We start from the raw sequence: 228,099 nt of genomic DNA, 5'->3' as shown, positions 1-228,099 counted from the left end.
AGTGCCTGGAGTGAGTCTTCCCAGTCGGCGCGTTCAAAAATACCTTGTTGCAGAAACGCCTCCAGCTGCGGCCACAGGCTAATCGCTTTGTCGAGCATCGGGTCGCTGCCTTTGGCATACGCCCCCACGCTCACCAGATCGCGGTTGCGCTGGAAGCTGGAGAGGAGTTGTTTGAAGTTACGCACGCGGGCGTAGTGCTTCTCTGTGATCAATGCCGTCATTGCACGGCTGATTGATGCTTCGATATCAATTGCCGGGTAGTGACCGGCTTCGGCCAGACGGCGCGATAACACAATATGACCGTCGAGGATCGCACGCGCGGAGTCGGCAATCGGGTCCTGCTGGTCATCGCCTTCGGTCAGAACCGTATAAAAAGCGGTGATTGAGCCGCCGCCGCTGATGCCGTTTCCTGCACGTTCGACCAGCGCCGGGAGCTTGGCAAAGACCGAAGGCGGATAACCTTTGGTCGCCGGAGGTTCTCCGATGGCGAGAGCGATTTCACGCTGCGCCATCGCATAGCGGGTCAGGGAGTCCATAATCAGCAGCACGTGCTGGCCGCGGTCACGGAAATCTTCCGCGATACGGGTGGCATACGCAGCACCCTGCATACGCAGTAACGGTGAGACATCCGCCGGTGCGGCGATGACCACCGAGCGGGCACGGCCTTCTGCACCGAGAATATTTTCAATAAAGTCTTTTACTTCGCGACCACGTTCACCGATCAGACCCACGACGATGACATCGGCCTGGGTGTAGCGTGCCATCATGCCAAGCAGGACGGATTTGCCCACTCCTGAGCCGGCAAACAGGCCCATACGCTGCCCGCGGCCTACGGTCAGCAGGGCGTTAATCGGGCGTACGCCGGTGTCGAGGACATGTTCGATGGCGGTACGCTGAAGGGGGTTAAACGGCTGGGTGATCAGCGCGCCGGTTTCGGTGGTATCCGGCGAGGGCAGGCCGTCCAGCGGTTTACCGCTTCCGTCCAGAACGCGGCCAAGCAGGGCAGGGCCAAGCGGGAGCTGTTTCCCGCTTTGCAGTCCATCGCCGCTGATGTTTTTCGCATACACGCGCGCACCGGGCAGAATACCTTCAACTTCTTCAAGGGGCATCAGGAACAGGCGTTGGCCGTTAAAACCGACGACTTCGCTCTCAACTTCACGCGTCTCTTGTCCATCCTGACGCTCAATCACGCAGGTGGCTCCCAGCGGAAGCTGCAGGCCAGTGGCTTCCAGCACCAGGCCGGTGGCCCGCGTGAGTCGTCCGTAACGGCGAACGGACGGCAGCTGCGTCATCTTCGCTTCAAAATTATCGAGCGTGTTGAGCCAGCGGGTGAGGCGTGCAGTCATCAGACGACTCCCGGTGCTGCCAGGCGGCACAGTTCCTGCCAGCGGGTCGCAACGCTGGCATCCAGGTCACCTTCATCGGCAGAGACCTTGCAGCCTCCGTGATGCAGCGACGGGTCGCCGCGCAGACGCCAGCCGTGCAGGCTCAGCGTGGCGCCCAGACTCTCTTCCACGCGCTGGAGGTCGTCCGGATGAACGCGCAGCTGCGGTTTCCCACTGAACAGCGGCTCCTGCTGAAGCAGACCCTGAATTTGTTTAATCAGCGCGGTGTTGTCCACCGCCGGCGCGTGGCCGATCACCTGACGGGCGGCTTCCAGCGCCATCTGCATCAGCCTTGAGGCAATGACGCTGTCCAGCGCATCCAGCGTGTGCTGAAACTCGCTGACCAGCTGCTGCATACGGGCGTGAAGCGGAGCCTGTTGCTGGCGCGCCTGTTCAATGCCGTGTTCTAACCCTTTGGCCAGACCTTCCTGATACCCCTGATCGTGGCCTTTCTGGCGTCCTTCGTTCAGGCCAGCCGTGTAGCCCTGCTCATGGGCCTGCATCTGCAGCTGGGCCAGCATCTGCGCGCGCTGCTCTTCTTCGCTCAGCTCAGGCTGCTCGACATCCGGGTCGCCCTCTTCGGGCGACAGCACGGCGGGTGTGAACTCTGACAGGGGAGGCGCCAGATCGTCGGGCGTCCAGCGCTTCCACGGCAGTTCATTAGACATAGGTGTCGTCTCCGCTGCCAATCACCATCTCGCCGGTTTCCGCCAGACGACGAACGATAAGCAGGATGGCTTTCTGTTCGTTTTCCACCTGAGACAGACGGACCGGGCCACGGTTGGCAAGGTCGTCGCGCAGGATATCTGCCGCACGCTGAGACATGTTGCGCAGGAACTTCTCGCGCAGCGGCTGCTCGGCACCTTTGAGGGCGATAAGCAGCGACTCGGAGTCCACTTCCTGGAGCAGGCGCTGGATGCTGCGATCGTCCACTTCGACCAGGTTTTCGAACAGGAACATCTCGTCGATAATTTTCTGTGCCAGCTCGCCGTCGAATTCGCGAACGGCGGTAATGACCGCTTCTTCCTGCTGCGTTTTCATCAGGTTGATGATCTCTGCCGCCGTTCTCACGCCGCCCATTTTGCTGCGCTTGAGGTTCTGGCCATCGAGCAGGTTGTTCAGCACTTCGGTCAGCTCCGCCAGCGCGGCTGGCTGGACACCACCGAAGGTCGCGATACGCAGCATCACATCGTGACGCAGGCGCTCTTCGAACAACGCCAGAATATCGGCCGCCTGGCCACGTTTCAGGTGGACAAGAATGGTGGCGATAATCTGCGGGTGCTCGTCGCGGATAAGGTCGGCGGCACTCTGCGGCTCCATAAAGTTGAGCGTCTCGATACCGCTGGCGGTATCGCGCGTTTCCAGAATGTCTTCCAGCAGGCTGGCAGCACGCTCTTCGCCCAGCGCCTTGACCAGCACGGAGCGCAGATAGTCGTTGGCGTTGACGTTGAGCGCGGCAAACTGTTCGGCTTCCTGCTCAAATTCAGACAGCACTTCCGTCAGCTGTTTGTTAGAGATCTGGCGTACGTTTGCCATTGCCGCACTGAGAATCTGTACTTCGCGCTGGGAGAGGTGTTTGAACACCTCGGCCGCACGGTCTTCGCCAATGGTCATCAGCAGGATGACGCTTTTATCGGTGCCTGAAAGCGTGTTACTCATGTTCGTTACCCATCCACTGGCGGATGACCAGCGCCACGACGCGCGGATCGTTATCTGACATTTCGCGAATGCGCTGGCTCATGACCTCGGCGCCCATACGCTGGTTAGCACGGCGTTGCTGCATCTGTTCGTCTTTGCTGAGACGAACTTCAACCGCATCTTCCACTTCCTGACGGGTACTGACCTGTTCGCGCGCCGCTTTTTCAGCTTCAGCACGACGCTGGAGCTGAGGACGAATGCCCTTACGCCACAGCAGCCACGCGACAATCAGAACCAGCAGCCAGCGACCTGCGGACAGCAGCTGATCGATAAACGCCTGCTGTTGCCAGAACGGCAGTTCGCCACCTGACTCTTCAACCGAGTTGAACGGTGAGTTCACCACGTTGAGCGTGTCGCCGCGCTTCTCGGAGTAACCCATCGCTTCACGGGTCAGGTCTTCAATCTGTTTCATCTGCTCGGCGGTCAACGGCAACGGCTTGCCATCCGCCAGCGTTTTGTAGTTCACCACCACCGCAACCGACAGACGCTGTACATCGCCCACGTTCAGTTTGGTGTGGCGGATGGTACGGTCCACTTCGTAGTTGGTGGTTTCGTTACGACTGCTGGTACGCGGACCGGCGGTGCTGGCTGTTGATGTGGTCTGCTGATTCGTTTGCTGACCGTTCTGCTGATTAGCCGGTGGCGTTGAGATTGGTGCCGCGTTAGCCGGTGCTGGCTGGTTAGACAGTGCACCCGGCACACCGCCTGGGTAAGCGCCGCCAACCTGTTCGTTTTCATTGACCTGACGAGAGCGCATTACCGCCTGAGCCGGGTTGCCATTCGGGCTGTATTGCTCTTCGGTCTGTTCTTTATTAGAGAAGTCAATCTGCGCGGTAACCTGCGCATGCACGTTGCTGTTACCGACGACCGGGCCAAGGATGGCTTCGATGCGACGCTGCACGCGACCTTCCACATCCGCGGCATATTTCAGCTGCGCGTCATTCAGATCGCGGCCTGCGGTATTGGACTGGGTCAGCAGATGACCACTTTGATCAACCAGCGTCACGTTACCCGGCGGGAGACCGGCAACGGCGCTGGAGACCAGATGGGTCACCGCGCTGATTTGTCCTTCATCCATTGCACGGCCAGGCTGGAGGTTAACGGTGACGGAGGCCGACGGGGATTTCTGCTCGCGGACAAACAGGGAGGGTTTAGGCATGGCCAGGTGCACACGGGCACTCTTCACCGGACCCAATGTTTCAATCGTACGGGCCAGCTCACCTTCCAGCGCACGCTGGTAGTTCACCTGCTCGCTGAACTGACTGATACCGAATTTTTCCTGATCCAGCAGTTCAAAACCTACCGCACCGCCCTTTGGCAGTCCCTGTTGCGCCAGGCGCAGACGAAGTTCGTGCACCTTATCAGCCGGTACCTCCAGCGCACCGCCGTTATCCGCAAAGCGATAAGGGATGTTCATCTGGGTAAGCTGGGTGACGATGGCACCGCCATCCTGATCGGAAAGGTTACTGTAAAGCGTGCGGTAATCAGGGCTTTTCGCCCACAAGACCATCGCTACAAGGATCGCAATTGCGGCAGCGCCTGCCACGATCAACGGGATTTTAGGATTCGCGCGAAGGCGGTTCATCCACTCGAGTGATTTATTTTGTGGCGCTGTCGATGCTGTTGCACTCATTGCGCACCTCTTAAATCCTGGTGGTTTACGTTATTCGTGTAGAGAAACAAAACTGACTCCCGGGTCGGCAAACACGACAAAAGTTCCATATTGATGGCCCTGCCATTATTTGATGATTCAGGATTTTCTATGCGTCAAATAACCTGGTTTTTTCACGCTATTTACCGCCATTATCTTATTGACAAGCTGTTAGTCTTGACCCCGTAAAAAACCATTCAGGGGAGAGTCATGGCTATACAGGGTATTGAAGGGGTGATCAGTCAGTTGCAGGCAACGGCGATGACGGCCCGTAATCAGAATGTGGCAGAACAACCGAGCATCAGTTTTGCAGGACAACTGCACGCCGCGCTTGACCGTATCAGCGATACCCAGACCGCCGCACGTACACAGGCGGAGAAGTTCACCCTCGGCGAGCCGGGCGTGGCACTGAATGATGTGATGACCGATTTGCAAAAAGCCTCGGTTTCCCTGCAGATGGGGATTCAGGTGCGTAATAAGCTTGTGTCTGCTTATCAGGAAGTGATGGGGATGCAAGTTTAAGCCCCGTCGATCTTCGCTGGCAGCCCAAGCGCTTTAATGCCACAATATTTTTTTCTTCGAATGCAGGAAAGATGATGAAAAAAATAGCAATTGCTGGCGCGCTGCTGGCACTGACCGGGTGCGTTCAGGTGGATAACTATCAGGAAGTGATCAAACACCCCGTCCCGGCGCATCTGGCAGGGTACTGGCAGTCAAAAGGGCCGCAGAGCAAAATGGTGAGCCCAGAGGCGATTGCCACGCTGGTGGTGACGGAGGAGGGCGATACGCTGGACTGCCGTCAGTGGCAGCGCGTGATCGCTGTACCGGGTAAAATCATGCTGCGTTCAGACAGTTATTATAACGTCACCCGCAAGCTGGATATTTATCCGCTGGAGCGCGATGGTTCTGTTCTTGAGTATGATGGTATGGAGCTACAGAAGGTCGATCGCCCGACGGTAGAGTGCGCAGATTATCTGAGCAAAAATCCGCTTGAGAGTAAACTTCCGTAGTGCATGTTGCCGGGTGGCAGCTTCGCCTGACCCGGCATTCAATTCACGTCAGATGCTTTTACAACTACAACGCATCCTCAATCACCCACACACTGACGCTTCCACCTTTGCAGGTAAAGGTACCTTCGCCATCCGCTGCGGTAATGACCGTTTCTTCGCGATTGCCGAGAAAATCACGCCACGTTTTGTTGCCGTAGTTTTCACCCAGACAAATCACTTTCTCGCCGTCATCGCCATTCGACATCACCACCACACAGCCAGGATCGTCTTCGGTGCCGCTGCGGCTGAAGGCGATACAGTTTGGGTGATCGAAGAACAGCGTCTGCACGCCGTGGGCAAAACGCTGGCGGGCGAGGATCAGCTCGTGAAGCTGCTCGATGACCGGCATATCAATATGGTAGGTTTCGCCGTCACCGCCCGTATCGTCATAGCTGGCACCGAATAAATCCGGATAAAAGACGCTGGGCACTCCGTTTTCACGCAGCAGGATCAGGGCATAGGCCAGCGGTTTAAACCACGCTTCAACCGGCGCTTCCAGCGCCTGCAAAGGCTGAGTATCATGGTTGGCAACCAGAGTTACCGCATGGAACGGATCGGCTTCGACCAGGGTGCCGGTAAAGATTTGGCTCATGTCGTATTCCCGACCCTTGCGCGATGCTTCGTGGAATTTCATCTGCAGGGGGGCATCGAACAGCATCGTCTTTCCATCGACCTGGTCAATATAGGCCTGCAGTTTATCCACTTCGTGGGACCAGTATTCCGCCACGATAAACAACGGTTGCGTTGCAACTTCCTGAACGTGCTCAATCCACTCCTTATAAAACCAGGCGGGAATGTGTTTGACGGCGTCCAGACGAAAACCGTCACAGCCAGTTTGTTCCATGACCCAGCGGGCCCAGTATTTGATCTCCTCAGTGACAGCATGGTTGCGAAAATCAATGTTTTCGCCCATCAGATAATCAAAATTACCCATCTCATCATCAACCTGGTCGTTCCAGCCTTCACCGGTGTAGTCGTTGACGATTTTAAAAATGCCGTCTTCATCGGGGTTTTCAATATGGTCGACGCCGCTGAAGCATTTGTAATCCCAGATAAACTGCGAATATTGCCCGGCACGGGCAGGGAAGGTGTAGCGTGTCCAGGCTTCACACTCAATGATCTCATCGTCGATCTGCGTGCGATCCTGTTCGTTGACGCGCTGAACGCGGACGGGTTCTTTCTCGTCTGCGCCCATTTTGTGGTTAACCACCACGTCAAGAAGGACGGCGATCTCATTACTTTTGAGTGCGTCGATAGCCTCCAGCAGCTGAGCTTTGTCACCGTACTTGGTGGCGACGCTGCCTTTCTGGTCAAACTCACCGAGGTCGAAGAGATCGTAAGTGTCGTATCCGACCGAGTACCCGCCGGATGCGCCTTTACAGGCTGGCGGCAACCAGATCATATTGATGCCGATTTCGTTAAGATTGGGGGCTAACGCCGTGACCTCTCGCCACAATTCACCGCCCGCAGGGTAATACCAGTGAAAACATTGTAACAGGGTGGGGTTTTTCATCGTCCGTGCTCCAGAAGCCGTTTGGCAGACTTCTGGAGTATGGATCAAGAATCGCTAATGTGAATTAATGATTCATCTCTCCGGGAAATAATATGTTGCCTGACAACTTCCCGTAGGTAACGTTAACGTTTTTTTGCTTGTTGGTTTGGGCAATAAGACCGCTCAACTCACTCATTCTTTCCTGCAACAAATCCTTGAGGAGGAGTTCATTCTGCAGCACCTGATTCAGTATCACCATCGCCTGATCCTGGATGTGTTTGCTGTCGGGTGGAAAAGGAGTCGTGCTGATCTCTTCAACCAGCGAAACGTATGCAACCTCCTGTTCGATGAGCTCATCCCATTTCCCGGATTGAGCAAGGCTCAGCATTGTATTGCTAAGCGCATAAAGAGCATGCCACTTTTTAAGGGATAAGCTGGAGTCGTTCATTAAAGTTAATCCTGCTTGGGAGTATAACCCGGGCCGATTTGCTTCCAGGCGTCGGAAATATTGAGCAGCAGAGCCTCGACTTCGGTAATAGCTTCGATGTCATTGCGCAGATTGGCATGTAACAAACGGCGTACCATATAGTCGTAAAGCGCAGAAAGGTTGCGGGGGAGTTCTCCTCCCACATCCATATTTAACCCAGCCTTAAGGCCATTTTCGATAATATTAATGGCCTTAGACAGGGCCTCTCCTTTTGCCGGGATGTCCCCCTGCTCGAGGAAAAGGCGCGCCCGGATAAGCGCGCTATGGATACCGTCGAACAACATGACAACCAACTGGTGCGGGCTGGCACTCAAGACAGCAGATTCAAGACCTACCTGCTGATAGGCTTGTACACCAGATTTGCTATACATATCGTTTCCTTTCTTACTTACTGCTGAACTGTTGGGTCAAATAAGTGGCCGTACCATTGAATTTAGTGACCAGCTTATCTAAATCGTTAAATTGCTTTTTATAGCGCGCCATCGTGGCTTCAATCGTCAACTCCATCGCGTCATAACGTTTACCGATGGATTTGAGCGTGGCGTTAATACCGTCCTTCGCATTCTGAATGACGCCTTCTTTACCTACAGAGGTGCTCAGCATGTCAGTCAGCGTATTGTTCATCTGGGTGGCGAAACCGGTGGTTTTACCATCCCCGACAAAATAGGCCTGAGCGCCAGCCGGGTCATCCGTGAGGATCTTGGTTAATTTCTTATCATCAATTTTCAGGTTGCCAACCGCGCCGTCCGCGCCTTTGACCGGGTCCTGTGTGATGCCAAGTTGGGCCATAATGGCATAGGAACCGCTCTGCACATTGGTCAATAAAGCACGCAGATCGGATTGTACTCCGCGGATAGTACTGTCACCCATCAGTACGCCGTTATTCGAAGACTGGGCGGTTGCACCCACCGCAGGTGGCTCATATTTCGTCAATGAGGCAATGGTGGACTGCAGAGAGTTATAGGCAGTTACCCATTCTGTAATGGCTTTTTTGTTATCGTCTGTAGAGCGGGTTACGGTCAGGGTTTCATCGGCCGTGCTCTGCGCTTTCAGGGTTAATGTTACCCCTGGAATGGCGTCAGTGATGGTGTTGGTCTGGCGGACAATCTGGATACCGTTGACGTTAACGACGGCATTTTGTGATTTTACCTGTTCGGTAAGTGCGCCACTGCCAATGATGCCTTTCAGCGTATCGTCGCCGGTCACTGTTACCGTCATATCAGAATCGGTACCGGTGGTTTTGGAGGTCAGCATCAGACGATAGTCGCCATCATCCGCTTTCACCACACTTGCCGAGACACCGCCGTTGGCAGCATTAATGGCTTTAGCGATCCCGTTCAGGGAGGTATCGCCATCGGCCAGGGTTACCGTCAGTGGTTTACTGTCAGCGCCTGCCTGGGTAATGGTAATGGTTCGGCTGTTGGTGCCCGTGGTGCCACCTAACTGCTTAGTATTGCTGTCGATAGTGCCTGGCGTGGTCGTCAGCACCTGGCCTTTAGCAATCTTGCTGACGTTGACTGTCACATCACCAACGTTAGCGCCGGAGGTACTGATAGCCGAAAATGCAGTATTGGTGCTGCTAATGGAGGTTGAGTTCCACGTATCTGTTTTTGCGAGCTTAGCAGCTGCGGTTTGCAGATTCGTCAGGGCGCTTTGTAATTTGCCGTAACCGGTAATCTGCGCGTCGTAGGTGGTTTTTTGCTTGGCAATAGCCGTCAATTTTGTTTCTTCTGCTGCCTGCAGCTTATCGTACAGATCTGACAGGCCGGGCATGCCCACCCCGAGATTACTGATAGTCGCCATGTAGTGTTCCTTCTTAATGGATGTTTCAGTCGTTTATCGGCCCGTTCGACGAAAAGTTTACGGCAAGCTTAAAAAATATATCGCTGAATAAGCGACCTAAATGACGCGTTTTAAATCAACAGGGTGCATGACGAAGAAATATACCGAAGAGAATAAGACGGTGATTTTTTGCGTTAATCTTTTATTCATCATGCACTCTGTAGCCGCTTTGGTGTAAAATAAATCTTTATAAAACAAATAATTAAATATTTTCTTCGATATTTTCTAAAGTCTGCTGTTCGAGCGTCGATAACCTTGTTGACGGTGAGAGACGCCGTGAGTGTTAGGCACCGACCCTAGAAACCATTTTTGAAGGAATTAAAATTATGTCAGTTATCAATACTAACCTGTTGTCCCTGACCACTCAGAACAACCTGAACAAATCTCAGTCTTCTCTGGGCACCGCTATTGAGCGTCTGTCTTCTGGTCTGCGTATCAACAGCTCTAAAGATGATGCTGCGGGTCAGGCGATTGCAAACCGTATGAACTCTCAGATTAAAGGGATGACTCAGGCTGCTCGTAACGCCAACGACGGTATCTCTCTGGTTCAGACCGCTGAAGGTAACCTGAACGAGATCAACTCCAACTTACAGCGTATCCGTGAGCTGGCTGTTCAGGCTGCGAACGATACTAACGGTACCACTGACTACACCTCAATCAGCACTGAAATTACTCAGCGTCTGGGTGAAATCGACCGTATCGCTGGCGCTGCTAACTTCAACGGCAAAAAACTGCTGGACGGTAGCCAGACTGCTTCTCTGAACATCCAGGTTGGCGCAGGTACTGGTGCAACTGATAGCATCGCTATCACCACTGGCGCACTGATTGATGCTAAAGCTACCAGCCTCGACACTGGCCTGACCGGTACTATCACCGATAACAGCACTGCTAAAGCTTTCATCACTGCAGCTGACAACGCTATCTCTAAAATTGATACCGCTCGTTCTAACATGGGTGCGATTCAGAACCGTTTCGAATCTACCATTAACAACCTGAACAACTCTATCACTAACCTGTCTGCTGCTCAGTCTCGTATCCAGGATGCTGACTACGCAACTGAAGTATCTAACATGTCCCGCGCGCAGATCCTGCAGCAGGCTGGTACTTCCGTGCTGTCTCAGGCAAACCAGGTTCCACAGGCGATGCTGTCCCTGCTGCGTTAATAGACGCACTATCTTTAAAAAAGGTTGCTGGAAACAGCAGCCTTTTTTTTCACTATTTTTCCGTAAAATCACCGGATCGTAATCTGTAAAATAAGGCTGCATTTAGCAGCGTTTTCCCGCCATCACCCCCCGAAACACAGTGTTACTCTGCCTAAAATCTCCTTTTCCGGTCGTCTGACGACAGTTTACCGAAGAGTTATAAGATGAGTGAATTCGCACGTAGCCGGGCTATGCGTCAGTTTTATCGGAATGTGTTTACCCGATTCATTGATCTGCCAGAAGCAGATGTTATGCCCGCCAACATCACGGCCGAAATTTTCAGTTTTAAAAGCACTAATTTCACTGCGCTCGAACCCATGATTCGTGTGGCCGAAACGGGACTGGATGCTGAAAAGGATACGGCTTTAAAAGACATGCTATGTGCCATCGTGCTGGCAAACACCGCACTGGATGAGTCCGTCATTGGCGAAAAACAGACTCTTTCTGCCGAGATGAGTACCCAACTGACAGAATATATTGTGTCGGCGTTAAAAGCCGATGACAACATTCACTATCTTGTCGCCGCCATTCAGCTTCTGTTCCGCGTCAATGAAATCAGCTCAGCGTTATTTTTAATTAACAACAACCTTTCGCTGGTCAGCAATTCGGCACCTGTGCTGAAAATCCTGCTGTTGATCTGTTTAATGGAAAATGATTTCAACCAGGCGATGGTTGTTATCCAGGCTCTGACGGCAGACGCTGCATTAATCGGCGAAGATCCTATGGCCCTGTTGATGATTACCTGCGGCATCTACAGGCTGGGGGGCATACCCGATTCGTACATCGATTTTCGATCGCTTCATGTGAGCGAGCATGCGGTGGAAAATCAATCCTACGATTACTGGATCGCAAAAAGCACAGCTGCCAAAACAACGGTGCTAGTCACGTGCGACAGCGAGGATTATTTCGAGCACGCTGTGCCGATGCTCTATTCACTCTATGAGACCAATCGCGACGTCCTTGATGTGCACGTGCATCTAATTAACGGCAATGATGATGTTAAACATAGCCTGATGACCCTTCGCGAACAGCTACCTGAGCTCAACCTCTCTGCAAGCCATGAGCAAATAACCCGTAATGAGGACATGTCGGTAGTCCGTGCTGCACGTCGCATCGTTTTCCTGCACCACGCACTGCAGGCGTTTAACACTCCCATTATTGCCATTAACCCTAATGTGCTGGTGCGTAAGCCGTGGTGTGAGCCAGAAACGGCGCTGTTGCTCCTGCAAACCGAATCCTCACCTTTCTGGGAAGAGGTTTTTGCCGGTTTTATTTACGCAAAACCCGGCGGCGTAGCGCAACGATATTTCGACCGCGTTGTGCCGTTCATCCATACCAACCTCGCCAGCGGCAATCATGCGCCTGGTCTGGAGCAAGTCGCACTCTTTTCCTGTCTGGACACGCTCTCGCCAGAAGACCGTCTGGCGATCGCGCGTGCCGAGCGTAGCGGAATACTCGATAGCCAGTCGGGTGAGGAGGCGTTCTGTTGGGTTGCAAGGAACACAGCAGGCCCATACCAGGAATATAAATCGTCGCTTATTCGCACGTATCAACGCTGAAGCATTTGCCCTGTGACCGTAAGAACAGAATCTGGAAAAAACGTGACGACACAGTACCCCTATTATCGGGTCAGCCCCGAGACCATTCATGCCACTGCGGTGCTTAATCATCTGACCACGCCACTGCCAGCGTTTGCCCGTGTCATGGAGATTGGCTGTGGTTCAGCAACGCGTCTGATTATGCACGCCTGGGCGCATCCTGAGAGTATCGCTCTGGGTATCGATATTGACGAAGAGGCGATCGTGAAGGGGCAGAAGTTTGCTGCCGAACTGGGATGTCATAACGTTGAACTGTTTGCTGCAGGATTAGGGGATTTGCTCGCCGCGGATCCGGGTGAGTTAGATTACATCATTATTCATCAGACCTTTGCTTTTCTTGGAAAAAGCGAACGGGAAGCGTTGCTGACATGGTGCCAGGCGCATTTATCTGCCAACGGCGTTATCGCCATTAAGTGGTCAGTACTGCCTGGCAGCATAGCGCGCATAACGTTGGGTGAAGCGTTACGGTTCCATCTTGATCGCGCAGAAGAGGGCAGCGACCTGCTGGCATCAGCCCGCGCCATGCTGAGCTTTATGTTGCTCACGCTGGAAGAGGGTTCGCTGAAAAATGAAGTCCTTCTCGCTGAAGAAATGGATGATAACGCGCTAATTCTGGCCTATTTAAGCCCGAGTGACGGGGCATGCACCCTCGGGGATTTTAACGCGCAGGCTGAACTCGCCGGTCTGCAGTTCCTGGGCGATTTGCTGCCACAGTCGGAACTGGGAAGCTTCTATAGTCCGAGAATCGAACAGTTACTGGGTGCCGTCAGCGACGGGGCAAGCAGAACCTTGTCGCAGCAATATCTTGATTACGCCGTTCAACGCGAAGAACGCTTTTCCTTGCTGTGCCACCTAAATCGCCTCTCGCCGCCGGTTCACCCGGATCTGAACCTCCTGAGAAACCTGCACTGGGCCGGAAGCTTTATGCCGATCGAACTGGATTCTGCAAAAGCGCCCCGCGTGTTCAGAAATAATAATGGACGGATCATGCGTACCGACAATGCCATTATTATCAGGATCATGGAGTTGTTGGGCAATGCCTGGCCTATGTCCTTAAGTTTCGAACAGCTTGTGCTCAATTGCCGGGCTCCTGAAACGCATGAGGATTATCAGGAGACGGTGTGGGAAGCATTAAAAACGCTGTTTATGACCTGTGCTGACGGATTTTTCTGGAGTGCCACCCCCGGGGCATACAACGCTGCGCAAAATGATGAACTGGCACCGGTAGGGTTGCTACCACCAGCGTGTCCTGCGAACGATGTAAGCATCATGAACCTGTGGGGAGAGTGGGTTTCATTGACACCTGCTGAGTGGAATTATTTGCGCTTCGAAATGGGGCATGCCGGGCAGACGAACTGGGAACTCTACTCTTCATTGAAAATTAAAGGGTTGCTAACCGGCTCGCCTGAGGCCTGGAAAAAGCAACTGCAGTGTTTTCTGCGTGCAGGCATGCTCGACGTACTGAAATCGCAACTTTCTCTGTTGTTGTTGCTTAGTGTCGATCAACAGCAGGGCGGAATGCTTATCAAGAGCAATGCCGAACCCGTATTAGCCGACCCGGACGTGGACGCTATCTACGAGCGCGCAAACAGCCTTATCCAAAAAGGCCGTTCTAAAGAAGCCCGCGAGTATGCTCGTGATTTAATGGAAAAAAATCCAGACAATATTCACGTCCTTCGCTGCTATTCAAAAACATGCGTGCTGACTTCCGCCTGGGATGACGCGCTGGCGTCGCTTTGTAAACTGATGGGCTATTATTTCTCGAGCCTTGATATCTATTATGATCTTGCCACGGTGTTGCAGCGCAAGCGTGAATTCTACGGTTCACGGCAAATTGTCCGCACCTTGCTTCGTCTGAATAATAAAAATATTGATTACTGGCTAAGTCTGGCATCGCTGCATCATGCCTATGGCGATATGGCACTAGCGGAAAAATGCTGCAGGGAGATTATGCGCTTCCAGCACCCGGGGCCCAGTTCACTTGGGCTCACTGGGATTGTATTGAGTGACAACCATAAAATGGCAGAAGCGCGCTATTTTATGGAAAAGGCCGTAGAGCTTAGCAATTATAATTTCGGCTACTTCAGTAACTTACTGTTTGTAATGAGCCACGACGCTAGCGTAACGGCCGAGACGTTGCTGGAAAAGCACCTTGAATACGGCCGCCGCGCAGCAACCTGGGCAACAGAGAGCGGGGTAAAACTGGTTCTCAATAATTCCAGAGAACCTCAGCGTAAGCTTCGACTTGGCTTTGTTTCAGGCGATTTGCGTAAGCATCCGGTGGCGAATTTTCTTCTGCCTTATTGGGATGCCATCAATCGTGAACAGTATGATTTGGTGGCCTATAGCACCCTGTTCCTTGAAGAAGATGACACGTATTGTCACCTTCGCCAGAGCGCAACGCTATGGCGTCAGGTTGATGCTATCAGCGATATTGAACTGGCGAAACTGATAGCTGAAGACGGGATTGATATTCTGTTCGATTTATCGGGTCATACAGCCTACAACCGATTGCCTGTTTTCGCGTTGCGTCCGGCTCCGATTCAGATCACATGGATAGGTTATCCGGGCACGACGGGTCTGAAAGAGATGGACTATATACTTCTTTCGGCGAGCCTGGCGCAGTCTCAGGAGCTTGAAAAACAGCTGGTGGAAAACGCGATGTTCGTTGCGACACGCAAGAGTTTCGAACCTCATCCTCTCAGTCCGGACATCAATCCATTACCTGCGCTGCGTAACGGTTATATTACCTTTGCCAGTTTTAACCGCTCTAAAAAAATTAACGATCAGGTGCTGAATGCATGGGCATCTATTTTGACGGGTTACCCTGAAGCCAGGCTGTTAATCGGTAACATGACTGATGCCGAAATGATTTCGGCCATGACAAAACGCCTGCAACAGCGCGGAATTTCTCGCGACAGATTGCTCTTCCGGGGACTCGTGGAAATGGATGAGTACCTCACGATGCACCATGAGATTGATATTTTACTTGATGCATTCCCTTATAGCGGTGGAACGACGACGCATCATGGCGCCTGGATGGGCGTCCCGACAATCACCATGAATGGCCCGACCATACCATGTCAGCAGGGCGTCGATATTATGCGTTCTTATAGACTGGAGCAGTTTATTGCGATTGATGAGGAAGATTATATTTCCAGAGCAATCGCCTGGGGGCAACGTATTCCAGAACTTGCTGAAATCCGACTGGGGATGCGAGACAGGATCCCCGTAGACCACGTGCCAGATTTTAATATTGCAGAAAACTTTGAACGGGCGCTGCGTGAAGCGTGGGGAATTTATTGTCGGGGAGAAGAGCCGCATGCGTTTCTCATCACTGAACAGCATTCCTGACTCGCAAGGGTTAACTAAGCCGGCCATGTGGGCAAAATTTAACGGTATCATTACCGAGGTAGGATATGAGTAAAATTTACGTAACCAGTCCATTCTTGCCCCCTCTGGAAGAGTTTATCCCTTATCTGGAGCAAATCTGGCAAAATAAAACTCTGACAAACGGCGGACCATTTCATCAGCAGCTGGAACAGGCTCTGGCGGAATATCTGGGTGTAAAGCACCTTTCGCTTTTTGCAAACGGAACGCTGGCGCTGCTGACGGCATTTCAGGCGTTGCGCCTGACTGGCGAGGTGATCACCACGCCGTATTCCTTTGTTGCGACCTCGCATAGCTTATTGTGGAACGGATTAACGCCGGTCTTCGCTGATATCGATCCCCAAACCTATAATATTAATCCGGATCGCATTGAAGAATTAATTACGCCTAACACCACCGCAATTTTGCCTGTTCATTGTTATGGGATTCCCTGTGACATCGATAAAATTCAGAAAATTGCAGATGTGTACGGTTTGCGGGTTATTTATGACGCAGCACATGCATTTAATGTCCGCAAAAACGATATAAGCATTTTAAATCACGGTGATTTATCCGTACTCAGCTTCCATGCCACCAAAGTCTTTAACACCTTTGAGGGCGGGGCCATTATAAGTCACGATCTCAAAACCAAACAGCGCATCGATTACCTTAAGAATTTTGGCTTTGCTGGTGAAACCCGCATCGTGGCTCCTGGCATTAACGCCAAAATGAATGAGGTGGAAGCTGCATTCGGTCTTCTGCAGCTTAAACATATTGATAAAGCACTGGACGAAAGAAAGGCGATTTATCAACGCTACTGTGAAATGTTAGACGGGCTGGAAGGATTAACGTTTGTCGACGTACCCGACGATGTGAGCTGGAACCACGCCTATTTCCCGGTGCTCATCGAACCGCATTTCGGGATGAGTCGTGATGGGGTATATGAGTTATTTAAAGCGGATGCCATTCTGACGCGTCGCTATTTCTACCCGCTCATTAGTTCATTTGCCATGTACAGAGGTTTCCCTACTTCGGCGGAAGAACATCTGCCCGTTGCGAATGATATCGCCGGAAAGGTGCTGTGCTTGCCGATTTATCCAGGAATGACGCTGGAAGAACAGGATCGGGTCGTGAATGCTCTGAAGCGTGCTTCCCTGGTAGGACAGGCGCAGGGTAACGAACCGACGCCAGTCACGGAGATTGCGGTATGAGCATGATGCCTACAGCGATGATCCTTGATGCAGGGTTTGCCTCGTTGCCATTACAGCAGGCCATAAAAGCCGCAGGGTTTCGAACGCTTGCCTGTAGCGGTAAAGCCCAGGATGCAGGGATGAAATATGCCGATGCGACCTGGGCGCAAAATTACGCTGACAGCGAGGCGGTACTGGCCATTGCCCGCCAGGAAAAAATCACGGCGCTGTCGCCTGGTGTGACGGATGTTTCTTATCTTTCTGGCTGCCGCGTGGCGCAGGCGCTGGGCCTTCCCGGCTATGACTCTCCCGAGGTAAGCGATCTCCTTTTCCTCAAGGACCGCTTCAGGAAATGGGCCAGCGAGAAGGGATATCCTATTCCAAAAGCTGCCAGTAACGTGCAGGAGGCGCGTACGATGCCTTTCCCGCTACTGGTAAAACCTGTCGACGCATACAGTGGAAAAGGGATCTCATTGATTCATCAGCCAGATGAGCTTGATGAGGCGGTCAACGTCGCGCGTGCTGCGTCAGCGGGCGGACATTGTGTCATTGAAACGTTCTGCCAGGGGGCGCTGTATAGTCACTCGGCGTTTATTCGTGGGGGGGAAATCACTTGCGAATTTTTTGTCGATGAATATTGCACAGTCTATCCGTGGCAAGTGAACAGCAGCTGTCTGAGTGTCAATCTGACCGAGTCGATGCGTGATCAAATCAGTGAATGTATGCAGGCCATTGTCAGCGACTTAGGCCTTGTCGATGGACTCTTACATACTCAACTTATTGCTGACGAACGGCAATTTTGGCTGATTGAAGTGACACGCCGCTGTCCGGGCGATCTCTATTCGAAATTGATTGAGCTTTCCACGGGCGTCGATTATTGCCGTGAATTTGTTGCGCCTTTCATCGGACAGACAAGTCACCTGGCGCACCGGCGTCCCGCACGTCGGCGCAATATTGCCCGTCATACGGTCTCTTCAACTCATCGAAGCCTTTTCTTCGGGTTTAACTGTGCGCCTCTGCCAGCCAACATCCTTCAGGCGATACCGCTTAAACAACCCGGCGATGAAATCGGCCCTGCGCCAGGGGATCGGGCAGGGTTAATTTTTGCTGAGTTTACCGATCTTGACGCCATGGCAAGCCACACGCCTCAGCTTAAAAACTATTTTTCTTTTTCTTCTTTGTAAGGACCGGACTATGAACAGGCCTCTATCTCTTGGGTTTATTGGCGGAGGGATCAATTCAGCAATTGGTCTGACGCACAAAATTGCCAGTCAAATGGACGGCCATTTCGAGTTGGTGACGGGATGTTTTAGCCGCGATAAAACGCTTAGCAAACAGACGGGGCTGGCATGGGGACTAAAGGATGAAGCCATTTATACGAATGCGGCGACCCTGCTGGAAGAGCAGCACGCACAAATGGATGCCGTTGTCATCCTGACGCCGACCCCGGCCCATCGTGAAATTATTCTGGCCTGTCTTGAATACGGTCTTCCGGTTATCAGTGAAAAAGCCATGGTCGCCAGTGTGACGGATGCGCGCGATATCGCCCAGCGCGTGGCAGACATCAATGGACAACTCTACGTCACCTATAACTATACCGGCTATCCGATGGTACGCGAATTGCGTGAACGGTTACGTCGCGGTGAACTGGGGAGCATTCAGCATGTCATGGTGGAAATGCCTCAGGAAGGATTTATTCGCAGCCGGGAAGATGGCAGTGTGGCTCAGCCTCAGGAATGGCGTCGCGTTGATGGTGACATCCCGACCGTTTCCCTCGACCTTGGGGTCCATGTGCATCAACTGGTGGAGTTTCTGACGGATAAACGTGCCGAGGATGTCTATGCGATTAACAGCACGTTTGCGCGCGTCCCGAATGTTGTCGATACGGTGAATCTGGTTTCCCGTTACGACGACGATATGGTGTGTAATTACTGGTACGGCAAAGCGGCGCTGGGTTACCGAAATGGTTTGCGGATACGAATTTATGGTTCTGAAGGCAGCGCAGAATGGTTGCAAATGGAGCCTGAGTATCTCCATCTTGCTGATGTACATGGGAATATTCGCTTGATCGACCGAACAGCCGGAGACAATACGGTGGCCAACCAGCCCCGCTATTGCCGCTTCAAAGCAGGGCACCCTGCCGGATTCATTGAGGCATTTGCAAACTATTACGCCGATATTGCCGCCAGTTTACGTGGTGAACCTACGGGATACAGCCTCAGTTGCGATACGGCCGTCCGTGGGCTGGAATTTCTCGAAAAAGCGCAGCAGAGCGCACTGACGTCTGCCAAAGTCGAATTATTACGTTAATAACGGTTGTGCTGAGGACTATATGACATTACTGGAACAGTTACAGGGTTACGATAACGCCTTTTTTGAGAGCATCAACTCAATGCAAGCCAATGGGCTCCCGATTGTGCTTTATGGGGCAGGCTGTCTGGGGCAGATGACGGCAGAATTTATGTTCCGGGAAAACATGCCGCTCCATAAAGTCGCACTTAACAGAAAATATATTACAGAAGGGATGAGCTTCCACGGTCTCCCGGTTGTGGCAATCGAAGATCTCCTTGAACAACCCGGTGAATCCAACTGTATCGTGGCGTTGCAGTATGTTAGTGACGCGATGCAGGCAGAACTTCGGCAGGGGGGCGCCAATGTGCTTGTATTTGATCCTGCTTTTATCGGCGTCAGCACAACTCTCTGGTATACCCCGTCATTTTGTGATGAACATAAGGACCTTCTTGAACATCTGTACGCGAGCCTGGAAGACGATCGTTCGCGGGAAACGCTGGTCGCATTTCTTAAACAGCGTTTAACTGCTACCCGTGGCTATTACCAGGCGGTATACGAACCGGTACATTATTTCCCGTCAGATATTGTCCGCCTGCAGGATAACGAAGTGTTTATTGATTGCGGGGCCTACAATGGCGATAGCATTGGGGCGTTTATGCAAGAAGTGGCCCGTCAGCAGGTCGCGCAGCCAGAAAGCGTTATCGGCTTTGAGCCTGATGCCAGTAATTATGCTCAACTTTGTGAAAATACGCGCCAGTGGCCATTTTGTCAGCCAGTGCAAAAGGGCGTATGGGATGAAAACACCGTTCTCTCTTTTCAGTCGGGAAATGCACTCTCTTCACGCCTGATGGAACAAAGCACGAACACGGTGACCATTGAACTGGATAGCATTGATAATATCCTGCAGGGGCGCAAAGCCACCTTTATAAAAATGGATGTCGAAGGCGCTGAACTAAAAGCCTTGCAGGGCGCTGCAAGCACGATTCAGGACTGGAAACCTTTACTGGCAATAAGTCTTTACCATAAGCCGGAAGATCTCCTGACAATTCCTCAATATATTGCCTCTCTCAGTGCTGATTATGTGTTTTATCTGCGCGGACATCACCCTGAACTGGCCTTCGAACTGGTTTTATATGCTGTGCCTAAGTCACGGTATATAAAGAAATAGGCAAATAACCCCCCATTTTACCCACTATTCATCCAATTGAACGCCCTGCAGAATCGGATAATCATGCCGATAACTCAACTAACGCAGGGCTGTTTATCGTGAATTCACTCTATACCGCTGAAGGTGTAATGGATAAACACTCGCTGTGGCAGCGTTATGTCCCACTGGTGCGTCACGAAGCATTGCGCCTCCAGGTGCGTTTGCCGGCGAGCGTGGAACTTGACGATCTGCTACAGGCGGGCGGTATCGGGTTATTGAATGCAGTTGACCGATACGACGCTCTGCAAGGAACGGCATTTACGACTTACGCAGTTCAGCGTATTCGTGGTGCGATGCTGGATGAGCTGCGCAGCCGCGACTGGGTGCCGCGCAGTGTTCGCCGCAACGCGCGCGAAGTGGCGCATGCGATGGGGCAGCTGGAACAGGAACTGGGACGTAACGCTACGGAAACAGAAGTGGCGGAACGTCTTGGCATTGCTGTTGAAGAGTATCGTCAGATGTTGCTCGATACCAATAATAGCCAACTCTTCTCTTATGACGAGTGGCGAGAAGAGCATGGCGATAGCATCGAGCTGGTGACGGATGAGCATCAGCAAGAAAACCCGTTACACCATTTAATGGAAGGTAATTTACGCCAGCGCGTAATGGAAGCGATTGAGGCTTTACCTGAGCGCGAACAGCTGGTGTTGACCCTCTATTATCAGGAAGAGCTTAATCTCAAAGAGATTGGCGCTGTTCTGGAAGTGGGGGAGTCTCGGGTGAGCCAGTTGCACAGCCAGGCCATTAAACGTTTACGCACAAAGCTGGGTAAGTTATAGGTGATTGATTCACCTGAAAAATGCCGCACAACGTATTGACAACCAGGAGTTATCATGACGGTGCAGCAATCTAAAAGACGGCCTTTAAGCCGCTACCTGAAAGACTTTAAACACAGCCAGACGCATTGCGCCCACTGTAACAAGTTACTCGATCGTATCACGCTGGTTCGTCGAGGCGAAATCGTTAATAAGATCGCGATTTCACGCCTCGACACGTTGATGGATGAAGCAGCATGGCTCGAAGAACAAAAAGAGTGGGTGGCGCTTTGCCGTTTCTGCGGTGATCTCCACTGCAAAGAGCAAAGCGACTTCTTCGACATTATCGGCTTCAAACAATTCCTGTTTGAACAAACGGAGATGAGCCACGGAACCGTACGCGAATATGTCGTCCGCCTGCGCCGTCTCGGACAACATCTCACCGTGAACAACATCTCCCGCGATCTGTTGAAGACCGGCTATCTGGATGAGAATCTTGAGCCGTGGCTGCCTGCGACCAGCACCAACAACTACCGCATTGCGCTGCGCAAGTATGCACAATATAAGGTACAAATGCCGGGTGTCATAAAGCAGAAAGCCCACGCTGGAACAACTTCTGATATATATTAAAAAAGAATAAGATGTAGCGCAGTCGCCTTTGACCTTGCAGGTGATTTCTCTACACTACTCAAAAATTCCACTATATCGGGGTATTTATGAAATTAGCACTTCTGGGTCGTCAGGCGCTGATGGGTGTAATGGCAGTCGCGCTGGTCGCGGGTATGAGCGTGAAAACGTTCGCCGCAGAAAATCTGCTGAATAAAGTGAAAGAGCGCGGTACGCTGCTGGTCGGGCTGGAAGGAACCTATCCTCCATTCAGCTTCCAGGGCGATGACGGTAAACTCACCGGTTTTGAAGTGGAATTTGCACAGGAACTGGCGAAACACCTTGGCGTGAAAGCCTCCATCAAACCGACCAAATGGGACGGTATGCTGGCATCGCTGGATTCCAAACGTATTGATGTGGTGATTAACCAGGTGACCATTTCTGACGAGCGTAAGAAGAAGTATGACTTCTCCACGCCGTACACCGTGTCCGGTATCCAGGCGCTGGTGAAGAAAGGTAACGAAGGCACCATCAAAACGGCCGCTGACCTGAAAGGCAAAAAAGTCGGTGTCGGTCTGGGGACCAACTATGAAGAGTGGCTGCGCCAGAACGTTCAGGGTGTGGATATCCGCACTTACGATGATGACCCGACAAAATACCAGGATCTCCGCGTAGGTCGTATTGATGCGATTCTGGTTGACCGTCTGGCCGCGCTGGATCTGGTGAAGAAAACCAACAATACCCTGGCGGTAGCCGGTGATGCGTTCTCTCGTCAGGAATCCGGTGTAGCCGTTCGTAAAGGCAACGACGACCTGGTTAAAGCGATTGACTCCGCGATTGCTGACATGCAAAAAGACGGCAGCCTGAAAGCCCTTTCAGAGAAGTGGTTCGGGGCAGACGTCACGAAATAAGTCTTTGACGTTAAAAAAAGGCGCTTTTAAAAGCGCCTTTTTTATTTCTTACGCGTCTGCGTGCATAATGAAAAATATCACATTGAGTCAGTGTTACCGGAGAACCCATGTCACTACAGAATTTAACGCGCTTTCCCCGCCTGGAGTTTATCGGCGCGCCGACTCCGCTGGAGTATCTGCCGCGATTTTCTGACTATTTAGGACGCGATATTTTTATTAAGCGCGATGACGTTACGCCGATGGCGATGGGGGGCAATAAGCTGCGTAAGCTGGAGTTTCTGGCCGCTGACGCCCTGCGTGAAGGCGCGGATACGCTCATTACCGCAGGTGCCATTCAGTCTAACCATGTCCGCCAGACCGCCGCGGTGGCCGCAAAGCTGGGTCTCCACTGTGTGGCATTGCTGGAAAACCCAATTGGAACGCACGCAGAAAACTATCTGACTAACGGCAACCGTCTGCTGCTGGATCTGTTTAACGTACAAGTCGAAATGGTCGAGGCATTAACCGACCCGACCGCACAACTTGATGAACTGGCGACGCGTCTGGAAGCGCAGGGTTTTCGTCCCTACGTTATTCCTGTCGGCGGCTCGAATGCGCTGGGCGCGCTGGGGTATGTGGAAAGTGCGCTGGAGATTGCCCAGCAATGCGAGGGAGCGGTCAGCCTCTCTTCTGTCGTTGTTGCTTCCGGCAGTGCAGGTACCCACGCAGGGCTGGCGGTAGGTCTGGAGCAATTATTACCCGATGTCGAGCTTATTGGCGTGACGGTATCGCGTAGCGTCGCGGACCAGAAGCCGAAAGTGGTCACCTTACAGCAGGCGGTGGCAGAGCAACTGGCGTTGAAGGCAACGGCTGATATCCAGCTCTGGGACGACTATTTTGCACCAGGCTACGGCACGCCTAATGAAGAGGGGATGGACGCGGTGAAATTGCTGGCGCGCCTCGAGGGTATACTGCTTGATCCCGTGTATACGGGCAAAGCGATGGCCGGTCTTATCGATGGCATTGAACAGAAGCGCTTTAAGGATGAAGGGCCGATTTTGTTTGTTCACACCGGCGGGGCACCTGCGCTGTTTGCCTACCATCCTCATGTCTAAAATCAGGTCGAAAAATAATAATGCAAGAAAGTATTCAACTGGTTATTGATTCCCTGCCGTACCTGCTTAAAGGTGCGGTATTTACGTTACAGCTCAGTATTGGCGGGATGTTCTTCGGTCTGGTACTCGGGTTTGTGCTGGCCTTAATGCGTATGTCACCCGTCTTACCAGTACGCTGGGTGGCGCGTTTTTATATCTCTGTGTTTCGCGGCACGCCGCTTATCGCGCAGCTCTTTATGATCTACTACGGTTTACCGCAGTTTGGTATTGAGCTGGATCCGATCCCCGCGGCGATGATTGGTTTGTCGCTCAATACGGCGGCATACACCTCTGAAACGCTGCGTGCGGCAATCTCGTCCATTGATAAAGGGCAGTGGGAAGCGGCGGCCAGTATCGGTATGACGCCCTGGCAAACGCTGCGCAGAGCCATTCTGCCTCAGGCGGCGCGTGTGGCGCTTCCGCCGCTCAGCAACAGCTTTATCAGCCTGGTGAAAGACACGTCGCTGGCGGCCACCATTCAGGTACCGGAACTGTTCCGTCAGGCGCAGCTTATTACCTCGCGCACCCTGGAAGTGTTCACCATGTATCTGGCGGCCTCGCTGATTTACTGGGTAATGGCGACGGTGTTATCCGCCTTGCAAAACTATTTCGAAAACCAGCTTAACCGCCAGGAGCGTGATCCAAAATGAGTGCTATCGACCTTAAAAACCTGGTGAAAAAATTCCACGGTCAAACGGTGCTCCACGGGATTGATCTGGAGGTTGAGCAGGGCGAAGTGGTCGCTATTATCGGCCCGAGTGGTTCCGGGAAAACAACGCTGCTGCGCAGCATCAACCTGCTTGAACAGCCTGAAGAAGGCACGATTCGGGTGGGGAATATTACGATTGATACCGGCAAATCCATCAGCCAGCAAAAAGGTCTGATTCGCCAGTTGCGCCAGCATGTGGGCTTTGTTTTCCAGAACTTCAATCTCTTCCCACACCGGACGGTGCTGGAGAACATCATTGAAGGCCCGGTCATTGTAAAAGGGGAAGCCAAAGAGGACGCGACGGTTCGCGCGCGCGAGTTGCTCGCAAAAGTCGGGCTGGCCGGTAAAGAAACCAGCTACCCGCGCCGCCTGTCAGGTGGTCAGCAGCAGCGTGTGGCGATTGCCCGCGCGCTGGCGATGCGCCCGGATGTGATCCTCTTTGATGAACCGACCTCTGCGCTCGACCCTGAGCTGGTGGGCGAGGTGCTGAACACCATACGCCAGCTGGCACAGGAGAAACGCACAATGGTTATCGTTACCCACGAGATGAGCTTCGCTCGTGACGTGGCGGACCGCGCCATTTTCATGGATCAGGGAAGGATCGTGGAGCAGGGGCCGGCAAAACACTTATTTGCCAACCCACAGCAGCCGCGAACCCGTCAGTTCCTTGAAAAATTCCTTATGCAGTAGAATTTTTGCACTAATTTGCTCCAGAAAATTCATCTGGGGCAAATTATTCTCCCCCTGCGCACGACACCGTGTTTTTTTATTCCGCTCAGGCCCAATAAACCTTATCAAACGTAAAGTTAATTGTGCTGTTGCCGATATTTTGTAGTTAGAAATAAGTTTTATGTGTTAGGTTATATTCACCATAATAATGAATATCATTTCAGAGGCTTCATTTAGTAAGTATGAAGGATTCAGACTTTTTCACCTGGCGACGGGAATGCTCCCTCCGGTTTCAGAAATTGACCTGTGCCGACGAGGTATATCAGGAACTTCAGCGACAAACTCAGGCGCTAGAATTCGATTATTACGCACTCTGCGTACGCCATCCCGTGCCTTTTACGCGGCCTAAGATTTCTGTGCATACCACTTATCCGCCACAGTGGCAGGCGCAATATCAGTCGAAGAATTATTTCGCCATTGACCCGGTGTTAAAACCGGAGAATTTCATCCAGGGGCATTTGCCCTGGACTGACGAATTATTCGCGGATGCTGAGGAATTATGGCATAGCGCACGGGAGCACGGCTTACGTACAGGAATAACGCAGTGTCTGATGCTGCCGAATCATGCTCTCGGTTTTCTGTCGGTTTCTCGTACTAGCATGCTGGAGAGCCCGTTAGACCACGAGGAAATAGAGCTGCGGTTACAACTGCTGGTGCAAGTGGCCTTAACATCGTTGATTCGATTTGAAGATGAGATGGTGATGCCGCCTGAGATGAAATTCAGCAAACGTGAACGGGAAATTCTTAAATGGACCGCGGAAGGGAAGACCTCGGCGGAAATTGCGATCATTCTCTCCATCTCAGAGAATACGGTTAACTTTCATCAGAAGAATATGCAGAAGAAATTCAATGCGCCTAACAAGACGCAGATCGCGTGTTACGCGGCGGCGACCGGGCTTATTTGAGTAGAGAGTACGTTCTGCGTGTCAGACGAGGCAACGGCTGAATGCACCGCATCCAGCCGTTTTTTATTACTGGCGGTAGGCTTGTTTAATTTGCTTAACGGTGTTGGCAAATACCGCGGATTCAGCCTGGTCTTCCATCTGCGCGATTTGTTTTTCCATTTTAATGATCACACGACCGGCGTCAGCCTGGCCCATCGCCTGTAGCATCAGCGTTAGCAGCGATTTCAGGCAGTTTACTTCCTGTGCCAGTTCCTGGTTATTCTCCGCAGTGGCAAATTCAGGTGTGCTCATTTATTTTCCTCATTATAAAACGGCGCTCGTGCGCGACGATGAAAGTCAAGGCGGCGGAGTATACCACAAGGCGCAGCAAAAAATGCAGCGGTTGTTTTTCGTACTTTTACACTGGATGTTTATTTGCGTAAACAACGCGTGCCGCTAAACTGTGCGGCGTTAATAGCGACGAATTGTTTATACCCGGTTCGCTTGCCGTTAATTATTGTTACAAAAATTTAAGAACTGTTTTTTTACGGACTCAGGCGACAGGTTTTTTGTAACTTTTTGAATACAGATGCTTAAAAAAAGCTGCACAAGCCCTGGTGGCGCGGGCTCTCTTTCCACGTTCTGTACAGCCTAATTTCCAAAAACGAGAGCGAAATCGAATAGCCGATTTTTTAACGTTTTAATCTTGTGAGGAAAACCGTTAATATAAACCAAATTATCACTCAGTAGCGTTATCCCTATTCTGGAGACATTTCCTTTGATCAACGTCCTTCTTGTTGATGACCACGAACTGGTGCGCGCAGGGATACGACGCATTCTTGAAGATATAAAAGGTATTAAAGTTGCTGGTGAGGCTTGTTGCGGCGAAGATGCCGTAAAATGGTGCCGCACTAATTCGGCCGATGTGGTGTTGATGGATATGAACATGCCCGGTATCGGTGGTCTTGAAGCAACCCGCAAAATCGCGCGTACCTTTGTTGATACAAAAGTCATCATGCTGACCGTGCATACTGAAAACCCGCTGCCCGCGAAAGTGATGCAGGCGGGCGCTGCCGGTTACCTGAGTAAAGGTGCCGCGCCCCAGGAAGTTGTCAATGCTATCCGTTCCGTGTTTGCCGGACAGCGTTACATTGCTTCCGACATTGCTCAGCAGATGGCCCTGAGTCAGATCGAACCCGAGAAAACGGAATCGCCGTTTGCCAGTTTGTCCGAGCGTGAATTGCAGATTATGCTGATGATCACCAAAGGTCAGAAGGTAAATGAGATCTCGGAACAGCTGAATCTTAGCCCGAAAACGGTGAACAGCTATCGTTATCGCATGTTCAGCAAACTGAACATTCATGGTGATGTTGAACTGACTCATCTGGCCATCCGGCATGGTTTATGTAATGCGGAGACGTTGTTAAGTCAGTGAGTGATGTGTTCGATTCAAAAGCATTTCTGAAAACCGTAACCAGCCAGCCTGGCGTTTATCGTATGTATGACGCTGGCGGTACGGTTATCTACGTGGGGAAAGCGAAAGATCTCAAAAAGCGCCTCTCCAGCTATTTTCGCAGTAACCTTGCCTCCCGCAAGACCGAAGCACTGGTCGCACTCATACAGAATATTGATGTTACCGTCACGCATACCGAGACGGAGGCGCTGCTGCTTGAGCATAACTATATTAAGCTCTATCAGCCGCGCTACAACGTGCTGTTACGCGATGATAAATCCTATCCGTTCATCTTCCTGAGTGGCGATACGCACCCCCGGCTTGCTATGCACCGCGGTGCAAAACATGCCAAGGGTGAATATTTCGGCCCGTTTCCCAACGGCTATGCCGTACGTGAGACGCTGGCGCTGCTGCAAAAAATCTTCCCTGTTCGCCAGTGTGAAAACAGTGTCTATCGCAATCGCTCGCGCCCGTGTCTGCAGTACCAGATTGGCCGCTGTCTGGGGCCATGCGTTGCCGGGCTGGTGAGTGAAGACGAGTATGCGCAGCAGGTCGAGTATGTGCGCCTGTTTTTAGCCGGGAAAGACGATCAGGTATTAACGCAGCTGATCGCCCGGATGGAGAAAGCCAGTGCAGCGCTGGAGTTCGAAGAGGCCGCGCGGATCCGCGACCAAATCCAGGCGGTGCGCAGAGTCACTGAGAAACAGTTTGTCTCGAACACCGGTGACGATCTCGACGTGATCGGCGTTGCCTTTGACGCCGGCATGGCCTGCGTGCATGTGCTGTTTATTCGTCAGGGTAAAGTGCTCGGGAGCCGCAGCTATTTCCCGAAAGTGCCGGGGGGGACGGAGCTGGGTGAGGTGGTTGAAACCTTCGTCGGCCAGTTCTATCTGCAGGGGAGTCAGATGCGCACGCTGCCATCGGAGATCCTGCTTGATTTCAATCTCGACGATAAAACGCTTTTGGCGGATTCGCTGTCAGAACTGGCTGGTCGTCGGGTTAACGTGCAGACCAAACCGCGCGGTGACCGCGCGCGTTACCTGAAGCTTGCCCGGACCAATGCGGCGACGGCGCTTACTACAAAACTGTCCCAGCAATCGACGGTCCACCAGCGTTTAACGGCACTGGCTACGCTCCTGAAGCTGCCGGAGGTTAAACGGATGGAGTGTTTCGACATCAGCCACACGATGGGCGAGCAGACCGTGGCCTCCTGCGTGGTGTTTGATGCTAACGGCCCGCTGCGCGCGGAATATCGTCGCTATAACATCACCGGGATCACGCCGGGCGATGACTATGCCGCCATGAACCAGGTGCTGCGCCGTCGCTACGGTAAAGCCATCGAAGAGAGCAAAATCCCGGATGTGATACTGATTGACGGCGGGAAAGGGCAGCTCGGGCAGGCGAAAGCGGTCTTTGACTCACTTGATGTGAGCTGGGATAAAAACCATCCGTTGCTGCTGGGTGTGGCAAAAGGGGCCGATCGTAAAGCCGGTCTGGAGACGCTCTTCTTTGAGCCGGAAGGGGAGGGCTTCAGCCTGCCGCCGGATTCTCCGGCACTGCATGTTATCCAGCATATCCGCGATGAGTCACACGATCACGCCATCAGCGGGCACCGGAAAAAACGGGCGAAGGTAAAAAACACCAGTACGCTTGAGACCATCGAAGGCGTCGGGCCAAAACGCAGACAGATGTTGCTTAAATATATGGGCGGATTGCAAGGATTACTCAATGCCAGCATGGAGGAAATTGCAAAAGTGCCGGGTATTTCGCAAGCGCTGGCAGAAAAGATCTACTACTCGTTGAAACATTGAGGGCTCTGTAGCAACATAGAGCTAAATTTTACTGACAACAAACAGTTACCGTCATTATGCAATTTAATATCCCTACGTTGCTCACTCTTTTTCGCGTTGTGCTTATCCCGTTCTTTGTACTGGCGTTTTACCTGCCAGTCGTCTGGGCCCCTTTTGCCTGTGCACTGATTTTCCTGGTGGCTGCGGTTACGGACTGGTTTGACGGTTATCTGGCACGCCGCTGGAACCAAAGCACCCGCTTCGGTGCCTTCCTCGACCCGGTCGCCGATAAGGTCATGGTCGCTATCGCGATGGTGCTGGTGGCTGAGCACTACCACACGTGGTGGGTAACGCTGCCTGCAGCAACCATGATTGGTCGTGAGATCATCATCTCTGCGCTGCGTGAGTGGATGGCGGAGCTGGGTAAGCGCAGCAGCGTCGCGGTGTCGTGGATTGGTAAAGTGAAAACCACCGCGCAGATGGCCTCGCTGGTCTGGATGCTCTGGCGTCCAAACGCCTGGGTTGAGTGGGCTGGGATTGGGCTGCTGTGGGTTGCTGCGGTACTGACGCTGTGGTCTATGCTGCAATATTTAAACGCTGCCCGCGGCGATTTGCTTGATCAGTGATCGTTTCGACGTAATTTTCAGCAAACGATCCGGGGATGCAAAAAATAACGTTGACTCATACCGTCATATCAGTAGAATGCAACGCATCGAACGGCGGCACAGCTAGCCGGACGATAATGAAATCAAGTGGTTAGAAGTTAACTTGATGACATGCGGGAATAGCTCAGTTGGTAGAGCACGACCTTGCCAAGGTCGGGGTCGCGAGTTCGAGTCTCGTTTCCCGCTCCAGATTAAAGACATGCGCAATAGCGGGTGTCGCGTAAAAAAGTTTTACGGCGCGTTAGCAAAGCGGTTATGTAGCGGATTGCAAATCCGTCTAGTCCGGTTCGACTCCGGAACGCGCCTCCACTTTATTCCCTGGCCGGATGGTGGAATCGGTAGACACAAGGGATTTAAAATCCCTCGGCGTTCGCGCTGTGTGGGTTCAAGTCCCACTCCGGCTACCATGGGAAAAAGCAGAATAATCAAAGCAATAAGCAGTGTCGTGAAACCACCGAAAGGTGGTTTTTTTGTGCCTGTTTTTCGCCGTATACCCTAGTTTCGCCTTTCAACTTCGCCACAATAAGAGGGCAATCATGCCCAACAATGGCCATTACCGATAGGGTCTGTCGGCGTCGGCCGTCAGCTGCGAAATCACGGTCTTAAATACTGATGGCACTGTCTCTCTGCGTCACCCGGCCCAGAAGGGTCCTCTAAACCGGGTAACGCAGTCGCACTACCAGGCGGTATGGTACAGCTCGCTAATATCTGCCAGGCTCGCTTCCCGTGGGTTGCCGGCAGTACAGACATCATCATATGCCGCCTGGGCCAGCATCGGGATATCTTCTGTTTGTACTCCAGCCTCACGCAGATGGAGCGGGATGCCCACATCGTGATTAAGCCTGAAGACGGCATCCACGGCAGCATTGCGCGCGTCCACAAGGCTCAGCCCTTCAACCTTCACGCCCATCGCCCGTGCAATGTCGCGGAATTTATCGCCGGTAAAGTCAGCGTTGTAACGCATGATATGAGGCAGCAAAATGGCATTCGCCACGCCGTGCGGTGTATCATAAAAAGCACCCAGCGGGTGCGCCATACCGTGAACCAGCCCCAGGCCAACGTTGGAAAAGCCCATGCCGGCAACATACTGGCCCAGCGCCATCGCCTCGACGGCATCTCGATCGCCCTTGACTGAATCGCGCAGCGCGCCGGCAATAATCTCTATTGCCTTGATGTGTAGCGCATCGGTCAAGGCCCATGCGCCCCGGGTAATATACCCTTCAATCGCATGGGTCAGCGCATCAACGCCGGTTGCTGCTTTCAGCACTGGTGGCATACCGTCCATCATATCTGCATCGATAAAAGCGACCTGCGGAATGTCATGCGGATCGACGCAAACAAATTTACGCCGCTTCTCTTCATCAGTGATCACGTAGTTAATGGTCACTTCAGCCGCTGTTCCGGCTGTAGTGGGAATGGCCAGAACGGGTACGCTGGGGTTACGGGTTGGGGACAGGCCTTCAAGGCTACGAACATCCTTAAACGCCGGGTTATTGCTGATAATACCGATTGCCTTACAGGTATCCTGAGGCGAGCCGCCCCCGATAGCGATAAGGTAATCTGCGCCGCTGTTCTGAAAAACACCCAGCCCTTCCTGTACTATTCCGATTGTCGGGTTAGGAAGCACGCCGAAGTATATTTCCCAGGCCAACCCCGCTTCGTCCAGCTTATCGGTGACCTTCGCCACCACGCCACACTGTATCAGCGTCCTGTCGGTGACAATCAGCGCTTTTTGATAGCCGCGACGCTTTACCTCATCGCAAAGCATCCCTGTCGCGCCCCGGCCAAACCAGGCCGTTTCGTTCAAAATCATTCTTTTCGCCATGGCATTTCTCCTGTTTGCTATGCGATGTCATTCTTCAATGCGCAGTCCGTAGGTTTTGAATTTTTCCAGCACAATGGCGATAGCATCGTCATCCAGTACCGGGACCGGATCCGTTATTGCCAGCGTGCAAAGGTACAGTTGTGCCAGTACTTCAACTTCATGCGCCAGCCACAGGGCTTTTTCCAGATTTGCTTCACAGGCAATTAAGCCGTGGTGCTGTAACAGGGTTGCTTTGCGGTTCCTGAGGGCAAAGGCGACATAGTCGGACAGTTCGCGTGTCCCAAATGTGGCATATGGCGCGCAGGGTATGGAATTACCGCCTGCGGCGGCAATCATGTAATGAATGGCCGGGATAGGGCGGTTAAGAATAGACACGGCGGTACAGTGCACCGCATGGTTATGCACCACCGCCTGCGCATCCGGACGCGTCTGGTAGGCGGCCATATGGAAACGCCACTCGCTCGAAGGCAGTTTGCCCTGTTCATGCTGACCGTCGGCATCAATATAAACGATGTGTGACTCCGTCAGTTTTTCATAGGAGATACCCGTTGGCGTTATCAATATCCCGTCCTGATAGCGCACGCTGACGTTGCCAGCCGTGCCCTGATTTAGCCCCAGGCGGGTCATTTCCAGGCAGGTATCAATAATCTGCCGCGCCAGTCTATTTCGTTCCATTTGTTACCTCTCTTGATGATCTAAAGCACCAGCAGAACAAGCCTGTTGTCCTGATGAATTAACCGTATATTTGCGCACCATCTTTATAGGGAATAACGCTAAAAGAATTACGGTGGTTTCACTTTGTGATCGCCGTCAATTAATAGTCGGGAATTGATCCTTATTCGATTAATTCATTTCGGTAAAAGTGACCGATTCAGAAGATTTTTATTCAAACAGTCGTTTTGATGATTTTTACCGTGAAAATGCCCGTTTCCGGAGTAATGCATTAAATCGGTCACTGGGGTTGTGGTTTTTCATGTTTATTTTCCCCGGCGAGGGGTGTTTTTATTAAATTTAAAGTGATAACGGTCACATAAAGATATCGCGTTGCCGTTAAATGTGATTGTCATCATATTCGCCCCCCTTTTTTACATGAAAATGCATTCACGAGATCATTCCGATCGCCAGATTCGCGCCAGTAAGAGTAAAGCACCTTTTTATTTTTACCGTCTGGCAAGAAAGGAAAGTCACATTCTGACGCTTCTGACTAATGAGGGTGTTATGGGAAATACAACAATACCAACGCAGAGTTTTCGTGCGGTCAATGCCGGGCAAGCCCAGCGTTACATTATTCCTTTCGCGTTACTCTGTTCACTGTTTTTTCTTTGGGCAGTCGCTAATAACCTGAATGACATTTTACTCCCCCAGTTTCAGCAAGCCTTTACCCTGACAAACTTCCAGGCTGGCCTGATACAATCTGCGTTCTATTTCGGCTACTTTGTCATTCCAGTTCCTGCCGGAATACTGATGAAAAAACTCAGCTATAAGGCAGGTATTATTACCGGGTTGTTTTTATATGCCATTGGTGCTGCATTATTCTGGCCTGCGGCTGAGTTAATGAATTATACATTGTTTCTTGTCGGTCTTTTTATTATAGCGGCGGGGTTAGGTTGCCTTGAAACTGCTGCTAACCCCTTTGTGACAGTGCTGGGGCCAGAGAGTGGTGGTCATTTCCGTCTTAATCTGGCGCAAACTTTTAATTCTTTTGGCGCTATTATTGCCGTTGTGTTTGGACAAAGCCTAATTTTGTCTAACGTGCCGCATCACTCTCAGTCGGTACTCGATAAAATGACGCCAGAACAGCTAAGCATTTATAAGCATAGCCTGGTGTTATCCGTACAAACGCCTTATATGATTATCGTGGCAATTGTATTGTTGGTCGCCCTGCTGATTATGTTGACCAAATTTCCGGTCCTTCAGAGCGATAATCACGGCGACGGCACACAAAGCACATTTTCTGCCTCTCTTTCCCGTCTGGTCCGGATTCGCCACTGGCGCTGGGCGGTGCTGGCGCAATTCTGCTATGTCGGCGCGCAAACTGCCTGCTGGAGTTATCTGATCCGGTACGCTATTGAAGAGATCCCCGGTATGACGCCAGGTTTCGCCGCCAACTACCTGACCGGCACCATGGTGTGCTTCTTCATCGGTCGTTTTACCGGTACATGGCTAATCAGCCGCTTCGCACCGCATAAAGTACTGGCCGCTTATGCCCTGCTTGCCATGGTGCTATGCCTGGTCTCCGCCGTATTCGGCGGCCATTTCGGTCTACTGGCGCTAACGCTGTGCAGTGCATTTATGTCTATTCAGTACCCAACCATTTTCTCCCTCGGGATTAAGAACCTGGGTCAGGACACCAAATACGGCTCGTCATTCATCGTCATGACCATTATCGGCGGCGGGATTGTGACGCCGGTCATGGGCTTTGTCAGCGATGCTGCAGGCAATATCCCAACAGCAGAACTGGTTCCGGCAGTGTGTTTTGCCGTCATCTTCATCTTTGCCCGTTTCCGTTCGCAAGCGGCAACGAATTAAACCTGTATCCGAAAACGTGAGGGATCTGTCATGAAAAAAATCAGCTTACCGAAAATAGGTATCCGTCCGGTGATTGATGGTCGTCGTATGGGGGTTCGTGAGTCTCTGGAGGAGCAAACCCTGAATATGGCCAACGCCACCGCCGCGCTGCTCACTGAAAAGCTTCGTCACCCCAACGGCGAGCAAATTGAATGCGTCATTGCTGACGGTTGCATTGCGGGGATGGCCGAATCTGCCGCCTGTGAAGAAAAATTCAGCAGCCAGAACGTCGGCGTGACCATCACCGTGACGCCGTGCTGGTGCTACGGGAGCGAAACGATCGATATGGACCCCATGCGTCCGAAAGCCATCTGGGGTTTTAACGGGACTGAACGTCCGGGTGCCGTTTATCTGGCCGCCGCGCTGGCTGCACACAGCCAGAAAGGGATTCCGGCATTCTCTATTTATGGTCATGATGTCCAGGACGCCGACGACACCTCGATTCCCGAAGATGTTGAGGAAAAACTGCTGCGCTTTGCGCGTGCCGGTTTAGCCGTCGCCAGTATGAAAGGGAAAAGCTATCTCTCCATTGGGGGTGTGTCGATGGGGATTGCCGGTTCCATCGTCGACCCTAACTTCTTCGAATCCTGGCTGGGGATGAAGGTACAGGCAGTTGATATGACTGAACTGCGCCGCCGCATTGATCAGAAAATCTTCGATGAAACCGAACTGGAAATGGCGCTGGCCTGGGCGGACAAAAACTTCCGCTACGGCGAAGACCAGAACGCGCAGCAGTATAAGCGTAACGAAGCGCAGAACCGCGAGGTGCTGAAAGAGAGCCTGCTGATGGCGATGTGTATCCGCGACATGATGCAGGGCAACCCAGCACTGGCGGAAAAAGGGCGGGTGGAAGAATCGCTGGGCTACAACGCCATTGCGGCAGGCTTCCAGGGCCAGCGTCACTGGACCGATCAATACCCGAACGGCGATACCGCCGAAGCGTTGCTTAACAGTTCCTTTGACTGGAATGGCGTGCGTGAACCCTTTGTCGTCGCGACCGAAAATGACAGCCTCAACGGCGTGGCGATGCTAATGGGCCATCAGTTGACCGGCACAGCACAGGTGTTCGCCGACGTGCGCACCTACTGGTCTCCAGAAGCGGTAGCGCGCGTGACCGGTCAACCGCTCAGCGGTCTGGCTGAGAAGGGTATTATCCACCTGATCAACTCCGGCTCTGCGGCTCTCGATGGCTCATGCAAACAGCGCGGCAGCGATGGCAATCCAACGATGAAGCCATTCTGGGACATTAGCCAGCAGGAGGTTGATGCCTGCCTGGCGGCCACCGAATGGTGTCCGGCGATACATGAATATTTCCGCGGCGGCGGTTTCTCTTCTCGCTTCCTGACCGAAGGTGGCGTGCCGTTCACCATGACCCGCGTGAATATCATCAAAGGTCTTGGCCCGGTTCTGCAGATTGCAGAAGGCTGGAGCGTGGAACTGCCGAAAGAGATGCACGATCAGCTTGACGCCCGTACCAACTCAACCTGGCCGACCACCTGGTTTGCACCACGTCTGACGGGTAAAGGTCCCTTTACCGACGTTTATTCCGTGATGGCGAACTGGGGGGCAAACCATGGCGTGCTGACCATCGGCCACGTCGGCGCTGATTTCATCACCCTGGCATCAATGCTGCGAATTCCGGTCTGCATGCATAACGTGGAAGAGTCGAAGGTCTATCGTCCTTCCGCCTGGGCTGCGCACGGCATGGATAGCGAAGGCCAGGATTACCGCGCCTGTCAAAACTATGGCCCGCTGTACAAACGTTGAGTAAACGTCTTTGCCCGGTAGCGTATGTTTACCGGGCCTGTAAAACACCGAATTACAGGCCGGATAAGCGACACGTTAGCCGCCGACGTTTCAGGAGTTGCTATGAAACAAGAGGTTATTCTGGTTCTCGACTGCGGAGCGACCAATATCCGGGCCATTGCCGTTGACCGGCAGGGCAAAATTATCGCCCGTGCCGCTACGGCAAATGCCAGCGACATCGCCATAGAAAATAGCGCCTGGCACCAGTGGTCTCTCGAGGCCATTATGCAACGCTTCGCGGACTGTTGCCGCTCGCTGAAGACGAGTCTGGCAAACTGTCGCGTTCGCGGCGTCACGGTGACCACCTTCGGCGTTGATGGCGCGCTGGTCGATGAGCACGGCAGGCTGCTCTACCCAATCATCAGCTGGAAATGCCCACGCACCACCGAAGTGATGAAAAATATTGACCGCTTGCTGTCACCTCAGCGGCTTCAGGACATTTCCGGCGTGGGGGCATTTGGCTTCAATACGCTGTATAAGCTGGTGTGGCTAAAAGAAAATCACCCGCAGCTGTTGGAACAGGCACACGCCTGGCTGTTTATCTCGTCGCTGATTAACCACCGTCTGACCGGCGAATTCACCACCGACGTTACTATGGCAGGGACCAGCCAGATGCTGGATATTCAACAGCGCGATTTCAGCCATGAAATTTTGCAGGCGGCGGGTTTGCCGCGTCGGCTCTTCCCACGTCTGGTGGAAGCCGGTGAGCTCGTCGGTAATTTACAGTCTGATGCTGCCCAATGGCTTGACCTACCCGCCGGTATCCCGGTGATTTCCGCCGGACACGATACCCAATTTGCGCTGTTTGGTGCAGGTGCCGCGCCGGATGAACCCGTCCTTTCCTCGGGAACATGGGAGATCCTGATGGTGCGCAGTGCACAGGTCAACACGCCGCTGCTCAGTCGCTACGTCGGCTCTACCTGCGAACTGGACAGCCAGCCAGGGCTGTATAACCCTGGCATGCAGTGGCTGGCATCGGGCGTACTTGAATGGGTACGTAAACTGCTTTGGACCGAAGAGACGCCCTGGCAAACGCTGATTGAGACAGCCCGCCGCATACCCATGGGGTCCGAAGGGGTGAAAATGCACTGTGATCTCCTCGGCTGTCAGCATGCAGGCTGGGAGGGCGTCACACTCAACACCACACGCGGTCATTTTTATCGCGCTGCGCTGGAGGGCCTAACCGGGCAGCTGGCGCAGAATCTGCGCACGCTGGAAAAGATTGGTCACTTCAACGCGACTGAACTGCTGCTGGTCGGCGGTGGCAGCCGTAACATGCTGTGGAACCAGATCAAAGCCAATATGCTCGGCATCCCCATCAAGGTACTTGATGATGCAGAAACCACTGTCGCGGGGGCAGCCCTGTTTGGCTGGTACGGGGTCGGAGAATTTACGAGCCCGGAACACGCCAGAGCGCAGATGCATTATCAGTACCGCTACTTCTTTCCGGAAACCGAATCTGCACCGATCGAGGGAGTTTGAGATGTTAAAAACGATTTCACCGTTAATATCACCTGAACTACTGAAAGTCCTGGCCGAAATGGGCCACGGCGATGAGATTATTTTTTCTGATGCCCATTTCCCCGCCCACAGTATGGGACCGCAGGTTATACGCGCCGATGGGCTAAAGGTCAGCGAATTGCTGCATGCGATTATCCCGCTGTTTGAGCTCGACAGCTACGCGCCGCCACTGGTGATGATGGCTGCAGTTGAGGGTGACTCCCTCGATCCCCGTGTTGAGGCTCTCTATCGCGATGCGCTTTCACGTCAGGCACCCTGTCCGGCAATTACCCGCATTGACCGCTATGCGTTTTATGCACGTGCCAAAAAATCCTTTGCGATCGTTGTCACAGGGGAGTGTGCTAAATACGGGAATATTCTTTTAAAAAAGGGGGTAACGCCGTAATCTCATGCCGGTGCGCCCGCCAGCGCGGGCGTGTATCGAATGATGGGTGAGAAAAAATGAAAGAGGCACGTCAGCAAACGATAATCGACCTGTTGATTCAGCATCATAGTCTGACGACGGACGTTTTATCCACCCAGCTTAACGTCAGTAAAGAAACCATTCGCCGCGATCTCAGCGAACTGCAGGCGCAGGGAAAAGTGCTGCGCAACCACGGTCGGGCAAAATATATTCACCGGGAAAACCAGGACAGCGGTGATCCTTTTCATATTCGCCTTAAGAGCCACTTCACGCATAAAGCGGATATCGCCAGAGAAGCGCTGGAGTGGATTGAAGCCGGGATGGTCATTGCCCTGGATGCCAGCTCAACCTGCTGGTACCTTGCGCGTCAACTGCCTGACATCGATATTCAGGTCTTTACTAACAGTCACCCCATCTGCCTGGAACTGGGCAAACGTGAACAGATTCAACTTATTAGCTCCGGCGGTAAACTCGAGCGTAAGTATGGCTGCTACGTTAACCCCTCGTTGATTTCACAACTCAAACTGCTGGACATCGACCTGTTTATCTTCTCCTGCGAAGGGATAGACAGTCATGGAGGGTTGTGGGATTCCAACAGGGTCAACGCTGGCTTCAAATCGCTGCTACTCAAGCGCGCTTCTCAGTCTTTATTGTTGATAGATAAGAGTAAGTTTAATCGTTCAGGGGAGGCCCGAATTGGGCATCTGGATGAGGTAACACATATTGTGTCTGACACACAACTGAATGAGTCAGGGCTGAGACAATAAGCCATCTGACACATTATGACGCAATTAAGTCTATTAGGGATGTGTTTGTTCGCGATAGCGTTAACGTATTATTCATTCCGTATAAGGTTTTTAACGCGGGGGAGGGTAAACAAAAGATGTTAGCAGCACAAATAAGAAAGGGATTACCCTTAAACAAGGGCATCTACAAGAACAGCCATACATTCAGAATAATTATAAATATTTCTTAGCCGCATCCAGAATTTCCTGAGAAGTCAGCTCCCTGTCCGACGCCACATAAACCACTTCATGATCGCCGGTCAGAGAAGGAAAACCTGCGGACATTATCTGCAGGTTTATCGCTTCACCATTCGGATATTCCTGCCGTATGGATGTAATACCCTTAAGCACGGTGACAACATTGCTCGGTTTACCATTGAAAAAGACGATGACTTTCTTCATATCTCACCTTGTTGGTCGTTATCTGCTTAAGCACCTTCTCTATGAAGGCGAGGGGAATCAGGACGGCGCGAAAATTTTTGTCTGGCTGTCAGGTCTGTCTGCGAATGTCATCGTCGATTTGCAGAAAATGCATTTAGCGCCATACGGATTTTTTTCAGACACATCAAAAATCGACGTTCTGTATTGGGAGCCATGACAACATGGGCATCTGAAGTGAATATTTAAGTTGATATCATTTACCTTTTTTAACATTAGCGGTATTTAATTTTCGAAAAAACGTTGCATTTGTACTTTCTTTGGTTTTTGCAATCATTCGGAAATAAAAGCAAGCAATCATCTTCGTGAACGTGTATGGTGACAGTCGTTTAAATCAGGAGATGCCTATGTCAGGACGTAAAAATACACAATTCCGTCGCAATTACTTAGTAAAATGTCCATGTCCAAACTGTTCAAAAGACTCTGAGCATAGTTTCAGCCGTGTACAAAAAGGGGCTCAACTTGTCTGCCCACACTGCAGCACTCTTTTCAAAACCGCTCAAAAATTCTAAAAATGCATTTGCCAGATGATGAATTTGCGTCTTTACAGACGATCTCATTTGGCAAAGCAACATTGAAGAAGTGATGCTTTTGGAGGTTGCCTGACCTCTTACGCACTTTGATATTTTACAAGCAGCTCGCTTCTGCTTTAAGACTCTTCGTGCAGCAGACCTGCACTTCATCACATCGGTCAGCACACTCTTTCTACGAGAAAAATATGCTGACCTGTTGCTCAGAAAAAGCCTTCTAATCCAGGACCCGTCTACTCAGGAAAAATCCATCATCGTGATCGCGGGTCCGTGATAACTTTATCTATCGCAAAGTATTACGCTTGCAGCAGCAGGGCCTTTTTCGCCACTCTGGATAGCAAATTCGACTTTCTGGCCTTCAAAGAGAGTTTTAAAATCATCACCCTGCAGAGCAGAAAAGTGCACAAACACATCTTTGCTACCATCGACAGGAGAGATAAAACCGAAACCTTTATCTTCGTTAAACCACTTAACCAAACCTATAATTCTTGAAGACATGCAGACTCCTTGTGAGTATTTGAAATGCTAAGAAACGTATAATATTAAACGTATGGACTCAAAAGGAGGGGATATCAGCGATAGCGCCTGGTTATGAGGACTGCCGGGTAAAATTTTTTACGCTCGTGTGTGGATTAAACCAACGACTTCATTAATGCATGAGGAGGGAGAATTAGCAATTTTTATTTTAGCCTTCCGGAAGGCTCATATAAAAAGTGTCACGCTGCATTAGCTTAAAATTAATTTGTGTGTATAGTTAATGCATGTTTTCTAAGAGGATCTTATTTGTCTCGTAAAATGACAGGAATTGTCAAAAGTTTTGATATGCACAGTGGCAAAGGCCTAATCATCCCTTCAGATGGTCGAAAGGACGTTTTTCTCCACATTTCAGCCTTTAATAACAACGAAAAAGAAACGCTCCTTCCCGGGATTCGCGTTGAGTTCTGTCGTATCAACGGACTCAGCGGACCGATGGCCGCAAATGTCTATCTTTCATAAATAATCAGCGAAGATGTTAATAGCGGTAACTTGAATCACCCGCGTCGTATCGCCTGACATATATTTACATTTATGCGCGACACGCGTATGAATTACACTCCGCCTAAATAGGCTTTTCTTACCTCCTGGTTTCCCAGCAACTCCTCGCCGCTGCCGCTGAGGCGAATTTGCCCGTTGACCATGACGTAGCCACGGTCAGAAAGCTTCAGAGCATGATGCGCATTTTGCTCTACCAGAAAAATGGTCATGCCGTTGCGAGCCAGCTCGCGCAGCGTCTGGAAGATCTGCTTAACCACTATGGGCGCCAGACCCAGGCTGGGTTCATCCAGCAGTAGCAGTTTAGGGCGGCTCATTAGCGCGCGGGCGATGGCAAGCATTTGCTGTTCTCCGCCGGACATGGTCATGGCTCGCTGTTTACGGCGTTCTTTGAGGCGCGGGAACAGCTCAAACATGCTCTGCATATCGTCGGCGGCAAATTGATTGCCGACAGGAATGGTCCCCATCAGCAGGTTCTCTTCAACCGTCATATCCGGAAAAATACGCCGCCCCTCGGGTGCCTGCGCTATGCCGCCGGAGGCCACATAGTGGGTAGATTTATGGCTGATGTCTTCGCCGCAAAACAGGATCTGCCCGTTACGAATACGCGGTTGGCCAAAAATAGACATCAGCAATGTCGATTTACCCGCGCCATTCGCGCCGATAAGCGCCACCGTTTCCCCTTTATGCACTTCGAGGGATACCTGCTTCAGCGCCTGAATCACGCCATAGAACACATCCACCTCGCGAAATGCCAGCAGCGGCTCATTCATAGGGTGACCTCGCTTTCATCGGTGCCCAGATAGGCGGCAATCACCTTTTCGTCATGCTGGATCTGCTCAGGTTTCCCCCGGGCAATCACATCGCCATGGTCGAGCACAATAATGTCGTCCGATATTTCCATCACCATCCCCATGTCGTGCTCAATCAGTAATACCGTTATGCCGTGGTTGTCGCGCAGAAAACGAATAATGTTACTCAGCTTATGTGTCTCTACCGGGTTCAGCCCGGCGGCGGGTTCATCCAGACAGATCATTTCCGGGCCGGTGCACATGGCCCGCGCGATCTCCAGGCGCCGCTGTTGACCGTACGACATCTCGCCCGCCAGGCGGTTGGCGCACTCCACAAGATCGACCACCTCCAGCCAGTAAAAGGCCCTGTCCAGCGCGTCGTTTTCCGCCCGTCGGTACGCTGGCGTATTGAATACGCCAGCCAGCAGGTTGCGATTGACGCGCATGTGCTGGGCCACGAGCAGGTTTTCCACGACCGACATCTCGCGAAAAAGACGAATATTTTGAAAGGTGCGCGCAAGTCCGGCGCGGTTCACCAGGTGAGTGCCGCCGAACATTTTGTAGAACAGGCGTTGCCCAAACTGCGCAGGGTGGATCCAGTCTCCTGGCTGGAATTTTTGCCCGAGGATCTGAATGACGTTGGTCGTCTTATTGCGCGTATTGAAGAAAATATTGCCGCCGGAAGCCTTATAGAAACCGGTCAGGCAGTTGAAGACGGTGGTTTTTCCCGCGCCGTTTGGGCCAATAAGCGCAGTAATTGAACCGCGCTGCACGTCCAGGTTGACGTCGTTTAACGCCTTGATCCCGCCGAAATGCATCATCAGATGTTCAACGCTTAATATCGTTCCGTTCATGGCGCTACGCCCTTACGCACGGCAAACCCGCTGCGGTTAATGCGGATCAACCCGCGTGGACGCCAGATCATCATCACCACCATCAGCATGCCAAACAGTAAAACCCGGTACTCGGCAAAACTGCGCAGCAGCTCCGGCGTCACCGTGAGCACAAACGCCGCCAGCACCACGCCAAGCGTTGAGCCCATACCGCCGAGCACCACAATTGCCAGGATCAGCGCCGATTCAAAAAAGGTAAACGATGTCGGGTTGACAAAGCCCTGATAAGTGGCAAAAAACACCCCGGCGATGCCGGCAGTCGACGCACCCAGCGTAAAGGCCGAGAGCTTGACCAGCACATGATTTAATCCCATTGAGCGACAGGCGATTTCATCTTCCCGCAGGGCTTCCCATGCCCGACCAATCGGCATCCGCGTCAGACGATGCTTGATATACAGCACCAGCATCACCACCAGGAACAGCACCGTGTAGATAAAGATAAACTTCATGTTCGGGTTGTAGGTCAGATGGAAAAATTCGTGAAAGGGCACGCCTCCTTCTTTGGCACGGCGGCCAAACTCCAGTCCGAAAAAGGTGGGAGGTGGGGCAGAAACGCCGTTCGGGCCACCGGTGAAGGTTAGCCAGTTGTTGAGGATCAGGCGAATAATCTCCCCAAAGCCAAGCGTGACGATCGCCAGGTAATCACCGTGCATGCGCAGCACCGGAAAGCCGAGCAGGGCGCCGGCCGCGGCAGCCATAATCGCCGCCAGCGGCAGCATGCTCCAGAATCCTAATCCCAGATACTGATACCCCAGCGCCAGCCCGTAAGCGCCGATGGCATAAAAAGCGACATAACCGAGATCCAGAAGCCCGGCCAGCCCGACCACAATATTTAGCCCGAGACCGAGAAGCACGTAGATAAGACCAAGAATGGCGACGGTGAGAACGTACTTGGTGGCAACAAAGGGAAAGCAGATCGCAAGGGCGATAATCAGCGGGATTATCCAGCGCATGCGGCTTTTGTATTCCGGCGGTCGGACATAAACCCCCGCGCTGTCGGCTTCAAAACGTGCCTGGAAACGTGCACCCGGAGCGGTACCTAAAAAAGCGCTCAGCAGAAAACGGCCCAGCATCACGATGCCGACTATCCATGCGAGCCGCTGTCCGGCGAAATTAAAGCTGTATCCGTCCAACACCACGCCGGCAATCGGGCCAAAAATTATTAACGCAATCAGCCCGGAAAAAATGGCGTCCAGAATGCAGCGCTTAAGCGAAAAGCCGTGAGAGGTCATCGTATTCTCCTTCACACTTTGGCGACAATCGGGCGGCCAAGCAGACCCTGAGGACGAAAAATCAGGATCAAGACCAGCAAGCCAAACGAGAACACATCTTTATAATCTGAGTTCACCATGCCGGAAAATTGCGCCTCGGCGACGCCCAGAATCAACCCGCCGAGCATCGCACCGGGCAGGGAGCCAATCCCGCCGAGCACCGCTGCGGTAAACGCCTTGATGCCAATGACAAATCCGACGTAGAAATCGAAGGTGCCGTAATTCATGGTGATGAGCACACCCGCCAGGCCGGCCATCGCCGCGCCAATCACAAAGACCAGCGAAATGATTCTGTCGGTGTTAATGCCCAGAATGGAGGCCATTTTGCGGTCCTGCTGCACCGCACGGCACATCCGTCCAAGCCGGGTATTGTTGATTATCCATGTCAGCAACAGCATGCCGGCGAACGAGGCAACCAGAATAAACACTTTGGTGTAGGTTATCTGAACGAACCCCTCACCGATATGCAGGCGAAGTACGCCATCCAGCATCGTGGGCACCCCTTGCTGACGCGGCCCCTGGCTCAGCTGCGCGTAGTTTTGCAAAATCAGTGACATCCCGATGGCGGAGATAAGCGGTGCCAGACGGGTAGAGTTGCGTAGCGGCTTATAGGCAATGCGCTCGATAGTCCAGCCGTAAACACCGGTCACCACAATCGTGAAGATCAGCGTACCGAGGATAAGCAACGGGAACGACTGCAGGCCGAAGAAGGAGAGCAGCGCCAGGCCAATGGCGCAGAGGTAGGCGGAGATCATATACACTTCGCCGTGGGCGAAATTAATCATACCAATGATGCCATACACCATGGTGTAGCCGATGGCGATTAATCCATAGACGGAGCCCAGCGTTAAGCCATTTATTAACTGTTGCAGGAAGAATGTACTCATCATAGCGCGCTCGTTATTTTAAGCTGCGCGGCACGCGCAGCCTGATGTTTATTACGCGCCGACAGGCGAACCTGCCGGCGTTGAGCGTGACTCCGTCCCGTTACTGAACTTCCTTATATTTTCCGTTATCGTCCCACTGATACACCACGTAGTCAGACACTTTCAGATCGCCTTTGCTGTCCCAGGCTTTTTTGCCCATAACCGTGTCGACGGCATTGGCTTTCAGCCATTCGCTGGCTTTGGCCGAGTCTTTACCGCCCGTGGCCTTGAAGGCCGCGGCAATGGCCTGAACGGAGGCATAAGAGTAGAGGGTGTAACCTTCAGGCTCGAATTTACCGGCGCGGAATTTCTCAATGACCGCTTTCCCATCCGGGATCAGACGCGGGTCTTTACCGAAGGTCATATAAATACCCCTGGTATATTGTGGTCCACCCGCCGCGGTCACCATCTCTTCGTTGACGATACAGTCGCCGGAGAAGAATTTCGCCTGCACACCCTGTTCACGCATCTGGCGAACCAGCGGGCCGGCTTCAGGGTGACAACCGCCGAAGAACACCACATCCGGCTTTTGCGCGCCGATTTTTGTCACCAGCGCGTTAAAGTCTTTCTCACCACGGGATAAGCCCTCATACATCACATCCTGAACCCCGCGCTTCGCCAGCGCAGCTTTGGTGGCGTCTGCCAGCCCCTGACCGTAGGTGTCTTTGTCATGGATGATGACCACACGTTTGGCTTTCAGCTTATCGATAATGAAATCGCTGGCGACCTGGCCCTGCTGGTCATCGCGACCACACATGCGGAACATATCGGTCATGCCTCGTTCGGTAATGAGCGGGTTGGTCGAGCCCGGGGTAATGGCAAGGATCCCCGCGTCGCTGTACACCTCGGAGGCGGGCATTGTGGAAGAGGAGCAGAAATGGCCGACCACCGCGTTGACTTTATCCTGGTCGACCAGGCGGTTGGCGACGGCCACGGCTTGTTTCGGCTCACAGGCATCATCCCCCTGAACCAGCTTAATCTTCTCGCCGTTAATGCCGCCTGCGGCGTTAATGTCTTCAGCGGCCTGTGTTGCACCGTGCCAGTACTGATCGCCATAGGTGGCGTTTGGGCCGGTAAACGGCCCGGCCACACCAATGACAATATCTGCATGCGCAGAAAATGCCGTCACCAGACAACCGGCCAGCACGAGAGAAAGGGGAGTTCTGATAAATTTCAGCGACATTATTATGTTCCTTAGCAAAGAGGTTTTTGCACCACGGCGTAAACCCGGACGCCGACGGCGCAGCCAATCCAAAAACACGAGCAAGAACAAAATGCACTAAACGAACAAGATCCAGACAACGCCTGCGTAATACGGCGAGGTTTCCCTGCGCAGGTTCGCGCGAAGAACATTAAGCAAAATCGTTGCCAGAATGGTTAACCCATTGAGCGGGTTGTGACATGTTTGAGTATAGAGTGCGGTGATATGGCACCTTGTGGGACGCGATGAAATTACAGCGGAGATCACATATCGTTAACAACAAAGCCCATAAGTTGTGCAATGGTCACGATTTGCACGTTTTTGCAGCAATAAAGACCTAAACTTCAGATAGGAAAGCCGTGAGATATGTGTCAGGATCTTTTCCTTTTTTATCAGGAGTGTCAGCGATGACTGAAGGCCCATTGAATGAAAGCGAAATGGCGTGGCTGGAAGAGACATTAATGTCTTACGGTCATGACGATGCGTCCGTGATTGACGTGTCCGAACTGGACGGCATGCTTACCGCAGTCCTTTCCGGCCCTGTTGTCGTTGAGCCAGATACCTGGCTGGTGGCGGTGTGGGGTGGCGAGAAATACATTCCGCGCTGGAAAAACGATCGTGAAATGCACCGTTTTATCGATCTCTGCTTTAAGCATATGAACGACATTGCTGAGCGCCTGAGCGAATACCCGGATCAGTTTGAGCCGATGTTTGGTTACAACGATGTCGACGGCGAGAGCTATACCGTTGTTGAAGAGTGGTGTTATGGCTATATGCGCGGTGTGGCGCTGACGGACTGGTCAGCCTTACCGGAAGCACTGAAGGCCGATCTTGATGCGATTGCGCTGCACGGTACAGACGAGAACAGCGAGAAGCTGGATGAGCTGAGCGAAGACGAATATAAAGCCAGTATTGAGAGCATTCAGCCTGCGGCTCTGCGTTTGTACAATTACTGGGTGGACAACCCACAGCAGCCGGAAGCAAAAAAACCGATTGTTAACGGCACAAAGGTCGGGCGTAACGATCCGTGTCCGTGCGGCAGCGGGAAGAAGTTTAAGAGCTGCTGTTTGCACTAATAAAAAGGGGCTGATTTCAGCCCCTTTTTTGTTAACCCACTTCCGGTAGCATTCCTGCGGCTATCAAGCACTGCACCAGAATAATCATCACTCCGCAGGCAAACACCATGCACAGCAGCGGTTTGCCGCCCATGACGCGGTACCCTTGCTGAGGATGCTGCTGGCGGCTCTTCCAGGCCAGCAGGGAAGGGAGCAGCAGGGCCAGCACGGATAACGCCACACCTGCATACCCCAGCGCCATCACGAACCCACGCGGGTAAAACAGCGCGAACGCGAGAGGAGGCAGGAAGGTGACTGCCCCCGTCTGTAAGCGTCCTGCGGCAGTATTACGACGCTGGAACAGATCGGCCAGGTAATCAAACAGGCCGAGCGCCACGCCCAGGAATGAGGTGGCCAGCGCCAGGTCGGCAAACAGATGGACCGCCAGCTCAACGTGCGGGGAGGTGACAACCTCACGCAGTGCCAGCAGAAAGCCGTTCAGGCCAGCGTGTTCCGCCATCAGCCCGGTAAAGGTCGACGCGTCAATGCTCCCCAGCGTCACCAGTTGCCAGAAAATATAGGCAATCAGCGGGATGGCGCTCCCCACCATAAAGACGCGGCGTAGCTTACGGATATCGCCGTTCATATAGCTCACGATGCTGGGTACGCTGCCGTGGAAGCCAAACGAGGTGAAAATAACCGGGATCGCGGACAGCGCCAGCCCTTTTTCCAGCGGCAGCGTCAGGAGATTGACCTTGTGAACATGCGGTACCAGCAAAACCAGCATCACAATCAGGAACAGTATTTTGGCGCTGAACAGAAAACGGTTAAACAGATCGACCAGCGAAGTCCCCACACAGACCACCCCCCCGCCAATAAGCGCAAAGAAGATAACGCCCGTTGAAGGCGTGATGTCAGCGTCGAACCAGTCATTAACGCTGGAGGCGATTAACTCGCCGGCGCCGCTGATATAGGCCGCGGTCAGGGCGTACATCAGGAACATCATGCTAAAGCCGGTTATCCACTGGCCATAGCGTCCCAGGTAGCGTGCCGCAAGAGAACCCAGGCCGGTATCCGCGGGCACATGCTGATAAACCTCAAGCAACAGCAGGGCGGTGTAGCACATCAACGCCCAGAGTGTGCCAAGGAGCAGCAGTGTCATTCCAAATCCAACGCCTGCGGCAGCCAGAGGCATCGCCAGCATTCCTGCGCCAATCGTCGTTCCGGCGACGATAAAAATACTTCCCAGGGTTCTGTTTTTCACGCATTCCTCTACAACGATTCGTAATCGCGACAAATTCTGCGGCGCAGAGTAAGGGAAAAGCCCCGCTTCGTCAAATGACCGTTACAGCAGGTGTAATGAATTATTTACGATATTTTTCGACTTTAAGTAATTTACCCGAACCTGCCCCTTTGGGAGGGGATATCTACTTCGTAAGGGCACTATTTTTGCCGAAAAATCAGGCGTAATTTAAACAATAACTATAAGTTTTCAAATAAAGTGAGGGCAGATGGCGGGAAATAATCCCTTTACCGCGGCGTGGAGCCGGGGCGGTAATTTACTGTGCCATGGTCACTGGATAATCAGCTGGCAGAACCAGGCCCTGCAGCTTCCTGAATCGCGTCGTGAAAAGGATATGGGCACCTGGGCCATTTATTCGATCATCGATCCTGAGGACGACACCTTTGCGCAGGGGCTAAAAGAAGATGAGTGGATCATCGAAAACGTAGACTGGCTGACAGATGTTTTTTTTGACGCCGGTATTCCGCTGGAGACGGCTAACTATCGGTATTTTTACCTGGCGGTCAATACGCAAGACTGGCGGTGTACAAGCTGTGCGGGGTGTATGTAAATCTGTGCGCGGAGAATAAAAAGTGCGGCGCTGAAAACAGCACCGCAGCAATATTATTTCTGTGTATCGAGGGTAGAAAGTTCTTTATCGATAAAGTAAAGACCTTCGCCTGTTTTCCCCACCAGAGACAATTTATCCAGCACGGATTTAAACAGTTTCTCTTCTTCGTGTTGCTCTGCCACGTACCACTGCAGGAAATTAAAGGTCGGATAATCCTGGCCAATCATAGCCGCATGAACCAGTTCGTTAATTTTTTGCGTAATCAGCTGCTCGTGCTCATAGGTCGCACGGAACAGCTCATCAAGCGAATTATACTCGGCAAACGGGGACGCAACGTTATCGATGCGCGGCAGGCTGCCCGTGTCAGTCAGATAATCAAACAGACGCTGCATGTGGGTCATCTCTTCCTGCGCGTGGCGGCGCAGGAAGGCGGCAGCGCCTTCAAAACTGTGGTAGCTGCACCAGGCGCTCATCTGCTGGTAGAGAAGGGATGAAAAAAGCTCAAGGTTCATTTGCGCATTGAGCTTGTCGATCATTTCAGTTTTCAGCATGGTGACGCTCCGGGTTATTAATTCTGGTTCACAATGAGCGACACTATAATTTGTTATTTAATTATTTGCAAAACGTAAAATAATTATTTCTTTATTTAAAATACGAATGGGAATAAAACGCATTGCCGATTTATATTTTATTAATGAGAATTGTTTTTGTTCGTAATGAAATACACTGCCAGTCAATACTGGCAGCACAGATTAATACCACGGGTTATTTGCCTTAGGGTTTACGGCAAAGCCCATGCATTTATACTGGATCGTCACGCTCTCATTGAGACACAGAGAGCCGCTGGTCAGGGTGCAGGTTTTAATGGGCTGGCCATAGGCAGAGGCGGTGGCATACCCCATGCTCTGACACGCTTTAGCTGCGGTGCCGTTATTAACATACTCATCGGAATAGGCGTTTTGCAGCATTGCTTGCCCGTAGTCGAGGCGGACGATGCCGTTTGGCGCGTCCAGGGTGCTGACCTCAGCCTGGCGATTAATGTTACAGCCCGCCAGCAGCAGGATCGTACCGGCGACGAAGACTCTTTTCATGGTTCGCTCTGAGTGAGTGGAAATACGTTATCGTACCTGCAGATGTGAGTCGCAATGCGAGGAATAGCCGGGCAATCTGCGCTTTCTCTTTGCGACGGGCCGTTTAGTCGGCCAGGCTGTCAAAAATGGTTTTAAACTTAAGATGATGCAGGCGAAACAGCGCAATAAGCTGCGGGTCAAAATGGCGGCCGTCACCCTCCAGAATGATTTTGCAGGCTTGCTCGTGTGTGAATCCCGGCTTATAGACCCGCTTTTGCCTCAGGGCATCATACACATCGGCCAGCGCCAGAATGCGGGCTTCCAGCGGGATCTGTTCTCCCCGTAGCCCCTGCGGATATCCGCTGCCATCCCATTTTTCATGATGGAAATGGATAATATTCTCCGCAACTGCGCCCAGCTCTAAGCCCTGAATAATCCGCCACCCTTTCACGGTATGAAGTTTCATCTCGGCAAACTCGTCCTGGGTCAGTGGGCCTTGCTTACGCAGAATACGCTCCGGCACGGCAATTTTTCCGACATCGTGAAGAGAGGCAAAATGTTCTATCTCACGGGTCATTTTGCGCGAAAGCCCAAGCTCACGCGCCATCAAGCCGCAATATCGGGCGACGCGCTGAATATGGCTGCCGGTCTCGTCATCGTGCGCGCGGTTTACCTTCTCCAGCGCCTGCACCATATTGCGGTTAACCATCCGGTTCTGGCGTAAATGGCGACGCATCATGATCAGCATACCGATGCTAAACAGGGCCACGATCAGCAAAATCACGCTGATAATCTTCAGCGTGTTTTTAGAAAAATCGGGTAAGTAACTCTGCTCATCCTGACGTTCTATTTGCGTGCGGTATTCTGACAGGCGATGAACCTGAGTCAGCAGATGAAAGAGCGGATGCTGCGGATCCACCCAGGGGCCAATAATAAATTCAGAGCGGGTGACCCCCGCGACTTTCAGCACCCCGCGAAACAGTTCGTTGCCGCGAAGCGTGGACTCCAGCGAACTGAGGTCGCCCAGAATATAGTCAATCTCATCGTTCTCAATCGCGTCGATAAGACCGTCAATGGTTGGCCGGGTCACGATGATCACATCGCTGCCAAAACGCTGGCGTAAATAGGCTGCGGCAAAAGAACCGTCGAGTACGCCGACGCGCTGGCTGCGAATACTCTCTTCGTTCCACAAGAAGGGCTGACTGCTGCGATTGTAATAGGCGTTGTGCCAGGCGATGTCGGGGCCGATACGACCCAGTGCATGCGCACTGTCGCTTCGATCAACGATATCAATCAATCGAACCGCCCACTGCTGTCGCGGAAGACTCGAATAGTGATCGATAAAATTGACATCAACCTTCATGCCCAGTAAATCGCGCATATCGTTAATCATATCAATGGCTGTGCCGTGGTAGCCCTTGCTGTCCCGCCAGATAAGCGGGGCAAAATTCTCGTTTTTGGGCAGGTTGATCTGCAGGCGGTTATGCGCGATCCAGGTTCGCTCCTCCTCTGACAGGGTGATACGGCTTAGCAGGTAATTGCGCTTGCTCTCCTCCAGCATCGTGTTGATTTCGCCGTTGCGATACCAGGTGCCAATCAGCGCATTGATTTTATCCCGCAGGGGAAGCAGGTCAGTGCTGAAGGCGAGGACGACAGGAATGCGTAGCTCAGGAAAGGGCCGGGAGACCAGATAATAGCGCTGGGTATTCTCCATCTCCGGAGCGTCATTAATATAGAAATCAGCCTGGTTGTCGCTCAGCAAGCGAAAAGCTTCATCGCTGGTGGCGACGAGGCGCAGAGAACGAAATTTAAGGTCGGGATAACGTTGTTGCACGCTGTCGAGCGTCGCGTCGTCTTTACGGAACAGCACCCGGGCATGACTGAGCTGTTCGGCAGTTGTCACCGTCATCGTTGGGCTGGCGGCCACCACGTCGTTATCAAACAAACGTGCTGAGAGAATTTTGGTTCTGGCTCGCTTCTCCGTGCGCAATACCCCGGCATACACGCCATACTCATTTTGTGCAAAACGCTGGCTAATATCGGCACCGGAGAGCGGCCGCAGCTGCAGCTGCGTACCCGCCTGTTTATTGATGGCCTTAATCAGTTCAGGATAAAAACCCTGCCACTCTCCTTGCGGTGTGCGCCAGGATTCGAAGTTGTTAGCATCAAAGATCCAGACCGGTACAGGCTCTTCTGCCCGGGCAGGGGGGCAAGCAAGCAACAGACCCGTCAACGCGAGTAGAAAGAGGGAGCGAAGCATCCGGCAGCGCTGATTCACAGGTCAACCCCATACGATTTTAGCGTGTACTTTTGCAGTCTAGCTAACGGGCTGAAGCGGCAACAGGTTTGCTTTAACTTTTTAATGCACGTTTGGCGTACGGTCTCATTCTCGCTAAATTGTGAACCCGTCTTTGTTTTTTAAAACAACCTTTCATTTAATTTGAAAGGTTGTTTGTTTGATAGTAGGGTGAACAGGTAAAGGTATCCATAGCGGGATCTCCCGCCACGCATTCAGGAGAGATGAAATGAAAATTGCACTGATGATGGAAAACAGCCAGGCCGCGAAAAACCCGGTGATACTGAAAGAGTTGAAAACGGTAGCCGATGAAAAAGGGTTCCCGGTTTATAACGTGGGCATGAGCGACGAGAATGACCATCACCTGACCTATATCCATCTGGGGATTATGGCGAGCATTTTACTGAATGCGAAAGCCGTTGATTTTGTTGTGACCGGCTGCGGTACGGGGCAGGGAGCATTGATGTCGCTGAACATCCACCCGGGCGTCATCTGCGGCTATTGCATTGATCCTGCGGATGCGTTCCTGTTTGCTCAGATCAACAACGGTAACGCGCTCTCCCTGCCGTTTGCCAAAGGCTTCGGTTGGGGGGCTGAACTGAACGTTCGGTTTATCTTTGAAAAAGCGTTCACTGGTCGAAACGGTGAAGGTTATCCGCCCGAGCGCAAGGAGCCGCAGGTGCGTAATGCCGGTATTCTGAACCAGGTTAAAGCGGCGGTCGTGAAAGAAAACTATCTGGATACGCTGCGCGCAATCGATCCCGAGCTGGTGAAGACGGCCGTTTCGGGTCAGCGTTTCCAGCAGTGCTTCTTTGAGAATTGCCAGGACAAAGAGATCGAAGCTTTTGTTCGCGGGATCGTAGGCTGACGCTTTAAGGTGCCGTGAGCCCCACTTTTCAGGTTTGGCAGGAAGAATAAAATTGTGATGTACGTCACAAAAATATTGATTTTTGTGACGATGGTCATATTATAAGCACATTGACGATAAAGTTGTATAACAAGTTAATGGAGCTACCTGATGAAACTTCGCAAAATCCTGAAAAGTATGTGGGCTAAATACTGCAACACTTTCAAAGACGTGCCACCGGGCGCAATGTTCTGATGAAAAAAACCTGCTTCGGCGGGTTTTTTTGTGCCCGTAAGCGACGAGAGGGAGATGAATGGGCCTGCGTTTTGTTACTATGGCGGCCTTTAAATAAGGAGAAAGCCCCATGTCACAAAACCTGAGCGCCGATCAGGAGCTGGTGTCTGACGTTGTCGCCTGTCAGTTAGTTATCAAACAAATCCTTGATGTCCTGGACGTTATTGCGCCGGTTGAAGTGCGCGAGAAGATGTCCACGCAGCTGAAAAATATCGATTTCAACAGCCATCCAGCAGCGGCTGACCCGGTCACGCTTCGCGCTATTCAGAAAGCCATCGCGCTGATTGAACTGCGATTCACGCCGCAGGGCGAGTCTCACTAAAGCCCGCCTGACGCTAAAAAGGGCGACCGTTTGTCGCCCTTCGCTCACCTTAAAAGAACGTCTGTACCAGCAGATAGCTCGCCGCACACGCGCAGCTAACGCCAATTAATCCCGGCAGAATAAAGCTGTGGTTAATGATAAATTTGCCGATGCGGGTTGTGCCCGAACGGTCAAAGCCGATGCAGGCTAAATCGCTTGGGTAGGTCGGCAGGACAAAATAGCCGTAAGAGGCCGGGAAAAAGGCGATCAGCATTTTCGGGTCGATTCCCAGCATCAGCCCCATAGGCGCAACGGCCGTCAGGGCTGCCGCCTGGCTGTTCACCAGCTTTGATACCAGGAACAGCACAATCGCGTAGGTCCACGGATGGCTTTTCACCACGCCTTCCAGCGCCAGCTTTAACTCATCAAGATGCGCCTGGAAAAAGGTATCGCTCATCCACGCCACCCCGAACACCGAGAAGATCGCGACCATACCCGCCTTAAACACCGCGCCGTTAGAAATGGCAGACGCATTGACCTTGCAGGCCATCAGCATTACGGCACCGGCAATTAACATCATCATCTGGATGACAAGGTTCATCGACAACGCCGTCATTTTTCCTTTTATCTCAAATGCAGGGCGCAGGTCAGGGAATGCCCCCAGCAGGACAACCACGGCAATGCCGGCGAAGAAAATCCACGTGGACCAGTAGGCCTGTTTTGGAAAACGTTGATTCATTAACGTTTCCGTCCCGCCGTAGATGAATTCACGCTGCTTCGGATCTTTGAGCTTTTCCTGAAACTCCTTATCGTCCGCTAGCGCTTTCCCGCGACGCAAACTCCACAGCGCAGCAATCGCCACACCGAACAGTGAGGCAGGAACCGAGACGGCGAGAATTTCCAGTATTCCCCACGCGTGGCCGAGCCCATGCTGCGCGCCCAGAATGGAGACCAGTGACACAACGGCCACGGAGACCGGCGAGGCCGTAATTGCCATCTGCGATGCCACTGATGCCACGGCCATTGGGCGTTCCGGGCGGATCCCTTTTTTCAGGGCGATATCCGCAATGATGGGAAACATGGTGTACACCACGTGTCCGGTCCCGCAGAGAAAGGTCAGCATCCAGGTGGTAAAAGGGGCGAGAAGCGTGATGTGTTGAGGATGTTTGCGCAGCAGGCGCTCAGCAAATTGCATCATGACGTTCAGGCCGCCTGCGGTCTGAAGCGTTGCGGCACACCCAATGACGGCGAGAATGGTCAGCATCACGTCAACCGGCGGTTTGCCGGGTTGCAGACCAAAGACAAAACATAAAATAAAAAGGCCAATACCGCTTATCAACCCAAGCCCCATGCCGCCGAAACGCGTACCTGTCAGCAGGCAGAGGAGGATGACAATAAACTCAATGGTGATCATGATGCTCCCTCGTCAATGATAATGTAATTAAATAAATCATTACATGTTGTGTGGTTAATCATTGAGAGCGAGATCTGATTTGTTAAATCTTAGCAAAAGCAGAAGGTTGGCGACGAGAGGGGGAACCTGCTCCCGGTAGGCCGAAAAGCGCGCCTGTCAGGGAGCAGGAAAATGATCAGTGGTGCTGTACCGTCACAAGGTCAAGCAGATGACGGTCGGTTTGTTCCGGACATAAACCCGCCTGCTGCGCGTTATGGATTTCGTCCGCCAGCGTTTTAAGCAGCATGCCGTCCTGCTGTTGCGCTTTATCCATATCGCGTAAGAATTTAAGGGTTTTGGTGTCGTGTTGTGCTCTGGCTTCATCGGCCAGCTTGTTAAGCGTGCTGCAACGCTGTTCGTACTGTTCCAGTGTTTTCTCAAACAATTCTTCCAGAGAAGAGTAGTTATCGTCGATCGTATCAAGTGCTTTTACGGTTGGGTTTGCCCCTGCGGCTTTCATGAAATTAAAAACACGCATCATATGGGTGACGTTGCTTTGCGCCTGGCTGCGAAAAAAAGTGGCAGAGCCATTGAGACTGTTTTCGGAACACCACGAGCTGATATGCAGGTGCAGATTCGAGGCATAGAACTCGAGGTTCAACTGGGCATTGAGTTTTTGCATCATCGTTTGGGTAGTCATACTCATATCCTTATTGACTGTGGGACGTGATGTCCGCGGCTAACCTGACCCGGCAGGCACATCTAATGGAATGCAGAAATGGCATTTCTGCGGCGACAAAAGTCGATCGAATATTCACTTCCTGTGTTCGATATAAATAAGCATACCCTTGTATTCTGTCTAAGAAAACTCTTAATTAGGCTGTGTTTACCATACATTACAAAATTTAATATAGTACAGAAATGAAAACAGGTGGATATAAATTAACACATTAATAACTAATTGATTTTTATGTGTTTGTGTATTGTTTGTCTCGTTTTTTCAAGAGTGAAAATATTAAGGCAACAGAATCTTCTGTGACGATGTGAAAAACAGATCAATCAATCAGGATATATTTTGAGGAATAAAATTGCGCTAAATCAATTTATCGCTAAAAGATGAGTGTGTGATCGCCGTGCAAGATTGTTCTTAATGATTATGTAAAAATGAAACACTGTTTTATCTTGTTTCAATCATTGAGGTTTATGATGGCAAAGGTTGCGGTGCTGTTGGCACCCGGTTTTGAGGAAGCAGAGGCGATTATCACCATTGATATTTTGCGCCGGCTGAACATCGACGTGGAAACTCTGGCCTGCGCGCAGTCGCGTGCAGTGGTCAGTTACCATAACATTCCCATGGTGGCAGACAGCACCTTAGCAGAACGCCGTGATTCGCTTTACGATGCGATTGTTCTACCCGGGGGACCCCAGGGCAGCGCAAATCTGGCCGCGGATCCGCAGGTTATCCGTTTTATTTCTGCACATGACGCGCGCGGAAAGCTGATTTGCCCTATTTGTTCAGCAGCGGCGCGCGTGCTGGGGGGAAATGGGCTGCTTCGGGGGCGTCGCTACGTCTGCTCCGGGGATTTATGGGAGACGGTAAAAGACGGTGAATATGTGGATGCACCGGTCGTCCAGGATAAAAACCTGCTCAGTGGCAAAGGTCTTGGTCATGCTTTTGACTTTGCGCTGGCCCTTGCTGCTCGACTGTTGGGTGACGAAACGCCCGTTCGCGATCACGCTGACCACATCTATTACGCCTGGTAAATTTACCGCCGGATGCTAGAGCGTCCGGCGCTCAGGGACTTCTTAGCTGATCTTATGGATAATTCTGCTTAACCCCGTTTCATTTGTCCGACAATTCCTGCCATTTTTATGTCATTTTCCGCTGAATTTATGTACGCAATTACTGTAATTCTGCGGTGTGATGGCGCTCTCTTATGGATGATTAATTTCCCGCTAAAACTATCACCAGCAATAACGCTTATGACGAGGTAAGCGCTAATGCCTTGTTTTAAGTCCGATTAAATAAGAAGCACGCAAATATTCCCTACAGAAAAGAATGCTAAAGCTGGAGTTTACCATGCACAAATTTACTAAAGCGCTGGCGGCCGTTGGTCTGGCTGCTGTTATGTCACAATCCGCTATCGCAGAGAATTTAAAACTCGGTTTTTTGGTAAAACAGCCAGAAGAGCCGTGGTTCCAGACTGAGTGGAAATTCGCCGATAAAGCCGGAAAAGATTTAGGTTTTGACGTCATTAAAATCGCCGTGCCTGACGGTGAAAAAACCCTGAACGCCATCGACAGCCTGGCGGCCAGCGGTGCGAAAGGTTTCGTTATCTGTACACCCGATCCAAAACTGGGGTCGGCAATTGCGGCTAAAGCGCGCGGTTACGACATGAAGGTTATTGCCGTTGACGATCAGTTCGTCAATGCCAAAGGCAAGCCAATGGACACCGTGCCGCTGGTAATGATGGCCGCGACCAAAATTGGTGAGCGCCAGGGTCAGGAACTCTATAAAGAGATGCAAAAGCGCGGCTGGGATGTAAAAGAGACGGGCGTCATGGCCATCACGGCTGATGAGCTGGATACTGCACGTCGTCGTACTACCGGTTCCATGGACGCTCTGAAAGCCGCCGGCTTCCCGGAAAAACAGATCTATAAAGTTCCTACCAAATCCAACGATATCCCCGGCGCGTTCGACGCCGCGAACTCAATGCTGGTTCAACACCCGGAAGTTAAACACTGGCTGGTGGTCGGTATGAACGACAACACCGTGCTGGGTGGCGTGCGTGCGACAGAAGGTCAGGGCTTCAAAGCTCCGGATGTTATCGGTATCGGCATCAACGGCGTTGACGCCGTCAGCGAACTGTCCAAAGCGCAGGCGACCGGCTTCTACGGCTCTCTGCTGCCAAGCCCGGACGTACACGGATACAAATCCAGTGAAATGCTCTACAACTGGGTGACCAAAGGGGCTGAACCGCCGAAATTTACTGAAGTGACCGACGTGGTGCTGATTACCCGCGACAACTTCAAAGAGGAACTGGCGAAAAAAGGACTGGGCGGTAAGTAATACGCTGTGATTGCGCCCCTCATTCACCATGAGGGGCCAGACGTACACACTACAGGAATCACGGAGACGTTATGCGACAGTCTGATCCGTATCTCTCATTTCGCGGCATCGGGAAAACGTTCCCCGGTGTTAACGCGCTGACCGATATCAGTTTCGACTGCTATGCCGGCCAGGTTCATGCCCTGATGGGTGAAAACGGCGCGGGAAAATCCACGCTGTTGAAAATCCTCAGCGGCAACTATTCCCCTACGACCGGCACACTGGCCATTCGTGGCGAAGAGGTGGCTTTCGCTGATACCACGGCGGCGCTTAATGCCGGGGTGGCCATTATCTATCAGGAACTGCACCTGATCCCAGAGATGACCGTGGCCGAGAATATCTATTTAGGACAGCTCCCGCACAAAAGCGGCGTGGTTAATCGTTCGCTACTTAATTATGAAGCAGGGCTGCAGCTTAAACATCTTGGGCTGGATGTCGATCCTCAGACACCGCTGAAATACCTCTCCATCGGCCAGTGGCAGATGGTTGAAATTGCCAAGGCTCTGGCGCGTAACGCCAGAATTATTGCCTTTGACGAACCCACCAGTTCGCTATCCGCACGTGAAATCGAAAACCTGTTCCGCGTGATCCGGGAGTTACGCCAGGAAGGCCGCACGATTTTGTATGTTTCGCACCGTATGGAAGAGATATTTGCCCTGAGCGACGCCATCACCGTGTTTAAAGATGGCCGCTATGTGCGCACCTTTAGCGATATGGCGCAGGTGAACCATGACCAGCTTGTACAGGCGATGGTCGGACGCGATCTGGGGGACATTTACCACTGGAAACCGCGTGAGTACGGCCCTGAACGCCTGCGACTGGATAATGTAAAAGCGCCGGGAGTACGCATGCCTGTTTCGTTATCGGTACGCAGCGGTGAAATCGTCGGACTGTTCGGCCTGGTGGGCGCAGGGCGTAGCGAGTTAATGAAAGGGTTGTTCGGCGGCACGCGCATTACCGAAGGCGTGGTGTCTATTGACGGCGCAGCGGTGGATATTCAGAAGCCCGCCCACGCGATTAAGGCAGGCATGATGCTCTGCCCGGAAGATCGCAAAGCGGAGGGGATTATTCCGGTGCATTCGGTGCGTGACAACATCAATATCTCCGCCCGTCGCAAATTTATCCGCGCAGGATGCCTGATCAACGATAGCTGGGAATCGAGCAATGCCGATCACCACATTCGTTCACTCAATATCAAAACGCCGGGACCGGAACAGCTGATCATGAATCTTTCCGGGGGCAACCAGCAGAAGGCCATTCTGGGCCGCTGGCTATCGGAGGATATGAAGGTCATTTTACTGGACGAGCCAACGCGCGGTATCGATGTGGGGGCAAAACACGAGATTTATAACGTGATCTATGAACTGGCAAAACGCGGCGTGGCGGTGCTCTTCGCCTCCAGCGATCTGCCTGAAGTGCTTGGCGTCGCCGATCGCATTGTCGTCATGCGTGAAGGTGAAATTGCCGGTGAATTGCTTCATGAACAGGCGAATGAACAACAGGCGTTGAATCTCGCCATGCCTAAAGTCAGCCAGGCTGTCGCCTGAGTAAGGAGTTAATGATGTCCTCTGTTACTACATCCGGAGCGCCAAAGTCGGCGTTCAGTTTTGGCCGAATCTGGGATCAGTACGGCATGCTGGTGGTCTTTGCCGCCCTGTTTGTCGCCTGTGCGATCTTCGTTCCTAATTTTGCCACCTTTATTAATATGAAAGGGCTGGGGCTGGCCATTTCCATGTCCGGCATGGTGGCCTGCGGTATGCTGTTCTGTCTGGCCTCGGGCGATTTTGACCTGTCGGTGGCCTCGGTTATTGCCTGTGCCGGTGTCACCACGGCTGTGGTAATCAACATGACGGAGAGCCTGTGGATTGGCGTGCTGGCGGGTCTGTTACTGGGCGTGCTCAGCGGTCTGGTAAACGGCTTTGTCATTGCTCGCCTGAAGATTAACGCCCTGATCACAACGCTTGCGACCATGCAAATTGTGCGAGGTCTTGCCTATATCATCTCTGACGGTAAAGCGGTGGGGATTGAAGACGAGCGCTTCTTTACCCTCGGTTACGCTAACTGGCTGGGGCTGCCAGCGCCAATCTGGCTGACCGTGGCCTGTCTTATCCTGTTCGGGTTCCTGCTCAACCGGACCACGTTTGGCCGTAATACCCTGGCTATCGGGGGCAATGAAGAAGCCGCACGTCTGGCCGGTGTGCCGGTGGTGCGTACCAAGATTATTATCTTTGTTCTCTCCGGGCTGGTCTCTGCAGCCGCAGGGATTATTCTGGCGTCGCGAATGACCAGTGGCCAGCCAATGACCTCTATCGGTTATGAGCTGATCGTCATTTCAGCCTGTGTTTTGGGGGGCGTTTCCCTGAAAGGCGGCATCGGAAAAATCTCATATGTGGTGGCCGGTATCCTGATCCTGGGGACGGTAGAGAACGCCATGAACCTGCTCAATATTTCGCCGTTCTCTCAGTACGTCGTTCGTGGCCTGATCCTGCTGGCAGCGGTGATATTCGACCGTTACAAGCAAAAAGCGAAGCGTACCGTCTGAGGTTTTTCCTATCTTTATATTGCTCAACTAATAACCTTAGCTGACCCCCGAACCGCCTCGCCAGTTTTGCTGGTGGGGCGGTTGTCAAATGGCGAGCGACGTCACACTGTCTATACTTACATGGCTATGAAAGAGGTAAAGGCGTTTACCTCTCGTAAACCGTAAGGAGGAATAGGGTGGCTGACTTGTTAACTGCACCGCCTGTACTGCCCGGACACTATGCTTTCTTTTTTGATCTCGACGGTACGCTCGCCGAGATAAAGCCGCATCCTGACCTGGTGGCGATCCCCGCCACGGTTCTTCAGAAGTTGCATCAGCTCTCGCAGATGACTGAGGGAGCAGTGGCATTGATATCAGGGCGCTCGATGGCCGAACTGGACCAGCTTGCCAGGCCTTATCGCTTTCCGCTGGCCGGTGTACACGGAGCGGAGCGCCGCGACATCCATGATCAAACGCATATCGTTTCACTCCCCGACGCATTAATCCAGGCGCTACAGGTACAACTCTCGTCTGCGCTGGCAGAACTGCCCGGTACGGAGCTTGAAGCCAAAGGGATGGCCTTTGCCCTGCATTATCGCCAGGCGCCGCAGCACGAAGCGGCTGTGCTTGCGCTTGCGACCGTTATAGCAAATGCACATCCGGAGCTGGCGCTGCAGCCGGGTAAATGCGTGGTGGAGCTTAAACCTAAAGGGATCAATAAAGGCGCGGCGATTGCGGCGTTTATGGCGACACCGCCTTTTAACGGCAGGACGCCCGTTTTTATTGGGGATGACCTGACCGATGAGGCAGGGTTTCGTGTGGTGAATCAGGCCGGAGGGATCGCCATCAAGGTCGGGCCTGGTGAGACTGTCGCCGAATGGCGTCTGGCGGATGTCGCCAGCGTCTGGCAGTGGATATCTGACATCGCTAACCAGCAACAACAACAAATAGCGCAAAACAAAGGGGGAAACCATTATGGGTCGCTTAGTCGTCGTCTCTAACCGAATTGCACCGCCTGATGATAAAAAATCCAGTGCAGGTGGCCTGGCGGTTGGGGTATTAGGTGCCTTAAAAGCCGCCGGTGGGCTGTGGTTTGGCTGGAATGGTGAAATCAGTGAAGAACAGAAACCGCTCAAGAAAGTGACGCGCGGAAATATTACATGGGCGTCGTTTGCGTTAAACGAAAAAGATTATGACGAGTATTATTCGCAGTTCTCCAATGCTGTGCTGTGGCCAGCGTTTCACTATCGTCTGGATCTGGTCAAATTCCAGCGCGAGTCCTTTGAAGGCTACACGCGGGTGAATTCGCTGCTGGCGGATAAACTGCTGCCTTTAATCGAGGATGACGATATTTTATGGATCCACGATTATCACCTGCTGCCCTTCGCCAGAGAGTTGCGTAAAAGGGGAGTGAATAACCGGATTGGTTTTTTCTTGCATATTCCGTTCCCGACGCCGGAAATCTTTACCGCGCTGCCGCCGCATGAAGAGTTGCTGGATGCGCTGTGTGACTACGATCTGCTGGGCTTCCAGACCGAGAATGACCGACTTGCGTTCCTTGATTCTGTGTCCGGCAAAACGCGAGTGGTGACCAAAGGGGGGAAAACCCATACGGCCTGGGGCAAGACATTCCACACTGAAGTGTATCCCATCGGTATTGAACCTGAAGAGATTGCCGAGCAGGCTTCCGGTCCGCTGCCGCCCAAACTGGCGCAGCTTAAGAATGAACTCAAGCACGTGAAGAATATTTTCTCGGTGGAGCGTCTTGATTATTCCAAAGGGCTGCCGGAACGTTTCCTGGCGTATGAAACGCTGCTGGAGAAGTACCCGCAGCATCACGGTAAAATCCGCTATACGCAGATAGCGCCCACCTCGCGCGGTGAAGTGCAGGCTTATCAGGATATTCGTCACCAGTTGGAGACGGAAGCAGGGCGCATTAATGGCCGCTACGGTCAGTTGGGCTGGACGCCACTGTTTTATCTCAATCAACACTTTGACCGTAAGATCCTGATGAAAGTGTTCCGCTATGCGGATGTCGGGCTGGTTACGCCATTGCGGGACGGGATGAACCTGGTCGCGAAAGAGTACGTCGCCGCCCAGGACCCCGCCGATCCGGGTGTGCTGGTGCTTTCCCAGTTTGCCGGGGCCGCCAATGAATTGACGTCTGCGCTTATCGTTAACCCTTACGATCGTGACGACGTGGCGAATGCCCTCAACCGTGCGCTGACGATGCCGCTCACGGAGCGTATTTCCCGCCATGCCGAGATGATGGAAACGATCCGTAAGGACGATATTAACCACTGGCAGGCGCGTTTTATTCGCGATCTTCGTGATATTGCGCCGCAGAGTAATGAAGGCCACCTGCAAAAAAAGATCGCGACATTCCCTAAACTCGCCTGATTTTCCTCTGGGGGTTTAACGACCCCCAAGAGGCACTAACAACACATCCACCTGGCTTGACGCCACAATCGATTTCGCCGCACAGGCTGCGCGAGAAAAAAAGCTGTGGTTATGATTCCCGCATATTACTAAATCAATATTCTGCTTACTGCATATGCTGAGAATATGCGCATTAAGCTCCCCCGTCGCAATAATGGTGTCATATATGGGATATTGCGCCTTTTCTACCAGCTCTCGCATAAATTGCTGCGTTTCTTCCTGTAATACCTCACGAATATCTTCCAGCATGGGGGCAGCCAGTTGATTATACATCTCAGGCTCGGCCGCGAGGGTGATCAGGCTGATACGGGCATTGTGCGGTCTGGCAATGGAAACCGCCCGGGCGATGAGTTCATGGCTTTCGGGCGAAACCGCAACAGAAACAAGAAGATGGGAGTAACTCATAACGCACTCCTTAGGTGTCTGAAAGACAGCGTCTTAGTCACCATTACCGCGATTTCACCGGATCTGCAAGAGGTGTATACGACATAAGTGTGAAGCTAATCATAATTATTCATTAATTATTCTTATAAGAAGAATAACGGGAAAACGTGCCTAAATGAAAAAAATTAACAACTTAACCTGAATCACACTTTTTTACGTTTCCGGTGTTAAATCGTTTTAACGCGTTATAAACACATTTCTAATGATTACCATGTGAAACAATTGTTATGGGCGTTTTGCATAACTACATGTTTTTTATAGGTAATGAAAATGTGACCTTAAGATGGATTCGCTGTGACGCGCATCCGGTCGCTGACACGTTTCGAACCGCACATGTCATGCCACTTCTGCTCATGCTCCTGCATGAGTATTCGCCCATAAAGAATAGAAAACAGTGTTGATCGTTCAAAAAACAACCAATTTACAAGTCATACTGATGGATTTATGGGAGATATTCACTTAAATTGTGTGACGTAGATCACATTTTTTTTAAATTTGGGGGTAGCTGCATTGTATGTGTCAAAACTGACGAGTAGAGTTTGCGTCGAATTAGGAAAAATCTTAGTTATTTGTAAGAAATGATAAAACGTGTAAGAGACGTAACCGCGTTTCAGCTGTTGCGCGTTTCAATGAATACAAACCTAAATTCGACTATGCATTTAGCCTTTTCTTTTTTATACCGGGTGATTTCCCGGCGACATCACGGGGTGCGGTCTTTCCGCATAAAAATAATAGTTGGTTATTCGGGATGGGAACAATGCATACATCCGAGTTGCTAAAACATATCTATGACATCAATTTGTCGTATTTACTGCTCGCGCAGCGTTTGATTAGTCAGGACAAGGCGTCCGCGATGTTTCGTCTGGGTATTAATGAAGAAATGGCAACCATGCTGGGTGGGTTAACCCTTCCTCAAATGGTTAAACTGGCGGAAACAAACCAACTGGTTTGCCAGTTCCGTTTTGACAATCCTCAGACTATCACGCGTCTGACGCAGGATTCCCGTGTTGACGATCTTCAACAGATCCATACCGGTATTCTTCTTTCCACTCGCTTGCTTACCGAAATCAGCCAGCCTGATGACGCAGCCCGTAAGAAAAGGGCCTAGCAATGAGCGAGAAAAGCATTGTTCAGGAAGCGCGTGACATACAGTTAGCAATGGAGCTGATTACGCTCGGTGCTCGTTTACAAATGCTGGAAAGCGAGACTCAGCTGAGTCGTGGTCGCCTCATCAAATTGTATAAAGAGTTACGTGGTAGTCCCCCGCCGAAAGGAATGCTGCCGTTTTCAACGGACTGGTTTATGACCTGGGAACAGAACATTCATGCCTCTATGTTCTGTAATGCCTGGCAGTATCTTCTCAAAACCGGTTTGTGTAGCGGCGTTGATGCCGTGATCAAAGCGTATAAACTTTACCTTGAACAATGCCCGCAGCAGGACGAGGGTCCTTTGCTGGCGCTCACCCGCGCATGGACGCTGGTGCGTTTTGTTGAAAGCGGAATGCTTGAGCTGTCGCGCTGTAACTGCTGCGATGGCAATTTTATTACCCATGCGCATCAGCCTGCAGGCAGCTTCGCCTGTAGTTTATGCCAGCCTCCATCCCGAGCAGTAAAAAGACGTAAACTTTCCCGGGAAGCTGCCGATATTATTCCACAACTGCTGGATGAACAGATCGAACAAGCTGTTTAACCCGAACGTGTGGGCAAGATTCCAGCAGCGGTAAGCAATTACCGCTGCTTTTTTTTACCCCGCAAACGGTAAACGCTGCGAGCTGAACATCCTTGCCATAGTCACTAGCGGAAGGATGATGTCGTGCTTATCTTATTAGGTTACCTGGTAGTTCTCGGTACAGTTTTCGGCGGTTACATGATGACCGGCGGGCACCTTGGAGCACTCTATCAACCGGCTGAACTTATTATCATCGGCGGCGCAGGGGTAGGGGCTTTTATCGTTGGTAATAACGGTAAATCGATCAAGGGCACGCTGAAAGCTATTCCACTGCTGTTTCGTCGCTCTAAATACACCAAAAGCATGTACATGGATCTGCTTGCGCTGCTTTATCGTCTGATGGCGAAGTCGCGTCAGCAGGGCATGTTCTCGCTTGAGCGGGATATTGAAAACCCGAAAGAGAGCGAAATTTTTGCCAGCTACCCGCGCATTCTCGCTGACGCAATGATGCTGGATTTCATCGTCGATTACCTGCGACTGATCATCAGCGGCAACATGAACACCTTCGAAATCGAAGCGCTGATGGACGAAGAGATTGAAACGCACGAAAGCGAATCCGAAGTGCCGGCAAACAGCCTGGCGCTGGTGGGCGATTCCCTCCCTGCGTTCGGTATCGTCGCGGCGGTGATGGGCGTGGTACACGCGCTGGCCTCGGCGGATCGTCCTGCGGCAGAGTTGGGTGCGCTGATTGCGCATGCGATGGTGGGCACCTTCCTCGGTATTTTGCTGGCGTATGGTTTTATCTCTCCGCTGGCCAGCGTTCTGCGTCAGAAAAGCGCGGAAACGACCAAAATGATGCAGTGCGTGAAGATCACGCTGCTCTCTAACCTTAACGGTTATGCGCCACCTATTGCAGTTGAATTCGGCCGTAAAACGCTTTATTCCAGCGAGCGCCCGTCGTTTATCGAGCTTGAAGAACACGTGCGTGCGGTGAAAAACCCAAACCAACAGACGACAACTGAGGACGCATGAAAAATCAGTCCCATCCGATCGTCATCGTAAAAAAACGCAAGCACAAGGGGCATGGGCACGGCGCGCATGGCTCCTGGAAAATCGCGTACGCCGATTTTATGACCGCAATGATGGCATTCTTTCTGGTGATGTGGCTCATCTCCATCTCCAGCCCGAAAGAGTTGATCCAGATTGCCGAATATTTCCGAACGCCGCTGGCGACCGCCGTGACCGGTGGGCAGCGAATCTCTAACAGCGACAGCCCGATCCCTGGCGGCGGCGATGATTACACCCAGCAGAAGGGTGAGGTGAAGAAAGAGCCGAACATCGACGAGCTGAAAAAACGTATGGAGCAAGCACGCCTGAAGAAACTGCGCGGCGATCTCGATCAGCTGATTGAGGCGGATCCTAAACTGCGTGCCCTGCGACCACACCTGAAGATCGATCTGGTGCAGGAAGGTTTACGTATACAGATTATTGATAGCCAGAACCGCCCGATGTTCAAAACGGGCAGCGCGGAAGTTGAGCCATACATGCGCGACATTTTGCGCGGCATTGCGCCAGTGCTGAACGGTATTCCTAACCGTATCAGCCTGTCTGGACACACGGATGACTTCCCGTACGCCACGGGTGAGAAGGGATACAGCAACTGGGAGCTTTCTGCCGATCGTGCCAACGCCTCGCGTCGCGAGCTGGTGGCAGGTGGGCTTGATGATGGCAAGGTACTGCGCGTGGTCGGCATGGCATCAACCATGCGTGTCACTGACCGCGGGCCGGATGACGCCATCAACCGTCGTATCAGTCTTTTAGTGCTGAACCAGCAGGCGGAGCAGGCCATCCTGCACGAAAACGCCGAAAGTCAGAATGAGTCACTGGACGATTTAAAACAGCCTGGGGCCGTTCCTTCGGCTGCCGTTCCAACATCGCCACCAGCCAATCCGAGGTGATAGCGTGAGCATGGATATTAGCGATTTTTACCAGACATTCTTTGATGAAGCCGACGAATTGTTGGCCGATATGGAGCAACACTTGCTGGATTTGGTGCCTGAAGCACCGGACTCCGAGCAGCTCAATGCCATCTTCCGTGCGGCGCACTCGATTAAAGGCGGAGCCGGAACGTTTGGATTTACCATCCTGCAGGAAACGACCCATTTAATGGAAAACCTGCTGGATGAAGCACGACGCGGTGAGATGCAGCTCAATACCGACATTATCAACCTGTTTTTGGAAACCAAAGATATTATGCAGGAACAGCTCGACGCCTATAAAAGCTCGGCAGAGCCTGATGCCGCCAGCTTTGAATACATCTGCAATGCGCTGCGCCAGCTCGCGCTGGAAGCCAAAGGTGACGCAGCCGCAGCCGTTGTTCCGGCAGCCAAACTGAGCGTTGTCGATGCCGTTACCGCACAAGAGGCGGCCCCGGCCGCCGCTGCGAGTAAAGTGCGCGTGGTGCTGTCACGCCTCAAAGAGAACGAAGTTGACCTGCTTGAAGAAGAGCTGAGTAACCTGGCGAAATTAAGCAACGTGGTGAAAGGCAAAGACAGCCTGAGTGCGACGCTGGAAGAGGGGATCAGCCAGGACGATATCGTGGCGGTCCTGTGCTTTGTTATCGAAGCCGACCAGATCGCGTTTGAAACTGAAACGGCGGCGGTTGACGTGCCAGCGGCAGTGGAAGAGGTGGCGGTTGTTCCTCAGGCGGCCGCGCCTGCCGTTGCGCCTGCGGCGCCGGTATTGAAAGCGGTGCCAAAAGATGCCGCCGCGCCAGGCCGTGGTGAAAAACCGGCCGCGCGCTCCAGTGAATCCACCAGCATCCGCGTCGCCGTCGAGAAAGTTGACCAGCTGATTAACTTGGTGGGTGAACTGGTGATTACCCAGTCGATGCTGGCACAGCGGTCTAACGAACTGGACCCGGTGACCCACGGCGATCTGATTACCAGCATGGGGCAGTTACAACGTAATGCCCGCGACCTGCAGGAATCGGTGATGTCCATCCGTATGATGCCGATGGAATATGTCTTCAGCCGCTTCCCGCGTCTGGTGCGTGACCTGGCCAGTAAACTGAATAAACAGATTGAACTGACGCTGATGGGCAGCTCCACTGAGCTGGATAAAAGCCTGATCGAACGCATTATCGACCCGTTAACGCACCTGGTGCGTAACAGCCTCGACCACGGTATCGAACTGCCGGAAAACCGCATTGCCGCCGGAAAATCCCCGGTCGGGAATCTGATCCTCTCCGCCGAACACCAGGGCGGGAACATCTGCATCGAAGTGACCGATGACGGTGCGGGCCTGAACCGTGAGCGCATTCTGGCGAAAGCCATTTCGCAGGGAATGGCGGTCAACGAAAACATGACTGACGAAGAAGTGGGCATGCTGATCTTCGCGCCAGGCTTCTCGACCGCAGAGCAGGTGACGGACGTTTCCGGCCGCGGCGTGGGAATGGACGTGGTGAAGCGTAACATTCAGGAGATGGGCGGCCACGTTGAGATCAAGTCTAAGCAAGGTTCCGGCACCACCATTCGTATCCTGCTGCCGCTGACGCTGGCAATCCTCGACGGCATGTCGGTGAAAGTGGCGGACGAAGTCTTTATTCTGCCGCTGAACGCGGTGATGGAATCGCTGCAGCCGCGTGAAGAAGATCTGCATCCGCTGGCGGGTGGCGAGCGCGTTCTTGAAGTGCGCGGTGAGTACCTGCCGCTGGTCGAATTGTGGAAAGTGTTCGAAGTGGATGGCGCGAAAACCGAGGCCACGCAGGGGATCGTGGTGATCCTGCAAAGTGCGGGTCGCCGCTACGCGCTGCTGGTTGATCAGCTGATTGGCCAGCACCAGGTGGTCGTGAAGAACCTCGAAAGCAACTACCGCAAAGTGCCAGGTATTTCTGCCGCCACTATTCTGGGTGACGGTAGCGTGGCGCTGATCGTTGATGTGTCGGCGCTTCAGGGATTAAATCGTGAACAACGTGTGGCGTACACAGCCGCCTGATTAAGTAGAAGGTAATAACATGACCGGTATGAGTAATGTAACGAAACTGGCGGGCGAGCCATCAGGGCAGGAATTCCTGGTATTCACTTTAGGCGATGAGGAGTACGGCATCGATATCCTGAAAGTGCAGGAAATTCGTGGTTACGACCAGGTTACCCGAATCGCGAACACGCCTGCCTTTATTAAAGGTGTCACCAACCTGCGCGGCGTGATTGTGCCTATCGTTGACCTGCGCGTGAAGTTCAGCCAGGGCGACGTGGATTATAACGAAAACACCGTGGTGATTGTCCTGAATCTGGGGCAGCGCGTGGTTGGGATCGTGGTGGATGGCGTATCTGATGTGCTGTCCCTGACGTCCGATCAAATCCGTCCGGCGCCGGAGTTTGCGGTCACGCTGTCTACCGAGTATCTGACGGGGCTGGGAGCGCTGGGTGAGCGTATGCTGATTCTGGTGAATATTGAGAAGCTGCTGAACAGTGATGAGATGGCGCTGCTGGATATCGCGGCGAATCACGTGGCGTAATGTTTCTCTAAACGGTTCTGTGAGGCTTTCGTGGAACCGTTTCGTTCAGTCGGGCATTTCGGTTATCTGATTCGCCCGCTGCGGTGAACATATTAAGGGGGCTATTGCAGCCCCCTTATCTTATTCACTTACTGCAGACGTAGTATTTTCTGCTGGTCTTAAGGTGAACGAAACCATTCCGCCAACCCGTTACGCTTCCTGCTCTACCAGCTCAGTCTCCGCTTCGCGCGCCCCTTCATTTTGCGACAGCATCGCAGTCGCAATACCGTTACCCAGCACGTTAATCGCTGAACGTCCCATATCCAGGAAATGATCGATCCCCATCAGCAGCAAAATACCCGCTACCGGAATATTGAAACTCGGGATGGTTGCCGCCAGGACCACCAGCGACGAACGAGGCACCCCCGCAATCCCTTTTGAAGCCAGCATCAGCGTCAGCATCAGCACGGTCACTTCGGTGAAGCTCAGGTGAATATTGTACGCCTGGGCGATAAACATCGAGGCGAAAGAGCAATACACCATAGAGCCCACCAGGTTAAAGGAGTAACCGATCGGCAGAACGAAAGAGGCGATATTGCGCGAGCAACCAAAACGCTCAAGCTGCTCCAGCGTTTTTGGATACGCCGCTTCTGAGCTGCTGGTGGTAAACGCCACCAGCACCGGGTCCTTCAGCATGCTGACCAGGCGGAACACCTCTTTCTTCAGCACCATATAACCGACGGCCAGCAGCACCATGCAGGTGAGAAGGATTGCCACGTAGTAGCCGCCAATAAAGGAGGCGTAGTTCAGCAGAATGCCCAGACCCTGAGTGGCAATCACAGATGAGATAGCAGCGAAAATGGCCAGCGGGGCGACGTACATCACGTAACCCGTCACCTTCAGCATGATATGGGAGACCACATCCAGCGCGGCCACCAGCGGGGCATTGAATTTTTGCCCCAGCGACGCGCCGGCAATGCCGAAGAACATAGAGAAGACCACAATCTGCAGGATTTCATTGTTCGCCATCGCACCGGCGATACTGGTCGGAATGGTATGGGACAAGAACGCTTTCAGCGTCATCCCCCCCACCGCAAGGCCGGTGTCTACCGCCTCTTTCGGGATAGCCAGGTTCAGGCCGCTGCCCGGACGTTCCAGCGTGACGATAAACAGTCCCACCAGAATGGAAAGCACGGATGAGCTAATAAACCACACCATCGCTTTGCCGCCCACGCGACCAATGGTGGAGGTTTCACCCAGTTTCATAATGCCCACGGTCAGCGTGCTGAAGACCAGTGGCGCAATAACCATTTTAATCAGACGCAGGAAAATATCGGTCAGCAGCGTGATGTTATCCGACCATGCTTTGATGGCATCCGCAGAGGCATACTCATGAATCGCCGCCCCTGAAAGAATACCCGCCAGCATGAATATCACGATGAAGAGTGTGAGTTTGTTTGCACTTGCCACGAAAAAAGACCCTCTATGCGCTTTGGTTGCCGTCTGCGCCGATGTATATAGATTTTTTATTACGACGCAGGAAATTATTCGGCACATAAATTGAAGTAAAGCGGAGGGAGATACAACTAGTTTTTAATTTTTATTAATTTTGTTGTTAACGCCTCGACGATATATTGTGATGCAGATCACATTTCGATGGATATATCCTCTGCGTATACGAGAAATAAGGCATTCACAAAGTATTAACATCCTGTTTTATAAATAAATATTCAGTCAATAAGCCATCAGTCTTGCCCTCCGCGGCGCGGGTGGTCGAAGCGGTATCCATAAACTAAATTCTCAATAACCCCCGGAAGAGGAACGTTAAGTGGGGCTAACATCTTGAACAGCAAAAATAAAATGTGGCAAGCGAACGGAAATGTCTTCTGGAGGGTGGTAAATGAAAAGAAAACTCCTTTTGATCTGTGCAGGCACGTTGCTGACGGCGACAACAGCCCAACAGGCGCTGGCGGTGACCAGCAGCGGTACTATTGGCGCGACGTTAACCCTGACGAACGGTTGTCTGATAAACGGCTCGCCCACGCAAAATGGCATTAACTTCGGGACCCTGGATTTCGGCACCCATCCCGCAACGTTTTCCACCCTGACGACGCAGTTGACCGGTGCCAGCGGCGGTAACACGTTCACCATTCAATGTACGACCGCCAGCTATACGGTGGCGATCACCGGGAATACCAACTCCACCGCGCCGGGTACCGTCGTGGGGACGCCAGGCACGCCTGCGCGCTATCTGGTCAACACCACCAATGCTGCACAGGGTGTGGCTTACAGCCTGTATAGCGACAGCGGATTTAACAACGTCGTTGCCAACAACGCGGCACTACCAATAGCGTCAACCGCCGGGGGCATCGACAGTTACACACTTTTCGGGCGCATTACCGGGGGCGGTAACAGCGTTACGGTCGTTCCGGGTACCTACACCGACACGATTAACGTCAGCGTCACCTACTAGTTTCACGCAGCCATGAAGGCATCCATTTTGCGTCTGCGCAACAGCGCGGAGGGGATCGTGCACCCTTTGTACGCGCTGATCGTCTGCCTGATGCTGGTGCCTGCGGCGGGTGCTGTGACGTCACAGTCATTTAAGGTCAGCGCGACCATTGTGCCCGGGTGCGCGGTATCCACGGGCAGCGGAGGACTTTTCGGTACGCTCGATTTCGGTACCCACAACGGGGTGGAGAGTGCCCCGGTGAGCACCAGTTTTGTGCCTAACGGGGCCTTGTCCATCGCCTGCACGCCCGGCGTGGCGCTGAGTATGAGCATTAACGGCGGACAGAATTACTCCTCCGTTCGGCGTATGAAGCGCTCAGGGGGAACGGAAGTGGTGGGATATCGCCTTTACAGCAGCAGTTCGCTGGCGGCGAACAGCGAAATTGGCGTCAATCAGGCAATACCGGTGACCTATACCAACAGTAATAACATTGCGCTGCCGCTTTTTGGCGTGGCGCTGCTGACCGGGTTTAGCCCGGCAGGAACGTATTCTGATCAGCTCACCGTGACCTTGTCATGGTGATAAAGGGAGACAGTCGATGAAGCCATTTTTCAGACACCTTTGTCTGGTGAGTTTGTTGGGGGGAATGGCTGCGGCGACAGGCCAGGCGCAGGCGGCGGCAACCATTCTGTTGTGGCCCATCGATCCGTGGTTGTCAGCGGATGCCAAAGCCACTGAATTATGGATCCAGAATCAGGGGAACAGCGCAACGACAATGCAGGTCCGCATTGTGCGCTGGAAGCAGGAGGGCGGTTATGAACGCTACTCCGCACAGCAGGACGTGGTGGCCAGCCCGCCCATCGTCACCATTGGCAAAGGCAGTAAGCAGCTTATTCGTTTGATTAAGCAGGGTACGGTGCCGCTCGGCGTCGAACAGGCCTACCGCATTATTGTGGATGAAATCCCCCAGCCGGATGCCAAAGCCGAGCCGGCCATTGGCCTGAAATTGCAAATGCGCTACTCCATTCCTTTGTTCGTTTATGGACAGGGGATCCCGACCCTAAAAGAGGGGGCGCATCATGCGCTGGTGGAGACCAAAAATCTGAGCTGGCGGGTGACGCAGGAGAAGGGACATCCTGCCCTGGAGGTCCGTAATCAGGGGGATGTGCACGTCAAACTCAGCCAGGTGGCGCTGGAGCAGGGCGGGCAGAAGCGGACGGTTGCAGACGGATTACTCGGGTATGTGCTTGCGGGCAGCACCCGCACCTGGTCAATCCCGGCCGGAATAGGTCAGCCAGACCGGCTGAGCGCGCAGATTAATGCCAGGGATACGCAATGGCAGTCGACGCCCGTCAACTGAAACCGGCGATGATGATCCTGCTCTGCGTCAGTACCAGCACCTGGGCTGAGCCCGGCGATGACAGTTTACCGCCGCCGCCGCAGGCTCAGGCGTTGAACGGCGAAGCGGTCTTTCAGCTCTCGATTGTGTTGAATCACTACGACACCGGTATGGTGGTGCCCGTGACGCAGCGCGAGGGGGCATTCTTTATTTCCAGCGCCGACCTGCTGCGGGCAGGGCTTCCGCCGGAGCATGTGCCTGCCGGAGACGTGAACCTTTCTACCCTGCCGCAGGTGCGCGTAGAGTACGACAGCGCGGCGCAGCGTCTGCTGCTGGGCGTTCCGGCCGACTGGGTCGCCTCACGCGTGACCCCTTTCAGCGGACAAATGTCACAAAGCAAACCACACTTCGGGCGTGGAGCACTGCTCAATTACGATCTCTACACCAACCATACGGAACATGTCGGCGGACAGGCCTCGCTCTGGCATGAATTCCGCTACTTCAATGAGAACGGCTCCTTTTCTTCAACCGGCTATGCCCGGGAAAATTTCACCGGAAACGACGGTCAGCAGGAAGGGTATGTGCGCTATGACACGACGCTTCTGATGACGAACGAGGACGAGGCAACGACCTGGACCGCCGGGGATGTGATCAGCGATGCCCTGAGCTGGAGCACCAGCGTGCGCATGGGCGGGATCAGCTACGGGCGGGATTTCTCCCTGCGTCCTGACCTCGTGACCTGGCCACTGCCAGAGTTCTCGGGCGAAGCGGCGGTTCCCACCTCGGTGGATCTCTTTATCAATGGCTATCGTTCCGGCTCGACCCAGCTTCAGCCGGGACCGTTCACCCTGACCAATCTGCCCTATATCAACGGAGCAGGGGACGCGGTACTGGTCACCACCGATGCGCTGGGGCGCCAGGTGAGTACCACGCTGCCGTTTTACGTCACCAGCGAATTGCTGAAACAGGGCCTGAGCGACGGGGCGGTGACGCTCGGCAGCCTGCGGCGTAATTACGGCATCAAGAATTTTGACTACGGCCCGGCGGCGGGTAGTGGGTCGTATCGCTATGGCGTTACGGACTGGTTGACGCTGGAGGGCCATGCCGAAGGGGCAGAAGCACTGGCGCTGGGCGGGATGGGGACGGTGGTTAAATTGGGTCGGTTTGGCGTCGTGAATACCGCGTATTCTCAAAGCCGTATGCGCGGAGATAATGGCGGGCAAATCAACTGGGGCTATCAGTACAGTACCAGTGAATTTAGTGTAGCGACACAGCATACGCGGCGCGATCGCGACTTTGGCAACCTCGCCCTCTATGACCAACCTACGGTCTATGACGAAAATGACCGGCCCATCGCCAGTTTTAGTCGCAACACCGACCAGTACTCTCTCACCTTTAACCTGGGCGAGTATGGCAGTCTCGGTGCTGCGTGGATCGGCGTGGAGAGCTTTGACAACCAAAAAACCGAACTGCTGAATCTCTCCTGGAGCCGCAATCTGTGGGGGGCGAGCAGTATTTATCTGGCCGCAAGCCGCGATCAGCAGCGGGGAGACTGGACGGTGGCCATGTCGCTTCAGGTGCCGCTGGGAGAGCGTGACAGTGCCGCCGTAACCTATGAAAACACGCCAGATGCCGGCAGCACGCAGCGTATCAACTACAACCACTCCATGCCTTCCGACGGTGGCTTTAGCTGGAACATGGCATGGGCCAACCAGTCGAAAGCCAATGATTATCAGCAGGGAACGCTGGGCTGGCGCAATAACAACATCGAACTTCAGGGCGGTGGTTATGGCGAAAGGGACATGATGACCTGGTGGGGAGAGGCGATGGGCGCGATTGTGCTGATGGACGGCGAGCTATTTGCGGCAAACAAAATCAACGATGCGTTTGTGGTGATCAGCACCGACGGTCACCCGGACGTTCCCGTCAGTTATGAAAACCAGCCGGTCGGCAAAACGAACAATAACGGCTACCTGCTGGTCAGCGGTGTATCGGCTTATTACCCGGCCAGTTATCGCATTGATACCCTTAATCTGCCCGCGGATACCCGGCTGAAAGAGACAGAGCGGCGGATCGCTATTCGCCGCCACAGCGGTTATCTGGTCGATTTCCCGATGGAGCAGGAGCGGGTGGCAAGCGTCATTCTGCATGACAAGCAGGGGCAGGCTATTCCGGTGGGAAGCCAGGTTCGACGTGCCTCGCGCAACAATGCGGTGGTGGGGTATGACGGCATCGCCTGGCTGGAAAATCTCAGCGATGTGAACCCGCTTGAGGTGATTACGCCAGACGGAAAACACTGCTCGGCCACGCTGACCGTGGGGGCCAACCCGGAACATAAGCTGCAGACATACGGACCGCTGATTTGCCGGGAGGAACGGTGAAGCGCTTACTGCTATTGATGCTGCTGCTGTTTTCTGGCGGCGGCTGGGCGGCGTGTACCGTCAGTACGGTAAATGCGTCATTTGGTAGCGTCACCTCGTTCGCGCTCAGCGGAACCGGGGAGGTCGAAACCACCGGCAGGCTGATCGTGGCATGCGACGCTGTGCTCAATCTTCTGACCAACGACTCGGTGACGCTGAACTACACCGCCGCGTCGGTTTCAGGCAACAGCCGTGCCACCATGAAACGCACCGATAATGCGGCCATCACGGATGTGATCCCCACCCGGTTGTGCGGGTTAACGGGGTGTTCGAGCAACAGCGAAGTGCAAATCAGCAAAGCTTATACCTGGAGCGGCAACACCCTGCTGGGATTACTGGGGTCAAAACAGTACAGCATTCCGCTTTATTTCCGCACCGTTGCCGGACAAAACGTCACAGCCGGGCCCTATCAGGTGCTGCTCACCTTCAGCATCAACTACAGCGTCTGTTCCGTGGGCGTGCTGGGCCTTTGCACCGTTCCCCAGACAGGCACGGCGACCACCAGTATTCTTCTCAACATGACCGTTACCAACGACTGCAGCGCCATGACCACGCCTGACGTCAACTTCAACAGTGCGCCGCTGGTGCAAAGTTTCCCCACTGTCTCGCAGGCGATTGCCGTCACCTGTACCAAAGGAAGCACTTACACTATCGGAATTAATAATGGTGCCAACGCGCTGAATAATGTTCGCCGCATGGTGAGCGGCAGTAACTACATGAGTTACGACATTTATAAAGAAGCCACGACCAACCGCTGGGGTGGCAGCGGTACCGAGCGCTGGACCAGCGCAACCTCATCGCAGGTCAGTACCGACGGTTTATTGCGAACCTACAACTACACTGCCAAAGTCCTTACCAGCCAGTCTACGCCGCCTGCCGGCACCTACACCGACACGCTGATCGTTGACGTTGCGTTTTAACCCCGCGCTTTTCCCTTTCTCAAATGTAAAGTTCCTGTAGTCAGTGCCGATAACACCGTTAATAAATCTATGAGAAGGTGTTGTATGTTGAACCGTATCCGCGTTGTCACAATGCTTATGATGGTGCTGGTCATTTTCGCACTTCTTCAGCTTACCTCCGGCGGGCTTTTTTTCTCGTCACTTAAACAAAACCAGGACAGTTTCGCCGCCTCGAACGATCTCCGCGTACAGCAGAGTGAACTGACGTCGACGTGGGATCTGATGCTGCAAACGCGTATCAACCTGAGCCGCTCTTCCGCCCGCATGATGATGGATCCAAATAATCAGCAGAGCAGTGCGAAAACGGAACTGCTGAAAAATGCGCGGGCGACCCTTGCTGACGCAGCGAAACACTACGACGCCTTTAAGAAAATCACGCCACAGCCTGCCATGGCGCAGGTGAGCCAGAATATCGATGAAAAGTACAACGCCTACTATGCCGGTCTGACGGAGCTTATTCAGTTCCTGGAAAGCGGCAACATGGACGCGTATTTCGCGCAACCTACCCAGGGGATGCAAAACGCCCTTGGTGCGGCACTCGGGGAATACGCCAAAGCCAGTGGCGACCTGTATCACTCGGCCTTTACGCAAAGCCAGAATGATTACCGCTTTGCCAAATGGCAGATGGCCGTCATGGCGCTGGCGCTGGTCATCGTGCTGGTGGGCGTGTGGTACGGCATTCGCCACATCCTGCTTAATCCTCTCGGTCGCGTCATTGCCCACATTCGCGAGATTGCCGGTGGTGACCTGACCAAAACGCTGACCGTCTCCGGGCGCAATGAAATTACCGAGCTGGCAAACAGCGTTGATCATATGCAGCGCTCGCTAATTGAGACCGTCGCCAACGTGCGTAACGGATCGGAAGCCATTTATACCGGTACCAGCGAAATTGCGATGGGCAACAACGATCTGTCGTCGCGCACCGAACAGCAGGCGTCGGCGCTCGAAGAGACCGCCGCCAGCATGGAGCAGCTTACCGCGACCGTGAAGCAGAACGCGGACAACGCCCGTCAGGCCTCACAGCTGGCGGAAAGCGCGTCCGAAACGGCGCAGCGAGGCGGTCGCGTGGTGGACGGCGTGGTGAAAACCATGCACGAAATCGCCGACAGTTCGAAGAAAATCGCCGACATCATTAGCGTTATCGACGGCATCGCTTTCCAGACCAATATCCTCGCCCTCAACGCCGCCGTTGAAGCCGCACGTGCGGGCGAGCAGGGGCGCGGGTTTGCCGTGGTGGCCGGGGAAGTGCGCAACCTTGCCAGCCGCAGTGCCAACGCGGCGAAAGAGATCAAGGCCCTGATTGAAGACTCCGTTTCCCGCGTCGATACCGGCTCCGTGCTGGTAGAAAGCGCAGGGGAAACCATGAATGACATCGTGAATGCCGTTACCCGCGTAACGGACATCATGGGTGAAATCGCCTCTGCGTCGGATGAGCAGAGTCGTGGTATCGACCAGGTTGCTCTGGCGGTATCGGAAATGGATCGCGTGACACAACAAAACGCCGCGCTGGTGCAGGAGTCCGCTGCGGCGGCCGCTGCGCTGGAAGACCAGGCAAGCCGTCTGAAGATGGCCGTCTCGGCGTTTCGTCTCGCTTCACTCGCTGGAAACACGGTCACCCCGCAAGCAACGTATCTCGCGCCTGCCGCAGCAGCGGCAGCGACCCGTAAACCTGCAGCGACGACCGGACATGAAAACTGGGAAACATTTTGACTGACATTTAAACCGCGGCTGCTTGCCGCATGATGGGAGCGTGGATGTTAAATCGTATTCGTATCTCGACCACACTGTTTTTGATTCTGATCCTTTGCGGTGTGTTGCAGGTTGGCAGTAACGGGTTGTCTTTTTGGGCGTTTCGCGATGGCTATCAGAATTTGCAGGAAGTTGAGGCGAGTAACCAGCAGCGCGCCGCCGTGGCACAGACGCGCGCCGTACTGTTGCAGGCAAGCACGGCGCTGAACAAAGCGGGAACCTTAACCGCCCTGAGTTATCCGCCGGATGACATCAAGGCATTGATGGTGACCGCGCGCGTCAGCCTGAAGCAGGCTGACGCGCAGTTTAACGCCTTCGCGGCACAGGACGCCGGCAGCGCGGAAGTGAAGGCGCTGAAAGTCGCGATGAAGAAGCGTTTTGATCAGTGGCACAGCGACCTGGATCACCAGGCGACCTGGCTTGAGAACAACCAGCTCTCGGACTTTATGACCGCGCCAGTCCAGGTGTCCCAGGTGGCGTTTGACGCGAGCTTTAATGCCTGGCAGCAGAACATTAACCAGTTTGTCCAACGCGCCGGGAATGACAGCCGTAAAAACTACCATATGTCAGGCGTGATTTTTGCCGTGGTGGTGATTCTGGCGGTGCTGCTGACCGGCGGTGCCCTGTACTGGTCGCGCAGAATGATTGTGCAACCGCTGGCGATCGTCAGCAGCCACTTCGACAGTATTGCGAAGGGTAACCTGGCGCGTCCGGTGGCGGTGTACGGCAAGAACGAAATTTCGGCGATTTTTGCCAGCCTGAAGGCGATGCAGGGCGCCCTGCGGGAAACGGTCTCCGATGTGCGACAGGGCAGTTATGCCATGCACACCGGGATCTCGGAGATTGCGGCAGGCAATAACGATCTCTCATCGCGCACCGAGCAGCAGGCAGCTTCGCTGGCGCAAACGGCTGCCAGCATGGAGCAGCTCACCGCGACGGTAAGCCAGAACGCGGATAACGCGCGTCAGGCGTCTGACCTGTCCAGACAGGCGGCGATGACGGCGAAGAAGGGGGGCGATCAGGCCTCTCACGTGGCCAGTACCATGCAGGACATTGCCGCCAGTTCACAGAAAATTGGCGACATCATCAGCGTGATTGACGGTATTGCGTTCCAGACCAACATTCTGGCGCTGAACGCGGCCGTTGAAGCGGCACGAGCCGGTGAACAGGGGCGTGGTTTTGCGGTTGTGGCCGGTGAAGTCCGTAATCTGGCGAGCCGCAGCGCCAACGCCGCGAAAGAAATTAAAGGGCTGATTGAAGAGTCCGTCTCGCGCGTCCAGCAAGGTTCTGCCCTGGTGGACACGGCGGCGAAAACCATGCACGAAATCGTCACCTCCGTTACGCGGGTTAACGACATCATGGGCGAGATTGCTTCTGCGTCCGATGAACAGCGTCGCGGAATTGAGCAGGTGGCCCAGGCGGTAAGCCAGATGGATCAGGTCACGCAACAAAACGCCTCGTTAGTGGAGGAAGCGGCAGCGGCAACCGATCAACTGGCCAGCCAGGCGGATCATCTGACCGGGCTGGTCGCGGTATTTAATGTGAAAGAGCACGTTGAAGCAGTAACAGAAGTCGGGCGGTCGCAGGCCGTGCCAGTTGTATCCTGAATGTAATTAAGAAGGCGCTATGACATCACCAATGCCCCCAGGGCAAACGTCATTACTGTTGCAGATGACACAGCGCCTCGCGCTGTCCGACGCGCATTTTCGTCGGATATGTCAGTTAATCTACCAGCGTGCGGGGATTGTGCTTGCCGATCATAAGCGAGACATGGTCTACAACCGTCTGGTGCGGCGCTTGCGTACGCTGGGGCTGGACGATTTTGGTCGCTATCTGAGCATGCTCGAAGCGAACCAGAACAGCGCAGAGTGGCAGGCTTTTATTAACTCGTTAACCACCAACCTGACCGCATTTTTCCGTGAAGCTCACCACTTCCCGGTCCTGGCGGAGCACGCGCGTCGCCGCAGCGGGGAGTATCGCGTCTGGAGTGCGGCCGCCTCAACCGGGGAAGAGCCGTACTCGCTGGCGATCACCCTTGCCGACACGCTGGGCATGGCGCCTGGACGCTGGAAAGTCTACGCCAGTGATATTGATACCGAAGTGCTGGAGAAGGCACGCAACGGCGTGTATCGCCAGGATGAGCTGAAAACGCTGTCACCTCAGCAGTTGCAGCGTTACTTCATGCGCGGAACCGGCCCGCATGAAGGCCTGGTGCGCGTGCGCCAGGAGCTGGCGAACTGTGTCGAATTCGCGCCCGTTAACCTGCTGGATAAGCAGTACAACGTGCCGGGGCCGTTCGACGCTATTTTTTGCCGTAACGTCATGATCTATTTTGATAAAACGACGCAACAGGACATTCTGCGTCGGTTTGTTCCGTTGCTCAAGCCTGACGGTTTACTGTTTGCCGGGCACTCGGAAAACTTCAGCAACCTCGTGCGTGAGTTTAGCCTGCGTGGGCAAACGGTATATGCGCTGAGTAAGGAAAAAGCATGAGTAAAATCAGGGTGTTGTCTGTCGACGATTCTGCGCTGATGCGCCAGATCATGACTGAAATTATCAATAGCCACAGCGACATGGAGATGGTGGCGACAGCGCCTGATCCGCTGGTAGCGCGGGATTTAATTAAAAAATATAACCCCGACGTGTTAACGCTGGATGTCGAAATGCCACGCATGGATGGCATTGATTTCCTGGAAAAATTGATGCGCCTGCGGCCCATGCCGGTGGTGATGGTCTCATCCCTGACCGGAAAAGGATCTGAAATTACCCTGCGTGCGCTGGAGTTAGGGGCGGTGGATTTTGTCACCAAACCTCAGCTTGGCATTCGTGAAGGGATGCTGGCGTACAGCGAAATGATCGCCGAGAAGATCCGCACCGCGTCACGTGCGAAGCTTGCCGCGCACAAACCGATGGATGCACCGGTAACGCTGAAGGCCGGTCCTTTACTCAGTTCGGAAAAACTGCTGGTGATTGGGGCGTCAACCGGGGGAACAGAGGCAATTCGTCATGTACTCCAGCCATTGCCGCTTTCAAGTCCGGGTATTCTGATCACGCAGCATATGCCGCCAGGCTTTACCCGCTCGTTCGCCGAGCGTCTGAACAAGCTGTGTCAGATCAGCGTGAAAGAGGCGGAAGACGGTGAGCGCGTACTCCCCGGCCATGCGTATATCGCACCGGGTGACAAGCATATGGAGCTGGCGCGCAGTGGCGCTAACTATCAAATCAAAATTCATGACGGGCCGCCGGTAAACCGGCACCGTCCGTCGGTGGATGTGCTGTTTCATTCGGTGGCGAAACATGCGGGGCGCAACGCCGTTGGGGTGATCCTGACGGGGATGGGTAACGACGGTGCCGCCGGAATGCTTGCAATGCACCAGGCTGGCGCCTGGACGATTGCGCAGAATGAAGCAAGTTGTGTGGTGTTCGGCATGCCGCGCGAGGCCATCAATATGGGTGGCGTGAGCGAAGTGGTCGATCTTAGCCAGGTAAGCCAGCAGATGCTGGCGAAAATCAGTGCCGGACAGGCAATACGTATTTGACTCAGGAGTATTATTTTATGGCGGATAAAGAGCTTAAGTTTTTGGTTGTGGATGACTTTTCCACCATGCGTCGTATCGTACGCAACCTGCTGAAAGAGCTGGGCTTCAACAACGTTGAAGAAGCAGAAGACGGCGTTGATGCGCTGAACAAACTGCAGGCGGGCGGGTTTGGTTTTGTTATCTCCGACTGGAACATGCCAAACATGGACGGTCTGGAACTGCTGAAAACCATCCGTGCGGACGCGGGAATGGCGTCATTGCCGGTTCTGATGGTGACCGCAGAAGCGAAAAAAGAGAACATTATTGCCGCAGCACAGGCGGGCGCTAGTGGCTATGTTGTGAAGCCGTTCACTGCGGCCACCCTGGAAGAGAAGCTCGGTAAGATCTTCGAGAAACTCGGCATGTGAGGTGTTGGTTATGATGATGCAACCTGCTATGAAACCCGTTGAAGAACACTCGCCCAGCGATATCATTGCCCGCATCGGCAGCCTGACACGCATGCTGCGTGACAGCCTGCGTGAACTGGGGCTGGACCAGGCAATTGCTGAAGCGGCGGAAGCCATTCCGGATGCCCGCGATCGTCTGGACTACGTTGTGCAGATGACCGCTCAGGCGGCTGAACGTGCGCTGAACAGCGTTGAAGCGTCACAACCGCATCAGGATGCGATGGAGAAAGGCGCGAAAGCGCTGACCAAACGCTGGGATGAGTGGTTTGAGAATCCAATCGAGCTGGCGGATGCCCGCGAGCTGGTCACGGATACCCGTCAGTTCCTGGGCGATGTGCCGGGCCACACCAGCTTTACCAACGCGCAGCTGCTGGACATCATGATGGCGCAGGATTTCCAGGACCTCACGGGCCAGGTTATCAAGCGCATGATGGATGTGATTCAGGAAATTGAACGTCAGCTGCTGATGGTGCTGCTGGAGAACATTCCGGAACCGGCCGCTCGTCCAAAACGCGAGAACGAAAGCCTGCTCAACGGTCCACAGCTCGACGCCACCAAAGCGGGCGTTGTGGCAAGCCAGGATCAGGTAGACGATCTGCTGGACAGCCTTGGTTTCTGATTGAGGTGATGACCCTCAGGTTGCGTGCGCAACCTGAGGGTATGCCGCTTAATTTTGAGTGCATAACGCTGGGGTGGCTGGCCCTTGCTCACGCCCTGCTTGCTGACAGTGTTGCCAAACGCTATCTCAAATTTTTTTTTGCCGTTTTTTACTCATCACCCGATTGCTCCGACGCTGAACTGGCTAAAAGAACCCGGTTATTGGGTTTTTTCAACCCATTGATGAAAGGTCAGGCTGGCATGATACCCGTGACTAAATGGGCTGCGAGCAGGCACTGTGGCAGAAGAGAACGACGACAAAACGGAAGCCCCCACACCCCACCGACTAGAAAAAGCGCGTGAGGAAGGGCAGGTCCCCCGATCCCGAGAATTGACATCCCTGCTGATCCTCATCGTAGGCGTGTGCATTATCTGGTGGGGTGGGGAGGCGCTCGCCCGCAAACTGGCGGGAATGCTCTCGGCTGGCCTACGTTTTGACCACAGTATGGTCAACGACCCTAACCTGATCCTCAGCCAGATAATCCTGCTCGTTAAAGATGCCATGCTTGCGCTGTTGCCCCTGATTACCGGCGTCGTGCTGGTGGCGCTGGTCTCGCCCGTAATGCTGGGCGGTCTGGTGTTTAGCGGGAAATCGCTGCAACCCAAGTTTTCGAAACTGAACCCGCTGCCGGGGATTGCGAAAATGTTCTCGGCGCAAACCGGTGCGGAGTTGCTTAAAGCGATTCTGAAATCGGTCCTGATGGGCAGTACCGGCGGTTTTTTTCTGTGGCACCACTGGCCGGAAATGATGCGCCTTATCAGCGAATCGCCGTTAACCGCGATGAGCAATGCGCTGAACCTGGCCGGGCTCTGTGCCCTGCTGGTGGTGCTCAGCATTATTCCCATGGTGGGTTTTGACGTTATCTTCCAGCTTTACAGCCACTTCAAGAAACTGCGCATGTCTCGTCAGGATATTCGTGATGAATATAAGCAGATGGAAGGTGACCCGCACGTGAAAGGGCGTATCCGCCAGATGCAGCGTGCTGCCGCCCGTCGGCGGATGATGGAAGATGTGCCAAAAGCCGACGTCATTGTGACTAACCCGACACACTATTCCGTTGCGCTGCAGTACGACGAAAACAAAATGAGCGCGCCGAAAGTGGTGGCGAAAGGGGCGGGGCTCATCGCTCTGCGTATTCGTGAAATTGGTACCGAAAACCGGGTGCCCATACTCGAAGCGCCTCCGCTGGCGCGAGCGCTGTATCGCCATGCGGAAATTGGACAACAGATCCCAGGACAACTCTACGCCGCGGTGGCGGAAGTGCTGGCCTGGGTATGGCAGTTGAAACGCTGGCGTCTGGCTGGCGGTCAACGGCCTGTGAAACCTGAGAACCTTCCGGTGCCTGACGCGCTGGATTTTATGAACGAGAAGGACACTGATGGCTAATCTGGTGGCAATGTTGCGCCTGCCCGGCAACCTGAAATCGACGCAATGGCAGATCCTTGCCGGACCGATTCTCATCCTGCTAATTCTGTCGATGATGGTCTTGCCGCTTCCGGCGTTCATCCTCGACCTGCTTTTCACATTCAACATTGCGTTGTCCATTATGGTTTTGCTGGTGGCGATGTTCACCCAGCGCACCCTTGAGTTCGCCGCATTCCCGACCATTCTGCTGTTTACCACCTTGTTAAGGCTGGCGCTGAACGTGGCGTCAACCCGTATCATTCTGATGGAAGGCCACACCGGTGCTGCCGCGGCGGGTAAAGTGGTTGAGGCATTCGGCCACTTCCTGGTCGGCGGTAACTTTGCCATCGGTATCGTGGTGTTCGTCATTCTCGTCATCATTAACTTTATGGTTATCACCAAAGGTGCCGGACGTATCGCGGAAGTGGGCGCGCGTTTTGTGCTTGACGGGATGCCGGGCAAGCAGATGGCCATCGACGCGGATCTGAACGCCGGGCTTATTGCCGAAGATGAAGCCAAAAAGCGCCGCTCGGAAGTGACGCAGGAAGCTGACTTCTACGGCTCAATGGACGGTGCGAGTAAGTTTGTTCGCGGTGATGCCATTGCGGGCATCCTGATCATGGTGATTAACGTGGTCGGCGGCCTGCTGGTGGGCGTGCTGCAGCACGGTATGGACATGGGCCACGCGGCGGAAAGCTATACGCTGCTGACCATTGGTGACGGTCTGGTGGCGCAGATCCCGGCGCTGGTCATCTCAACGGCGGCGGGGGTTATCGTGACCCGCGTCAGTACCGATCAGGATGTTGGCGAGCAGATGGTCGGGCAGCTCTTCAGCAACCCGCGCGTGATGCTGCTGGCCGCCGCGGTGCTGGGCCTGCTCGGGCTGGTGCCGGGAATGCCAAACCTGGTGTTCCTGCTGTTCACTGCGGCATTGCTGGGCCTTGCCTGGTGGATGCGTGGCCGTGAGATGACCCCGGCAGCGGAACCTGCCCCGGTAAAAATGCCGGAGAACACGCAGGCCGTGGAAGCGACCTGGAACGACGTTCAACTGGAAGACTCGCTGGGAATGGAAGTAGGGTATCGCCTCATCCCGATGGTCGATTTCCAGCAGGATGGCGAACTGTTGGGCCGAATCCGCAGCATCCGTAAAAAATTCGCCCAGGACATGGGCTTCCTGCCGCCGGTGGTTCACATCCGCGACAATATGGATCTGCCGCCTGCGCGCTATCGTATTCTGATGAAAGGTGTAGAGATTGGCAGCGGTGATGCTTATCCTGGCCGCTGGCTGGCTATTAACCCGGGCACCGCGGCGGGTACGCTGCCGGGCGAGCAAACCATCGACCCGGCCTTTGGCCTGGCTGCTATCTGGATTGAAAGCGCGCTGAAAGAGCAGGCGCAAATTCAGGGCTACACCGTGGTGGAGGCGAGTACCGTGGTGGCGACCCACCTGAACCATCTGATTGGACAATTCTCGGCAGAGCTGTTTGGTCGTCAGGAAGCCCAGCAACTGCTCGATCGCGTCACGCAGGAGATGCCGAAGCTGACGGAAGATCTCGTGCCAGGCGTTGTGACGCTGACCACGCTGCACAAGGTGCTGCAAAACCTGCTCGAGGAAAAAGTGCCGATCCGCGATATGCGTACCATTCTGGAAACCCTCGCCGAGCATGCACCGTTGCAAAGCGATCCGCACGAACTGACGGCGGTGGTGCGCGTGGCACTGGGGCGGGCGATCACGCAGCAGTGGTTCCCGGGCACCGGGGAAGTGCAGGTTATCGGCCTCGATACGCCGCTTGAACGTCTGCTGCTGCAGGCTCTGCAGGGCGGTGGAGGGCTGGAACCTGGCCTGGCCGACCGTCTGCTGGAGCAAACACAAGAGGCGCTGGCGCGTCAGGAGATGCTGGGTGCGCCACCGGTTCTGCTGGTGAACCATGCGCTGCGTCCGCTGCTGTCGCGCTTCCTGCGCCGTAGCCTGAACCAGCTGGTCGTGCTGTCGAATATGGAGTTGTCGGATAACCGTCATATCCGTATGACGGCGACGATCGGAGGAAAATAATGCGTAAGTGGTTATGGATCTTACTTTTTCCGCTGGTGGCCCAGGCCGCCGGGGAAGGGACCTGGCAGGCCAGCAGCATTGGCGTGACCCTCAGCAACCGCGGTGTCGCCATGTCTTCGCGACCGCTATCACCGACTGAGCCGGTGTCCGGTCTGATGACCCTGGTGGTCTGGAACTACACGCTTATTGGCCCAACGCCAGCCGGGCTTCGGGTACGACTGTGCTCCCAGACACGCTGTACGGAAATTGACGGAGAGAATGGCACCACTCAGGCCTTCAACGGCGTGCCTGCTGTCGAACCTTTGCGCTTTATCTGGGAAGTGCCAGGCGGCGGACGCCTGATCCCTGCGCTGAAAGTTCAGCGTAATTCCGTCATCGTCAACTACCGCTAATACCCCGCTTTCTACGCCAGCCATCAGCCATTTCTGATGGCTGGCTCGCAAAAAATGACCTCCTCTTTTGATGTAAAAGAAACGCTGTTTTATAAATCAGTGACACGCGTAACGACACTCTTTGCATTTTTGCCAGCCGCTTGCCGGTGATGGCAAAAACAGAAAGGTATCACCAGGTCGATACTCTTACTGTAGCCGTGTAATAACTCCCGGATCAGATTTTGCTTACAGGGAGTCTCCCAAAACTGAGTAGGGTTGACGGCAATGAAAACACGAAAAATTGGACTCGCAAATTATCTTGCTTACGGGTCAGGCGATTTCCTCGGGGCGGGAACCACCGCCCTGACGGCGGCCTGGCTTTTGTATTTTTATACAACGTTCTGTGGACTCTCCCCGATTGAAGCAACCTTCATCTTTGCTGCCGCAAGGGTACTGGATGCCGTCGTCAGCCCTTTGATGGGCTTTTTGACCGATAACTTTGGCACGACCTGGCTCGGCAAGCGCTTCGGTCGGCGTAAGTTCTTTATTCTGCTGGGGATCCCGTGCGTATTCAGCTACTCCCTGATGTGGGTGGGGGAGATGAGTTTCTGGTATTACCTGCTGACCTATCTGGTGTTCGATATCGTCTACACCATGATTCTGGTGCCGTACGAAACGCTGGTGCCGGAAATGACCGATGACTTCAAACAGAAAACCCGCTTCTCAGGTGCCCGTATCTCGATGGCGCAAATGTCTGCCATCCTGGCCTCATTCCTGCCGGGGATCCTGCTCACGCATTTCGGCAAAGACAATGCGGTCTCCTTTTTCTATGCAAGCCTGGTCTTCTCCGTGCTGTGCGCGCTGATGCTGATGCTCGTCTGGTTCTTCACCTGGGAGCGACCGCGGGAAGAGTGGAGCGAAGCCGCCCTGCGTGCCGAAGAAGAGAAGAAAAAACTGTCGCTCGGGCAGAGCCTCAACCGCCTGTTTGTGGAGTTGAGCTCAACGCTGCGCGTGAGAATTTTCCGTCAGCATCTGGGGATGTACCTTGGCGGGTATATCGCCCAGGACGTCTTTAATGCCGTGTTTACCTACTACGTAGTTTTCGTGCTGATGCAGGAAGCCTCCATGGCCTCCAGCCTGCTGGGCACGATGGCCATCTTCCAGTTTATTGCGGTCATCGCCATGATCCCGCTGTGCATTCGCTTCGGACCCGCGCCGTCCTATCGGATGGTCGTGGTGCTGTTTGGCCTGGCATCGCTTTCCTACGCCGTGCTGTATTACGCGGGCCTGAGTGATATCTACTCTCTGCTATTGCTGGTCTCTGCAGTTGCCGGTCTAGGACGCGGTGGGATCAACTATGTGCCGTGGAATACCTACACCTACATTGCTGATGTCGATGAAGTGATCACCGGCCAGCGCCGCGAAGGGATTTTCGCCGGCATCATGACGCTGACCCGTAAAGCCTCGCAGGCGGGGGCGGTAATGCTGGTGGGCATTGTGATGCAGATGTCCGGCTTTGTCAGCGGACAAAAGACCCAGCCCGCGGAAGTGAGCCACACCATTCTGCTGATCCTGAGTGTGGGAACGCTTCTGGTTCTGTTCTGCGGCTTCCTGGTCTCGCTGCGTTTCAAACTCAATTTGCACACCCACACCACGTTGCGTGAAGAGACCGCCAAAATGCGCGCGTCTGGCCGCGCCATTCCTGAGAGTGCGACATCAGAAGCCCGCGCCACCGTGGAGATGCTGGCCGGTCTGCCTTATGCGTCGCTGTGGGGCAATAACAACATCGGTTATCTGAATCGTAATAAGCCTGCGGCACCTTCGCTGAAGGGGCGTGCGGTACTGAATTCGACATACAACAGAGGTTAAGATAATGAAAGTTTGGCCGGTCAAACACAGTCCACTCCTGCGTCAGCCTGCGCATTTCATCGCCCGGGACGAGCTGAAATCGCTGATTGAAAAGGTGACGCATAACCTCGTTAATATCCACGATACAACAGGTGAGTTTTTACTGCGCCTGGACGACGGGCGGGTCATTGACACCAAAGGATGGGCAGGCTGGGAGTGGACCCACGGCGTGGGGTTATACGGTATCTGGCAGTATTACTGCCAGACGGGCGACGAAGCGATGCGTGACATCATTGACCGCTGGTTTGCCGATCGTTTCAGGGAAGGGGCGACCACCAAAAACGTGAATACCATGTCACCGTTCCTGACGCTGGCTTATCGTTACGAAGAGACCAGAAACCCGGCCTGGCTGCCGTGGCTGGAAAGTTGGGCGGAGTGGGCCATGAATGAGATGCCGCGCACCGACCATGGCGGCATGCAGCACATCACCCTGGCGGAAGAGAATTCTCAGCAGATGTGGGATGACACGCTGATGATGACGGTTCTGCCGCTGGCGAAAATCGGCAAGCTCCTTAATAAACCGGAGTACGTTGAAGAGGCGGTGTATCAGTTTCTGCTGCACGTGCAAAACCTGATGGATCGCGAAACCGGCCTGTGGTTCCACGGCTGGAATTACGAAGGCCACCATAACTTTGCGAAGGCACGCTGGGCACGAGGCAACAGCTGGCTGACCATCGTGATCCCGGATTTCCTTGAGCTGGTGGATTTGCCTGAACATAACGCCGTTCGTCGCTACCTTGTGCAGGTGCTGAACGCGCAGATTGCGGCCCTCGCCAAATGTCAGGACGATAGCGGCCTGTGGCATACGCTGCTCGACGATCCGCACGCCTACCTTGAGGCGTCAGCTACGGCAGGCTTTGCCTACGGTATTCTGAAAGCGGTGCGTAAACGCTATGTCGGCGCGGAATATGCTGAGGTGGCGGAGAAAGCGATTCGCGGCATTGTGGGAAAAATCTCGCCGGAAGGGGAGTTACTGCAGACGTCGTTCGGTACGGGGATGGGCCGCGATCTGGCGTTCTATCGCCAGATCCCACTCACGTCGATGCCCTATGGACAGGCCATGGCAATCCTGTGTTTAACGGAATACCTGCGCAAATATTTTTGAACATAAAAAACCCGGCGATGGCCGGGTTTGTTTATTACATGCGCTCTACGGTTTCGATACCCAGGGTATCCAGACCCAGCTTCAGGGTCTTCGCCGTCAGCTGAGCCAGCTTCAGGCGGCTGTTGCGGACCGCTTCGCTTTCCGCAGACAGGATAGGGCAGTGTTCGTAGAAACCGGAGAACAGACCCGCCAGATCGTACAGGTAAGAGCACATCACGTGCGGGGTACCGTCACGTGCGACAACGGCCAGCGTCTCTTCAAACTGCAGCAGACGTGCCGCCAGCTGGGCTTCGCGATCTTCGGAAATGATCACCTCAGCATTGGCCAGCGCGCTTTCATCGATACTGGCTTTACGGAACACGGAGAGCACGCGGGTGTAGGCGTACTGCATATACGGCGCAGTATTACCTTCAAAGGCCAGCATGTTATCCCAGTCGAAGATATAGTCGGTGGTACGGTTCTTGGAGAGATCCGCGTACTTCACTGCACCGATACCCACGGCGTTGGCGAGTTTTTCCAGCTCATCGGCAGGCATATCCGGATTCTTCTCGGCCACCAGACGGCGGGCGCGTTCCAGCGCTTCGTCCAGCAGGTCGGACAGCTTCACGGTACCGCCCGCACGGGTTTTGAACGGCTTACCGTCTTTACCCAGCATCATGCCGAACATATGGTGTTCAAGCGGCACGGAATCCGGCACGTAGCCTGCTTTGCGCACGATAGTCCACGCCTGCATCAGGTGCTGGTGCTGACGGGAGTCGATGTAGTACAGCACGCGGTCCGCATGCAGCGTTTCGTAACGGTATTTTGCACAGGCGATATCGGTGGTGGTGTAGAGATAGCCGCCATCCTTTTTCTGGATGATCACGCCCATCGGTTCACCTTCCTTGTTTTTATACTCATCAAGGAACACGACCGTAGCGCCTTCGCTCTCAACCGCCAGGTTTTTGGCCTTCAGGTCAGCCACAATGCCAGGCAGCATCGGGTTATAGAGGCTTTCACCCATCACATCGTCACGGGTCAGGGTAACGTTCAGACGGTTATAGGTGAGCTGGTTCTGGGACATGGTGATGTCAACCAGTTTACGCCACATCTCGAGGAAGTACGGGTCGCCGCCCTGCAGTTTTACCACGTAACTGCGCGCGCGCTCGGCAAAAGCATCGTCTTCGTCGTAGTGTTTTTTAGCTTCGCGGTAGAACCCTTCCAGGTCTGCCAGGGCCATCTCACCCGCGTTTTCCTGCTGCTGTTTTTCCAGGTAAGCAATCAGCATCCCGAACTGGGTACCCCAGTCGCCCACGTGGTTCGCGCGGATCACTTTGTGACCGAGGAATTCCAGGGTACGCACGGCCGCGTCACCGATAATAGTGGAACGCAGGTGCCCGACGTGCATCTCTTTCGCCACGTTTGGCGCTGAGTAGTCAATCACCACGGTCTGCGCTTCTGGCTGGGAAACACCCAGACGGTCAGATTTCAGCGCCGCGTCAACGTGGCGTGCCAGGAAAGCAGGCTCAAGGAAGATGTTGATAAATCCAGGGCCGGCGATTTCAGTTTTGCTGGCAATACCGGTGAGATCCAGATGAGTCAGCACCTGCTCAGCGAGTTGTCGCGGCGGCATACCCAGTTTTTTAGCCACTGCCATCACGCCATTAGCCTGATAGTCGCCAAACTGTACTTTTGCTGACTGACGAACCTGCGGTTCGCAATCCGCAGGCGCACCTGCGGCAATCAGTGCCTGACTGACTTTTTCGGAGAGAAGAGCCTGAATATTCACCTGGATACCTTACATTTTTGAAGCGGGCAAATAACCGCCCGCGCCAGTTAAAGAATTTAGGGCGGGAGTATACTGCAAATGCCTTCTGGCGTCAGCATTGCGGGGGCCGAAGATTGCTCAGAATCCAGGCTAAGAAAGCATGCATAAACATGCAGTCGTAAAAACCGCTATTCAGAGGTTGGTCGAAAGAGGGCAACAGAGTAAATTAGCGGCTTTGCGACACGATAAGAGACTGACGTATGGCGAACTGGCACTCCATTGACGAACTGCATGATATTTCCGCAGATTTACCGCGCTTCACCCAGGCGTTCACAGAACTTGCCACCCGCCTTGGTCTGGATATTGCGCCGCTTGAGGCCGATCACATCTCCTTGCGCTGCCATCAGAACGCAACCGCCGAGCGCTGGCGTCGCGGATTTGAACAGTGTGGCGAGTTGCTCTCAGAGAACGTCATTAACGGTCGCCCCATCTGCCTGTTCAAACTGCATGAACCGGTGTGCGTGGCTCACTGGCAGTTCAGTGTGGTCGAATTGCCCTGGCCGGGCGAGAAACGCTATCCGCATGAAGGCTGGGAGCATATCGAAATTGTCCTGCCGGGTGAGCCCGAAACGCTGAATGCTCGTGCACTGGCGCTGTTGTCTGATGAGGGTCTGAGCAAGCCTGGCATTTTTGTGAAAACAAGTTCCCCGAAAGGCGAACGTGAGCGTCTGCCAAATCCTACTCTGGCCGTCACTGACGGACAGGTTACCGTGAAGTTCCATCCCTGGACGATTGAACAGATTGTTGCCAGCGAAGCATAAGATGTGACCGTACGCTGAGACCGGGCGTAGCCTGCGTGTCATGATGGTGCGTTAAGTGGATATTAAGGAGGATGTAATGGCGCTGCTGGAGATTTGTTGTTACAGCGTGGAGTGTGCCGTCACCGCGCAACAGCACGGGGCAGACCGCATTGAACTGTGCGCCGCACCCAAAGAGGGTGGGTTAACGCCTTCATACGGGATGCTGAAGTCTGCCCGTCAGGCTGTCACCGTTCCGGTACACCCGATTATTCGTCCTCGCGGCGGCGATTTCTGTTACACGCCGGGCGAGTTCAGTGCCATGCTTGAAGATATCACTCTCGTTGGCGATCTGGGATTCCCCGGCCTGGTTATTGGGTTGCTTGATGAAGACGGCAATGTCGATCTGCCGCGCATGCGTCAGGTCATGAACGCGGCAAAAGGGATGGCGGTCACTTTTCATCGCGCGTTTGATATGTGTAAAAATCCCCTGCAATCCTTTGATATTCTTGCTGAACTTGGCGTGGCGCGGGTTCTGACATCGGGTCAGCAGTCCTCTGCTGAAAAAGGACTGCAATTAATTACGGAACTAAAAGCACATTCCGGTGTTCCAATAATAATGGCGGGTGCGGGAGTGCGTGCCAGCAATATGGAACTGTTTTTAAACGCCGGGGTAGAGGAGCTTCACAGCTCTGCGGGCAAATGGATGCCATCGCCCATGCGTTATCGCAACACAGGGTTGTCAATGTCGACGGATGCTGAAGCGGATGAGTACTCACGCTACGGTGTAGAGGGAGAGTCGGTTGCGGTAATGAAATCGATGATTGAACGTCATCACGTGTAGCAACGTACCGATTTTTACCGCGCATCATGTCGCCCAATATGATGCTTGCTTGTACCAGGCCCCTGCAATTTCAACAGGGGCCTTTTTTTATGCCCCTTACCCTAACCCTCTCCCCAAAGAGGAGAGGGACTGTACAGTGCGGTCTTTTCTCCCGCGCCCCTTTGGGAAGAGGACCGGGGGAATCTACGGTTTCGTCGCGATCAACACCGCGCGCATTGGCGCAGGATACCCTTCGACAGTCTTGCTGTGGTCTGCCGGGTCGAGGAATTCCGCCAGCGATTCGGTGATCATCCAGTCGGTGCGACGCTGTTCTTCAGTTGACGTTACGCAAACATCGGCAATACGGACATCCACAAAACCGCACTTCTCCAGCCAGTTTTTCAGCGCCGGCGCGGAAGGGATAAAGTAAACGTTCCGCATCTGCGCATAGCGATCGCCCGGCACCAGAACGGTATTTTCATCACCCTCTACCACCAGCGTTTCCAGCACCAGTTCGCCGCCGCTGACCAGCTGATCTTTCAGCTGCCACAGATGTTCGAGTGGGGAGCGGCGGTGGTACAGGACACCCATCGAAAACACGGTGTCAAACGCCTTCAGGGCAGGGAGCTGCTCAATACCCAACGGCAGCAAGTGCGCGCGCTGGTCGTTACCCAGCAATTTACGCACCGCTTCAAACTGGCACAGGAATAGCTGCATAGGGTCAATCCCCACCGCCAGATGTGCCCCTGCGCCAATCATGCGCCACATGTGGTAACCGCTGCCGCAGCCAACATCCAGAATGGTTCGCCCGGTCAGGTCGGAAAGGTGAGGCAGCACGCGATCCCATTTCCAGTCAGAACGCCATTCAGTATTAATGTTAACGCCGTAGAGTGAGAACGGACCTTTGCGCCACGGCATCAGGTTACGCATCAGCGTTTCAATGCGGTTTATCTGCCCGGGCGGAAGCGGCGTTTCGCTTTGCGCGGTAACACTGTGGAGCAGATCCAGACGGTGTGGGGTCAGTTCCGGCAGAAACTCCACCGCGTTGGACCACTGCTTTAACAGACCATGCTGCTGATCCCGCTGCCAGGCAGCAATTTGTGCAGGCAGCGTCTCCAGCCAGTGGGAGAGGTGGTTTTTGGCAATCAGCTGATAGAAATTACTGAACTCGATCATGCGATGTCCCCACCTTTCAGCGCCACCAGCGAGCCGAAGTTGAAGCACTGGAACCACAGTTCGCTGTGCTCGAAGCCTGCCTGACGCAGGCGTGCTTTATGGGTTTCGACGGAGTCCGTCAGCATCACGTTTTCGAGCATGCTACGTTTCTGGCTAATTTCCAGTTCGCTATAGCCGTTGGCCCGTTTGAAGTCGTGGTGCATATTGAACAGCAGCTCACCCACTTCGGCATCTTCAAAGCTGAATTTCTCGGACAGCACCAGCGCGCCACCGGGTTTCAGGCCTTTATAAATTTTGTCCAGCAACAGCTGACGGTCTTCAGGCACCAGGAACTGCAGAGTAAAATTCAGAACCACCAGCGACGCGTTATTGATGTCGATATCACGGATATCACCTTCCACAACCTCGACTGGCGTCGGGGCTTTATACGCGTCGATGTGGCGACGGCAGCGTTCCACCATGGCCGGGGAGTTATCGACGGCAATGATTTTGCAGCCTTCATGGTGAACGTTACGACGAACAGACAGCGTTGCCGCGCCGAGCGAGCAGCCCAGATCATACACCTGCGTGCCGGGTTGAACGAAGCGCTCAGCCAGCATGCCGATCATAGAGATGATATTGGAATAACCGGGAACAGAGCGCTGGATCATATCCGGGAAGACTTCGGCTACCCGTTCATCAAAGGTCCAGTCGCCCAGGCTGGCGATAGGCGCGGAAAAAAGCGTGTCGCGATCTGACATAACGTAAAAATCCGGGAAAAATAAAGTGGCGTATTGTGCGCTAATGGAAGGAGAAAACCAACTCCCACGGCATATACCAAAGGTTAGCCAGCACCATCAGCAAAAGCGAACACCAGGTCGCGCTCATGCCGGAACGACGCCAGCGAAATAAGCGGTGGTGAAAGCCGTAATAATGCATTAACCGGCCGGCAATCAGAAGCAGGCCGCAGACGTGCACCATCCAGGTTTCCGCGCCGTTCATTTCCATAAACAGCAGCAAAATTAACGCAACGGGGATGTACTCAACCGCGTTACCGTGAATGCGGATAGCGCTCTGTAACTCCGAAAAACCGCCGTCACCGTAAGAAACACGATACTGCATTCGCAGGCGCACAACATCAAATGAAAACTTAATCAGCAGTAATGCACCTAACACCGCATACAGCGCGCTGACCATACTAACTCCCTGTTTTTGGCAGATGGCACCTTCCTATGATAGGGGCTGATATCAGAAAAGAGAAGATTGTTGTGGGATAGAAGGGGCGTTGCCAACGGACGGAACCGCAGCCTGCAAGGCCTGCCAGAGAACATCGACCAGTTCGGGGGCGTGAGCGATATCCGGCGTATGGAGAAAGAGATACGGCGTGGTGGTTTGCTCCCATTTCGCTAATTTTTGCAGCCAGACGGCGAACATCTCCTGGTTTTGCTGCATGTTATCGCTGCCGATAAACCTGACCATCGGGTTTTGCGCGGTGACCACGGCGTGAACAGGCACTCTGGGCTTTTTACGCTGGGCATCAATGATGGCCTCGTTATGCGGAATGGCGCTGTGCACGGGACGGCTGTCGAGGATTACACCTTTCTTATGATACACTTCTTCAATCCTTCATAACTCATCATAAACCCCATGCCAAAAGCAATCTCATACATACGATTTTCTACAAAAATTCAATCAGTTGGTGATTCTACTAAGCGTCAAAGCAAGTACATTAACGATTGGTTAAAACGAAATCCCGATTACTATTTAGACGAATCATTACGTTTTCAGGATTTGGGTATAAGCGGCTTCTCTGGTGCTAATGCTAAGTCAGGTGCATTTGGTGAATTTCTAGCCGCTGTTGAATCTGGCTACATTGAAGCGGGTTCAGTCTTACTTGTTGAATCTCTGGACAGGGTAAGCCGTCAGGACATTGATACAGCAGGGGAGCAGCTTAGAAAGATTCTCAGGTCTGGCGTTGAAGTGGTGACACTTGTCGATAACGAGTGGTACACGAAAGAAAGCCTGAAAGATTCACTGTCCATGATTAAAGCGATGCTGGTGATGGAACGAGCACATGAAGAATCAGCGATGAAATCTACCCGCTTAAGGTCTGTATGGGCTGCTAAAAGAGAACGGGCTGCTAAAGGTGAAATCATGTCTAAGCGTTGTGCAGCATGGTTAAAGGTCTCTGAAGACCGTTCACGATTTGAGTTCATCCCTGAGAATGTGAAAGCTGTTCAGCGTGTCTTTCAGCTACGGTTAGAGGGATTATCTCACGTCAAGATAGCCAAACAAATGAATGATGAAGGGTTTTCCACTCTGAACCAGTTCAAATCCGTTACAGGTGGCTGGTCTCAATCATCGGTCACAGAGTTGCTTTCAAACCGTTCAGTGATTGGCTTCAAGGTTCCGTCTAAATCGATGGCTGTAAAGGGTGTATCTGAGATTCCTAACTATTACCCCTCAATAATCACCGATGAGCAATTCTACGCTGTACAGCAGCTTAAACAGGGTTCAGGGCGTAAACCCTCATCTGACCTACCTTTGCTAACGAATCTCTTCAAAGGCGTTCTCAGGTGCTCTGAATGTGGCTTTATTGTCGTTGTTGCGGGTGTCTCTGCTAAGAGGTCTGGTATATACAAATGCTCGATGAAGAGTGAAGGGCGTTGTAATAGTGTTGGGTTCAGCAGATTGCAGACTGACCGCGCATTGGTTCAGGGGCTTCTGTATAACGCTAACCGTCTTTTCCTAAATCGTGATAACGGCTCTGCTATTGGTGCTCTTCAAGGTGAGTTAGAACAGCTTCAGAAACAGCGTGAGAGGCTCATTAAACTGGCTATGTTGGCAGATGATACAGAATCAATGGCTAAGGATTTGAAAGCCCTGAATAGTCAAATTAAAGACGCTGAGAAGGCTGTCTCAGAGGTTCACCAGCGAGAGCAATCAAGCCAGCTTGAGACAATAAGCCATCTTGATTTAACCGTGAAGAAAGACCGGATAGAAGCACAAATAATCATTAAACGGATAGTGAAAGAGATTCGACTTAACACGGCTGAAAAGAAATGTGATGTCTTACTACACAACGGGTTAAGGCTACTTAACTTCCCACTTGATATGGTGGTTGACGGCGCTCAATGGCTGGAGATTTTACCGCTGATTGATGGTGATGAATTCGACTTTGAAGGGTTCTCTACCAAGCCGCGACACTTAGCGTTCGAAGAGGCTCCAGAGTGGGTGAAAGAATTAGAATTCAATAGTAAGATACAATGATTATATTTATAGGATATTTAGAAGGATATTATGAACGAAATTGTTAAAGAGCCAGTAAGTCAGATAGCTCAGTCATTTAGAGACAGAATTTCAAGTCCATTATGGGGGTATGTTTTTTTCTCTTGGGTATCCTGTAACTGGACTAATATCTTATTTGTCTTTATGAGTAAGGAAGATATCGAGACTAGAATACATACAGTACTAATTCAGCCTAATTTATGGGTGAATTACTTTTGGACTCCTATTTTAATAGGGGTGATGCTTTTCGTTCTTATGCCATTTGCGCAATGGGGTTTATCTCTATGCCATAACTGGATTTCTAAAAAGAAAAAAGAAAGTGATAAACTAAGTGCGCTGGAAAAGTACCAGGATGATATTGACCTTGCCGATAAAAAAATCGAGGCTGAAAATGCTGAAAGCCTGTCAAGACAGAAAGAAAATGCGAAAAAGGATTTGGTTGAAGCAAGAGGTCAGACCCGCTTGTCTATTTTAAATGCTAGAAAAGCTAAGATTGATAATTCGATAGAGGGACTAAAAAACGCATTCGCTGAATCGCAAAAGAAGCTAGATGAAATTAATTATGAGCTAAAAACAATTGAAGATAAGGTTAATTCAAAACTGGAGCAATATCAATCCGCGAGTGAAAGAGTGAATGCAATAGCTGAATTGTATTTTACTTATGAAAACATTGAATCAAGAGAGGGGTTTGTTTCATTCTTAAATGATATAAAAGAAAAGAAACTTATCGCGCATTCTTTTCTTAGTCGGAGGTATGATTTGATGTTAGACAAGGAACTGAAGTATTTAGATGGAAGTAAAGATAATGAATAACGTTTGTTTAATAAATTGATTGGGAAAATAAATGGCCACATAAATCAATAAATACTTTGAAAGTAGTGAGCCAGTTTTACTTTAGGGTGATGTATATCCCTACCTGATAGTTCTATCCGTGTGTAAAGAGTCCGCTGATTAATAATACTCTACAGGTTTTATTGAAATAATAGGGGCTGCGCGCCCCTTCTTTTCACTGTTTAAAAGTTATCTCTCAATACTTCATCATATCTTTCAATTAGAGTTAATTGCTTTTTACTATCTTTGTAGCTATCAACCCATCTATCAACAGCTTCATCAAAGATGAATAAAAAGTCTGTAAAGTTGAAATATACAATTTCATCATGATACTGAGTCGGATGACCTTTTTTGCAAATGGCAATACTCAGGCGTCGATGCTTTTTCTTCAGAACATCTCTGGAGTTGAGGTTGGTCATGTGTAATAGAGAGTTTCTCAACTGATAGACTTCGTCAGATGTAATGTCTAACTTGCTGATTTCTGAATAGGTATCGAGCCATTGTTGGAAATTCCTTTTCACGTCACCATATTCAAGGTAAGCAATGGTATCAATTAATGAAACAAGTAGCTTAAAGCTCGATATATAGTGTTTTTGATTAAAGAGCAGCTTCACAGGCTCCATGTGGTCATCATTAATCAGCTTTTTGAGATGGAATTTACTCCCTGTTAAATACTTATTAAGGTAGTCTGGAATATCAAGAACCCCCTCAATATGATAGTTAGGGGTGTGTTCATTCCGTAATTGTTCATCTACCGGATGCTTAATATGATATTGTAACTTACCCTGAACAACTGGTGTGACAATCAGCAAGGGGTTAGCAGGGGCTTTAACAGCCTCAAGAGCCAACTCAAAGGGCATGTAACTATTACCCACTCGCAAGTTGGTGTTGTACCTTGTAAGTGTCAGTTTTTTGTCATCATCGAGTACAGAAGGGTGAATGTCATGGAATGACCTACAAGAAGCTAAATCAGTGTCTAACTGCTTGCTTAAAAATTCCAGCTTTTGATTATCGTCACCATCTCGTTCATGAGCAACGATTCCGCAATGTGTGATGTGAACTCCATCAGGACAAAAGCAGAACAGGTTATAAATGGTTTCTTTCATTTCCTCTGAAGCTCCTTTGCTGCATAGTCCTTATTATCATACTGAAAAGGTCGTCATTGAGACAATTAATAAGGCGCTATGGTTAGACGGGATTCCTTTTTGATTTCTGAAATTTCCATAGTGACCCCTTCAATGACTTGTTAATCCTGAAAGGTAGCCGTTTAGATGGCTAAATTAACAGTGAAAAACAGTATTCCCAGATGAGGTGAAAAAATCTATCAATGCCAGTAATTTAAATAGTTGTAGCCTATTAACTGTTCTTTATTCAGAACAGGCGTTATTCAATGAATTTAATCCTGTTTAAATTTCTTCTTTGCTCCAAAGTAACCACCAGCAGTTGAGGCTGCTATATAGGTAATCATAATCTGAATGGTGTTGCGGGAAACATCCGACACAAAGTAATCATCAAAGATGCTTATATAGCCATCAGACGTATCAGCCACACGTTGAATCAGGTCAATAAGCAATATGTGATTCAGGTATAAAAAGGCTGCAACGTTAAAGATGGCTAGTACCCACCCCAACTTGCTCAACTCTTTACCTTTACACCATAAGTATGAGGTCATCCCGCAACTGAACGAACAATAACCGATGATTGGGGCAATCAATGCCGCTGTATGTAACATGCTCTTACCGTCTATGTTAGGGGCTATCAAGTGGCTTTTAAGATAATTGATTGGTCATTTGGTTACAATCAGCCCTCAGTCGATGCAGTCTCAAAAGGAAGTGGTTTTGATACTGCTGAAAAGTGTCTCTGACGGTGTGATTAGGTTGTCTCAAAAGCTTGATTTTGAATTTTGATACATGTATTATTTTGAGACTAGGTTTTGAGACAACTTTCAGGGAATCACCATATGTCATCTGTAATCGCTTACGTCCGTGTATCAACTTCTGACCAGACTATTGAGAATCAGAAGCAGCAGATTAAAGAAGCTGGCTATCAGGTAGGCAAGTGGTTCTCTGATGAGGCTGTATCAGGTGGCATTAAGGCTACAGAGCGTAAAGGGTTCGGTGACCTGCTGAACTATGTCCGTGAAGGTGACACGATGATTGTTATCGCTATTGACCGCTTAGGCCGTAACACTATTGATGTTCTCTCAACGGTTGAGACTTTACAGGCCAAAGGAGTAAAGGTTATCAGTCTCCGTGAAGGATTCGACCTGTCTACACCAGTGGGTAAGGCTATGGTCACTATGATGGCTGGACTGGCTTCTTTAGAGAAAGACTTGATAGCAGAGCGCAGAACAGCAGGGATTAAACGTGCGCAGTCTGAAGGGGTTCACTGTGGCAGACCGATTAAAGCAACCGCTGAACAGGTTCAGGAACTAATTGGACAGGGGATGTCGCCAAAGCAGGTACAGGATGAGTTACAGATTAGTAAGGCAACTTTCTATCGACTGAACAAGTAACAATTAGATAGTGATTCACAATGCCCCTTTATTGGGGCTTTTTTTATGTCTGGCGTTTATCAGGATCCCTGTAACGCATTCTAAGCAGTCTTTGTTATTAACCTATGGGTTAGGGTTACTATCATTAAATAATCGCTTAGAACGCTGTACAGGCTCAGATATGTTCATTTTTTGCCATTGGTATGGAATCTTTGAAAAGGGCGCTACTAAGCAGACAGATTCAGACTATCCAAAATCTTCAAAGGTGCTCTAGATATGCTGAAAGTTTCCGGTAAAGCTGAAATAAAAATAGGTCTGGAAATTTTTAAGAAAAATAATATTTGTGAAAATTCATCCACCAGCTTCAAAGACGCTTTCACGGATCCCGATATGGTTTACTGTAAGGCTACAAGGTGGAAACCAGAATCACCGATGAGCGAAGCAAGGTGAGGTTAGAAGGGCTTCTTTAAAGAACTCTTAAAAGATACTCAGAGACAAGAAGATGAAAAACAAAGAACAAAAAGAATCTGTTAAGAGGTTTTAGGGTAGCATAAAAAACAATCAATTACAATCGGTTGATGTAAATAAATCATGGTGATTCAGGGCGTTAGCCCTCTTTACAGTACTCTATTTAGTTATTCTGTTCTCTATTCTTATCTTTATTCTAATAGCGTTTCCTTTTGGCATACCCCCTATGCCGTTTTGGTACACCCCCCACTCCCTTTTGGTACACCCCCCATACCGTTTTGGTATACCCACCCTTCAACTAATCATACAAAAAAGAATCCCTTATACTATTTGAGATTAAAAATCAAACAAATATGTTGACAGATTGTTAATGTATTGTTACAGTAATTATATAGCTTATTGAATTGCATGAAGGAAAGCCCAATGAGAAAAGACATCCCACAGCAAGTAACAATCCGCGTTGAAGTATCACACGCCATTCACCGTAAAATTGTTGAAATGGCAGCGAAACAGGGTGTTAGCTATTCAGCCCTGATTAAAAACATGATTCGTGAAAATGTAATCACAGCTTAAACCGAACAATATACGGCCTTGTCAAAAGGCATTTCTGATATTAGGAAAATCCCATGAATGAAACTCTATGAAATCCCGTTTACCCCCGCTTATAGTGATGTAACCCGAATCACTTCTTTCAACGGTGTTAAGTTATCTCTTTCAGCTAAAATGATTTACCTGTTTATGGTAGGTCTTCAAAGAAACGGTCAAGAAGTCTTCCCCTCAATCAATTACCTGTGTGAATTGTTCGGTATTGGACGAAAGGTTGCTTTAGGGGCTTTAACCCAATTACATGAATCAGGTCTTATTAGTTCTATTCAGCGTTATGATAGTTCTAAGGTGTACACAGTTGAAATCATGCCACCTGAATTAATTAAACGCCACCAGCAAGATAATAAACCTGAATCAGTATCTGAACCAGAGACCATAATTACCAGTGATTCTAATAATGTCCTTCCCTTTCCAGTGATTGAAGGAGATGAGAATCCAGTTATTGACGTTGTAGAAGAGATTGAACCAGTTATTATCCGTCTTTCTAAACCAAAGCCTAAATCAGAAAGTAAACTGAATTATCTTTTTGTCAGTGATTCAGAGGAAGACGACGAACCAATTAAAATGCCAGTTTATGAGGAATTGTAAAATGAAATACGTAGTGGTGCATATTGCGCCAGCACTAATAAAAAAGCTAGAAGCGCTATCTAAGCTGTACGGCCTGAGCCGTCAGAAGACCTTAGAAATTATCGTGAAAGAGGAGTTAAACAATGCCGGATAAGAAACAGGCTTCAGTAGTCAATATGCCAGTCAAGACGCTTGAACTATTGAGTCAATTAGGTGAAAAATATGATTTAACACGACAGCAGACCTTAGCGGTGTTGCTCAATAAGAAAATGAATGAGATTAGTGGTTGTGATAAAATAATAGTTGTGTGACTTTAACAATGCAAAGGTATCACTACTGTGAGTGGAAGCAGACAATATGAACCTTTCAGTTGATAAAATTGGAAGTTATTGCTTTTCGCTATAGCACTCAATTCTATTGCAGTATATAATATAGCCGTCACTAAGTATTCATTATTGGTAATGAGGCAACAGATGAAAGCTGTGGATTTAATAAAGAAAATGGAATTGTATGTTCATTCCGCACTTTACGCTTGTGAGTTGGCCGTCGCTGCTAATTCGGCAATGTCATTTTCGGAGGAGAAATGGTCTACTGCCCCAAGTTTACATAGTGCAGCAAACCGTCCAAGATTGGATAAAACAATCCTCCCATTAGCTCTGAAGACATCCGAACTATTCCAGCTTGCAATACATGTTATTAATGACTTTAAAACTCCAGAAAAAGGAAAAGGTGGGGGGCGAAAGTTCATTAATATTCATGAAATGACTAAGCCTGAAGAAATTATGTCGGCGCAAACAATTCTTTACTTGTTTTGCCTGCTGGAAGAATATGAATTCTATGTCTACGAAAAGGAATTGTCCTCAAATTTACAGAGGGTTTGTAATGATGATAAATACACCTTGAAAGATGTAGAAGAGTATGGCATAGAAGGCATTAGAAGAAAAAGCATTGACAGGCATATGGCAGAGTATCAATTCTCCTCATGTCGTAAAAGAATTAAACGGTGGGGGAGGTTGGGTGTAAAAGAGTTATCTGAAAATCAGATTTCTCTTTATGAAGTCATCTCAAAAAGACGAAATGAACTTACCCATTTATCATCACCTGAACCAGCTTCAAGACTTGAGGCATTGAACTACTATTTAGTTTGCCGAAATATTGTCCGGTATATATCGATATGCTTCGGTGATAAAAGTATCGATGAAGTTGATGTTGACTGGGAAGTTTGGTCTGAGCTAGAGCATAGCATTCAAAATGATAGTTCAGTTAATGATTTGGCAAAAATGGTTCGAGATGGTGGCGCCAGAGAGTAAAGCTTGAAATTATATAATTGTGGCTTTATAAGGTTTTTATCTAAAGCTTTATAGTGAGGCAATCAAAAGATTTTAGGATGTCAGCCATGTAAAAGGTTGTTGCTCGTCAGGTTTATCCGAGAAATAATCACTTAGAAACTGTTGACAATTTGTTAATGTATGAAAGAATGGTTATATGAGTTAGGGGGTATTTCACCATCCATCAATCCCCGATTTATTATCTGACTCCTCAGTTTCCTTCTGTTTATCTTCTTAGGCATCCATCCCGAACGAGTGACGGGAATTCCTCTTGAGAAGATGAACAGCCCTAATTTGAAAACATTGAACCGTGTCCCGTAACATTAAGTTGGCTGGATGCGGTTTTGTGCTTTCTGAAATCTAAGCAAACCAGACTAAGAGTAATTACTAATGACTAATTTAAATCAAGCTGTAAGAATTGAATCGCCAGTTGCAAGCATTTCCCACTTATTACCGTTCGAACAGAAACAGCATATTGAAAAGTTGTACTTCCCACGGATTCAACAGGCCACTGACCGAATGAGTAAAGCTGAATTTGAATATCAAAACGCTCTAGAATCCCGCTCAGTGCTTATTCAACAGAAGACGGCTGAGTATTTGGCTAACCCGTCTGAAAGACACGGTTTTAAAGTTGTTCAGGTTTACCCAACAAACCAGCAATCTGTGATTCAAAGCATGGCTGAACAAGGTTATATCGTTCATCGTGTAGGAATGGGCTTAATCTATTTCATCTCATCTAAAAAGAATGCTCTGAAAGACGCAACTGATAAAGCTGAAGCTGAAGCTGAATTAGCCATTGAAAAGATGATTGAACGTCTGAAGGTAAAAACCTCTGAAGCTGTACACCAGCAAAACAAGATTGTGATTGAAGCCCGTAAAGCTCTGGATGCTGTAAAAGACTTTACAGATTACCTGAACGTGATTGTCACCGATTCTGAAGAGGTGACCGAATAATGAGTATTCCAATGAAAGGGCTGTCCAAACGTGGCAGCTATAATCATCTTACTGACTCAATGGAATTCAAATATTTCAACGGTCAAAATGAAATCAGTGAATCAACCTTTAAAGCACTCTCTTCAGGTAATAAGCCAAAGCCCTCAGTGAAGCCAGCTAAAGCGGTGACCACGTATAAGGTGAAGCCTAAGCCAACAATTGAACAGCAAAGAGATGCAGCCTTGAAAGAGGCTATTAAACAGATGGTAAGCGGGGGCTGATATGGAAGATACAATTAACGCCCCTATTAACTATTACGATTCTGAAAAGCGTCTAATTGTTGGTCACAATCTGGTTGGGAAAATCCACCCTCAATTATTTGATAAGCTGGTTCGCCGTTCAAACGATGGTTCAACCCGTTGCCAGCAAGCCCGAATCACCAGCTACTTAGAAGGACTCTTAAATGGCTAATACTTTCACTAACCCTGATAAGCCTTGCATTCATTGCGGCTCACTTATCCGTTATGTCTCATCGGGTAGATGTGTGGACTGTTCAAAGACACGTAGACAGCCGCCTAAACCAAAGCCACAGATTGTACGGGTAACCGCTTCAGCAGCAAGAGCACCGTTTCACTCTGAAGGTGGGGATAACCGAAATAACATCATTGTGAAGCTGTCTGATAAGGCTCTTAACCGTCTGGATGAGATTGGTTACTCGTTGGTTAAGAAGTACCGTTTAGCAGGTTACACGCAAGAACGAATCCGAGTGGTTGCTCTCTCTCATTTGCTTGAAGCTGTTTAACCCCTCTCATTAATCCCGCCGTATTCATGTTTATCAATCGATTAGCCATCTTCTAATTGTAAGGGTTGCCGAGGGTGGCCATTCATGTTGCCAGTATTGTTTCGAAAAATATTTTGAACGATTATGATAAGAAAAAGCTGAGAGTTAGAGGTTCAATAATGGATGGAGGTCTCACTGATTCAGTGAAACATGCTTTAGAACAGAGGATTAAGAGTCCCTTGTGGGGGTTCATTATTCTGGCGTGGACATGGTTTAATTGGCCTAACCTAGCAATGTTGTTCATGAGTGATGCGCCTGTAAAGTTCCGAATCGATTACATCCTTTCACAGGATTATTTCTATCTGTATTACGTGTTTGCCCCCATCCTTTCTGGCAGCATTTTGGCTGTTGTCTCACCCTATGCTCAGTGGCTCCTGTCTCAGGCACATAGGTGGGCTGATGACAGATACAAGGATAATGTTTTTCAGTCCAAGGAGAGAGTGTTTCAAGATAACATCAAGCTATCAAAGCTTAAGGTTCAATCAGATATGGCAGTGGATGTTGAAATTGCCAAAATCAACGCTGATATACAGACTGAAGTCGAAAGAGGCAAGCGCGAGCAGATACTAACTGAAGAGCTTGAAACCCAAAAGAAAATCCTTGATGAAAAAATTGAACTTCTTACCAAAAAACTTGAGGATGAGAAAGCCGATTTTGAAGAGTTGTTAAAGGAAAAGCAAAAGATTCAAGATATTGCGATAAACGTTACGACACTGTTAGAAAAAGCCCTAAGACTTGATGACAGAAGGTCAGTTAAGCAATTGGTGGATGAAATTTCTGATTTGTTCAGCGTGGAAGACTTCGAGCTTTCAGAACAAAGGAATGCTCTGAAGAATGGTATAAGGAAAAAACGGAGCGTAGCTGAATTTATTGAAGAGGTTAAACTCAACCAAAGCGAAACATCAGAGATTAATCTTCAAAATAAGTGATTTCAGTCTGAGAGGGAAAGTGTATCAATAGAAAGGTCTCTTCAGAATCACCCGGTTCACCCCGCGCGCATGTAAGCCACGGTTAAGCGCCGTTTCAGCCTCTCCCTTGGCAAAAAACGCCGCATGTCTCACCTCAACGCCGTAGGTAAAGTCTTTGGGCAGGGTATCAAGAAACTGCCATAGCGCAGGCAGGTCGCGTGGGCTAAAGGTGGCCGGAAGCTGCAACCAGTACTGACCGATGCGGTTCGCCAGCGGCGACATCCGGCCAAAGAACTCGTCGGTCAAATCACCGCAGTTTCGCAGCGCAGCGGTGTGGGAGATCGTCGCCGGAAACTTGAAGCAGAAGCGGAAATCATCGGTCGTCTGGTCGCGCCAGCGCTCAACAATCTCTGCTCTGGGTAGCGCGTAGAGGGTGGTATTGCCCTCGACGCAGTTGAAATGACGGGCATATTCTTCAAGGCTGGTAATACCCAGGCGCACCCATTTCGGGTGCGACCACTGGGGCAGGCCAAGGTAGATCATAGGGCGCTTATAATGTCGTCCGTGCTACGCACGCGGCCAATGCGCGGGAAGATGTGGGTCATACTGCCCTGGTGCTGCTCCGCAGACGCTGCGCTGCATGCATCTTCAGCAATCACCAGGTTAAAGCCCAGCTCCCAGGCGTTCCGGGCGGTGGATTCCACGCCAATGTTGGTGGAGGTCCCACAGAGAATCAGGGTGTCGATACCGCGCCGACGCAGCTGCAGCTCAAGATCGGTGCCGTAGAATGCGCCCCACTGGCGTTTGGTCACTTCGATATCGCTGTCCCGTTTGCCGAGCGAAACCGGATAGGTCCACCAGTTTTCAGGTAGTGAATGTGCTGCAACCTGAGCATCGACAGGCTGTTTTAAGGCCTCAGCGAAATCCGCTGACCAGCCAACGCGCACCATGATCACGGGGGCACCGCTGGCACGGCATTTTTCTGCCAGACGCGCGGCGCGGCTGACAACATCTTCGGCGCTGTGCGGGCCTCCGGCAAACGGCAGGATCCCTTCCTGTAAATCAATCACCACAAGCGCGGTTTTGCGGGCATTAAGTGTTAACATGGTAACTCCAGTGAAATGAGTTGCTTCCGCTACACCTTACGACGTAATGACCTGTTATCGGTCGGATAATTTTGTTAATTTTTGTGAGAATACGCAATAAGCGCGCAGCAAACGACCGTCTGGCCGTGGTTCGCTCTTATCGTCTGGCGGAATTTCCAGTATAATAGCCGCCTTTTTTCATCCAGTTGTGACATACAGAAAGCTGCGACATAGTAGCCTGCATTCCAGGCGACATTTAGCCTGCGGCTAATTAAGGGATATCTCATGCGTACAGAATATTGCGGGCAGTTGCGTCAGTCCCACGTTGGACAGCAGGTAACCCTGTGTGGTTGGGTCAATCGTCGTCGTGATCTTGGGAGCCTTATCTTCATCGATATGCGCGACCGCGAAGGTATCGTTCAGGTGTTCTTCGACCCAGATCGCGCAGATGCGTTGAAGCTGGCTTCTGAGCTGCGTAATGAGTTCTGCATTCAGGTCACCGGCACCGTACGTGCGCGTGACGAGAAAAACGTTAACGCAGACATGGCGACCGGCGCAATTGAAGTGCTGGCGTCGGATCTGGTTATCATCAACCGTGCTGAAGCGCTGCCGCTGGACTCCAACCACGTCAACACTGAAGAAGCGCGTTTGAAATACCGCTATCTGGACCTGCGTCGTCCGGAAATGGCTCAGCGCCTGAAAACCCGTGCGAAAATCACCAGCCTGGTGCGTCGCTTTATGGATGACCACGGTTTCCTCGACATCGAAACCCCGATGCTGACCAAAGCCACGCCGGAAGGCGCGCGCGATTACCTGGTTCCATCCCGTGTACACAAAGGCAAATTCTACGCGCTGCCACAGTCTCCTCAGCTGTTCAAACAGCTGCTGATGATGTCCGGCTTCGATCGCTACTATCAGATTGTAAAATGCTTCCGCGACGAAGACCTGCGTGCTGACCGTCAGCCAGAATTTACCCAGATCGATGTGGAAACCTCCTTCATGACGGCCGAGCAGGTGCGTGAAGTGATGGAAGCCCTGGTGCGCAGTCTGTGGAATGACGTGAAAGGCGTGGAACTGGGTGATTTCCCCATCATGACCTTCGCTGAAGCTGAACGTCGCTACGGCTCTGACAAACCAGACCTGCGTAACCCGATGGAGCTGGTGGACGTTGCAGACCTGGTGAAATCCGTTGAGTTCGCGGTATTTGCCGGCCCGGCTAACGATCCAAAAGGTCGCGTGGCTGCCCTGCGTGTACCGGGCGGTGCGGCGCTGAGCCGTAAGCAGATTGACGATTACGGCAACTTCATCAAGATCTACGGCGCGAAAGGTCTGGCCTATATTAAAGTGACCGAACGTGCGAAAGGTCTGGAAGGCATTACCAGCCCGGTGGCGAAATTCCTGAACGCGGAAATCGTGGAAGCGATCCTCGAGCGCACCGGCGCACAGGATGGCGACATGATCTTCTTTGGCGCAGACAACAAGAAAATCGTTGCTGACGCAATGGGCGCGCTGCGCCTGAAGCTGGGTAAAGACCTGAGCCTGACGGACGAGAGCAAATGGGCTCCGCTGTGGGTAATCGACTTCCCAATGTTCGAAGACGACGGTGAAGGCGGCCTGACCGCAATGCACCACCCGTTCACCTCGCCAAAAGACATGACGGCGGCAGAGCTTAAAGCGGCACCGGAAGATGCGGTAGCAAACGCGTATGACATGGTTATCAACGGCTACGAAGTGGGTGGCGGTTCCGTGCGTATTCACAGCGGCGAAATGCAGCAAACCGTGTTTGGTATTCTGGGAATCAACGAGCACGAACAGCGCGAGAAATTCGGCTTCCTGTTGGACGCCCTGAAATACGGTACGCCGCCACACGCGGGTCTGGCATTCGGTCTTGACCGTTTGACCATGCTGCTGACCGGCACCGACAACATTCGTGATGTTATCGCCTTCCCGAAAACCACGGCTGCGGCCTGTCTGATGACGGAAGCCCCAAGCTTTGCCAACCCGGCCGCGCTGGCTGAGTTGGGCATTCAGGTGCTTCCGAAAGCTTCAAAAGAGATTTCGGAGAACGAATAATATGCAGTATAAGCGTCCCGTTTCGGTTCTGGTTGTCATTTATGCAGAAGATACGAAACGGGTGCTGATGTTGCAGCGGCGCGATGACCCTGATTTCTGGCAGTCGGTTACCGGCAGCCTGGAAGAGGGGGAGACCGCGTCGCAGGCCGCCGCGCGCGAAGTAAAGGAAGAGGTCACCATTGACGTTGCTTGCGAGCAACTGACCCTGAAGGACTGTCAGCGCACGGTGGAGTTTGAAATTTTTAGCCATTTACGTCATCGCTATGCGCCGGGTATTGAGCGCAATACGGAATCGTGGTTCTGTCTCGCGCTCCCCCATGAACGGGAGATCGTGTTTACCGAACACCTGACCTACCGCTGGGTGGATGCGGCGGATGCCGCTGCACTGACCAAATCGTGGAGCAACCGGCAGGCGATTGAAGAATTTGTAATTAACGTAGCCTGAAAAGGCGCGCTCTTTGAGGAAATTTTTATGGCAGGTCATAGTAAGTGGGCCAACACCAAACACCGCAAAGCGGCACAGGATGCCAAGCGCGGTAAGATCTTCACCAAAATTATTCGTGAGCTGGTTACAGCGGCACGTCTGGGCGGCGGCGATGCGGCGTCTAACCCGCGTCTGCGCGCGGCAGTGGATAAAGCCCTGTCCAACAACATGACGCGTGACACCCTGAACCGTGCTATCGCACGTGGCGTAGGCGGTGATGAAGACGCGAACATGGAAACCATCATTTATGAAGGTTACGGTCCTGGCGGTACGGCGGTGATGGTTGAATGTCTGTCCGACAACCGTAACCGTACCGTAGCGGAAGTGCGTCATGCCTTCAGCAAATGCGGTGGTAACCTGGGCACTGACGGCTCCGTGGCCTATCTGTTCAGCAAAAAAGGCGTCATCTCCTTCGAGAAAGGCGACGAAGATGTAATCATGGAAGCGGCGCTGGAAGCCGGTGCAGAAGACGTTGTGACCTATGATGATGGCGCAATCGACGTCTACACCGCGTGGGAAGAGATGGGCGCGGTACGTGACGCGCTGGAAGCGGCGGGTCTGAAAGCAGACAATGCTGAAGTCTCCATGATCCCGTCAACCAAAGCGGACATGGATGCGGAAACGGCACCTAAACTGCTGCGTCTGATCGACATGCTCGAAGACTGCGACGACGTGCAGGAAGTGTATCATAACGGTGAAATCTCTGATGAGGTTGCAGCGACTCTCTGATGAGAGCGTATAAACCGTTTACGGGAGACGCGTGATGTCTATTATCCTCGGGATTGACCCCGGCTCGCGCGTCACCGGTTATGGCGTCATCCGGCAGGTAGGGCGCCAGTTAACCTACCTTGGCAGCGGCTGTATTCGGACCAAAGTGGACGATCTGCCGTCGCGCCTGAAGCTAATCTATGCTGGCGTGTCGGAGATCATCACCCAGTTTCAGCCCGACTTTTTTGCCATCGAGCAGGTCTTTATGGCGAAAAACGCTGATTCAGCGTTAAAACTGGGTCAGGCACGGGGCGTCGCCATTGTTGCGGCAGTGAATCAGGATCTTCCGGTGTTCGAATACGCAGCCAGACAGGTCAAACAGACCGTCGTGGGGATTGGTAGCGCGGAGAAAAGTCAGGTGCAGCATATGGTGCGCACGCTCCTGAAGCTTCCCGCGAACCCGCAGGCAGACGCCGCCGATGCGCTGGCGATAGCCATTACCCACTGTCATATAAGCCAGAACGCGGTTCAGATGAGCGAATCGCGGCTTAATCTGGCGCGAGGCAGGTTACGATAATGACAAATCAGGCTGGATGTTTATCCAGCCTTTTTTTATTATGTCGGCAGTTAATTTCTTCCAGAACGCAGGAGCGTCACGTGATAGGCAGACTCAGAGGCATCATCATTGAAAAACAACCCCCGTTAGTGCTGCTGGAAGTCGGTGGCGTGGGCTATGAAGTCCATATGCCGATGACCTGCTTCTATGAGTTGCCGGACGCGGGCAAAGAGGCGATTGTCTTTACCCAGTTTGTGGTGCGTGAAGATGCCCAGTTGCTGTATGGCTTCAATAACAAACAGGAACGGATGCTGTTTCGCGAGCTGATCAAAACCAACGGCGTCGGGCCGAAGCTGGCGCTGGCTATTTTGTCCGGCATGTCCGCTCCACAGTTCGTCAATGCCGTTGAACGCGAAGATCCTGCTGCGCTGATTAAACTCCCGGGTATCGGCAAGAAAACCGCGGAGCGTTTGATTGTCGAGATGAAAGACCGCTTTAAAGGTCTGCATGGCGATCTGTTTACGCCAGCCGCTGATCTGGTGCTTACCTCGCCGGGCGCGCAAGCCTCTGACGATGCTGAACAGGAAGCGGTTGCTGCGCTGGTGGCGCTGGGATATAAACCTCAGGAGGCCAGCCGGATGGTGAGCAAAATTGCCAAACCGGATGCCAGCAGTGAAACCCTGATTCGTGAAGCGCTACGCGCGGCATTGTGAGGTAAAGGATGATTGAAGCAGATCGCCTGGTATCGGCAGGCACCCTTCAGGCAGAAGACGTGGTGGATCGCGCCATCCGCCCGAAACTGCTTGATGAGTATATTGGCCAGCCGCAGGTTCGTTCTCAGATGGAGATCTTCATTCAGGCGGCAAAACTGCGCGGCGATGCACTCGATCACCTGCTGATTTTTGGCCCTCCCGGTCTGGGGAAAACCACGCTGGCGAACATTGTCGCCAATGAAATGGGCGTTAACCTGCGCACAACTTCTGGCCCGGTGCTGGAAAAAGCGGGCGATCTGGCGGCAATGTTGACCAACCTTGAACCGCATGACGTGCTGTTTATCGATGAGATCCACCGTCTGTCGCCGGTTGTGGAAGAGGTGCTCTATCCGGCGATGGAAGATTACCAGCTGGACATCATGATCGGTGAAGGTCCGGCAGCACGTTCCATCAAAATCGATCTGCCTCCGTTTACCCTGATTGGCGCGACGACGCGCGCCGGGTCATTGACCTCTCCGCTTCGCGATCGTTTTGGTATCGTTCAGCGTCTGGAGTTCTATCAGGTTGCGGATCTTCAGCATATCGTTGGCCGCAGTGCCCGCTATATGGGGCTGGAGATGAGCGAGGAAGGGGCGTTTGAGGTAGCGAAGCGCTCCCGGGGGACGCCGCGTATTGCGAACCGCCTGTTGCGTCGCGTACGTGACTTTTCCGAAGTAAAGCACGATGGCACGATCTCGGCTGAGATTGCAGCGCAGGCGCTGGATATGCTGAATGTGGATGCCGAAGGCTTTGACTACATGGACCGTAAGCTGTTGCTGGCGGTACTGGATAAGTTCTTTGGCGGTCCGGTCGGACTGGATAACCTGGCGGCAGCGATTGGTGAAGAGCGCGAGACAATTGAAGATGTGCTTGAGCCGTATCTGATCCAGCAGGGTTTCTTGCAACGTACCCCGCGCGGTCGTATGGCAACGGTGCGGGCGTGGAACCATTTTGGTATTACCCCGCCAGCGATGCCGTAGCAGAGGTCCCCTCTCCCGGGTGGGAGAGGGGAGAGGCGATCAGCTTGCAGGCTTCTTCATCATACTGAAGATAAACAGCAGCGCCGCACACAGCACCACAGACGGGCCGGCAGGGGTATCGTAGAACGCAGAGAAGGTTAACCCTCCCGTTACCGCAATCATCCCGATGATAACCGCGACACCGGCCATTTGCTCCGGCGTACGGGCAAAACGACGCGCAGTGGCCGCGGGGATAATCAGCAGGGAAGTGATGATCAGCGCGCCGACGAATTTCATCGCCACACCAATCGTTAACGCCGTCACCAGCATCAGCAACAGCTTCACGCGCTGCAGCTTCACGCCGTCGACAAACGCCAGATCCGGGCTGACGGTCATCGCCAGCAAATTACGCCACTGCCAGAGCAGAATACCCAGCACGACCACCACACCAGCGGCGATGGAGATCAGATCTTCAGGCGTCACGGCCAGCAGGTCACCGAACAGGTAGGCCATCAGATCAACACGAATGTTCGACATCAGGCTCACGACCACCAGACCCAGCGACAGGGCGCTGTGGGCCATAATACCAAGCAGCGTATCGATGGCGAGGTGAGGGCGCTTTTCCAGCCATACCAGCCCTGCGGCCAGCAGCAGCGTAACCACAATCACCGCGTAGAAGGGATTCACGTCCAGTAACAGGCCAAAGGCAACGCCCAGCAGAGACGCGTGTGCCAGCGTATCGCCAAAATAGGACATTCTGCGCCACACCACAAACGAGCCCAGCGGGCCCGCGGCGCAGGCAAGCATAATCCCGGCCAGCCAGCCGGGCAGTAACAGTTCAATCATGAGTGTCCATTTCCCCGACGCAGGACAATTCGTCCCTGTAAATCATGGCGGTGATTGTGATGATGGCGATAAATTCCCAGTTGCTCAGCGCCGCGAGGGCCGAACATGGAGATGAATTCAGGGTGCATTGACACCACTTCCGGCGTGCCGGAACAGCAGATGTGATGGTTAAGGCACAGCACTTCGTCGGTCTTGGCCATCACCAGATGGAGATCGTGGGAAACCATCAGCACCGCACAGTTGAGTTCGCGGCGTAGCTGGTCGATTAAATCGTAAAGTGCGACCTGACCATTGACGTCCACACCCTGCGTCGGCTCATCCAGCACCAGAAGCTGTGGGCTGCTCAACAGGGCGCGGGCAAGCAATACGCGCTGGGTTTCACCCCCGGACAGTTTCTGCAGCGGGGCATCAATCAGATGGCCTGCCTGCACGCGTTTCAGCGCCGGAAGAATATCGGCTTTATGAGTCCCGGGGCGCAGACGCAGGAAGCGGCTAACCGTCAGCGGCAGCGTGGCGTCGAGGTGGAGTTTTTGCGGTACATAGCCGATGCGTAATTTTTCCTCACGGCGGATAATCCCTTCGTCAGGTGTTACCAGACCCAGCACCACGCGCACCAGGGTGGATTTCCCTGCGCCATTGGGGCCGAGCAGCGTCAGAATTTTGCCGGGTTTCAGATCCAGCGACACGTCAGAGAGGACGCGGCGTTGGCCAAATGAGACCGAAATATTGTCGAGAGAAACCAAAGTTGTCATGTCAATTTAAGCTTGCAGAAGTCAACGAATGTTATAATATCACATCCCACGCATTCATTACGATGATTAGTCGCATTATGTTACATAAAAATACGCTTCTTTTCGCAGCATTATCCGCTGCCCTTTGGGGTTCAACAGCACAAGATGTTAACGCTGCTGTTGTCGCTTCGCTTAAACCGCTCGGTTTCATTGCTTCCGCGATTGCAGATGGGGTCACTGACACCCAGGTTCTGCTCCCTGATGGGGCTTCCGAGCATGATTATTCCCTGCGTCCATCTGATGTAAAACGCTTACAAAACGCGGACTTAGTTCTATGGATTGGTCCAGAGATGGAAGCGTTTATGCAGAAGTCGGCAAAACAGGTACCGGGCGAAAAACAGGTCGCCATTGCCGAACTCCCGGGCGTGAAACCGTTGCTCATGAAAGGGGCTGACGACGACGGTGATGAACATGATGCCGGACACGCCGATGGCGAAAAAGGTGATGGGGATCACCATCATGGCGAGTACAACATGCACCTTTGGCTATCCCCAGAGATAGCGCGGCTTTCGGCGGTTGCAATCCATGACAAATTAGTGGAACTTATGCCGCAAAGTCGAGCCAAACTAGACGCCAACCTGAAGGATTTTGAGGCACAATTAGCCGCAACCGATAAGCAGGTGGGTAATGAGCTCGCACCGTTGAAAGGAAAAGGGTATTTCGTTTTTCATGACGCCTATGGCTATTACGAGAAACACTACGGCCTGACCCCGCTGGGGCACTTTACCGTCAACCCTGAAATTCAACCTGGTGCGCAGCGTTTACATGAAATCAGAACACAGTTGGTTGAGCAGAAAGCGACATGCGTTTTTGCTGAGCCACAGTTCAGGCCAGTGGTCGTAGAAGCCGTGGCCAGGGGAACATCCGTGCGCATGGGAACCCTTGACCCGCTAGGAACGAATATCCAGTTGAGCAAAGCGAGCTATTCGCAGTTTCTCAGCCAACTGGCGAACCAGTATGCGAGCTGCCTGAAAGGAGATTAACGAGGAAGTGAATACGTGCAACAGATAGCCCGCTCTGTCGCCCTGGCATTTAACAATCTGCCTCGACCCCATCGCGTTATGCTGGGGTCTCTTACAGTTCTCACGTTAGCGGTCGCCGTCTGGCGGCCCTATGTTTACCATCCGAGTTCTGCCCCCATCATCAAAACCATCGAGCTTGAGAAGAGCGAGATCCGCTCTCTCCTCCCTGAGGCCAGTGAACCTATCGACCAGGCGGCTCAGGAAGATGAAGCCATCCCGCAGGATGAGCTGGACGATAAAACCGAGAATGAAGCGGGGATCCACGAATATGTCGTTTCGACGGGTGATACGTTAAGCAGCGTTCTGAACCAGTACGGTATCGACATGGGAAACATCAGCCAGCTGGCTGCGGCTGATAAAGATCTTCGTAACCTGAAAATTGGTCAACAGCTCTCCTGGACGTTAACCGCTGATGGCGATCTGCAACGCCTGACCTGGGAGATGTCCCGTCGCGAAACCCGCACCTACGATCGCACTGCAAACGGTTTCAAAATGACCAGTGAAATGCAGAAAGGCGACTGGGTGAACAGCGTGATGAAAGGGACCGTAGGCGCAAGCTTCGTCTCCAGCGCGCGCGATGCGGGGCTGACCAGCGCCGAAATCAGCTCGGTAATTAAAGCCATGCAGTGGCAAATGGACTTCCGCAAACTGAAGAAAGGCGATGAATTCTCCGTTCTCATGTCCCGTGAAATGCTTGACGGCAAGCGTGAGCAGAGCCAACTGGTGGGCGTGCGTCTGCGCTCTGATGGCAAAGATTACTACGCCATTCGTGCTGAAGACGGTAAGTTCTACGACCGCAGCGGTACCGGGCTTGCGAAGGGCTTCCTGCGCTTCCCGACGGCTAAACAATTCCGTGTTTCATCCAACTTTAACCCGCGCCGTCTTAACCCGGTCACCGGGCGTGTTGCGCCGCACCGTGGCGTTGACTTTGCCATGCCGCAGGGGACACCTGTGCTGGCTGTGGGTGATGGCGAAGTGGTGATTGCAAAACGTAGCGGTGCAGCCGGGTATTATGTCGCGGTGCGTCATGGTCGTACCTACACCACCCGCTATATGCACCTGCGTAAGCTACTGGTTAAGCCGGGACAGAAAGTGAAACGTGGCGACCGTATCGCGCTCTCCGGGAATACCGGGCGCTCTACCGGGCCGCATTTGCACTATGAGGTATGGATTAACCAACAGGCAGTGAACCCGCTTACGGCGAAACTGCCGCGTACCGAAGGCCTGACAGGTAAAGATCGTTCCGATTACCTGGCGCAGGTGAAAGAGGTGATTCCGCAGCTGCGCTTTGATTAAGCCCTCTGTTTTGTGAAAAAGCCGGCCTCAGTATGTGCCGGCTTTTTGTTTTGTGCGCGAGCGGCTGCCTCGCTACACTATCTGAATGAAATTTTGCGTCACCAGACCCTGGAACCAGCATGGAAACCCAAAAAAACAATATTGAGTACATTCCTGAGTTTGAAAAATCTTTTCGCCACCCGCGCAACTGGAGTGCCTGGCTTGGCGTTTACGCATTTGCGGGGATTGCGATGTTACCTGCCTCAGTTCGCGATCCGGTACTGGGAAAAATAGGCCGCCTGGCGGGCCGGTTTGGTAAAAGTGCCCGTCGCCGTGCGCAGATTAACCTCCTGTACTGTTTCCCGGAGAAGAGTGACGCTGAGCGTGAAGCGCTGATTGACGACATGTACACGACCGCGCCGCAGGCCATGGCGATGATGGCCGAACTGGCGCTCAAAGGGCCGGAGAAAGTTCAGACGCGAGTTGACTGGAAAGGGCTGGAAATCATCGAAGAGATGCGCCGCAACAACGAGAAGGTGATCTTCCTCGTTCCTCACGGCTGGGGTGTGGATATTCCTGCGATGCTGATGGCATCACAGGGGCAGAAAATGGCGGCAATGTTCCATAACCAGGGCAATAAGATCTTTGATTACGTCTGGAACACCGTGCGTCGCCGTTTTGGTGGCCGTCTGCATGCGCGTAATGATGGCATCAAACCGTTTATACAGTCGGTGCGTCAGGGCTACTGGGGTTACTATCTGCCGGATCAGGACCACGGCCCCGAGCACAGTGAATTTGTGGATTTTTTCGCGACGTATAAAGCCACGTTGCCGGCGATTGGCCGTCTGATGAAAGTCTGCCGTGCGCGCGTCATTCCGCTGTTTCCGGTATACGACGGGAAAACCCATCGCCTGAGCATTGAAGTGCGTCCACCGATGGATGATTTACTGACGGCGGACGATCACACCATTGCACGCCGAATGAACGAAGAGGTCGAGATTCTGGTGGGACCGCATGCTGAGCAATACACGTGGATACTGAAGTTGCTCAAAACGCGTAAGCCCGGTGAAACAGAGCCGTACAAACGCAAAGAGCTTTTCCCGAAGAAATAAGCAGAAATAAAAAAAGCCCGCTCCGAAAAGAGCGGGCTTTTTAACAGGGGCGTGCTTACTCGACGGTCAATACGCGAGTGGTATTGGTCGAGCCGATGGTGCTCATCACGTCACCCTGAGTCACAATCACGATATCACCGGAGACCAGATAGCCTTTGTCGCGCAGCAGGTTCACGGCGTCGTGGGCAGCCGCGACACCGTCGTTGGTGCTGTCGAAGTGCACCGGCGTGACACCGCGATACAGCGCCGTCAGGTTCAGCGTACGCTCGTGGCGAGACATGGCGAAGATGGGCAGACCGGAGCTGATACGGGAGGTCATCAGCGCGGTACGGCCAGATTCAGTCATGGTGATAATCGCCGTTACGCCTTTCAGGTGGTTAGCGGCGTACATGGCAGACATCGCAATCGCTTCTTCCACGTTGTCGAACTGCACGTCCAGACGGTGTTTAGAGACGTTGATGCTTGGGATCTTTTCAGCACCCAGGCAAACGCGTGCCATCGCGGCTACGGTTTCAGCAGGGTACTGGCCGGCTGCGGTTTCTGCAGAAAGCATTACGGCATCGGTACCGTCCAGCACGGCGTTAGCCACGTCCATCACCTCTGCACGGGTCGGCATTGGGTTGGTGATCATGGATTCCATCATCTGGGTTGCGGTGATCACGGCGCGGTTAAGCTGACGTGCACGGCGGATCAGTGCTTTCTGGATCCCCACCAGCTCAGGGTCGCCAATTTCCACGCCCAGATCGCCACGGGCAACCATCACCACGTCAGACGCCAGAATCACGTCATCCATCGCGTCCTGATCGCAAACGGCTTCCGCACGTTCCACTTTAGCAACGATTTTGGCATCACAGCCCGCATCACGTGCCAGACGGCGCGCGTAGTTCAGGTCTTCGCCACAGCGCGGGAAGGAGACGGCCAGATAGTCAACGCCAATCAGCGCAGCGGTCACGATATCCGCTTTGTCTTTATCGGTCAGCGCTTCGGCTGAGAGGCCACCGCCAAGTTTGTTAATGCCTTTGTTGTTTGAGAGCGGGCCGCCGACGGTGACTTCGGTGAATACCTTCATCCCCTGAACTTCCAGCACTTTCAGCTGAACGCGACCGTCGTCGAGCAGCAGAATATCGCCAGGCACAACGTCAGCCGGCAGACCTTTATAGTCGATCCCAACTTTTTCTTTATCGCCTTCGCCTTTACCCAGGTTGGCATCGAGCAGGAATTTATCGCCGATATTGAGGAAGACTTTACCTTCTTTGAAGGTTGAAACACGAATTTTTGGACCCTGCAGGTCCCCGAGAATAGCAACATGACGGCCAAGTTTGGCCGCAATTTCACGCACTTTGTCGGCACGTAATTTATGGTCTTCTGGCGTACCGTGAGAGAAGTTCATACGCACCACGTTGGCACCCGCGGCGATAATTTTCTCGAGATTGTTATCGCGGTCAGTGGCCGGGCCTAAGGTGGTTACGATCTTGGTTCTGCGAAGCCTTCTGGACATGTAATACTCCGTTGACTGAAACAACTTTGGTGTTGCGTGAACATTAAATCGGCCTTCATCTGCTGCAAGGCAACAGAGAGAGGACCGAATGCCGTAAATCGTTACATCGTAGTTATTAAACTATTTAGGGAACATCGCTTTTCATAAGCAATTCTTTATCAAAACGCGATTCCTTAAGCGCTTCCTTGACACGCTTCAAGTTATCTCTGAATTTTGCGCCACGACGCAGGGTGAAACCGGTTGCCAGCACGTCAATCACCGTGAGCTGCGCCAGACGGGAGACCATCGGCATATACATGTCGGTGTCTTCCGGGACGTCAAGGGTGATGGCGAGCGTTGCTTCTCTTGCCAGCGGCGTGCCCGCCGTCGTGAGGGCAATAACCATGGCATCGTTTTCACGCGCCAGTTGCGCCAGCTCCACCTGGCTTTTGGTGCGCCCGGTGTGCGAAATGAGTACCACGACATCATCTTCACTGCAATTCATACAGCTCATGCGTTGCAGGACAATGTCATCGGAATAAATGACCGGGACGTTAAAGCGGAAGAATTTATTCATGGCGTCATGCGCCACGGCCGCCGACGAGCCGAGGCCAAAGAACGCAATGCGCTTGGCCTGGGTCAGTAAATCCACCGCGCGGTTCACGGAATTCATATCCAGGGACTGGCGAACGTGGTCCAGCGTAGCCATGGCCGACTCAAATATTTTTGCCGTATAGGCATCAACACTGTCGTCTTCATCCACATTGCGATTAACATAAGGCGTGCCGTTTGCCAGACTTTGTGCAAGATGCAGTTTAAAATCAGGAAAGCCGCGCGTTTCAAGGCTACGGCAGAAGCGGTTAACCGTCGGTTCGCTGACGCCTGCCTCCTGCGCCAGAGCGGCGATGCTTGAATGAATCGCCTGAGCAGGAGCAGCAAGAATGACTTCGGCCACTTTTCGCTCGGATTTGCTAAGGTGTTCCAGTTGGAACTGGATTTTTTCCAGCATGTTCATTGTTAACAGGGCGCTCATGGGTGGAAACGATTTCATTAATACATGAAATCATGATTCGATTTAGCCGATATTACCCCTGTGGCTTCCATAAAGGGTAACAGTCGACAAGATAATGTTGTTGTTTTTTTTCATTACTTGATCGGTGTCGGGTTTTGTTATGACCCTGTAGTTCAAAGAATCAACGCTTTTTGCGTGATTCCGCCACCACACGCGTCTGACGGCGAAAAAATCGCGGTATCGCACGCGAGGTTAAGTGCTAATGGTTTCGGGAATGACGTAAAAGCAGTACAGTGCAACGTAATAAAATTACAACGATACCTGGCAGAAGTACCAGGTGATCCAACTGAGGAGAATGACATGGCGGTAACGCAAACAGCCCAGGCATGTGACCTGGTCATTTTCGGCGCGAAAGGCGATCTTGCACGCCGGAAATTGCTGCCTTCCCTGTATCAACTGGAGAAAGCGGGCCAAATTCATCCGGATACGCGTATCCTGGGCGTTGGGCGCGCCGACTGGGACAAGGAAGCTTATACCAAGGTCGTACGCGAGGCGCTCGAAACTTTCATGAAGGAAAAGATTGATGAAAGTTTGTGGGATACCCTGAGCGGACGTCTTGATTTCTGTAACCTGGACGTGAACGACGTCAGCGCGTTTAACCGTTTAGGCGCGATGCTGGATCAGAAAAACCGTGTCACCATTAACTACTTCGCCATGCCGCCAAGCACTTTCGGTGCAATCTGCAAAGGCCTGGGCGAAGCGAAGCTGAACGCTAAACCGGCACGCGTGGTGATGGAGAAACCGCTGGGGACCTCTCTTTCAACCTCCCGCGAAATTAACGACCAGGTCGGCGAGTACTTCGAAGAGTGCCAGGTCTACCGTATCGACCACTATCTTGGTAAAGAGACGGTACTGAACCTGCTGGCGCTGCGTTTTGCCAACTCCCTGTTTGTGAATAACTGGGACAACCGTACCATCGACCATGTGGAAATTACCGTGGCCGAAGAGGTGGGGATTGAAGGCCGCTGGGGTTACTTTGACCAGGCCGGTCAGATGCGCGACATGATCCAGAACCACCTGCTGCAAATCCTTTGCATGATTGCCATGTCTCCACCGTCTGACCTGACGGCGGACAGCATCCGTGATGCTAAAGTGAAAGTGCTGAAGTCGCTGCGTCGCATCGATCGCTCAAACGTGCGTGAGAAAACGGTACGCGGTCAGTACACCGCAGGGTTTGCTCAGGGTAAAAAAGTGCCGGGCTACCTGGAAGAAGAGGGTGCCAACAAGGCGAGCAATACCGAGACGTTTGTGGCGATCCGCGTGGATATCGATGACTGGCGCTGGGCGGGTGTTCCGTTCTACCTGCGTACCGGTAAACGTCTGCCGACCAAATGCTCTGAAGTTGTCGTTTACTTCAAAAACCCTGAACTCAACCTGTTCAAAGAGTCCTGGCAAGAGCTGCCGCAGAACAAACTGACCATTCGTCTGCAGCCAGACGAAGGGGTGGACATCCAGATCCTGAACAAAGTGCCGGGCCTGGATCACAAACATAACCTGCAGACCACCAAGCTGGACCTGAGCTACTCCGAAACGTTCAATCAGACGCACCTTGCCGATGCTTACGAGCGTCTGCTGCTGGAAACCATGCGCGGTATCCAGGCGCTGTTCGTGCGTCGCGATGAAGTGGAAGAGGCGTGGAAATGGGTCGACTCCATCACCGAAGCCTGGGCTGCGGATCAGGATGCGCCGAAACCGTATCAGGCGGGCACCTGGGGGCCTGTCGCGTCCGTCGCGATGATCACCCGTGATGGCCGCTCCTGGAATGAGTTTGAGTAAAATAATCAGCTGCCTCTTAGGTGTTATTTTACCGGTAACATGATCTAACACAGCTCGTGGCACAATTTATAAACTTTTAAGCTCCGCGTGGATTCACCCGCGGAGCTTTTTTTATTACACTGCCGGAAGTGATTTTGCCCCTGAGCTCCGGACAGCAAGCGTTTCAGCGTTGTAAATAATCGCCAGCGACTTTGTAAACTCCCGAGCCCGGACAGATAAATTAGAGGAGCTTTTATGAATCCGACATTGTTACGCGTAACACAACGCATTATTGAGCGCTCGAAAGAGACCCGTTCTGCCTACCTCGCCCGGATTGAACAGGCTAAAAGTAATACCGTTCATCGCTCACAACTCGCCTGCGGTAACCTGGCGCACGGTTTCGCCGCCTGCCAGCCCGACGATAAAGCCTCGCTGAAAAGCATGCTGCGTAACAATATCGCCATCATTACCTCCTACAACGACATGCTTTCTGCGCATCAGCCGTACGAAGTGTATCCGGAGATCATCCGTAAAGCGCTGCACAGCATCAATGCGGTAGGCCAGGTCGCGGGCGGCGTGCCGGCCATGTGCGATGGCGTGACGCAGGGTCAGGATGGGATGGAGCTCTCTCTGCTGAGCCGCGAAGTGATTGCGATGTCGGCCGCAGTGGGCCTGTCTCACAATATGTTTGATGGCGCGCTGTACCTCGGCGTGTGCGATAAAATCGTCCCGGGGCTGGCCATGGCAGCGCTGTCGTTTGGTCATCTGCCTGCGATCTTCGTGCCATCAGGTCCGATGGCAAGCGGTCTGCCAAACAAAGAAAAAGTGCGTATCCGTCAGCTGTATGCGGAAGGTAAAGCAGACCGTCAGGCACTGCTGGAAGCGGAAGCCGCCTCCTACCATGCGCCGGGCACCTGTACTTTCTACGGTACGGCCAACACCAACCAGATGGTGGTGGAATTTATGGGGATGCAGCTTCCTGGGTCCTCTTTCATTCAGCCGGATGCGCCACTGCGTAAGGCCCTGACTGAAGCAGCTGCCCGCCAGGTAACGCGTCTGACCGGTAACGGCAACGCGTGGATGCCGCTGGGTAAAATGGTCGACGAGAAAGTGATCGTCAACGGTATCGTTGCGCTGCTGGCAACCGGCGGCTCAACCAACCACACCATGCATCTGGTGGCGATGGCGCGCGCGGCGGGCATCCTGATTAACTGGGATGATTTCTCGGATATCTCGTCTGTGGTGCCACTGATGGCGCGCCTGTACCCGAACGGCCCGGCTGACATCAACCACTTCCAGGCTGCCGGTGGCGTGCCGGTGCTGATGCGCGAGCTGCTGAAAGGCGGTCTGCTGCATGAAGATGTGAACACCGTGGCGGGCTTTGGTCTGCAGCGTTATACCCATGAGCCGTGGCTCAATAACGGTGAGCTTGACTGGCGTGAAGGCGCCACCGCCTCGCTTGACGCACAGGTTATCGCCACCTTTGAACAACCGTTCTCTCGTCACGGCGGCACCAAAGTGCTCAGCGGTAACCTGGGGCGTGCGGTGATGAAAACCTCCGCCGTACCGGAAGAGAACCAGATTATCGAAGCGCCGGCCGTGGTGTTTGAAAGCCAGCATGACGTTTTGCCTGCGTTTGATGCCGGTCTGCTCGACAAAGATTGCGTCGTTGTGGTGCGCCATCAGGGGCCAAAAGCGAACGGGATGCCAGAATTACATAAACTTATGCCGCCACTTGGTGTATTATTGGACCGCCGTTTCAAAATTGCGTTAGTGACCGATGGACGCCTCTCTGGCGCATCAGGTAAAGTGCCTTCTGCCATCCACGTGACCCCGGAAGCTTACGACGGCGGTTTGCTGGCGAAAGTTCGTGATGGAGACATGATCCGCGTTAACGGTCAGACAGGTGAGTTAACCCTGCTGGTGGATGACGCTGAACTGGCGGCACGTAAGCCACATATTCCTGACCTGAGCGCATCGCGCGTGGGAACCGGACGCGAAATGTTTGGCGCGCTGCGTGAGAAACTCTCCGGTGCGGAGCAGGGCGCAACCTGTATTACGTTTTAAGACGACTTGATTTTATCGATCTGGCGAGAGAAAACTCTGATGAAAAACTGGAAAACAAGTGCAGAAGCAATCCTGACCACTGGCCCTGTCGTGCCGGTAATCGTGGTGAATAAGCTGGAACATGCTGTCCCGATGGCGAAAGCCCTGGTCGCGGGTGGTGTTCGTGTTCTGGAAGTGACCCTGCGTACCGCCTGCGCGATGGACGCTATTCGCGCTATCGCCAAAGAAGTGCCGGACGCGATCATCGGTGCGGGTACCGTACTGAACGCACAGCAGCTGGCTGACGTGACCGAAGCGGGCGCGCAGTTCGCTATCAGCCCTGGCCTGACCGAGCCGCTGCTGAAAGCTGCAACCGAAGGCACGATCCCTCTGATCCCGGGTATCAGCACCGTATCTGAACTGATGATGGGTATGGATTACGGCCTGAAAGAGTTCAAATTCTTCCCGGCTGAAGCTAACGGCGGCACCAAAGCGCTGCAGGCTATTGCGGGTCCATTCTCTCAGGTTCGCTTCTGCCCGACGGGCGGTATCTCTCCGGCAAACTACCGTGACTACCTGGCGCTGAAAAGTGTCCTGTGCATCGGCGGCTCATGGCTGGTTCCTGCGGATGCGCTGGAAGCAGGCGACTGGGATCGCATCACTAAACTGGCTCGCGAAGCGGTTGAAGGCGCGAAGCAGTAAGCGAAGACAGTATGAAAAACGGGCCTGCTGGCCCGTTTTTTTATCCTGCAACCTTCACGTTCGCGGCGGCTGTTTTGGCTCTTGCCACAGCCTCATCCACGTTTTCACCGGTCGCTAGCGCCACGCCAAGGCGGCGCGTGCCGTCAATCTCCGGTTTCCCGAACAGACGAACCTGCAAGCCTGCACCCATAGCCCCTTCGACGTTATCAAAGGTGACGTTCTGGCTGGTTAATTGCGGCAGGATCACCGCCGAAGCCGCCGGGCCGTACTGACGAATGCCGCCAACGGGCAGGCCGAGGAAGGCGCGCACATGCAGGGCGAATTCAGAAAGGTCCTGCGAAATCAGCGTGACCATCCCGGTATCGTGCGGGCGAGGGGAGACTTCACTGAAAATTACCTCATCGCCGCAGACAAACAGCTCCACGCCAAACAATCCGTAACCCCCCAGCGCCAGCACCACTTTACGGGCAATTTCCTGCGCACGTGCCAGCGCCAGGTCGCTCATCTGCTGCGGCTGCCAGGATTCACGATAGTCGCCATCTTCCTGGCGGTGGCCAATCGGATCGCAGAAATGGACGCCATCAACGGCGCTGACCGTCAGCAGCGTGATTTCGAAATCAAACTTTACGACGCTTTCGATAATCACGCGACCGGCACCGGCACGTCCTCCCTGCTGGGCATACTCCCACGCTTTATCCAGAGTGCTGCTGTCGCGGATAAAGCTCTGTCCTTTACCGGAGGAACTCATGACGGGCTTAATGATGCACGGGTAGCCAATTTCGTCGACAGCCTGCAAGAAAGCGGCTTTATCGCCGGCAAAACGGTAGCCTGAGGTAGGTAAGGCCAGCTCTTCAGCCGCCAGACGACGAATGCCTTCGCGGTTCATGGTGAGTTTGGCTGCTTTTGCGCAGGGCACCACGCGCTGGCCTTCCTGCTCAAGGGCGATCAGCGTATCGGTAGCAATGGCTTCAATTTCGGGTACCACGAAATCCGGTTTCTCCTGCGTAATGAGCGTACGCAGGGCATCGCCATCCAGCATATTGATCACATAAGAACGGTGGGCGACATGCATGGCAGGTGCGTCAGCGTAACGATCCACTGCAATGACTTCCACGCCCAAACGCTGGCACTCAATGGCGACCTCTTTACCCAGTTCGCCCGATCCTAACAGCATCACACGCGTCGCCGCAGGTCGCAGCGCGGTTCCTAAACGAGTCATAACAATCCCCCTGAAAAAGTTGCGCGCATTATAAACGTAAACGTTTGCGTCTGTCTTGTTCAGGGCCCGAGAGCGGTCAAGAAATTTGCGCTTCTTTAGCCGTGGCAGACATTTCCTGACGCCTGCTCGCTTACGCTGGGAGACATATTCACCGTTAAGTGAGGGAAACCATGTCAGGCTGGCTAAATCAATTGCAATCCATGTTGGGACAGAAAACGTCGTCATCCGGCGAGCAGGGGCTGAGCAAACTCCTGGTGCCGGGGGCGCTTGGCGGGCTGGCTGGACTGCTGGTTGCCAATAAATCCTCGCGTAAGTTACTGGCAAAGTATGGTACCGGCGCGCTGCTGGCGGGCGGCGGCGCTATTGCGGGTACCGTACTGTGGAACAAATACAAGGACAGAGTGCGGACCGCGCACAGCGACGAACCCCACTTTGGTGAGCAGACCTCGCCGCTGGATCTGCGTACCGAACGGCTCATCCTGGCGCTGGTGTTCGCGGCGAAAAGCGACGGGCACATTGATGACCAGGAACGATCGGCGATTGAGCAGCAACTGCGTGAGGCCGGTGTCGAAGAAAGGGGCAGAGCGCTGGTGGCGCAGGCCATCGAACAGCCACTCGAACCGCAGCGTCTGGCGCAAAGCGTGAAAAATGAGGAAGAGGCGCTTGAGCTCTATTTTCTGAGCTGTGCCGCCATCGATATCGATCACTTTATGGAGCGCAGCTATCTCAATGCGCTGGGTGATGCCCTGAAGATCCCACAAGATGTCCGGGACGGGATCGAGAAGGATATTCAGGAGCAAAAACGGGCGTTACAGGGCTAACTGCCACCGTCGCAGCCATGTTTCGCTTGCATCATGCGTGGGTTTTGCCAACCTTATAGGGTGTAAAACTCAAAAGAATGATGACATGCCACCGAAAGCCCGACGTACTCCTTATGCGATCACCACGCATGGCGATACGCGTATAGATAACTATTACTGGCTGCGGGACGACTCCCGTTCCCGGCCAGAAGTGCTCGACTACCTGCACGAGGAAAACGACTATGGCCGCAAGGTCATGTCCAGCCAGCAGGCGTTGCAGGACCAGCTGTTAAATGAAATGGTGCAGCGTATCCCCCAGCGCGATATTTCCGCGCCCTGGACCAAAAATGGCTATCGATATCGTCATATCTACGAACCTGGCAACGAGTACCCTATCTACCAGCGACAGTCGGTGTTATGCGCCGAATGGGATGAGTGGGACATCCTGCTGGATGCCAACCAGCGCGCCGCCCACAGCGAGTTTTATACCCTCGGCGGCATGTCCATCTCCCCCGATAACACCATTATGGCGCTGGCGGAGGATTACCTCTCCCGTCGTCAGTACGGTTTGCGTTTTCGCAACCTGGAAACCGGTAACTGGTATCCGGAAATGCTGGATAACGTTTCGCCGGACTTTGTCTGGGCGAATGATTCCGAAACGGTCTACTACGTCAAAAAGCATGCCTCCACGTTGCTGCCTTACCAGGTGTGGCGCCATACCGTTGGGACGGATTCTGCTGACGACGAACTGGTTTACGAAGAGAAAGACGAAACGTTTTATGTCAGCCTGCACAAAACCTCGTCTCGCCACTATGTGATTATCTTCCTGGCCAGCGCCACAACCTCTGAAGTTCTGCTTCTGGACGCCGAGCTACCTGATGCGCAGCCGCTGTGCTTCCTGCCGCGACGTAAAGATCATGAATACAGCCTCGATCACTTCCAGCACAGCTTTTACCTGCGCTCTAATCGGGAGGGTAAAAACTTTGGCCTCTACAAAACCAAAGTACGCGATGAACGCAAGTGGGAAGTGTTAATCCCCGCCCGGGAGCAGGTGATGCTCGAAGGGTTTACGCTGTTCACCGACTGGCTGGTGGTTGAGGAGCGCCAGCGGGGGCTGACCAGCCTGCGGCAAATTAACCGCAAAACGCGGGAAGTGATCGGGATTGCGTTTGACGACCCGGCCTATGTCACGTGGATAGGGTTTAATCCTGAGCCGGAATCGTCGCGTCTGCGCTACGGCTACTCGTCTATGACCACGCCCGATACGCTCTTTGAGCTGGATATGGACACCGGGCAACGTCAGGTGCTTAAACAGTCCGAAGTGAAAGGGTTTGATTCCGACAACTACCGAAGCGAACACCTGTGGGTTACCGCCCGCGATGGCGTCGAGGTGCCGGTCTCGCTTGTTTATCATCGGGCGCATTTCCAGAAAGGTAAGAATCCGATTCTGGTTTACGGCTACGGCTCCTACGGCTCAAGCATGGACGCTGATTTCAGCAGCAGCCGGTTAAGTCTGCTGGATCGCGGTTTTGTGTTCGCCATTGCGCATGTTCGCGGCGGCGGGGAGCTGGGTCAGCACTGGTATGAAGACGGGAAATTCCTGAAAAAGAAAAATACCTTCAATGATTATCTCGACGTCTGCGATGCGTTGATTGAGCAGGGCTATGGCGATCCTGGGCTTTGCTTTGGTATGGGCGGCAGCGCGGGAGGATTATTGATGGGGGCCGTCATCAATCAGCGTCCCGAACGCTTTAAAGGGATTATTGCGCAGGTGCCGTTTGTCGATGTGGTAACGACCATGCTGGATGAATCCATCCCGCTGACGACCGGAGAGTTTGAAGAGTGGGGCAACCCGCAGGATGAGATCTACTATCGCTACATGAAAGAGTACAGCCCGTACGACAATGTAGAAGCGAAAGCGTATCCGCACATGCTGGTGACCACCGGATTGCACGATTCACAGGTGCAATACTGGGAGCCTGCAAAATGGGTGGCGAAACTGCGGGAACTGAAAACCGACGACAACCTGCTGCTGCTGTGCACGGATATGGACTCCGGTCACGGCGGGAAATCGGGACGATTTAAATCTTACGAAGGCGTGGCACTGGAGTATGCGTTTTTGATTGGCCTGGCGCAGGAGACGCTGCCAGGCCGTGCGGAGCGTTAAGCTTCGCCAAGATAGTGCTTAAGCGTTAAACGCAGTTCCGGGCTCATCTTATCGAGGTTGTTATAGAGCCAGCGCAGATAGCCCGGATCTTTATCCGCAATATCGGAAACCGCCCGACCGCGGTATTTGCCAAAGGTGAAGGTAGTCAGCAATGCCGGACGCCCGGTAATGGTCGCCATATCATCAGGGGTCCAGCCGGAGTTATTCATAATATCAATGAGTAACGCGGCGGTGATGTAGCAGTCATACAGGGCGCGGTGATGGTGCAGACCCTCCGGCGTTCTGACGCTCAGCTTACGGGATTTGTACAACGCCATATTGCTGTACTTAATCCCGGGCCAGAGACGACGCGCCAGTTTCATCGTGCAAATCCATTCTCCGGGCATGTCGGGGAGCACCCGGCGGTCAAAACTGGCGTTGTGCGCGACGTACCACGGGCTACCGTAATAGTGGGGTATCACCTCTTCTATCCACGGTTTGTCCGCCACCATCGATTCTGTAATGCGATGAATAGCCATTGCCTGCGGGCTGATCGGGCGATCGGGACGTACCAGATGGCTCATTGGGTTGACTATTTTTCCATCAATCACGTCGACAGAAGCCACTTCCACTATTCCGCCCTGAAGATCGCAGGTTTCGGTATCGATGACGCGCAGCATTGAACTCTCCTGAGCCTAAAACGCCTAGCCTAAAGGAATGATATCGCCTTGCCAACCCTGTCTGCCAAGAGATCCGGTCAATAGCAGTTCACCTTTGTCCGCGCGGACGATCAGCTGACCTTTTTCATCCCATAACGCGCTGCCGCCGCGCGCGTTCGCCATTAACACCGCAATGGCATATTTGTGTGCGAATCGCTGCAGGGTACTGATGGATTGCCGCCAGCGGCTATCTCCCACTGACTGGCAGCTGGTAAACAGCGTCGCCTGTGGGTCGAGATTTGGCGAATCAGCATGTGCATCGATGATCGTCAGCTGTTTATCTCCTGGGATCAGGCTTGCACCGCGACCCTGAGGGTAGCGCAGGATGCTATGGCGAGAGGGGGTAAACAGGGCAAGGCCTTTCTGGCGATGGCCATTCACGTCGAGCGGAAGCCCGGCAATAATAGTAATCCGGTATAATTTTGCGGCGTTTAGCAACGGGGCCAGCTGTTTATCATCGGGAGGGGCGGGGAGCGTCGTTGTCCCTGGGCCAGTTAATGAGAGCTCCGGGAATACCAGCAAATCGCACTGCTGTCGTGCCGCTTCGGCAATGAAACGGAGATGGTGCGCGACATGTTCATCTACACTGTGGTGCAGCCCGGCATACTGGGCCGCAGCAATATTCCATTGTGACATCGTGACTTCCTTTACACAGAGTCGCAGTGATTTAAGAATACACCTAATTTAATCAGGGTTTTCTTATCCTGCCATATTCCGCGTAAGGAAGTGTAACGACTCGTTAAGCTTATTTAACTTTAGGTTCGTACGGTAAACGAGAAAGGTTAACTGAGGCGAGACGATGCGCAATTAAGCGTTCGCGAAACCAGTCGCGCAGATGAGCAGGTTGCTCACGTTCAACCACTTCAGCCACGATGGGCATGTTGTAACGCTCTTTAAATGCGACGCCAGCGGCAGCGAGATCGACATTCACTTTATCCATCTCGTCCTGAGGAAGGGCGGCCAGATTGATCTTCATTACCTTCTCCTTTTTAGACGGCGGCAACGTTACCGCGATTGCTCGACGATGACAAGCAGAGGTGGGATGATCCTCGACTCGCTTATTATACAGAGTTATTCTTTGCCATACAGGCATAACAAAAAGGAATGATTGCGATGGGTTTATCCTCTTCCCGCGCGGCAGGCGCACTGGTCTTTCTGGCCTCTTGCGTGATGTCACCCTCCGTGCTGGCGCACGCTCACCTTAAACAACAGACTCCGGCAGCAGATAGCCTCGTGACGGCACCGCGCACGCTGAGGCTGACGTTTTCAGAAGGTATTGAGCCCGGTTTTAGCGGTGTGGTGGTGACGGATGCACAAAAGCAGACCATCAGCACCGGTGCCGTTAAACGCGACGAGAAAGACAAGACGCAGCTGAATGTGCCGCTGGATCGCGAGTTGAAGCCCGGAACCTACCAGGTTGACTGGCATGTGGTGTCGGTAGACGGCCACAAGACAAAAGGCAGTTATCACTTTAGCGTGAAATAGCATGCTGGCGATGTGCTACGTAGGGCTGCGCTTTCTCCATTTCGGCGCGTTAATGCTTATTTTTGGCAATGCGCTGTATAGCGTCTGGTTTGCTCCTTCCTCTCTGCAACGGCTCATGTCCCGGCGTTTTCAGTCGCAGCAGAGAATGGCGGCGTTAATCAGCCTGGTGACAGCGCTCCTGATGTTTACGCTTCAGGGCGGGTTAATGGGGAATGGCTGGGGCGATGTCGTCAACCCCGACATCTGGCGTAGCGTGCTGGGCACGCAGTTTGGAAGCGTCTGGCTGTGGCAAATTATTCTCGCGGCCCTTACTGCCGGTACAGCATGGCTGGCTCCGCATAAAGGCTCACGGCTGTTACTGCTCGCCATGGGACAGTTCGTCCTGCTGGCGGGAGTAGGGCATGCGACAATGAACGAAGGCGCGGTGGGCGCATTGCAGCGTCTTAATCACGCTCTTCATGTGTTATGTGCCGCAACCTGGCTTGGCGGATTACTGCCGCTGCTGTTTTGCATGCGTCTGGCGAAAGGGCAGTGGCAGCCTGCCGCAATCTACACCATGATGCGCTTCTCACGCGTGGGGCATTACGCCGTAGCAGGCGTGGTGCTTACCGGCGTTTTCAATGCGCTGTTTATTCTGGGTATCGATATTCCCTGGCAGGCCCGTTACGTGCAATTTTTGTTGTTCAAATGTGCGCTGGTGGCTTTGATGGTGGTAATTGCGCTGGCAAATCGGTATTTTCTGGTGCCACGGTTTCGTGCGCAAAGCGGGCGAGAACAACAAATATTTATCAGAATGACACAAGCAGAAGTGGTGCTGGGTGCGCTGGTGCTGGCTACAGTCAGTCTGTTCGCGACCTGGGAACCCTTCTGACAAGGTTAACTATCCTATGAAAAAGACACTACTTTCTCTCATCTTGCTGGCCTGCACGGGGAGTGCCCTGGCCGCACCACAGGTCATTACCGTCAGCCGTTTTGAAGTGGGTAAGGACAAATGGGCGTTTAATCGTGAAGAGGTGATGCTGACCTGCCGTCCGGGGCACGCCTTGTATGCGATTAACCCAAGCACGCTGGTGCAATACCCTTTAAATGATGTCGCAGAGCAGCAGGTCGCCAGCGGCAAAAGCAGTGGACAGCCAATCAGCGTTATTCAGATTGATGATCCCGCGCATCCAGGGCAGAAGATGAGCCTGGCACCGTTTATCGAGCGTGCAGACACGCTTTGTTAATCTTCGGGTTTCCAATAAAAAACCGCAGATGCTTGCGAAAGCACTGCGGTTTTTCACTTTTAATGATGCTCATACGCTTTTTTTCCGGCCGCTTTAACTGAGGACTGGAAAACCTGGCGTCGTCATCTATTCTTAAAAGGCAAGGCGACTTAGCCTGCATTAATGCCAACTTTTAGCGCACGGCTCTCTCCCAAGAGCCATTTCCCTGGACCGAATACAGGAATCGTATTCGGTCTCTTTTTATCTGATTGAAAGCAAACGATTTATTCCTTTCACCGGCTCTCTCAGAAGGGACACGTTCAGTGATCCGTCTTCAACCATATCACAAAACGGCAGGCGTAAGTCCAGCCCTTTTTGCCGGTTTTGTTAAATTTTTATGCAGAGTTGAAGAAAGCTCTCAGCGCACTTAAAAGCGTGATTTCACCTCAGCCTCAATGCAGTCAAGCAGTTCAAAGCGACGGCGATATTCCGCCCGTTTTTTACTGGCGATATCTTCCAGGGATTTACGCTCCATCTGTAACGGCAGTTGCCAGCAGAAGGGGGAGATTTTCTTACCGTCCAGACTCGCCCAGAATTCGTCATAGCTGGCATGGAAATGACGGCCTTTGCTCAGGCGGTAACGCAGTGCGCGGAAAACGTGTCCCTCATCACCGACAGCAAAAATCGCCCGGACGGATGAATGTGCGGCCAGCTGGAAAACCACTTCCATCAGCACGCGTTTTGGAAACAGGCCATGGCAGGCGCGGGTCGCCAGTTTAATGGCGTCATGCGAGACGTTGCGACGTGGCCCCTGAAGCCCACCAATCACCAGCACTCGCTGCCCGTTGCTGCGTGCGACGCTAAACGTCAGGCTTGCGAGCACGGTATTCTCGCTGTCGCGCAGCCACAGCGTGCTTTCACCTTCCCGCTCGGCTTTGCCGGCAGAAGAGGCACTCACGGTATACGTCGCGTCGTTTTTTGCCTGAAATTGCACTATGGTCTGCTCTTGCGGGCTGGTCAGCGCGTTGGCGAGGGTGATATTTTTCAGGCTATCGACCCAGTGATAATGGCTGATGATAGCGTCAGCCCGATCGCCGGCCGTCAGGCCACGCATCAGATACTGCCGATGGGTTTTACTCGGTAAGGTAATTTGAGAGGCCAGCAGACGGTCAAAATCATCACGTCCTGAGAGCGTTTCCAGCACGCGATGGGTGGAAGACCAGAACAGGAGCGAGCGAAGCAGGAACTTCAGACGATACTCGCGCTTCTGCCAGATTGGACCCGGAACGCGTTTTCCTTTCACCAGCTCGGAAATGATATTTGTGCGATGCGGATAGAACACATCGTTGTGCAGGTGCATATTAGACACGTTAAGACCTCTCGTTTAATTCATGCCTTATTCTAAAGAGTCAGCAAAAAGGGATTAATAGCGCGCGGATCTTTATTTCCATTTGGTTTACCGTTCGTTTGGCTTTGTGAATGCTGCGCGTGTCAGCTGCAATTTCTGCTGCGTCTATACTTAAGCAAGGAGGTTTTATGTATCAGCGAATCGATGGTGGGAAGTGGCGGCACGTCTGGGTTGTCAGCGACATACATGGTTGTTATCAGTGGCTCATGGATGAACTGAAACGCCGGCATTTTAATCCTTATGAGGATTTGCTTATTTCCGTAGGGGATGTAATTGACCGTGGCCCTGACAGTATTAAATGTTTACAGCTCATGAATGAAAAATGGTTTCGTGCAGTACGGGGCAACCATGAACAAATGGCTATCGACAGCCTTGATAATAATGATTTCGCACTCTGGACAATGAATGGCGGAATTTGGTTTACCCGCCTTGAGCACACACAGCAGCAGCAGGCGCTGACGTTACTTAATGCGTGTCGGGAACTGCCGCACATTATCGAGATAACCTGTGCAAACGGTGTGAATGTGATTGCTCACGCTGACTATCCCGCTGCGGAATACCGCTGGCAAAAACCCGTAAGCGCCCAGCACGTACTATGGGATCGCGACCGGTTGATGGGGTTTATGGTCGGGAAAGGGCAGGGGATCGGCGGTGCGGACCATTTCTGGTTCGGACATACGCCACTTGACCGGCGGTATGATTTTAATAACCTGCACTATATTGATACCGGCGCCGTTTTCGATGGTTACTTTACGCTGGCGCAACTTCAGTAATAAATAACCCGCCTTCGGGCGGGTTCTCTTTAGGTCAGGCAAGACGCATGACCCAGGCATCGGATTGACTATCGTAATGCTCACGGTAAAGGACTGAGTGTTCGCCATCAAGTATTGCCGGTACGCTGGTATCGGCATCCCAGGCATCCAGTTGCATGCACAAATCCGGGTCGGATTTGCAGGGAATACTTAACGTTCGTTCGCCCTGTGCTTCGCCGCGCAATTCTGCGTCGTCGATTTCGAAAGCGCCAATACGCACGCTGGTTTTCGTCATATTGCTCTCCGGGTGTGTTATCAAAATCTGGTATGACCAGTATGGGCATCCATTTTTGATCGTAGACAAGGAGAGCAAAATCGCCAGTAAAAAAATGCGTTTTTTTCAGCCGGTGCGATCGTTACCGGTAAACAATCGCCCATCACGAACCAGCTCTCGCGGATAGCTGTTTTTCAGTCGCGAGCCTACCTTTTTCGCCAGCCCTAACGGATAACCCTGATAGGTCACTACCACTTCATCATGCGATGGCGTGTTGTCCGGATATACATCACGGCCCCGGTACCACTCTTCGGCTTCCTGGTGCGTCAGGGCGAACGTATTCTCGCTGCCGGCGAGGGCGATAACAGCCTCATGCTGCCAGCGATAGCCTTTATTGTGCACTTCCGCCAGGCGGAGCCCGATGCGGGAAAAACGTACCTTGCCGATAAGCGGCTCAATATTTGCCGGGAAAAGCCAAATCTCTTTATCGCGAATCCAAAGATGGCATGTGTCATCCCAGGCCAGCCCGACCTTAGCGGCGGCGGTAGTGACTTGCTCCGCCTCACGCCTTTTCATGGGGGCGAAGGGGAAATTGCCGACCTTAAACGTCGGGGCTGGCAGTGGCTCAACCGTCTGCGTTTTACGCAACCGTGCGACAAAAAAACCTTCGCAGTCATAAATCTGGGGGAAAACGTGCAGAAATCCTTCAGGCGTGACGGCTTCATTGGCTGAAGCGAACAAGCCGTTTAACGGCAGGAACTCGACGGCATCAGGGTATTGCGCCTTGAGCCACAGACAGACGTCCTCGTTCTCGTCACGGTTTAAGGTGCAGGTCGAATAAACCAATGTGCCACCGGGACGCAGGGCATGGAAGGCGCTGACGATCAGTTCGCGCTGGGTGGCGGCAATCTCAAGGTTACTCTCCACAGACCAGTTTTTTAACGCATCAGGATCTTTACGCACCACCCCTTCGCCGGAGCAGGGCGCGTCCAGCAGGATGGCATCAAACGCTTCTGGCAGGGCTGCGCCAAATACGCGGCCATCGAAGTGCGTCAGGGCAACGTTATGGATCCCGCAGCGGCTGATGTTAGCGTGCAGAACTTTAACGCGACTGGCTGAAAACTCGTTGGCGAGAATGGCCCCGCGATTCCCCATCCTGGCGGCAATCTGCGTGGTTTTGGAGCCCGGCGCGGCAGCGACATCCATGACGCGTTCTGGCGCATTATCATCCGCAAACAGGGCGGCAACCGGCAGCATCGAGCTGGCTTCCTGGATATAAAACAGACCACTCAGATGTTCTGCGGTACTGCCCAATGGCAACGACGCTTCGTCATCCCGTTCAATCCAAAAACCCTCTGCACACCACGGTACTGGCGTCAGTTGCCAGTTATACGGCGAGACCAGCGTCAGAAAATCGGCGACGCTTATTTTCAGCGTGTTGACACGGATACTCCGGCGCAACGGCCGCTGACAGGCGGCGATAAAATCGTCTAACGAGAGGTGAGAAGGAAGCGCCTCGCGCATCTGCGCCAGGAATTGTTCAGGAAGAAATACGGAGTTTTGAGCCACGTGCACACCACAGGGAAAAGTTCAGGGGCGCAGTGTAACATAAAGGCTCCGGTGCGTTGACACCGGAGCCCTGAGATTAACGCGGCAGGGCAGTGCCCCATTCACGCCACTCTTTCGGCTCGCTTTCGAGCAGCAGGAAGTGTTTGCCCGGTTGCGCTTTCGGCGCCAGCGGCGTCCCCGGTGGTGTAGCGAAAGCAATACCGCCACGAATGAACTGGTTGAAGGTGCCGGTTTTAACCACCCCGCCCGTCAGACCGAAGTCCAGTGAATAGCCGGAGGCCAGCCAGAACACCGAGTTATTACGCACAAGGTGCTGGTAACGATCGCTGATGCGTAATGCCACCATCACGCGGTCAGAGAGCGTACCGAGCGTCAGGCCCGTCACTGTGCCCACCTCAATCCCGCGGAACAGCACCGGTGTGCCGATGTTCAGCGAGCCTGCTTCCGGCACTTCCACCACAATGCTCAGGCCATCCAGATAGCGAGAGTCAGTGATCGTGGCTTCCTGCAGTTCAAAGTCACGGCGAGCATTCCCTTTACCGGGTTCGACGTTGATATAAGGCTGCAGGATGGTGTCGAGGTGCTCAACGCCAGCGGCCGAAATCTGTGGCGTCACCACCGAGAAGCGGGAGCCTGAGCGGGCGAAGGTTTGAACATATTCCGGGTAGAGCACGGCGGTGGCCTGCACCTCGTTACGCGCGGTGATAAGCGTCAGCTTCTGGATCTGCCCGATATCAATACCCAGATAACGGATAGGCATCCCTTCCGCCAGCTTCCCTGCATCAAAAGCATGCAGGGTAATCTGTCCGCCAACGGCACGGGCAGCGGTTTCAGACGGGAAGAGAATACGCTTATCGCCTTTACGCAGGTTTGCACCCGCACCGCTGAGGTTATCGAAGCTGATCGCTCCGCGCAGCGCACGTGAAAGCGGGGAGGCCTGCACGGTCAGCCCGTTACCGTTAAGCTGCACTTTCGCACCACCTTCGGCCCAGAACACGCTATTCGGGGTCAGCAACTTGCGATACTCCGGTTTGATATGCAGTTCGATATCAAACGCGTCCGCATGAGGGCGTACGGCAATCACTTCCCCGACCTCAAACTTACGGTACAGCACGACGGAGCCAGCCTGGACATCAGGAAGCGTCTCGGCGCTTAGCGTCAGTGTCGTGGTTGGGAGATCGCTCATGCTGTTTTCAATCGCTTTGTCCAGGTTGGCATACAGCGGATAACTGTCGCGCACCGGGCCTTTATTGCCCGGTAAAATGCGGATCCCGCCGTTAACCCATTCGCTGGCGCTGGCACCGAGGAACTCAACGCCGTCGAGGCCAACCTTCACGTCGACGCGGCTGTTCACCACAAATTTACTGTCGCCATGGACAAGGTCGCTGTATTGCGGATCGATAGCCACCGAGAAGCTCACGCCGTTTTCAGAGAGCGTACGCTCCAGCACCTGGCCCACCTGGACGCCATGCAGAATCAGAGGCTGGCCGGCTTCGATACCGTAACTTTCAGGCGCGGTCAGTTTCACCGTTACGACGCCCGGTTTTTGCAGCAGCGCTTTATCTGCTGGCGCAACAACGAAACTGTTGCTGGGTTGACCTTCACCGGGGATCAGTTCAAACGTATTGCCGGTCAGAAGATTGCTCAGGCTGGTATCGTTCAGAGACAGTTTTGGGCTGCGCATCTCGATACGCGTTTTTTCACGCAGGAGATCAACCACGCTCGGGTCGACGGTCATCTCACCGGTCACGGAACCGCCTGGATTGAGCGTCATTTTGGTGAGCTGCCCAACCTGCAATCCCTGATACATAAGCGGTGTGGAACCCGCTTTCAGCCCTTTAGCATCGGGCAGGGCGAGTTTGACGATCACGCCGCGCTGGCTGTGCGCCAGGTCAGCATACAATCCGAAGGTATCATCTGCCGTGGCCGGGCTGGAGTTTTCCGGAGAGTCGAAGGCAACGGCACCGTTGACCAGTGCGGCCAGGCTCTCGAGCTTCACTTTGGCACCGCTCAGGCTGAGATCGGCATCCACGCCGGAGACGTTCCAGAAACGGCTGCCTTTTTTCACCAGGTTAGTGAAGCGGCGATCGATTAACACATCAATCGTCACGCCCTGTTTATTCGGGTTGATGGCGTAATCATAAACGCGACCTACCGGAATTTTACGGTAATAAACCAGTGAGCCACTGTTGAGGGAACCCAAATCCGGTGCCTGCAGATGGATCATCAGATCGCCGTTATTCAGTCGGTATTTTGGTTGGGTATCCAGCGCAACAAAGTGATCCTGCGGTTCACCTTTACCCGGCATCATGCCGATGTAGTTACCGCCAACCAGTGCATCCAGCCCTGAAACACCCGCCAGAGAGGCCTTAGGCGTTACCAGCCAGAACTGCGTTTCGCTGCGCAGCGCATCCTGCATATCGGACTTAATGCTGGCGCGGACCTGAATTTTATTCAGCCCTTTTCCAAGGCTGATGTCCTGAACGGTACCCACCTCAACCCCCTGGAAGCGGACAGGGGTTCGCCCGGCCACAATGCCGTCGGCAGACTGGAAGTCAATGGTGATGGTGCTTCCGCGATCTTCATAGCTCGTCCAGATAAGCCAGCCTGCAATCATCAGGGCGATGACAGGCAGCAACCAGAATGGAGAAATGCGGCGTTTTGTTTTAATTCTCGCTTCAGTCGGCGAAGCGGGCGTTTCCTGACTCATGTGCATCCCAAAGTAAGCGGCTATCCAGCCATTCCACAGCAAGAATAGTCAATATCACCGCGGAGCCGAAATAAAAAGCTGCGGGTCCCATTGTAAAAGCCAATAACTGGTCGCGATTGATCAGCGACATCATCAACGAAATCACGAACAGATCCAACATCGACCAGCGGCCAATCCAGGTGACGAATCGCAAAAGCAGAATTCGGGTACGTAAACCTTGCTCACATTTGAAGTGAATACTCAGGAGCAGGGTAAACATCACCACCACTTTGGTAAACGGCACCAGAATACTGGCGATAAACACAATTGCCGCCACCCCCACGTTGCTGTGGGCGAGGGAGATGATCCCGGAGAGGATGGTATCCTCCTGGCGCCCACCATTCACGTAAATGATGGAAATCGGCAGCATATTGGCCGGGATCAAAAAGACCAGCGAGGCAATCAGCGCGGCCCAGCATTTTTGCAGGCTGTTGTTGCGCCGCAGTCTCAGGGGAATATGACACCGCGGGCAACGGCCACGTGGGTCGGGCAAGCCAGTATAGTGACACCCCAGACAGACCCGGAGACTTTCATCCGGTCGCGTGGCCGGGCGCTGAGGGTAAAAGCGCTCCCAGAGCTGTTCGACGTTCAGATGAATGAGTGTGAGGATGCTGAGCAAGACCAGACAAATAAATGCAAAGAGTCCGACTCCGGGCTGCAAGAATGCATAGTCCTGGACTTTTATGGACGCCACGCCGACGCCCACCAGGTAGATATCCAGCATGACCCACTCTTTCAGTTTGTCCAGCATCAGCAACACGGGGCGGAGATTCATCCCCAGAATGTTACCCAACCAAAGATAGGCAATGGCGGCGACCAGCACCAGCGGCGCGCCGACCGTACAGAAAAGCACCATGGCGGCAGTGAGCGGGTCGCCCTGGCGCGTCATCTGCCAGATCCCCTGCAGTACGTTGGCATCAATACGCACACCAAGCAGGTACAGCTTCAGCAGCGGTTCGCCCCAGGCAAACGGCATAAGAAGCAGCATGGTGATGGCCATCGCGGCGAGACGGGTCAGCGACCAGTCGCGTCCGTCGCGAATTTTAGCGTCGCAGCGGGGGCAAAAAGCACTTTCATGCGATTTCATCTTCGGCAACATAAAAAGCGTATCGCACTGCGGGCAACGCTGATAATGTGCACGAGGCAAAGCTTCGCTTACCGTATGGACAGTTATCTTTTTTGTCGGCGTAATTTTGGTTGTTTTTAAGGCCATCAGCTGCGCACAAATAAGTATTGTTGAACGTTATATTAACTCATGAACGGATTCATCTTGAGCATGAGCGCATTTAATGCTTATTTTAATAGGCTATGCGGTAATTTTGTAAGACAACTAAGTGATTGAATAATGAACAAAACAGAATTCTACGCGGATCTTAACCGCGATTTTAAGGCATTGATGGCGGGTGAGACCAGCTTCTTAGCCACTCTGGCAAATACTAGCGCATTGCTGTTTGAACGGCTATCAGACGTTAACTGGGCCGGCTTTTACCTTCTGGAAGGTGAAACGCTGGTGCTTGGCCCGTTCCAGGGGAAAATTGCCTGCGTGCGTATTCCCGTAGGACGTGGCGTTTGTGGTACAGCGGTCGCGACTAATCAGGTACAGCGCGTCGAAGACGTCCATGCGTTTGACGGACACATTGCCTGTGACGCAGCCAGTAATTCTGAAATCGTTCTGCCTCTGGTGGTAAAAAATCAGATTATTGGCGTTCTGGATATCGACAGCACGGTCTTCAGTCGCTTCACAACCGAGGACGAACAAGGGCTGCGCGAGCTGGTGGCGAACCTAGAAAACGTTCTCGCCGCAACCGATTATCAAAAATTCTTTGCGAGCGTAGCAGGATAATCAACGGATAACGTAGCATTTACTGATAGCGTCATTATAATGACGCCTGTTCATGCCTGCGCTTGTTGGCAACGTCCGTTGTAATCAGGAAATTTCATGGAAAATCAACCTAAGTTGAATAGCAGTAAAGAAGTTATCGCATTTCTGGCCGAGCGTTTCCCACAGTGCTTCAGTGCTGAAGGTGAAGCTCGTCCCCTGAAAGTCGGTATTTTTCAGGATCTGGTGGCACGCGTTGAGGGGGAAATGAACCTCAGCAAAACTCAGCTTCGTTCCGCCTTACGTCTTTATACTTCGAGCTGGCGTTACCTGTACGGTATCAAAGCGGGCGCGACGCGTGTTGATCTTGACGGCAACCCTTGTGGTGAGCTGGACGAGCAGCACGTTGAGCACGCACGTAAACAGCTGGAAGAAGCCAAAGCACGCGTTCAGGCACAACGTGCAGAACAGCAAGCGAAAAAACGCGAAGCCGCAGCGGCAAACGGCCAGGAAGAAGCGCCTCGTCGTGAGCGTAAACCACGCCCAGCGCCGCGTCGTAACGATAATAACGATCGCAAACCGCGTGCTGACAAACCAGCAGCTAAAGCCCCGCGCGCCCCTCGTGAAGAGCCGCGCCATACGCCGGTTTCTGACATTAACGCCCTGAGCGTGGGTCAGGCACTGAAGGTGAAAGCGGGTAACAACGCAATGGACGCCACCGTACTGGAAATCACCAAAGATGGCGTTCGTGTACAGCTGACTTCTGGTATGTCAATGATTGTACGCGCAGAACACTTGTTGTTCTGAAACGGAGGCCAAGCCTGGCATGAACACTTTTTTTAAGCTCACCGCGTTGGCGGGCCTGTTTGCTATAACAGGCCATGCTTTCGCAGTGGACGATATCACGCGTGTTGATCAAATTCCGGTCCTCAAGGAAGAGACGCAGCACGCGACGGTGAGCGAGCGTGTGACCTCACGCTTCACCCGTTCGCACTATCGTCAGTTCGATCTCGATCAGGCCTTTTCGGCCAAAATCTTTGACCGCTATCTGAACTTGCTGGATTACAGCCATAACGTATTGCTCGCCAGCGATGTCGAGCAGTTCGCTAAGCGTAAATCCGGGGTGGGTGACGAGTTGCGTTCAGGCAAGCTGGATCTGTTCTACGATCTCTATAACCTGTCGCAAAAGCGCCGCTTTGAACGCTATCAGTATGCGCTGAAAGTGCTGGAACGTCCGATGGACTTCACCGGCAACGACACCTTTAATCTGGACCGCAGCAAAGCGCCCTGGCCGAAAGACGAAGCCGAGCTGAATGCGCTGTGGGATGGAAAAGTAAAATACGACGAGCTGAGCCTTAAGCTGACCGGCAAAGATGAAAAAGAGATCCGTGACACGCTGACGCGTCGTTACAAATTCGCTATTCGTCGTCTGGCTCAGACCAATAGTGAAGATGTTTTCTCACTGGCGATGACCGCTTTCGCTCACGAAATCGATCCGCATACCAATTATCTCTCGCCTCGCAATACCGAACAGTTTAATACCGAAATGAGCCTGTCTCTGGAAGGTATCGGTGCGGTGCTGCAGATGGACGATGATTACACCGTGATCAACTCAATGGTCGCCGGTGGCCCGGCGTCGAAAAGCAAAGCGATAAGCGTAGGCGATCGCATTGTTGGTGTGGGTCAAACCGGACAGAACATGGTCGATGTGATCGGCTGGCGTCTGGATGATGTGGTTGCGCTGATCAAAGGTCCGAAAGGCAGCAAAGTTCGCCTTGAAATTCTGCCAGCCGGTAAAGGCACCAAAACCCGTATCGTTACCCTGACGCGTGAGCGTATCCGCCTGGAAGACCGCGCGGTGAAAATGTCGGTGAAGACCGTGGGTAAAGAGAAGGTGGGTGTTCTGGATATCCCGGGCTTCTACGTCGGGCTGACTGATGATGTAAAAGTCCAGCTGCAGAAGCTTGAAAAGCAGAACGTGAGCAGCGTCATCATCGACTTGCGCAGCAACGGTGGTGGGGCGCTGACCGAAGCGGTTTCACTGTCCGGGCTGTTTATCCCGTCTGGTCCGGTGGTTCAGGTGCGCGATAACAACGGTAAAGTACGTGAAGATGCCGACAATGATGGTGTGGTCTACTACAAAGGCCCGCTGGTGGTCTTGGTCGATCGCTTCAGTGCTTCCGCGTCTGAAATCTTTGCCGCCGCTATGCAGGACTATGGCCGTGCGCTGATTGTCGGTGAGCCGACATTTGGTAAAGGTACCGTACAGCAGTATCGTTCTCTGAATCGTATCTACGATCAGATGCTGCGTCCGGAATGGCCTGCACTGGGTTCGGTTCAGTACACCATTCAGAAATTCTATCGTGTGAACGGTGGCAGTACGCAGCGTAAAGGCGTGACGCCGGATATCATGATGCCGACAGGCACGGAAGAGACTGAAACCGGCGAGAAGTTTGAAGATAACGCATTGCCGTGGGATAGCATTAACGCCGCGACCTACGTGAAAGCGGGTGATATGACGCAGTTTGGTCCTGAACTGCTGAAAGCGCACAACGATCGCATCGCCAAAGATCCGGAATTCCAGTACATCATGAAGGACATTGCTCGTTTCAATGCCCTGAAAGATAAGCGGAATATTGTTTCTCTCAACTACGCTCAGCGTGAGAAAGAGAACAACGAAGATGATGCAACGCGTCTGGCGCGTATCAACGATCGCTTCAAGCGTGAAGGTAAGCCTCTGCTTAAGAAACTGGACGATCTGCCAAAAGATTACCAGGAGCCGGATCCTTACCTCGACGAGACGGTGCATATCGCTCTTGACCTGGCGAATCAGGAAAAGGCGAAGCCCGCCGTGCAACCCGCACCGGCAAAATAATCCCCCAACAGGCACAAGAAATTGTGCCTGTTTCTTTTTGTTCCGCATTCTCCCGTCAGGCAAATTTCCAATTGTGTAAAGTTGTGTCTTTCTGGTGACTTACGCCCGATGGATGCTTGAAAATAGCCGTAATACCCATACGATGTGGGTAATCGCATAGTGCGCTTTGTTAAACTGAGGTTAAAAGAAAATTATGATGCGAATCGCGCTCTTCCTGCTCACCAACCTTGCGGTGATGGTGGTTTTCGGGCTCGTGCTAAGCCTGACAGGAATTCAGTCGAGCAGCGTTCAGGGTCTGTTGATTATGGCGCTGCTGTTTGGTTTTGGTGGCTCATTCGTTTCACTTCTGATGTCGAAATGGATGGCACTGAAATCGGTAGGTGGTGAAGTCATTGAGCAACCGCGTAACGATATGGAACAGTGGCTGATGAATACTGTGGCTCAGCAATCGCAGCAGGCGGGTATCGCCATGCCGCAGGTGGCCATTTACCACGCGCCAGATATTAACGCCTTTGCCACAGGTGCCCGCCGTGATGCGTCTCTGGTTGCCGTCAGCACCGGGTTGTTGCAGAACATGAGCCGTGACGAAGCCGAAGCGGTTATCGCTCACGAAATCAGCCATATCGCGAACGGCGACATGGTCACCATGACCCTGATCCAGGGCGTAGTGAACACCTTTGTTATCTTCATCTCCCGTATTCTGGCGCAGATCGCGGCAGGCTTTATGGGCGGGAACCGCGATGAAGGGGAAGAGAGCAACGGCAACCCGCTGATCTACTTCGCGGTTGCGACGGTACTGGAGCTGGTATTCGGTATTCTGGCCAGCATCATCACCATGTGGTTCTCCCGTCACCGTGAGTTCCATGCGGATGCCGGCTCGGCGAAACTGGTTGGCCGTGAGAAGATGATTGCCGCGCTGCAGCGTCTGAAAACCAGCTATGAACCGCAGGAAGCGACCAGCATTATGGCATTCTGCATTAACGGTAAATCAAAATCGCTGAGCGAGCTGTTTATGAGTCACCCGCCGCTGGATAAACGTATTGAAGCGCTGCGCAGTGGTGAATACCTGAAGTAACGCTAAGAAGAGCAATGAGCCGGGCTGGAGATATCCGCCCGGCTTTTTTTATGCCTGTACTCTGGGCTGGGTAATGCGCAGCCCGCTGATGATGGCGGCGAGGGTGGCAAGGGCGCCTGCGGTGAAAAGTGCAACGTGGTTGCCATTTTGCCCGGCAAGATTAAACATCAGCGCGACCAGGGCCGCGCCGGTGCTTTGTCCCAGCAGACGTGCGGTGCCCAACATACCGCTGGCACCACCGCTGCGATGGCGCGGCGCTGAGGTGATGATGGTGTGGTTGTTAGGCGACTGGAACAGACCGAACCCTGCACCGCACAGGATCATGCGCCAGATGATATCCAGATCGGTGGGTGATGAGGGGAGTAGTGCGAGTGCGAACAGCCCCGTGGCCATGACGGCAAGCCCCAGCGCGCCAAGCAATCCGGCGTGGACGCGCTCAATCAAATACCCTGCCAGCGGCGCCATTACCATCGTCGCCAGTGGCCACGGCGTTAACAGCAGTCCGGTCTCGACTTCAGTACGTCCCACCACACTTTGCAGGAAGAAGGGCAGAGAGACCAGGGCCAGCATCTGAGCGCAGAATGAGCAAACAGAAGTACAAATCGAGAGAGAAAAAAGAGGAATACGCAGCAGGTCGACAGGCAATAAAGGGACAGGGAGCGCGAGCTGGCGGCGTACAAAGAAGAAGCCAATCACCAGCAGCGCAATGAGCTCCGCGGCGGTAAGTATAAGGGACTGACCTTGTGCAAAGCCGCTCAGGGCAGTAATCAGCAGGCCAAAGGTCAGGGCATTCATCACTGCGCTGATAAGGTCAAAGCGTGGCATCGTGCTTTTGGGACCGTTCGCGGGAAGATAGCGCAGAGCAAAGAAGAGGGCCACAATACCCAGCGGTACGTTAATGGCGAATAACCATTGCCAGGACGCGACAGAGAGTATGGCCGCCGCAAGGGTTGGCCCGGCCGCAGACGAGACGGCGACAATAAACGAGTTTATCCCCATACCGCGTCCCAGATGACGCTGCGGATAGATTAAGCGGATCAACGCTGTGTTGACGCTCATCAGTGCCGCCCCCCCAAAACCCTGCGCTATGCGCGCAAACGTCAGAGTATGCAGCGAATCAGAAAGGGCACAGAAAAGTGAAGTAAAGGTGAATACCAGCAGGCCGCATTGATACACCCGTCGGTAACCGAACATATCGCCCAGGAAAGAGAACGAGAGCAGTGAAACCACGATCGCTATCTGGTAGGCATTGACTATCCATATAGAACTGGCAGGGGAGGCATGCAGGTCGCTGGCAATGGTTGGCAGGGCAACGTTAGCGATTGCACCGTCAAGGACGGCCATTGAAATACCGATAACAATCGTGGCGATAGCGCCATACCGCTGAGGCAAAGGCAGGCCATCGGACAGGTTTTTTTCCATTAGGGATGAAAAGCTCAGTGTGAAATTATTCTCAGGGTAACTATTTTAGCATCGTTATTTCAGTTTTATGTCGCAGATTTGTAACGAAGTAAACGAGGATCGATTGCAGGTAACATGAGGGGAATTTATAATAAAAACCGGTTCTGATTTTTATAAAACACTCTCTATGAGGTGGTAAATGGCAATTGCAGATTTGGATAAACAGCCAGATTCTGTTTCTTCCGTGCTGAAGGTGTTTGGCATCTTACAGGCGCTCGGAGAAGAGCGTGAAATTGGTATTACAGAGTTGTCGCAGCGTGTGATGATGTCGAAAAGCACCGTTTATCGCTTTTTGCAAACCATGAAGTCACTGGGTTACGTCGCACAGGAAGGCGAGTCTGAAAAGTATTCTCTGACGCTGAAACTGTTCGAGCTCGGGGCCCGTGCGCTGCAAAACGTGGATTTGATCCGCAGCGCAGATATCCAGATGCGTGAGATCTCTCGCCTGACCAAAGAGACTATCCACCTGGGGGCACTGGATGAAGACAGCATTGTCTACATCCATAAAATCGACTCCATGTACAACCTGCGCATGTATTCACGCATCGGTCGTCGTAATCCGCTTTACAGTACCGCGATTGGCAAAGTGTTGCTGGCGTGGCGCGATCGCGAAGAAGTGAAGCAGATCCTCGAAGGCGTGGAATATAAGCGCAGTACTGAACGCACTATTACCAGCACTGACGAATTATTGGCCGTGCTCGACAAAGTACGTGAGGAGGGGTATGGCGAAGATAACGAAGAGCAGGAAGAAGGGCTGCGCTGTATCGGTGTGCCGGTATTTGACCGCTTTGGCGTTGTCATTGCCGGGCTGAGTATCTCTTTCCCGACCCTGCGCTTTTCTGAAGAACGTCTGCATGAGTATGTGGCGATTCTCCATACAGCCGCACGCAAGATTTCTGAACAAATGGGCTATAACGACTACCCGTTCTGATCCTTACGGGCATAAAAAACGCCGCACACAGTGCGGCGTTTTTTATCAGTATCAATCGGGGTGATTAGCCGTTATCAATGACGACGGATGTTTTACGCAGAACCGGGCAGTTGGTTAAACCAATGATCCCGCTGTCTGAATGAATATATTGTGCCGTGCTCATGCCCTGCGCGGTCATGTATTTGCATTGAATACCTAATCCAGCGGCGTTTTCGGTGCTTCCCACAAGCACGCCATAGCCGGTTAACAGAAGGCCAACCCATACTACGACCAGTGCAATAATTGTACGAATGATTAAATGCATCATTGCCTCTTTATCTTTGTTGTCATGCAGTAAGCCTAAACGGTTTACTCTATGAAACAAGTGCATGATTCTGAAACGACCAGATGGCGGTACAGTTAGTCCTTGTTTAAGATAGCCGTGATAACCTGGTTATATCGGGCCTTTAGACGGAGTGTGGAGTGAAAAAAATACGCTGGGTGATTCTGATTATTGTGCTGGTAGCCTGTGTGGTGTTGTGGACGCAGACTATCAATGTGATGTGCGATCAGGATGTACAGTTTTTTAGCGGCGTCTGCGCAATCAATAAGTTTATTCCGTGGTAACACGCATTTTTTCTCAAGGTGATTTCCTTCCTTCGCACCAGTGGTAAGATAGACGTTTTTATTGAGGTGGTGAAATGGGTGAGTTACTGAATTCAGGGCTGCTAAATATGGCATCTCTGATGATCTCGTTGGTTGTTCTGCTGGTGGGGCTTGTCATTTGGTTTTTCGTAAACCGTGCCAGTTCCCGTACAAACGAGCAGATCGAACTGCTGGAAGCGCTGCTTGACCAACAAAAACGTCAGAATGCGCTGTTACGTCGTCTGTGCGAGGCTAACGAACCAGAAGAGAAAGCGTCGGCGAAAGCCGCGGTTGCTGAAGACAACACTGAGCAGGATGACTTTATCCGCCTGGTGGCTGAGCGTTAATTTGTCTTATCCGGGAGGTGGCTGTGGTCTGGAAAAATCCCTGGTATGACCCCTCCCTGAAACATCACACACCGAACGGTTTTCGTAATACTGACCCCGTCGGGCATCAGCCCGGTGACGTTGATCGCTGGCGAAAAGCGCGCAAAGAAGCTGGCTTACCCCGCCCCCCGGCAAACGGATATGAGGACTTTATCCGCCAGTGGTGGCAGCCGGCAACGCTTAAGCAGCCGCAGGAAAATGGGGTATGGTGGCTCGGACACGCAAGCCTGTTGTTGCACATTGATGGCAACACCCTGCTGACCGACCCTGTTTTTTCTCGCCGCGCCTCTCCCTTACCTTTCCTCGGACCACAACGTAAAACGCCTCCCGCTCTGTCTGTCGAACAGCTCCAGCAGCTCGATGCAGTGGTTATTTCCCATAATCATTACGATCATCTGGATGACGCGACCATTCGCCGGATCCTTAAACGCTTCCCCGACGTCACTCTGTTTGTTCCCCTAGGTCTGGCAGACTGGTTTCGCCGCCGGGGGGCAAGACGCATTGTTGAGCTCGACTGGTGGCAAAGTTTCACCTGGGAGGGGATAACGCTGTCCGCCGTACCGGCGCAGCACTGGAGTATGCGCACGCTCTGGAACCGCAATCGCTCCCTGTGGTGTGGCTGGGTGTTTGAAGGGCGGCATCATCGTTTCTGGTTTAGCGGCGACACGGGCTATTCACCTGAACTGCTGCGAATACCGGAAAGGCTGGGTAAAATTGACGCCGCGGCGTTGCCCGTTGGCGCTTATGCACCACGGTGGTTCATGGCCGTACATCATATGGATCCGCAATCTGCCGTTGCGTTGTGGCAACAGTTGGGATGCCCACTGGCGTTTCCCATTCACTGGGGCGTGTTTGAACTGGCTGATGAATCGCTTGATGACCCCGTGCGAGAGTTAACTGCAGTCCTCGATAATTTAGCACCGGTTAATAATTCCTTCAGGATACTGAAAATTGGTGAATATTTATCCTTATAAACGAAGCGCTGGATTGTTGCATATATTCTGTATGTCTAAGGTCTAAAGAATGTTTTATTTTTATCGAAACGTTTTGCTTGCCTTGTTTTGATGCAGAGTCATAAAAATTTCATTATTTTGGTGCATAACATTCTTTATTAGCTGGTGCTTTTTAATACAGTTTAGCGTGAAGAATTAACATTGTATTTCCACTGTAACAATACAGGGGCGTTACAATGATTTAAGCATAAGTTTTCACAAATTGTTCTAACTCAATCAATGTAGGGGTTTTTCTTAGCGGGTTGCTGGACGCACTGGAATGATTGAGCTATGTTAAAAAAGTCTTAGATAACAGCGGTTGTGAAAGCAACGGCGAGTCTGTGTAAGTGAGCAGGGCTGTCCATATGTCATGCGCATAATTGTGCAAAAGCATACCGGCACAGTTCGAATTTGTGCGGCGGATCGAGACATGTTTAAAAATGGCTTGCCATATTAAACATAGTGTGTGATAACACGTTTTGGGTCAAACGAGGTACAGTTCTGTTTATGTGTGGCATTTTCAGTAAAGAAGTCCTGAGTAAACACGTTGTCGTTGAATACCGCTTCTCTGCCGAACCTTATATTAGTGCCTCATGCAGTAATGTCTCAGTTTTATCTCAGTAATGCCTGCGGGCTAAGAAAACACTCTAAGGAATTTTGCAAATGGCAAAGATTAAAGGTCAAGTTAAGTGGTTCAACGAGTCTAAAGGTTTTGGTTTCATTACTCCTGCTGACGGCAGCAAAGACGTGTTCGTACACTTCTCTGCAATCCAGGGTAACGGCTTCAAAACTCTGGCTGAAGGCCAGAACGTTGAGTTCGAAATTCAGGACGGCCAGAAAGGCCCAGCTGCAGTTAACGTAACTGCTATCTGATCGAACCACTGCTGACTGAAGCACGTAGTACTTCACTCTCAGACATAAAGCCTCGCATATAGCGGGGCTTTTTTATGTGCCTTATCTTTCAAAATATTACCATCCCCGCTCTTGTTAGTAACTTGTTGCAAAGCTACGAGGTTAGTAGCACTGTTTTCCCTCCCTCTGGCCGTCTTTTCCCGTTAAATCAGGGCGTTGTTTAACAGTCCTGGGGTTCAGGTGAAGAAGAAAATGATAACGACCGCCGGCAATTTCACGCCGGCGCGTTTTGCGCTGCTCTGTTTAGCCATTTTTTGCAGTCTGGCGTTTTTGCTGGGCCGCGTTGCCTGGCTGCAAATTATTAAACCTGACAACCTGGTCAAGCAGGAGGATATGCGATCGCTACGCGAACTGCCGATTGATGCTCCCCGCGGAATGATCATGGATCGTGAGGGCCGGCCGCTGGCGGTCAGTGTCCCTGTCAGGGCCGTGTGGGCCGACCCAAAAACGGTGCTGGCAAAAGGGGGCGTGGGCTTTGACGATCGCTGGCAGGCGCTGGCGAATGCGTTACATCTTTCCCTGAACACCCTGTCATCACGGATTAACGCGAATCCACAGGGGAGGTTCATCTACCTTGCCCGGCAGGTGGATCCTGCTCAGGCAAAATGGATCGATAAGCTGAATTTGCCGGGTATCAATTTACGCGATGAATCACGCCGTTTTTATCCTGCCGGGCATGTGGCGGCAAACCTGATTGGATTCACCAATATTGACGGTCAGGGTATTGAGGGGGTAGAGAAAAGTTTCAACACCCAGCTAACAGGCAAGCCGGGCGTCCGCCAGGTCAGGGAAGACCGTTACGGTCGCGTGGTGGAGAATCTGACGGAAGTCGCGCCGGTGCCTGCGCACAATATTCAGCTCAGTATTGATGAGCGCCTGCAAACCATCACCGAAGATGCGCTAGATAACGCAGTGGCCTGGAACAAGGCGGAGTCGGGGGCATCAGTGCTCATTAATATCCCCACCGGTGAAATCCTCGCGATGGCGAGCTATCCGGATTTCAACCCCAATAACCGCCAGGGCGCGACAATAGACGATTTTCGTAACCGTGCCATCAGCGATACGTTCGAGCCAGGTTCAACCGTGAAGCCGCTTGTGCTGATGACGGCATTGCAACAGGGGCTGGTGCAGCCTGACAGCGTCATTGACACCCATCCGTATATGCTTGACGGGCACCGCATTCGGGATGTGGGTTACTACCCTGAACTCTCGATGACCGGGATCCTGCAAAAATCGAGCGACACCGGCGTATCTCGCCTCTCGCTGGCGATGCCTGTTCAGCACCTGATTGATACCTACCGGAACTTTGGTTTTGGTACAAACACCGGGCTTGGCTTAACCGGCGAGAGCGCCGGTCTGTTACCCCAGCGTAAATACTGGAGCCAGCTCGACAGAGCGACCTTCGCCTTTGGCTATGGTCTGATGGTTACCCCCCTCCAGCTGGCGCACGTCTATGCCACCATCGGCGGCTTCGGGCTGGAACGGCCCCTCTCAATTACCCGTATCGATCCACCCGTTATTGGGCACAGAGTCATGCCGGAAGAGATTGCTCATCAGGTCGAGCATATGATGGAGAGCGTTGCGCTGCCGGGCGGGGGCGGCGTTAAGGCTGCGGTACGTGATTACCGTGTGGCGGTGAAAACCGGTACGGCGAAGAAAATCGATGATAGCGGCAAATATGTCGATAAATACGTTGCCTATACCGCGGGCGTCGCGCCTGCCAGCGATCCGCGTTTTGCGCTGGTGGTCGTGATTAACGATCCTCAAAACGGAGCGTACTATGGCGGCGCCGTCTCCGCACCGGTATTCAGCGAGATTATGGGTAACGTATTGCGTCTTGAGAACGTCAAACCCGATGGTCTGGCGCCTGATTCCTCGCACCTTATCGTCATGCGTTAACCCAGGCGTTTTATACCGGGGCGAATAGCGGTACACTTCGCCCTTTGATTTACGCCCCGGAGCTGCCATGTCCTTCAGTTGTCCCCTTTGCCACGCGCGTCTGACGCGATCAGAAAAAAGTTATGCCTGTCCGCAGGGACATCAGTTTGATATGGCAAAAGAAGGCTACGTGAATCTTCTGCCAGTGCAGCATAAGCGCTCGCGCGATCCGGGTGACAGTGCTGAGATGATGCAGGCACGCCGGGCATTTCTCGACGCCGGGCACTATCAGCCACTCAGAGAGGCCGTCGCGCAATTGCTGGAAGATAATCTGACTGACAGTGCAGCAGGCGTGCTGGATATTGGCTGCGGGGAAGGGTATTACACCGCGCGGTTTGCTGAGGTTGCACAAGAGAAGGGCGCGCAGACATTTGGTCTGGATGTTTCCAAAGTGGCTATCCGCGCGGCGGCAAAACGCTACTCCGGCGTGACGTTCTGCGTGGCATCGAGCCACCGACTGCCGTTTGACGATGCCAGCATGGATGCGGTTATCCGCATCTATGCGCCCTGTAAGGCGCAGGAGCTGGCACGCGTTATCAAACCGGGCGGATGGGTCATTACCGTCACGCCAGGTCCCCGACATCTGATGGAGCTTAAAGGGCTTATCTATGATGAGGTTCGGCTGCATGCGCCACATTCTGAGCAACTGGCGGGCTTTACGCTGAAGCAGGAGCAGACGCTGGCCTACGAGATGAACCTGGCAGGGGACGAAGCTGTAGCGTTGTTGCAGATGACGCCATTTGCATGGCGGGCGAAACCGGACGTGTGGGAAACCTTAGCGGAGCAAACAACGTTTCGCTGCCAGACGGATTTCAGTATCCACTGCTGGCAGCGCGAAGATTAACCGGCGAAGTGTGCCCAGAGGATCTGGGCACCAATGCCAATCAGCACGATACCGCCCAGGATCTCGGCGCGTTTGCCCAGCAGGGGGCCAATAAACCGGCCAACCATCATTCCCAGCGTCGACATAATCAGCGTGGCACAACCAATGGCCAGCGCGGTCGCAATAATATTGACCTGCAGGAATGCCAGGCCCACACCGACGGCCATGGCGTCGAGACTGGTGGCGATGGCAGTGGTCACCAGCAGCCAGAAACCGTGGCGGTGCTGCGGCTCGTCTTCCTCATCGCCATTGCCACGAAAACCTTCAATCACCATTCGCCCCCCCAGAAATACGAGCAGCACGAAAGCGATCCAGTGGTTCCACTCCAGTATGAACTGGCTTGCCAGCATACCAAGACCCCAGCCGATGAGCGGTGTCAGCGTTTCGATAGCACCAAAGATAAGGCCTGTGCGTAGCGCTTCAGAGAATTTGGGTTTGTGCAGCGAGGCACCTTTACCGATGGAAGCGGCAAAAGCGTCCATGGACATACCGAAAGCAAGAAGAAGGGTTGCGGAGATATTCATTAAAGCGTCCAGACCGGGAGATATCCATATGACACATCACTGCCCCCAGTAAACAGCAGTTGATGTATCTATGGTCTCGCCTGACCGCCTTGCACAAATCTGTGCGGCAAACGGTCCGTACGTGCCACGTTTTTCAACGAGTATGTTGACACGTACATTTCCTGCGAACAGGAAATCAGCTACTCCCCAACGACGGGCGCAACCTTAACATATTTTGAGAATATAAAACAACAATGAAACGGTATTATTTCGTCAAGGTGTTGATAACGATTTTCATTAAGATTTATACGTGAAAATAACGTTAATAAATATAAGAGAAATGACAGAATGGAATATAGCTTTGGCTATATCAGGTGCGCAAAATAAACGCAGAATATAGCCAAAGCTATGTGGTTAACTTACTGAGTTTTAAGCATAAGTTTGTATATTCTTTCCAGGTCGTCAATATTCTTGACCCGAATAAGCAGCCGGCGTTGCTCTAATTGCATCACCAGTACACCGTCTTCCGATAAATTCATCTCTTTAATACGGTTATATTCTATCCATACATTGGCGAAGAAAAACCCGCGGCTTTTAAAAATGATTTTCGGAACACGGATCCAGAACAGATAAATCGCCATTAATGCCAGCGCACATAATAACCATGTGGTTAATATTGCACCATGACCGGTCACGTTGTTGTATATAAGAATGACGATGAGACCGGCGAAGATAAACGCATCCACGCGGCCGCGTCGCAGAAGGGGCAGGGAGAGCAGCGTTTCGCCGTGGCGGCGGGGCATGATGAACTCGTCATAGATCGCATATGCCAGAAGGGCCACAATAAACAAAACCAGTACGATGTCCGTGACAGTCATTCATCCTCCAGATAAAAAAACCGGGGGCAAGCCCCCGGCGTATTACGTGATGTCTTACAGGCCCAGCAGACCGACAGCGTAGCCCGCGATACCGATGACGAAGAAGCCAACAATGATCCACAGCGGGTTAACTTTCTTACGCAGCAGCCACATACAGGCGAAGGTCAGCAGGAGCGGTACCAGACCCGGCATCAGCTGGTCCAGAATCGTCTGCACGGTGGTAACACGGGTCTGACCATCTTGACCGGTGATGGTGGACACCACCAGCGGGATGTTCACGTGCGTCCACTTGTTAACCAGTGCCCCCATGACAAACAGGCCGAGGATTGACGCCCCCTCAGTCAATTTCTGCAGGAAGCCGCCGCCCATATCCTTAACGATGTCCACCCCTTTACGGTAACCGTAAGCCACACCGTAGTAACGGGTCAGCAGACGTACCGCATTGAACAGGATGAAGAACAGCAGTGGCCCAAGCAGGCTTCCGCTCATGGCGATACCGGCACCCAGCGCCGCGAAGACCGGACGCACGGTACCCCAGAAGATCGGGTCACCGACGCCTGCCAGCGGACCCATCAGACCGACTTTGATACCGTTGATGGCACCATCGTCAATCTCTGCGCCGTTTGCACGCTGCTCTTCCATCGCCAACGTCACGCCCAGAACCGGAGCCGCCACATAAGGATGGGTGTTAAAGAATTCCAGGTGACGCTTAATCGCCTGACGGCGCGCTTCGTTGTTTTCCGGATACAGGCGTTTGATAGCCGGTACCATGGAGAAACAGAAGCCCAGCGCCTGCATACGTTCGAAGTTCCATGAACCCTGAAACAGGTTAGAACGGATGAACACGCCACGAATATCACCCGGAGTGAGTTTTTTCTCGGTGGTAGTTTTTGTCATATCAACCATTTCGCTCACCTGCTAGTCCAGTTCGTTATCGAGATCGTTATTACCAGCAGCCTGCGCTGGGGCACCCGCAACGCGGTTATATTTCGGGCTGAGCTGGATGTAGAGAATCGCCATCACTGCACCAATCACACCCAGCGCAACCAGGTTGAAGTTGGTGAACGCAGCAGTAACGAAGCCGAGGTAGAAGAACGGCATCAGGTAGCCTGCGCGCATCATATTGATAACCATCGCATAACCAACCACCACAATCATACCGCCTGCGATGTTCAGACCGCCGGTGACCACTTCTGGAATGGCGTTCAGCATGCTCTGTACCTCGCTGGTACCGACGGAGATCGCAACGATAACGGCCGGGATCGCGATACGCATCGCCTGCAGGAACAGGGACGAGACGTGGATCCAGGAGAGCGCCGTCAGGTTGCCATTTTCGGCCGCCTTATCCGCCGCGTGCTGGAAAGCCACGGTGATAGTACGCACGATGATGGTCAGTACCTGACCTGCTGCTGCCAGCGGGATGGCCAGGGCAATACCTGCACCGATACTCTGGTGACCGGCAATAACCAGAACCGTAGAAATGATGGACGCCAGCGCGGCATCAGGCGCAACTGCCGCACCGATGTTCATCCAGCCCAGGGCGATCATTTCCAGGGTACCACCGATGATGATCCCGGTTTTCATATCACCCAGAACGGCACCAATCAACGTACAGGCCACCAGAGGGCGGTGGAACTGAAATTCATCAAGTACGGATTCCATACCCGCAATACACGCGACGATGAACACCAGCACAATCTGAAGAGTGGTAATCTCCATTGTACTTCTCCTATTACATAAGCTTTATGTGAAAAACCGGCGCGGGCTTATTTCCCAACTTTACCGATCAGATCCATCATTTTCAGTTTCTGATCCGTGGAAACCTTACGGGCTTCCAGTTCGATACCGCGTGCATTCAGCTTGTTGAATGCCTCGATATCTTTCGCATCGACTGAAATGGCGTTGTTGACCTGCGTTTTGCCCTGACGGAATGCCATACCACCAATGTTTACGGAGGTAATTTTCACGCCGCCTTCAACCAGGCGTTCAACGTCTGTCGGGTTTGTGAACAGCAGCATCACGCGCTCACCCGCATATTTCGGGTTGTTATAAACGCGGATCATTTTGGCGACATCCACCACGTGCGCGGTAACGCCAGGAGGAGCAACCTGTGTCAGAAGGGTTTTACGTACGGTATCAGCAGCAACTTCATCGCTGACGACAATAATGCGTCGAACGTTGGTCTCTTTGGTCCAGCGCGTTGCCACCTGGCCGTGGATTAAACGGTCATCGATACGGGCAAGGCCGATCACCATGTAATCATTCGGGCCCATGGGCTTCGCCGGGGCTGCGGCTTTCGGCGCCGCGGCCACTGGAGCAGGCTTCTCAACCGGTTGTGCTTTCAGCGCTTTCACGCCTTCGCGACCGGTTTCAACTGCCAGAGCGACCAGTTCATCAAAACTCGGATTGTCGTCGCGTGCCATGAAGGTTTCCACCAACATGGGGATATTCACCCCGGCGACAACTTCATAATGCTCTTTATCGACGACAATGCGGCTGGCAGCATTGAACGGACTGCCTCCCCATGTATCAACGAGAAACAGCACGCCTTTGCTGGTATCCAGTTTCTGCAGTTGAGCAGTGTACTTCTCAATCAGCGTTTCAGCGTTTTCACCGGGAACGAAATCGATCCAGCCGACGTTTTCCTGCTCACCCAACAGCATCTCTGCTGTTTTGAGTAACTGCTCTGCAGCCCAACCATGTGTGCCTATGACAATAGCAATGGTCACTTGCTACCTCCTTTTATTATCATTAATACGCCTGCCAGGCAGTCGCACTGTGAATCGTATCTGGCCAACCGAATCGATTCAGAAAAGGGTTAGAGTTAAAAAACTAAGACTTCCGCGAATTATTTTAGATAGTGAAAAAATAATTTATGTGATGAAGATCCGTAATTTAGCTATGGGTTACAGAATTATCTGTAAGGTAAAGCAGCTGTGTTACAGATCTTTGCAAAGGAACGTAAATCTTTGCTAAAAACGCATTGTCTCTGATATGTTTAGCCTCCGTTTAATTGTTCAGGAGTATAGGGCTACAGCCCACTATATGGACCGTCACCGACGTCAGTCATCCTCCAGGCCATTCCGCGCCTGTTTCACCGGCGATCCTCGCCACGTATCGACTCTGTCTGCCTCTGTTTTGCCCACGTTGAGTGGGGCACCGTTTGGTCATTCCGTTAGCAGGAGCGTTTCATGGAATTCTTAATGGACCCGTCAATCTGGGTGGGATTGCTCACGCTGGTCGTGCTTGAGATTGTTCTCGGCATTGATAACCTGGTGTTTATTGCCATCCTTGCGGACAAACTGCCGCCAAAACAACGTGATAAAGCGCGTCTGATCGGCCTCTCTCTGGCACTGGTCATGCGTCTGGCACTGCTGTCCGTGATCTCGTGGATGGTTACGCTGACGAAGCCGCTTTTTTCTGTCATGGATTTCACCTTCTCCGGCCGTGATTTGATCATGCTGCTCGGGGGGATATTCCTGCTTTTCAAAGCGACGACAGAGCTTCACGAGCGGCTGGAAAATCGCCAGCACGATGATGGACACGGTAAAGGCTATGCCAGCTTTTGGGTCGTGGTACTGCAGATCGTGGTGCTTGATGCGGTCTTCTCGCTGGATGCGGTGATCACGGCTGTCGGCATGGTGAACCACCTCCCGGTGATGATGGCTGCGGTGGTTATCGCGATGGCGGTGATGCTGCTGGCGTCTAAGCCACTGACGCGCTTTGTGAATCAGCATCCGACGGTCGTGGTGCTCTGCCTTAGCTTCCTGCTGATGATTGGTCTGAGCCTGGTGGCGGAAGGTTTTGGCTTCCATATACCAAAAGGCTACCTGTACGCAGCCATTGGCTTCTCGATCCTCATCGAGCTGTTTAACCAGATTGCACGACATAACTTTATCAAGCAGCAGTCTACCCAGCCGCTGCGTGCGCGTACGGCTGATGCGATTCTGCGTCTGATGGGCGGTCGCCGTCAGGTCAACGTGCAGAATGACAATGAAAGCCGTAACCCGGTTCCCGTCCCGGAAGGGGCATTTGTGGAAGAAGAGCGCTATATGATTAACGGCGTGCTCTCCCTGGCCTCCCGCTCGCTGCGCGGCATCATGACCCCGCGCGGTGAAATCAGCTGGGTCGATTCCCGCCTGAGCGTTGATGAGATTCGCCAGCAGTTGCTCTCTTCACCGCATAGCCTGTTCCCGGTATGCCGGGGTGAACTGGACGAGATCATCGGCGTGGTGCGTGCGAAAGAGATGCTGGTGGCGCTGGAAGAGGGGATTAACGTCGAAGCCGTCGCCGCCGCATCACCGGCGATTGTGGTGCCGGAAACGCTGGATCCTATCAACCTGCTTGGCGTCCTGCGCCGCGCACGCGGTAGCTTTGTTATCGTCACCAATGAATTTGGTGTGGTGCAGGGTCTGGTGACGCCGCTCGACGTACTTGAAGCCATTGCCGGTGAATTCCCGGATGCGGATGAAACCCCGGAAATTGTCTCCGACGGTGACGGCTGGCTGGTGAAAGGCACCACCGATCTGCACGCGCTACAGCACACGCTGGGTCTGGAAAACATCATCAACGATGAAGAGGACATTGCGACCGTGGCTGGGCTGGTTATTGCCGTCAACGGACAAATTCCGCGAACCGGCGATATCATCGAACTGCCTCCGCTGCAGATCACGATAATCGAAGCGAATGACTATCGCGTCGATATGGTGCGCATTGTTAAAGAGCAGTCGGCCCACGACGAAGAAGAGTAACTGAGCCTAGCGTAACGGCATCAGCGGAACGATATGCCCGTTACGCGGTGCTGGCGGAGACGAACTCTCCGCCAGCCATTGCGGAAATTCCCTCAGCGGCATAGGCTGCGCAAACAAAAATCCCTGCAGTACCTCTACCCCGTGATGACGCAAATACCGCGCCTGCTCGGGCGTTTCTACCCCTTCAGCCACCAGCTCAATGCTAAGCCGTTGTCCGAGCGCAATGATGATGTCCGTCACCGTGGAGTTCACGGCATCAGTGCCGATAGCGCTGGTAAAGGACTTATCAATTTTCAGCACGTCCGGATGCAGCTTTTCCAGCCACGAGAGAGAGCTATTGCCGGTGCCAAAATCATCAATGGCCAGCTTCACGCCCTGACGGTGTAACTCTCTTACAATGCGATAATCCACGTCCTGCAGCGCGTCACGCTCCGTCAGCTCCACAATTAGCTGTTGGGTGGGATGCGCACTGAACCAGTAGCGGTTCAGGTCCTGAATGAGCGTTCCATGCCGGAAATGGCTGGCGGCGGCGTTGATGCCAATGTGGAAGCCGGGCGTTGCCGGAAAATAGCCAATCTGACTCACCGTCTCGTTAATGACGTAACGTGTGAGGGGGATAATCAGGTTGTGCTCTTCGGCGAGCGGAATAAAAACGTCCGGGGAGATCCATCCCTGACGGGGGTTGTTCCAGCGCAGCAGGATCTCCACCCCCACGCATTTCTGCGTGCGGGCATTCAGCAGCGGCTGGCAAAACAGCTCGAATTCACGCGCGGCCAGGCCAAGGTTAATTTCCCAGGTAAAACTCATGCGGTTCGCGGTCGCAAGCCAGGCGACGTAACCCATCAGGAGACTGAGCATCAGCGCCAGCGGCAGCTGAGAGGGCAAATATATCAACGCCAGCTCGCTGGCTCCCGGGCCACTGACGGTAATGGTGAACGGGAAATGGCTGGATTGCTGGCGCAGAACCCTCTCATCATCGTTTATTGTCAGCGAGTCGGAGACATTTTCACCGTAGCGCAGGTATTTATCCCCTACGGTCAGGGCCACATCGGTGATAAGCGGGCGCTGTGGCTCCAGCATCAGGCGAGTGATGAGATCGATATTCACAATCTGCATCACACCATCTTCTCCGCTATCAGAAACCGGATACCACTGGATCAGGATCGGGCTTCCCTTGAGCAAGGATTTGTCGGTGGAGAGCACCAGTTTTGTTTCGGCGGAGGGCAGGGCAGGCTGAATCTCTCGCAACGGGACGTCGCGATTGCCGAAAATACTTGAACAGTAAAGGATACCGTCTTTGACCAGTGCAATTGAGCGCACCGTTTGCAGTGAGGCCGCCTGTTTTCGTAACACTAAATGCGCCTGAGAGCAGGGCGCTCCGACCAGTGCCAGCAGCGGGTTGCGCCCTTTTTCCAGCGGCAATAAGACGTTATCCAGCACGTTGACGGAGTGCGCCGCAAAGTTCAGGGTGTTTTGCTGATTTACGTTACGCTGTGAAATAAAGCGTATACCCAGCGTAATGATGAGCGTAAGAAGCGCAACCATCACGCAGACGATGACGCGTTTTCGGCGATACTTTTTTATGATCCTCTGTGCTGTTTGCATGGGAGGCCGCCCAATACGCCTTCAGCACCAAAAGCCGAGGCAACACAGCAAGTGTAGTGGGGAAATATTAAGTCGACGAGAAAGGGATAAAAATTCGCCCATCGTGGAAGATGGGCGAGAGAGGCGTTGAGGCGAAACGGTTAGTCGCACTGCACCTTTATCGCCAGACCGCCGCGGGAGGTCTCACGATATTTGGCGTTCATGTCTTTACCGGTTTCGTACATGGTCTCGATAACCTTGTCCAGCGAAACGCGTGGCTCGCTGGTACGGCGCATGGCCATACGCGTGGCGTTGATCGCTTTTACCGACGCGATAGCGTTACGTTCAATGCACGGTACCTGCACCTGACCCGCAACCGGATCACAGGTGAGACCGAGGTTATGTTCCATACCGATTTCAGCCGCCACACAGACCTGCTCCGGGCTGGCGCCCAGCAGTTCTGCAAGACCGGCCGCGGCCATAGAACAGGCCACGCCCACTTCACCCTGACAGCCCACTTCAGCGCCAGAGATAGACGCATTCATCTTGTACAGCGCACCAATCGCCCCTGCTGCCAGGAAGTAGCGAATGTAGATATCAGGCGTTACGGGTTCAATAAAGTGATCGTAGTAGGCCAGTACCGCCGGAACGATACCGCACGCGCCGTTCGTTGGTGCAGTCACCACCCGGCCACCTGCGGCGTTTTCTTCGTTCACCGCCAGCGCAAACATGTTCACCCAGTCGACCACGTTCATCGGGTCGTTAGAGAATTTGTCTGTGGTGACCAGCATACGGCGCAGCGCAGAGGCGCGACGCGGAACGCGCAGTGGACCAGGCAATACGCCTTCGGTGTTCATGCCGCGATCGATACAGGCCTGCATGGTTTGCCACACGTTCGCAAAATAGTCTTCAATCTCTTTTTTGCTGTGCAGCGCCAGTTCGTTCTGCATCACCATGCCGGAAAGTGACAGACCGGTTTCATGGCAGTAGTCCAGCATCTCTTTGGCGGACTTGAACGGGTAAGGTACGTTCACATCACCCGTTGTATCTTTGCCGAAGTGTTCCTCATCAACGATAAAACCACCGCCAATGGAGTAATAGGTTTTGCTGTAGATCACTTTGTCGCCGTTAAAGGCGTGGATCTGCATACCGTTTTCATGCAGGGAGAGGTTATCGCTACGAAAACGCATGCCGTCATCATGCGGGAAATCCACTTCATGCTGACCGTTTGCCAACAGCAGGCGGCCGCGCGTTTCCACGTCGCGGATAAATGCCGGAATGGCATCAATATCTACGGTATCCGGCATATTGCCCGCCAGACCCATAATAATGGCGATATCGGTGTGGTGGCCTTTACCCGTTAATGACAATGAGCCGTAAACATCCACGGCGACACGGGTAACGCTTTCCAGTAATCCTTTTTCGACCAGATCATCGACGAACTGTTTACCGGCCTTCATCGGGCCAACAGTATGGGAAGACGAAGGGCCAATTCCCACTTTGAACATGTCGAATATACTAATCACTTTCACACTCCTGACAGGGTTACCGGGGTTCCAGTAACGATGTTATAACTGCGCATAGTGTAAGAGGGAAGACCGACCTCGGCTTAACTATTCACATGAATTAAACTAATGGTTAACGATGGTTTTGCTAATAGCGCGACGCCGATCGCAAACCTTGCAGAAGAGGGTGGAATGTAAAGTATAGTCAAGGCTTCAGGCCGATTTGCAGCGCCAGTTCACGAATGATGCCCGCCGTCATGCCCCAGACAAAATAATGCTGATACCAGGACAACCACACCCGGTGCGCATGACCCCGACGCTGGATATCCAGCGGATGATAACGCCCGAGCCGAAGGGCCTCTTCCAGCGGCATCTCAAACACCGCAGACACTTCATCGACGCTGGCGTGATATTGCAGATCGGGCGGGATAATGCCGACCACCGGTGTGACCTGAAAACCGGTCACGCTGTCGACCGGCGGCAGCACGCCGATGATCTCAACCGCCTCAGGCGGAATGGCGACCTCTTCCTGGGCTTCACGCAGCGCGGCGGCAATCAGCGAGGCGTCAGAACTGTCCACGGCACCACCCGGAAAGGCGACCTGACCGGCGTGCTTACGTAAATGTGGCGAACGCTGGGTGAGCAGCAGACCCGGCTGCTCACGACGGACCACCGGGATCAACACCGCTGCCTGACGTTGATTCAGGGCTTCGCGGCTCATGTTGGGCCGCAAAAGCTGAAAGCGCGACAGAAAATCATCCAGCGTCAGGTTCTCTTTTTCCACCCGTCATTACTCCAGTTGTTTCAGAATACGGTTAACTTTATCAAAGGTTTCCTGATATTCCGCATCGACCTGGCTATCAGCCACAATTCCGCCCCCTGCGGAACAGTACAGATTCCCCTTACAGGCGGTCAGCGTTCGAATGGTGATGCTGGTATCCAGCGTACCGCAGAGACTGATATAGCCAATGCTGCCGCACCAGGCGTTTCGACGATGCGGTTCCAGCTCATCGATTATTTGCATTGCCCGCACTTTAGGCGCGCCGGTTATCGAGCCTCCCGGGAACGCGGCGCGAAGCAGATCGCAGGCCGTGCGCGAGGCGGGCAGTTGCGCGGTAATGGTGCTGACCAGGTGATGCACCGCGGGGAACGGCTCGACGACAAACAGTTCAGGGACACGCACGCTTCCCGGTACAGCGACCCGGCCAATGTCGTTACGCATGAGGTCGACAATCATCAGGTTTTCAGCGCGATCTTTTAACGAGGCCGCCAGTTTTTCCGCCTGCTGGCGGTCGGCAACAGGATCGGCCAGGCGGGGAAGCGTGCCTTTAATCGGTCGCGTCTGAATAGTACCATCGGCAAGATGAATAAAACGCTCGGGCGAGAGGCTCAGGATAGCGCCCTGTTCCAGGCGCAGAAATGCACTGAACGGTGCCCGGTTACTGGCGTTGAGGCGGGTAAATGCCTGCCACTCATCGCCTTCACAGGTTGCCTGAAAACGCTGAGCAAGGTTGACCTGATAGCAATCACCGCTCTGCAGATAGCCCTGAACCCGCTCAAACTTCGCGGCGTACTCCTGCGCGGTCATGTTGGCGCGCCACGCAGAGGTCAGGTGGAAATCCGCTGTTGCGACGGGGACCTGTGCCTCAAGCCAGGCAAGCCGGGCGGACACATCCTGATGGCTGAGCAGAGAGACCGCCTGCTTGTGGTGATCGACGATTATTGCCCAGTCGTAAAGCCCCACCGCCATATCCGGCAGCGGAATGTCGTCCTGCGCAGTCTCCGGCAAGGTTTCGAAGCGGCGACCTAAATCATAGCCGAACAAGCCCAGCGCACCTCCCTGGAAGGGAAGGTCGGGATTTTGCGGAACGGTTAAGCCCAGCGCGTCCAGCGCCTGCTGAAGTAATGACAGCGGATCGTCCGTTGACTGCGTTTCGCCCGTCGTAGTCACATTCCCTTGTGTAATTAGGGTCTGCAGAGGGTCGGCAACCAGAATATCAAAGCGGCTGTAGGGATGATCCGCATATCCGGAGTGCAGCAACATCGCAAAAGGAAGATGGCTGAGGCGGGCAAACCAGAATTCCGCGGCGTCTGAACGCCAGGGTAATGAAATGACTGTAGGGGGTAACGGGTTCATGTGTGGCATACTACCGGGCAGCGTGAAATAATTAGCGCGGATAATTTAGCAGGAGTTGACAATGTTTGCAGGTTTACCTTCTCTGAGCCATGACCAGCAGCAGAAAGCGGTTGAGCGTATTCAGGAACTGATGTCCCAGGGGATGAGCAGCGGACAGGCGATCACGCAAGTTGCTAATGAACTTCGCGCCACCCACACCGGCGAGCGGATCGTGGCGCGTTTTGAGGATGATGAAGAGGAGTAATCCGGCTTAAACCGCCGCGATAATCTTAATTTCGACTTTGTATTCCGGCTTCATCAGCGTCGCCTGTACGGTACACCGTACGGGCGCATGTCCCGCCACAACCCAGGCATCCCAGGCTTTATTCATCGCCGCAAAATCGTCTTTACTGGCAAGAAAAATGGTCGCATCCAGAATGCGTGATTTGTCGCTGCCTTGCTTTTCCAGCACGGCGTCAATCTGCGCCAGCGTATTCGCCGTCTGTTCGAAGGCATCTGCGTCGAGATTTTCCGGTACACCGGTGTAGTAGAGCGTCTGGTTATGGATGACCACATCAGACCAGCGTGCTTCGGCATCAATGCGCACAATTGTCATAAACGTTTCCTCGTTATTTTCATGTCAGTCGGCAAGACTGCCATATTGTGTTCCCCTCGTCACTATTTGGGGTGGCACTGGAGAGGATGGGCTGACATAATCCCTGTGCAAAAATACAGTGAGAGAGCAACGTGGCAGACGATTTTTCCCCAGAAGGTCAGTTAGCACAGGCGATTCCCGGTTTTAAACCGCGTGAACCCCAGCGGCAGATGGCGCATGCCGTGGCCCGCGCAATCGACACCGCGCAGCCGCTGGTGGTGGAAGCCGGTACCGGCACGGGCAAAACCTATGCCTACCTGGCGCCAGCGCTGCGGGCTAAAAAGAAAGTGATCATCTCCACCGGGTCTAAAGCGCTGCAGGACCAGCTTTACAGCCGCGATCTGCCCACGGTCGCCAACGCCCTGAAGTATAAAGGCCGCCTGGCGTTGCTGAAAGGCCGCTCCAACTACCTCTGCCTTGAACGGCTTGAGCAGCAGGCGCTGGCGGGCGGTGATCTGCCGGTGCAGACGCTCAGCGATGTCATTATTCTTCGCGCCTGGGCCAATCAGACGGAGGAGGGGGATATCAGCACCTGCGCGAGCGTGCCGGAAGACTCTCCCGCCTGGCCGCTGGTCACCAGTACCAACGACAACTGCCTGGGGAGCGACTGCCCGCTGTATAAAGATTGTTTTGTGGTGAAAGCGCGTAAAACCGCCATGGACGCGGATGTCGTGGTGGTAAACCACCATCTCTTCCTTGCCGATATGGTGGTTAAAGATAGCGGCTTTGGCGAACTGATCCCGGAAGCGGACGTGATGATCTTCGATGAAGCCCACCAGCTTCCTGACATCGCCAGCCAGTATTTTGGCCAGTCGCTCTCCAGCCGCCAGCTGCAGGACTTAGCGAAAGATTTCACCATTGCCTACCGCACCGAGTTAAAAGATACCCAACAGCTGCAGAAGTGTGCTGACCGCCTGGCGCAAAGTGCGCAGGATTTTCGCCTGCAACTGGGTGAGCCGGGCTATCGCGGTAATCTGCGTGAGCTGCTGGCAGACAAAAATATCCAGCGCGCGCTGTTGCTGCTCGATGATGCCCTTGAGCTTTGTTACGACGTCGCGAAACTATCGCTCGGCCGTTCCGCACTGCTGGATGCCGCCTTCGAGCGCGCCACGCTCTATCGGGCACGCCTCAAACGGCTGAAAGAGATAAACCAGCCGGGGTTCAGCTACTGGTATGAATGCACCTCCCGCCATTTCACGCTGGCCCTGACGCCGCTGACGGTAGCGGATAAATTCAAAGAGGTGATGGCGCAAAAACCGGGAAGCTGGATCTTCACGTCGGCAACCCTTTCGGTGAATGACGATCTACACCACTTTACCGGGCGTCTGGGGATTGAAGAGGCGGAGTCGCTGCTGCTGCCCAGCCCGTTTGATTATGAAAAACAGGCCTTGCTCTGCGTTCCGCGTAATCTGCCTCTGCCTAACCAGCCCGGCGCGGCGCGCCTGCTGGCGGCAATGCTCAGGCCGATGATCGAGGCCAACAACGGCCGCTGTTTTATGCTCTGCACCTCCCACGCGATGATGCGCGATCTGGCGGAGCAGTTCCGCGCCACCATGACTTTGCCGGTTCTGCTTCAGGGCGAGACCAGCAAAGGGCAACTGTTACAGCAGTTTGTCAGTGCCGGTAACGCCCTGCTGGTAGCCACCAGCAGCTTCTGGGAAGGGGTGGACGTGCGGGGAGATACCCTGTCGCTGGTGATCATCGATAAACTGCCGTTTACCTCACCGGACGATCCGCTGCTGAAGGCACGTATGGAAGACTGCCGTTTGCGCGGCGGCGATCCTTTTGATGAGGTCCAGCTACCGGACGCGGTGATCACCCTTAAACAAGGGGTAGGGCGCCTGATTCGCGACACAGACGACCGCGGCGTGCTGGTCATATGCGATAACCGGCTGGTGATGCGCCCTTACGGTGCGACCTTCCTTGCCAGCTTGCCGCCCGCGCCGCGCACGCGGGACATTAAACGCGCGGTTCGCTTCCTGGCAAACCCAACGGCGGAGTAATTTGCCCGTGAGTATGCTAAGATGCGCGCCATTTTGTGACTGACCATTGCGAGAGCGCGACGACTGATGCGAATTCTGGCTATTGATACCGCGACAGAGGCCTGTTCTGTGGCTCTGTTGAACGACGGTGCTATCTCTGCTCATTTCGAAGAGTGCCCACGAGAACACACCCAACGCATTCTGCCTCTGGTTAAAGAGATTTTAACCCGGGGCAACACCACCTTAACCAACCTCGACGCACTGGCCTTTGGCCGTGGCCCCGGCAGCTTTACGGGCGTACGCATTGGAATTGGCATTGCGCAGGGGCTGGCGCTGGGCGCAGAACTGCCGATGATCGGTGTTTCCACGCTGGCAACCATGGCGCAGGGCGCATGGCGTATGACCGGGGCAACGCGCGTTCTGGCGGCCATTGACGCCCGAATGGGAGAAGTTTACTGGGCAGAATACACCCGCGATGAAAACGGCATCTGGCACGGTGAAGAGACCGAGGCAGTCCTCAAGCCGGAAGCGGTGACCGAGCGGCTGAAACAGCTGTCCGGCGAGTGGGCGACAGTAGGCACCGGCTGGCCGGCATGGCCAGAGATGGCTAACGGCACCGGGATCACGCTGACAGACGGCAACATGCTTCTGCCCGCCGCAGAGGATATGCTTCCCATCGCCTGTCAACTGCTTGAGGCGGGCAAAACCGTGGCCGTTGAACATGCGGAGCCGGTTTATTTGCGAAACACCGTCGCGTGGAAGAAACTTCCAGGCCGGGAATGAATCTCAGTAACAGGAACTGAGAAAAAGGAGTCGCATCATGGCGGTTCAGACTAAAGTTGTACGCCTTTTTATGGCAGGCGCAGTGGCCATAGCACTGAGCGGATGCGTTTCCGTTCCTGATGCGATTAAGGGCAGCAGCCCCACGCCACAGCAGGATCTGGTTCGCGTGATGAATGCGCCTGAGCTTTACGTCGGCCAGGAAGCGCGCTTTGGCGGCAAGGTTATCGAGGTGCAAAACCAGCAGGGGAAAACCCGTCTGGAGATTGCCACCGTTCCGCTGGATAGCGGTGCGCGGCCCATCCTTGGCGAACCTTCCCGCGGGCGTATTTATGCCGACGTTGGCGGTTTTCTCGACCCGGTCGATTTTCGCGGACAGCTGGTCACCGTCGTCGGCCCGATTACCGGTTCGGTAGAGGGCAAAGTCGGCAACACGCCGTATAAATTTATGACCATGCAGGTTAACGGGTATAAGCGCTGGCGGCTGACGCAGCAGGTCATCATGCCACCTCAGCCGATGGATCCGTGGATGTGGGGGCCACATCCTTATCGGTATGGCTACCCGGGCTGGGGCTGGTATAACCCGGGGCCTGCACAGGTTCAGACAATCGTTACTGAGTAACTCCCTGTAATTGTTAGAAAAGAGACAGCGGCTCAGCCGCTGTCTCTGTTTTTTACGAATAAAACGAAAAAAAAGAGTGACGCGCTTCGCAACCTTAAATCTGAACAATTAATAAACTGGTACGCTGAGTTAATATAATGTTAACAAACTGTTTATTATCGGGGTTGTGATGACGACGAACACTCATTTCAGAGGTGATGCATTGAAGAAGGTTTGGCTTAACCGTTATCCCGCAGATGTTCCTGCCGAGATCAATCCTGACCGTTATCAATCCCTGGTTGAATTGTTTGAACACTCGGTGAGGCGTTACGCAGACCAGCCTGCTTTTGTGAATATGGGCGAGGTCATGACGTTCCGTAAACTTGAGGAGCGTAGTCGGGCGTTCGCCGCCTATCTGCAGGAAGGGCTGGGGCTGCAAAAAGGGGACCGTGTCGCGCTGATGATGCCGAACCTGCTGCAATACCCGGTGGCGCTGTTCGGTGTCCTGCGTGCCGGGATGATTGTTGTCAACGTTAACCCGCTGTATACGCCGCGGGAGCTGGAGCATCAGCTCAACGACAGCGGTGCCGCCGCCATTGTGATTGTCTCTAACTTTGCCCACACGCTGGAAAAAGTGGTCGACAAAACCCAGGTCAAACACGTCATCCTGACGCGTATGGGGGATCAACTCTCAACCGCCAAAGGGACACTGGTTAACTTTGTCGTCAAATACATCAAACGTCTGGTGCCGAAATACCACCTGCCGGACGCGATCTCCTTCCGCAGTGCGCTGCAGGCGGGCTACCGCATGCAATACGTTAAACCGGAAGTGGTATCAGAAGACCTCGCGTTTCTGCAGTACACCGGCGGCACAACGGGTGTGGCTAAAGGCGCCATGCTGACCCACCGTAACATGCTGGCAAACCTTGAGCAGGTGAATGCCACCTACGGACCGTTGCTGCATCACGGAAAAGAGCTGGTGATCACCGCGCTTCCGCTTTATCACATCTTCGCGCTGACCATGAACTGTCTGCTGTTTATTGAGCTGGGCGGTCAAAACGTATTGATCACGAACCCGCGCGATATTCCGGGGCTGGTGAAAGAGCTGGCGAAATATCCGTTCACCGCCATGACCGGGGTGAATACGTTGTTTAACGCGCTGCTCAACAACAAAGAGTTCCAGAAGCTCGATTTCTCCACGCTGCACCTCTCTGCGGGTGGCGGTATGCCGGTTCAACAGGCCGTTGCCGAACGCTGGATGAAACTGACGGGTCAGTATTTACTGGAAGGCTATGGCCTGACGGAGTGCGCCCCGCTGGTCAGTGTGAACCCGCACGATATCGACTATCACAGCGGAAGCATTGGCCTGCCGGTTCCGTCGACCGAAGCCAAACTGGTTGATGATGACGATAACGAAGTGGCGCCAGGTGAACCGGGCGAACTCTGTGTCAAAGGGCCGCAGGTGATGCTGGGCTACTGGCAACGTCCCGATGCGACCGATGAAATTATCAAAGACGGCTGGCTGCACACCGGTGATATTGCCGTGATGGATGAAGAAGGCTTCCTGCGTATTGTCGATCGTAAGAAAGACATGATCCTGGTTTCCGGTTTCAACGTCTACCCGAATGAAATCGAAGATGTGGTGATGCAGCACAGCGGCGTGCTCGAAGTGGCTGCCGTAGGCGTCCCTTCCGGGAGCAGCGGCGAGGCGGTGAAGATTTTTGTGGTCAAAAAAGATCCTTCTCTTACGGAGGAGGCGCTGATCACCTTCTGTCGTCGTCAGCTGACCGGCTACAAGGTGCCGAAGCTGGTTGAGTTTCGCGAGGAACTGCCGAAATCGAATGTCGGAAAGATATTACGACGAGAATTACGTGACGAAGCCCGTGGCAAAGTAGACAATAAGGCCTGAGCTTCACGCTAATCGCCCAGACGCCGGTTAAGCCGGCGTTTTTTATGGGCGCAAACAAAAGAGAATCCGTTTTGAATTACCAGATGATCACGACCAACGACGAGCTGGCTTCGCTGTGCGAAGTGACGCGCGACTTTCCTGCCATTGCCCTGGATACCGAGTTTGTCCGCACCCGGACCTACTATCCGCAGCTGGGGTTGATTCAGATGTACGACGGTAAACACGTGTCGCTGATCGACCCGCTCGGCATTACCGACTGGACGCCGATGCGTGACCTGCTGCTCGATACTGCGGTAACGAAATACCTGCACGCAGGCAGTGAAGATCTGGAAGTCTTTTTGAATACTTTTGGCGTCATGCCACAACCGTTGATTGATACACAGATCCTCGCGGCCTTCAGTAATCGACCGCTCTCATGGGGCTTTGCCGCCATGGTTGAGGAGTATACGGGCCTGACGCTGGATAAAAGCGAATCCCGCACCGACTGGCTGGCACGCCCATTAACCGAGCGTCAACTGGAATACGCGGCGGCAGACGTGTTTTACCTCCTGCCGATTGCCGGCCAGCTGATGAAAGAGGCGGAAGCGTCAGGTTGGTTGCCCGCCGCGCTGGATGAGTGCCGAATGACGCAGCAGCGTCGTCAGGAAGTGGTTGATCCGAAAGAGGCCTGGCGCGATATCAGTAACGCCTGGCAGCTGCGTACGCGTCAGCTGGCGTGTCTGCAGCTGTTAGCGGACTGGCGTTTGCGTAAAGCACGCGAGCGCGATCTGGCCGTTAACTTTGTGGTACGCGAAGAACACCTCTGGGCGGTCGCGCGGTATATGCCGGGCAGCATGGGCGAACTGGACAGCATCGGGCTTTCCGGCAGCGAGATCCGTTTCCACGGTAAAACCCTGCTTGCGCTGGTGGCAAAAGCGCAGGAAATGCCGGACGAAGCACTGCCGGAGCCACTGCTGAATCTGATGGATATGCCGGGCTATCGCAAGGCGTTCAAGGATATCAAAGCGCTGGTGCAGGACGTCGCGACGCAAAGCAAACTGGGCGCGGAACTGCTGGCGTCACGCCGTCAGATTAACCAGCTGCTGAACTGGCACTGGAAGCTGAAACCTCAGAATGGTTTGCCGGAAATGATGGCGGGCTGGCGCGGGGAATTGATGGCCGATCGCCTGAATACTGTGCTGGAAGGTTATCCGCGATAATGAAAATGCCGGGTCATGCTGACATGCCCGGCACATTTCCCCGGCGGCATACGCTTACCGGGGATACACAATCCCGAACTACGGACGTGACTCTTCGGCTTCCGGGAGCGTAACGTTCAGCTCCAGAATCGAAATATCCCCGTCTTTTTGCTCCAGCTGCACCGTGACCATCTCCGGGTCAATCTGCACATACTTACAGATCACTTCCAGGATGTCCTTACGCAGCTGCGGCAGGTAGTGTGGCTCGGCGTCACTACGACGACGCTCCGCAACGATGATTTGCAGTCGTTCTTTTGCGATGTTGGCGGTGTTCTTTTTCCGCGAGAGAAAAAAGTCCAGTAATGCCATAACTTATCCTCCGAACAGGCGTTTGAGGAAACCTTTCTTCTCTTCTTCAATGAAGCGGAAAGGACGTTCTTCTCCCAGCAGACGGTCAACGGTATCCGCGTACGCTTTACCTGCATCTGCCATTGTATCCAGGATCACTGGCTCGCCCTGGTTAGAGGCGCGCAATACGGATTGATCTTCCGGGATCACGCCGACCAGTTTGATGCGCAGGATCTCCAGCACGTCTTCCATGCTAAGCATGTCACCTTTGTTCACGCGACCCGGGTTATAGCGGGTCAGCAGAAGGTGCTCTTTAATGGGTTCTTCGCCATTTTCCGCACGACGCGATTTGGAGGCGAGGATCCCCAGAATACGGTCCGAGTCACGCACGGATGAGACTTCAGGGTTGGTGGTGATGATGGCTTCATCAGCGAAGTAGAGTGCCATCAGGGCGCCCGTTTCGATGCCGGCAGGGGAGTCACAGACAACGAAGTCAAACTCCATTTTTTTCAGCTCGTCGAGCACCTTTTCCACGCCTTCACGGGTCAGGGCGTCTTTATCACGCGTCTGAGAAGCCGGAAGGATGTAGAGGTTTTCGGTGCGCTTGTCTTTAATCAGCGCCTGGTTCAGTGTGGCGTCGCCCTGAATGACGTTCACGAAGTCATAGACCACGCGACGCTCGCATCCCATGATCAGGTCGAGGTTACGCAGACCGATATCGAAATCGATAACGACGGTTTTCTTTCCCTTCTGGGCCAAACCAGTAGCGATGGCCGCGCTGGAGGTGGTCTTGCCAACGCCTCCTTTACCCGAAGTAACAACAATAATGCGTGCCATAGAAATTCCTTGTTAAAAAGGGATCAATTCAACGGTTGAACGGTCAACGCGTCGTCTGCCAGTCGCAGACGAGCCGCTTTGCCATAAAATTCGGCTGGGATCTTGTCGCTCAGCCAATATTCACCTGCGATGGACACCAGTTCCGCCGTCAGATGAGTACAAAATATTTGCGCATCCCTGTCACCACTTGCACCCGCGAGCGCACGCCCACGCATCATACCGTATACGTGAATATTGCCATCTGCAATCAGCTCTGCGCCAGCGCTGACGTGGCTTGTAACAATCAGATCACAGTTTGGTGCATAAATGCGCTGACCGGAACGAACCGGCACATCAATCAATCGCGTTTTTGTGACAGGTGTAACGTTTTGCACCGGAGGAGGGGGCGTTTGGACTGCCGCTGGGGCAGGACGCGCGGCTTTTTCTTTGCCTTCGGTCAGAATGGGCAGACCCGCCCGGTCAATTTCTGCTTTTAGCTCAGCATCTTTGCAGCCGCTGATACCGACGATACGCAGCCCGGTCGCGGCCACGGCTTGCTGGAGAAGTTTCCAGTTAACCGGTGCATCCAGACCACTGACATTCACGACGACGGGGGCATGTTTCAGAAAAGCGGGAGCCTGCGCAATTTTGTCTTCTAACGCCTGACGAATAACCTCGGGTTTTGCATCATGCAAATGTACCACTGATAAGGTGAAGCTACTGCCTTTAAGCTCGATTGGCGTGTTTGACATCCTGGCCTTACTCAATTTGCTATTAACCGCAACACCGCCGTTGCGATATTCCGAAGAGTATCAGGCATGTTATAGTCAGGAGTATATTGAGGCAAGCAACCACCCATTAATTCAGAGTAAAAACATGTTTTGTGTGATCTACAGAAGTACAAGTCGTGACCAGACCTATCTTTATGTCGAAAAGAAAGACGATTTTTCGCGCGTACCTGAAGAATTAATGAAGAACTTTGGCCGACCTCAGCTGGCGATGCTGCTGCCGCTGGATGGCCGTAAGAAACTGGTCAACGCCGATCTGGAAAAAGTGAAAACCGCATTAGCGGAGCAAGGCTATTATTTACAGCTCCCGCCACCACCCGAGAATTTATTAAAACAGCATCTTGAGGTGAACGGGAAAAAATAGTCCCGGCTGTTTTCGGGGTTAACACATCAACCGTTTAGGGGTCGTACATGTATCAACATCATAACTGGCAAGGTGCATTACTGGATTATCCCGTCAGCAAAGTGGTCTGCGTAGGCAGTAACTATGCCAAACATATTCAGGAGATGGGCAGCGCGACGCCAGACGAGCCGGTCCTGTTCATCAAGCCAGAAACCGCGCTGTGCGACATTCGCCAGCCGCTGGCGCTGCCGCAGGGGTTGGGGTCGGTGCATCATGAAGTGGAGCTGGCCGTGCTGATTGGCGCGACGCTGCGTCAGGCCTCCGAAGAGCATGTGCAAAAGGCGATTGCCGGATACGGTGTCGCGCTCGACCTGACCCTGCGTGATGTTCAGGGCAAAATGAAGAAAGCGGGGCAGCCGTGGGAAAAGGCCAAAGGGTTTGATAACGCTTGCCCGATCTCCGGTTTTATTCCGGTAAGTGAATTTACCGACGATCCGCAGAACACCGCGCTTAGCCTGAAGGTTAACGGCGAGATCCGCCAGCAGGGCACCACGGCAGATATGATCCATAAAATTGTGCCGCTGATTGCCTACATGAGCCGCTTCTTTACCCTGAAACCGGGCGATGTGATCCTTACCGGTACGCCAGATGGTGTCGGCCCGCTGCAGGCCGGTGACGAACTGGACGTCAGTTTTAACGGCCTGTCACTGAAAACTCGCGTGCTGTAAAAGCATCTTGCCGCCTGAAGAGGGCGGCAAAACTTGCAACAACGTGCCAGACTCGTTATAAGGTGCGCTCTCTTTTGACGTGTGGACATCCTGATGAACAACATTCCTTTCTGGCAAAGCAAAACTCTCGACCAAATGACAGACGTGGAGTGGGAATCGTTGTGTGACGGTTGCGGGCAGTGCTGCCTGCATAAACTGATGGATGAAGATTCGGACGAAATCTATTTCACCAACGTTGCCTGCAAGCAGCTGAACATCAAAACCTGCCAGTGTCGCAACTATGAGCGTCGCTTCGAGTACGAGCCGGATTGCATCAAGCTAACCCGTGAGAACCTGCCCACCTTCGAATGGCTGCCGCATACCTGCGCCTATCGTCTGCTGGCGGAAGGCAAAGACCTGCCAAAATGGCACCCGCTGCTGACGGGCTCCAAAGCGGCGATGCACGGTGAACGCATCTCTGTGCGTCATATTGCGGTGAAAGAGTCAGAGGTGCAGGACTGGGAAGATCACATCATGAATCATCCCAACCGTGGATAAGAAAAAACCCGCCGAGGCGGGTTTTTTTTACCTGCCAAACAGGTCGCGTTTCTTGGGTTTGAACGGTTGTGCGATGAGCACCAGCAGCGCCACAATGAAGTAGGCCACAAAAATCCCCACCAGCCACTGCGGCATCTCAAGGCTCAGGAATTCCCACTGGCGCACAGAGCAGTCACCGGAAGCAACAAACACCTGCGGCAGCCATTTATCAAGCGGCAGCCAGCTCGGGAAGCGGGCGGCGAAATCACAGGTCATAAAAGGTGACGGATGCAGTTGCATCATGGTGTGCTGCCAGGAGAGCTCAATACCTTTCCAGGCGCTGTACAGCCAGATGGCAATTGCGGCATAGCGTAACGGCGATTTAGGGGCAATCGCACCCACCAGACCCGCACCCATAATGCCGAACAATGCACAGCGTTCGTAAATACAGAGTACGCAAGGCTGAAGTCCCATCACATGCTGGAACCACAGCGCGACCATTTCCAGCGCAAAGGCGGTCAGGGCCATTAACAACCACGCTCCGCGACCGCGAGAGCACTGGTTTAAAAATCTCAACATAATCATTTCCCTGGAACATGCTTAGAAAGCGCAGTGTAAACGAATTCGTTTTTCGCGCCACCTGTACCTGACGAAATAAAACGTAATTGGATGTTTATCGTGCGAAAAGGTAAACGGGCAGCAAGCTGCCCGATATATCAGGTTTACTGCGCGGCAAGTATACCCGCTTGTATCAACCATTGCGTACAGGGAATAAGGGTAATTTTGACGCAAAGCAATCCTACAAGCGTGAGCACCAGCGTATAGGGAAGCGCCATCCAGACCATTCGCCCATAAGAAAGACGTATGAGTGGAGCCAGCGCAGAGGTCAGCAGGAACAGGAACGCCGCCTGACCGTTGGGCGTCGCCACCGACGGCAGGTTGGTCCCGGTGTTAATTGCCACCGCCAGCAGTTCGAACTGTCCGGCGCTGATGACGCCTTGCTCCATGGCCGTTTTGGCCTCGTTGATGTAGACCGTGCCAACAAACACGTTATCCGAGATAGACGACAGCAGCCCGTTAAACAGATAAAACAGCGAAAGCTGAGCATCCGGTGCCGCCTGCAAGACAAAGGTAATGATCGGCGCGAAAAGCTTCTGGTCGATGATCACCGCGACGATCGCAAAAAAGACGGCCAGCAGGGCGGTAAAGGGCAGGGCTTCCGTAAAGGCTTTGCCGATCGCATGCTCATCCGTCACGCCGGTAAAACTGGTGGCGAGAATAATCACCGACAGGCCAATTAAACCGACTTCGGCAAGATGAAACGCCAGCGCGGCGATAAGCCAGACGCCAATGACGCCCTGTGCAATAAGACGCAGCGTCTCCTGACGCGTCCGCTGGCTACGGCTTTGCTGGTCGAATTTCTGCAGCTCCTGACGCACGGGCGCCGGAATATGCGCACCATAGCCAAAGAGGCTGAATTTCTCCACGACTACACAGGTCGCCAGACCGCACACCAGAACCGGTATGCTCACCGGTGCCATTCGCAGGAAGAAATCACCGAAATGCCAGCCCGCAGCTTTAGCAATAATCAGGTTTTGCGGTTCACCCACCATCGTCATCACGCCGCCCAGGGCGGTCCCGACGCCGGCATGCATCATCAGGCTGCGCAGGAAGGCGCGGAACTGTTCCAGCACCTCGCGGTGGTCATTATCGACCTGGCTGTCATCAAGCAGGTCATCGCCGGGACGTGAAGAGGCCACCCGGTGATAAATACCATAAAACCCGACCGCGACGCTTATCACCACGGCGACCACCGTCAGCGCATCCAGGAAGGCTGAAAGAAATGCTGCAGCCACGCAGAAAGCCAGCGACAAAAGCGTTTTTGAAGGAATGCTCAGCAGCAGGCGGGTAAAAATAAACAGCAGCAGCTGTTTCATCAAGTAGATGCCGGCCACCATAAACATCAGCAGCAGAAGCACTTCAAGGTTTGAGGCCAGTTCTGCTTTTACATGCTCGGCGCTGGTCATCCCAATGACAACCGCTTCAATGGCCAGCAAACCGCCAGGCAGCAGGGGATAGCACTTCAGCGCCATGGCCAGGGTGAAGATAAACTCCGCGACCAGCAGCCACCCGGCAATAAACGGGTGCACAATAAAGATGAGAGGATTAACAACCAGGAACACCAGAAGTATCAGCTTGTACCAGTCGGGAGACTGGCCTAAAAAATTGCGCCACAACGCGCGCCCAAAAGAAATTTCCACGACAGACGTTCTTCCCCGTGAAGTAAAACAAAACATCAGTATACGCAAAAATCACGGCCTGGAGGGGGATTCGGCTGCAATGTAAATTTCATAAAAATGAAACGGCGATCCCTCTTTTCTCTCACTGCTGCGCTATCTGCCTCTGCGAGCCTCTGGTATGATGAGTGCAATTTGCTAAAGCTGTGTAATGGAAATCTCACTATGGTCATTAAGGCGCAGAGCCCGGCGGGTTTCGCGGAAGAGTACATCATTGAAAGCATCTGGAATAATCGTTTCCCTGCAGGGTCCATTCTTCCGGCTGAACGCGAACTCTCTGAACTGATTGGCGTCACTCGCACCACGCTTCGGGAAGTGCTCCAGCGACTGGCGCGTGATGGGTGGTTGACGATTCAGCATGGCAAGCCAACAAAAGTAAACAATTTCTGGGAAACCTCCGGGCTGAATATTCTTGAAACGCTGGCGCGCCTCGATCATGAAAGCGTGCCGCAACTGATTGATAATCTGCTCTCCGTGCGTACCAATATCGCCACCATCTTTATTCGTACGTCTTTCCGTCAGCACCCGGAAGATGCGCTCCAGGTTCTGGCCAGTGCCAACCAGGTGGAAGATCATGCGGATGCGTTTGCCACCCTTGATTACAACATCTTCCGCGGCCTGGCGTTTGCCTCCGGTAACCCGATTTACGGCCTCATCCTTAACGGCATGAAAGGGCTCTATACCCGTATCGGTCGTCACTACTTTGCCAATCCGGAAGCCCGCAGTCTGGCGCTGGGCTTTTACCACAAGCTGAGCGAGCTCTGTTCCACCGGTCAGCACGATCAGGTGTATGAAACCGTGCGCCGCTACGGTCGCGACTCCGGTGAAATCTGGCACCGGATGCAAAAAACGCTGCCGGGTGACCTGGCCATCCAGACCCGCTAAAAGAAAAAACCTCTCAGCTGAGAGGTTTTTTTTCGCCCTGACGCGGGCGTTTCGGTTCAGGCAGGCACTACAGCGTATTCATCCGCGTCGGGCAGCGCTCCAGCAGCTCCACGCTACCGTCTTCATTCTGCTGCTCCAGCAGCACGTCAAAGCCCCACAGGCGATGCACATGCTTCAGCACCTCTTTGCGCCCTTTATCCAGCGGGGCACGGTTGTGCGGGATGTAGCGCAGCGTCAGAGAGCGGTCACCGCGGAGATCCACGTTCCATACCTGAATATTGGGTTCAAGATTGCTCAGGTTGTACTGGGAAGAGAGGCGAGAGCGGATCTCCCGGTAACCCTCTTCGTTATGAATCGCTGAAATTTCCAGGAAGTTGTTACGGTCATCATCCAGCACGGTGAAGAAGCGGAAATCGCGCATGATCTTCGGCGACATAAACTGGCTAATAAAGCTCTCATCCTTGAAATCGCGCATCGCAAAATGCAGCGTTTCCAGCCAGTCCGAACCGGCAATATCAGGGAACCAGTATTTGTCCTCTTCCGTTGGCGACTGACAGATACGTTTGATGTCCTGGAACATCGCAAAGCCGAGGGCATACGGGTTAATGCCGCTGTACCACGGGCTGTTGTAAGGCGGCTGGAACACCACGTTGGTATGGCTGTGGAGGAATTCCATCATAAACCGCTCGGTGACTTTCCCCTCGTCATACAGATGGTTGAGGATGGTGTAATGCCAGAATGTCGCCCAGCCTTCGTTCATCACCTGCGTCTGTTTTTGCGGATAGAAGTACTGGCTGACCTTACGCACAATGCGCAGGATCTCACGCTGCCATGACTCCAGCAGCGGCGCGTTCTTCTCCATAAAGTAGAGCAGGTTTTCCTGTGGCTCAGACGGGTAGCGGCGCGCCTCAGCGACAGCTTTCTCTTCTTCACGCTTAGGCAGGGTGCGCCACAGCATATTCACCTGGCTTTGCAGATACTCCTCGCGGCTTTTCTGCCGGGCTTTCTCCTCCTGCAGGGAAATTTTCTGCGGCCGTTTGTAGCGGTCTACGCCGTAGTTCATCAGCGCATGGCAGGAGTCGAGCAGTTTCTCCACTTCATCGACGCCGTAGCGCTCTTCGCAGTCGGTAATGTATTTACGGGCGAAGATCAGGTAATCGACGATCGAACTGGCGTCCGTCCAGCTGCGGAAAAGATAGTTATTCTTGAAGAAAGAGTTGTGCCCGTAGCAGGCATGCGCCATCACCAGCGCCTGCATGGTAATGGTGTTCTCTTCCATCAGGTAAGCGATACACGGGTTGGAGTTGATGACGATTTCATACGCCAGCCCCTGCTGGCCGTGTTTATACAGCCGTTCCGTTTCAATAAATTTTTTACCAAACGACCAGTGCGGATAATTGATCGGCATCCCGACGCTGGAATAGGCATCCATCATCTGTTCGGAGGTTATGACTTCAATCTGGTGAGGATAGGTATCCAGGCGATAGAGTTTTGCTACCCGGTCGATTTCAGCGAGGTAGACATCCAGCAACTCAAAGGTCCAGTCGGGTCCATCGCTGAGACGTGTGTTGTCCTTGTTCAGGGAATCAATAGTAGCCATTAGCGCGCCCTCGTTGTGGGTGCTCTCTCTGTCTGGAGAGCCTCCTTTCAAGCATAGATCAACGTGTTAAAAAGCGTGCTGGAGCAGAAATTTTTTCTTTACGATTTCCCGTTTTCAATACGGTAAAAAAAGCGGTTCATGCAGAGTTTTATGCTGGTTAAAAATAACGCGCAGCAGGAGATCCCAAATAAGTCCTTTCCCCGCCAGTAGGGGAAGATGTGAGATAAGTCACCATAAAAAAGTCGTATGTTGAATAATATTTTCAACTAGGTTATCAATCTGTAATTAGAAGATTGTTCTTTTGCACATTATGGAGTGGCTATGCGTGTTGTCATACTGGGAAGTGGTGTGGTTGGCGTAACCAGCGCCTGGTATTTAAGTCAGGCGGGGCATGACGTAACCGTTATCGATCGTGAGCCAGGCCCTGCGCTGGAAACCAGCGCGGCGAATGCCGGGCAAATCTCTCCGGGCTATGCGGCACCGTGGGCGGCTCCCGGCGTGCCACTGAAGGCGATTAAATGGATGTTCCAGCGCCATGCGCCGCTGGCCATTAGCCTCGACGGCACGCAGTTCCAGCTTAAGTGGATGTGGCAGATGCTGCGCAACTGCGACACCCGCCATTACATGGAAAACAAAGGGCGTATGGTGCGTCTGGCGGAATACAGCCGTGACTGCCTGAAAACCTTGCGCGCCACCACCGGCATTGAGTACGAAGGCCGTCAGGGCGGTACGCTGCAGCTGTTCCGCACGGCGCAACAGTACGAAAACGCCACCCGCGATATCGCCGTGCTGGAAGATGCCGGTGTTCCGTATCAACTCCTCGAGGCCAGCCAGCTGGGACAGGTTGAGCCGGCGCTGGCGGAGGTGTCCCACAAACTGACGGGCGGCCTGCGTTTACCCAACGATGAAACCGGCGACTGTCAGCTCTTTACCCAGCGTCTGGCGCAGATGTGCGAGCAGGCAGGGGTAACATTCCGCTTTAACACGCCCGTCGATAAATTGCTGTCGGAAGGCGGTAATATTTACGGCGTGAAGTGCGGCGAAGAGGTGATCAAAGCGGATGCCTACGTCATGGCCTTTGGCTCTTACTCTACCGCCATGCTGAAGGGCATTCTGGACATTCCGGTCTATCCGCTGAAGGGGTACTCCCTGACCATCCCGGTGAAAGAGGACAGCGGTGCACCCGTCTCCACCATTCTGGATGAAACCTATAAAATCGCCATTACCCGTTTCGACAACCGTATCCGCGTAGGCGGCATGGCGGAGATTGTCGGCTTCAACACCGAGCTGCTGCAGCCGCGTCGTGAAACGCTGGAGATGGTCGTGGGCGATCTCTTCCCGCGCGGCGGTTTTGTCGAGCAGGCCACGTTCTGGACCGGTCTGCGTCCAATGACGCCAGACGGCACGCCGATTGTGGGCCGCACTCCGTTCAAAAACCTGTGGACGAATACCGGACACGGCACCCTCGGCTGGACAATGGCCTGTGGCTCAGGTCAGCTGTTGAGCGACTTGATTTCCGGGCGCACCCCGGCAATTCCGTTTGACGATTTAAGTGCCGCGCGCTATCAATCTGGGTTCACCCCCTCGCGTCCACAGCACCTGCACGGCGCGCATAACTAAGGAGTTGTCATGTCCCGTCCTGTTCTGGCTCAGCTGGACTTGCAGGCCCTGAAGGATAACCTGCAGATTGTTCGCCGTGCTGCGCCAGGTTCACGCGTCTGGTCGGTGGTGAAAGCGAACGCCTACGGCCACGGTATTGACCGCATCTGGAGCGCGCTCAGCGCGACCGACGGTTTTGCGTTACTGAATCTGGAAGAGGCCATTCTGCTGCGCGAGCGTGGCTGGAAAGGCCCTATCTTATTGCTGGAAGGGTTCTTCCATGCCGACGATCTGCCGTTGCTGGATAAGTACCGGCTGACCACCAGTATTCACAGCAACTGGCAGGTTAAAGCCCTGCAGGACGCCAGACTGCATGCTCCGCTCGACATTTATCTCAAGGTGAACAGCGGCATGAACCGCCTGGGCTTCCAGCCCGAGCGGGTACATACGGTATGGCAACAGCTGCGCGGCATCAAGAATGTGGGCGAAATGACGCTGATGGCGCACTTTGCCGACGCGGAAAAACCCGATGGCATCGCCGAGGCGATGGTGCGGATTGAGCAGGCGGCTGAAGGTCTGGCGTGTTCGCGCTCGCTCTCTAACTCGGCGGCCACGCTGTGGCACCCGGAGGCGCACTACAGCTGGGTACGCCCGGGGATCATTCTGTACGGCGCGTCACCGTCAGGGCAGTGGCAGGATATTGCTAACAGCGGCCTGAAACCGGTGATGACCCTGCGCAGCGAAATCATCGGCGTACAAACGCTGAAGGCCGGTTCCACGGTGGGCTACGGCAGCCGTTACCGGGCGACAGGCGAACAGCGAATTGGCATTGTGGCGGGAGGCTATGCCGACGGCTACCCGCGTATCGCTCCGACCGGCACGCCAGTGTGGGTGGATGGCGTTCGCACGGGTACCGTGGGGACGGTCTCAATGGATATGCTGGCGGTAGACCTCACGCCGTGCCCGCAGGCGGGGATTGGTTCACCGGTTGAGCTGTGGGGAAATGAAATTAAAATTGACGATGTGGCCGCTGCTGCAGGGACCGTTGGCTATGAGCTGATGTGCGCTCTGGCGCCGCGCGTACCGGTTGTGACGGTGTAACTATGCGATGTGCCGGGGGGGCGATAACGCCTTCCCCGGCCAGTAAGACATGTTACCTAAACTACTCTGACTCTTCTTCCATCGGCCTTACGCCGACTTTGCGTACCGCGTTATCTTCTTTCTCGGCCACCGTCCAGATCATCCCGGCAAACTCGACCTGGTCACCAACAACGGGTGCTGCGCCAAGCAGTTGCTGGATAATTTCCCCCAGCGTTTGCTGCTTATCGCGATACTCCAGCCCTTCATCCAGACCGTAAATCAAGGCAACATCTGCAAATTTGGCGCTCGCTTCCAGAATAAAATCGCCGAAGAAACGCTGATCCAGCGCCACCGGTGGCGACTGGCTGAACAATTTACCCAGCGCGGGCAGGTCGCGCTCGCGGCCAATCACGCACAAAATATCCCCTTCACGCAGACGGGTGCTGCCGGTAGGGTGAAGCAGAACATTGTCGCGGAACAACGCGGCAATCCGCGTTTCGGCGGGCATATGCAGATCGCGCAGCGACGCGCCCACGCACCATTTGTCTTCGCTAAGCTGGTACACAAACTGTTCCCACGGATTTTCCGGATGAATATCCAACCCGACGCGGGAGACGGGCCAGCCAACGGGGGGGATCACCACTTTTGCCTTTTTCGCCGCCCAGCCGAGTGACGTGCCCTGGAACAGGAGTGAAATCAAAACAACGAAGAATGCGACGTTGAAGAACAGTCGGGCGTTATCGAGACCCGCCATCATCGGGAACACGGCAAGGATAATCGGCACCGCGCCGCGCAGACCCACCCAACTGATAAAGATACGCTCGCGCAGGTTAAAGCCGCGAAACGGCAGCAGGCCTGCAAACACCGACAGTGGACGGGCGAAGAAGATCATCCACGCCGACAGCATCAGCGCCGGTACGGCGATAGGCAGCAGGTCTGAAGGGGTAACCAGCAGGCCAAGCACCAGGAACATGCCAATCTGCGCCAGCCAGGCCAGTCCGTCGAAGTTCTGCAAAATGGCGTGACGGTTGCGAATAGGGCGGTTACCCATCAGGAAGCCGCAGAGGTAGACGGCAAGAATGCCGCTGCCATCCAGCGCGGTGGTGACGGCAAAAATCAGAATGCCCCCGCTCAGCGCCAGCAGAGGGTAAAGCCCGGCGGGAAGTGAAATCCGGTTGATCATCTGCTGCAGCAGATAGCCGCCGCCGAGGCCAAGAATAATCCCCAGACCAAACTGCTGCAGGATATGCCAGGCAAACATCCAGCTCAGCCCGCTTTCGTGCTGCTGGATCATCTCAATCAGCGTGATGGTGAGAAACACCGCCATGGGATCGTTACTGCCGGATTCAATCTCAAGCGTGGAGCCAACACGTTCGTTAAGCCCTTTACCGCCAAGCAGGGAAAAGACCGCCGCCGCATCGGTTGAACCGACAATAGCGCCAATCAGCAAGCCTTCCATGATATTGAGATGGAACAGCCAGGCGGCCATCATCCCGGTCAGGCCTGATGTGATTAATACGCCTACGGTCGCGAGCGACAGCGCCGGCCCTAAGGCGACGCGGAACGAGCTCGCCTGAGTGCGCATCCCGCCGTCCAGCAGGATCACTGCCAGCGCGAGGTTACTCACCATGTAGGCGAAAGGGTAGTTATCGAAAGGAATACCGCCGATGCCATCGATGCCAGCCAGCATGCCGATAGCAAGGAAAATAACGAGAATAGGTATGCCGAGACGCGATGAAAATGAACTTAATAATATACTACAGGTTACAAGCACAGAACCCAGAATGAAAAGGCTGATTATCGCTGCGGCATCCAATGTTGTCTTACTCCCACCTCAATGTTAACGCTGTTACTAAAACCCTAACATATTAACCACGGCAACAGCGTTTTATTAAGGGGTTTAACGGCTTTTTTATGCCTTTATGACCGGATGACCGCTTATTGTTAACCGACTGCCTGAATCATCATGTATCAGGGACGCATGTGCCCCCAGCGCAAGGGTTACGGTTTGTTGCTCATGGCCAAAATCCAGACCGGTGATAACCGGGATATCGAGACGGGAACGGATGAAATCAACCATCGTTTCAAGGGAGTAACCGGCGTCGTAATCATTGGGTGCCGCACCGCTAAAACTGCCCAGCACGATTGCTGACTGACGTTCAAGGATCCCGGCATGATAAAGCTGCAATAACATGCGCTCGACGCGGAACGGATGTTCGTTAATATCTTCCAGCACCAGAATGCCGTCTTCGATGTCCGGCAGCCACGGCGTACCGATGAGCGAGACCAGCATTGCCAGGTTACCGCCCCAGAGTTGGCCTTCACAGGCCCAGTGCGGCCCCTGGCCTTGCCACGTTATGCTGTAGGTTGGGTTTCGCAGGGCGCGCCAGAAATGCTCAAGGGTAAATGCATCGAGCGCCGGCGCACCAAAATTTCCGGCCAGCATCGGGCCGCTGAAGGTAATGACGTTATGCAGCGCCAGCAGCCCAAGCTGGATGACCGTGAAGTCGCTGTGGCCGCATATCAGCAGCGGGTCCTGCTGTTGACGCTGTGCCAGACCTTGCCAGTCAATGCTCTCCAGTAACCGGCTCGCGCCATAGCCCCCCCGCACCGCAAGCACGATCCGATCCTCACCCTTCAGGTTCACCAGGCTGTTGATATCATTCAGTCTCTGGGCCTCGGTTCCGGCAAAACGCTGCTGGCGGCGAGGGATAATCGTCTGATTTTCTACCTGGTGGCCGAAGCCCAGTAAGCGCTGAACGCCCCGTTGTGCCGCGTCCTGATTGATGCAGTAGCCCGACGGTGCGATAAGATGAAACTGAGACATGGCAATTCCTTGCTGAATGAGAAACTAATTGTCTATATCATGCCGCTTATACGCTGCCCGCTTCAAGGGGCGGCGCACTGCGATGACCGGCTATAAGGATAGATGACGTGAAATTGAGATGGTTTGCTTTTTTGATTGTGTTGCTTGCGGGCTGTAGTTCCAGACATGACTATCAAAATCCGCCCTGGAACCCGGAAGTGCCGGTGAAACGGGCCATGCAGTGGATGCCGATCAGCGAGCAAGCCGGGAAGGCATGGGGCGTCAGTCCGCGTCTTATCACCGCAATCATTGCCGTTGAATCCGGCGGTAATCCCACGCTTGTCAGCAAATCAAACGCAGTGGGGCTGATGCAGCTTAAAGCGTCTACCGCAGGTAAAGAGGTCTACCGCTACATGGGCTGGAGCGGTCAGCCGTCGACCAGCGAGCTGAAGAACCCGGAGCGTAATATCTCCATGGGGACAGCCTATCTCAGCATTCTGGAGCATGGCGTACTGAAGGGCATCGACGACCCGGAAGTGATGCAATACGCGCTGGTGGTCTCTTACGTCAACGGCGCCGGGGCGCTGTTGCGAACCTTCTCCTCTGACCGTAAAGAGGCGATAGAAGAGATTAACGGCATGGACAAAGATGAATTCGTTGAACATGTGGCGAAAAATCATCCGGCACCACAGGCTCCGCGTTACATCTGGAAAGTACAGAAAGCGATGGATGCCATGTAATGCCGCAGGCGGGCGGCGGTCACGCTGCCCGTTTTCCTCACAGAACTTTATTCGCACGTTCCCGTGCTTCGCGCTCCAGTGCAAAGATAATGCGCTGCAGTTCGCGCTCTGAACCGGGTCCAACGTTCAGGAAGCGGAAACTCAAACGTGGCGTGGTAATCGTTTCGTTTTTGCTGTCCACCACCTTCCGCTCGCTGATGGCAATCAACTGGGCATCAAAATAAAACCGTCCCCAGCCGGCCATATCCAGTTCAATTTGCGAGAATCGCATGCCTTCGACCAGTCCGTCAGGTTTCGGCGTATCCATCAGCGCGCCCATACCGCCCAGCGACAGGTCGAAGAGGCGGAAGCGGAGCTCTTTTTTGTCCGGCATTTTAGCCTTACAAAAATAGGCAGGGTGAAGGGGGGCGCTGATGCGGAAATATTCCCGGCGCTGCACAAACCACAGGTTGGCAGGCAGCGGTGTGACAAACGCGGGAAGACCCTGGTATTCGCTCATCTCAAGGCGCGGGAGCACAAATTCCACTTTTGCACCGTGGGTCTCTGCCATCACCGCGAGTTTCTCTGCTTTCAGTGCGGCGCGGTTTTCATACTCCTGACTGCCCAGATCGATAACCAGTCGCTCCTGCGAGACGTCGAGGATCTTGCTGATGAACTGATTGTTTGACCAGCTGATGCGCAGCGGCACTTCACCTTTTTGCAGGTCACGCAATACCCCTAATACAGCCAGCGGATTTTGCTTGAGGAACTGCTCACTGTAATTACTCACGCCGGATGGCTCCTTGATAGATGACAGACTGTCTTTGCGTTATCGGCACTGCACAATGAAACTTAATACAAACCGATGAGTTTTTTTTCAGATTGCAGAGAAGATAAGTCGGTGAGATGAAATTAGTTTTCCAGGGATGACCTATACTTAAGTTACCTGCGCAGAAGGTTTTCTGCGCATGCATTAAACCTGCAAGAGGGCATCGCTATGGGTATTATCGCCTGGATTATCTTTGGTCTAATTGCTGGCGCTATCGCTAAACTTATCATGCCGGGAAATGATGGCGGCGGCTTCATACTGACGTGTGTGCTCGGTGTCGTGGGGGCGGTTGTAGGCGGCTGGCTGGCGACGATGTTTGGCTTTGGTGGCAGCATCAGCGGTTTTGACCTGCACAGTTTCCTGGTGGCTGTCGTGGGTGCCATTGTGGTGCTGGGCATTTTCAGGTTACTGCGACGGGCATAACTTCACTAAAACGGCTCTCAAGGAGGGCCGTTTTTTTACGTGCATATTGATTTGCTAATCGAAATGATAATAATTGTCGTTCCTGATTACATTTAATCACAAGACGACTTTATGAACCCCTCTCGTTTCACGTTATGCGCGTTGGCAGGAGCCGTGACGCTGGCATTGCAGGTACAGGCGTTTGCCGAAGAATCAACCATCGTAGTCACGGGCTCAGAGCAGGGCAGCATGCTGCCCGGCTGGACGAACAGCGCAACCAAATCAGCCGTTGCCGAGAGTAAAACCCCGCAGGTGATCAATACCCTGTCGGCACAGGAAATCGATAAACGTCACGCGAACTCCGTGAATGAGATCCTGCGCTATGCACCGGGTGTGTCGACCGAGGTGCGCGGAAACACCTCCTACATGAGTGAATATAAAATTCGCGGATTTACCGTCGATCAGGAGTTCTACAACGGGCTGCAGTTACCCTATAACGTCACCGGCAATACCAAAGCCCGCATCGATCCGCTGTTGGTTGAAAGCGTTGATATTCTCAAAGGTCCTTCATCGGTACTGTACGGCGGTGCCTCGCCGGGTGGGCTGGTGAATATTCAGAGTAAAAAACCGCAACAAGCCGCACGGACCGAACTGGGTTTTAACACCGGCAACCGCAACCTGAAAGAGGGGTATCTGGATTCGACCGGGCAAATTGCCGATAGCGACTGGAACTACCGTCTGCTGGGGAAAGCGACGGAGAGTGACGATCAGCCGCACACCTCCCGGTATGAAAACTACCTGGTTGCGCCGTCTGTCACCTGGCAACCGGACAACAAAACGCGCCTCACCCTTGATGCGCTGGCGCAAAACTCCCCAAGCCTGACGCCGTCTAATCCGCTGCCGCTCGCCTGGCTGCGTTCGAAATATGCGGGCAAGCGGGATTATGCCGGCGACGAATGGAGCGGGTTTAAACAGCGCCAGTGGATGCTGGGTTACAGCTTTGAACATGAATTTGACAGCGGCTGGGGCTTTAACCAGAAGGCACGCTATTTTGACATCGATACCCACCAGCGCAGTATTTATGCAACCGGGCCGGGCAGTGAAGTCAATCAGCTTAACCGCTTTGCCTACACCACGGATGAAGATCTCCGGAGCTTCAACATTGATAATCAGGTGACCAAAACCGTTGCGCTGGGTGAGTGGAAACACCATCTGCTGGCTGGGTTTGACTACCAGAAGTTGAATTCCCACTTCCACTACCGCTATGCCTCGACAACACCGGGGATTGATATGCGCAATCCGGACTATTCACAGGTCCATGAGGATGCGCTGGGGCTGTATACCGCGCAGAAAAACCGTCTGAGCTATCAGCAGAATGGGTATTACCTGCAGGATCAGGTGGAGTTTGGCGGCTTAAATCTGTTGGGCAGCCTGCGCTATGATGATTATCGCTCCGTCACCACCGATTATCTGCATAACGGCGACAAGACGTGGGTATCGCAGGATCGCGTTACCAAACGACTGGGCGCGCTCTACGCCTTCGACAACGGTCTCTCTCCGTTTATCAGCTATTCAGAAGGGTTTGCCCCGGTCTCGCCGCAGGGAACCCTGACGGCGAAAGAGGTCAAGCCGACCACCAGCAAGCAGGTGGAGGGCGGGGTGAAATATCTGCTGGCAGAATACGCCACCACCTTTACCGCCTCGGTGTTTACTATTCGCCAGAAGAATGTCGTCACCTCCGATCCCGGCTTCCTGAACTATCGTCAGACCGGCGAAGTGGAGTCTAAAGGGGCGGAGTTGTCTGTGATTAGCCGTCCGACAGACAATCTCAACCTGATTGCCAACTACGCATACACCCACGCCATCAATACGCAGGACGATAAGTATCAGGGCAAACGCCCTACGCAGGTGCCGGAAAATGCATTCAACCTGTGGGGGGATTACACCTTTGAGAATACGCCACTGAAAGGATTGATGCTGGGGGCCGGGGCGCGCTACACCGGGCCGATGGAGATTTCACCGGCGAACGACGCGGGTAAACTCGGTGGCACCACGCAGTACGATCTGGCGGCATCCTATCGGATGGGCGAAATTCTGCCTTCGCTTGAAGGGCTGACCCTGAAAGCGAGCGCGCAGAACATCACCAATAAAGAGACGTTGACCTGTTACGATGCGACCAACTGCTGGATTGGACGTGACCGAACCTATCAGTTAGGCGCGAGCTACAGCTTCTGATGCCCTGTTAAACCCCGTAAGACGGCCCATTCACCCTCTCCTGGCGGGAGAGGGTGAGGGAATGAGGCCGCTTTATTGCGCCGTACTTTTCGCCGGTGCGACAGCATCGTTTGCTGCCGGCTGATTCTCCGGCACGCTGTCGCACGGTTTCTCTTTCGGACAGACCAGATCCAGCATTTTCAGCGTCACGCCGTTGCTCCAGCCGAAGCCATCCTGCAGCGGATATTCACCGCCACCGCCCCCTGTACCGGTACTCGAAACGTCATACTTCTCTACCAGCTTCTGTTCGCGGTCATAGGTATGCTGAACATTTTTCAGGAAGCGCCAGGTCACATCCATTGCCACCTTATCCTGCCCGTAATTCTGCAACCCTTCCGTCGCCACCCATTGCAGCGGTGCCCAGCCGTTAGGTGCATCCCATTGCTGGCCGCTGTTGATGGTGGTGGTGGAAATGCCGCCCGGTTTGAGCAGGCGTGACGATGCCGCTGCAGCGACCTTATCAGCGCGATCCTGCGAAGCCGCCTTCACATAGAGTGGATAAAGTGCGGCTGCCGTAAGCTGATTACGCACCTTTTTACTCTTAAGATCGTAATCCGCGTACCAGCCCTCTTTATCATTCCACAGATGGCTCTCGATCGCTTTCTGACGCGCGGTCGCCAGCGCGTCATACTTGCTGGCAGCGGAGGTATCGCCGGATGCCTGGCTTGCCCTGGCCAGCAATTTTTCCATCTTAAACATCAGGGCGTTAAGATCGACAGGCACAATGCTGGTGGTGCGGATCGTGCCCAGTTTTTGCGGATCGTCCATCCAGCGGGAGCTAAAGTCCCAGCCCGAGGCGGCCGCTGAGCGTAAATCGCGGTAGATCTCCGTGGCCGGTCGGTTAGGATTGCTTTTAGCGGTGGTCATATCATCGAGCCAGGATTCAGGACGCGGCGTATCGCGGTCATCCCAGTAGCGGTTGAGCACTGAGCCATCGTCCAGCTTCACCACACGTTTGTTAGCTTGTCCGGCCTGCAGCGTATCGGCCCCCTCCATCCAGTAGGCGTACTCTTTCTCCATTTGCGGACGGTATTTTTTCAGCGCATCGCTGTCATGGGTCGCCAGCAACTCGACCATCAGCGCGAAGAACGGAGGCTGGGAGCGGCTCAGGTAGTAGCTGCGGTTGCCGTTCGGGATATGTCCCCAGCTGTCCAGCTCGTAAGCGAAGTTGTCCACCATATCGCTGATTTTGTCCCAGTGGCCACTCTCAGCCAGCCCTAACATGGTGAAATAACTGTCCCAGTAGTAGACCTCGCGAAAACGTCCACCAGGCACGACATAGGGTTTAGGCAGCGGCAGAAGGGAATCCCACTTATTACTCGCTTTATCGGTGGTGCGGGTCAGTACGGGCCAGAGGTCATCAATGTGCGCGCGTAAACTTTGCCCGGCAGGCGGGACGTATTTTTCACCCTCCGCTGGCAGCGTAAAGTTCATTTCCACAAAGTGCTTCAGATCGAAGCCAGACTGGGTGCGCTGCATACGATAATCCGCCAGAATCATCAGCGGATCGCTTTTCGGCACGGCGTCAGCAAAGGTCTTTTGATCGGGAAACAGTTTGGCACTTTGCACATCATTAAAGAGAGGACCAAGTAAAATATCGGGGGAGCTTGTCTGGGTGGTAAGTTGTTCTTCCGCATAACCCCATGTTGTCACACCGAGTAACGCGCCGCCCAAAGCCAGGTGCAAAAGAGCAGGGCGTAGTGTACGAGGTCTTATCATCGGTTCATCTCCTGTATTCGCTGAGCAGCGTTGCCGCTGTTATCAATCACCTGAAAACCTTAGACGAATATTGGCCGCTTCGCGTGTCGAATATCCCATTTTGCGCATAACCAGACAATTTACCGTCTGGTTATGCGCCGGAAGGGATTGGGAGAATTTGCTATCTCGATGAAAGATAATTCTTTTTTATGATAAATAATTATATTGCTTTTAATTTAATCAATGGGCGCAAATCATGGCGCGATAATAATATGCGCGGAATGCTCTTTTATTCCGTAATAGCGCAAGGTGCTCCCTTAGCACGCCCCATAATTAAATCGCGAAAGGCGACTGGCAAAAAATAAGCAGCGCTAACGCCTGGCTCAGACCTCTTCCGGGGTCTGGCTGGTCTCGCGCAATGTGCCCGGCGCATGCCCAATAATGCGCTTAAATGCCCGACTGAACGCGGCCAGTGAACCGTACCCCAGACGCAACGCGACGGTTTCAATGGGCTGATTTTCGTGGCGGATGTACTGAATGGCCAGCCGCATCCTCAGTTCGCTGAGATATTTTGCCGGTGTGGTTCCCGTGGCCGCCAGAAAACGTTCAGCAAACACGGAGCGGGAAGTGCCCGCTTCTTTCGCCAGATCCGCCACGCTCCAGTTCAGGCCTGGCTGCTGATGCATGGCGTAAATGGCCCGGCTCAAACGCGGGTCGCGCAATACCTGCACCCAGCCGGTAGCTTTGCCGCAGCCTCCTTCAACCCAGCCACGCACGATCAACGCGGCCACCACGTCGGCAAGTCGCGCGAGGATCCCGGCAAAACCGGCCTGGCGGGTCATTGATTCCCGCTCCATCGCTGCCAACAGCGGATGAATTTCCGGCCATGTGGACATCAGCCGGCTCACCATCATCACTTCCGGCATCGCCTTGATCAGCGGCTGCATCCCGCCCAGTTCAAAATCCATGCATCCACTGAAAATGATGGTGTTCTCGCTTTCCGGACACGGCTCACAGGTGATCGCGCAGACCGAACCGCAGATAGGCTCGCTGGGGAATGCACTGACCGGGGTAATGCTGGCGTGCTCGTCAGAGAGCAGGGCATGGGCGTTGCCGTTCGGGATAAAAAGGGCGTCACCGCCATTCAGCGTGAAGGTGGCGCCACTCTCCATACGCAAAAGGGCGCTGCCGTGGCTGACAAAATGGAACTGGGCTTTGCCGGGCGCCTGGTGAAACGCCACGCCAAACGGCGCGCTGGCCTCAATCCGACGGTATTTCACGCCCGACAGGCGCATGCCCCGCAAAAGTTCGCTGATCAAATCGGGTGACTGAGCGGTCATGACGCAACTCCGGACGAATAATCAATAAGTGGAGATTATATGTCATAGATCGTCCAGGGTGAACCCACTATGCTTTTGCGACAGTTGTCACATTTTTATAACGGGAGAACAACAGATGAATTCATGTGTCGTGGCGAGAGAGGCGGTCACGCCTGCAAAACCCGCCTGGCGAGCCGTCTACTCACTGGGGCTTGGCGTATTCGGCCTGATCACAGCAGAATTCCTGCCCGCCAGTTTGCTGACGCCGATGGCCGCGAGCCTGGGGGTGTCCGAGGGGATGGCCGGACAGGCGGTGACGGCCACTGCGCTGGTGGCGCTGGTCACCGGGTTGCTCATCACGCCGGCCACCAAAAATATCGACCGTCGCTGGGTATTGATGTTCTTCTCGGTGCTGCAGATCATCTCCAGCCTGCTGGTGGCTTTTGCGCCCACGCTGCACGTCCTGCTGATGGGCCGGCTGTTGCTGGGTGTGGCGATCGGGGGATTCTGGGCGATGTCGACCGCCACGGCGATGCGCCTGGTGCCCGCCGATAAAGTGCCGAAGGCGCTGGCGGTGATCTTCTCCAGCGTCTCGATTGCGACGGTGGTGGCGGCGCCGCTGGGAAGCTATCTGGGTAGCCTGATTGGCTGGCGTAACGTCTTTATTCTCTGCATTCTGCCGAGCATGCTGGCGCTGCTGTGGCAGCTCTGGGTACTGCCGTCCATGAAGCCAGAAAGCAGCGGCAGCCTGAGTACGCTGTTCCGCGTGCTGCGTCGTCCGGGGATGATTGGCGGCATGCTGGCGACCATTCTTATCTTCAGCGGCCACTTTGCCTTCTTTACCTACCTGCGTCCGTTCCTTGAAACGGTGGGGCAGGCGAGCGTGGAGAGCATCTCGCTGATCCTGCTGGGCTTTGGGATTGCCAACTTCATCGGCACCTCCGTCGCCGGGCATCTGCTGGCGCGTAACCTGCGCCTGACGCTGGCACTGGTACCGTTCGTGATGGGCGTGCTTGCTCTCACCATGGTGGCGTTTGGTCATCTGGCGATGCTGGACGGGTTACTGGTCGCGCTGTGGGGCTTTGCGTTTGGTCTGGTACCGGTGGGCTGGTCAACGTGGCTTGCCACCACCGTGCCGGATGAAGCCGAAAGTGCGGGTGGTCTGCTGGTGGCCTCTATCCAGCTGGCGATAAGCGCCGGTGCGGCAGTGGGTGGTGCTGTATTCGACCTCAACGGTGCCAGCGGCGTCTTCGCGGGCAGCGGTTTCCTGCTGGTGACGGCCATGGTAATTGTGTTTATGGGCGTGAAAGTCAAAGCAGAGTGACGAACGCGTGCCCGGTCAGCGAAAGGCTACCGGGCAGCGATACCCACTCAGAGTGGGAACGGGGGGAAGGTTACAACCCTTTCTTATCCATCAGCACCGCCAGATCCACCAGACGGTTTGAGAATCCCCATTCGTTGTCATACCACGCCAGGATCTTCACCATTTTGCCGCCAATCACGAGGGTGGAGAGCCCGTCGATAATTGACGAGCGCGGGTCGCCCTGATAATCACTGGAAACCAGCGGTTCATCGCTGTAACCCAGAATGCCTTTCAGGGGGCCACTGGCAGCGGCTTTCCGGAAGGCGTCATTCACCTCCTCGGCGGTAACGTCACGGCTCAGGGTTACCGTCAAATCCACAATCGACACCACCGGAACCGGCACGCGCAGGGAATACCCGGTCAGTTTACCGTCAAGTGAGGGGATCACTTTCCCCAGCGCTTTCGCCGCACCGCTGGAGTAAGGCACAATCGACAGCGCTGCCGCACGTGCACCGCGCAGATCCTTCTCTGGCTGATCGTGCAGTGCCTGACTGTTGGTATAAGCGTGCGTGGTATTCATCAGGCCATGCTCAATACCGAACTGCTGATGCAAAACCTGAGCGGCGGGGGCCAGACCATTGGTCGTACAACTGCCGTTACTCACTACGTAATGCTGAGCCGGATCGTACTGTTCATGGTTGACGCCCATGACCACCGTCAGGTCATCGTTTTTGCCGGGGGCAGAGATGATGACGCGCTTAGCCCCACCGTGCGTGATATGCACGGCTGCTTTTTCCCGCTCCGTAAAGAAGCCTGTGGCTTCTATAACCACGTCAACGCCGGCGTCACGCCACGCGATATTCGCCGGATCGCGTTCGCTAAAGACGACGATCCGCTGGCCATCGACCTGCAGCGCACCGTCCGCGGCTTCAACGGGAGCCGGCAGCGTGCCGAGAAGGGAATCATGTTTGAGCAGATGGGCGAGGGTTTTGCTGTCCGTCAGATCGTTAATTGCCACAATCTGCACATCCGGGTTACCCAGCGCCGCGCGCAGGAAATTACGTCCGATACGGCCGAAACCGTTAATGCCGACCTTAACCATAGTGCACTCCTTATCTCTGTTGTCTGGCGTCACTGTAGGCGTCAGGCCGGATGGCGTAAACGACAAAAAAGGATCACATTATGCCATTTTGCGACAGTGGAAGCGCTGACGATACTCGCCAGGCGTGAGGTGGAGTTGTTTCTCAAAGACGCGACGCAAATTGATGCTGCTGCCAAACCCGCTCTGCTCAGCAATGCGTTCGAGAGGGTCGCTGGTCTGTTCAAGCAGTTGCCGGGCGGCGGCAAGGCGTGCTTCGGTGACATAACGCGCCGGAGAGGCGCCCGTTTCACGGGTGAACACGCGGGTGAAATTGCGTGGGCTCATCGCCGCTTTTTGCGCCAGATTTTCCACGCACAGGTCAGCGGTCAGGTTCTCCAGGATCCAGGTTTGCAGGTCGCTTATCGGGCCGGAGGTGCCGGGCTGCTGAAGATTATAGCGACTGAACTGCAGCTGCCCGCCGGGGCGGCGCAGATACATCACCATATCCTGCGCCACCTCGCGAGCGAGGGTAAAACCGTAATCGTCTTCCACCAGCGCCAGGGTCAAATCAAACCCGGAGCTAACCCCACCGGAGGTCCAGATGGGACCGTCCTGAATATACAGCGGGCCACCTTCCACGTGGATGGCCGGGTACTGGGTTTGCAGGGTCTCCAGCAGCCGCCAGTGGGTGGTCGCCCGGCGTCCATCAAGCAGGCCAGTCTGGGCCAGCAGCATCGCGCCGCCGCAAATGGAGGCTATCCGCCGCGCGTGTGGCGCAGCCAGGTGCAGCCAGTCCACCACCGCCGTGCTCTCCTGCTCGTTCATTCCGCGGCCGGTGATAATAATCGTATCAAGCGGTTCACGCGGATCCAGCTCCGGCAGGCGATAATCCGCCAGCAGATTCAGGCCGGACTGGCCGTGAATCACCTGGTGAGGCTGGGTGGTGGCGATGATAATGCGGTAACAGGGATGGGCTAGGCCTTCCGGATGCAGCCGGTTCGCCTGCATCAGAATGTCTGCGATACCGGCGGCTTCAAACAGCATGCCGCCGTCAGGGACGATAATCAGGATCTTCTTCATGTCCTGAAAAGTACCTTTATTGCAAAATAAGTCAAGCTGCAAACGAGAGGGATATCTCGCGCTGCCCGCGTTTCTGGCAAAGCAAAGCGATATAAGTTCTTTGTTATTTCAGGCGTTTTCCCCGATCGTCAGGGCATTCTCTCTGGCGAAACGGCGTCTGAAGGCATGGGTAAACGAAGCTCCCTCTATTTACATACGCAACAACGCGATCAAATTCACCACCTCGCCTCGGGGTTTTTGTGGCGAAGCGAACTGCCCACGTGGATCGTTATCATCACCCTTTACAGTGGCTGGTTTGCAACGCTGGCGTACTGGAAAACGCTGGGATTGCTGCCCGCCACGCTGCTGCTCATCGGATTTACCGCCTGGTATATGTCACTCCAGCATGAACTGATCCACGGCCATCCCACGCGCTTTGCCTGGCTTAACGCGCTGTTTGGCACGCTTCCGCTAGCGGTGTGGTATCCGTATGGTCTGTACCGGGACTCTCATCTTGCCCATCATCGCCACGATAGCCTGACGATCCCGGTGGATGACCCGGAGTCGTACTATTTTACCGAGGAGAGCTGGGCGCGCTTTTCGCCCTGGCACAAGCGCGTGATTCATGCACGAAATACCTTCTGCGGCCGGCTGTTGCTGGCACCGCTGCTGGATATCCTGCAGACGCTGGCCAGCGCCGTGACGGCGTTTCGCCATTTTCACCTGCGCGCAATGGCAATGTGGCTCGTCCACGCGTCGCTGCTGGCAGCGCTGTTTGCCTGGATGATGCACAACGGTTTCTCACCCGTCTGGTTTGTGCTGGCGGTAAGTTATCCGGCGCTGGCGTTGACCAAAGTGCGCTCCTTTTATGAACATCGCGCGGCGGATGATCCGCTGGCGCGTTCTGTCATCAACGAAGCAGGGCTGTTCTGGCGGGTGCTGTTTTTAAATCTTAACTACCATTCAGTCCATCACGATTTACCGGGTGTTCCGTGGTATGGGCTAAAAAGCGTCTATCTGCAAAACCGGGCGGCGTACCAGAAGCGTAACCATGGTTTTGTGGTCAGGGGTTATAGTGAATGGATGCGACAGTTTTGGGGGCGGGCGGTCAACGTCACCGCTCACCCAGGGCGTCAACACGAGGGAAGTCATGAGTAACCCGCTGGCGTTTCCGATGTATGCCATCAATCGCGCCGACACGGATGCCCTCTGGCGAGCGGTACAGCACCTGCTTGCCGAACGCGGCGTGCCGGTGAGCGAAGGCGTACCCGATGATTCTCTGCTGGCCCACTGGCAGCAGCCCGGGCTTGTCCTCAGCCAGACCTGCGGCTACCCGCTGATGACGCAATTGCCGGACGTACAGGTCGTGGGCTGTTTTCACTACCAGGCGCCGGGCTGCGAAGCGTTTTATTACCGTAGCCTTCTGGTGACGCGCGCCCAGAGGCGCCCCCTGACACTGGCTGATTTTCGCGGCCGATGGGCGGTATGCAATTCTGCGGATTCGCAGTCCGGTTATCATGCGCTGCGAAAAAAAGTGGCACCTCTTGCACCCGATGGCCATTATTTTGCCCGGACGACCTTTAGCGGCAGCCATCGCCAGTCGCTGATTGATCTAAAAGAGGGTAAGGGCGATATCGCCGCTATCGACTGCGTGACGTACGCGCTATTGCAGCGTCATGAACCGGCGTTGCTCGACGGGCTGGCGGCGATCGACAGTACTCCCCTGACACCCGGGTTACCGCTGATTACCGCGCACAACACATCCCCTGAAACGCTTAACGCTCTCCGTGATGCGCTGAACACGCTGGTGAATGCCCCGCAATACCGGGACGTTTGCAAGGCGGTGCTGATCGGCGGGTTCAGTGTGGTGACGCGTCAGTCTTATTCGGTATTGCTCGACTGACGCGTTATCACATGACCTCACTCAATGCCGTTGTTCTCCGCAAGATAAAGCGCCTGCGCGTCGGTGAAACAGCGCAGTGCCAGTGAGGAGACGGGAGCCTGTCGACGCATGATCAGGCCGATGGGGGCTTCGATGTTCGAGTCGGTTATGGGGGTTATCCGGAAGTGGCTGTTCAGGTTCTCCAGCCCGTTGTTCAGCGGCATCACGGCACAGCACACGCCGCTTTGTACCGCCTGAATGATCTGGAAAGTGGAATCGCTTTCGAAGACAGACTCGGGATTAATGCCGGCAGATTTAAAGCTCACCTCCATATGCTCGCGATAATGCATCCCCTTGGTCAGAAACCCCAGCGGAAATGCCATCAGTTCCTGCCAGGTCAGCGTCTCCTGATCCAGCTGGAAATGGCGGATATCGTGCAGCAATCCCATTTCGGTTTTTGGCAGCTGGATAATGTCAAACGGACGGGTGTCGATGCTGTTCAGGTAGCAAATCCCCAGTTCAAGCTGATTCCGGCTGACGCCGTCGGCAATTTGTTGTGAGGACATTGAGTAGAGGCTGTAGGTCAGCTCCGGGTATTTTTGCGTCAGCTGGCGGATAAAGATCATCGGATCCACGCTGGCCAGCGGCACCATTCCCAGACGCAATTCACCCACCACTTGCCCTTTGCACAGCGAGGCTTCGGCCTGCAGGCCGTCGTGAGCGGCCAGCACCGCGCGCGCCCATGCCAGAATGCGTTCGCCTTCGGGCGTAAAGCCTTCAAAACGTTGCCCGCGAGTAATCAGCACCAGCCCCAGCTCCTCTTCCAGGCTGCGAATACGCATGGAGAGGGTCGGCTGGGTGATGTTGCACTGCGAGGCTGCTTTACCAAAATGCCGGGTCTGATCGAGTGCGATTAAGTACTTTAACTGTTTTATATCCATCGTATTTCTCTGCGCGGAAAGCCTTACAGCACGCGGATCTCTTTCGAACGCAGGATGAGGCGGACCGGAACCGATTTATAAGACGGCGTACCGCTGTCCTTATCCAGATAATCAAGCGGAACCAGTACGTTGGCCTCAGGGTAGTAGGCTCCGACGGAACCCGGCGCAATGCTGTAGGCCACAACGGTAATGTCTTCCAGACGCTGAACGCTCCCCGGCAGGGCGGTTTCGATATCCACGCGATCGCCATGCTCCAGGCCTGACTGCGCCATATCGTCTTCATTCATAAACAGCACATCGCGACGGCCAAAGACGCCGCGGTAGCGGTCATCAAGGGCGTAAATGGTGGTGTTGTACTGGTCGTGGCTGCGCAGCGTGATCAGGCGCAGCACATTATCGCCTTCACCACTGGCGTTCTCATTGACGCCGTCGAAAACCGAAAACATCGCTTTGCCCGTCGCCGTTGGCCAGATACGTTCTGTGGGCGGCAGCGGCATGCGAAAACCACCGGGAGTGCGGATCCGTTCATTGTAATTCTCGAAGCCCGGAATGGTCCGCTCAATCAGGTTGCGGATACGGTCATAATCCTCAACCAGCGTCATCCAGTCCACGCGGGTCTCCCGCAGGGTGGCTTGCGCCATTCCGGCGACAATGGCCGGCTCAGCGCGCAGGCGCGGAGAGGCGGGTTTCAGCTTGCCGGAAGAGGCATGCACCATCGACATCGAGTCCTCCACGGTAATGGACTGGCGTCCGGTGGCCTGGACATCCAGCTCGGTACGACCGAGGCACGGCAAAATAAAGGTCTCTTTCCCCACCAGCAAATGGGTGCGGTTGAGCTTGGTACCGATGTGAACGCTCAAATCCAGCGTATTCATTGCTGGAAAACCGTTCTCGTGATCGGGCATCGCCACCGCAAAATTTCCCCCCAGACAGATCAGCGCTTTTGCACGTCCGTCGATCATGGCCTGCGTTGCCTGCACCGCATCATGGCCGTGGTGGGCAGGGGGCTCAAAACCGAATACCTCCTTCAGGCGGTTGAGAAATGCCGGTGTCGGTTTCTCGCTTATACCCACGGTGCGGTTACCCTGAACGTTCGAGTGGCCGCGCAGGGGGCATATCCCCGCGCCGGGTTTGCCAATGTTGCCGCGCAACAGCAACAGATCAGCGATCAGGCGGACATTCGCGGTGCCTTTATTATGCTGGGTGATGCCCATCCCGTAGGTGATGATGGTGGCATTCGATTTTGCGTAGGCCTCGGCCACGGATTTGAGCGCTGCCCGGCTCAACCCGGATTCACGCTCAATGGCCTCCCAGTCGGTTTGCGCAATGTCCGCAGCAAACGCCTCAACGCCCTGGGTGTGTTCAGCAATAAAGGCGCGATCGAGCACGTTTCCGCGTTCGTTCTCCATCTCCAGCAGGTGTTTTGCGATCCCTTTTAACGCAGCGGCATCGCCCCCGGCTTTCACCTGGAAATAGGTGGAGGCGATATCGGTAGAGCTGTAGGTTGCCATCTCAATAACGCTTTGCGGATCCGCGAAACGTTCCAGCGCGCGCTCGCGCAGGGGATTAAAAACGATAATCGGTACGTTGCGGCGAGCCAGCTCATGCAGCGTGCCCATCATCCGCGGATGGTTGGTCCCAGGGTTATGACCAATGGAGATAACCAGCTCCGTTTTATCGAAGTCATCAAGTGAGACGGTCCCTTTCCCGATACCAATGGAACGGGGTAAACCGACGCTGGTGGCTTCATGGCACATATTCGAGCAGTCGGGGAAGTTATTGGTACCGTACTCGCGGGCGAACAGCTGGAACAGATACGCTGCTTCGTTCGAGGCTCTGCCGGAGGTATAAAATTCGACCTGGTCAGGCTCAAGCCCGCGCAGCACCTCACCGATACGCTGGAAAGCGTCGTCCCATTCCACTGGCTGGAAGGTATCACTTGCCCGGTCATAGCGCAGGGGATGGGTGAGACGACCGTAACCTTCCAGCTCAAAATCAGATTTAGCCAGCAGCGAGGACACGCTGTTTTTGGCGAGAAAATCCGTGGTGACGCGTTTATTGGTGGCTTCCCAGGTGACGGCTTTCGCCCCGTTCTCACAGAACTGGAACGTGGATTTGTGTTCTTTATCGGGCCACGCACAGCCAGGGCAGTCAAAACCGTCAGGCTGGTTTGTGCGCAGCAGAGTTGTGGGGGCATCCAGCGTATCCATTTGGGTACGTACCGCAATGGCCGTCGCCTTTAACGCCCCCCAGCCACCGGCTGGGCCGTCATAGTGCCTGATACCGGGAACTGAGCGTCTTTTCTTATTCATACCAACTCCTGACTTGTGCGGTCATAACATCACCTGCGCCCATAAACCACCGGGTTTGCCAATAAGCGAAAACAATGATGGCGTCTGTTACCAGAGGCCAGAGCAAAGTTAAATGCATTGAATTGAATGGCTATATTTTACAGTGGCTTACAAGCTAATCGGCGTAAACATTTAAAGAAATTATAACGAAATTTTATCATTTTTATAATAAATCTTATCTATCACCTGTTCACTCTGCGCTATGGCGAAAGCGAAGCGATGATGAAGTCAGCGTTAAATTTCAGATGAAGGTGGCTGAAGGGCAGGGCGACGAAGACCCCTGCAGACAGGAGGAATCGGTGCAAATTAGTCGTCGCTTTAACCAGGAATATGTAGCTGTGCTTAATTGTTAATATCGGAAAATTACCAGATTAAATCCGAAAGGGAGATTAAAAGACAAACTTATTTTGAGGTGTAAAATTAACTTTTCTCAGTTTCCCTGAAACAATTTCATATATTGAGACAGGTCTGGCTGAAATTGAAAGTTACCTCGATAATGCAACAAATAATTCATATTGGATATATTTTCTTCGCCCCCCATAAAGCCAGATTCTACTAATTATGGTAGTAGCAGTAATAGGGTTATTGCGTTAATGAAAGTGATTCTCTTTTGTGTAATTTCATTTTAAATCATATGGATATGTGATTTTGGCTTGAGGGAAATAGACGATTTTAGCTAAATCGTATTTTTTTCTCAGATTAATCCTATAATGTCTCGAGTGCTTCATTAACCATCAGTTATGAAGCGGTAAATATTGAATTGGTGGCAAGCTCATGTAAACTTGCTTACCGTTTGTCAAAATATGTCAGGAAGACGCTGGGCCTTATTCTGAAGGGCTCGTGCGGTAGCTATGCCCTTAAATAGTAACGCCCCGAAAATATACTGACTATTTTAACAATAGCACCTAAGTCAAACTTCATCCCCTTTATCTCCATCATCGAAATATCGCTACGGAAAAGCATATGAAAATGCGCGTACTGTTTTCACTTCTGTTTGTAATGGCGGTGGCGGGCTGTAAAGCGCCGCAGAAACCTGTGATCAACGACGACACGATCGTGACCAGCCAGGTCAATGGCGTCACGTTAACCCACCGTCATGCTGTTTTACCTCCAGCAGAGTTTACTCAGCTCAATGAGCCGTATCGTGCCATGTATCCGGCCTCGCTGATGAGCCGTCCTGACTTCGGCGGAAAGGTTATCCGTACCCTGGAAACCGGTAAAACGTATGTGGTCCTGGGTCAGGTTGAGCACTACTGGATGGCGCTTGCCGATGAGGGAAATGATCAGCTGATTGGCTACGTCCCGATGCGTGCAGTGATCAAAGCCGATCAGTACGAAGCGACCGTCCGTAAGCAGGCCCAGCGTGCGAAAGTGCGTAAGAAGGCAACCTGTGTTGATGTGGACGGTAACAGCAAAGCCTGCAAAGACAGCGCTAACGGTACCTGGATCCTGAACTAAACCGCGTCCCTGAGCGTATTTTTATGAATAATAAAAATTTTCATTGGTTGTGGTCCGTCTTTTACGCGGCGATTTTCGCCCTTGTCAGTGGTTGTACGTCGTCTTCACACAGCGACCCTTCCCGCTACAATCTGCAGTTTCAGGCTCATCCACAAATCAATGAATCTGCGCCGCTAAAAGTCAGAGTGCTGTTGCTGAAATCCGATGCGGATTTCATGTCCAGCGACTTCTATTCCCTGCAGAACAACGCGTCAGCCACGCTTGGCGCGAATCTGCTGAACAGCGATGTTTTCTTCCTGATGCCGGGTCAGCTCTCGAAAACCCTGAGTGGACAGAGCTCTCCCGACGCCCGCTACATTGGTGTGATGGCGGAATATCAGATGCTGGATGGCAAAAAATGGCGCGTTTCACTCCCTCTGCCTGTGCCAGGCGAAAACCATATCTACCAGTTCTGGAAATGGTCAGCGGATGAACTCCAGGCCAACGTGTTTCTCGACGTGAATGGCATCCGGGTCATCAGCCAGTAACGCGCTTCATAACAGGAATTACATCATCATGACGAAAGCAGAAAAGGTCGTCTGGACCGAAGGCATGTTCCTGCGCCCACACCATTTTCAGCGGACTGAAAGCTATCTGCTCAACCACGTTCGTGAATGGGGTGCGCTGCAGCGTTCATACCTTTGGGGCTTTCTCGACGTTGAGCTGGACGAAGCGATGCTGCGCCAGGGATGCATTGCCCTGAGTTACTGCAGCGGACTGCTGCCTGACGGAACCTTTTTCCAGGTGCGCAATGGCCGCAATGGTCCGGTGCCGCTGAAAATCCCTGACAATCTCACCAATGAAAAGGTGGTGCTCGCACTGCCGGTTCGCCGTGGAGAGAGAGAAGAGGTGATCTTCAGTGAAGAGCCGGCCTCGCTGGCGCGCTTCATCGCCTTTGAGCAAGAGGTGGAAGACGACAACGCCATGTCGGTAGGCGATGCCACCGTGCAGTTTGGCCGCCTGCGTCTGACCCTGATGCTGGAAAAAGATGTAACGGCAGAGTGGACCGCTATCGGCGTGGCGTTTGTGACCGAGAAACGCAACGATAACCACGTGCGTCTCGATAGCAGCTACATTCCGCCGATGCTGAACGCCAATAACAGCCCGCAGATCTACAGCATGATTAACGATCTGCACGGCTTACTGGTGCAGCGCAGCCAGCAAATTGGCGGTCGTCTGCGCCAGCCTGGCCGCTTTAATACCTCGGAACTGATTGAATTTACGCTGCTCTCACTGGTGAACCGCCATCTGGGCGAGGTTTCGCATTTAAAAACGCTTCCGCTGCTGCATCCAGAATCGCTCTGGCGCAGCTGGCTGCCGTTTGCGACCGAGCTCGCCACCTGGGCGTCTCAGCGTACCGCTGAAAGCGTGCTGCCAATTTACGATCACGACGACCTCGCGGGTTGCTTCAGCAAACTGATGATGCTGCTGCGTCAGGGGCTGTCTCTGGTGATGGAAGACCATGCCATTCAGCTGCCGCTTAACGAGCGTTCCCACGGTCTGAACATCGCGACCGTGCCGGAAACCAGCATGGTGCGTGAGTTCGGTTTCGTGCTGGCGGTCAAAGCCAACGTGCCGGGCGAACACCTGCAAACCCATTTCCCTGCCCAGATGAAAGTGGCGCCGGTCTCGAAAATTCGCGATCTGGTTCAGCTGCAACTGCCTGGCATTATGCTGCGCGCCATGCCGGTCGCACCGCCGCAGATCCCCTGGCATGCAGGCTACAGCTACTTCGAGCTGGAGAAGGGGAGCGAGCTGTGGCACGAGATGGATAAGTCCGGCGCTTTCGCCCTGCATCTCGCAGGCGAGTTCCCGGGACTTGATATGGAGTTTTGGGCCATCCGTAGCCCGACTGAATAATAAAGCGAGCGCTTAATATGCAGGAACGACAGGATACCGGCAGTGATGCCGCGTTTACCGGAGCCAGTAGCAACAATCAGCTGGTGGCGGCCGCCAATCCGCTGCTCAATGCGATTCCGCAAATCCGTCATTCGGTATCACATGACGATCAGGTGGCGTTGCGCCAGCGCCTGATCGATGAGATCCGCCGGTTCGAAGTGCGCTGTCAGCAGGCCGGTCTGGCCTATGAGGTGATCGTCGGGGCACGTTACTGCCTGTGTACGGCACTTGATGAGGCCGCCGCGCTTACCCCCTGGGGCAGCAGCGGCGTCTGGTCCAGCAATGGTCTGCTGGTGACGTTTCATAACGAAACCTGGGGCGGCGAAAAGTTCTTCCAGCTGCTGGCGCGTCTGTCGCAAAACCCGCGCGAACATATTCTGCTGCTGGAGATGATCAACTACTGCCTGCTGCTCGGCTTCGAGGGGCGCTATCGGGTGCTGGATAATGGCCGCACCCAGCTTGAAACCATCAAGCAACGGCTGTGGCAGATGATTCGCGGCGTGCGTGGCAGTTACCCGCCACAGCTCTCTCCGCATCCGGAAGATCGTCCGGTACTGCGCAAGCTATGGCGACCCATGGTACCTCTGTGGGCCTGTGTGGCGCTGGCCGGGTTTATCGCCTGCCTGTTCTATATCGTGCTTAACTGGCGGCTTGGCGATAGCACCAACCCGGTATTAGCAAAAATTTATCAGTCACAGCTTCCCGAAACGACTATCCAGCAACCTGCCCGCCAGCTGCCTGCGGTGCTGAACCTGCGTGGTTTCCTGAAGCCGGAAATTGAAGCCGGTCTGGTTGCGGTAAAAGATGAAGCGGACCGTAGCGTGGTGATCCTGAAAGGGGACGGCCTGTTTGCTTCCGCCTCAACCGTGGTACGTGACCGTTATGAGCCGGTGATAAACCGTATTGCACAGGCCATGAATAACGTCAGCGGTAAAATTCTGGTGGTGGGCTACAGCGACAACGTGCCAATTCGCAGCGCGCGCTTTGCCTCTAACTATGAACTGTCGCTGGAACGTGCCCGGTCAGTTCAGAAAATGCTGCAGGGAAGCCTCTCTCAACCTGAACGTGTGAAAGCGGAAGGCCGCGGCGAGATTAATCCAGTGGCACCTAACAATACGCCGGAAAACCGTGCCCGTAACCGCCGGGTGGAAATTACTCTGCTGGTGTCGCCTGAAAATACCCAGGCTGAGCTGAACGGATTGCCGCAAGGAAACTAAGGATGCTGACTACTCTTCTTTCCATTTTGACCAATCGCATTCTGTGGAGCTTCCTGGGCGTCACTGCGCTTGCGGCGGTTATCTGGATGATTGGCCCATTGTTGTCCATCGTGGACACCCGACCGCTCGAATCTGAACAGAACCGCATCATCAGTATTGCGGTGGTTTATCTGCTCTGGGCGCAGGGCCACATTCTGCCGCGGCTGTACAATGCCTGGCTGAACCGCAAGCTGATGGACAAACTCAATGAGAACACCACCAGCCCGGAAGCAGCGGATCCGCAGAAGCGACTGAACAGCGAGGAGCAGATCCTCGCCAGCCGTTTTGACGAAGCCGCACAGATGCTGAAAAAAGCGCACTTCAGCAAAGCGGGACAGGGTGCCCAGTGGACGCAGCGCTTTAGCACGCAATATCTGTATCAACTGCCGTGGTACGTCATCATCGGCGCACCGGGCAGCGGTAAAACCACGGCGCTGGTCAACTCCGGGCTGCAATTCCCGCTGGCCGACCGCTTCGGTAAGACCGCGCTGCGCGGGATCGGCGGCACGCGTAACTGCGACTGGTGGTTCACCAACGAAGCCGTACTGCTGGACACCGCGGGTCGCTATACCACCCAGGAGAGCGAACAGGTTCAGGACGCCGGTGAATGGCTTGAGTTTATGGGGTTACTGCGTAAGTATCGCCGTCGCCAGCCGATCAACGGTGTGATTATTACCATCAGCATTTCTGACCTGCTGACGCTCTCGCCTGAAGCGTCACGCCAGCAGGCGGTCAACCTGCGCCAGCGTCTCTCTGAGCTGCATGAGCAGCTGGGTATTCGCTTCCCGGTGTATGTCATGGTGACCAAAGCTGACCTGCTTAAAGGCTTCCGTGCCTGGTTTGCCGATTACGACAAAGCGCAGCGCGACCAGATCTGGGGCTTCACGCTGCCGTGGGAGCAAACCAAACACGCTGATTACGACCTGATGGGTAACTTCCAGCAGGAATTTTCCCTCTTACAGCAGCGCCTGGATGCCGGACTGCCTGAAACCCTGCTGCAAGAGCATGACGCAAAAGCGCGCGCGGAAGCGTATCTCTTCCCGCAGGAGTTTGCCGCACTGCGTCCGCTGCTGGCTGACTACCTGAGCACGGTCTTTGCCCGCTCTAACTTTGAAACCGAATTCTCCCCGCGCGGGATCTATTTCGCCAGTGGTACCCAGGAAGGCATGCCGTTTGACCGGGTGATGGGCGAACTTAACCGTGCGCTCTCCTTGCCGGAAGGTGAAGAGGGAAATCGCTGGGATTCCGTCAGCAAAGAGGCTCCGATCCCGGGGGCGAAAGGGCAGAGCTTCTTCATCAAGAACCTGCTGCAAAACGTCATTTTCCAGGAAGCCGGCATCGCCGGGGAAAACCGCTGGTGGGAACTGCGTAACCGCGCCGTCATTTGGTCCGGCTATGCGGCGCTGCTGGCCCTGCTGGTGATCCTCGGTGGACTGTGGCTGACCAGCTATGCCAGGAACAAGGCTTATCTGGAAGAGGTGGACGCAAAGGTGCCGCTGCTGGATCAGCAGAGCAAGGCGCTGCAGAATCAGCCTCAGCGCGATCTGTTTGACCTTCTGCCCTTGCTGAATGGCCTGGTCGATCTGCCGAAAAGTGACGCGTTTGATGTTAACGATCCGCCTGTCTCACGCCGTATGGGGCTCTATCGTGGGGATGACGTCAGCGATGCATCGCAGTCTCTGTACCAGAAAGCGCTGGACCAGATGCTGCTCCCTGCCGTGGCGATGCACATCACCACCTGGCTGCGCAACGATAACGGCAGCGATGTGGAATACAGCTATGAAGCGCTGAAGGCCTACCAGATGCTCTATCAGCCGAAGCACTATGACGGCAAATTCCTGCACTCCTGGGTAATGCTCAATCTGCAGCGCAACCTGCCGCAGAACGTGACTCAGGCGCAGCTTCAGCAGCTTGAGTGGCACCTGACTCAGCTGCTTGAACCGAAAATTCAGGCCTCGCCGTACGCGCAGGATGAATCCCTGGTCGCGCGTGAAAGGGCGCTAATCAACCAGCAGCCACTTTCCACCCGAGTGTATGGTCGTCTGAAGCGTCTGCTGGAGCATGATGAAAACCTGAAACCGGTATCGCTCTCCGACCTGGGCGGTCCGCAGAGCGAGCTGGTGTTTTCACGCAAAAGCGGCAAGCCGGTGAGTGAAGGCGTACCGGGTCTTTATACTCCGGACGGTTACTGGAAAAGCTTCAACGGCCAGATTGACAGCGTCACCACTGCTCTGCATGAAGACGATGCGTGGGTGCTGGGGGCGACCTCAGCCCAGGAAGATAAACAGCAGATCGATAACGCCGTGCGTCAGCTCTACATGCGCGACTTTATCGCCAACTGGGATCGCTTCCTCGCCGACATTCAGCTTAATAACAGCGCCGATCTCTCTCAGCGCATCAATACCGCGCGTCTGCTCTCCGGGGCAAACTCGCCGCTGCGCCGTCTGGTGCTGAACCTGAGCCAGGTCCTGACGCTTTCACGCAATGCGCCAACCCCGGATGATGCCGGTAAAGCGCAAGCGCAAAGCAACCGTGCCACCCGCACGCTCGAAGCGTTATTCAGTAATAATGACAATGCCCCGACGCAGGCCGCGGTGGTCACTCAGGCACCTGAACAGCTGGTAACCGATCACTATGCTCCAATGATTGAGCTGGCGCAGCCGCTGGAGAAGGGCGGGAAGACCATCGTCTTTGATGATTTTCTCAAGCAGGTCGATGAACTTTACCGCTACCTGACTGCCGTTCAGGACGCGGCCAACAGCGGCATGCCTGCTCCGGGAGGCGAGGCGATTAGCCGTCTGCAGGCCAGTGCCGGTCGTCTGCCGGGCGGTCTGCAAACCATGTTCAGCAATATGGCGGTGGGGGCCAGCAGTGATACCCAGCGTCGCGACCTCGAAAACGTGCGTAAGCGGATTAACGTTGAAGTCGGTGGTTTCTGCCGTCAGGCAATCGCTGGCCGTTACCCGCTGGTGCGCAGCGCCAGTACGGAGGTCACGCCGGACGATCTCGCGCGCATGTTTGCGCCAGGCACCGGGCTGATGGACACCTTCTTTCGTGACAACCTGACCAATAAAGTTGATACCACGCAGGCGAACTGGCGCTTTATGCCGGGCATTGATGGAAAAACGCTGCCGGGAAGTGAAGGGCTCCTGAGACCGTTCCAGCAGGCGCAGTCCATTCGCGATGCTTTCTTTGCTAACGGTGCCACCACGCCATCTTACAAAGTGACGGTGCGCACCGTCAGAATGGATAACACAATCCTTAACCTGACGCTGGATGTTGACGGTCAACTGCTGCGCTACAGCCACGGTCCACAGGCTGTGCAGATCATGAACTGGCCGGGGCCGGGCGGGACTAACCAGGTGCGTATGCAGCTGGGTCTGGCTAACGGCAGCACGGCTACGCTGGTGACGAACGGTTCCTGGGCGCTGAACCGCTTTTTCGATAAAGCGCGTACCAGCCCGGGGGCGGGAAGTCTGAGTCGCCAGGCGACCTTCAACGTAGACGGACATCAGGTCACGCTGGAATTTGCGCCAAACAGTATTCGTAACCCGTTCCAGCTTCCCCGTTTCTCATGCCCATAACCGCAAGGACAGCCGTATGACGAATACCCCTGCGATGAACCGCTACAGCTGGTATGGCAAACTGCCCAGCGCCGGAGATTTTTTGCAGCGTCGCTTTCCTGACACCCTGCAACGCCAGTGGTCACACTGGTTCCAGGTCGGCCTGCTGGCCTGGCAGCAGGAAGAGCAGCGCAGCGGTGAGCGCCCGTTTAACAAAGCGCCGGTCTGGAATTTTGTCGTACCGCCGATGCTGGGCAGCCAGATGATTCAGATGGGCTGCCTGCTACCAGGACGTGACAGCGTTGGTCGACAATATCCGGTCTGCATTCAGCTCAGCTTTGCCCCCGCGGACTGGTCGTCACGTCTGCTCAGTCAGGCTGAAAGCTGGTATCAGCAGATTGGCCGTCTGGGCCTGCATGCGGTACGTAACAGTTTTTCTGCCTCACAGCTCGATGACATGCTGATGTCCATTCCGGCACCGCAGCCCGTCGAGCCGCAAAAGCGCTCAGATATTCTCGACGTGATTGGTTATGACGAAGACGGCCAGAGCACGCTGGGCTGGCCTCAGGCAGCAGAGTGCTTTGACCCGCTTCGCCAGACCAGCTACTGGTGGACCAACCGCTGCGACGGCTACCCGCTCTACACCCATGTTCACAGCGGGAACTTCACCGGGCAGCTCTTTACGCTGCTGTTCGACCCGGCAGGTGGCGCCCGCCCGGGCCGTCACGGTCTCTATCCGCCCATGTTTGAATAAGCAGGGATCTTATGAATATCGAAGAATTTCTCGCGCCAATAAGCCCCGACAAGCCCTGTGGCGAAAACCTGGAGTATGACGCTGATTTCCAGCTCATGAATCAGGCCAGCCAGGGCAAAGCAGAGCAGCAGTTTGGCGACACCATCATTCCGGCAGAACCTGCTGACTGGAATACGGTGGAAAAATTCGCCACCAGCCTGCTGAGCCGCACCAAAGATCTGCGCGTCATGCTGGCGTTAACGCATGCATGGACACGTCGCCGCGGCCTTGCGGGCTACGCCGACGGGCTGTTACTGGTGCAGGAGGCGATCACGCGTTACTGGGAGCCGCTCTATCCGCTGCTGGAAGAGTATGGCGAAACCGACCCGTTTTACCGCATTAACGCCCTGGCCGGGCTGAGTGATAAGTCTGACCTGACCGTCGCCGTGCGTAACGCCTCGCTGCTGCGATCAAATGGCGATGAAATTTCACTTCGCGACGCTCAGGCACTGCTGGATGGCAGTAAAACCGAATGTCCGGATTACCCCGGTGGCCGTCCAAGACTGATTGACGAGCTGGCCCGCGGCGATCAGCCGGGCACATCGGCGGTGATAGTGATTAACGAACGGCTGCTGGCCATTCGCGAGTTGCTCACCGGCCATCTTGGTGAAAGCGGCGTTCCGGAGATGGAACAGCTGCTGAAAACCGTCGGGCTGGTCGCCAGCGCCTGTCAGGTGACCGACATCAGCAAGCTGCTGCCCAACCGGGAGGCTCAGGCTGAGCTCAGCGCTGAACCTCAACCGGCGGTCGCACAACCCGTTCAGCAGGTTACAGACTGGCGCAGCGTGCAGGTCACCAGCCGCGCCGATGCACAGCTGATGCTGGAGAAAGCCAAACAGTATTTTGCGCAGTACGAACCGAGCCACCCCGCACCGTTGATGATTGAACGGGTGCAGCGGCTGTCAGAACTTAACTTTATGGACATTATTCGCGACCTGGCGCCAGACGGCGTTAACCAACTGGAAAACATCTTTGGACGCCGCGAATAACGCGTCCTGGCATTATGACGACAGGCATGGAGCCTGCCGTTTCACCTTCACCGCGCATCTTTGATGGAGAACATCATGGCAATGAGTAACAGTGGGCAGAAATTCATCGCACGTAACCGTGCCCCCCGCGTGCAGATCGAGTACGACGTAGAGATCTACGGTGCAGAACGTAAAATTCAGCTGCCGTTTGTGATGGGCGTCATGGCCGATCTGGTCGGCAAACCGGTGGAAAACCTGCCGGCAGTCGACGAGCGTAAATTCCTCGAAATCGACATTGATAACTTTGACGAGCGCATGAAAGCGCTGAAACCTCGCGTGGCGTTCCAGGTGGATAACACGCTGACCGGCGAAGGTAAGCTCAACGTTGATCTGACCTTCGACAGCATGGACGATTTCCTGCCGGACGCGGTAGCCCGCAAGGTTGAGCCGTTGAACAAGCTGCTGGAAGCACGTACTCAACTTTCCAACCTGCTGACCTATATGGATGGCAAAAACGGCGCGGAAGAGCTGATCGCTAAAATTCTGCAGGATCCGACGCTGCTCAAATCTCTGAGCCAGTTGCCGAAAAATGACGAAAGTGCGAAAGGTAGCGAGGAATAATCGATGAGCAACCAGACTCAACAACACGAGCAGCAGAGTGGTCAGGCGTTCAGCCAGGATGAATTCAGCGCGCTGCTGAACAAAGAGTTCCGCCCGAAAACCGATCAGGCGCGCTCCGCGGTGGAAAGTGCGGTAAAAACGCTGGCGCAGCAGGCGCTGGAAAATACCGTTACCTTCTCCAGTGACACCTACCGCACCATTCAGAACCTGATTGCCGGTATCGACGAGCAGCTGTCTCAGCAGGTGAACCAGATTATTCACCATGAAGAGTTCCAGAAGCTGGAGAGCGCCTGGCGCGGTCTGAGCTACCTGGTGAACAACACTGAAACCGACGAGATGCTGAAGATCCGCTTTATGAGCATCTCCAAGCAGGAGCTGGGTCGTACCCTGAAACGCTTTAAGGGCGTGGGCTGGGACCAGAGCCCAATCTTCAAGAAAATCTACGAGCAGGAGTACGGTCAGTTTGGTGGCGAGCCGTTTGGCTGCATCGTCGGCGACTACTACTTCGACCACAGTCCGCAGGACGTTGAACTGCTGGGCGAGATGGCGCGTATCGGCTCGGCGGCACACTGTCCGTTTATCACCGGTACCGCACCGGGCGTGATGCAGATGGAGTCCTGGCAGGAACTCGCGAACCCGCGCGACCTGACCAAAATCTTCCAGAACACCGAGTATGCCGCGTGGCGTTCACTGCGTGAATCCGAAGATGCACGCTACCTTGGCCTGGTAATGCCGCGCTTCCTGTCGCGCCTGCCGTACGGTATTCGCACTAACCCGGTCGACAGCTTCGATTTCGAAGAGCAGACCGATGGCGCGAACCACAACAGCTACTCCTGGGCGAACGCCGCGTATGCCATGGCTGCCAACATCAACCGCTCCTTTAAAGAGTATGGCTGGTGCACTTCAATCCGCGGCGTGGAGTCCGGCGGGGCGGTTGAAAACCTGCCGTGTCACACCTTCCCGAGCGACGACGGCGGCGTGGACATGAAATGCCCGACCGAGATCGCCATCAGCGATCGTCGTGAAGCCGAGCTGGCGAAGAACGGCTTTATGCCGCTGGTTCACCGCAAAAACTCTGACTTTGCCGCCTTCATCGGCGCGCAGTCTCTGCAGAAACCGGCTGAGTACCACGACCCGGATGCGACCGCTAACGCGCGTCTGGCATCCCGTCTGCCGTACCTGTTCGCCTGCTGCCGCTTTGCCCACTACCTGAAGTGCATCGTGCGCGACAAAATTGGCTCCTTCCGTGAACGTGAAGAGATGGAACGCTGGCTGAACGACTGGGTGATGAACTATGTGGACGGTGACCCGGCTAACTCCTCACAGGAGACCAAGTCCCGTAAACCGCTGGCGGCTGCCGAAGTGCAGGTGCAGGAAATTGAAGATAACCCGGGCTACTACGCCGCGAAATTCTTCCTGCGTCCACACTACCAGCTGGAAGGTCTGACCGTTTCTCTGCGTCTGGTTTCTAAACTGCCGTCACTGAAGACGAAAGACGCGTGATGATGATTGCCGCCGGGAGGCCATACCCGGCGCCTGCTTTATAGCATGGAAATGTGAGAGGAAATATGACCGCGAGACCTTCGTTTGTTGCTGCCTGGGCGGCGGCAACACGTATTTACGATGCAAATGATTCTATCGGCAAAGTTAAGCAAATTATCGGCGGCAAGGTTAAGCACAACTTCGAAATACCGCAAGATCAGGGTGGGTGGTCAAATAGTTGTGCCGTACGCATGAGTTATGTTCTGAACTATACCGGGCATCCCGTCCCGCGTATTGCAAATCTCACAGTATCCGGTGCTGATAATAAATGGTACTTCTATCGGGTAAAGGATGTTATTGCCTGGTTGACGCGTCAGTGGGGTAAACCTGACATGGTCGTGAGTTATCCTTCCTTACCCGTTCAACAATTAGCCAACAAAAAGGGCGTAATTCTGTTTGAGGTACAGGGCTGGAGTGACGCCGCAGGTCATGCCACATTCTGGAATGGTTTAACCTGTTCGGATCATTGTTATTTCAATGCACCGGAGACGAATTACACGACGACCAAAGCCAATTTTTGGGAGTTGCCATGAAAAAAATAATTGCCAGTCTACTGTTGCTCACCAGTTCCGCCTCTGTTTATGCAACTGACGATCCGGTGATGTTTGTCAAAAAAATGCCTTATAAGCAAGTTGTTAAAGACGTTGTTTTTTCTCGCTGTCTGGCACAAGTTTCAGATGATAAAAGCCAGTTTTCTCTGGATGCAGCGCGTAGCAGTAGTGCATTACTGGAATGGGTGCCTTTCGATATTGAAAATGGCAATGACAAAATTAATGCCCTTATTGATAAATATAAAGGCGCAACCAATGCCTTTCATTCTGAGATAAAACCCGATGTCAAAGGCGTAACGTTAAACTGTCTACGTCTTTATCATAGTGACGAACTTAATAAACTTGTACCTCAATTAGTTATAGGCAATCCTGACCGCACCTGGATTCAGGATAATCCGCAGTAGTAAAGACTTCACATTCTTTCCTTTCATTCAGGGGGAATGTCAAGACTGTCAAATGACACGGGTCATTTGATATGAGGCAGAGGTAAAATATGGACGGTTTTATTCAGCCCCATGCTTTCCTGTTTGCCATATAAGTGCTTTTTCGAAAGCAATATTGTTCATCCACGAAGAGTAGATATTATGGCTATTGATATGTTTCTGAAGGTCGAGGGTGTTACGGGCGAATCTAAAGATTCTAACCACACCGGCTGGACTGATATTACCTCCTTCTCCTGGGGCGCTTCCCAGCCAGGTAATATGAGTGTTGGTGGCGGCGGCGGTGCCGGTAAAGTTAACTTTAACGATCTGCACGTTAACGCTCTGATCGACAAATCCACTACAGCAATTCTCAAACACTGCGCAAGCGGTAAGCACCTGACTAAAGTTGAACTGTCCGTGTGCAAAGCGGGTGGTCAGCAAGTTGAATATACCCGCATCACGCTGGAAGATGTGCTGGTAACTTCTGTTCAGTACACCGGTGCAGACAACGGCGACACCGTTGGTGTGACCTATGCATTCCAGGCTGCGAAAGTGAAACAGCAGTACTGGGAGCAGACCACTGCTGGTGGTAAAGGTGCTGAAAGCAGCGCTGGCTGGAACATCAAAGAAAACAAAGAAGCGTAATGATAGTGGGCCCGAAAGGGCTCACTTTTACGTGACCTTCTTAGGATGGAGAAAGAAGAATGTCTGCTATGCGTCCTGCTTTTGGTGCTGCCTGGAACAGATTCAGAGAAGTTAACGTTAATGTGGAACAGGTTGGCAAATTATTGGGTGGAAAAGTTCAGCATAATATCGATGCTGGTATTTTTAAAAATGCCTGTCCCATTCGTATGAGCTATGTTTTGAATTATTGTGGTATACCTATTCCGTCTAATAGCAAATACGCGACAGTGACCGGAAATGACAAAAAACGCTATATGTTCCGCGTTAAAGATATGATTGCATTTCTTCCTACTGTTCTGGGTCATGCAGATATGTCAGTCGCCTCTCCTACACCAGCACAATTTTCAGGCAAGCAAGGCATTATTATCTTTACCGGCCATGGGTGGCGTGACGCAACCGGACATGTAACACTCTGGAATGGAAATATTTGCTCGGATGATTGCCATTTCCTTGGATCACCCGGCAATGGTTCGTTTATTCCTACTAATGCAACATTCTGGAGCCTGAAATGAAACGCTTATTACTGCTCGCATTAGCGTTAAATGCCACCGTTGTTTATGCCCAAACATTGCCTGATGTCAGTGCTTTTACTCAACAACAAATCTTTGAAAACTGGGTGCAAAATCGTTGTATCAGTAAGATTGCGGACAGTAAGAGTTTAAAAGATGATGCAGAGGCCAGCGCTGCCGCATGGCTCGAAGCAAGCAATCTACCTGCAGAGAATTTTGAAAAAGCGGATAACGTTATTGTTTCCTTACTTAAAGAGAAGGTAGGCGGTAGCGAACCGGGCCATTATCAGGTATTGAAGTGCAGCTTAATCACCAACAGCGACGCAATTCGAACGCTAAACACCCAAAAATAGAGTCATTTGGTGGTCATGTAGAAGCTGGTGGGCAAATGAATAATTTTAATATTACGTGAAGAATGACGTGAGTTCGAATATGTTCTCCACTTTATAATTTTTTTTGTTCTGGTGATGAGTTTTTATATATTGATTGTCTAAACCATTCAAGTGAGGTTCCGTAAGTCTATCAGCCATTAACGCAAACTGGGTTGCTACAAAAGAAGATTCCCATAAGTATAATGGCACTCCGTCTGGTTCTGAAATAGTCTGGCTCTCTTCATATAACGAAAAGATTATTTTCACGGTGGCTTTTTTAATGTTTTAATTTTGAAAGGTATTAATTGATTCTGAGTATTAATTAACTTTGCACCCAAACGTCGCTGCAGGGCGGTTGTGATTTTATGCACCATTGGGCGCGGCACGGATAAAAGCTTCAAAATGAGTAGCTAGATTTGCCGAAGGGATTAGCAAATTGACTTGTTCGGGAGGTAAGTAAATGTCTGAATTAATGCGCTTAATCTTGCTCTCATCAGTATTCTTAGGGTTGTTTATTTCTTTGGTGTTGTATATTTATTTTTATCGAAAGTACTCGCAAGAACTTACAAAAGCATTTCACCTTCTAAGTAGTAAACAGTACTTAGATATAAATGATTATCTTTTTTATAACCAGCTTGGTTTGCCTGGCTTTGCTCATCGTGTTTTTTTAATGAGAAGAATAATTGCGTGCAAGCCGATTAAGCCAGATGATAAAAAGCAAATCACCCCAGAAGCCGGAAGATGTATATTATCAATATTTCGATTCCCCTGGATTGAAACGTTTCACAAATTAACAATTTTTGTGGTGATGTTAATGTTATTGTTATTTGTGCTGGTTGCTACTGGGCAATAGTCATGCCATTCCAAAGGATGTTTACTTTTTTATAAATTACTTAAAATGTTCTTTGCCTTAACCCCCAAACGCCGCCGTTCTCGCCCCGAGAGCGGCAGCGTTTGAGCGCTAATCATACCAGCAGGAATACGCCATGCGATTCACGATTATTTCTACAAAACCCGGTCATCAGCCGCCGCAGAGCAGCTGTGATTTTTATGCCCCGGGCGGCACCATTGGGCGCGGTACGGATAACAATCTGGTATTGCCGGACAATGACCGCACCATCTCGCGTTTGCAGGCCATTGTTCACGTTGACGCCCAGGGCGAATGCCGCGTCACTAACCGTGGCAGCGTCACCCGCGTGGTATTAAATGACATTCCGCTTGAGCGCGGGCGCCAGGTTGAGCTGCAGGATGGGGACATTCTCGGTATTGATGATTACCGCATCGAAGTGACCGAACTGATTCATGATACGCAGCCAGTCAGCCGCATGGCGGCGACCATGCAGCAGCAGGCGCGTCCAGCCGCGGCCCCTGCGGCAGCCCCGCAGCCGAAGCCTGCGAGCGCCGCCCCGCGCGGGAAGGCGGAACCGACTGCTGTGCCGTCGGAAATCTGGGATAGCCTGATGCAGGAGTTCTCTATCTCCGACAGCATTTCCAGTTCTCGGGCGAAGCCGCAGCCGGCAGCGTCGCACGATCCGTTCTCCCAGCCTGTCGCACCTGAGCGTAACGCTGAAGATCCGCTGGCGATGTTCAATGACAGCGATCCGAAGTTTGAGCGTAAGAACGTGGATCCGGATACGCTGTTCAGTGACGAAGCGTTGTTCAAAAAAGAGAGCATTTTTGACGACGTCACCCCGTCTACGCTGGTGCCGCCCAATGAAGCTAAACCTGCGCAGCCACAAGAAGAGCAGACGGATGAACTCGATCCGCTCGCTCTGTTTGGCGGTAGTGCCAGCGCACCTGCCGCACGAAATGATGACCCCCTCGGGTTGATGGGCGGGGCACCGTTAACCCATCCGGATGAGATTGTCGGCGATAAGCCAGAGGCCGTCGTTGAGCCAGAACTGACGCCAGAGCCGGAAGCAGAACAGGAAGAGGACGTCCTTGCCGCTTCTCCGCTGTTTGCTCCTGAGCCGCAGGTGCCGCCGCGCGCGGAAGAAGAAGAGCCGGCGCGACCGGATTATGCCGGCTTCACCATGCCAACCCCGCAGGCCGTGGCGCGCAGTAATGCCCAGGCACCTAAAGGGCGTTTGCGTATTGACCCGGTCAAAAACGCGGCGTCGCCAGCAGCCCATAATGGCGAAAAGGGTGAAGTACTGCAGGGCGAATTACTTGAGGCACTGCTGGAAGGGATGGGGCTCAGCGAAATGCAGCCCGTCCCGCAGTTTGACCGTGAAAATATGCGTCAGCTGGGGCAAATTCTGGGCATGTTCTCTCAGGGCACCGTGGCGCTGCTTTCTTCGCGCTCCATTCTCAAGCGCGGCGTAAAAGCCGATATGACCATGGTACTTGATGATGCCAACAACCCGTTCAAACTGTTGCCGACCGGGAAAACCGTTCTGATCCAGATGTTCGGTACGCCAATGCCGGGCTTTATGCCGCCGACAAAATCCGTGCGTGACGCGCTGATCGATCTGCAGGCGCATCAACTGGGTATGATATCCGGTATCCGCGCCATCATTGCCGCCATGCTGCAATCCTTCAACCCGGAACAGCTGGAAGAGCAGGCGAAGCAGAACGGGATGACCTCCCGACTGGCGCTGCCGGGCAGCCGCAAAGCCGCACTGTGGGACTACTTTGTCCGCAGCTATGGTGAAACGGCAGGCGAGATTGAGGATGACTTCCACACCCTGTTTGGCGAAGCCTTCCTCCATGCCTATGACATGGAGGTAAATCAGTACAAAGACTCACAGAGCGGATCGGAAGAAAAATGAATATCGCAACGGCTTCTCTCTCCCGCCAGGGGACGCGCGCCAGCAACCAGGATCAGACGGGAGAAACCATAGGGGAACGTTCAGCCTGCTTTGTCGTCTGTGATGGTATCGCTGGTCTGCCGGGCGGTGAGGTGGCCGCTGAACTGGCCCGCAACAGTATTATCTCCCGCTTCGATGGCGACAAGCACCTGAACGCGCAGCATATTCGCGACTATGTGCAAACGGCGAATCGCACCATTCTCAGCGAACAGCAGGCGGTTCAGGATTATCGTCGGATGGGCACCACGCTGGTCAGTCTGTTTATCGACAGAGATTACCGGCTGGCCTACTGGGCACATGCCGGGGACAGCCGCCTGTATCTGTTTCGCAGGGGCTGGCTGTGGCATGTCACCACCGATCACAGCCTGGTTCAGCAGATGAAAGATGCAGGGCACGACACCGATAACCTCAACAGCAATCTGCTCTATCTGGCGCTGGGTATTGAAAACGGTGGGCCAGAAGCGAGCTACAGCGATGTGGTGCAGGTCGAAGACGGAGATGCATTTCTACTCTGTACAGACGGTTTCTGGCACGGCGTCAGCGAAGAACAGATGAAACAGTCGCTGCACATGGTTAACACGCCACAAGAGTGGCTGACCTTAATGAACCAAATCATCCAAAAGAATGGCGAACAGGAGGGGAATGCTCAGGATAACTATACCGCCCTGGCGGTATGGATGGGCAACCCTCAGGACACCACTTTGCTGCATACGCTTTCTGACGCAGCACAATTTCTTCCCTGCGGAACTGATTAGACACACAAGGAACGATATGAAACTTTGGCTATCGGGTTTAGCACTTCTGGCGGTGGCGTCCACCGCGCAGGCTGAGAATTTCCGCATCGTGCAGTCTCCTGCGCAGAAGCTGGATATCTGGATTGATAACATCAAAGACAACACCCCACAGAGCTGGTGTAAGTCAGAGATTGCGCTGCGTATCGTGGCGAACGGCAACAAAGACGTTTCGGTTCTGGAGAACTTTGTCCCGCGTCTGGGCTCGCTGCTGGAACACCAGTGCAGCAAAGTCAGTAAACTGAGCTGGACGCTGAACGATCCGTCCGGGACGACGCTGGCGCAGGGGACAGCAGGCAAAGCGCAGGACTGGGCGCTGGTGGTAAAACAGCAGCAGACTGCGCCAGTGAGTACTCCGGCCAGCGGTGCGTTGCTGCCGCCGGACCAGAACGCGGAAACCCACACGGTTGCTGCCGATCGCACGCCGTGGCAGGAATTTACCCTTCAGGACGGCTGCCATCTGCGTACCTTCTGGGAAGGGGGCTCATCTGCTCCGGCGCTCTTTATTCCGGATTCAGACACCACCCGCTGCGGAAACGGGAGCTGGCTGAGTGGTCACACGGTTATCTCCCAGTCCCGTAATGGTGGACAAAAAGAGATACCGGTGACCTACATTCACGGCTTCCCGGTCATGGGACTGAATCAAAGTGCCGACCCGGAAAACGCGCTGATCACCTCCGTCAACAAAGAGCGCATGGTTTTCAGCACCTCCAACAGCGACCAGAGCTGGATGATCCTGCCTTACGACAGCAGCCTCAACGGCTGGAAAAGCAACGGCACGGTGGCCGTGGAGATTTCACGTGAGACCGCCAGCGACGATGCAAAACTGCAGGCGCGTATCGCCGCGGTGAAAAAAATCTGGGGCGCCTGGGTTACCCCTGGCACAACGCTCAATATCGTTCTGATTGACACCCTGCGCCCTCAGCTGCGCGATCCGGCAGTCGGCGCCTGGCGCGCGGCAAACTAAGGAATGGCTATGAATACGCTCTATCAACACCTGGCGGGTGAATCGCTGAGTGACGCGCTGGTGCGTCTTGAAGCTGAGATCAAAGCCCATCCGGCCGATGCCGATCTCCGTGCCGCGTTTGTGCAGTTTTTGACCCTCAGTGGTAACTGGACGCGTGCCCTGACTCAGCTGAAAAGCTGGCTGGCGCTTAAGCCCCAGGCTAAGCCAACCGTTACCCTGCTGGAGCAGTCCATCCAGGGCGAGCTGCAGCGCGCGCAGGTGATGGCGGGGCAGGCTCGTCCTGCCATGCCTGAAACGCAGTGGCCGTGGCTTACCACGCTTGCTGCCGCGCTTAATGACGCGGGAGAGCGTGCTCAGGCGCTGCGTCTGGAAGCCCTTGAGCAGGCGCAGGCAACGGCGGGTCAAATCACACTTGAGAATGACGAGACGCAGGCATTCGCATGGCTGATGGACGGCGATGCTCGTCTGGGGCCCGTGTGTGAAACCATCGTCAACGGCCGTTATTTCTGGCTGCCGTTTAACGCCATCGCCGAGATCCGTTTCCAGGCGCCTGCCAGCGTGACTGACCTGGTGTGGCGTCATGCGCTGGTGCGCCTGACGGACGGTACCGAACAGGTTTGCCAGATCCCGGCGCGCTATCCTTTCGCAGCGGATGCGTCTGACGCGGTTAAGCTCGCGCGCACCACCGAGTGGCTGCCGCTCGACAATGACGGCACGCTGTATGAAGGCATGGGGCAGAAAGCCTGGCTTAGCGAGCAAAGCGAAAGCCCATTGCTGTCGTTGAACCTGGTGACGTTTGCTGCGGATGGAGCCCATGAGTAATCCCCCTGGCGAAGGCGATCTGCTGCGCAGCGGCTGGCAAGCCCGCAGCAAGCAGGAGAAGGTGGGGGCGCGCGATAAAATGCAGCCCTCGCTGCTGGATCGCCTCACCGATAACGACCCGGAAAAAAAACGCGAGTCCGCCAACAGTAATCTGATTACCCACGCCGCCCTGCGCCGCAACGTGCTGCGGGATCTGCAGTGGTTGTTTAACACCATCAACCATGACGCATCCGGTGACCTGAGCGCGTTGCCGCATGTGAACCGCTCGGTGGTTAATTTTGGCGTCGCGCCGCTGGCCGGGAAAAGAATGTCAGACATTGAATGGCACGACATTCAGCGCAAGCTTACCGAGGCCATCATTAACTTTGAACCGCGTATTTTGCCGCAGGGACTGCAGGTCCGCTGCGTGTCAGACACCTCGTCACTGGATCTGCACAACGTGTTGTCCATTGAGATAAAAGGGCGTCTGTGGTGTGTGCCGTACCCGCTGGAGTTTCTGTTTCGCACCGATGTCGATCTGGAAAACGGCCATTTTGAACTGAAAGATGCGGGGTGATCATGGAAAGTAAACTGCTCGAATATTACAACCGTGAACTGGCCTATCTGCGTGAAATGGGCGCTGAATTTGCCGAGCGCTATCCCAAAGTCGCGGGTCGACTGGGCATGCGCGGCATCGAAGTGGCGGACCCGTATACCGAACGCCTGATGGAGGGGTTCGCGTTCCTGACCTCCCGCGTGCAAATGAAAATGGATGCGGAGTTCCCGCGCTTCTCCCAGCGTTTGCTGGAAATGATTGCGCCAAACTATCTCGCGCCAACTCCCTCAATGGCGATTGCTGAAATCCAGCCCGACAGCACGCGTGGCGATCTGAGCAACGGTTTTAAGGTGCCGCGCGGCACCATGATGGACAGCCTGGCGCTGAAAAAGACCGGGGTCACCTGCAGCTACACCACGGCGCATGAAGTTAATCTGCTGCCGCTGAAAATCGATAAGGTCGAGCTGGGCGGTGTGCCTGCCGATCTGCCGCTGGCGCAGCTGGGCCTGAGCCAGCGGGGGATCAACAGCGCGTTACGGATCCGCATTGCCTGCGATGGCCCGCAGCATCTTGGGCATCTGGATTTTGATCGTCTGGAGTTTTTCCTTAGCGGCCCGGATATTGAGGCGCTCAAGCTGCTTGAGCTGGTCATGGAGCACCACGCCGGGATCGTCTGCCAGACCGTCAGCAAGCACCCGCAGCGACAGCTGCTCTCTGCGGATGCCTTACGACAGGAAGGGTTTGAGCCGGACCAGGCGCTGCTTCCGGACGACCTGCGCAACTTTGACGGCTATCGTCTGCTGCAGGAATACTTTGCGTTTCCGGCACGGTTCCGCTTTATCAGCCTCAGCGGTCTGGGCAAGCTTATCCAGCGCTGTGAAAATGAAAAAGCGTTCGATATTTTCATCCTGCTGGATAAAAGCGATGAGCAGCTGGAGCGGGTGGTTGATGCCAGCCATCTGGCGATGCATTGCACGCCGGTGATCAACCTTTTCCCGAAAGTGGCGGCGCGGCAGAAGCTGAGCGAGAGCCAGCATGAATATCATCTGGTGGTGGATAACATCCGTCCCCTGGATTATGAAATTTATGCGGTAAACAAAATCTTCGGCAGTGCCGACGGCCAGCGTGACGACCAGACATTTCGTCCTTTCTGGAGCACCTGGAGCGGTGATGCGGGCAACTACGGCGCCTATTTTTCCCTGCGCCGCGAGCAGCGAGTGCTCTCTGAACATGCCCTGCGCTACGGCACCCGCACCGGTTATATCGGCTCCGAAGTCTTTGTTTCGCTAGTGGATGAACAGCATGCACCCTGGCAGGAAAATCTGCGCTATATCTCCGCGGAAGTATTGTGCACCAGCCGCGACCTGCCGCTGATGCTTCAGCAGGAGCTCGGACAGTTCATCATGGCCGATTCCATGCCGGTGAAATCCCTGACCCTGCGAAAAGGCCCAACGCCGCCACGCCCGGCTCTGGCCGAAGGGTTTAGCACCTGGCGATTGATCAGCCAACTGCAGATGAACTATCTCAGCCTGATGGACAGCGAAAACGAAGAGGGTGCCGCCGCCCTGCGTCAGCTGTTAGGGCTGTATGCTAACCTGGCGGAGACGCCGGTTGCGCGTCAGGTTGAGGGCGTTCGCCACTGCGTGCTGGAGCCGGTTCACCGTCGCGTCCCGGAGCCGGGTCCGGTGGTCTTTGCGCGTGGGATCGGCATTACTCTGACGGTGGATGAGCGTGCGTTTTCCGGCGCCAGCCCCTGGCTTTTCGGCAGCGTGCTGGAACGTCTGTTTGCCCGCCTTGTGTCCATCAACAGCTTTACTGAATTCACGCTGAAGAGTCAGCAGCGCGGTGAGATTGGCTACTGGGCACCGCGTATGGGGAAAAGGGCACTACTATGAGCGAAGTCGCCTCCGCGCCGCTGCGTGTCCATCGCCTGACGCCGTTGCCGGACGCTTTCTGGCGCGGCGTTCGCGAGACGCCGTGGCGCTACGATCTGTTCCAGCTATTAAGACGCATTGATGCCCAGGGCGGTGAACGTTATCCGCTGGGGCGCGCGCCGCTGCCGAAATTTGAGCCGTTACGTATCGGTCAGCAGCCATCGATGAGCTTTGCGCCGTCGACCCTCGCGCAGGTGCGCCAGCGTGAAGAGAACGGGCTGCACGAGGTGTCTATCCTCAGCTTCGGTCTGTTTGGTCCAAATGGCCCGCTGCCTGTCCATATGACAGAGTACGCCCGGGAGCGTATTCATCATCATCAGGACACCAGCCTGAGCGCGTTTGCCGATCTGTTCCATCATCGCCTGACGCTGTTGTTTTACCGTGCCTGGGCTGATGCGCAGCCCGCCGTCTCTCTTGACCGCGCGGACAACAAACGCTTTGAGGGGTACCTGGCATCCTTGATCGGCATGGGCCAGCCGGGGCAGATGACCAAAGGCAGCCTGAGCGCACATGCCCGTTTTACTCACGCCGGACACCTGACACGTCACGCCCGGGATCCGGAAGGGCTGGAGAAGATCCTGCGCAACTATTTTCACGCCCCGGTAAAACTGGTCACGAACGTGGCGCAGTGGATGCCGCTTTCGCCGCGGGAGCAGGCGCAGTTGGGTGAAGGGCGTCGACTGCCGCGGATGGGAGAATCCGCTTTTCTCGGCGTTGCGGTGCGCGACGTGCAGCACAAGTTTCGTATCGAAATCGGCCCACTGAGCGCGGAAGAGTACAACCGCTTCCTGCCAGGCGAAGCGTGGGTCACTGAACTGCGCGACTGGGTACGCCAGTACGCAGGGGTGGAATTTGAATGGGAAACTCGGGTTATTCTGCGCGCCGACGCGGTGCAGGGTGCCTCGCTCGGTAGCGCCGGGCGGTTAGGTTACAACACCTGGCTGGGCCTTCAACCTCAGCCTGTCCCACGTGGCGATCTGGTGTATCGCGCAGAGCGATAATTTTTCTAACGCATTGTTATCAACGGAACCGAACATGTCAGAAATCAGCCGTGCCGTGCTTTTCGGCAAACTGGATACGCTGTTATTTACCTCACTGGAAAGCGCCACCGCGTTCTGCAAGCTGCGCGGCAACCCCTATGTTGAGCTGGTGCACTGGCTGCATCAGCTGATGCAGCAGCAGGATGGCGATCTGCAACAGGTGATACGTCATTTTGCTCTCGATGAACAGCAGCTGACGCGCGATATCGTGGCCGCACTGGATGCGCTGCCACGTGGCGCGAGTTCTGTTTCCGATCTGTCAGAACATATCGACAGCGCTGTGGAGCGCGCGTGGGTGTTTGGCTCGCTGAAGTATGGCGTCAGCCGTATTCGCGGCGGGCATTTGCTGATTGGCATCCTGAAAACCTGGAATCTGGCCAACGTGCTGAAAAGCATCTCGGCGCAGTTTAGCTGCCTTAACGTCGACGTGCTGATCGAGCAGTTTGATGCGATTTGCGCTCAGAGCAAAGAGACGCAGCAGGCGGCCGCTGCCGCGGATACGCCAGCCGGTACGGTGCCTGCCGCACAGGGGACGCTGGCCCAGTATGGTCAGGACCTGACCGCGCGCGCCCGTGAAGGGAAGATTGACCCGGTTGTCGGGCGCGATGAAGAGATCCGCCAGATGGTCGATATTCTAATGCGCCGTCGCCAGAATAACCCGCTGCTGACCGGGGAAGCTGGCGTTGGCAAAACGGCGGTGGTGGAAGGGCTGGCGCTGCGTATCGCCGAAGGCGACGTGCCGGCACCGCTGCAGAATATTCAGCTTTGGCTGCTGGATATCGGCATGCTGCAGGCCGGCGCAGGCATGAAAGGCGAGTTCGAGGCGCGTCTACAGGCCCTGATTAATGAAGTGCAGTCCAGCGCTACGCCAGTCATTCTGTTTATCGATGAGATCCACACCCTGATTGGCGCAGGCGGCCAGCAGGGTACCGGTGATGCCGCTAACCTGCTCAAGCCGGCTCTGGCGCGCGGGCAACTGCGCACCATCGGTGCCACCACGTGGGCGGAATACAAAAAATACATCGAGAAAGACCCGGCGCTGACCCGTCGTTTCCAGACGGTACAGGTTCACGAGCCGGACGAAGCCAAAGCCATTCTGATGCTGCGAAGCACCGTGTCACCGCTGGAGACGCATCACCAGGTACTGCTTCTCGACGAAGCGGTCAGCGCGGCGGTCAAGCTTTCACATCGTTATATTCCGGCACGCCAGTTGCCGGATAAAGCCGTTGCGCTGCTTGATACTGCCTGTGCCCGCGTGGCGGTCAGCCAGAGCGCGCCACCGGCACAGCTGGAAGATTGCCTGCGCCATCTCGCGGCTCTGGATGTGGAGATCGAGATTGCAGGACGCGAAGCGCGCGTGGGTGCCGGCGATCCGGAGCGCGTCGCAGCCTTGACCGCCGAGCGCGATACATACGAAACAAAGCGCGAAGCCCTGACCCAGCGCTGGGAAGAGGAACGTGCTCTTGTGACTGAAATCATCCGCCTGCGTGCCGCGCTGTTTGCCGCGGGTGATGACGAGACCGGCGAACTGCGCAGCGCGCTTAACGCACAGCAGCAGGCGCTCAACGCTTTACAGGGCGACGAGCCGCTGCTGTTTGCGGCGGTGGATGAAAATGTGGTGGCGGCGGTGGTCTCTGACTGGACCGGTATCCCGCTGGGCCGGATGGTGAAAAACGAGATTGATGCGGTGCTCAACCTGGCTGATACCCTCAACCAGCGCGTCATCGGCCAGCGTCACGGCCTGGATCTGATTGCCCGTCGCGTGAAAACCTCGCGGGCAAAACTCGATGATCCGAACAAACCTGTTGGCGTATTTATGCTCTGTGGCCCGTCCGGCGTGGGGAAAACGGAAACTGCACTGGCGCTGGCGGAGTCGCTTTATGGTGGTGAGCAGAACGTTATCACCATCAACATGAGTGAATTCCAGGAAGCCCACACCGTTTCCACCTTAAAAGGTGCGCCTCCGGGATACGTGGGTTATGGTGAAGGCGGGGTGTTAACCGAGGCCGTTCGCCGTCGCCCGTACAGCGTGGTCTTGCTGGACGAAATTGAAAAAGCGCACCCGGATGTACATGAAATCTTCTTCCAGGTCTTCGATAAAGGCTGGATGGAAGATGGCGAGGGCCGCCATATTGATTTCCGTAACACCATCATTATTCTGACGTCCAACGTCGGCACCGATCTGATCAGCGCCATGTGTGCCGATCCGGAACTGATGCCTGAGCCTGAGGCGTTAAGCGGCGCGTTGCGTCAGCCGCTGCTGGAGGTCTTCCCGCCGGCGCTGCTGGGCCGTCTGCTGGTGGTGCCGTATTATCCACTGAGCGACGAGATGCTGGGGCAGATTGTCCGCCTGCAGCTCAAACGCATTCAGCGTCGTCTGCAAGAGAATCACAATATTATTTCCGAGTTTGATGACA

The 228,099-nt window shown here is 53.6% G+C and carries 222 protein-coding genes, 3 tRNA genes, 2 pseudogenes and 1 riboswitch (2 of these 228 cut by a window edge); of the genes and pseudogenes, 150 read left to right on the top strand and 77 right to left on the bottom strand.

Features of this window, described 5'->3' with window-relative positions; genetic code table 11:
* The 4 genes in view from fliI to fliF are tightly spaced (each overlapping or abutting the next) and all read right to left on the bottom strand, a layout consistent with a single transcriptional unit that may run on beyond the window.
* Window positions 1-1,346: the 5' portion of a flagellar protein export ATPase FliI gene (gene fliI, locus AM379_RS22835; protein WP_032678467.1), read on the bottom strand. 25 nt of this gene lie to the left of the window's left edge; only the first 1,346 of its 1,371 coding nucleotides appear in the window; it begins with the start codon at window positions 1,344-1,346; its stop codon lies off the left edge, out of view.
* Window positions 1,346-2,053, bottom strand: coding sequence for a flagellar assembly protein FliH (gene fliH, locus AM379_RS22830; RefSeq protein WP_032678466.1), 708 nt, complete (start codon window positions 2,051-2,053; stop codon window positions 1,346-1,348). The genes fliI and fliH overlap by 1 nt, the downstream gene beginning before the upstream one ends.
* Window positions 2,046-3,044: a flagellar motor switch protein FliG gene (gene fliG, locus AM379_RS22825; protein ID WP_014170730.1), complete on the bottom strand. Its 999-nt coding sequence runs from the start codon at window positions 3,042-3,044 to the stop codon at window positions 2,046-2,048. Before fliG ends, fliH begins: the two co-directional genes overlap by 8 nt.
* Window positions 3,037-4,716, bottom strand: coding sequence for a flagellar basal-body MS-ring/collar protein FliF (fliF, locus tag AM379_RS22820; RefSeq protein WP_014170729.1), 1,680 nt, complete (start codon window positions 4,714-4,716; stop codon window positions 3,037-3,039). The genes fliG and fliF overlap by 8 nt, the downstream gene beginning before the upstream one ends.
* Before the next feature lie 228 nt (window positions 4,717-4,944).
* Between fliF and fliE the strand changes: the two genes are divergently transcribed.
* Both fliE and yedD read left to right on the top strand, forming a co-directional pair.
* The gene (gene fliE, locus AM379_RS22815; RefSeq protein WP_014170728.1) at window positions 4,945-5,256 is read left to right on the top strand and encodes a flagellar hook-basal body complex protein FliE; all 312 of its coding nucleotides are present in this window, start codon (window positions 4,945-4,947) and stop codon (window positions 5,254-5,256) included.
* Between the two features lie 74 nt (window positions 5,257-5,330).
* Entirely contained in the window at window positions 5,331-5,744 is a 414-nt protein-coding gene (gene yedD, locus AM379_RS22810; protein WP_020883340.1) for a lipoprotein YedD, read from the top strand.
* 64 nt (window positions 5,745-5,808) lie between these two features.
* Here the strand turns inward: yedD and amyA are convergent, their stop codons facing one another.
* The 4 genes from amyA to fliD all read right to left on the bottom strand — a co-directional run bounded on the left by amyA (window position 5,809) and on the right by fliD (window position 9,565).
* Entirely contained in the window at window positions 5,809-7,296 is a 1,488-nt protein-coding gene (amyA, locus tag AM379_RS22805) for an alpha-amylase (protein ID WP_106504294.1), read from the bottom strand.
* Window positions 7,297-7,360: 64 nt separating this feature from the next.
* On the bottom strand, window positions 7,361-7,723 hold the full coding sequence (gene fliT, locus AM379_RS22800; protein WP_014170725.1) for a flagella biosynthesis regulatory protein FliT: 363 nt from the start codon (window positions 7,721-7,723) through the stop codon (window positions 7,361-7,363).
* Between the two features lie 5 nt (window positions 7,724-7,728).
* On the bottom strand, window positions 7,729-8,133 hold the full coding sequence (gene fliS, locus AM379_RS22795; protein ID WP_014170724.1) for a flagellar export chaperone FliS: 405 nt from the start codon (window positions 8,131-8,133) through the stop codon (window positions 7,729-7,731).
* 13 nt (window positions 8,134-8,146) lie between these two features.
* Window positions 8,147-9,565, bottom strand: a complete 1,419-nt coding sequence (fliD, locus tag AM379_RS22790) for a flagellar filament capping protein FliD (RefSeq protein ID WP_032678463.1) — start codon at window positions 9,563-9,565, stop codon at window positions 8,147-8,149.
* A gap of 365 nt (window positions 9,566-9,930) precedes the next feature.
* Between fliD and AM379_RS22785 the strand changes: the two genes are divergently transcribed.
* From AM379_RS22785 to sdiA, 14 genes are all read left to right on the top strand, one after another.
* On the top strand, window positions 9,931-10,767 hold the full coding sequence (locus tag AM379_RS22785) for a flagellin N-terminal helical domain-containing protein (RefSeq protein ID WP_020883343.1): 837 nt from the start codon (window positions 9,931-9,933) through the stop codon (window positions 10,765-10,767).
* 203 nt (window positions 10,768-10,970) lie between these two features.
* Complete coding sequence (locus tag AM379_RS22780; protein ID WP_014170720.1) at window positions 10,971-12,365, top strand: hypothetical protein; 1,395 nt, start codon at window positions 10,971-10,973, stop codon at window positions 12,363-12,365.
* 144 nt (window positions 12,366-12,509) lie between these two features.
* Window positions 12,510-15,758, top strand: a complete 3,249-nt coding sequence (locus tag AM379_RS22775; protein ID WP_236900314.1) for a bifunctional class I SAM-dependent methyltransferase/glycosyltransferase — start codon at window positions 12,510-12,512, stop codon at window positions 15,756-15,758.
* 65 nt (window positions 15,759-15,823) lie between these two features.
* Window positions 15,824-16,984 (top strand): DegT/DnrJ/EryC1/StrS family aminotransferase, encoded by a 1,161-nt coding sequence (locus AM379_RS22770; RefSeq protein ID WP_032678461.1) that lies wholly within the window; start codon window positions 15,824-15,826, stop codon window positions 16,982-16,984.
* Between the two features lie 17 nt (window positions 16,985-17,001).
* Entirely contained in the window at window positions 17,002-18,147 is a 1,146-nt protein-coding gene (locus AM379_RS22765) for an ATP-grasp domain-containing protein (protein WP_230682138.1), read from the top strand.
* Between the two features lie 10 nt (window positions 18,148-18,157).
* Entirely contained in the window at window positions 18,158-19,273 is a 1,116-nt protein-coding gene (locus AM379_RS22760; RefSeq protein WP_050595746.1) for a Gfo/Idh/MocA family oxidoreductase, read from the top strand.
* Between the two features lie 22 nt (window positions 19,274-19,295).
* Window positions 19,296-20,423: an FkbM family methyltransferase gene (locus AM379_RS22755; protein WP_106504293.1), complete on the top strand. Its 1,128-nt coding sequence runs from the start codon at window positions 19,296-19,298 to the stop codon at window positions 20,421-20,423.
* Window positions 20,424-20,521: 98 nt separating this feature from the next.
* The gene (locus AM379_RS22750; protein WP_014170714.1) at window positions 20,522-21,241 is read left to right on the top strand and encodes an RNA polymerase sigma factor FliA; all 720 of its coding nucleotides are present in this window, start codon (window positions 20,522-20,524) and stop codon (window positions 21,239-21,241) included.
* Window positions 21,242-21,295: 54 nt separating this feature from the next.
* Window positions 21,296-21,847 carry a flagella biosynthesis regulatory protein FliZ gene (gene fliZ, locus AM379_RS22745; protein WP_014170713.1) on the top strand — a complete coding sequence of 184 codons (552 nt, stop codon included), beginning with the start codon at window positions 21,296-21,298 and terminating at the stop codon, window positions 21,845-21,847.
* 86 nt (window positions 21,848-21,933) lie between these two features.
* Complete coding sequence (gene tcyJ, locus AM379_RS22740; RefSeq protein WP_020883350.1) at window positions 21,934-22,734, top strand: cystine ABC transporter substrate-binding protein; 801 nt, start codon at window positions 21,934-21,936, stop codon at window positions 22,732-22,734.
* 107 nt (window positions 22,735-22,841) lie between these two features.
* A complete protein-coding gene (gene dcyD / locus AM379_RS22735) occupies window positions 22,842-23,828 on the top strand; it encodes a D-cysteine desulfhydrase (RefSeq protein ID WP_020883351.1) in 987 nt (328 codons plus the stop codon).
* Window positions 23,829-23,848: 20 nt separating this feature from the next.
* Window positions 23,849-24,517, top strand: a complete 669-nt coding sequence (gene tcyL / locus AM379_RS22730) for a cystine ABC transporter permease (protein WP_014170710.1) — start codon at window positions 23,849-23,851, stop codon at window positions 24,515-24,517.
* Complete coding sequence (tcyN, locus tag AM379_RS22725; RefSeq protein WP_032678456.1) at window positions 24,514-25,266, top strand: L-cystine ABC transporter ATP-binding protein TcyN; 753 nt, start codon at window positions 24,514-24,516, stop codon at window positions 25,264-25,266. The genes tcyL and tcyN overlap by 4 nt, the downstream gene beginning before the upstream one ends.
* A gap of 221 nt (window positions 25,267-25,487) precedes the next feature.
* The gene (sdiA, locus tag AM379_RS22720; RefSeq protein WP_014170708.1) at window positions 25,488-26,210 is read left to right on the top strand and encodes a transcriptional regulator SdiA; all 723 of its coding nucleotides are present in this window, start codon (window positions 25,488-25,490) and stop codon (window positions 26,208-26,210) included.
* 66 nt (window positions 26,211-26,276) lie between these two features.
* Here the strand turns inward: sdiA and AM379_RS22715 are convergent, their stop codons facing one another.
* On the bottom strand, window positions 26,277-26,501 hold the full coding sequence (locus tag AM379_RS22715) for a DUF2594 family protein (protein WP_003859644.1): 225 nt from the start codon (window positions 26,499-26,501) through the stop codon (window positions 26,277-26,279).
* Complete coding sequence (locus AM379_RS24705) at window positions 26,488-26,568, bottom strand: hypothetical protein (RefSeq protein WP_418251707.1); 81 nt, start codon at window positions 26,566-26,568, stop codon at window positions 26,488-26,490. Before AM379_RS24705 ends, AM379_RS22715 begins: the two co-directional genes overlap by 14 nt.
* Window positions 26,569-26,967: 399 nt before the next feature.
* On the opposite strand from AM379_RS24705, the gene uvrY reads away from it, so the two are divergent.
* From uvrY to AM379_RS22685, 6 genes are all read left to right on the top strand, one after another.
* Window positions 26,968-27,624 carry a UvrY/SirA/GacA family response regulator transcription factor gene (gene uvrY / locus AM379_RS22710; protein WP_013096026.1) on the top strand — a complete coding sequence of 219 codons (657 nt, stop codon included), beginning with the start codon at window positions 26,968-26,970 and terminating at the stop codon, window positions 27,622-27,624.
* Window positions 27,621-29,453, top strand: a complete 1,833-nt coding sequence (uvrC, locus tag AM379_RS22705; RefSeq protein ID WP_014170707.1) for an excinuclease ABC subunit UvrC — start codon at window positions 27,621-27,623, stop codon at window positions 29,451-29,453. The genes uvrY and uvrC overlap by 4 nt, the downstream gene beginning before the upstream one ends.
* Window positions 29,454-29,509: 56 nt before the next feature.
* Window positions 29,510-30,058, top strand: a complete 549-nt coding sequence (gene pgsA, locus AM379_RS22700; RefSeq protein ID WP_014170706.1) for a CDP-diacylglycerol--glycerol-3-phosphate 3-phosphatidyltransferase — start codon at window positions 29,510-29,512, stop codon at window positions 30,056-30,058.
* Between the two features lie 152 nt (window positions 30,059-30,210).
* A tRNA-Gly gene (locus AM379_RS22695) sits at window positions 30,211-30,286 on the top strand.
* 46 nt (window positions 30,287-30,332) lie between these two features.
* Window positions 30,333-30,406 (top strand) — tRNA-Cys (locus tag AM379_RS22690).
* An 11-nt stretch (window positions 30,407-30,417) separates the two neighbouring features.
* Window positions 30,418-30,504 (top strand) — tRNA-Leu (locus AM379_RS22685).
* 269 nt (window positions 30,505-30,773) lie between these two features.
* Here AM379_RS22685 and fucO read toward each other — a convergent pair.
* Together fucO and fucA are read right to left on the bottom strand one after the other, a co-directional pair.
* The gene (gene fucO, locus AM379_RS22680) at window positions 30,774-31,922 is read right to left on the bottom strand and encodes a lactaldehyde reductase (protein WP_032678455.1); all 1,149 of its coding nucleotides are present in this window, start codon (window positions 31,920-31,922) and stop codon (window positions 30,774-30,776) included.
* Window positions 31,923-31,949: 27 nt separating this feature from the next.
* Complete coding sequence (gene fucA / locus AM379_RS22675; protein WP_106504292.1) at window positions 31,950-32,597, bottom strand: L-fuculose-phosphate aldolase; 648 nt, start codon at window positions 32,595-32,597, stop codon at window positions 31,950-31,952.
* A 543-nt stretch (window positions 32,598-33,140) separates the two neighbouring features.
* Here fucA and fucP point away from each other — a divergent pair.
* The 5 genes from fucP to fucR all read left to right on the top strand — a co-directional run bounded on the left by fucP (window position 33,141) and on the right by fucR (window position 38,987).
* Window positions 33,141-34,451, top strand: a complete 1,311-nt coding sequence (gene fucP / locus AM379_RS22670) for an L-fucose:H+ symporter permease (protein WP_032678454.1) — start codon at window positions 33,141-33,143, stop codon at window positions 34,449-34,451.
* A 30-nt stretch (window positions 34,452-34,481) separates the two neighbouring features.
* Complete coding sequence (fucI, locus tag AM379_RS22665) at window positions 34,482-36,257, top strand: L-fucose isomerase (protein WP_032678453.1); 1,776 nt, start codon at window positions 34,482-34,484, stop codon at window positions 36,255-36,257.
* Window positions 36,258-36,359: 102 nt separating this feature from the next.
* Complete coding sequence (fucK, locus tag AM379_RS22660) at window positions 36,360-37,778, top strand: L-fuculokinase (RefSeq protein ID WP_106504291.1); 1,419 nt, start codon at window positions 36,360-36,362, stop codon at window positions 37,776-37,778.
* A gap of 1 nt (window position 37,779) precedes the next feature.
* Window positions 37,780-38,202 (top strand): L-fucose mutarotase, encoded by a 423-nt coding sequence (gene fucU / locus AM379_RS22655; RefSeq protein WP_047955782.1) that lies wholly within the window; start codon window positions 37,780-37,782, stop codon window positions 38,200-38,202.
* A 56-nt stretch (window positions 38,203-38,258) separates the two neighbouring features.
* The gene (gene fucR / locus AM379_RS22650; RefSeq protein WP_032678450.1) at window positions 38,259-38,987 is read left to right on the top strand and encodes an L-fucose operon activator; all 729 of its coding nucleotides are present in this window, start codon (window positions 38,259-38,261) and stop codon (window positions 38,985-38,987) included.
* 192 nt (window positions 38,988-39,179) lie between these two features.
* On the opposite strand, the gene AM379_RS22645 is transcribed toward fucR, so the two are convergent.
* Entirely contained in the window at window positions 39,180-39,407 is a 228-nt protein-coding gene (locus AM379_RS22645) for a hypothetical protein (RefSeq protein ID WP_014170703.1), read from the bottom strand.
* 57 nt (window positions 39,408-39,464) lie between these two features.
* Complete coding sequence (ymcF, locus tag AM379_RS24485) at window positions 39,465-39,659, bottom strand: cold shock small protein YmcF (protein WP_032669962.1); 195 nt, start codon at window positions 39,657-39,659, stop codon at window positions 39,465-39,467.
* 125 nt (window positions 39,660-39,784) lie between these two features.
* On the opposite strand from ymcF, the gene AM379_RS24270 reads away from it, so the two are divergent.
* Window positions 39,785-39,955: a YnfU family zinc-binding protein gene (locus AM379_RS24270; protein WP_305961753.1), complete on the top strand. Its 171-nt coding sequence runs from the start codon at window positions 39,785-39,787 to the stop codon at window positions 39,953-39,955.
* A 297-nt stretch (window positions 39,956-40,252) separates the two neighbouring features.
* Here AM379_RS24270 and AM379_RS22635 read toward each other — a convergent pair whose 3' ends face one another.
* The gene (locus tag AM379_RS22635) at window positions 40,253-40,471 is read right to left on the bottom strand and encodes a cold shock domain-containing protein (protein ID WP_014170702.1); all 219 of its coding nucleotides are present in this window, start codon (window positions 40,469-40,471) and stop codon (window positions 40,253-40,255) included.
* A gap of 285 nt (window positions 40,472-40,756) precedes the next feature.
* On the opposite strand from AM379_RS22635, the gene cspF reads away from it, so the two are divergent.
* Complete coding sequence (gene cspF / locus AM379_RS22630; RefSeq protein ID WP_025203826.1) at window positions 40,757-40,969, top strand: cold shock-like protein CspF; 213 nt, start codon at window positions 40,757-40,759, stop codon at window positions 40,967-40,969.
* A gap of 92 nt (window positions 40,970-41,061) precedes the next feature.
* Here the strand turns inward: cspF and AM379_RS22625 are convergent, their stop codons facing one another.
* From AM379_RS22625 to AM379_RS22605, 5 genes are all read right to left on the bottom strand, one after another.
* Window positions 41,062-41,778, bottom strand: a complete 717-nt coding sequence (locus AM379_RS22625) for an ABC transporter ATP-binding protein (RefSeq protein ID WP_014170701.1) — start codon at window positions 41,776-41,778, stop codon at window positions 41,062-41,064.
* Window positions 41,775-42,650 (bottom strand): ABC transporter ATP-binding protein, encoded by an 876-nt coding sequence (locus AM379_RS22620; protein WP_014170700.1) that lies wholly within the window; start codon window positions 42,648-42,650, stop codon window positions 41,775-41,777. The genes AM379_RS22625 and AM379_RS22620 overlap by 4 nt, the downstream gene beginning before the upstream one ends.
* Complete coding sequence (gene livM / locus AM379_RS22615; protein WP_020883360.1) at window positions 42,647-43,921, bottom strand: high-affinity branched-chain amino acid ABC transporter permease LivM; 1,275 nt, start codon at window positions 43,919-43,921, stop codon at window positions 42,647-42,649. Before livM ends, AM379_RS22620 begins: the two co-directional genes overlap by 4 nt.
* A gap of 11 nt (window positions 43,922-43,932) precedes the next feature.
* Window positions 43,933-44,847, bottom strand: a complete 915-nt coding sequence (locus AM379_RS22610; RefSeq protein WP_025203827.1) for an ABC transporter permease subunit — start codon at window positions 44,845-44,847, stop codon at window positions 43,933-43,935.
* Between the two features lie 100 nt (window positions 44,848-44,947).
* A complete protein-coding gene (locus AM379_RS22605) occupies window positions 44,948-46,069 on the bottom strand; it encodes a branched-chain amino acid ABC transporter substrate-binding protein (protein WP_106504290.1) in 1,122 nt (373 codons plus the stop codon).
* A gap of 425 nt (window positions 46,070-46,494) precedes the next feature.
* On the opposite strand from AM379_RS22605, the gene AM379_RS22600 reads away from it, so the two are divergent.
* Entirely contained in the window at window positions 46,495-47,163 is a 669-nt protein-coding gene (locus AM379_RS22600) for a YecA/YgfB family protein (protein WP_020883362.1), read from the top strand.
* 31 nt (window positions 47,164-47,194) lie between these two features.
* On the opposite strand, the gene tyrP is transcribed toward AM379_RS22600, so the two are convergent.
* On the bottom strand, window positions 47,195-48,406 hold the full coding sequence (gene tyrP / locus AM379_RS22595; RefSeq protein ID WP_059306855.1) for a tyrosine transporter TyrP: 1,212 nt from the start codon (window positions 48,404-48,406) through the stop codon (window positions 47,195-47,197).
* A gap of 247 nt (window positions 48,407-48,653) precedes the next feature.
* Here tyrP and AM379_RS22590 point away from each other — a divergent pair, with 247 nt between their 5' ends.
* Window positions 48,654-48,995 carry a hypothetical protein gene (locus tag AM379_RS22590; RefSeq protein WP_068794753.1) on the top strand — a complete coding sequence of 114 codons (342 nt, stop codon included), beginning with the start codon at window positions 48,654-48,656 and terminating at the stop codon, window positions 48,993-48,995.
* Between the two features lie 53 nt (window positions 48,996-49,048).
* On the opposite strand, the gene ftnA is transcribed toward AM379_RS22590, so the two are convergent.
* From ftnA to AM379_RS22575, 3 genes are all read right to left on the bottom strand, one after another.
* Window positions 49,049-49,546, bottom strand: coding sequence for a non-heme ferritin (ftnA, locus tag AM379_RS22585; RefSeq protein WP_014170693.1), 498 nt, complete (start codon window positions 49,544-49,546; stop codon window positions 49,049-49,051).
* A 201-nt stretch (window positions 49,547-49,747) separates the two neighbouring features.
* The gene (yecR, locus tag AM379_RS22580) at window positions 49,748-50,086 is read right to left on the bottom strand and encodes a YecR family lipoprotein (protein ID WP_020883365.1); all 339 of its coding nucleotides are present in this window, start codon (window positions 50,084-50,086) and stop codon (window positions 49,748-49,750) included.
* A gap of 103 nt (window positions 50,087-50,189) precedes the next feature.
* Window positions 50,190-52,343, bottom strand: a complete 2,154-nt coding sequence (locus tag AM379_RS22575) for an HD domain-containing phosphohydrolase (RefSeq protein ID WP_236900313.1) — start codon at window positions 52,341-52,343, stop codon at window positions 50,190-50,192.
* 247 nt (window positions 52,344-52,590) lie between these two features.
* Between AM379_RS22575 and AM379_RS22570 the strand changes: the two genes are divergently transcribed.
* From AM379_RS22570 to AM379_RS22560, 3 genes are all read left to right on the top strand, one after another.
* The gene (locus AM379_RS22570; RefSeq protein WP_020883367.1) at window positions 52,591-53,229 is read left to right on the top strand and encodes an RpiB/LacA/LacB family sugar-phosphate isomerase; all 639 of its coding nucleotides are present in this window, start codon (window positions 52,591-52,593) and stop codon (window positions 53,227-53,229) included.
* Between the two features lie 150 nt (window positions 53,230-53,379).
* Window positions 53,380-53,463, top strand: coding sequence for a stress response protein AzuC (azuC, locus tag AM379_RS22565; RefSeq protein ID WP_106504286.1), 84 nt, complete (start codon window positions 53,380-53,382; stop codon window positions 53,461-53,463).
* Window positions 53,464-53,572: 109 nt separating this feature from the next.
* Window positions 53,573-53,824, top strand: a complete 252-nt coding sequence (locus AM379_RS22560) for a DUF2766 family protein (protein ID WP_014170688.1) — start codon at window positions 53,573-53,575, stop codon at window positions 53,822-53,824.
* A gap of 49 nt (window positions 53,825-53,873) precedes the next feature.
* Here AM379_RS22560 and AM379_RS22555 read toward each other — a convergent pair whose 3' ends face one another.
* Both AM379_RS22555 and AM379_RS22550 read right to left on the bottom strand, forming a co-directional pair.
* Window positions 53,874-55,217 carry an anaerobic C4-dicarboxylate transporter gene (locus AM379_RS22555; protein WP_020883368.1) on the bottom strand — a complete coding sequence of 448 codons (1,344 nt, stop codon included), beginning with the start codon at window positions 55,215-55,217 and terminating at the stop codon, window positions 53,874-53,876.
* 175 nt (window positions 55,218-55,392) lie between these two features.
* A complete protein-coding gene (locus AM379_RS22550) occupies window positions 55,393-55,896 on the bottom strand; it encodes a non-heme ferritin-like protein (protein WP_020883369.1) in 504 nt (167 codons plus the stop codon).
* Between the two features lie 506 nt (window positions 55,897-56,402).
* Here AM379_RS22550 and AM379_RS22545 point away from each other — a divergent pair.
* The 6 genes from AM379_RS22545 to otsA all read left to right on the top strand — a co-directional run bounded on the left by AM379_RS22545 (window position 56,403) and on the right by otsA (window position 63,226).
* Window positions 56,403-56,960 (top strand): DJ-1 family glyoxalase III, encoded by a 558-nt coding sequence (locus tag AM379_RS22545; protein WP_106504378.1) that lies wholly within the window; start codon window positions 56,403-56,405, stop codon window positions 56,958-56,960.
* 316 nt (window positions 56,961-57,276) lie between these two features.
* Window positions 57,277-58,266 carry an arabinose ABC transporter substrate-binding protein AraF gene (araF, locus tag AM379_RS22535; protein WP_020883371.1) on the top strand — a complete coding sequence of 330 codons (990 nt, stop codon included), beginning with the start codon at window positions 57,277-57,279 and terminating at the stop codon, window positions 58,264-58,266.
* A 71-nt stretch (window positions 58,267-58,337) separates the two neighbouring features.
* A complete protein-coding gene (gene araG, locus AM379_RS22530) occupies window positions 58,338-59,852 on the top strand; it encodes an L-arabinose ABC transporter ATP-binding protein AraG (protein WP_020883372.1) in 1,515 nt (504 codons plus the stop codon).
* A gap of 14 nt (window positions 59,853-59,866) precedes the next feature.
* Complete coding sequence (araH, locus tag AM379_RS22525; protein WP_014884358.1) at window positions 59,867-60,847, top strand: arabinose ABC transporter permease AraH; 981 nt, start codon at window positions 59,867-59,869, stop codon at window positions 60,845-60,847.
* Between the two features lie 176 nt (window positions 60,848-61,023).
* Entirely contained in the window at window positions 61,024-61,827 is an 804-nt protein-coding gene (gene otsB, locus AM379_RS22520) for a trehalose-phosphatase (RefSeq protein WP_106504284.1), read from the top strand.
* Complete coding sequence (gene otsA / locus AM379_RS22515; protein ID WP_106504282.1) at window positions 61,802-63,226, top strand: alpha,alpha-trehalose-phosphate synthase; 1,425 nt, start codon at window positions 61,802-61,804, stop codon at window positions 63,224-63,226. The genes otsB and otsA overlap by 26 nt, the downstream gene beginning before the upstream one ends.
* Before the next feature lie 15 nt (window positions 63,227-63,241).
* Here otsA and uspC read toward each other — a convergent pair whose 3' ends face one another.
* Window positions 63,242-63,670, bottom strand: coding sequence for a universal stress protein UspC (gene uspC, locus AM379_RS22510; protein WP_014170679.1), 429 nt, complete (start codon window positions 63,668-63,670; stop codon window positions 63,242-63,244).
* A 796-nt stretch (window positions 63,671-64,466) separates the two neighbouring features.
* Between uspC and flhD the strand changes: the two genes are divergently transcribed.
* The 6 genes from flhD to cheW all read left to right on the top strand — a co-directional run bounded on the left by flhD (window position 64,467) and on the right by cheW (window position 69,896).
* Window positions 64,467-64,817: a flagellar transcriptional regulator FlhD gene (gene flhD, locus AM379_RS22505; RefSeq protein WP_020883374.1), complete on the top strand. Its 351-nt coding sequence runs from the start codon at window positions 64,467-64,469 to the stop codon at window positions 64,815-64,817.
* Window positions 64,818-64,819: 2 nt separating this feature from the next.
* Window positions 64,820-65,398 carry a flagellar transcriptional regulator FlhC gene (flhC, locus tag AM379_RS22500; protein ID WP_014170677.1) on the top strand — a complete coding sequence of 193 codons (579 nt, stop codon included), beginning with the start codon at window positions 64,820-64,822 and terminating at the stop codon, window positions 65,396-65,398.
* A gap of 123 nt (window positions 65,399-65,521) precedes the next feature.
* The gene (motA, locus tag AM379_RS22495; RefSeq protein ID WP_008500417.1) at window positions 65,522-66,409 is read left to right on the top strand and encodes a flagellar motor stator protein MotA; all 888 of its coding nucleotides are present in this window, start codon (window positions 65,522-65,524) and stop codon (window positions 66,407-66,409) included.
* Entirely contained in the window at window positions 66,406-67,335 is a 930-nt protein-coding gene (motB, locus tag AM379_RS22490) for a flagellar motor protein MotB (RefSeq protein WP_014170676.1), read from the top strand. The genes motA and motB overlap by 4 nt, the downstream gene beginning before the upstream one ends.
* Window positions 67,336-67,339: 4 nt before the next feature.
* Window positions 67,340-69,373 (top strand): chemotaxis protein CheA, encoded by a 2,034-nt coding sequence (gene cheA, locus AM379_RS22485; RefSeq protein ID WP_020883375.1) that lies wholly within the window; start codon window positions 67,340-67,342, stop codon window positions 69,371-69,373.
* A 19-nt stretch (window positions 69,374-69,392) separates the two neighbouring features.
* Window positions 69,393-69,896, top strand: coding sequence for a chemotaxis protein CheW (gene cheW, locus AM379_RS22480; RefSeq protein ID WP_014170674.1), 504 nt, complete (start codon window positions 69,393-69,395; stop codon window positions 69,894-69,896).
* Between the two features lie 189 nt (window positions 69,897-70,085).
* Here cheW and AM379_RS22475 read toward each other — a convergent pair whose 3' ends face one another.
* Window positions 70,086-71,345: a dicarboxylate/amino acid:cation symporter gene (locus AM379_RS22475; RefSeq protein WP_025203835.1), complete on the bottom strand. Its 1,260-nt coding sequence runs from the start codon at window positions 71,343-71,345 to the stop codon at window positions 70,086-70,088.
* 430 nt (window positions 71,346-71,775) lie between these two features.
* Here AM379_RS22475 and AM379_RS22470 point away from each other — a divergent pair, with 430 nt between their 5' ends.
* The 16 genes from AM379_RS22470 (at window position 71,776) to bglB (ending at window position 90,278) form a co-directional block, all read left to right on the top strand.
* Window positions 71,776-72,348 (top strand): spore coat protein U domain-containing protein, encoded by a 573-nt coding sequence (locus tag AM379_RS22470; protein ID WP_032678439.1) that lies wholly within the window; start codon window positions 71,776-71,778, stop codon window positions 72,346-72,348.
* Between the two features lie 12 nt (window positions 72,349-72,360).
* Window positions 72,361-72,909 carry a Csu type fimbrial protein gene (locus AM379_RS22465; RefSeq protein ID WP_032678438.1) on the top strand — a complete coding sequence of 183 codons (549 nt, stop codon included), beginning with the start codon at window positions 72,361-72,363 and terminating at the stop codon, window positions 72,907-72,909.
* 16 nt (window positions 72,910-72,925) lie between these two features.
* Complete coding sequence (locus AM379_RS22460; RefSeq protein ID WP_014170669.1) at window positions 72,926-73,687, top strand: fimbrial biogenesis chaperone; 762 nt, start codon at window positions 72,926-72,928, stop codon at window positions 73,685-73,687.
* Window positions 73,663-76,047 (top strand): fimbria/pilus outer membrane usher protein, encoded by a 2,385-nt coding sequence (locus AM379_RS22455; protein WP_106504280.1) that lies wholly within the window; start codon window positions 73,663-73,665, stop codon window positions 76,045-76,047. Before AM379_RS22460 ends, AM379_RS22455 begins: the two co-directional genes overlap by 25 nt.
* On the top strand, window positions 76,044-77,006 hold the full coding sequence (locus tag AM379_RS22450; protein WP_020883381.1) for a Csu type fimbrial protein: 963 nt from the start codon (window positions 76,044-76,046) through the stop codon (window positions 77,004-77,006). The genes AM379_RS22455 and AM379_RS22450 overlap by 4 nt, the downstream gene beginning before the upstream one ends.
* Before the next feature lie 84 nt (window positions 77,007-77,090).
* Entirely contained in the window at window positions 77,091-78,755 is a 1,665-nt protein-coding gene (gene tar, locus AM379_RS22445; protein ID WP_020883382.1) for a methyl-accepting chemotaxis protein II, read from the top strand.
* 44 nt (window positions 78,756-78,799) lie between these two features.
* Window positions 78,800-80,401: a methyl-accepting chemotaxis protein IV gene (gene tap, locus AM379_RS22440; protein ID WP_032678436.1), complete on the top strand. Its 1,602-nt coding sequence runs from the start codon at window positions 78,800-78,802 to the stop codon at window positions 80,399-80,401.
* Between the two features lie 19 nt (window positions 80,402-80,420).
* Window positions 80,421-81,287 carry a protein-glutamate O-methyltransferase CheR gene (gene cheR, locus AM379_RS22435; RefSeq protein ID WP_014170664.1) on the top strand — a complete coding sequence of 289 codons (867 nt, stop codon included), beginning with the start codon at window positions 80,421-80,423 and terminating at the stop codon, window positions 81,285-81,287.
* Entirely contained in the window at window positions 81,284-82,333 is a 1,050-nt protein-coding gene (locus AM379_RS22430) for a protein-glutamate methylesterase/protein-glutamine glutaminase (RefSeq protein ID WP_014170663.1), read from the top strand. The genes cheR and AM379_RS22430 overlap by 4 nt, the downstream gene beginning before the upstream one ends.
* A 17-nt stretch (window positions 82,334-82,350) precedes the next feature.
* Window positions 82,351-82,740: a chemotaxis response regulator CheY gene (cheY, locus tag AM379_RS22425; protein WP_000763862.1), complete on the top strand. Its 390-nt coding sequence runs from the start codon at window positions 82,351-82,353 to the stop codon at window positions 82,738-82,740.
* A 13-nt stretch (window positions 82,741-82,753) separates the two neighbouring features.
* The gene (gene cheZ / locus AM379_RS22420; protein ID WP_013096065.1) at window positions 82,754-83,398 is read left to right on the top strand and encodes a protein phosphatase CheZ; all 645 of its coding nucleotides are present in this window, start codon (window positions 82,754-82,756) and stop codon (window positions 83,396-83,398) included.
* A gap of 276 nt (window positions 83,399-83,674) precedes the next feature.
* A complete protein-coding gene (gene flhB, locus AM379_RS22415; protein WP_014170659.1) occupies window positions 83,675-84,823 on the top strand; it encodes a flagellar biosynthesis protein FlhB in 1,149 nt (382 codons plus the stop codon).
* The gene (gene flhA / locus AM379_RS22410; protein WP_014170658.1) at window positions 84,816-86,894 is read left to right on the top strand and encodes a flagellar biosynthesis protein FlhA; all 2,079 of its coding nucleotides are present in this window, start codon (window positions 84,816-84,818) and stop codon (window positions 86,892-86,894) included. Before flhB ends, flhA begins: the two co-directional genes overlap by 8 nt.
* Window positions 86,891-87,286: a flagellar protein FlhE gene (gene flhE / locus AM379_RS22405; protein ID WP_123266835.1), complete on the top strand. Its 396-nt coding sequence runs from the start codon at window positions 86,891-86,893 to the stop codon at window positions 87,284-87,286. Before flhA ends, flhE begins: the two co-directional genes overlap by 4 nt.
* 264 nt (window positions 87,287-87,550) lie before the next feature.
* Window positions 87,551-89,134, top strand: a complete 1,584-nt coding sequence (locus tag AM379_RS22400; RefSeq protein ID WP_106504278.1) for an MFS transporter — start codon at window positions 87,551-87,553, stop codon at window positions 89,132-89,134.
* 4 nt (window positions 89,135-89,138) lie between these two features.
* Window positions 89,139-90,278 (top strand): beta-galactosidase BglB, encoded by a 1,140-nt coding sequence (gene bglB, locus AM379_RS22395; protein ID WP_106504276.1) that lies wholly within the window; start codon window positions 89,139-89,141, stop codon window positions 90,276-90,278.
* 34 nt (window positions 90,279-90,312) lie between these two features.
* Here bglB and argS read toward each other — a convergent pair whose 3' ends face one another.
* Entirely contained in the window at window positions 90,313-92,046 is a 1,734-nt protein-coding gene (gene argS / locus AM379_RS22390) for an arginine--tRNA ligase (protein ID WP_014170653.1), read from the bottom strand.
* 239 nt (window positions 92,047-92,285) lie between these two features.
* Here argS and AM379_RS22385 point away from each other — a divergent pair, with 239 nt between their 5' ends.
* Window positions 92,286-92,846, top strand: coding sequence for a VOC family protein (locus tag AM379_RS22385; RefSeq protein WP_020883387.1), 561 nt, complete (start codon window positions 92,286-92,288; stop codon window positions 92,844-92,846).
* A gap of 76 nt (window positions 92,847-92,922) precedes the next feature.
* The gene (gene cutC / locus AM379_RS22380; protein ID WP_020883388.1) at window positions 92,923-93,666 is read left to right on the top strand and encodes a copper homeostasis protein CutC; all 744 of its coding nucleotides are present in this window, start codon (window positions 92,923-92,925) and stop codon (window positions 93,664-93,666) included.
* 183 nt (window positions 93,667-93,849) lie between these two features.
* Here the strand turns inward: cutC and cmoB are convergent, their stop codons facing one another.
* The 4 genes and pseudogenes from cmoB to AM379_RS22355 form a co-directional block, all read right to left on the bottom strand.
* Window positions 93,850-94,821, bottom strand: coding sequence for a tRNA 5-methoxyuridine(34)/uridine 5-oxyacetic acid(34) synthase CmoB (gene cmoB, locus AM379_RS22370; protein WP_020883389.1), 972 nt, complete (start codon window positions 94,819-94,821; stop codon window positions 93,850-93,852).
* Window positions 94,818-95,561, bottom strand: coding sequence for a carboxy-S-adenosyl-L-methionine synthase CmoA (gene cmoA / locus AM379_RS22365; RefSeq protein ID WP_020883390.1), 744 nt, complete (start codon window positions 95,559-95,561; stop codon window positions 94,818-94,820). Before cmoA ends, cmoB begins: the two co-directional genes overlap by 4 nt.
* 40 nt (window positions 95,562-95,601) lie before the next feature.
* Window positions 95,602-95,997, bottom strand: a complete 396-nt coding sequence (locus tag AM379_RS22360; RefSeq protein WP_020883391.1) for an MAPEG family protein — start codon at window positions 95,995-95,997, stop codon at window positions 95,602-95,604.
* A 51-nt stretch (window positions 95,998-96,048) separates the two neighbouring features.
* A pseudogene (locus tag AM379_RS22355) lies at window positions 96,049-96,396 on the bottom strand (DUF72 domain-containing protein); the annotation flags it as partial.
* A gap of 51 nt (window positions 96,397-96,447) precedes the next feature.
* Between AM379_RS22355 and AM379_RS22350 the strand changes: the two are divergent.
* Window positions 96,448-98,070, top strand: a complete 1,623-nt coding sequence (locus AM379_RS22350; RefSeq protein ID WP_106504272.1) for a recombinase family protein — start codon at window positions 96,448-96,450, stop codon at window positions 98,068-98,070.
* 30 nt (window positions 98,071-98,100) lie between these two features.
* Complete coding sequence (locus tag AM379_RS22345; RefSeq protein ID WP_106504270.1) at window positions 98,101-98,901, top strand: hypothetical protein; 801 nt, start codon at window positions 98,101-98,103, stop codon at window positions 98,899-98,901.
* A gap of 200 nt (window positions 98,902-99,101) precedes the next feature.
* Here AM379_RS22345 and AM379_RS22340 read toward each other — a convergent pair whose 3' ends face one another.
* Window positions 99,102-100,025 carry a hypothetical protein gene (locus AM379_RS22340; protein ID WP_106504269.1) on the bottom strand — a complete coding sequence of 308 codons (924 nt, stop codon included), beginning with the start codon at window positions 100,023-100,025 and terminating at the stop codon, window positions 99,102-99,104.
* Window positions 100,026-100,315: 290 nt separating this feature from the next.
* Window positions 100,316-100,651, bottom strand: a complete 336-nt coding sequence (locus AM379_RS22335) for a hypothetical protein (protein WP_106504267.1) — start codon at window positions 100,649-100,651, stop codon at window positions 100,316-100,318.
* Between the two features lie 228 nt (window positions 100,652-100,879).
* Between AM379_RS22335 and AM379_RS22330 the strand changes: the two genes are divergently transcribed.
* The 11 genes from AM379_RS22330 (at window position 100,880) to AM379_RS22300 (ending at window position 107,085) form a co-directional block, all read left to right on the top strand.
* Window positions 100,880-101,434 (top strand): recombinase family protein, encoded by a 555-nt coding sequence (locus AM379_RS22330; RefSeq protein ID WP_106504265.1) that lies wholly within the window; start codon window positions 100,880-100,882, stop codon window positions 101,432-101,434.
* Window positions 101,435-101,689: 255 nt separating this feature from the next.
* On the top strand, window positions 101,690-101,863 hold the full coding sequence (locus AM379_RS24175; RefSeq protein WP_158701868.1) for a hypothetical protein: 174 nt from the start codon (window positions 101,690-101,692) through the stop codon (window positions 101,861-101,863).
* A gap of 441 nt (window positions 101,864-102,304) precedes the next feature.
* The gene (locus AM379_RS24170; protein ID WP_154598168.1) at window positions 102,305-102,454 is read left to right on the top strand and encodes a hypothetical protein; all 150 of its coding nucleotides are present in this window, start codon (window positions 102,305-102,307) and stop codon (window positions 102,452-102,454) included.
* A 57-nt stretch (window positions 102,455-102,511) separates the two neighbouring features.
* Complete coding sequence (locus AM379_RS22325; protein WP_045626078.1) at window positions 102,512-103,075, top strand: helix-turn-helix domain-containing protein; 564 nt, start codon at window positions 102,512-102,514, stop codon at window positions 103,073-103,075.
* A gap of 1 nt (window position 103,076) precedes the next feature.
* The gene (locus tag AM379_RS24520) at window positions 103,077-103,208 is read left to right on the top strand and encodes a hypothetical protein (protein WP_256044401.1); all 132 of its coding nucleotides are present in this window, start codon (window positions 103,077-103,079) and stop codon (window positions 103,206-103,208) included.
* Window positions 103,198-103,365: a hypothetical protein gene (locus tag AM379_RS24165; RefSeq protein WP_154598169.1), complete on the top strand. Its 168-nt coding sequence runs from the start codon at window positions 103,198-103,200 to the stop codon at window positions 103,363-103,365. The genes AM379_RS24520 and AM379_RS24165 overlap by 11 nt, the downstream gene beginning before the upstream one ends.
* A 162-nt stretch (window positions 103,366-103,527) precedes the next feature.
* On the top strand, window positions 103,528-104,364 hold the full coding sequence (locus tag AM379_RS22320) for a hypothetical protein (protein ID WP_106504262.1): 837 nt from the start codon (window positions 103,528-103,530) through the stop codon (window positions 104,362-104,364).
* Window positions 104,365-104,772: 408 nt separating this feature from the next.
* Window positions 104,773-105,336: a hypothetical protein gene (locus AM379_RS22315; RefSeq protein WP_226938425.1), complete on the top strand. Its 564-nt coding sequence runs from the start codon at window positions 104,773-104,775 to the stop codon at window positions 105,334-105,336.
* Entirely contained in the window at window positions 105,336-105,596 is a 261-nt protein-coding gene (locus AM379_RS22310) for a hypothetical protein (RefSeq protein WP_045626074.1), read from the top strand. The genes AM379_RS22315 and AM379_RS22310 overlap by 1 nt, the downstream gene beginning before the upstream one ends.
* 1 nt (window position 105,597) lies before the next feature.
* Window positions 105,598-105,786 carry a hypothetical protein gene (locus AM379_RS22305; RefSeq protein WP_045626072.1) on the top strand — a complete coding sequence of 63 codons (189 nt, stop codon included), beginning with the start codon at window positions 105,598-105,600 and terminating at the stop codon, window positions 105,784-105,786.
* 405 nt (window positions 105,787-106,191) lie between these two features.
* A complete protein-coding gene (locus AM379_RS22300; protein ID WP_106504258.1) occupies window positions 106,192-107,085 on the top strand; it encodes a hypothetical protein in 894 nt (297 codons plus the stop codon).
* Window positions 107,086-107,112: 27 nt separating this feature from the next.
* Here AM379_RS22300 and AM379_RS22295 read toward each other — a convergent pair.
* Together AM379_RS22295 and AM379_RS22290 are read right to left on the bottom strand one after the other, a co-directional pair.
* Window positions 107,113-107,607, bottom strand: a pseudogene (locus tag AM379_RS22295) (DUF72 domain-containing protein); the annotation flags it as partial.
* On the bottom strand, window positions 107,604-108,170 hold the full coding sequence (locus tag AM379_RS22290; protein ID WP_106504255.1) for a hydrolase: 567 nt from the start codon (window positions 108,168-108,170) through the stop codon (window positions 107,604-107,606). The pseudogene AM379_RS22295 and the gene AM379_RS22290, both read right to left, overlap by 4 nt.
* Window positions 108,171-108,434: 264 nt before the next feature.
* Here AM379_RS22290 and aspS point away from each other — a divergent pair, with 264 nt between their 5' ends.
* From aspS to ruvB, 6 genes are all read left to right on the top strand, one after another.
* Entirely contained in the window at window positions 108,435-110,222 is a 1,788-nt protein-coding gene (gene aspS / locus AM379_RS22285) for an aspartate--tRNA ligase (RefSeq protein WP_032678430.1), read from the top strand.
* Between the two features lies 1 nt (window position 110,223).
* The gene (gene nudB, locus AM379_RS22280) at window positions 110,224-110,667 is read left to right on the top strand and encodes a dihydroneopterin triphosphate diphosphatase (protein WP_014170644.1); all 444 of its coding nucleotides are present in this window, start codon (window positions 110,224-110,226) and stop codon (window positions 110,665-110,667) included.
* Between the two features lie 27 nt (window positions 110,668-110,694).
* The gene (locus AM379_RS22275) at window positions 110,695-111,435 is read left to right on the top strand and encodes a YebC/PmpR family DNA-binding transcriptional regulator (protein WP_014170643.1); all 741 of its coding nucleotides are present in this window, start codon (window positions 110,695-110,697) and stop codon (window positions 111,433-111,435) included.
* Window positions 111,436-111,469: 34 nt separating this feature from the next.
* Window positions 111,470-111,991, top strand: coding sequence for a crossover junction endodeoxyribonuclease RuvC (gene ruvC / locus AM379_RS22270; RefSeq protein WP_025203848.1), 522 nt, complete (start codon window positions 111,470-111,472; stop codon window positions 111,989-111,991).
* A gap of 80 nt (window positions 111,992-112,071) precedes the next feature.
* Complete coding sequence (gene ruvA, locus AM379_RS22265; RefSeq protein WP_020883395.1) at window positions 112,072-112,683, top strand: Holliday junction branch migration protein RuvA; 612 nt, start codon at window positions 112,072-112,074, stop codon at window positions 112,681-112,683.
* An 8-nt stretch (window positions 112,684-112,691) separates the two neighbouring features.
* Entirely contained in the window at window positions 112,692-113,702 is a 1,011-nt protein-coding gene (gene ruvB, locus AM379_RS22260) for a Holliday junction branch migration DNA helicase RuvB (RefSeq protein ID WP_014170640.1), read from the top strand.
* A gap of 39 nt (window positions 113,703-113,741) precedes the next feature.
* On the opposite strand, the gene znuB is transcribed toward ruvB, so the two are convergent.
* Together znuB and znuC are read right to left on the bottom strand one after the other, a co-directional pair.
* The gene (gene znuB / locus AM379_RS22255) at window positions 113,742-114,527 is read right to left on the bottom strand and encodes a zinc ABC transporter permease subunit ZnuB (RefSeq protein ID WP_014170639.1); all 786 of its coding nucleotides are present in this window, start codon (window positions 114,525-114,527) and stop codon (window positions 113,742-113,744) included.
* A complete protein-coding gene (znuC, locus tag AM379_RS22250) occupies window positions 114,524-115,279 on the bottom strand; it encodes a zinc ABC transporter ATP-binding protein ZnuC (RefSeq protein WP_020883396.1) in 756 nt (251 codons plus the stop codon). Before znuC ends, znuB begins: the two co-directional genes overlap by 4 nt.
* A gap of 77 nt (window positions 115,280-115,356) precedes the next feature.
* Between znuC and znuA the strand changes: the two genes are divergently transcribed.
* The 3 genes from znuA to lpxM all read left to right on the top strand — a co-directional run bounded on the left by znuA (window position 115,357) and on the right by lpxM (window position 118,727).
* On the top strand, window positions 115,357-116,301 hold the full coding sequence (gene znuA, locus AM379_RS22245; RefSeq protein ID WP_032679708.1) for a zinc ABC transporter substrate-binding protein ZnuA: 945 nt from the start codon (window positions 115,357-115,359) through the stop codon (window positions 116,299-116,301).
* A gap of 15 nt (window positions 116,302-116,316) precedes the next feature.
* Window positions 116,317-117,636, top strand: a complete 1,320-nt coding sequence (gene mepM, locus AM379_RS22240; RefSeq protein WP_014170636.1) for a murein DD-endopeptidase MepM — start codon at window positions 116,317-116,319, stop codon at window positions 117,634-117,636.
* Window positions 117,637-117,755: 119 nt separating this feature from the next.
* The gene (gene lpxM, locus AM379_RS22235; RefSeq protein WP_032678429.1) at window positions 117,756-118,727 is read left to right on the top strand and encodes a lauroyl-Kdo(2)-lipid IV(A) myristoyltransferase; all 972 of its coding nucleotides are present in this window, start codon (window positions 117,756-117,758) and stop codon (window positions 118,725-118,727) included.
* A 55-nt stretch (window positions 118,728-118,782) separates the two neighbouring features.
* On the opposite strand, the gene pyk is transcribed toward lpxM, so the two are convergent.
* Complete coding sequence (gene pyk, locus AM379_RS22230) at window positions 118,783-120,225, bottom strand: pyruvate kinase (RefSeq protein WP_020883399.1); 1,443 nt, start codon at window positions 120,223-120,225, stop codon at window positions 118,783-118,785.
* A gap of 124 nt (window positions 120,226-120,349) precedes the next feature.
* On the bottom strand, window positions 120,350-121,219 hold the full coding sequence (locus AM379_RS22225; protein WP_025203851.1) for a MurR/RpiR family transcriptional regulator: 870 nt from the start codon (window positions 121,217-121,219) through the stop codon (window positions 120,350-120,352).
* Between the two features lie 357 nt (window positions 121,220-121,576).
* On the opposite strand from AM379_RS22225, the gene zwf reads away from it, so the two are divergent.
* The 3 genes from zwf to kdgA all read left to right on the top strand — a co-directional run bounded on the left by zwf (window position 121,577) and on the right by kdgA (window position 125,779).
* On the top strand, window positions 121,577-123,052 hold the full coding sequence (gene zwf, locus AM379_RS22220; RefSeq protein ID WP_020883401.1) for a glucose-6-phosphate dehydrogenase: 1,476 nt from the start codon (window positions 121,577-121,579) through the stop codon (window positions 123,050-123,052).
* 234 nt (window positions 123,053-123,286) lie between these two features.
* Entirely contained in the window at window positions 123,287-125,098 is a 1,812-nt protein-coding gene (gene edd, locus AM379_RS22215; RefSeq protein ID WP_032678428.1) for a phosphogluconate dehydratase, read from the top strand.
* Window positions 125,099-125,137: 39 nt separating this feature from the next.
* Window positions 125,138-125,779, top strand: a complete 642-nt coding sequence (gene kdgA, locus AM379_RS22210) for a bifunctional 4-hydroxy-2-oxoglutarate aldolase/2-dehydro-3-deoxy-phosphogluconate aldolase (protein ID WP_020883402.1) — start codon at window positions 125,138-125,140, stop codon at window positions 125,777-125,779.
* A gap of 40 nt (window positions 125,780-125,819) precedes the next feature.
* Here the strand turns inward: kdgA and purT are convergent, their stop codons facing one another.
* Window positions 125,820-126,998, bottom strand: a complete 1,179-nt coding sequence (gene purT, locus AM379_RS22205; protein ID WP_025203852.1) for a formate-dependent phosphoribosylglycinamide formyltransferase — start codon at window positions 126,996-126,998, stop codon at window positions 125,820-125,822.
* A gap of 170 nt (window positions 126,999-127,168) precedes the next feature.
* On the opposite strand from purT, the gene AM379_RS22200 reads away from it, so the two are divergent.
* Both AM379_RS22200 and ptrB read left to right on the top strand, forming a co-directional pair.
* A complete protein-coding gene (locus AM379_RS22200) occupies window positions 127,169-127,819 on the top strand; it encodes a tellurite resistance TerB family protein (protein WP_020883404.1) in 651 nt (216 codons plus the stop codon).
* An 85-nt stretch (window positions 127,820-127,904) separates the two neighbouring features.
* Window positions 127,905-129,965, top strand: coding sequence for an oligopeptidase B (gene ptrB / locus AM379_RS22195; protein ID WP_032678427.1), 2,061 nt, complete (start codon window positions 127,905-127,907; stop codon window positions 129,963-129,965).
* Here the strand turns inward: ptrB and exoX are convergent.
* The 3 genes from exoX to AM379_RS22180 all read right to left on the bottom strand — a co-directional run bounded on the left by exoX (window position 129,962) and on the right by AM379_RS22180 (window position 131,639).
* Window positions 129,962-130,624: an exodeoxyribonuclease X gene (gene exoX / locus AM379_RS22190; RefSeq protein WP_014170626.1), complete on the bottom strand. Its 663-nt coding sequence runs from the start codon at window positions 130,622-130,624 to the stop codon at window positions 129,962-129,964. The genes ptrB and exoX overlap by 4 nt on opposite strands.
* A gap of 24 nt (window positions 130,625-130,648) precedes the next feature.
* On the bottom strand, window positions 130,649-131,299 hold the full coding sequence (locus tag AM379_RS22185) for a carbon-nitrogen hydrolase family protein (RefSeq protein WP_020883406.1): 651 nt from the start codon (window positions 131,297-131,299) through the stop codon (window positions 130,649-130,651).
* A 109-nt stretch (window positions 131,300-131,408) separates the two neighbouring features.
* Window positions 131,409-131,639 carry a DNA polymerase III subunit theta gene (locus AM379_RS22180; RefSeq protein ID WP_013096102.1) on the bottom strand — a complete coding sequence of 77 codons (231 nt, stop codon included), beginning with the start codon at window positions 131,637-131,639 and terminating at the stop codon, window positions 131,409-131,411.
* Between the two features lie 137 nt (window positions 131,640-131,776).
* Between AM379_RS22180 and yobA the strand changes: the two genes are divergently transcribed.
* Genes yobA through AM379_RS22165 form a run of 3 tightly spaced genes read left to right on the top strand, consistent with a single transcriptional unit; the run spans window position 131,777 to window position 133,374 of the window.
* Window positions 131,777-132,148 carry a CopC domain-containing protein YobA gene (gene yobA / locus AM379_RS22175; RefSeq protein WP_032678426.1) on the top strand — a complete coding sequence of 124 codons (372 nt, stop codon included), beginning with the start codon at window positions 131,777-131,779 and terminating at the stop codon, window positions 132,146-132,148.
* Window position 132,149: 1 nt separating this feature from the next.
* A complete protein-coding gene (copD, locus tag AM379_RS22170) occupies window positions 132,150-133,019 on the top strand; it encodes a copper homeostasis membrane protein CopD (protein WP_032678425.1) in 870 nt (289 codons plus the stop codon).
* 16 nt (window positions 133,020-133,035) lie between these two features.
* Window positions 133,036-133,374 (top strand): YebY family protein, encoded by a 339-nt coding sequence (locus AM379_RS22165; RefSeq protein ID WP_014170622.1) that lies wholly within the window; start codon window positions 133,036-133,038, stop codon window positions 133,372-133,374.
* Window positions 133,375-133,780: 406 nt separating this feature from the next.
* Here the strand turns inward: AM379_RS22165 and AM379_RS22160 are convergent, their stop codons facing one another.
* The gene (locus tag AM379_RS22160; RefSeq protein WP_014170619.1) at window positions 133,781-134,722 is read right to left on the bottom strand and encodes a VirK/YbjX family protein; all 942 of its coding nucleotides are present in this window, start codon (window positions 134,720-134,722) and stop codon (window positions 133,781-133,783) included.
* Between the two features lie 167 nt (window positions 134,723-134,889).
* On the opposite strand from AM379_RS22160, the gene pphA reads away from it, so the two are divergent.
* Window positions 134,890-135,534 carry a protein-serine/threonine phosphatase gene (gene pphA / locus AM379_RS22155; RefSeq protein ID WP_032678424.1) on the top strand — a complete coding sequence of 215 codons (645 nt, stop codon included), beginning with the start codon at window positions 134,890-134,892 and terminating at the stop codon, window positions 135,532-135,534.
* 34 nt (window positions 135,535-135,568) lie between these two features.
* Here pphA and AM379_RS22150 read toward each other — a convergent pair whose 3' ends face one another.
* The 4 genes from AM379_RS22150 to yebS all read right to left on the bottom strand — a co-directional run bounded on the left by AM379_RS22150 (window position 135,569) and on the right by yebS (window position 141,318).
* Window positions 135,569-135,808 (bottom strand): YebV family protein, encoded by a 240-nt coding sequence (locus tag AM379_RS22150; RefSeq protein ID WP_020883412.1) that lies wholly within the window; start codon window positions 135,806-135,808, stop codon window positions 135,569-135,571.
* Between the two features lie 105 nt (window positions 135,809-135,913).
* Complete coding sequence (gene rsmF, locus AM379_RS22145) at window positions 135,914-137,356, bottom strand: 16S rRNA (cytosine(1407)-C(5))-methyltransferase RsmF (RefSeq protein ID WP_032678423.1); 1,443 nt, start codon at window positions 137,354-137,356, stop codon at window positions 135,914-135,916.
* A 76-nt stretch (window positions 137,357-137,432) separates the two neighbouring features.
* A complete protein-coding gene (locus AM379_RS22140) occupies window positions 137,433-140,066 on the bottom strand; it encodes a PqiB family protein (RefSeq protein ID WP_020883414.1) in 2,634 nt (877 codons plus the stop codon).
* Window positions 140,035-141,318, bottom strand: a complete 1,284-nt coding sequence (gene yebS, locus AM379_RS22135; protein WP_032678422.1) for a membrane integrity lipid transport subunit YebS — start codon at window positions 141,316-141,318, stop codon at window positions 140,035-140,037. The genes AM379_RS22140 and yebS overlap by 32 nt, the downstream gene beginning before the upstream one ends.
* Before the next feature lie 132 nt (window positions 141,319-141,450).
* Here yebS and AM379_RS22130 point away from each other — a divergent pair, with 132 nt between their 5' ends.
* From AM379_RS22130 to htpX, 4 genes are all read left to right on the top strand, one after another.
* A complete protein-coding gene (locus AM379_RS22130) occupies window positions 141,451-141,948 on the top strand; it encodes a GAF domain-containing protein (protein WP_014170613.1) in 498 nt (165 codons plus the stop codon).
* Between the two features lie 96 nt (window positions 141,949-142,044).
* A complete protein-coding gene (proQ, locus tag AM379_RS22125; protein ID WP_014170612.1) occupies window positions 142,045-142,731 on the top strand; it encodes an RNA chaperone ProQ in 687 nt (228 codons plus the stop codon).
* 19 nt (window positions 142,732-142,750) lie between these two features.
* Window positions 142,751-144,799 (top strand): carboxy terminal-processing peptidase, encoded by a 2,049-nt coding sequence (gene prc, locus AM379_RS22120; protein WP_020883416.1) that lies wholly within the window; start codon window positions 142,751-142,753, stop codon window positions 144,797-144,799.
* Window positions 144,800-144,992: 193 nt separating this feature from the next.
* Window positions 144,993-145,874 (top strand): protease HtpX, encoded by an 882-nt coding sequence (htpX, locus tag AM379_RS22115; protein WP_014170610.1) that lies wholly within the window; start codon window positions 144,993-144,995, stop codon window positions 145,872-145,874.
* A 48-nt stretch (window positions 145,875-145,922) separates the two neighbouring features.
* Here htpX and AM379_RS22110 read toward each other — a convergent pair whose 3' ends face one another.
* Complete coding sequence (locus tag AM379_RS22110; protein ID WP_032678421.1) at window positions 145,923-147,296, bottom strand: MFS transporter; 1,374 nt, start codon at window positions 147,294-147,296, stop codon at window positions 145,923-145,925.
* 178 nt (window positions 147,297-147,474) lie between these two features.
* Here AM379_RS22110 and kdgR point away from each other — a divergent pair, with 178 nt between their 5' ends.
* Window positions 147,475-148,266 (top strand): DNA-binding transcriptional regulator KdgR, encoded by a 792-nt coding sequence (gene kdgR / locus AM379_RS22105; protein ID WP_106504251.1) that lies wholly within the window; start codon window positions 147,475-147,477, stop codon window positions 148,264-148,266.
* Window positions 148,267-148,330: 64 nt separating this feature from the next.
* Here kdgR and AM379_RS22100 read toward each other — a convergent pair whose 3' ends face one another.
* The gene (locus AM379_RS22100) at window positions 148,331-148,570 is read right to left on the bottom strand and encodes a YobH family protein (protein WP_106504377.1); all 240 of its coding nucleotides are present in this window, start codon (window positions 148,568-148,570) and stop codon (window positions 148,331-148,333) included.
* Between the two features lie 158 nt (window positions 148,571-148,728).
* Here AM379_RS22100 and mgrB point away from each other — a divergent pair, with 158 nt between their 5' ends.
* From mgrB to rlmA, 7 genes are all read left to right on the top strand, one after another.
* Window positions 148,729-148,872 carry a PhoP/PhoQ regulator MgrB gene (mgrB, locus tag AM379_RS22095; RefSeq protein WP_014170606.1) on the top strand — a complete coding sequence of 48 codons (144 nt, stop codon included), beginning with the start codon at window positions 148,729-148,731 and terminating at the stop codon, window positions 148,870-148,872.
* Between the two features lie 74 nt (window positions 148,873-148,946).
* Window positions 148,947-149,237: a YebO family protein gene (locus AM379_RS22090; protein ID WP_106504248.1), complete on the top strand. Its 291-nt coding sequence runs from the start codon at window positions 148,947-148,949 to the stop codon at window positions 149,235-149,237.
* Between the two features lie 23 nt (window positions 149,238-149,260).
* Window positions 149,261-150,250: an MBL fold metallo-hydrolase gene (locus tag AM379_RS22085; RefSeq protein WP_106504246.1), complete on the top strand. Its 990-nt coding sequence runs from the start codon at window positions 149,261-149,263 to the stop codon at window positions 150,248-150,250.
* A 525-nt stretch (window positions 150,251-150,775) separates the two neighbouring features.
* Window positions 150,776-150,892 (top strand): DUF2627 domain-containing protein, encoded by a 117-nt coding sequence (locus tag AM379_RS22080; protein WP_032611517.1) that lies wholly within the window; start codon window positions 150,776-150,778, stop codon window positions 150,890-150,892.
* 39 nt (window positions 150,893-150,931) lie between these two features.
* Entirely contained in the window at window positions 150,932-151,141 is a 210-nt protein-coding gene (gene cspE / locus AM379_RS22075; RefSeq protein WP_001062678.1) for a transcription antiterminator/RNA stability regulator CspE, read from the top strand.
* Between the two features lie 231 nt (window positions 151,142-151,372).
* Window positions 151,373-153,079, top strand: coding sequence for a peptidoglycan glycosyltransferase FtsI (ftsI, locus tag AM379_RS22070; RefSeq protein WP_072126430.1), 1,707 nt, complete (start codon window positions 151,373-151,375; stop codon window positions 153,077-153,079).
* Window positions 153,080-153,146: 67 nt separating this feature from the next.
* Window positions 153,147-153,962: a 23S rRNA (guanine(745)-N(1))-methyltransferase gene (gene rlmA / locus AM379_RS22065; RefSeq protein ID WP_032678419.1), complete on the top strand. Its 816-nt coding sequence runs from the start codon at window positions 153,147-153,149 to the stop codon at window positions 153,960-153,962.
* Here rlmA and mntP read toward each other — a convergent pair.
* The 5 genes from mntP to manX form a co-directional block, all read right to left on the bottom strand.
* Window positions 153,959-154,525, bottom strand: coding sequence for a manganese efflux pump MntP (gene mntP, locus AM379_RS22060; protein ID WP_014170601.1), 567 nt, complete (start codon window positions 154,523-154,525; stop codon window positions 153,959-153,961). The two genes, rlmA and mntP, sit on opposite strands and share 4 nt — an antisense overlap.
* A 10-nt stretch (window positions 154,526-154,535) precedes the next feature.
* Window positions 154,536-154,725, bottom strand: a riboswitch (yybP-ykoY riboswitch).
* Between the two features lie 198 nt (window positions 154,726-154,923).
* Complete coding sequence (locus tag AM379_RS22050) at window positions 154,924-155,382, bottom strand: DUF986 family protein (RefSeq protein WP_014170600.1); 459 nt, start codon at window positions 155,380-155,382, stop codon at window positions 154,924-154,926.
* Between the two features lie 54 nt (window positions 155,383-155,436).
* Entirely contained in the window at window positions 155,437-156,288 is an 852-nt protein-coding gene (locus tag AM379_RS22045) for a PTS mannose transporter subunit IID (RefSeq protein ID WP_006810994.1), read from the bottom strand.
* Window positions 156,289-156,300: 12 nt separating this feature from the next.
* Window positions 156,301-157,101, bottom strand: a complete 801-nt coding sequence (gene manY, locus AM379_RS22040) for a PTS mannose transporter subunit IIC (RefSeq protein ID WP_014170599.1) — start codon at window positions 157,099-157,101, stop codon at window positions 156,301-156,303.
* 47 nt (window positions 157,102-157,148) lie between these two features.
* Window positions 157,149-158,111, bottom strand: a complete 963-nt coding sequence (gene manX / locus AM379_RS22035; protein WP_014170598.1) for a PTS mannose transporter subunit IIAB — start codon at window positions 158,109-158,111, stop codon at window positions 157,149-157,151.
* Between the two features lie 265 nt (window positions 158,112-158,376).
* Between manX and AM379_RS24700 the strand changes: the two genes are divergently transcribed.
* Both AM379_RS24700 and yoaE read left to right on the top strand, forming a co-directional pair.
* Complete coding sequence (locus AM379_RS24700) at window positions 158,377-158,586, top strand: protein YoaL (RefSeq protein WP_071605456.1); 210 nt, start codon at window positions 158,377-158,379, stop codon at window positions 158,584-158,586.
* A complete protein-coding gene (yoaE, locus tag AM379_RS22020) occupies window positions 158,574-160,133 on the top strand; it encodes a CNNM family cation transport protein YoaE (protein ID WP_014170597.1) in 1,560 nt (519 codons plus the stop codon). The genes AM379_RS24700 and yoaE overlap by 13 nt, the downstream gene beginning before the upstream one ends.
* 6 nt (window positions 160,134-160,139) lie before the next feature.
* Here the strand turns inward: yoaE and AM379_RS22015 are convergent, their stop codons facing one another.
* From AM379_RS22015 to pabB, 4 genes are all read right to left on the bottom strand, one after another.
* Entirely contained in the window at window positions 160,140-161,738 is a 1,599-nt protein-coding gene (locus AM379_RS22015; RefSeq protein WP_020883423.1) for an EAL domain-containing protein, read from the bottom strand.
* A 140-nt stretch (window positions 161,739-161,878) separates the two neighbouring features.
* Window positions 161,879-163,243: an L-serine ammonia-lyase gene (gene sdaA, locus AM379_RS22010; protein WP_020883424.1), complete on the bottom strand. Its 1,365-nt coding sequence runs from the start codon at window positions 163,241-163,243 to the stop codon at window positions 161,879-161,881.
* 184 nt (window positions 163,244-163,427) lie between these two features.
* Window positions 163,428-164,006: a CoA pyrophosphatase gene (locus tag AM379_RS22005; protein WP_032678418.1), complete on the bottom strand. Its 579-nt coding sequence runs from the start codon at window positions 164,004-164,006 to the stop codon at window positions 163,428-163,430.
* Between the two features lie 6 nt (window positions 164,007-164,012).
* The gene (gene pabB, locus AM379_RS22000; RefSeq protein WP_032678417.1) at window positions 164,013-165,359 is read right to left on the bottom strand and encodes an aminodeoxychorismate synthase component 1; all 1,347 of its coding nucleotides are present in this window, start codon (window positions 165,357-165,359) and stop codon (window positions 164,013-164,015) included.
* Window positions 165,360-165,420: 61 nt separating this feature from the next.
* Between pabB and AM379_RS21995 the strand changes: the two genes are divergently transcribed.
* A complete protein-coding gene (locus AM379_RS21995; RefSeq protein WP_020883426.1) occupies window positions 165,421-165,603 on the top strand; it encodes a YoaH family protein in 183 nt (60 codons plus the stop codon).
* A 6-nt stretch (window positions 165,604-165,609) separates the two neighbouring features.
* On the opposite strand, the gene AM379_RS21990 is transcribed toward AM379_RS21995, so the two are convergent.
* A complete protein-coding gene (locus AM379_RS21990; RefSeq protein WP_014170591.1) occupies window positions 165,610-165,954 on the bottom strand; it encodes a RidA family protein in 345 nt (114 codons plus the stop codon).
* Between the two features lie 131 nt (window positions 165,955-166,085).
* Between AM379_RS21990 and AM379_RS21985 the strand changes: the two genes are divergently transcribed.
* The 5 genes from AM379_RS21985 (at window position 166,086) to rnd (ending at window position 172,464) form a co-directional block, all read left to right on the top strand.
* Window positions 166,086-167,996 carry an ATP-dependent DNA helicase gene (locus tag AM379_RS21985; protein WP_014170590.1) on the top strand — a complete coding sequence of 637 codons (1,911 nt, stop codon included), beginning with the start codon at window positions 166,086-166,088 and terminating at the stop codon, window positions 167,994-167,996.
* Between the two features lie 66 nt (window positions 167,997-168,062).
* Window positions 168,063-168,758 (top strand): tRNA (adenosine(37)-N6)-threonylcarbamoyltransferase complex dimerization subunit type 1 TsaB, encoded by a 696-nt coding sequence (gene tsaB, locus AM379_RS21980; protein WP_032678416.1) that lies wholly within the window; start codon window positions 168,063-168,065, stop codon window positions 168,756-168,758.
* A gap of 37 nt (window positions 168,759-168,795) precedes the next feature.
* Entirely contained in the window at window positions 168,796-169,377 is a 582-nt protein-coding gene (locus AM379_RS21975; RefSeq protein ID WP_020883430.1) for a Slp family lipoprotein, read from the top strand.
* 202 nt (window positions 169,378-169,579) lie between these two features.
* A complete protein-coding gene (fadD, locus tag AM379_RS21970) occupies window positions 169,580-171,265 on the top strand; it encodes a long-chain-fatty-acid--CoA ligase FadD (RefSeq protein ID WP_032669980.1) in 1,686 nt (561 codons plus the stop codon).
* An 83-nt stretch (window positions 171,266-171,348) separates the two neighbouring features.
* Window positions 171,349-172,464, top strand: a complete 1,116-nt coding sequence (gene rnd / locus AM379_RS21965) for a ribonuclease D (protein ID WP_123266851.1) — start codon at window positions 171,349-171,351, stop codon at window positions 172,462-172,464.
* Window positions 172,465-172,542: 78 nt separating this feature from the next.
* Here rnd and minE read toward each other — a convergent pair whose 3' ends face one another.
* The 3 genes from minE to minC are packed head-to-tail and all read right to left on the bottom strand — an operon-like array spanning window position 172,543 to window position 174,359.
* Window positions 172,543-172,812, bottom strand: a complete 270-nt coding sequence (minE, locus tag AM379_RS21960; protein WP_008500504.1) for a cell division topological specificity factor MinE — start codon at window positions 172,810-172,812, stop codon at window positions 172,543-172,545.
* A 3-nt stretch (window positions 172,813-172,815) separates the two neighbouring features.
* Window positions 172,816-173,628, bottom strand: a complete 813-nt coding sequence (gene minD, locus AM379_RS21955) for a septum site-determining protein MinD (RefSeq protein ID WP_014170584.1) — start codon at window positions 173,626-173,628, stop codon at window positions 172,816-172,818.
* A gap of 23 nt (window positions 173,629-173,651) precedes the next feature.
* Window positions 173,652-174,359, bottom strand: coding sequence for a septum site-determining protein MinC (minC, locus tag AM379_RS21950; RefSeq protein WP_020883433.1), 708 nt, complete (start codon window positions 174,357-174,359; stop codon window positions 173,652-173,654).
* A gap of 124 nt (window positions 174,360-174,483) precedes the next feature.
* On the opposite strand from minC, the gene AM379_RS21945 reads away from it, so the two are divergent.
* The 3 genes from AM379_RS21945 to AM379_RS21935 all read left to right on the top strand — a co-directional run bounded on the left by AM379_RS21945 (window position 174,484) and on the right by AM379_RS21935 (window position 176,003).
* Window positions 174,484-174,759 carry a YcgL domain-containing protein gene (locus tag AM379_RS21945; protein ID WP_020883434.1) on the top strand — a complete coding sequence of 92 codons (276 nt, stop codon included), beginning with the start codon at window positions 174,484-174,486 and terminating at the stop codon, window positions 174,757-174,759.
* Between the two features lie 47 nt (window positions 174,760-174,806).
* On the top strand, window positions 174,807-175,466 hold the full coding sequence (locus AM379_RS21940) for a fumarylacetoacetate hydrolase family protein (protein WP_032678414.1): 660 nt from the start codon (window positions 174,807-174,809) through the stop codon (window positions 175,464-175,466).
* 93 nt (window positions 175,467-175,559) lie between these two features.
* Entirely contained in the window at window positions 175,560-176,003 is a 444-nt protein-coding gene (locus AM379_RS21935) for a YcgN family cysteine cluster protein (protein ID WP_020883436.1), read from the top strand.
* Between the two features lie 27 nt (window positions 176,004-176,030).
* Here AM379_RS21935 and dsbB read toward each other — a convergent pair whose 3' ends face one another.
* Both dsbB and nhaB read right to left on the bottom strand, forming a co-directional pair.
* A complete protein-coding gene (gene dsbB, locus AM379_RS21930) occupies window positions 176,031-176,561 on the bottom strand; it encodes a disulfide bond formation protein DsbB (RefSeq protein ID WP_020883437.1) in 531 nt (176 codons plus the stop codon).
* A 143-nt stretch (window positions 176,562-176,704) separates the two neighbouring features.
* Window positions 176,705-178,243: a Na(+)/H(+) antiporter NhaB gene (gene nhaB, locus AM379_RS21925; protein ID WP_106504244.1), complete on the bottom strand. Its 1,539-nt coding sequence runs from the start codon at window positions 178,241-178,243 to the stop codon at window positions 176,705-176,707.
* Between the two features lie 201 nt (window positions 178,244-178,444).
* On the opposite strand from nhaB, the gene fadR reads away from it, so the two are divergent.
* Complete coding sequence (gene fadR, locus AM379_RS21920; protein ID WP_020883439.1) at window positions 178,445-179,164, top strand: fatty acid metabolism transcriptional regulator FadR; 720 nt, start codon at window positions 178,445-178,447, stop codon at window positions 179,162-179,164.
* A gap of 67 nt (window positions 179,165-179,231) precedes the next feature.
* Here fadR and AM379_RS21915 read toward each other — a convergent pair whose 3' ends face one another.
* Window positions 179,232-180,764 carry a SpoVR family protein gene (locus tag AM379_RS21915; protein WP_020883440.1) on the bottom strand — a complete coding sequence of 511 codons (1,533 nt, stop codon included), beginning with the start codon at window positions 180,762-180,764 and terminating at the stop codon, window positions 179,232-179,234.
* A gap of 321 nt (window positions 180,765-181,085) precedes the next feature.
* On the opposite strand from AM379_RS21915, the gene AM379_RS21910 reads away from it, so the two are divergent.
* Window positions 181,086-182,384, top strand: coding sequence for a D-amino acid dehydrogenase (locus AM379_RS21910; RefSeq protein WP_020883441.1), 1,299 nt, complete (start codon window positions 181,086-181,088; stop codon window positions 182,382-182,384).
* A 9-nt stretch (window positions 182,385-182,393) separates the two neighbouring features.
* On the top strand, window positions 182,394-183,464 hold the full coding sequence (gene dadX / locus AM379_RS21905) for a catabolic alanine racemase DadX (RefSeq protein WP_025203876.1): 1,071 nt from the start codon (window positions 182,394-182,396) through the stop codon (window positions 183,462-183,464).
* A 61-nt stretch (window positions 183,465-183,525) separates the two neighbouring features.
* Here dadX and AM379_RS21900 read toward each other — a convergent pair whose 3' ends face one another.
* Together AM379_RS21900 and ldcA are read right to left on the bottom strand one after the other, a co-directional pair.
* Window positions 183,526-185,259 (bottom strand): potassium/proton antiporter, encoded by a 1,734-nt coding sequence (locus AM379_RS21900; protein ID WP_014170573.1) that lies wholly within the window; start codon window positions 185,257-185,259, stop codon window positions 183,526-183,528.
* Window positions 185,260-185,355: 96 nt separating this feature from the next.
* Window positions 185,356-186,270, bottom strand: a complete 915-nt coding sequence (gene ldcA, locus AM379_RS21895) for a muramoyltetrapeptide carboxypeptidase (protein WP_014170572.1) — start codon at window positions 186,268-186,270, stop codon at window positions 185,356-185,358.
* Window positions 186,271-186,377: 107 nt separating this feature from the next.
* On the opposite strand from ldcA, the gene emtA reads away from it, so the two are divergent.
* Complete coding sequence (gene emtA / locus AM379_RS21890) at window positions 186,378-186,989, top strand: membrane-bound lytic murein transglycosylase EmtA (protein WP_014170571.1); 612 nt, start codon at window positions 186,378-186,380, stop codon at window positions 186,987-186,989.
* A gap of 37 nt (window positions 186,990-187,026) precedes the next feature.
* Here the strand turns inward: emtA and ycgR are convergent, their stop codons facing one another.
* On the bottom strand, window positions 187,027-187,758 hold the full coding sequence (gene ycgR, locus AM379_RS21885; protein WP_020883443.1) for a flagellar brake protein YcgR: 732 nt from the start codon (window positions 187,756-187,758) through the stop codon (window positions 187,027-187,029).
* 207 nt (window positions 187,759-187,965) lie between these two features.
* Between ycgR and AM379_RS21880 the strand changes: the two genes are divergently transcribed.
* Both AM379_RS21880 and AM379_RS21875 read left to right on the top strand, forming a co-directional pair.
* On the top strand, window positions 187,966-188,220 hold the full coding sequence (locus AM379_RS21880; protein WP_010432765.1) for a GlsB/YeaQ/YmgE family stress response membrane protein: 255 nt from the start codon (window positions 187,966-187,968) through the stop codon (window positions 188,218-188,220).
* 111 nt (window positions 188,221-188,331) lie between these two features.
* Complete coding sequence (locus AM379_RS21875; RefSeq protein WP_106504242.1) at window positions 188,332-190,434, top strand: TonB-dependent siderophore receptor; 2,103 nt, start codon at window positions 188,332-188,334, stop codon at window positions 190,432-190,434.
* 72 nt (window positions 190,435-190,506) lie between these two features.
* On the opposite strand, the gene AM379_RS21870 is transcribed toward AM379_RS21875, so the two are convergent.
* Window positions 190,507-192,192, bottom strand: coding sequence for an alpha,alpha-trehalase (locus tag AM379_RS21870; protein ID WP_059305789.1), 1,686 nt, complete (start codon window positions 192,190-192,192; stop codon window positions 190,507-190,509).
* Between the two features lie 362 nt (window positions 192,193-192,554).
* The gene (locus AM379_RS21865; protein WP_063156550.1) at window positions 192,555-193,511 is read right to left on the bottom strand and encodes an AraC family transcriptional regulator; all 957 of its coding nucleotides are present in this window, start codon (window positions 193,509-193,511) and stop codon (window positions 192,555-192,557) included.
* A 115-nt stretch (window positions 193,512-193,626) separates the two neighbouring features.
* Here AM379_RS21865 and AM379_RS21860 point away from each other — a divergent pair, with 115 nt between their 5' ends.
* Window positions 193,627-194,814 (top strand): MFS transporter, encoded by a 1,188-nt coding sequence (locus AM379_RS21860; RefSeq protein ID WP_106504240.1) that lies wholly within the window; start codon window positions 193,627-193,629, stop codon window positions 194,812-194,814.
* A gap of 70 nt (window positions 194,815-194,884) precedes the next feature.
* Here AM379_RS21860 and gap read toward each other — a convergent pair whose 3' ends face one another.
* Together gap and AM379_RS21850 are read right to left on the bottom strand one after the other, a co-directional pair.
* Entirely contained in the window at window positions 194,885-195,895 is a 1,011-nt protein-coding gene (gap, locus tag AM379_RS21855; RefSeq protein WP_040017756.1) for a type I glyceraldehyde-3-phosphate dehydrogenase, read from the bottom strand.
* 78 nt (window positions 195,896-195,973) lie between these two features.
* A complete protein-coding gene (locus AM379_RS21850) occupies window positions 195,974-196,954 on the bottom strand; it encodes a GlxA family transcriptional regulator (protein ID WP_014170563.1) in 981 nt (326 codons plus the stop codon).
* Window positions 196,955-197,119: 165 nt separating this feature from the next.
* Between AM379_RS21850 and AM379_RS21845 the strand changes: the two genes are divergently transcribed.
* Together AM379_RS21845 and AM379_RS21840 are read left to right on the top strand one after the other, a co-directional pair.
* Window positions 197,120-198,091, top strand: coding sequence for a fatty acid desaturase (locus AM379_RS21845; protein ID WP_106504238.1), 972 nt, complete (start codon window positions 197,120-197,122; stop codon window positions 198,089-198,091).
* Window positions 198,084-198,836: a phosphate/phosphite/phosphonate ABC transporter substrate-binding protein gene (locus tag AM379_RS21840; RefSeq protein WP_106504236.1), complete on the top strand. Its 753-nt coding sequence runs from the start codon at window positions 198,084-198,086 to the stop codon at window positions 198,834-198,836. The genes AM379_RS21845 and AM379_RS21840 overlap by 8 nt, the downstream gene beginning before the upstream one ends.
* Window positions 198,837-198,853: 17 nt before the next feature.
* Here the strand turns inward: AM379_RS21840 and AM379_RS21835 are convergent, their stop codons facing one another.
* Complete coding sequence (locus tag AM379_RS21835; RefSeq protein ID WP_020883452.1) at window positions 198,854-199,756, bottom strand: LysR family transcriptional regulator; 903 nt, start codon at window positions 199,754-199,756, stop codon at window positions 198,854-198,856.
* A 23-nt stretch (window positions 199,757-199,779) separates the two neighbouring features.
* Window positions 199,780-202,068: an FdhF/YdeP family oxidoreductase gene (locus AM379_RS21830; RefSeq protein ID WP_106504234.1), complete on the bottom strand. Its 2,289-nt coding sequence runs from the start codon at window positions 202,066-202,068 to the stop codon at window positions 199,780-199,782.
* Between the two features lie 1,002 nt (window positions 202,069-203,070).
* Here AM379_RS21830 and AM379_RS21825 point away from each other — a divergent pair.
* The 23 genes from AM379_RS21825 to tssH form a co-directional block, all read left to right on the top strand.
* Window positions 203,071-203,565 (top strand): hypothetical protein, encoded by a 495-nt coding sequence (locus tag AM379_RS21825; protein ID WP_014170557.1) that lies wholly within the window; start codon window positions 203,071-203,073, stop codon window positions 203,563-203,565.
* 23 nt (window positions 203,566-203,588) lie between these two features.
* Entirely contained in the window at window positions 203,589-204,092 is a 504-nt protein-coding gene (tssJ, locus tag AM379_RS21820; RefSeq protein WP_014170556.1) for a type VI secretion system lipoprotein TssJ, read from the top strand.
* A gap of 28 nt (window positions 204,093-204,120) precedes the next feature.
* A complete protein-coding gene (gene tssK / locus AM379_RS21815; protein ID WP_106504232.1) occupies window positions 204,121-205,464 on the top strand; it encodes a type VI secretion system baseplate subunit TssK in 1,344 nt (447 codons plus the stop codon).
* Window positions 205,465-205,481: 17 nt separating this feature from the next.
* Window positions 205,482-206,720, top strand: a complete 1,239-nt coding sequence (locus AM379_RS21810) for a DotU family type VI secretion system protein (RefSeq protein ID WP_014170554.1) — start codon at window positions 205,482-205,484, stop codon at window positions 206,718-206,720.
* Between the two features lie 2 nt (window positions 206,721-206,722).
* The gene (gene tssM / locus AM379_RS21805; protein ID WP_106504230.1) at window positions 206,723-210,343 is read left to right on the top strand and encodes a type VI secretion system membrane subunit TssM; all 3,621 of its coding nucleotides are present in this window, start codon (window positions 206,723-206,725) and stop codon (window positions 210,341-210,343) included.
* 16 nt (window positions 210,344-210,359) lie between these two features.
* The gene (gene tagF, locus AM379_RS21800) at window positions 210,360-211,076 is read left to right on the top strand and encodes a type VI secretion system-associated protein TagF (RefSeq protein WP_020883457.1); all 717 of its coding nucleotides are present in this window, start codon (window positions 210,360-210,362) and stop codon (window positions 211,074-211,076) included.
* An 11-nt stretch (window positions 211,077-211,087) separates the two neighbouring features.
* Window positions 211,088-212,104 carry a type VI secretion system protein TssA gene (gene tssA / locus AM379_RS21795; protein ID WP_020883458.1) on the top strand — a complete coding sequence of 339 codons (1,017 nt, stop codon included), beginning with the start codon at window positions 211,088-211,090 and terminating at the stop codon, window positions 212,102-212,104.
* 75 nt (window positions 212,105-212,179) lie between these two features.
* Window positions 212,180-212,704, top strand: a complete 525-nt coding sequence (tssB, locus tag AM379_RS21790; protein WP_008502644.1) for a type VI secretion system contractile sheath small subunit — start codon at window positions 212,180-212,182, stop codon at window positions 212,702-212,704.
* Window positions 212,705-212,707: 3 nt separating this feature from the next.
* Window positions 212,708-214,207, top strand: coding sequence for a type VI secretion system contractile sheath large subunit (gene tssC, locus AM379_RS21785; RefSeq protein ID WP_014170549.1), 1,500 nt, complete (start codon window positions 212,708-212,710; stop codon window positions 214,205-214,207).
* 65 nt (window positions 214,208-214,272) lie between these two features.
* Window positions 214,273-214,779, top strand: a complete 507-nt coding sequence (locus AM379_RS21780; protein ID WP_020883459.1) for a type VI secretion system amidase effector protein Tae4 — start codon at window positions 214,273-214,275, stop codon at window positions 214,777-214,779.
* On the top strand, window positions 214,776-215,201 hold the full coding sequence (locus tag AM379_RS21775) for a T6SS amidase immunity protein Tai4 family protein (RefSeq protein ID WP_106504228.1): 426 nt from the start codon (window positions 214,776-214,778) through the stop codon (window positions 215,199-215,201). Before AM379_RS21780 ends, AM379_RS21775 begins: the two co-directional genes overlap by 4 nt.
* A 180-nt stretch (window positions 215,202-215,381) precedes the next feature.
* A complete protein-coding gene (locus AM379_RS21770; RefSeq protein ID WP_014884229.1) occupies window positions 215,382-215,864 on the top strand; it encodes an Hcp family type VI secretion system effector in 483 nt (160 codons plus the stop codon).
* Between the two features lie 59 nt (window positions 215,865-215,923).
* Window positions 215,924-216,415 (top strand): type VI secretion system amidase effector protein Tae4, encoded by a 492-nt coding sequence (locus tag AM379_RS21765; protein WP_020883461.1) that lies wholly within the window; start codon window positions 215,924-215,926, stop codon window positions 216,413-216,415.
* Window positions 216,412-216,765, top strand: coding sequence for a T6SS amidase immunity protein Tai4 family protein (locus tag AM379_RS21760; RefSeq protein WP_049022653.1), 354 nt, complete (start codon window positions 216,412-216,414; stop codon window positions 216,763-216,765). Before AM379_RS21765 ends, AM379_RS21760 begins: the two co-directional genes overlap by 4 nt.
* Before the next feature lie 478 nt (window positions 216,766-217,243).
* Window positions 217,244-217,636, top strand: a complete 393-nt coding sequence (locus tag AM379_RS21755; protein WP_049022652.1) for a hypothetical protein — start codon at window positions 217,244-217,246, stop codon at window positions 217,634-217,636.
* 133 nt (window positions 217,637-217,769) lie between these two features.
* Window positions 217,770-219,554 carry a type VI secretion system-associated FHA domain protein TagH gene (gene tagH, locus AM379_RS21750; RefSeq protein WP_049022651.1) on the top strand — a complete coding sequence of 595 codons (1,785 nt, stop codon included), beginning with the start codon at window positions 217,770-217,772 and terminating at the stop codon, window positions 219,552-219,554.
* Window positions 219,551-220,348 (top strand): PP2C family protein-serine/threonine phosphatase, encoded by a 798-nt coding sequence (locus AM379_RS21745; RefSeq protein WP_014170545.1) that lies wholly within the window; start codon window positions 219,551-219,553, stop codon window positions 220,346-220,348. Before tagH ends, AM379_RS21745 begins: the two co-directional genes overlap by 4 nt.
* A 16-nt stretch (window positions 220,349-220,364) precedes the next feature.
* Window positions 220,365-221,351, top strand: a complete 987-nt coding sequence (locus AM379_RS21740) for a hypothetical protein (protein ID WP_020883465.1) — start codon at window positions 220,365-220,367, stop codon at window positions 221,349-221,351.
* Window positions 221,352-221,360: 9 nt separating this feature from the next.
* Window positions 221,361-222,173: a type VI secretion system accessory protein TagJ gene (locus tag AM379_RS21735; RefSeq protein ID WP_106504226.1), complete on the top strand. Its 813-nt coding sequence runs from the start codon at window positions 221,361-221,363 to the stop codon at window positions 222,171-222,173.
* On the top strand, window positions 222,166-222,729 hold the full coding sequence (gene tssE, locus AM379_RS21730; RefSeq protein ID WP_106504225.1) for a type VI secretion system baseplate subunit TssE: 564 nt from the start codon (window positions 222,166-222,168) through the stop codon (window positions 222,727-222,729). Before AM379_RS21735 ends, tssE begins: the two co-directional genes overlap by 8 nt.
* Window positions 222,730-222,731: 2 nt before the next feature.
* A complete protein-coding gene (gene tssF, locus AM379_RS21725) occupies window positions 222,732-224,603 on the top strand; it encodes a type VI secretion system baseplate subunit TssF (protein WP_040017737.1) in 1,872 nt (623 codons plus the stop codon).
* Window positions 224,600-225,643 carry a type VI secretion system baseplate subunit TssG gene (gene tssG / locus AM379_RS21720; protein ID WP_025203894.1) on the top strand — a complete coding sequence of 348 codons (1,044 nt, stop codon included), beginning with the start codon at window positions 224,600-224,602 and terminating at the stop codon, window positions 225,641-225,643. The genes tssF and tssG overlap by 4 nt, the downstream gene beginning before the upstream one ends.
* Before the next feature lie 34 nt (window positions 225,644-225,677).
* On the top strand, window positions 225,678-228,099 hold the 5' portion of the coding sequence (gene tssH / locus AM379_RS21715) for a type VI secretion system ATPase TssH (RefSeq protein ID WP_106504224.1). 194 nt of this gene lie beyond the right edge of the window; only the first 2,422 of its 2,616 coding nucleotides appear in the window; its start codon is at window positions 225,678-225,680; its stop codon lies beyond the right edge, outside the window.

The sequence above is a fragment of the Enterobacter cloacae complex sp. FDA-CDC-AR_0132 genome, from assembly GCF_003010695.1.
GTDB lineage: Bacteria > Pseudomonadota > Gammaproteobacteria > Enterobacterales > Enterobacteriaceae > Enterobacter > Enterobacter ludwigii.
The sequence above is the reverse complement of the archived record's forward strand: the minus strand, read 5'-3'. Positions and strand labels throughout refer to the sequence as shown.

What these genes read in the sequence shown, in the direction of transcription:
- AM379_RS22560 (WP_014170688.1), top strand. Translation starts at nt 53,573, where the DNA reads ATGTCACAAAACCTGAGCGCCGATCAGGAGCTGGTGTCTGACGTTGTC.
- ymcF (WP_032669962.1), bottom strand. Translation starts at nt 39,659, where the DNA reads ATGTTAAAAAAGGTAAATGATATCAACTTAAATATTCACTTCAGATGC.
- tagF (WP_020883457.1), top strand. Translation starts at nt 210,360, where the DNA reads ATGACGAATACCCCTGCGATGAACCGCTACAGCTGGTATGGCAAACTG.
- rnd (WP_123266851.1), top strand. Translation starts at nt 171,349, where the DNA reads ATGATCACGACCAACGACGAGCTGGCTTCGCTGTGCGAAGTGACGCGC.
- AM379_RS21945 (WP_020883434.1), top strand. Translation starts at nt 174,484, where the DNA reads ATGTTTTGTGTGATCTACAGAAGTACAAGTCGTGACCAGACCTATCTT.
- AM379_RS21865 (WP_063156550.1), bottom strand. Translation starts at nt 193,511, where the DNA reads ATGACCGCTCAGTCACCCGATTTGATCAGCGAACTTTTGCGGGGCATG.
- tagH (WP_049022651.1), top strand. Translation starts at nt 217,770, where the DNA reads ATGCGATTCACGATTATTTCTACAAAACCCGGTCATCAGCCGCCGCAG.
- tssG (WP_025203894.1), top strand. Translation starts at nt 224,600, where the DNA reads ATGAGCGAAGTCGCCTCCGCGCCGCTGCGTGTCCATCGCCTGACGCCG.
- cmoA (WP_020883390.1), bottom strand. Translation starts at nt 95,561, where the DNA reads ATGTCAGATCGCGACACGCTTTTTTCCGCGCCTATCGCCAGCCTGGGC.
- fliE (WP_014170728.1), top strand. Translation starts at nt 4,945, where the DNA reads ATGGCTATACAGGGTATTGAAGGGGTGATCAGTCAGTTGCAGGCAACG.
- AM379_RS22785 (WP_020883343.1), top strand. Translation starts at nt 9,931, where the DNA reads ATGTCAGTTATCAATACTAACCTGTTGTCCCTGACCACTCAGAACAAC.
- znuC (WP_020883396.1), bottom strand. Translation starts at nt 115,279, where the DNA reads ATGACAACTTTGGTTTCTCTCGACAATATTTCGGTCTCATTTGGCCAA.
- fucA (WP_106504292.1), bottom strand. Translation starts at nt 32,597, where the DNA reads ATGGAACGAAATAGACTGGCGCGGCAGATTATTGATACCTGCCTGGAA.
- rlmA (WP_032678419.1), top strand. Translation starts at nt 153,147, where the DNA reads ATGTCCTTCAGTTGTCCCCTTTGCCACGCGCGTCTGACGCGATCAGAA.
- AM379_RS21910 (WP_020883441.1), top strand. Translation starts at nt 181,086, where the DNA reads ATGCGTGTTGTCATACTGGGAAGTGGTGTGGTTGGCGTAACCAGCGCC.
- dsbB (WP_020883437.1), bottom strand. Translation starts at nt 176,561, where the DNA reads ATGTTGAGATTTTTAAACCAGTGCTCTCGCGGTCGCGGAGCGTGGTTG.
- AM379_RS22455 (WP_106504280.1), top strand. Translation starts at nt 73,663, where the DNA reads ATGGCAGTCGACGCCCGTCAACTGAAACCGGCGATGATGATCCTGCTC.
- ftnA (WP_014170693.1), bottom strand. Translation starts at nt 49,546, where the DNA reads ATGCTGAAAACTGAAATGATCGACAAGCTCAATGCGCAAATGAACCTT.
- AM379_RS21735 (WP_106504226.1), top strand. Translation starts at nt 221,361, where the DNA reads ATGAATACGCTCTATCAACACCTGGCGGGTGAATCGCTGAGTGACGCG.
- AM379_RS22290 (WP_106504255.1), bottom strand. Translation starts at nt 108,170, where the DNA reads ATGTTAACACTTAATGCCCGCAAAACCGCGCTTGTGGTGATTGATTTA.
- AM379_RS22050 (WP_014170600.1), bottom strand. Translation starts at nt 155,382, where the DNA reads ATGACTGTCACGGACATCGTACTGGTTTTGTTTATTGTGGCCCTTCTG.
- tssK (WP_106504232.1), top strand. Translation starts at nt 204,121, where the DNA reads ATGACGAAAGCAGAAAAGGTCGTCTGGACCGAAGGCATGTTCCTGCGC.
- tap (WP_032678436.1), top strand. Translation starts at nt 78,800, where the DNA reads ATGTTAAATCGTATTCGTATCTCGACCACACTGTTTTTGATTCTGATC.
- AM379_RS22225 (WP_025203851.1), bottom strand. Translation starts at nt 121,219, where the DNA reads ATGAACATGCTGGAAAAAATCCAGTTCCAACTGGAACACCTTAGCAAA.
- AM379_RS22150 (WP_020883412.1), bottom strand. Translation starts at nt 135,808, where the DNA reads ATGACGAAAACCAGCGTGCGTATTGGCGCTTTCGAAATCGACGACGCA.
- copD (WP_032678425.1), top strand. Translation starts at nt 132,150, where the DNA reads ATGCTGGCGATGTGCTACGTAGGGCTGCGCTTTCTCCATTTCGGCGCG.
- motB (WP_014170676.1), top strand. Translation starts at nt 66,406, where the DNA reads ATGAAAAATCAGTCCCATCCGATCGTCATCGTAAAAAAACGCAAGCAC.
- AM379_RS22315 (WP_226938425.1), top strand. Translation starts at nt 104,773, where the DNA reads ATGACTAATTTAAATCAAGCTGTAAGAATTGAATCGCCAGTTGCAAGC.
- AM379_RS22130 (WP_014170613.1), top strand. Translation starts at nt 141,451, where the DNA reads ATGAACAAAACAGAATTCTACGCGGATCTTAACCGCGATTTTAAGGCA.
- AM379_RS22605 (WP_106504290.1), bottom strand. Translation starts at nt 46,069, where the DNA reads ATGTCGCTGAAATTTATCAGAACTCCCCTTTCTCTCGTGCTGGCCGGT.
- exoX (WP_014170626.1), bottom strand. Translation starts at nt 130,624, where the DNA reads ATGCTGCGCGTCATCGATACCGAAACCTGCGATCTTCAGGGCGGAATA.
- AM379_RS21940 (WP_032678414.1), top strand. Translation starts at nt 174,807, where the DNA reads ATGTATCAACATCATAACTGGCAAGGTGCATTACTGGATTATCCCGTC.
- proQ (WP_014170612.1), top strand. Translation starts at nt 142,045, where the DNA reads ATGGAAAATCAACCTAAGTTGAATAGCAGTAAAGAAGTTATCGCATTT.
- edd (WP_032678428.1), top strand. Translation starts at nt 123,287, where the DNA reads ATGAATCCGACATTGTTACGCGTAACACAACGCATTATTGAGCGCTCG.
- AM379_RS21830 (WP_106504234.1), bottom strand. Translation starts at nt 202,068, where the DNA reads ATGAATAAGAAAAGACGCTCAGTTCCCGGTATCAGGCACTATGACGGC.
- otsA (WP_106504282.1), top strand. Translation starts at nt 61,802, where the DNA reads ATGGGTCGCTTAGTCGTCGTCTCTAACCGAATTGCACCGCCTGATGAT.
- AM379_RS22305 (WP_045626072.1), top strand. Translation starts at nt 105,598, where the DNA reads ATGGAAGATACAATTAACGCCCCTATTAACTATTACGATTCTGAAAAG.
- fliZ (WP_014170713.1), top strand. Translation starts at nt 21,296, where the DNA reads ATGACGGTGCAGCAATCTAAAAGACGGCCTTTAAGCCGCTACCTGAAA.
- AM379_RS21860 (WP_106504240.1), top strand. Translation starts at nt 193,627, where the DNA reads ATGAATTCATGTGTCGTGGCGAGAGAGGCGGTCACGCCTGCAAAACCC.
- minE (WP_008500504.1), bottom strand. Translation starts at nt 172,812, where the DNA reads ATGGCATTACTGGACTTTTTTCTCTCGCGGAAAAAGAACACCGCCAAC.
- tssB (WP_008502644.1), top strand. Translation starts at nt 212,180, where the DNA reads ATGGCAATGAGTAACAGTGGGCAGAAATTCATCGCACGTAACCGTGCC.
- AM379_RS21845 (WP_106504238.1), top strand. Translation starts at nt 197,120, where the DNA reads ATGGGTAAACGAAGCTCCCTCTATTTACATACGCAACAACGCGATCAA.
- AM379_RS22625 (WP_014170701.1), bottom strand. Translation starts at nt 41,778, where the DNA reads ATGAATGAGCCGCTGCTGGCATTTCGCGAGGTGGATGTGTTCTATGGC.
- kdgR (WP_106504251.1), top strand. Translation starts at nt 147,475, where the DNA reads ATGGCAATTGCAGATTTGGATAAACAGCCAGATTCTGTTTCTTCCGTG.
- AM379_RS21880 (WP_010432765.1), top strand. Translation starts at nt 187,966, where the DNA reads ATGGGTATTATCGCCTGGATTATCTTTGGTCTAATTGCTGGCGCTATC.
- tcyJ (WP_020883350.1), top strand. Translation starts at nt 21,934, where the DNA reads ATGAAATTAGCACTTCTGGGTCGTCAGGCGCTGATGGGTGTAATGGCA.
- tssE (WP_106504225.1), top strand. Translation starts at nt 222,166, where the DNA reads ATGAGTAATCCCCCTGGCGAAGGCGATCTGCTGCGCAGCGGCTGGCAA.
- AM379_RS21740 (WP_020883465.1), top strand. Translation starts at nt 220,365, where the DNA reads ATGAAACTTTGGCTATCGGGTTTAGCACTTCTGGCGGTGGCGTCCACC.
- AM379_RS21765 (WP_020883461.1), top strand. Translation starts at nt 215,924, where the DNA reads ATGTCTGCTATGCGTCCTGCTTTTGGTGCTGCCTGGAACAGATTCAGA.
- AM379_RS22350 (WP_106504272.1), top strand. Translation starts at nt 96,448, where the DNA reads ATGCCAAAAGCAATCTCATACATACGATTTTCTACAAAAATTCAATCA.
- minC (WP_020883433.1), bottom strand. Translation starts at nt 174,359, where the DNA reads ATGTCAAACACGCCAATCGAGCTTAAAGGCAGTAGCTTCACCTTATCA.
- ruvC (WP_025203848.1), top strand. Translation starts at nt 111,470, where the DNA reads ATGTCTATTATCCTCGGGATTGACCCCGGCTCGCGCGTCACCGGTTAT.
- fucU (WP_047955782.1), top strand. Translation starts at nt 37,780, where the DNA reads ATGTTAAAAACGATTTCACCGTTAATATCACCTGAACTACTGAAAGTC.
- AM379_RS22100 (WP_106504377.1), bottom strand. Translation starts at nt 148,570, where the DNA reads ATGCATTTAATCATTCGTACAATTATTGCACTGGTCGTAGTATGGGTT.
- yedD (WP_020883340.1), top strand. Translation starts at nt 5,331, where the DNA reads ATGAAAAAAATAGCAATTGCTGGCGCGCTGCTGGCACTGACCGGGTGC.
- AM379_RS21935 (WP_020883436.1), top strand. Translation starts at nt 175,560, where the DNA reads ATGAACAACATTCCTTTCTGGCAAAGCAAAACTCTCGACCAAATGACA.
- AM379_RS22090 (WP_106504248.1), top strand. Translation starts at nt 148,947, where the DNA reads ATGGGTGAGTTACTGAATTCAGGGCTGCTAAATATGGCATCTCTGATG.
- AM379_RS21840 (WP_106504236.1), top strand. Translation starts at nt 198,084, where the DNA reads ATGAGTAACCCGCTGGCGTTTCCGATGTATGCCATCAATCGCGCCGAC.
- AM379_RS24170 (WP_154598168.1), top strand. Translation starts at nt 102,305, where the DNA reads ATGAGAAAAGACATCCCACAGCAAGTAACAATCCGCGTTGAAGTATCA.
- dadX (WP_025203876.1), top strand. Translation starts at nt 182,394, where the DNA reads ATGTCCCGTCCTGTTCTGGCTCAGCTGGACTTGCAGGCCCTGAAGGAT.
- tssJ (WP_014170556.1), top strand. Translation starts at nt 203,589, where the DNA reads ATGAATAATAAAAATTTTCATTGGTTGTGGTCCGTCTTTTACGCGGCG.
- ftsI (WP_072126430.1), top strand. Translation starts at nt 151,373, where the DNA reads ATGATAACGACCGCCGGCAATTTCACGCCGGCGCGTTTTGCGCTGCTC.
- fucI (WP_032678453.1), top strand. Translation starts at nt 34,482, where the DNA reads ATGAAAAAAATCAGCTTACCGAAAATAGGTATCCGTCCGGTGATTGAT.
- AM379_RS24700 (WP_071605456.1), top strand. Translation starts at nt 158,377, where the DNA reads ATGTTTAGCCTCCGTTTAATTGTTCAGGAGTATAGGGCTACAGCCCAC.
- prc (WP_020883416.1), top strand. Translation starts at nt 142,751, where the DNA reads ATGAACACTTTTTTTAAGCTCACCGCGTTGGCGGGCCTGTTTGCTATA.
- yoaE (WP_014170597.1), top strand. Translation starts at nt 158,574, where the DNA reads ATGGAATTCTTAATGGACCCGTCAATCTGGGTGGGATTGCTCACGCTG.
- mntP (WP_014170601.1), bottom strand. Translation starts at nt 154,525, where the DNA reads ATGAATATCTCCGCAACCCTTCTTCTTGCTTTCGGTATGTCCATGGAC.
- AM379_RS22765 (WP_230682138.1), top strand. Translation starts at nt 17,002, where the DNA reads ATGATCCTTGATGCAGGGTTTGCCTCGTTGCCATTACAGCAGGCCATA.
- AM379_RS21990 (WP_014170591.1), bottom strand. Translation starts at nt 165,954, where the DNA reads ATGACAATTGTGCGCATTGATGCCGAAGCACGCTGGTCTGATGTGGTC.
- AM379_RS24520 (WP_256044401.1), top strand. Translation starts at nt 103,077, where the DNA reads ATGAAATACGTAGTGGTGCATATTGCGCCAGCACTAATAAAAAAGCTA.
- AM379_RS22385 (WP_020883387.1), top strand. Translation starts at nt 92,286, where the DNA reads ATGGCGAACTGGCACTCCATTGACGAACTGCATGATATTTCCGCAGAT.
- AM379_RS22610 (WP_025203827.1), bottom strand. Translation starts at nt 44,847, where the DNA reads ATGAGTACATTCTTCCTGCAACAGTTAATAAATGGCTTAACGCTGGGC.
- tssA (WP_020883458.1), top strand. Translation starts at nt 211,088, where the DNA reads ATGAATATCGAAGAATTTCTCGCGCCAATAAGCCCCGACAAGCCCTGT.
- aspS (WP_032678430.1), top strand. Translation starts at nt 108,435, where the DNA reads ATGCGTACAGAATATTGCGGGCAGTTGCGTCAGTCCCACGTTGGACAG.
- AM379_RS22760 (WP_050595746.1), top strand. Translation starts at nt 18,158, where the DNA reads ATGAACAGGCCTCTATCTCTTGGGTTTATTGGCGGAGGGATCAATTCA.
- araF (WP_020883371.1), top strand. Translation starts at nt 57,277, where the DNA reads ATGCACAAATTTACTAAAGCGCTGGCGGCCGTTGGTCTGGCTGCTGTT.
- AM379_RS22345 (WP_106504270.1), top strand. Translation starts at nt 98,101, where the DNA reads ATGAACGAAATTGTTAAAGAGCCAGTAAGTCAGATAGCTCAGTCATTT.
- purT (WP_025203852.1), bottom strand. Translation starts at nt 126,998, where the DNA reads ATGACTCGTTTAGGAACCGCGCTGCGACCTGCGGCGACGCGTGTGATG.
- AM379_RS22080 (WP_032611517.1), top strand. Translation starts at nt 150,776, where the DNA reads ATGTGTGGCATTTTCAGTAAAGAAGTCCTGAGTAAACACGTTGTCGTT.
- yecR (WP_020883365.1), bottom strand. Translation starts at nt 50,086, where the DNA reads ATGAAAAGAGTCTTCGTCGCCGGTACGATCCTGCTGCTGGCGGGCTGT.
- AM379_RS22715 (WP_003859644.1), bottom strand. Translation starts at nt 26,501, where the DNA reads ATGAGCACACCTGAATTTGCCACTGCGGAGAATAACCAGGAACTGGCA.
- yebS (WP_032678422.1), bottom strand. Translation starts at nt 141,318, where the DNA reads ATGGCCTTAAAAACAACCAAAATTACGCCGACAAAAAAGATAACTGTC.
- AM379_RS21835 (WP_020883452.1), bottom strand. Translation starts at nt 199,756, where the DNA reads ATGGATATAAAACAGTTAAAGTACTTAATCGCACTCGATCAGACCCGG.
- AM379_RS22275 (WP_014170643.1), top strand. Translation starts at nt 110,695, where the DNA reads ATGGCAGGTCATAGTAAGTGGGCCAACACCAAACACCGCAAAGCGGCA.
- AM379_RS22200 (WP_020883404.1), top strand. Translation starts at nt 127,169, where the DNA reads ATGTCAGGCTGGCTAAATCAATTGCAATCCATGTTGGGACAGAAAACG.
- AM379_RS22780 (WP_014170720.1), top strand. Translation starts at nt 10,971, where the DNA reads ATGAGTGAATTCGCACGTAGCCGGGCTATGCGTCAGTTTTATCGGAAT.
- AM379_RS22465 (WP_032678438.1), top strand. Translation starts at nt 72,361, where the DNA reads ATGAAGGCATCCATTTTGCGTCTGCGCAACAGCGCGGAGGGGATCGTG.
- AM379_RS22645 (WP_014170703.1), bottom strand. Translation starts at nt 39,407, where the DNA reads ATGAAGAAAGTCATCGTCTTTTTCAATGGTAAACCGAGCAATGTTGTC.
- znuA (WP_032679708.1), top strand. Translation starts at nt 115,357, where the DNA reads ATGTTACATAAAAATACGCTTCTTTTCGCAGCATTATCCGCTGCCCTT.
- cmoB (WP_020883389.1), bottom strand. Translation starts at nt 94,821, where the DNA reads ATGATCGAGTTCAGTAATTTCTATCAGCTGATTGCCAAAAACCACCTC.
- AM379_RS21810 (WP_014170554.1), top strand. Translation starts at nt 205,482, where the DNA reads ATGCAGGAACGACAGGATACCGGCAGTGATGCCGCGTTTACCGGAGCC.
- ptrB (WP_032678427.1), top strand. Translation starts at nt 127,905, where the DNA reads ATGCCACCGAAAGCCCGACGTACTCCTTATGCGATCACCACGCATGGC.
- flhA (WP_014170658.1), top strand. Translation starts at nt 84,816, where the DNA reads ATGGCTAATCTGGTGGCAATGTTGCGCCTGCCCGGCAACCTGAAATCG.
- AM379_RS22775 (WP_236900314.1), top strand. Translation starts at nt 12,510, where the DNA reads ATGGAGATTGGCTGTGGTTCAGCAACGCGTCTGATTATGCACGCCTGG.
- fliH (WP_032678466.1), bottom strand. Translation starts at nt 2,053, where the DNA reads ATGTCTAATGAACTGCCGTGGAAGCGCTGGACGCCCGACGATCTGGCG.
- fucO (WP_032678455.1), bottom strand. Translation starts at nt 31,922, where the DNA reads ATGGCGAAAAGAATGATTTTGAACGAAACGGCCTGGTTTGGCCGGGGC.
- cutC (WP_020883388.1), top strand. Translation starts at nt 92,923, where the DNA reads ATGGCGCTGCTGGAGATTTGTTGTTACAGCGTGGAGTGTGCCGTCACC.
- flhC (WP_014170677.1), top strand. Translation starts at nt 64,820, where the DNA reads ATGAGCGAGAAAAGCATTGTTCAGGAAGCGCGTGACATACAGTTAGCA.
- cheR (WP_014170664.1), top strand. Translation starts at nt 80,421, where the DNA reads ATGACATCACCAATGCCCCCAGGGCAAACGTCATTACTGTTGCAGATG.
- nudB (WP_014170644.1), top strand. Translation starts at nt 110,224, where the DNA reads ATGCAGTATAAGCGTCCCGTTTCGGTTCTGGTTGTCATTTATGCAGAA.
- AM379_RS22570 (WP_020883367.1), top strand. Translation starts at nt 52,591, where the DNA reads ATGAAAATTGCACTGATGATGGAAAACAGCCAGGCCGCGAAAAACCCG.
- AM379_RS22045 (WP_006810994.1), bottom strand. Translation starts at nt 156,288, where the DNA reads ATGGTTGATATGACAAAAACTACCACCGAGAAAAAACTCACTCCGGGT.
- AM379_RS24165 (WP_154598169.1), top strand. Translation starts at nt 103,198, where the DNA reads ATGCCGGATAAGAAACAGGCTTCAGTAGTCAATATGCCAGTCAAGACG.
- bglB (WP_106504276.1), top strand. Translation starts at nt 89,139, where the DNA reads ATGAAAGTTTGGCCGGTCAAACACAGTCCACTCCTGCGTCAGCCTGCG.
- AM379_RS21780 (WP_020883459.1), top strand. Translation starts at nt 214,273, where the DNA reads ATGACCGCGAGACCTTCGTTTGTTGCTGCCTGGGCGGCGGCAACACGT.
- AM379_RS21755 (WP_049022652.1), top strand. Translation starts at nt 217,244, where the DNA reads ATGTCTGAATTAATGCGCTTAATCTTGCTCTCATCAGTATTCTTAGGG.
- AM379_RS22620 (WP_014170700.1), bottom strand. Translation starts at nt 42,650, where the DNA reads ATGAACGGAACGATATTAAGCGTTGAACATCTGATGATGCATTTCGGC.
- fliS (WP_014170724.1), bottom strand. Translation starts at nt 8,133, where the DNA reads ATGTATAGCAAATCTGGTGTACAAGCCTATCAGCAGGTAGGTCTTGAA.
- azuC (WP_106504286.1), top strand. Translation starts at nt 53,380, where the DNA reads ATGAAACTTCGCAAAATCCTGAAAAGTATGTGGGCTAAATACTGCAAC.
- lpxM (WP_032678429.1), top strand. Translation starts at nt 117,756, where the DNA reads ATGGAAACCCAAAAAAACAATATTGAGTACATTCCTGAGTTTGAAAAA.
- fliG (WP_014170730.1), bottom strand. Translation starts at nt 3,044, where the DNA reads ATGAGTAACACGCTTTCAGGCACCGATAAAAGCGTCATCCTGCTGATG.
- AM379_RS24175 (WP_158701868.1), top strand. Translation starts at nt 101,690, where the DNA reads ATGCTGAAAGTTTCCGGTAAAGCTGAAATAAAAATAGGTCTGGAAATT.
- AM379_RS22755 (WP_106504293.1), top strand. Translation starts at nt 19,296, where the DNA reads ATGACATTACTGGAACAGTTACAGGGTTACGATAACGCCTTTTTTGAG.
- tcyN (WP_032678456.1), top strand. Translation starts at nt 24,514, where the DNA reads ATGAGTGCTATCGACCTTAAAAACCTGGTGAAAAAATTCCACGGTCAA.
- znuB (WP_014170639.1), bottom strand. Translation starts at nt 114,527, where the DNA reads ATGATTGAACTGTTACTGCCCGGCTGGCTGGCCGGGATTATGCTTGCC.
- AM379_RS22310 (WP_045626074.1), top strand. Translation starts at nt 105,336, where the DNA reads ATGAGTATTCCAATGAAAGGGCTGTCCAAACGTGGCAGCTATAATCAT.
- pgsA (WP_014170706.1), top strand. Translation starts at nt 29,510, where the DNA reads ATGCAATTTAATATCCCTACGTTGCTCACTCTTTTTCGCGTTGTGCTT.
- AM379_RS22165 (WP_014170622.1), top strand. Translation starts at nt 133,036, where the DNA reads ATGAAAAAGACACTACTTTCTCTCATCTTGCTGGCCTGCACGGGGAGT.
- sdiA (WP_014170708.1), top strand. Translation starts at nt 25,488, where the DNA reads ATGAAGGATTCAGACTTTTTCACCTGGCGACGGGAATGCTCCCTCCGG.
- AM379_RS22770 (WP_032678461.1), top strand. Translation starts at nt 15,824, where the DNA reads ATGAGTAAAATTTACGTAACCAGTCCATTCTTGCCCCCTCTGGAAGAG.
- tssC (WP_014170549.1), top strand. Translation starts at nt 212,708, where the DNA reads ATGAGCAACCAGACTCAACAACACGAGCAGCAGAGTGGTCAGGCGTTC.
- flhD (WP_020883374.1), top strand. Translation starts at nt 64,467, where the DNA reads ATGCATACATCCGAGTTGCTAAAACATATCTATGACATCAATTTGTCG.
- araH (WP_014884358.1), top strand. Translation starts at nt 59,867, where the DNA reads ATGTCCTCTGTTACTACATCCGGAGCGCCAAAGTCGGCGTTCAGTTTT.
- AM379_RS24270 (WP_305961753.1), top strand. Translation starts at nt 39,785, where the DNA reads ATGCCTATGTCAGGACGTAAAAATACACAATTCCGTCGCAATTACTTA.
- AM379_RS22140 (WP_020883414.1), bottom strand. Translation starts at nt 140,066, where the DNA reads ATGAGTCAGGAAACGCCCGCTTCGCCGACTGAAGCGAGAATTAAAACA.
- AM379_RS22335 (WP_106504267.1), bottom strand. Translation starts at nt 100,651, where the DNA reads ATGTTACATACAGCGGCATTGATTGCCCCAATCATCGGTTATTGTTCG.
- fliF (WP_014170729.1), bottom strand. Translation starts at nt 4,716, where the DNA reads ATGAGTGCAACAGCATCGACAGCGCCACAAAATAAATCACTCGAGTGG.
- AM379_RS22545 (WP_106504378.1), top strand. Translation starts at nt 56,403, where the DNA reads ATGGCAAAGGTTGCGGTGCTGTTGGCACCCGGTTTTGAGGAAGCAGAG.
- AM379_RS21825 (WP_014170557.1), top strand. Translation starts at nt 203,071, where the DNA reads ATGAAAATGCGCGTACTGTTTTCACTTCTGTTTGTAATGGCGGTGGCG.
- AM379_RS22600 (WP_020883362.1), top strand. Translation starts at nt 46,495, where the DNA reads ATGACTGAAGGCCCATTGAATGAAAGCGAAATGGCGTGGCTGGAAGAG.
- ruvB (WP_014170640.1), top strand. Translation starts at nt 112,692, where the DNA reads ATGATTGAAGCAGATCGCCTGGTATCGGCAGGCACCCTTCAGGCAGAA.
- AM379_RS22360 (WP_020883391.1), bottom strand. Translation starts at nt 95,997, where the DNA reads ATGGTCAGCGCGCTGTATGCGGTGTTAGGTGCATTACTGCTGATTAAG.
- AM379_RS22330 (WP_106504265.1), top strand. Translation starts at nt 100,880, where the DNA reads ATGTCATCTGTAATCGCTTACGTCCGTGTATCAACTTCTGACCAGACT.
- manY (WP_014170599.1), bottom strand. Translation starts at nt 157,101, where the DNA reads ATGGAGATTACCACTCTTCAGATTGTGCTGGTGTTCATCGTCGCGTGT.
- pabB (WP_032678417.1), bottom strand. Translation starts at nt 165,359, where the DNA reads ATGAACCCGTTACCCCCTACAGTCATTTCATTACCCTGGCGTTCAGAC.
- fucR (WP_032678450.1), top strand. Translation starts at nt 38,259, where the DNA reads ATGAAAGAGGCACGTCAGCAAACGATAATCGACCTGTTGATTCAGCAT.
- fliT (WP_014170725.1), bottom strand. Translation starts at nt 7,723, where the DNA reads ATGAACGACTCCAGCTTATCCCTTAAAAAGTGGCATGCTCTTTATGCG.
- tssF (WP_040017737.1), top strand. Translation starts at nt 222,732, where the DNA reads ATGGAAAGTAAACTGCTCGAATATTACAACCGTGAACTGGCCTATCTG.
- fliD (WP_032678463.1), bottom strand. Translation starts at nt 9,565, where the DNA reads ATGGCGACTATCAGTAATCTCGGGGTGGGCATGCCCGGCCTGTCAGAT.
- uspC (WP_014170679.1), bottom strand. Translation starts at nt 63,670, where the DNA reads ATGAGTTACTCCCATCTTCTTGTTTCTGTTGCGGTTTCGCCCGAAAGC.
- cheW (WP_014170674.1), top strand. Translation starts at nt 69,393, where the DNA reads ATGACCGGTATGAGTAATGTAACGAAACTGGCGGGCGAGCCATCAGGG.
- araG (WP_020883372.1), top strand. Translation starts at nt 58,338, where the DNA reads ATGCGACAGTCTGATCCGTATCTCTCATTTCGCGGCATCGGGAAAACG.
- yobA (WP_032678426.1), top strand. Translation starts at nt 131,777, where the DNA reads ATGGGTTTATCCTCTTCCCGCGCGGCAGGCGCACTGGTCTTTCTGGCC.
- AM379_RS22320 (WP_106504262.1), top strand. Translation starts at nt 103,528, where the DNA reads ATGAAAGCTGTGGATTTAATAAAGAAAATGGAATTGTATGTTCATTCC.
- pphA (WP_032678424.1), top strand. Translation starts at nt 134,890, where the DNA reads ATGTATCAGCGAATCGATGGTGGGAAGTGGCGGCACGTCTGGGTTGTC.
- minD (WP_014170584.1), bottom strand. Translation starts at nt 173,628, where the DNA reads ATGGCACGCATTATTGTTGTTACTTCGGGTAAAGGAGGCGTTGGCAAG.
- AM379_RS21850 (WP_014170563.1), bottom strand. Translation starts at nt 196,954, where the DNA reads ATGAAGAAGATCCTGATTATCGTCCCTGACGGCGGCATGCTGTTTGAA.
- AM379_RS21995 (WP_020883426.1), top strand. Translation starts at nt 165,421, where the DNA reads ATGTTTGCAGGTTTACCTTCTCTGAGCCATGACCAGCAGCAGAAAGCG.
- AM379_RS22635 (WP_014170702.1), bottom strand. Translation starts at nt 40,471, where the DNA reads ATGTCTTCAAGAATTATAGGTTTGGTTAAGTGGTTTAACGAAGATAAA.
- tssM (WP_106504230.1), top strand. Translation starts at nt 206,723, where the DNA reads ATGCTGACTACTCTTCTTTCCATTTTGACCAATCGCATTCTGTGGAGC.
- dcyD (WP_020883351.1), top strand. Translation starts at nt 22,842, where the DNA reads ATGTCACTACAGAATTTAACGCGCTTTCCCCGCCTGGAGTTTATCGGC.
- AM379_RS22555 (WP_020883368.1), bottom strand. Translation starts at nt 55,217, where the DNA reads ATGATCACCATTGAGTTTATTGTCATCCTCCTCTGCCTGCTGACAGGT.
- AM379_RS22400 (WP_106504278.1), top strand. Translation starts at nt 87,551, where the DNA reads ATGAAAACACGAAAAATTGGACTCGCAAATTATCTTGCTTACGGGTCA.
- ldcA (WP_014170572.1), bottom strand. Translation starts at nt 186,270, where the DNA reads ATGTCTCAGTTTCATCTTATCGCACCGTCGGGCTACTGCATCAATCAG.
- AM379_RS21975 (WP_020883430.1), top strand. Translation starts at nt 168,796, where the DNA reads ATGGCGGTTCAGACTAAAGTTGTACGCCTTTTTATGGCAGGCGCAGTG.
- AM379_RS22185 (WP_020883406.1), bottom strand. Translation starts at nt 131,299, where the DNA reads ATGTCACAATGGAATATTGCTGCGGCCCAGTATGCCGGGCTGCACCAC.
- fadR (WP_020883439.1), top strand. Translation starts at nt 178,445, where the DNA reads ATGGTCATTAAGGCGCAGAGCCCGGCGGGTTTCGCGGAAGAGTACATC.
- tsaB (WP_032678416.1), top strand. Translation starts at nt 168,063, where the DNA reads ATGCGAATTCTGGCTATTGATACCGCGACAGAGGCCTGTTCTGTGGCT.
- cspE (WP_001062678.1), top strand. Translation starts at nt 150,932, where the DNA reads ATGGCAAAGATTAAAGGTCAAGTTAAGTGGTTCAACGAGTCTAAAGGT.
- AM379_RS22460 (WP_014170669.1), top strand. Translation starts at nt 72,926, where the DNA reads ATGAAGCCATTTTTCAGACACCTTTGTCTGGTGAGTTTGTTGGGGGGA.
- AM379_RS22590 (WP_068794753.1), top strand. Translation starts at nt 48,654, where the DNA reads ATGGCGGGAAATAATCCCTTTACCGCGGCGTGGAGCCGGGGCGGTAAT.
- AM379_RS21770 (WP_014884229.1), top strand. Translation starts at nt 215,382, where the DNA reads ATGGCTATTGATATGTTTCTGAAGGTCGAGGGTGTTACGGGCGAATCT.
- amyA (WP_106504294.1), bottom strand. Translation starts at nt 7,296, where the DNA reads ATGAAAAACCCCACCCTGTTACAATGTTTTCACTGGTATTACCCTGCG.
- htpX (WP_014170610.1), top strand. Translation starts at nt 144,993, where the DNA reads ATGATGCGAATCGCGCTCTTCCTGCTCACCAACCTTGCGGTGATGGTG.
- zwf (WP_020883401.1), top strand. Translation starts at nt 121,577, where the DNA reads ATGGCGGTAACGCAAACAGCCCAGGCATGTGACCTGGTCATTTTCGGC.
- AM379_RS22180 (WP_013096102.1), bottom strand. Translation starts at nt 131,639, where the DNA reads ATGAAGATCAATCTGGCCGCCCTTCCTCAGGACGAGATGGATAAAGTG.
- AM379_RS22340 (WP_106504269.1), bottom strand. Translation starts at nt 100,025, where the DNA reads ATGAAAGAAACCATTTATAACCTGTTCTGCTTTTGTCCTGATGGAGTT.
- AM379_RS21745 (WP_014170545.1), top strand. Translation starts at nt 219,551, where the DNA reads ATGAATATCGCAACGGCTTCTCTCTCCCGCCAGGGGACGCGCGCCAGC.
- gap (WP_040017756.1), bottom strand. Translation starts at nt 195,895, where the DNA reads ATGGTTAAGGTCGGCATTAACGGTTTCGGCCGTATCGGACGTAATTTC.
- AM379_RS22110 (WP_032678421.1), bottom strand. Translation starts at nt 147,296, where the DNA reads ATGGAAAAAAACCTGTCCGATGGCCTGCCTTTGCCTCAGCGGTATGGC.
- AM379_RS22470 (WP_032678439.1), top strand. Translation starts at nt 71,776, where the DNA reads ATGAAAAGAAAACTCCTTTTGATCTGTGCAGGCACGTTGCTGACGGCG.
- tcyL (WP_014170710.1), top strand. Translation starts at nt 23,849, where the DNA reads ATGCAAGAAAGTATTCAACTGGTTATTGATTCCCTGCCGTACCTGCTT.
- AM379_RS21760 (WP_049022653.1), top strand. Translation starts at nt 216,412, where the DNA reads ATGAAACGCTTATTACTGCTCGCATTAGCGTTAAATGCCACCGTTGTT.
- cheY (WP_000763862.1), top strand. Translation starts at nt 82,351, where the DNA reads ATGGCGGATAAAGAGCTTAAGTTTTTGGTTGTGGATGACTTTTCCACC.
- AM379_RS21875 (WP_106504242.1), top strand. Translation starts at nt 188,332, where the DNA reads ATGAACCCCTCTCGTTTCACGTTATGCGCGTTGGCAGGAGCCGTGACG.
- AM379_RS22325 (WP_045626078.1), top strand. Translation starts at nt 102,512, where the DNA reads ATGAAACTCTATGAAATCCCGTTTACCCCCGCTTATAGTGATGTAACC.
- fucK (WP_106504291.1), top strand. Translation starts at nt 36,360, where the DNA reads ATGAAACAAGAGGTTATTCTGGTTCTCGACTGCGGAGCGACCAATATC.
- AM379_RS21870 (WP_059305789.1), bottom strand. Translation starts at nt 192,192, where the DNA reads ATGATAAGACCTCGTACACTACGCCCTGCTCTTTTGCACCTGGCTTTG.
- AM379_RS22550 (WP_020883369.1), bottom strand. Translation starts at nt 55,896, where the DNA reads ATGACTACCCAAACGATGATGCAAAAACTCAATGCCCAGTTGAACCTC.
- AM379_RS21775 (WP_106504228.1), top strand. Translation starts at nt 214,776, where the DNA reads ATGAAAAAAATAATTGCCAGTCTACTGTTGCTCACCAGTTCCGCCTCT.
- AM379_RS22015 (WP_020883423.1), bottom strand. Translation starts at nt 161,738, where the DNA reads ATGCAAACAGCACAGAGGATCATAAAAAAGTATCGCCGAAAACGCGTC.
- pyk (WP_020883399.1), bottom strand. Translation starts at nt 120,225, where the DNA reads ATGTCCAGAAGGCTTCGCAGAACCAAGATCGTAACCACCTTAGGCCCG.
- kdgA (WP_020883402.1), top strand. Translation starts at nt 125,138, where the DNA reads ATGAAAAACTGGAAAACAAGTGCAGAAGCAATCCTGACCACTGGCCCT.
- fucP (WP_032678454.1), top strand. Translation starts at nt 33,141, where the DNA reads ATGGGAAATACAACAATACCAACGCAGAGTTTTCGTGCGGTCAATGCC.
- tar (WP_020883382.1), top strand. Translation starts at nt 77,091, where the DNA reads ATGTTGAACCGTATCCGCGTTGTCACAATGCTTATGATGGTGCTGGTC.
- livM (WP_020883360.1), bottom strand. Translation starts at nt 43,921, where the DNA reads ATGACCTCTCACGGCTTTTCGCTTAAGCGCTGCATTCTGGACGCCATT.
- AM379_RS21915 (WP_020883440.1), bottom strand. Translation starts at nt 180,764, where the DNA reads ATGGCTACTATTGATTCCCTGAACAAGGACAACACACGTCTCAGCGAT.
- cheZ (WP_013096065.1), top strand. Translation starts at nt 82,754, where the DNA reads ATGATGCAACCTGCTATGAAACCCGTTGAAGAACACTCGCCCAGCGAT.
- AM379_RS22430 (WP_014170663.1), top strand. Translation starts at nt 81,284, where the DNA reads ATGAGTAAAATCAGGGTGTTGTCTGTCGACGATTCTGCGCTGATGCGC.